Source organism: Pseudomonas sp. NFACC05-1, assembly GCF_900100135.1.
Classification (GTDB): domain Bacteria; phylum Pseudomonadota; class Gammaproteobacteria; order Pseudomonadales; family Pseudomonadaceae; genus Aquipseudomonas; species Aquipseudomonas fluorescens_Q.
Genome location: NZ_FMTR01000001.1, coordinates 262,529 through 493,214, shown reverse-complemented (window position 1 = coordinate 493,214; position 230,686 = coordinate 262,529). Strand labels below are relative to the sequence as shown.

Here is a 230,686-nt window from a genome sequence, read left to right as displayed (position 1 = left end):
CCCACCGATAATCAGGCTTCGGCGGCGTCTTGAACCGCCGCCGAAGTCGGGCGCAGTACCCCGTTCATCAGCAGTGTCGTGAACTCATTGATATCTGCCTCCACCTCCAACTGCTCGGTCAACAGCCGGTACCAGCAAAACCCAAAGATCATGTCCAAGAGCAATTCACGCGATGTATCCTTGGGCAACTCGCCCTGCTGAATAGCTTTTTCCACCAGCTTGCGAGGCAACTCCCTACGCCGCTCCATGAACTCGTCTTTCAGCTTGGGCAGCGTGCTGGGATCGAGCTGGGCCTCAGCAATGACGCATCGAAAAGCCTCCCCGCAAATCGTTTCTCGCCAGACCTTCCAGAGATTGAGCAGCAAGAAATTGAGGTTCTCCTTGAAAGTGCCTTTATCAGGCTCCTTGCGAATCTGCTCGCTTTCACTCTCGTAGACCTCGGCGATCAAGGCCGCCTTGTTACCCCACCACCGGTAGATTGTCGGTTTGCTCGCGCCAGCGCGGCGGGCCACCGCCTCGATGCTCAACCCCGAGTAACCGCACTCTTTAAGTGTTTCTATGGCAGAAATGATGATCGCTTTGTGCGTGTGAGGGCTCCTCAATGAGCCAATGGAGCTCCGAGATGGTTTACGGGCCATAAATCAAAATCTCCAATATGGCGCTTGACAAAAGAGACTCAGGGTATAGGATTCTCTCGAAAAGCAATGAAACGGATCGTTTCGTTTTGTATATTTATATGATCTCAGCTTCGGCTTAGCAGGGGGTCTCTTGAGCGCTTATTACCTCTATATAGGGAGACATGAGAAGGAAAGTCATAAATTTTTAACGCTACCTTAACGATACGGTACGTTTCGTATCATACATAATGATTGCACGAAAACAAACCTATTGTTCATAGGTTGACCGGTAGGTTCTGCTGCTTGGACCCGCCGATTTATGGGGCATGGGACCGCCATTTATCACTTTGCGAGCACCAATAGATAGTTTCTAAATATTTCATGCGCCTGTCACGGCTTTCTGCCAGCAGGTGAAAGAACGGAATCTGGAGGAAGTACACATGAATAAAGTAGGAATTGTGAGCTATGGCGCGGGCATCCCGGTCTGCCGGCTCAAGGTGGACGACGTGATCCAGGTGTGGAAAAACACCGATTTGAGCTTGGTAAAGGGTCAATTGGGCGTCCTTGAAAGGGCTGTGCTGCAACCTGATGAAGACGTCATTACCTTGGGCGTCCTCGCCGCCCAACGCGCACTGGACAAAGCGCCGCCTTGTCCCCTTGAAGCGCTTTATCTTGGCACCTGCACCAATCCATATGACTCCCGGGCCTCGGCCGCGATCATCCTGGAAATGCTTGGCTGCGGCTATGACGCCTTTTGCGCAGACGTGCAGTTTGCCGGCAAATCCGGCACCAGCGCCCTTCAGATTGCATACGCCTTGGTAGCATCGGGCATGGTGGGCAACGCGTTGGCAGTGGGCGCCGATACGATCAACCGCAACACCGCCCCCGGTGATTTGACAGAGTCCTACGCCGGAGCGGGCGCCGCTGCCCTGCTGTTGGGTACCGAAAATGTGATCGCGCATTTTGACGCAAGTTTTTCTTGCGCGGCGGATGTCGCTGACAACATCAGGCCTCAAGGGGACCGCTATATCCGGTCGGGAATGGGATTGGGCTCGGACAAGAACAGCATCGGCCTGGAAGACCAGACTCGCCGTGCTGCCTCGGGATTGATGGCCAAGATCCATGCGCAGGCCGGTGATTTCGATTATGTCGTCTTCCAACAGAACCTGGTTTCAACCCCCTACTCTCTGGGCAAGCACCTGGGATTCACGACGGCGCAAATCGAACCTGGCATCTATGCCCAGAGTGTCGGCGATGCTGGGGCAGCAAGCCCTTTGCTGGGCTTGGTCAACGTCCTCGATCAAGCGCGTCCCGGTGAAAGAATCCTGGTGGTTTCCTATGGGTTTGGTGCGGGCAGCGATGCCATTGCCTTGACCGTCACCGATGCCATCGAAGCCTATCAAAAGACCAACGTTCCGCTGCGCACGCTGCTGGAGGATAAGTACTACGTGGATTACGGGACGTCGATCAAGTACGAGTTCAAATACTTGCGGCCCGACTACGCCCTGACGGCCTATCTCTGATTCCAATTCATCCAGCAAGGAGCACTTTTTATGAGCGCACGACGCGTTGCTATCGTTTCGGCTGCCTATACCCCTAAACCCGGCAGTTCCAGAGTTCGCCAGACGTTCAAGGAGATGATCGTCGAGTCCGCTTACCAAGCGCTCAACGCCATCAAGATGCATCCCCGCGAACTCCAGGCTGTTGCCTATGGCTACCACGGTGAAGGCATTTCTGAATACGGAGGCCTGGGCCCGACCATTTCCGATGCCTTGGGTATCAGCCCTGCCCCCACGTTCATGAGTACTGCCAACTGCACGAGTAGTTCGGTGTCTTTCCAGATGGCTCACCAAATGGTCGCCTCAGGTGAATACGACATCGTCCTGTGTGGCGGTTTCGAAAAAATGACCGACCACATCAACTACGCCGAGTACATTGGCTCCAGCACCGAATGTGAATACGATTATTTTCTAGGCATCTCACACACAGACGCCTTCGCCCTGGCGACCGCCGAGTATTTTGAAAAGTTCGGCTATGCAGGACGTGAAGCGGATGTATTGGCAACCTTTGGGCGGCAGATGCGTATCTATGCCCATAACACCCCCACCGCCACCCGCTACGGCGTGCCGATTCCGTCCCTTGAAGCGCTCAAGAGTAGCGAAGCGTGTGGCTCGATGTTGGCCTGGGGCGAAGCCAGTGGTTGCGCCATCCTGGTTGCCGAACACCTTGCGCACCGTTACACGACCCAACCGGTATTTATCCGCGGCTGTGCCTACACCGGTGTATCGCACTATTTCGGCACGCGTTATCACAACCCGACGTTGCAATTTCCGGGGCTGCCAAAAGATGTAGGCATGGCAGTTTCCGCCAACTCGATGGCCTGCGCAGAAATCGCCTACAAAAAAGCCGGCATCACTGCAAAGGATATCGATGTGGCGCAAGTCTACGACTTGCTGGGTGCCGGGTTGATTCAAATGGAGTCCATGGGCGTATGTGGTCCAGGCCAGGCAGGCGACTTCGTATTGGAAGGCGGCATAGCTCTTGATGGGCAACTTCCCCTGAACACTGACGGCGGCAACATCGGACGCGGCCACGCCTCCGGTTGCGATGGGATTTTGCACATTACTGAATTGTTCCGACAGCTTCGCGGCGAGTCCAACAACCAAGTCAAAGGCGCCCGTATTGGTGTCTCGCAAAACCTGGGCGGTTACGCCGCGCACAACAGTGTCATTGTGCTTTCCAACGATTAAGGAGCCGACCATGTCCCTTTACCCTGAACAGATTCACCGCATGACCACCGCCAGCATGTTGCGCGAATGGCGCGAGCATGGCGGCAAATACCGCCTCGAAGGCAGCCGTTGCCAGGATTGCGAAGAAATTTTCTTCCCTCGGCGCACCGTCTGCGGCGCGTGCAATTCGTTGAATGTGGAACCGTATCGCTGCGCACGCACCGGCACGATCCAAGTCAGCGCCCATGCCGAGAATCCGATACTGGCAGCCATGGGCTATGGCGAAACCGTGCCCCGCTTCATGGCGATGGTGCGTCTGGATGATGGCTTGGTGATTGCCTCGGAAATCGTAGATGTCACCGATCCCCGGCAAGTCGTCAGCGGTGCGCCCGTGCGCATGGTTATTCGCAAACATGTCCGGGAAAGCAACTTGGCCTGGCAATATGCCTATAAGTTTGTATTGGTGAAATAACAAACAAGGCGTCCGCCACACCCGCTCTTTTCGATAACAACAGTCAAGTTTTTTGGCTCCCCAGCCCGCAGCTTTGATTCTGTTTTTCAGAGTCCTGCTTTGCAGTCATTGCCTTAAATGTGCTTCTAACTTTATTGGCTTCTAGCCGAGGACTTGTCATGTCTACTCTTTGCAAACCCAGTCTGTTGTTTCCGCAATACAAGATCACCCAGCAACAAATGATCGAGCATCTAGAGCAGTTGCATGATGATCATCCACGAATGGCACTTGCCAAACGAATGATTCAAAACACACAGGTGAACGAACGGCACTTGGTCCTGCCTATCGATGAACTGGCGGTGCACACTGGCTTCACCCACCGCAGCATCGTTTATGAGCGCGAAGCCCGCCGCATGTCATCCATCGCGGCGCGCCAAGCCATTGAAAATGCCGGACTGACCATCGACGACATTCGCATGGTCGCGGTGACATCATGCACCGGTTTCATGATGCCCTCGCTCACGGCCCACTTGATCAATGACCTGGGCCTGCGGACGTCGACCGTACAACTGCCCATCGCTCAATTGGGCTGCGTGGCAGGCGCTGCGGCGATCAATCGAGCCAATGATTTTGCCAGCCTGGCGCCGGACAACCATGTCCTCATCGTCTCCCTGGAGTTCTCGTCGCTCTGCTATCAACCCCAGGACACCAAGTTGCACGCGTTCATATCGGCGGCGTTATTCGGCGATGCCGTATCGGCCTGCGTCATGCGCGCCGATGACAAGGCGCCTGGTTTCAAGATCGCCAAGACCGGGTCTTACTTCCTGCCTGATAGCGAGCACTACATCAAATATGACGTTAAGGACAGTGGCTTTCACTTTACCCTGGACAAGGCCGTCATGAACTCCATTAAAGATGTCGCACCAATGATGGAGGAATTGAACTACGAGACCTTCAATCAACATTGCGCTCAAAACGACTTTTTCATCTTCCATACCGGCGGACGGAAAATTCTTGATGAACTGGTCCTGCAACTGGACCTGGAACCCGGCCGGGTCGCGCAGTCTCGCGACAGTTTGAGCGAAGCCGGGAACATCGCCAGCGTGGTGGTCTTCGATGTGCTCAAGCGCCAGTTTGACAGCGGGCTTGTCGATGGCGCGACTGGCATGCTGGCGGCCTTCGGCCCCGGTTTCACCGCTGAAATGGCCGTGGGCAAGTGGGTCGCCTGACAGATCCGATAAAACACCGGCACCCAGCCAGGGGCACACCTGCCCCTGGCTGCCGGAGTATGAATCGCAGGCGTTCACCTCGCTCAAGAGGGCTTCGAAAGCGCTAGGGAAAGAAGGAAAAGAACATGGAGATGAAGTATCTGGTCGCTCGACCTTGGGGCGGCTATGAAAGACGCATGATCACGCTTCTGTCGCTGAGCTTCGGGCTGGTAGGACTGGACAGGTTCATTATCATGCCGCTGTTCCCGGTGATCATGCGTGACTTGGCCCTGGACTATCAGGACTTGAGCATGTTGTCGGCCATCCTGGCATTTGCGTGGGGAGGCTCTGCCCTGTTCATGGGCGCCGCCATCAGGGTACTGGGCCCCAAGAAGTTGCTGGTGCTGTCGATCACCCTGCTATCGATTCTGGCCGGTGCGTCTGCATTGATCACCGGCCTGGTGGGCCTGGTGCTCTTGCGCGCCTTGATGGGCGTCTGCGAAGGGGCCTTCACTCCGGTCAGTATCATTGTCACCGATGAAGTCTCGCAGCCTTCCCGGCGCGGACTCAATCTAGGGATTCAACAGGCCTTGTTCCCCATCATCGGCCTGTGCCTCGGACCGCTGCTGGCGGGCGTATTGCTGGAAATGTCCGGATCCTGGCGCGCCGTATTCGCCATCATTTCGTTACCCGGCCTGTTAGTGGCCTGGTACCTCTATAGAACCTACCAACCGACCCAGGCGCCCAGCACGGAGTCGATTGCACATACCTCCAAAAGCCAGTGGAGGGCGGCCCTGTCCTGCGGGAATGTGCGGCTCAATATTGCCTTGATGCTCTGCATACTGACGTGCCAGTTCGTTCTGTGCGCCCTGCTCCCTAGCTACCTGACAGACATTCTGCACCTGAGCAATTTCTCCATGGCCATGATCATTTCTGCAATTGGCCTGGGTGGTTTTTTTGGCCAACTGGTCATTCCCGGCTTGTCCGACCAACTGGGTCGCAAGCCCGTGGTCTCGATCTGCTTCATGATCAGCGCCCTGTTGGTGGGTTTATTGATCGTCAGCCCACCGTTGCCCTGGCTACTGTTCCTTCAATTATTTTTCTTGTCCTTTATCAACTTCAGCCTGATCTGCATGACGGTCGGTCCACTGACCAGCGAATCAGTGCCGCCCAGTTTATTGGCCACCGCGACGGGCCTGGTGGTGGGCTGCGGAGAGATTCTTGGAGGGGGCGTCGCCCCTGTCGTCGCCGGCTACATCGCCATGACGTGGGGACTTACCGCGATTCTGTTCCTGGCACTGGCCGGAAGTATCACGGGGGGCTTGCTGTCCTTACGGCTCAAAGAGGCAAACCCGGCGTTCAACGGACTCAAGGACTACGCCCCCCTATCCGCACGCTTGACCCTGGAGGATAAGTAATGACCCACTATGTAATGTTGCTGGACTCTCCAGTGCCGCGAGGAGGCCTTGGCGTATTTGACTTCAAGTCCGGGCAAAGCCGGGAGGTGCGTCCACCCCAGGGAAATCTTTATGAAGCCCTGGCCCATTGCGCGGATCGGAATATGGACTGGGAGTCCTATCTCAAGGACCTGCCGTCCACGCCCTACCCGCTTACGCCTGCGGCGGTGAAATACCGACCGCCGCTCAAGCCCGATAACAACTTGTTGGTCCAGATCAGCGAAATCACGCTCTGTACCGCCAAGACAGAACAAGCCTGGTATTACAAAGGTAACGGCCGACTGCTCAAGACCGACGGCGACCCTTTGCAGGTGCCCTATCATTCACAAAGCATCAGTAGCGAGCCGTGCATTGTCTGCCTCTATTGGGTCGACCCGTTTGGTGCGCTGCGCTTCATTGGTTTTACCCTGGGTAACGATATCCACGATCATGTATTGCACAGTCGCGACGCCATTTCTTCAACGCATGCGCACTTGCGCACCTGTGCGATTGCCCCGGCATTGATCGTGGGGGAATTGCAGGCTGACTTGGCCATCAATGTCCAGATAGAACGCGACGGCCAACCCTTGACGGCAAGTCACCACCGGATGAGTTTGCATCGCTGGCAGAGTCTGCGCCGATACTCGGAAGAGTTCTTGGAGAAACACGAGCAGTTTCTCGAGCCCGGGCTGGTGCATTACGTGTTTCACAGCTTGAGCCATCGCACCACGAATGTGCCGCTCCAGCACGGTGACTGGCTCAGCATTGACTGCCCCGAGCTGGAATTGGCCATGAGCAATCAAATCGTCGAAGAGGAATTGGTGTCGCTGGTGCCCTTGCCTGCGCGGCGCGCACCTGACCATGACTGTATCGACCGACCGCTGCCCGTGCCGAAAAAGTTCTGATCGAACGTTATAAACGAGGGGGGTGGCCCTTGGTTTGAGCCACCCTTGCCCGCTTCTTAGAAATCGACCGTGGCCGAGAGCTGCAATGTGCGCGGAGAGCCTGGAGAGAACGCCCCATACGAGGCGACACCCGACCAGTATTCGCGGTCAAAGACATTTTGGACCGTGGCTCGGAAAGTCGTCGGTCGACCTTCGATCTTGGTGGCGTAGCGAGCGCCCGCATCGAAACGGGTCCACGCATCCAGCTCCTGGGTGTTGGCCTGGTTCACGTATTGGCTGCTGGTGTAGATCGCGCCACTGGTGAGGGTAAAGCCTTCCACCCACGGGGTGTCCCATTCGGCCCACAGGTTGGCTTGCACGTCTGGCACGCCCACCGGCTTATTGCCACGGTTGGCCGCTGTGGCGGAATCCGTCAGCTCACCATCGAGCAATGTCACGCCACCCATCAAGCGGGTGCCGGGGGCCACTTCGCCGAACACGCTCAGTTCCACGCCACGGTTGCGCTGTTCGGCCTGCACCGAGAAAACATTGTTCGCACCGAGTTCGCCACTGGGCTTCTCGATCTGGAACAGCGCCAAGGTGGTCATGAACGTGCCGTGCTCGTACTTGACGCCCATCTCGTGCTGCTTGGATTCATAAGGTGCGAATGTTTCTAGAGAATTGTTCGCGTTGGCTGGCGCAACGTCACCTTTACTCAGCCCTTCGACATAGTTGTAGTACAGCGACACGTCCTCCCAGGGTTTGACCACCACGCCGACCATCGGGGTCGTGGCACTGTCGTCATAACGGGAACTGACCGAACCCGTCTCGCTGTAATTGCGTGACTCGACCTTCTGCCGGCGCACCCCCAGGGACAGTTGCAGACGGTCATCCAGTACCGACAAGGTGTCGGTCAATGCGAAACCGGACAATTGCGACTCGGAAACCCGTGACACCTTGGGTGCATTGATGGCCGGCTTGGGCACGTCTACCGGGTGATAAATGTTCGAGGGGATATCTGCCCCCCGGTTGATGCCCCGGGACAGCTCATCCTGATAAGTGCTCGCCATCAGCGTGGTCGTGTGGCTGACAGGGCCGGTATCGAATATCCCGCGGATCCCCACGTCGGCTGTCGAACGGTCCACATTGAATTTGTAGTACCCCGGCCTGTTGCTGATATCGCCTGCACTATTGATGATATCTGGCACTTGGTCGGACATTCGCTTGACGTCCGAACGACCGCCACCGGCGTGGGCAAACACCGTGACCGCGTCCGTCAAGTCGTACTCGCCCCCCAGCAACGCCGACTGTTCCTTAGTGTCCGACCAGCCCCATTTCTGTGATGCATTGGTACGACCGTTGGGGGCGGATGGAATTTCAACGCCACGCGCGACGGTGAAGGGCCGCGAGGCACCGTCAAAGTTTTCTTTCTGGCTTATGAAGTCGAGGTTCAAGCGCAAACGCTCGCCCCGATAATCCAGGGCGATAGCTCCGATACCAAGTTCGCGTTCCTGGTCGTCGATGGCCGTGTCGCCACCCTGGAGGCTGCCGTTGAAGCGCACGCCAAACTGGTTTTCCGAGCCGAATCGACGGCTGACATCCAGGTGCCCGCCCACTTGGGAGTCGGACGCGTAGCTGCCGGTAAAGCGCGTCAGGTCTTCGTCCAACGGACGCTTGGGAACGATATTGATCACCCCGCCCACCCCGCTGTTCGGAGACATGCCGTACATCAGCGCCCCCGGTCCCTTGAGCACTTCGACCCGTTCGGCGTAGTCGGTGAACACCCGGTAGTTGGGTGCCACGCCGTATACGCCGTCGTAGGCCAACTCGCCGAGGTTACCCTCGCCGATGGGAAAACCACGGATGAAAAACGAATCGACGATGCCGCCCACCTGGCCCGTCGAGCGCACCGAAGGGTCTCGGAGCAGGGCGTCGGCCACGGTCACGGTTTGCAGGTCGGCCAGGGTCTTGGCGGTGTAGCTGGTCACGCTGAACGGTGTGTCCATCACGTCCTTGTTGCCCATCATCCCCAAGCGTGCGCCGCGCGCCACTTGACCACCGGCCAACACGGGCGGCAGTGCACCTGGGTCGTTGTGGGTGCCGCTGATGGTGGTGGCGTCAAGGGTCAAGCCTTGGCCGTTGTCCTTGGAGGCGTCCAGGGTCTTATCGGCGGCAGGCGCCTGTTCGGGGGTTGCCGCCCAGGCGGTGGCGCTTCCTGCGACCAGAATGAAACTCAGCGTGGCGCTACGAATCGCGACGGATAACGCAGACTCACCACAAGGTCGACGTGCAACAGACATGGCTTAAGGATCCTTTTCAACGAGAGAAAATGGTAATCACTCCTATTGCCAGTCGACCTGCGGAAAAGTATCACCTCCCGGGGATTATTTTTTCAGACTGCGCCAAAGCACTCGCGCATACCGACGCTGCTGCGGTATCGACACCTTGCAACCTCTCGTGCAGCCGGGCATCTTGCCGACCCTGTCATCGCCAGCAGCACACGCTACCCTACCCGCTTGCTGGCGTTTAACCACCGAGGCTGATCATGTCCCACACAGGTGTCGTCCAGGGTTCGAGCGTCAGAGTCCTGATTTATCTTCTGTTCGCGATCCAGCTCATCTCGATGGGCGCGATGGAAATGAGCGGGCCATTTTGGCCGGTTCACCTGCGCGGGCTGACGTCGTCGGCGTCGGTTTTCAGCTTCGCCAGCATTGCCGTGTATGTCGGGCCGATGCTGGGCATCATGCTGACCAGCACCTTTTGGGGCCGTATCGGTGATCGCTACGGCCATAAGTGGATGATGATCCGCGCCCTGGCAGGCTTGTCGCTGACCCAGCTCGGGCTGGCGCTGTGCAGCGATATCTGGATCATTCTGGTCCTGCGCTTCTTGCAGGGCGCCTTTGCCGGATACATCGCCCCGGCGCAGGCCTACGGCGTCAGTATCGAAGCCCCATCGCGGCGAGCGAGGCTGTTCGCGATTCTGCAAATATCCACCAATGTCGGCTCATTGCTCGGCGCAATAGTCGGGGGGCTGATCCTCGACTACGCCACGTTCTTCTGGATCAACCTCACCGCCTCGGTGTTGTGCGCAGTGTGCACGGTGGTGGCCGCCGTGGCCTTGCCGGATGTGCCGCCAGTGAAGAGGTCCTCGGCGAGCCAGGCCCCGGCAGCGAAGAGCCGTACCGACAGTATCTGGCAAGGATCGTCGTTGCTGTCGTTGTTATGCGTCATGGGCATTCTGCTGTTGGCGCGGATGCTGCCGCAAACATCATTCTCCTTGTATGTGAGCGCGGTATTCGTCGTCAGCAACTCGCTCGTCGGCCTGTGCTACGGCTTGCTGGCGCTGGGTTTCATTCTGTCGGCCACGGCCTGGTCGCGCTATTTCGAGCACCATACCCAACAGCAAACCTTGCAGCGCATCCTCTACATCGTGCTCGGTTGTGTCGTCTTGACCGCCCTGGCGGGGATCACGCGCAACGTCATCGTATTTGTCATTGCCTACTTCATCTGGGGCGTGCTGCTGGGTGCCACCACGCCAGTGCTGATGGCCCTCATCTCGAAATCCGCCGACAGCTCACGACAAGGCCACGTGCTGGGCATTGCCCAGGGCACCACGCAATTCGCTTCGATCGCGGGCATTTCGATCGGTGGATTGCTCAGCCAGGTCTACGGGTTGCAATACACCTACCTGTTCGTTTGCCTGGCCTATGTGCTGGCGCTGATCCCCATCATTGCATTGCGTTATAGGCCCGAGGGCCTTGCGCGTGGCTGAAACAGGGTTGCTGAATGCCGCTTGCGTCGCGGGCAAGTTGTCCTTTAGCATTGGGAATACTTCTCAATTGCAAAAAAACGCAGCCATGAGCGAAATCCTGCCCGCGAACAACGACCAGCATCTGCGCGTGATCGAAGATCTGTACGCCGGCCATCACAGCTGGCTGTACGCCACGCTGAAGAAGAAACTGGGCAATGCCATGGATGCGGCGGACCTGGCGCAAGACACCTTCACGCGCATTCTCGCCTCCCAAGTCACGGCCATTGACCAGCCCCGGGCCTACCTGAGCTGCGTGGCCAAGGGCATTCTCATCAACTGGTATCAGCGCAAGGCCCTGGAACGTGCCTACCTGGAGGCGCTCGCGCATCTGCCGGCCCAGGAAGTGCCGTCCCCTGAGTTGCGCTTTCTGGTGCTGGAAACCCTGCACGAAATCGACGCCATGCTCGACACCCTCCCGGCGCCGGTCAAACGGGCATTCCTGCTGTCGCAGATCGGCGGCCTGAAATACGACGACATCGCCCAACAGCTGAACGTCTCGCTGATCACGGTCAAGCGCTACATGAAGCAGGCATTCGTGCAGTGCTTGATGCTGGTGGAATGAATGCTCACCCGTCGCCGTGAGCCGCCGCTCGACCCCAAGGTCCTCGAAGAAGCCGCCGAATGGCTGATGCGCTTGAGCGAAAGCGACCTCAGTGACACCGAGCGCGCCGAATGGGAATGCTGGAGGGCCAGCAGCCCCGAGCGCGGTCGGGCCTGGTCTCGTGCGCAATTGCTGCAAAGCAAGCTCGGCGGCTTGCCACGAGCGTTAGCGATGTCGGCGCTGGATCGTCCAAGCAGCCCCGAACGACGCGCGGCCCTTGGCAAACTGGCGTTGCTGCTGGCAGCGGTGCCTGTCGGTTGGGGCAGCTGGAAACTGGCGCAATCGCAGCAATGGTCCGCCGATTACCGCACCGCCATCGGCGAGCGCCGCGAGTTGACCTTGGCCGACGGCTCTCACCTCACCCTCAATACCGGCACGGCCATCGACGTGCTGTTCGACACCCGCCAACGGCTCCTCCATGTGCGCGAAGGGGAAGTCCTGGTGCAGACCGCGCCGGATGCCTCACCACAGGCCCGACCGTTCCTGGTCAGCACCCGCGAGGGCCGGATGCAGGCCCTGGGTACGCGGTTCATCGTGCGCCAACTGCCATCGCGCACCCATCTGGCGGTACTCGAAGGCGCGGTGCGGATTGAATTGGCCGAGGCTCGCCAGGCCGCGCCGCTCATCGTCAACGCCGGACAGCGCACCGACTTCTCGTCCCAGGCCTTCGGCCCGTTGACCCCGACCGATCGCAACGCCAGCGCCTGGACCCAAGGCATGCTGATGGCCGACAGGATGCGTCTGGCGGATTTCGTCGTCGAATTGGCGCGCTATCGCCGGGGCTTCGTGCGGTGCGACCCGGCCATTGCCGAGCTGCGGGTGTCCGGCGCGTTTCCCATCAGCGATACCCAGCGCACGCTCAACATGCTGGTGCAAACCTACCCGGTCCTGGTCACCGGTCATTTGAGCGGTTACTGGGTGACGCTTTCCCCGGCCTGACCCCACAAAAAATATTTGCTGCTCGGGTGATACTTTTTTTGATCTCAACTGGCAAAGAAAGGAATAACCATTTCATCTCGTCCATAGGGTCATCCATCCATGCTCGTTGCACGGCCCCTGCGTCCGGATCGTCCGTCCAAACCCGTCATGCGCAGTGTGCTGTTGGGCCTTGCGTTGAGCACGGTCACCGGGTCGTTCGCCTTCGCCACCGTGCCCGCGCAACTGGAAGCCGTCGCCCCCCGCGCCTATGAGATCGCCCCGGGGCCGCTCGGCCCTGCCCTGTCGAGCTTTGCGATAACCGCCGGCATTGCCTTGTCGTTCCAGCCTTCGATCACTGAGGGCCTGGTCAGCCCGGGACTTTCCGGCACTTATCCGGCAGCGCAAGCACTCACCCAGCTACTGGCCGACAGCGGCGTGGAGATGGTTGCCCGCGACGATGGCAGCTACACACTGGTGCTGCGCCGGGTGTCCCTGCCGCAGATCAGCGTCGACGCCACGGGCAGAAGCAGCACCGACCTGCCACCTACCGACGCCAACGGCCAGGTCGCCCGCGGCGCACGCCTCGGCCTGCTAGGCAACACCGATGTGATGGAGGCGCCGTTCAGCATCAGCAGCTACACCTCGACGATGATCAGGGATCAACAGGCGACCACGGTGGGCGACTTGCTGGAACGCGATGCTTCGGTGCGCTCCACGGGCCAGGCGGGCGGCATCGTCGACTCGTTCTTTATCCGCGGTTTTCCGCTGGGGGAAGGCAACCTCGGTGAGTTGGCTTTCGACGGTGTGTATGGCGTGGCGTCCAATTACCGGGTGTTCACCGATTACGCCGAGCGCATCGAACTGGTCAAGGGCCCCGCCGCGCTGCTGTATGGCATGTCGCCCAACAGCGCCGTGGGCGGTGTGATCAACGTGGTCCCCAAGCGCGCCCTCGACGAGGACCTGACCCGATTCACCAGCCGCTACGCCACCGACTCGCAACTGGGCAGCCACCTCGACGTCAGTCGGCGCTTTGGTGAAGAACGCCGGTTCGGGATCAGGCTCAACGGTAGCCTGCAGCAGGGTGATACGGCCATCGACAAGCAGTCCCGAGACGTCGGTACCGGCGCCATGTCCCTGGATTACCAAGGGGATCGCCTGCGCATGACCCTGGACCTGATCAGCCAGGATGAAAAATTCGACGCCGCCTCCCGCCCTTTCCTGATCGACCCTGGCGTGCAAATCCCCTCCGCCGCCAACGGCCGCACCAGTGTCAGCCAGGACTGGGGGCGCTCCCGGGCCCGGGACAAATCGGCGTTACTGAGTGGCGCGTACGACCTCAGCGACCATCTGACCCTGTTTGCCCACGCCGGCGGCGGAAAATCCGAGGTCGAGCGCATGTCCGACCAGACCCCGACCATCATCAACGCCGCCGGCGACACGTCATCGGTTCCCGGTTATTACAAATTCAACGTCCAGCGCTACACCGTCGACGCCGGCGCGCGCCTGGGCTTCGACACCGGGCCGGTCAACCACCGCGCGGTGCTGCAAGTCAGCCGTTATCGCGATGAGTTGTCCCGGGGCATTATTTCCGGCCCCACCATCCTCTCGAACATCTATCACCCGGTCGACCGGCCCAGGCCCAACATCGCCGAACCTCACACGCCAAAAATCTCCGAAAGCGAGCTGTCGGGCGTCGCCCTGGCCGACACCTTGTCGGTACTCAATGAGCGCCTGCAGGTCACCCTCGGGTTGCGCCGGCAAAACATCCAGTCGGACAACTACAACACCATCGTTGCCACCCCGTCCTACGACAAAAGCAAGACCACCCCACTGCTCGGTATCGTCGCCAAGCCCTGGGACCATGTCGCGCTGTACTACAACTACATCGAAGGCCTGAGCAAGGGCGACATCGCGCCGGCTGCCGCCACGAACGCCGAAGAAATTTTTTCTCCCTACATCTCCCGCCAGCAGGAGATCGGGGTCAAGCTCGACTACGACCGCTTCATGGCCACCCTGGCGCTGTTCCAGATCAAGAAACCCAGCGGCGAATTGTCGTCCAGGGTGTTTTCGGTCCAGGCCCAGCAACGCAACCGTGGCGTGGAACTGAACCTGTCCGGCGAGATTGCCCGGGGCACGCGCCTGCTCGGTGGCGTGACGCTACTCGACGGGGAACTGACCCGCACCAGCGTGGCCGCCAACCGCGGCAATACACCGGTGGGCGTGCCCAAGGTCCAGGCCAACCTCTGGGCCGAGTGGGACACCCCGGGCATCGCTGGGCTGACCCTGACCAGCGGCGCGATCTACACCGCCAGCCAGTACGTCGACCAGGCCAACACCCAGGAGCTGGATGCCTGGACCCGCTTCGATGTCGGTGCCCGCTATGCCACACGCATTGCCGAGCGGCCCACGACATTTCGCGCCACGGTGCAGAACGTCTTTGACCGTGCCTACTGGTCAGGGGTCGCGTCCTATGGCGCGTTTTCCCAAGGCGCACCGCGCACGCTGTTGTTATCCGCCACCGTTGATTTCTGAAACCTGCGGGTCGGGGCGGCGACTTGCGCCGTTGTCCGGCCCGGCTTTTGTAAAGGCCTGAACCATGGTTACTGTTTTTCGCCGCCCTCACACCCTCGCCGCCCTGCTGTTCGCCGGGCTGCTCGGTGTGTCGTTTCTCTCACTGACGCCCCGCAATGCCTTGGCCGCCGATGCGGATCCAGCCCTGGGCAGCGTGACCGACCTGCTCGGGCGCCAGGTCAAGGTCCACCTCCCCGTCAGGCGGGTGATCCTCGGCGAAGGCCGCCAGTTGTATCTGGTGGCGGCGCTGGACACGCAAAATCCCATCGAACGCATCGTCGGTTGGCGCAAGGACCTGATCCAGTCAGACCCGGACACCTACGGCGCCTACCTGCGCAAATTTCCCGACATTGCCAAGATCCCGACCTTCGGCGGGTTCGAGGACGGCACCTTTGACATCGAACAGGCCATCTCCCAGCGTCCGGATGTGATCATCCTCAATATCGAAGCCCAGCACGCCACCGAGGATGCGCGCTACATCGAGAAGCTCGACGCCTTGGGCATCCCGGTGGTCTACGTGGACTTTCGCAACAACCCGATGCAGAACACCGAGCCGACCATGCGCCTGTTCGGCCAACTGTTCGGCAAGCAAGCCCGTGCCGAAGCCTTCATCGATTTTCGCAACCAACAGATTCGACGGGTCACCGACGTCATTGAAGCGCGCCACCCTGCCCGGCCAAAGGTCTTCATCGAACGCATCGGCGGATACACCGATGATTGTTGCCTGAGCTTCGGCAACGAGAACTTCGGCCTGTTCGTCGAAATGGCCGGTGGCGACAACATCGCCAAAGGCATCATCCCCACCACGTTCGGCCAGTTGAACGCCGAGCAAGTAGTGGTCGCCAACCCGGCGCAGGTGGTAGTCACCAGTGCCAACTGGGAAGCCTTTGCACCCGGTGGCCATTGGGTCGGCGTCGGCCCCGGGGCGGACATGGCCCAAGCCAGGGAGAAATTGGCGTGGTACACCCAGCGGCCGGCCTACGCCGGCATCAAGGCCCAGGACGACCAGGCGTTCCACGCCATTTGGCATCAGTTCTACAACAGCCCCTATCAGTTCGTGGCCATCCAGCAATTGGCCAAGTGGTTTCACCCGACGTTGTTCGCCGACCTGGACCCGGACGCCTCGTTCCGCCAATTGCACGAGCAGTTCCTTCCGGTCCCTTATGAGCCGGGTTACGCCGTCAGCCTGCGCCAGACTGAGGACCAGCCATGACTTCGTTGAACGAAACCCTGGTCATGCAGCGTGACACCTACCGGCGCCTGGTGCTGCGCAAGCGGCTCATTCTCGGGGGGCTCACGCTGTTGCTGATCTGCAGCGTCCTGCTCGACCTGGCTCTCGGGCCGGCACGCTACAGCCTCGACGAAGTACTCGGCGCGCTGTTTTCACCGGAGAGCGCATCGCCCCAGGTCCGCGTGGTGATGTGGGACATCCGCCTGCCCGTGGCGCTGATGGCCGTTGCGGTCGGCGCCGCGTTGTCACTGGCCGGCGCGCAGATGCAGACGATCCTCAACAACCCGCTGGCCAGCCCGTTCACCTTGGGCATTTCCGCCGCCGCCAGTTTCGGTGCGGCCATGGGGCTGGCGTTTGGCGTGGCCTTGTTCCCGTTGGCGGCGCAGTACATGGTGCCGGTGAACGCGTTCATCATGGCCATGCTGTCGGCGTTGCTGATCCACTTCCTGAGCCTGCGCCGCGGCGTCACCGCCGAGACTATCGTGCTGCTCGGCATCGCCCTGGTGTTCACCTTCAACGCGATGCTGGCACTGGTGCAATTCTTCGCCACCGAACAAGCCGTGGCCGCCGTGGTGTTCTGGACGATGGGCAGCCTGACCAAAGCCACCTGGCCCAAGCTGGGGGTGATCTGCCTGGTGATCCTCGTCACTCTGCCGATTTTCGCCCGGCGCGCCTGGGCCTTGACCGCGCTGCGGCTGGGGGACGACAAGGCCGCGAGTTTCGGCATCAACGTGCGCGGCCTGCGCTTTCAGACGCTGATCATGGTCAGCCTGCTCGCCTCGTTCCCGGTGGCGTTTGTCGGCACGATCGGCTTCATCGGCCTGGTCGGCCCGCACATCGCGCGGATGCTGATCGGTGAAGACCAACGGTTCTTCCTGCCGGCGTCCTTGTTGACCGGCGCATTGATTCTGTCCGCCAGTTCGGTGATCAGCAAAACCCTGATCCCTGGGGCCATTTTCCCCATCGGCGTGGTCACGTCGCTGATCGGCGTGCCCTTCTTCATTTCCTTGATTCTCGGCGGGAAGAAAAACTCATGGTAACGATCCGGCTGGAGAACCTCGGAGCTCGCTATGGCCAGCGCACGGTCATTCACGGCGTGACCACGGCAGCTTTTGTCGGCGGCCAGGTGGTGGCGGTGGTCGGCCCCAACGCGGCAGGCAAATCCACCTTGTTCAAGCGCATGGCCGGGTTGATCGACGGCCCCGGACAGGTGGTCCTGGAGGGCTCGAAAAAGGGACCGCAGGGCATCAGCTATATGCCCCAGGGCTTGAACGCCAGCGCCCGGTTGACGGTGTACGAGTCGGTGCTGCTGGCGCGCAAGCAGCTCACGCCGGGCTGGGTCGTCCATGATGATGAACTGAAGCGGGTGGACGACATTCTCGCCGCGCTGGGCATCACTGAGTTGTCGTTCCGTAACCTCGGAGAGCTCAGCGGCGGACAGCAGCAACTGGTGTCGATCGCCCAGACCCTGGTGCGCGAACCGGAAATCCTGTTGATGGATGAACCGACCAGCGCCCTGGACATGCACCGGCAGGTCCAGGTGCTGGGCTTCATGCGTGCCCTGGCGCGCAAGCGCGAAGTCATTGTATTCATCGCCATCCACGACCTGAACCAAGCGCTGCGCTTTGCCGATCAGGTGCTGGTGGTTGCCGACGGCACCGCCCAGGGCAGCGGCCCGAGCGCTGAGGTAATTACCGAGTCGATGCTTCGCAAGGTCTACAAGGTCGAGGCGCGGATCGAACGATGCAGCCGCGGACAGCACCACATCCTGATCGACGATATCGTTTGAGCGCACACCCGGGCCTTGCGCCAAAGGCCCGGGACCTAGGCGACCCCGCCGTCAGGCACTGCAAGGGTGTCGGCCTGGGTCACGCGGCTTGGCCTGAAGGTCTCAGGCATCGCCAGCAACAGGCCGAATGCCAGCGCGGCAATCGCCGCCAGGGTCAGGAATGCCGCGCTGTAGCCAGCCCCTTGCACCACAAAGCCGGCCAGGCTGTTACTCAACGCCGCGCCGATCCCGAACACCGTCGACAACACCCCGAGGCTGACGTTGAAACGCCCGGTGCCCTGGGTAAGGTCCTTGACCACCAAGGGAAACAACGCGCCAAACAGCCCGGCACCGATCCCATCGAGCAACTGCACCGCCACCAACCAATAGGGGTCGTCCGAGAGCACGTACAACACACCTCGTATGGGCAGGATCAGGAAGCCGGCCAGCAACAACGGCTTGCGTCCCCAGGCATCGGCCTTGACGCCGACCAGCCACGCCATGGGCACCATGACCAGTTGCGCCGCGACGATACAGGCCGACGTCAACGGCGTGGCCAGGTGCACATTGGCCTGGGCGAGCTTCTGGCTGACCAGCGGGAGCATCGCCGCGTTCGCCAGGTGGAACAGCCCGCAGCAAATGGCGAACAACAACAGCGTACGGTTATCCAGCAGGACCCGCAGCGTCGAGGGTACAGGGCCGTGGACCAACTGCCCCGCCTCCAGGCCTCGGGCCACGTCATGGTCGATGGCCTCGGCGGACACGCAACTGACCGCGACGATGCTGGCCAATGCCATGGCGGCCATCAGGTAGAACACCGCGATGGGACCGAACAACCAGGCAAACCCACCCGCCAGCAGCGCGGCGCAGGCATTGCCCGCGTGATTGAATGTTTCGTTGCGCCCAGTGCGCCGCGTAAAGGCGCGGGCGCCGGTAATGCCCAGAGAGATGGCCGCAATGGCCGGCGCGAAGACCGATGCCGCCACGGCGCCGAGCGCCTGGGTCAGCGCCACCAAGCCGAAGGAAGACGTGAACGGTAGCACCAGGCATCCCAGCGTCACTGCCAAGGCCGCCACAGCCACCACGGCACGCTTGCTGCGCACCCGGTCGATCAACGCGCCGGCGGGTGCCTGGGCGACGAGCCCGGCCATGGCCGCCACCGTCATCACCACGCCAATGCTCGCCGGGTCCCAGCGATGCACCGCCAGCAGGTAGATCGCCAGGTAAGGACCCAACCCATCACGCACATCCGCGAGGAAGAAATTCAGGCCATCCAGGGAAAGGTTGTTACGTCGGTCTCGGTTGCGATCCATAGCGGCCTCGACGGGCATTGCCCCAAAGAAAATTGACGCAATGATGTCGCAAAGAATCGAACCGGGCCACTGTGATGAGCGCGGGGCCACTGAGAAAACCGTGGCGAGGGAGCTTGCTCCCGCTGGGGCGCGAAGCGCCCCCAAAACCTGCCGAACGCGTAACACAGACACACCGCACCCGCCGGTTCACGACTGTCGCAACCGAGCGGGAGCAAGCTCCCTCGCCACAGGTCCATCGTTGTTTCTTAGGTGAACTGCATGACCTACCAAAGCGCGATGTCGTAGCTGAAGTAGATACGATTGCTGTCACGGCCACGGGAAAAGTCCGAGCGATAGACGTAGTTGCGCAACTTCACCCCCAGCCCCTTGAACGTACCCTGCTGCACCACGTAGGCGATCTCTGCGTCACGTTCCCACTCTTTGACCGTGGTGTTGGACTTGCCGTCGTTACCGCTCAGGTAGCGGGTGGAAAATGTCAGGCCAGGCACACCGAGGCGAGCGAAGTCGTAGCCGTAACCGAGCATCCAGGTCTTCTCGTCTTCCTCGATGAACTTGCCGATCCCGACGTTGCTGAAGGAGTACACCGTGGCGCCGCTGACATAAGGCAGGCCCGCCTCGCCGCTGAGGGTTTGATAGCCGGCGCTCAGGGTGTGGCCGACAACGGCGTAGGACAGCAGCCCGCTGAGCATGTCGTTGTCGATCTTGCCGCCGTAGGCCGAACCCGAATCGACGCTGTTGAAGTAACGCAGGTCGCTGGTCAATACCCCGGCGCCCAGGGGCAGATCATGCTGGATGCCAACAAAGTTCTGTCGATAGAAATTCTCCAGCTCGCCATAGAAATAGCTCAGGCGGATGTTTTTGCCCAACTTGTAGTCGGCACCGGCATAACTGAAATCACCGGACTTATCGCCGCCGTAGCCATCGGGCACGATGGGCATGCTGTCGCTCGAATCGCGCAGCTTGAAACGCTCCAGATACCCGCCAGTGACGGTGAGGTTGTCGATGTCAGTGCTACTGATCTGAGCGCCCTGGTAAGTCTGGGGCAACAGCCGTGCATCGTTGTAGACCAGCACCGGAGTCTTGGGCAGCAAGGTGCCATATTTGAGTGTGGTCTTGGCTATCCTGGCCTTGGCGGTCATGCCCGCGCTGGCGAACTCATCGGCGGCGCGACCGTCGTCATGCACCGGCAGCAGGCCGGTGCCGCTGCGGCCACGCCCGGAATCGAGCTTGACCCCGAGCAGGCCCAGGGCATCGACCCCGAAGCCGAGGGTGCCTGGTGTAAAGCCTGACTGGTAATCCAGCAGGAAGCCCTGGGCCCATTCGGTGCGCTCACTCTTGGCAGTCCTTGCCGCCCGCGTGCTCATCCCGTGCTCATCGCGGAAATTTTCGTTGAAGTAGACGTTGCGCAATTGCAGCTTCAGCTTGCTGTCGTCGATGAAACCTTCGGCGCTGGCCGAGGCCAGGGGCAACAGGCCAAGGATTGGAAACAAAGCCCCGCGGGTCAGCAAAATGGTCATGTCTGGCTACTCGTTGTTGTTATTGGGCATGCACGCCTGCGCACTCCCCCCTCGCGGGGGGCGTGTCAGGCAGGAAAACAAGGTTGTCGGGGGAATCAGGAAAACAGCGTCAGTGCCCCGGTCAGCAGGGCCAGCGCGGTAATCACCAGGGACGTGAGCACCGCCCATTTGACGGTGGCTTTCTGGAAGTCGCCCAAGTCGCGGTCGACCATGCCCACCAGCAACAGCGTCGAGGCCACCAGCGGGCTCATCAGGTGCACCGGCTGGCCGAGAATGGAGGCCCGGGCAATTTCCACCGGATCGATCCCGTAGGCAGCCGCGGCGTTGGCCAGGATCGGCACGACCCCGAAGTAGTAGGCATCGTTGGACAATACGAAGGTCAACGGCATGCTGGTAATCGCCACCACCAGCGGGAACAGATGGCCCCAGGAAGGCGGAATCCAGTCGACCAGGGTTTGCGCCAACGCATCGACCATTTTCGTCCCGGAGAAAATCCCGGCGAAGATGCCCGCGGCAAACACCAACAGGACTACGGTCATGGCGTTGCCCGAATGGGCGAGAATGCGCTCCTTCTGAATATCCAGTTGCGGATAGTTGATCATCAGCGCCAGGACGAAACCGATCAGGAACAGGATCGCCGAGTGCATCAGCCCCATCACCAGCGCAACCATCACCGCAATCACCAGCAGCAGGTTGACGTAGGCCAGCTTCGGACGCTTGTGCGGCGTGTCCTCGATGATCGCGTTGATGTAGCAGTCACCGCCACCGCTTTGCAGCTGGACGTTGCCGATGCGCTTGCGCTCGGCACGGCCCAGCAGGAAGGCCGTGAACACCACCCACATCGCACCGCCGATCATGGTCGGCAGCAACGGCACGAAATACTCACCGGCATCCAGGCCCAACGCTGCGATCGCGCGGGTCGCCGGGCCGCCCCAAGGGGTCATGCCGCTCATGATGCTCAAGGAGAGCATGGAAACAGTCGCCAGGATCATCGGATTCATGCCGATGCGTTTGTACAGCGGCAACATCGCGGCACAGGTGATCATGTAAGTCGTCGTGCCGTCACCGTCCAGCGCCACCAACAGCGACAGCAGCGCAGTGCCCACGGCGATCTTCATCGGGTCGCCATTGACCCGCTTGAGGATCTTGCGGATCAACGGGTCGAACAGACCGGCGTCGATCATCAGGCCGAAAAACAGGATCGCGAACAACAACAGTGCCGCCGACGGCGCGACCATCTTCAGGCCGTCCAACATCATCTTGCCGGTGGTCCCGCCAAAGCCGCCGAGCACGGCAAAAACGATGGGGACCACCGTCAGGGCGACGATCGGTGACAACCGTTTGGTCATTATCAGGAAGGTGAAGACCACCACCATGGCCAAGCCAAGTAAAGCGAGCATATGTCAGTTCTCTTGTTGTTATGAGTAGCTTGGCTGACATTCAGGCGCACGCCCCCCAACCCGCCAGGCAACACGCAAAAGTGCCTGGCGCAGGTAGTGAGTGAGCGGATGTGGTGCCGTCGAGTCAGCCGCGAGCGGCTAGATGTGTTTGGCGACCTTCGTGTCGTCCCAGGTAGAGTCCGTTGCCGAGGTCTGCGTCAGGGCCGGTTTGCCATCCAGGGTCCGCAACAGGACTTCGCGGTCGCAGGCATTGTCCGAAAGGGAGATCACCACGGTCGCAACGGCGTTGCTCGCCAGGCTGGTCAACGCCCGCGCTTCGGACATGAACCGGTCGATCCCGATCAACAGGGCCAGGCCCGCCAGGGGAATATCGTGGATGACCGTCAAGGTCGAGGCCAGGGCGACAAACCCACTGCCGGTCACACCCGCGGCACCCTTTGACGACAGCAGCATGATCGCCAGCATGGTGATGACCTGGGTCAGCGTCAGGTCGATGTTGCAGGCCTGGGCAATGAAGATCGCCGCCAGCGACAGATAGATCGCCGTGCCGTCGAGGTTGAACGAGTAGCCCGTCGGCAGCACCAGCCCCACGACCCCTTTCTTGCAACCCAGGGCCTGGAGTTTTTCCAACATCCGCGGCATTACCGGTTCGGTCGAGGACGTGCCCAGCACCACCAGGAATTCTTCACGCAGATAACGCAGCAGCTTCCACAGGCTGAAACCGTGGGCGCGGCAAAGGCTGCCCAACACCACGAAGACGAAGAAGGCGCAGGCGATATACAAGGTCATGATCAGCTTGGCCAGCGAGCCCAGCGACGTGATGCCGTACTGCCCCACCGTGAAGGCCAAGGCCCCGAAAGCGCCAATCGGAGCGAAACGCATCAGGTAGGAGAAAATCTTGAACACCATGTGCGAAGCTGACTCCAGTACCTCCAGCACAGGCTTGCCGCGCTCGCCCAGGGACGACAGGGCAAAACCGCAGAGCACCGCGATAAACAGCACCGGCAGCACCTCGCCTTTATTGAAAGCGCCGATGAAGGTATCGGGAATGATGTGCATGAAGAAGTCCACCACACTCAGTTTCGCGGCGGATTCGGTGTACTGCGACAATCCTTGGGTGCTCAACTGGGTCGGGTCGATGTTCATGCCCGCGCCGGGCTTGAACAGGTAGACCGACACCAGGCCGATGATCAGGCTGATCACCGTCAGCGCCAGGAACAACAGCATGGTCTTGCTCAACAAACGTCCCAGCGAGCGCTTGTCGCTCATGCCGGCGATACCGGTGACAATGGTGCAGAACACCACCGGCGCGATCATCATCTTGATCAACTTGATGAAGGCATCACCCAGCGGCTTCAAGGCAATCGCCTGTTGCGACCAGAAATGCCCGACGACCACGCCCAGCAGCACAGCGCAGATGATCTGGAAGTAGAGCGATTTAACAACTTTCATGGCATCACCCATTTTTAGAATTGTTCTGATGCAAAAGACCCTGGCTGCCTAGGCTATCCGGCCAACCGTTGGGACGCCGTGGCGTAGACGTAACCTGAGAAAAGCCGGCGCGCGGTACGCACCACCGAGGCCCGGATGGTCTCACCCTTTTCACCGGTGTAGGACAGTACGACATCGATACCGCCGCTTGGGTGCTCAATCCGAACCTGTTGCAAGCGCGGCTCGCTGACGGTGCGAAGCAACTGTGCGACGACGCTGCCTTCGGTCACACACGCGGTGGCCAAGCCTATGGAGCCGGTGATTGCCAGGGCGCGGTGACAGTTATGCGGCATGAAATAACGCACCTGGACCGTCCCGCCAGACTTGGCCGGAGACACCAGCACCGGTTTGGGAATGACCTTGTCACTGACATCACCCAAGCCCATGGCCAGGCCGGCTTTCAGACGCAGGGACTCCAGCCGCTGCAGGAAGGCTTTATCGGCGTCCAGCTCAGCGGGGCTTTCATCGCCGCGCTTGCCGAGCTGACTGGCTTGAACGATCACCATCGGCATCGCCATGTCGATGCAGGTCACCGGGATACCGTCGATCAGGTCCTGGGTCTGCCCGGTCGGGAAGAGTTTCCCCGTCTTGCTGCCCGCCGCATCGAGAAACGTCAACTGTACCGGAGCGGCTGTGCCAGGCACGCCGTCGATGGCGGTGTCGCCTTCATAGCTGACCTTGCCTTCCGGGGTTTGCACGTGGGCATTCACGAAAGTCCCGGTGTTGAGATTACGAATACGCACCCGGGTCAGATCGCCGGAAGGCTTGACCAGCCCCTGCTCGATGGCAAAGGGGCCGACGGCGCAGAGCATGTTGCCGCAGTTGGGGGCGGTATCGACCCGACGCTGGGAAACCATGACCTGGACGAACAAATAATCGACATCCGCGTCAGGGTGCAGCGATGGGCTGACGATCGCCACTTTGCTGGTTTGTGGGCTGCCGCCACCGATACCGTCGATTTCCAGCTCGTGGCCGGAACCCATCAGGTTGAGCAGCAGCTCGTCACGTTCGGCGATGGCGACCGGCAGATCCCAGGCGAGAAACACCGGGCCTTTGGACGTACCGCCGCGCATTAGCACACAAGGAATTCGCTGCATGATCACTAACTCTTGTTGATCAATCTTGATAATTGATGCTCTGGACACAAGAGTGGCAAAATTTGAAAAGTGTTTCCAATGCAAAGATCAGAGAGATTATTGCGTTTCACAAATGAATTACTTTACGATGATTTACACCGCGCATCCCCCTCTCCGGTGAGGTAGAACATGGAATATGAACTCCAGGACATACGATCTTTCGTGAAAATCGCCGAATTGGGCAGTTTCCACGAAGCCGCCGATGCGCTGCACCTGTCACAACCGGCCCTGAGCCGACGGATGAAAAAACTCGAAGAGGGTCTGGGTACCGCTTTGCTCGATCGCACGACCCGCAAGGTCAGCCTGACGAGTGTCGGCCGTGATTTCCTGCCCAAGGCGCGGCGCCTGCTGGATGATTTCGATGACTCGATTCTCAACATCCGCGAGCTGGCGGAGCGGCAGATCGGCCGGGTGACCTTGGCTTGCATCCCCACGGCGGCGTTCTATTTCCTGCCTTCGGTGATTCGCCTCTATAACGAGCGCTACCCGAAAATCCGCATCCGCCTGCTCGACCTCAGCGCCAACGAAGGACTCGAAGCGGTACTGCGTGGTGAAGCCGACTTCGGCATCAACATGATGAGCGGCCAGCACCCGGACATCGAGTTCGTGCCCCTGGTCAACGAACCCTTTGTGCTGGCCTGCCGGCGCGATCATGAACTGGCTGAACGCAGTGCGGTTACCTGGTCGGAACTCAGTGATTATCGGCTGATCGGCGTCGGTCGCCTGAGCGGCAACCGCATGCTGCTGGACCACGCACTGTCGGGCCTGAGCTGGCGCCCGCAGTGGTTTTACGAAGTGCAGCACTTGTCGACGTCGCTGGGACTGGTCGAGGCTGGCCTCGGCGTGTCGGCGATGCCCAGCCTGGCGATGCCGGCCGGGGATCATCCAACGCTGGTCAGCGTGCCGCTGATCGAGCCGGTGGTAAACCGCTCGCTGGGCCTGGTCTACCGCCGGGGCGCATCGCTTTCCCCGGCTGCGGAGAAGTTTGTCTCGATCCTGCTTGAGCAGTGGCCGCAATGAAGCGAGAGCCTCCACACCGCCAGCGCGGCGAAGCTGATCAAGGCGCCTAGCAGGCTGACCGCCATCCAGCCCCACAGCGCATAAACCTGGGTCGCGGCCGCCGCGCCCAGTGCGCTGCCCACCGAGTAGAAGCACATATAAGCACCGACCATGCGACTTTGGGCGTCGGGCCGTGCAGCGAAGATCAAGCTCTGATTAGTGACATGCACGGCTTGTACCGCGAAGTCGAGCAATACCACGCCGCACACCAGTGCGATCAGGGAGGTCTCGGTAAACGTGATGGGCAGCCAGGAGAGCATCAGCAGCCCCAGCGACCAGCCGGTAACGCGCTCTCCGAAGCCTTGATCCGCCCACCGGCCGGCCCTTCTGGCTGCCAGGGCCCCGGCGACGCCGGCCAGGCCAAACAGGCCGATGGCCGTGTGTGAAAGCGCCAGCGGCGCGGCGCTCAGCGGCAGCACCATGGCGGTCCATAACACCGAAAACGCGGCAAAGATCAGCAAGGCCAGCAGCCCCCTGATCCGTAGCACCGGCTCGGTCATGAACAGTTTGAACAGCGACCGGATAAGCGCCAGGTAAGGCTGCCGGTCTGGTGACGACACGGCGGCAGGCACCACCGCCCAAAACACTGCCGCGATGGTCAGCATCAATCCCGCGGAAACGAAATAAACCCCGCGCCAGCCCGCCAGATCGGCGATCACTCCAGAGGTAAACCGCGCCAGCAGAATACCCAGGACAACGCCGCTGGTGACGGTTCCCACGGCCTGCCCCCGCTGGGAGGGCGTGGACAGCACGGCGGCATAGGCCACCAGCACTTGGACAACCACCGCCAGCAAGCCCATCACGATCATCGCCCCCAGCAAAGCCAACCAATGCTGGGCTGCACCGACGGCCGCCAGCACAAGCGCGGACAACACCAATTGCGCGCAAACCAGTCGTTTACGGTTGACTCTGTCCCCCAGCGGGACGATGAACAATAACCCCAGCGCGTAACCCACCTGAGTGGCCGTCACCACCACCCCGATCAATCCTGGCGCGACGCCCAGGCTCTCGGCCATTGAAGCGAGCAAGGGCTGGGCGAAGTAGACATTGGCGACGGCCAGTGCGCAGGTCACGGAAAACAACAACGTGAGCGCCGGCGAAAGCCCCGGGCACTGCTGCTCATTCAAAGAACCTCTGGCGAGGGAGCTTGCTCCCGCTGGGCTGCGAAGCGGCCCCTTCCGTGAGCGCTTCGCACTCAAGCGGGAGCAAGCTCCCTCGCCCCCCTGTTTGTCCGAAGGCTGCTGAGTGAAACAGTCGACATCGGCTGTCATGCGCGTCTCCTTGGCGCTAAACTGGTTTCAATTAAAAACCTGAGTGGATTGTTGCCCGATCAGGTTTCATTTTGCAACCACAGACATCAACCGGACTTGCGATCCTTTTTTCAGAAGGTCAATAAAATGGAAAACGCTTCACCACAAAACAGCGAATGCCCGGTAGCCAGGACACTGAACGTGATTGGCGATCGCTGGTCGCTCATGATCATCCGTGACGCATTCGATGACATTCGCCGCTTCAGCGAATTTCAGAAGAGCCTGGGCGTGGCCAAGAACATTCTGGCTTCGCGACTCAAAGCGTTGGTCGAGGCCGGTGTGTTCGACGTTCGACCCGCATCCGATGGAAGCGCCTACAAGGAGTACGTCCTGACGGACAAAGGCCGGGAAATCTTTCCGGTCGTGGTCAGCCTGCGACAGTGGGGCGAACGCTTCCTGTTCGAGCCAGGAGAAACGCGTTCCGTGCTGCTGGACAATACGTCCGGGCAGGCGCTCATGCCGATGGATGTTCGTTCCTCAAACGGTCAGAAACTCGAACCGGCCGATTGCCACAGGGTGAGGCTCATTGCCGACAACCCGACGTGATATTGATCGTCCCTATCCCTTCAGCACCAGAGACATGTCCGCGTACCTGGCGCACATGAAATCGACAAATGCGCGAACCTTCGGTGCAGCAAGACGTAGGAATGCAACCGGTGACGCTCTGCGTCACATCCAGAAGCGGAACGCGGAGCGTCCCTGGCGACATTCCCACGCAGGAGCGTGGGAACGATCAACCGCTAGTGCGGTACAGTCACTTCGTCCAGCGCCAGGTCGGTCAGCGCAAGACCAACCTGGCGTATAACGACGAAGGCTTGCTCCAGCAACGGCTACTCGCTAAACCAGCTGGCGAACCCCCAGAGACAAGATCAAACCACCACACAGTCGATCAATTGCTTTTTTCCTACCTTGATAGGCACAAGCAATCCTGGGCTGCGAAAGCATAATTGCGACCATTCCATACCAAGCCATTGAAACCACCACGACAACTGCCAGCATCGACAAAAACGTGCCTGGCGAAACGTGGGCGGGAGCCGCGGCTGAAAAAACAGCGGCATAGAAAGCCATGGACTTGGGGTTGCCAATGTTGGTGACCCGGCCAGGCGCATTCAACCGGTCGAGGCACTCCCCCTACTCCTCGGCAGGCCTCATATGAAAAATCGTATAAGGCAGGATCAGCGTATCGGCCACGATGCTAAAAGGAAGGTCGACAACTGCAAACGGTGCCAGCGCGCGTGAATACACGTCGTTGTCATTCGTCGAGGCCTTGATGATCTCGATATCGGTCGCCGCACCGCAGTAAGGATGGCGGCCGCAGAGCTGTCCCATGCCAAAGGTTTCGTTGGCCGTGGCGCATCCGCCCAGCAGCGCCATCGTCAAAGCCATTAATACGATCCGCATGACGCGCCCCTCCCCAGGAAAGGCCGGACTGTAGCATTAAAGCCGCCCCAACGGCTCAGTGCCCAAGGCAAGGCCCCAGCGGGGTCGCGAACCACTCGATGGACACCCCGAGGGCGGCTGCACCGATAGAAACGTTATGGCGGCTGTATTCAGACAACCCCAGGTTCTCCTGTAGGATGCACATCCTCTCAACCAGTCGCGAATGTGAACAATGGAACTGCACTCAATTCTCGCCTTTACCCTGGTCGCGGCCATCGCCATCGCCAGTCCTGGACCTGCCACCTTGATGGCGATCAATAACAGCCTGGCCTACGGCCCGCGTTACGCGGTGTGGTCGTCGGTGGGCAACGCCAGCGGGCTGTTCTGCTTGTCGGCCGCCGCGATGCTGGGTCTCGGCGCGTTGCTCGCCAGCTCCGAATGGCTGTTCAACGCCGTGAAAGTCCTCGGGGCGGGTTATCTGTTCTACCTGGGCGCCAGGCAGCTGTTCAAAAAGAGCCCGATACTCGCGCAGGATGTGCAAGCCGATGGCAAGACCAGCAAGCCATCGCGTTCAAAGCTATACAAGTCGGCCTTTCTGACAGCCATCACCAACCCCAAGGCGACGATGTTCTTCACCGCCCTGTTCCCGCAATTCATCGACCAGAGCGCCCCACTGCTGCCGCAGTTTCTGCTCCTTACCTCGATATTCGCCGGCTTGTCGCTGGTTTCCTTGAGCCTGTATGCCGCCATTGCGGCCCAGGCCAAAGGCGTGCTGAAACGGCCAGCGTTTTCCGTGTGGATCAGCAGGCTCGTCGGCTCGACGTTCATCGGCTTCGGTGCGGCCATTCTGGCGATGCGTCGACCGGCCGTTTGAGACATCTTTCGATCCGGACCTACCAGATACCGAGGTCACGACGCTTGAAAAGCGTCGACCTCACACCCTCCCCATCCGCTCTCCCTCGCTCCTACTTATAGGCAACAGTGAAATCCTGCCTGCGCACTCCAGATATTTAACTTGACGCAAGAGATTACGATCATCATATTCATGAAAATATTATGAGCGTCATGTGTAAATCTCCATCACTGCACCGAGCTCGCGAACCACAGTCTTGGCGTTTGGCATCAATGCCTTTGCCCGCCAACCAAGCCTAGGAGAGGATGTATGGAAGCCAGAACTTCATTGGCGATTACCGCTACGCAACCGCACGCCTCCACACAACCATTGACCGGCAAAGTCGTGGCGCTGCTTGCAGGCCTGGCGGCGATCAGCATGCTGTCCACCAACATCATCCTCCCGGCGTTCGCGGAGATCGGCAAAGACCTGGGCGTGACCGCTCGCGAGCTCGGCCTGACGCTGTCCAGCTTCTTCATCACGTTCGCCTTGGGCCAGCTGGTGGTCGGGCCGCTGGCCGACCGCTACGGGCGCCAGAAACTGGTGCTCGGCGGCCTTTCAGTGTTCGTGGTCGGCACCGTCATCGCCGGCCTTGCCACCACCCTTGATGTGCTGATCGCCGGACGCGTCGTCCAGGCGTTGGGCGTGTGCGCAGCCTCGGTGCTGTCGCGCGCCATCGCACGGGATCTGTTTGAAGGCGAGACCCTGGCCCGCGCCCTGTCGCTGACGATGATCGCCACTGCCGCGGCGCCGGGTTTTTCGCCGCTGGCTGGCAGCGTCCTGTCCGTCACGCTCGGCTGGCGCGCCATCTTCATCCTGGTGGGACTGGCCGCCGTGGTACTGGCTTTTTTCTACGTACGCGACCTCGGAGAAACCCATCCCGCCGATCGCCGGGCGCCGCACTCGGCCAAGAGCGTGGTGCTCGCCTATGGCAGATTGGCACTGGACAAGCGCTTCATCCTCCCTGCCCTTTCAATGAGCCTACTGATGAGCGGCCTGTTCGCCTCCTTCGCGGCGGCACCCGCCATCCTGATGCAAGGTATTGGCCTGACCTCGTTGCAAACCGGCCTGTATTTCGCCGCTACGGTATTCGTCGTGTTCGCAGCCGGCATGGCGGCCCCGCGCCTGGCGCATCGTCATGGCGCCCGAATCGCCACACTCGTGGGCATTGCCTGCGCCATGGCTGGCGGCGGCCTGCTGCTCGTCGGCCCAGCCGCGCCTGGTCTTGGGTGGTATGCCCTCTCGATGATCACCTTCCTGTGGGGCATGGGCCTGGCCAATCCGCTGGGCACGGCAATCACCATGGGGCCTTTCGGCAAGGAAGCCGGGATGGCCTCCGCATTGCTGGGTTTTCTCTCCATGGGGGCGGCTGCTCTGAGCACCTGGCTGGCCTCGGTCTTGAGCTTCGCGCCGGTCACGACGCTGGGTGGGATTCAGACGATGGCCTGCCTGGTGGCGCTGGTGCTGTTTCTGTTGCGGGGGCGTCTTTGAGGACGCTTTCTCGGCCAAGCCAAAAGCTCGCCTCCCTGCGCCAATCAGTACATCGGCCAGGTTTCAACAATCTTGCCACCGCGCACGGCCAGCAAATCACCAAATTGCAGCAGCACGGATTCAGTCTGAGTCGGCCGTAAAAACACCTGGTCCTCCACGTTCAACCCTACGGCCAGGGAGCCGTTGACCATTTCCTGATTGGAGCTGCGACCATAGAGCTCATTGCTTTGCAGCCCCTTGGGAGACTCGAACTCGGCCATCCAGTTACCGCCGTAGAGAAAGAATGTTGCACGCTGGTTAGGGTCCCACCAGGAGAACAATCGGGACTTGTCATCCAGGGCTGGGAAATTGACGGGGCCAGTGCTCTTTAGCACCGGCGTTGCGATAAAGGCCGCCGGCACATGCTCGACCAGCGATGGCAGGTCGTAATGAGTCGGCTTGAGAAACGCCGTTCCCACCGAAACCTCGCTGCTCAAGCGTTCCTGCTCATGTATACCGTAGCTGGGGCTACCGGCCGTATTGAGCGTGAGCCCTTCGTGCCAAAGCGCAGGGAAGTGTTCACGCAGGTAATTCACATGGCCGTTGTAAATGACCATCACCTTGTCGAACAACGCCTGGGACGAACCGAGGACCCTGGGCACGCCCATGCCGACAAACGGGTCATACCCCATGAAGCCTGAAAACTCGAGCTGCTGCGGATGCGCACTGATCAGCGTCAGCATCTCGCCGAGCACCGCGTGGTCAGCGACTCCGCCACGGTGCAGGCCGACATCCAGCTCGATATTGACCCGCATCCGGATGCCCAGGCCTTGCGCCAATGCCAGGTAATCCATCAGCCGCCGGGGGGTATCGAGCAACCATTGCAGTTGCCTGGAAGGGTCGAAGGCGCCCTTGTGGGTTTGGTAAAACACCTCCGCCGAGCGTACCGGTAAAGGCTTGCCGAGCAAGATGTCAGCCTCGGGAAAGGTCACCGCGTCGTGATTGAGAAACGGCTGATGAAACGACATCAGTCGCCGGGTATCGGTACGTTTGGCGATGTACGCCAACAGTCCCGGTGATGGCAGGGATTTCTCCACCAGACGCAAATGTTTACCGGCGCGTGTAACGGATTGCGTGACCACATCGATATTGTGATCGAGCAGGTCCAGGTCAATCAGCATCACGGGGCGCATCGGCCCATGGCGCTTGAGCTCCTGGTTCAACGCGCGGAAGTACTCGTTGTAGGGGCTGCCCCGATCGCTCGGCCGCAACAGCGCCCCCGCCCCGACCATCAATGCACCCACTCCGGCGGTGCCGAGCATAAAGGTTCTACGATTCATCAGGACGCTCCCTCTGCGTGCGCAGTCAGGTGCACGTTACGGCAGCGCTACCCGACTGTTGAGGCTATGGGAGGTCAGAAAGGGGACTTTGGCGGCCAGGCTTTGATCGAATCCTGCTAGACCCTGGACGTTGCAATGAACCCTGTGATGGCTGCCACCACATCGGCGCCCCGTTCAAGATAGGGCACATGGCCGGCGTCCTCAATGAACTCGCCGCGTGCATCGGGCAGTTGCTGGAGCAGGTTGTCCAGGGTCGCCGGCAAGAATACCTGGTCATGCCGGCCCCAGATCACCAGCGTCTTGGCAGCGATCTGTGGCAACCGTTCGAGCAGCACGTCCAGGCCTTCGCGACGGAAATCCTCGACGACCCGCTGCACCGCGGCAAACCTCGACTTGCCGCTGGCCGCCATGGCCTGGGCCAAGCGCCCTCCTACCTCGGGCGGCGCCTGGAACACCAGGCTCCAGAAGCGCTTCATCTCTTCGATCGTACGATAGCCAAACACCGTGCCCGCCCCTTGCAGGCTGGTTTTCAACGTGGGGCCTAGCGCTTGCTCGCCCAGACCGGCAGGCGCCAGCAAGACCAAGTGACTGACACGCTGCGGGTGTTTGGCGGCATACAGGCCGGCCACGCACCCGCCCAAAGAACTGCCGACCAGCACGAAGGGACCCTCGACGAGTGTATCCAGCAGGCCTTCGAGTTCCGCCAGCATTGCCAGGGGACCAAAGCCGGCACCCGCCTCATATACGGATTGGCCATGCCCCGGCAAGTCGACGAAAACGCAGTGGTGATGACGCGCCATGCCCAGCATCGCAGGGCCCCACTGATCCTTGCTGGCGCCCAGGCCATGGAGCATGACCAGCGTCGTCCGCTGTTGCCGTGCAGGGCTTTGCAGATAGGCCAGGCGTCCATGTTTACCGGTGTGCCAGCGCAATTTCAAACCGAACTGCCAGCGGTGGACCAGGCGCAAAGTGCCGAGCAGCAATCGATCAACGCGGTTCATCCGCCACTCCTTGTCCTTTGCTACCGGCCTTGAGGAAGAATCTTGCCGGCAGGCGCAGTTGGCATAGCGCCACGCCTGACAGCGTCAACACGGCGCCGATCACCAGGCGCTGGCTGAAACCTTCGGCGAGCATGACCTGGCTGACAGCGATCGCGAACACCGGCACCAGAAGCAGGTACGGGCTCAGTTGCTGCATCGAGTTGCGGCCGAGTAACCAGAACCACAGACCGAACCCCAGCAGACCACCACTGAGTGCGGTGTAGAGCACCGCCCACCACGCCTGGGCGCTGGCCGTGTAGACGCGCGTCCATTGCTCGCCTTCCTGGACGAACGACCACAGCAACAGTTGCGGTGCGGCGATGACCGCCGTCCAGGCACTCAAGGCCAGCGGGTCCAGTGGCCCGAGACGCTTGGTCAACACTGACCCGGCAGCGAATGCCAAGGCCGCCAGCGCCACCAGCAACATGCCGATGAACGTCCCGCCCGCCGATGGCGTAGCCAGTAGCACCAGGACACCGGCGAACGCCAGCACGATGCCCGCCAGGAGCCGCAGTTTCAGGACTTCCCCCAATAACGCGAATGCCAGGACGAGGGTAAACGGTGCCGCCAATTGATAAATGATCGCCGAGGTAGAGGCGTCTACCCGGGCGATACCGCAATACAGCAAACCGAAATGCAAGGTCCCGGTAATCGTGGCGATCAGGGCCACGGACGCAAACTGCTCACGCTTGACGCGTTTGAGCAGCGGCAGGAGAAACAGCGCCATGATCGCGTAGCGCATGGCGACCATGAGGATAGGCGGCAACTCGGCGCCGCCGATTTTCACTGCAGTGACCTGCGCGCCCCAGAGAAACGCGACCAGTAACGCGAGCAATGAATCTTTCAATGGCATGACAGTTATCCCTTCTGAAATTGAATGGGCCGCAGGATTCTTTCCGGCTTGCCTGTCGCAAGGGCTGGGGGGTTAAGTCGACAGTGATGCTCGCAGAGCCGGTCCAATGTCTCGCGCAGGGCCTGCTCCGCTTCAGGATCGTGGGCCAGTTGGGTCTGGAAGCACGGCGGAAATCCCGAGCCGACCAGAATCATTTTGTTGAGCAGCACGTTCAGCGCGACCTGGGAGAAAACCGCCGTGTGACCATAGCGTCGGCCGACGACCGCAATTGCCGCGAGTTTGTCGCGCAGCGGACGCTCCCGAGGCCGCAGGAAGCCATAGCCGACTCGCTCCAGAAACGCCTGGAAGCGACTGTTGGTGCCATAGGCATGCATGACGGGGAGATAGAGCACCGCATCGGCGCGGTCCAGCCGCGCCACCAACTGCCCGACGTCGTCCTGCACTTGGCAGTCCTGGTCGGAACAGGCGTTGTCGGCGTCGCAGTAGTCGATCCGGTAATCCTTGAGCCAGATGTCATCGACCGCGACCTCCTCGCCCAGGTGGCGGCGCACCAGCGCCACCACCCGTGCACTGACACCACAAGGTCGGCTTGACCCGACAATGATGGTCAGATTCATGATTCAGGACGCCTCCCGCAACCCTTCTTCGCCAGCCAGGTAGGCGCGCAAAGCCTCTTCCATCAACTGCCCGGTCAGCCAGAGCGTGACGCGTGCCACTTCCTTGATCTGACGACGATCTGCTTCGGTCTTCACCGCACGCTGCATCGCCATACGCACTTCCTCGGCGTGCTTCTCGTCGATGGTCGAGTGGGCGACGAAGAAAGTCATCTGCTCATCCTTCAAGCCCAGGTCGGCACGGAACCGTTCCAGGATCGGTTGGATGTGCTCGTAGACGTCCTCGGCCCAGTAGCTGTAGCCCAGGCGAGCGATCGGCCCCTTGCGGATGGCCACATCGTTGAGAAAGGCGATCAGTGCCTGGGTCGGCGCCAGGGGCGCCGGCATGGCTTGCGGCAACAGCCCGACCGACTCCAGGTCACGCAGCACCATGCGCTCGTGGCCCAGCTCTTCCAAGGCGTGCTTGTAGACGAAGCGCAACAGCGTCGTTTCCTCTGGATCGGCACTGAAGGCGCAGGCGGCCTGGTTCACCGAGTTGTAGCGGGTGTAGTGGTAGACCTGCAGCATGAGCTGTTGGTAGAGGGCTGGCGGCGTTGGGTTCTCCAGGCTGAATTTCCAGTAGGCGCCCTGCTTGATCTGGGCCCAGCCCGCGTCGACGATAGCGTCGAGTTCCTTGAAGAATGCTTGCATTTCAATTGGCTCCTTTAACATTGAGGTAAACACTTTCGAGTTCCAGGTAGACGAGGCTGTAGCGCCGCTCGACCTGTTCCCCGGTCCAGGTAACGTCATCCACCAGCACGCGCCCGCCCAGGCCGACATAGAGCGCAGCCAATTGGCCGCGGCACAGTGCCGAGATGAATCGCAGGTGAGTGTTGGCTTTCAGCCAAATGGCCGCTTGCAGGAGAAACATGCGCAGGTGCCGACCGCCGCGGTACCGCTCGTCCAGCACCAGGCGATTGGCATCGAAGGCATCCGTCGATTGTTCGAAATAGGCCTGCACGTCGACCGCTCGCTCGACAAAGCTCAGGCCATGACCCAGCGGCGTGACGCGCAACGTCCCGACCACTTCGTCCTTGTCCAGGTAGACCAGGTGATAGGACAAGGCGTCGCGCACCTGCTCCCTTCGCTCGAAGTCGTCCTCCCGTGCCGGGTTGGTCCCCAGGTAGCGACTCCTGAGTTGCCTGACGGACTCGAACAGTTCATTGGCGTTGTCAATCACGCGAACAGACAGGCTCATCGCTGACCTCACTGGCCTTGACGCTGATCGACGATGCGCGCTTCTTTCCAGCTGAACCAACTGCCAAGGTTCACATGCTCGGCCAGATCGCCCACCACCATGACCGTGGCATCGACCCCCAGCCGTTCGCGCAGGCGCTCCTTGATCAGCAGCACCAGACGTCCACGATCGCCTTCGAAGAAGCGCGACATTTCCAACTTGGCGATGACGGTGTCGCGATCATTGGCGCGACTGAGGATGATCTGGTAACCAAGGCATTGTTCGACGCCTTCAAGCAGCGCCTGCTCGATCTGCGCGGCCGAGAAGGCGCGATCGTTCAGTTGCACGGCATCCTTCACCCGACCGACGACCTTGACGGTCTGGCGCATCGATTGCGGATAGCCGGGGCGCGACTGGATCGAAACCAGATCACCCGTGCGGTAGCGAATCAACGGCTTGCTGCCAGGAATCAGCATGGTCACGCACAACTCACCGTCGCCGGTGCAGCCCAGGCTTTCCCCGGACTTGGGATTGAGCACCTCGATGATGTAGTTGAGGCGATGCGGCACCAACTGGTCGTTGGCGTTGCAGGCCGCGATGATCATCGCTTCCTGGGAGCCATACAGGCTGTTGTAGGCCTGCGCCCCCCACAGGCTGTAGAGGTTGTTCTTCAACGCAGGGGTGCACAGCTCGCCGCTCATCATGAACGCGCGCAGGGCGAAGTCCTCGCGTGGGTTCAAGCCTTGGCGCTCGGCTTCCTTGGCCATGGCCAGCAAGAGCCCCGGCGCCGATGCGAGCACGCCGATCCGCAGGTCCTTGAGCAGTTGCAGCGCCTTGGGCCAACCGATCACCGGTGAGTGCGGCCAGATCTTGGCATTGCACAGGTCGAGCTGGGTGCAGACATCGCCCAGGGTGTCACCGAAGGAATGGACCTCGGTAGGTCCCATGATGCCGACCACGGTCTTTTCGCCCGGGAAATGCTTTTCGATCACGGCCTGGTAGGCCATGGCCAGTTGGCGATTGCTCGCGTAGCTCTCCTTGCGGTCCCGCGGGCATGGCGTGGCGGGCCCGGTGGTCCCCGTGGTCTCGTAATAGAAGATGCTGTCTTCCAGCGGGCCGGACAAGATGTCGAAGCCTGCTTCGCGCAGATCATCCTTGGTTGTGAATGGCAAGGTGGCGAGGTCATCCAAGGTCAGCGAACGCTCGTCGACCTGGGCAAGGTGCCTGGAATAGAACGGCGAGGACCGCTTCACGTGGCCGACCACTTCCCGCAACTGTGCCTGGTGCCAGGCCGCCAGCTCGGTGTCGCTGAGGACGTCGGTCCAATAGGCATGATGAATCGGATCGTACCGTTTCTTGAATGTCTCTAAATGCTCTTTCATTTCAGCCGCTCAGGTTTGATGGGTTACTGGAACTCAACGGCCGCTACGTTAGTAACAGAACTTATAAATACCCAGCTGAGCTATCTCGCAGTTGTGCGCGCACGAGTTTCTTGTTAAAAGCACGCGCGGTTACATACGCGCAGGGATAGCTCTGTCGACATTCAGAAATGAATGAAAGATTAATATGCCCTCAGCAGTTGACAGGCCCCAGGGCACGCTGGTAATTTCGCCGCACTGCCAATTATTCCCGCAGTGCTTAGCCAAGACTGGGATGTCTAAAAATGTACTATCACCTTTCTGCTATCAGTTCCTCCCACAGCTATCCCGACAGCTGTTCCCGGGCCATTCTGGCCATCTTCAAAAGCAATATCTGGCGTCGCTAATCTAGCGAAGACCGGAGCCTGTCTGCTGCCTGCCAGCAACGTCCTGATCTTTCCCCTCTGAAATCGAAGGCGCTCGCGTCTTGTGCCCTGCGCAACAATTGGCTGCAATCCATTGCAAGCTTTTTAGTGCGCGCGACATGAACAGCGTCCGTCCCGTCTATTCAGAATATCCGTCAACACGTATTTAAAGTGCCTGCGCGCTTTATATTCCCGTGGCGCTCTCTTAATCGAGCGCCTGAATCGTTACACCTTGAATATGGTATTAACCGTGAATAAAAATTTAATTGGCGTGAATGTTCTTCGCCGTGAAGAACGTCGACCTACGGATGCACTTGGCATATATGCAAATGCACTGGAACAACTCGGTCGCGAGTCTGTTTTCATTCTTGAATCACTGTCCGGCCCAAGCCGTGATCGCCGGGCGACGATCGTCGGGCTCGAACCGCTTTTCGAAGTGTGTATCGATGAGGGCCAGGCCCAACTGCGAGGCTGCGCCGCCCTGTGTGAACATTTGTCCGCCAGCCTGCGGCAAGCGGGCATGCAGGTCGATCCGGAACACAAGATCCATCTACCCGACAGCGAGGCTGCGTGGAACCTGCTCCGGGCGATCCAGGCAACGTTCCAACCGGCGTCCAATGCCCCTTCCAGCCTGGCCTTCTTCGGCTATTTCTCCTACGACTGCGTTCGCCTGATCGAGCGACTTCCCGATCTGGCCAAACAGACCTACGATTACCCGCTCATTGCCCTGTCGGTCTATCAGACCCTGGTTTATTTCCACAGCAATGGCATCGTCGAAACCCTGATCAATAACCACGATCTCTGGTCGCCCCGCACGTTGGAGGACTACCCCTTCCTGAGCTCAACCCCGGCATCCGAGGCGCTGGCCCCGCTACCGTACCCCGAGGGCTTCGAGGAAGAGCGCACGGTGACCCCGGAGCAATTCGTCGAGCGAGTCGAAGTGGCGATGGAGCACATCCGCGCCGGCGACGTCTACCAGATCCAGCTCGGTCATGAGATTCGCATCCGCTCGCAGGTTTCGCCGTTCGATGTGTACCAGAACCTGCGCCTGCGCAACCCTTCCCCCTACATGTACCTGGCCCACGTAGGCGGCATCGACTTGATCGGCGCCAGCCCCGAGCTGTTCGTCAGGATCAAGGACGACTTGATCGAGATGCGCCCGATCGCCGGCACCGTGGGCAAGAAGCCTGGCGTCGATCCGACTCAGTTGGTCCTGGAGCTGACCCGCTCCGAGAAGGAGCGCGCAGAACACCTGATGCTCATCGACCTGTGTCGCAACGATATCGGTCGCGTGTGCCAGGCCGGCTCGCTGGAGGTCGATGAGTTCATGCTGGTGGAAGAGTACTCGCACCTCTACCACATGGTGTCGAACGTTCGCGGCTTGCTGCGCCCGGGCCTGGATGCCTTCGACGTGATCAAGGCCTCGTTCCCCGCGGGCACCATGTCCGGCGCGCCCAAGGTCAGGGCGATGGAGCTGATCGAAGGGATGGAAAGCAACCGCCGGGGCATTTATGCCGGGGCCCTGGGCCTGGTCGGTTTCGATGGCAGCGTCAACACCGCATTGTGCATTCGCTCGACGGTCTTCGATGAGGGTACGTACCACTTGCGTGCATCCGCCGGAGTGGTGGCCGATTCGGTGCCAGAGCTTGAGTGGAAAGAGACGCTGTACAAGATGGGGTCCGTCTATCGAGCAGTGACCGGGCAGGAGATCGCACTGTGAAAGTATTCTTGATCGATGCCTATGACAGCTTCGTCTTCATCATCAGCCAATACCTGGAACAACTGGGGCTGGAAACCCACGTCGAGCGTCACGACGTACCGGACCTCATCCAGCGCATTGAAGCGTTCTCACCGGATTTCTGCGTGCTGGGCCCTGGGCCTGGGCATCCGGCCGATGTGGGCTACATCGAAGTGATCAGGCACTTTCAGGGACGCCTGCCGCTGCTGGGTGTGTGCCTGGGTCACCAGGCCATCGGCCTGGCCTTCGGTGCCCAGGTTTGCCGGGCCCCACACGTGATGCACGGCAAGGTGAGCACGATCGAAAACGACGGCAAGGGCGTCTATGACCACACCCAGGCACAGGCGATTCGGGCGACCCGCTACCACTCGTTGATGATCAGCGAGCAGCCATTACCCGACTGCCTGGAGATCACATCCAGATCCACGGACGACGGCTATGTCATGGGCGTGCGCCATCGCCACCTGCCGGTGGAAGGCGTGCAGTTCCACCCTGAAAGCATCCTCACCGAAAACGGCCTGGACCTGTTCCGCAGCTTCATCCGGTGTCACGTGCACAAGTGATCCATCCGGAAGGGGCATGCGCCCCTTCCTTCCCCATACTGCGACTGCGTCATTCCTGCTACAACGAGAGCGATCCGTTTATGGACAAACACCACTCCCCCGCCTGCGGCCGGACCCAGGCCGAGCGTGCCGCTACGCTGGCCGCCTTCACGAGCCTCGCCAAGGATGCCAACCGTTGCGATTGGGAGCGCCTGCTGAACAAAGTGCTGCGCCAACTCGGCTTCGGCAGCTACCTCATCAGCCTCGGGCCGGCAACGCCGAGGGATACCGACCCTCTCGCTGGCCTCATCACCACCTTTCCCAAACGCTGGCTGGAACACTACCGCTGTGATGGGTTGATCGAGATCGACCCGATACTCAGGCACTGTCGACGCGAGCTGGTGCCGCTTTTCTGGGACAGCGAACGACGGCGCGCCCGGGGACGCTCCCGGCATTTCTGGGAGCAACGCGAGCTACACGGCCTGCGCAGCGGCGTGAGCATCCCACTGCGCTACGAAATGCTCAGGGGAACCTTGAGCGTGGCCTTCGACGACACACAGATCACCGAACAGAAAGGGTTTTCCAACCCTGCCGTCTACCAACTGTTCATGCTCATCCCCTACCTGCTCGCCGGGATACGACATCAATTGCAACGGCCTGCCCAACCGCGCCAGGACCTGACGCCCAAGGAAATGGACTGCCTGTACTGGGCCAGCGAAGGCAAGACCACCTGGGAAATCAGCCACATCCTGACCTGCTCCGAACGCACCATCGACTTCCACCTGCTCAATGCGCGACGCAAGCTGGGCTCGGTAAGCCGCCAACAGGCCGTCAGTGCTGCGGTGGCTTGTGGGTTGGTCATGCCGACCGTTATCTCGCCGACTTACCGGTGCCAGGAATGAGCACAAAAGAGCGCGCTACGACAGTCCATCCTCAGGGATAACCTGATGGCATCTTCGAGTCAGCGATGGCAATCATCCGACCGGCAGCGCAGGCCCGTGTGCGGCCGGGCAGCCAGTTCATACCCGATGCCTGCAGCATTCGCCTCGGGTATCCATCCCCTCTTATGTCAGGTCGGGCCATGCCCGGATCAATGTGGGAGCTTTCTCGCGATGAGGCCATCCCAGCCGACGCCTCATCGCCTGACCCGCGGCCATTGCGAGCGAGCTCGCTCCCATTGGGATGCACTCAATCGTCGTTAAATGGCGCTTCTGCATCCCTTTCACCCGGCGGACCGGGCCGTTGCAAAGCCGAGCAATTCGCGCCATGGCCCGGCCCCTCGAGCTGGGCCCCGACGAAGGCAAATGCATCGTCCAATGAACCAAGCAGCACCCCGTCATGGCCCAGGCCTTCATAAGTCCGCCAGGTGACTTGATTACCAGCGGCACACAACGCCGCCGCGACCGCATACTGCCGCACGGGCGTGATCGTTTGATCGGCCTGGCCGGTGGCAATGAATAACGGGAAGGCAATCGACGCCTGTGGCATGTCGGTCGTTGGGATGCGCGCAGCATCCAACGCCTCGGGGGCAATGGTCACAAGCTCGGCAAGCGAACCTACCTGCAACGCTTTGGATTTGAGCGCAATGTCACGGGTACAGCCCTGCCGGGCGACACTCAGCAGTTCAAGACCTTTGGCCGTCAGGATCTCCTCTATCCGTGGCCCCTCCTCGCGCAAGCCACCGGACGCCAATGCCAGGAACACCGTATTGGAATGCCGAGGCGGCAGCGCAATGGGGCCATGGGGAAATGTGCTGTTCGGGGCCGTAAGTACTGCGCCCCGGATAGAAAGCTCCGGTGCGTAGCGACCGGCAAGGATCGCCGCGCCCAACGCCGCCCCTCCCCCCTGGGATTGCCCGGCCAGGATCGTGTAAGGGGCAATCAGACCCGGCCTGATCGAACGGGCAGCGCGAATCGAGTCCAGAACAGAGCGTCCCTCGGCCTGCCAGAACGTATAGGGATGCGGCCCTGGCCCTCCCAAACCTTGATAATCGGTGGCGACAACCGCGAAGCCGTGCGCCAGCCAACGATTGATGTACGCCGCATCACGGTCGCGCCATCCAGTCCAGGACGGCGCGCAGGCATCGGCAATCCCCAGCGTACCGTGGGCCCAGGCCAACAGCGGCCAGCCTTGCGCCGGTGGACTTCCCCTTGGCAGGTACAACGCCCCGCTGACCGGAACGAGCCCGGAGTGCCAGCGCTCGTCGGTTGAGCTGTAGAGCAGGCGCAAAGCCTGCGCGGCCGCGGGCAGTTGCGGTTGCACCGCCAGCGTCTCGCTTCGCAGCAAGGCACCGGGCAACGCGGGCATTGCCTCAGGCCAGCGGTAAAACGCCGACAGCGTTCCGTCTCCCGCGTCTGGGCCAACGGGAAGCGTGCCAGTCGCCAGGGCATTGGCCGCCATAACGACGAATGAGCCGATGCAAATTCGTGCAAAGCCCGCGATTCGAAACAGGTTCATGGGCAGTTCACCTGAGCGAAAAGTGCCTTGCGCAAAGCGCTGCCCTGCGCAGCAATGATATTGCCCACGACAGGGGCCACCTCATTGAATCGGATAAATCCGTGGGTCATGTTCGCGAGCACTTGCAGGCTCGTCGCCACACCCGCGCTTTCCAGTCGGCTCGCCAGTTCACGGTTTTCATCCAGTAACGGGTCCAGTTCGCCAACCACCAATCGCACGGGTGGCAGGCCGGCCAAGTCAGCGACGATCGGCTGCACCCGCCAGTCATCCTCGTCATTGAGCAGGTAATTCGCCCAGTAGGCGCCCATGGTCTCGACCGACAGATTCTGCCCCCCGTACCCACCCAGCCTTTGCCACGAATCAGAGCTCATGTCGCGCGAGTAGCTGCCGTAGAACAGCAACAACTGCTGCAGCACATCAAATCCCGCATCGCGTAAGGCAATCGCAGCCCCCAAGGCCAGGTTGGCACCTGCCGAATCCCCGCCCAGGGCATAACCGCGTACAGGGCAATCGGTGATCGCGCCCAGCTTGATGACCCGGCTGACAATCGACACCACCTCGTTGAACGCCACCGGAAAATGATGTTCCGGCGACAGCGCATAGTCGATGGACAGCACCGCCAGGCCACTGTCGCGCACCAGCTGGCGCAGCGGCGCGTCCCAGCCGGCGAGCGAACCGTGGCGAAATCCACCGCCATGGCAATAGAACATCAAGCAAGGCGTCTCATCGCCCTCCGGCCAATAGAGCTTGCAGGGCACCGTTCGGCCATCGACGGCAAACCCCAAGGTGCGCTCATAGGACAGCGGCACGCTGCGGTGTGCCGCCCAGGCATTGATCCGTTCCAGTTGCGCCCGGACACTTTGCACATCCCCATGAACAATCGGCAGCAGCCCCTGTTCGCGCAGCATCGTAGCCACGGCCACCAGATCAGGGTGAACCGGCGGAGGTGAATCCGCCGACAGGCATTCAATGCGACTCATGGCCGATCGTCCTCACCGGTTCCTAGCGCGTCGAGCAGGATGAATGCCCATTGAGCCCCATGCATGTCGCGGTCCTGCAAGGCGCCCTGTACCACAGGACGCGGCAGGCTGATCTTGATCACGCTCAGCGCCTCGATGGGGAAAACGCTGATCGACTGCGCAGGCCTGCGGAACAGCTCGGCAATCGCTGGTGCTTGCAACTTTGGCTCCGCTGCCAGTTGCGCGAAGGTGTCCGAGTCCTTGCAGAACACATCGATGGTCAGGGAAAACGGCCCGGCGTTCTTGGAGCGGATCTCATAACCCAATGTTTGCAGAGTGTTCATCTCACGCGCCCTCGACTGTCTTGATAACAAACCGGAAAGGTGCCAACGGATCCGCCACGACCATCACATGACTGAGCACGAACTCATGCACCACGCCCCGGTCCATCGAGGCCGGCGAGAAAGGAAACGCGTGGGTGGGCAGGTCTTTGTCGCCGGGCAACGGAAAGTGCAGCAGGTAAGGATTGAGCAACGCGACCATGTCCTGGGTGCGCTCGGCGGTCGCCGACGTCGCGATTGCCATGACGCCGATTTCCACGGGGGTACCCACCCGTGATTCAAGCGCTCCCAAGGCTGAATTCTTGCCGATGGCGCGGAACTGCAAGTCATAGTCATCGGCACCGATGCCCAGGTGTTTTTCGATTCGCTGACGCATGACCGAATCCAGATAGGCAAGCCACTCATCGAAGCGCTCCACGTACTCCGGATCACGGACAATACTCATGACCACCGATTGAAAGCCGCACGGCGCCGCCCCCTCCAACTTGACGGTGTAGTCTTCGCTTGGCGTCCAGACCGAACCTTCGACCCGCACGGTCTGTTCGTCCAACGCGGTGTAGACCGCCCCCTCCACGTGCAGTACGCCACCGGGCTCGACGAGTACGTAGGGGTTGCTGTTTTCATACAGCATGTGGGCCATGACCGAACGTGGGGTAAGCCGGGCGTCCTCGCCGATGGCCTTGATGGTGAATCCCGTGTCGTCAATCGCGGCCATTACCACCGCGCTGGCGGGCGTCGTCGTGCAGGACGCGCCGCACTCCAGGATCTTTCCGGCATGCCACGCGGCGCCCTGATGGGCCCCGCGCAAGATCGGCAGCGAAGCCATCACCGCCGTGTCGGTGGAACGACCCGCCAGGATGATATCAGCGCCCTCTTCAAGCGCATGAATGAAAGGCTCCACACCCATCAGCGCGACAATTCGCGAGCAGCGTTCGACCAGGGCCTCGTCGATGTGATCCAGTTGCAAAGGCCTGATGCGCCCCTGCGCCAACGCTTGTTTCACGACGCTTGCCGGTTGTTCGCTGTAAAGGCTTGCGATGCGCACGGCCTGACCGAGTTCGACGGCGATTTCCTCGCACAGGCTGCGCATCAAGTCGACGCCTGCGTCGGAGCCACAGGTGCCGCAACTGCCGATGATCAGCGGGATGCCCAATTGCGCCCGCGCCTGCATGAACACGCGCAACTCGGCCCGCAGTATCGAGGCCGAAGCCTTGGTCGTGCCGGTGCCCAGGTAATGAGGACCGGAGTCGGTAGACCCCGCGTCCATCGCAATCACGTCCGGTCGTTCCAGCAGCGCCTGTTCAAACGCCGCCCGTGGGAAACCGGTGCCAATGGCGCCCGTTGGCGTCAGCACCTTAATCGGGGTATTCATGGATTCTCCTTCAAGCCTGTAGAGCGACGTCCGTCAGCGATGACGCAATGGCCAGGCGGGCTACGCCCCTCCAGAACGGCCACCGCACATAGAGCGGCAATCAGATTGGTACGATTGAGCCCCTCGACCGTGGAGGCGCCGACATGGGGCGTCACGATCACGTTGGGGAGTTGGATGAGTTGTTCGGTCACGACCGAAAGCACTGGATCCGACTCGCTTTCGAATACGTCGAGCCCTGCCCCGGCCAACTGATTTTCCCGCAGGGCCCACAGCAGATCCGCATCACGCACCAGCCCACCCCTCGCGGTATTGATCAGCACCGCGGAGGGTTTCATCCGCTTCAACGCACGGCTATCGATCAGCCCGTGAGTGTGGGGGTTGAGCGGTGCATGAAGGGTGATGAAATCGCTTTCCTCGAGCAGCGTTTCCAGATCGACAAAGCAACTTCGAGGGAGGCCGTCAACCTGTGCGCTGTCTGGATGAGGGGTGTAGATCAGCGGCTTCACTTCGAACCCGGACAAGCGCTGCAGCACGCCCCGGCCAATCCGGCCCAAGCCGACCACGCCAACGGTCTTGCGGTACAGATCGCCTCCCAAGGGAATCGACCAGTCATTGGCCGACAACCCCAACTGGCAGCGTTTGAGCTGGCGGCACACGGCGAGCATCAACGCAACGGTGTGGTCAGCGACGCTTGCATCGTTGCCGCCGATAGCGATGGTCGCCACCTTCCCCGCTGCAGCCACTGCTGCAGTATCGACCCGCTCGTAACCCACGCCACGACGGGCAATGACTTGCAGACGCGGGAGCGCGCTTAACAGGCTCGATGTGACATTCGCGTGCCCAACGATCCAACCGTCGGCGTCTGCCAGGAGATCGATCAACTGGCGTTCGCTCAGGTCTCCATCCGCTTGCCCCTGGGCCAGTTGCGCAATGACAACGTCGCAGCCATGGTTCTCTAGGAAGTGTACGGTTTCTGGATCGAAGAACCGCTGCGTAACCACTATGGTGTGGCGGGATTTAAACATCACTGGCCTCTCGATATATATCCGGCAATCAAAATGCGTAATCCAGGTACACCCGCGCTTCCGAGCCAGTCACGACGTTGTCGGGTTGAGCGGACACCAGGGCGACAAAGTCCTGGTCGATTCGGTAATCGATATAAATCAAACCCACGGAAAGGCCGGAATACTCCTTTTCGTCGAAACGATAATAGAGACGGTATTCGTTTTGCCGTTCGCGCACGTCAGTGCGTCGGCCACTGAAAGGGTCGGTAGCGTCAAACTCGCCTTGTTTGTAAATGGTCATGACTTTAAAACCGTCCAGCGAAGCCCCTAATAACGAATGCCCGCTCAAGTCATACTCGGCCCCTAGTTGCCAGGTTCGCTCGCCGTCGTTATTAAAATCGTTTCCAGAACGGGTCCAGGCATCCATCTTGCCATCGACGTTATCGCCATGATCGAAATAGGCGTATCCCAATTGCCCGTTGGTCAACTCGGCTTTTGTCTCGGAAAATGAAACGCCCAAGCGAAGTTTATCGAACAACAAACCCACATTGATGTTCAGCCACTTCGCGTCATCGTCATAAGCGGCTTGGCCGGCCTGCCAATCGCGCGTCCAGATTCGCCCGGCCTTTTCAAACTCATAATATTGAGCGTCCAATACAATGCCGGCTTTATCGCCGAGAGGTGCTTTCAGCGTCAGTCCATAACGGGTGTTCTCATTGAAGTCCCGCGATACACCATGGTCGTAACCCAGCTCGATGGCCTTCAAATCGTATTTGACGCCATAGGTGTACAGGTCCTTTATTTCCTCGCCAGACTGGCTCTGCAGGTGTTCGAAGTCTTCCCGGTCCCGAGGCGATGTGCGGTTGATGTAAGCGGTTTCAAACCCCAGCGTACCGGGAAGCGGGCCGATGCCCATCTCGGTAAAATTCAGGTGAGCCCGGCCTCCTTGATAGGATCCCGGAACGATCCGAGTGTCGAGGGTGACCAATGTCCCCGCATCGAACCGGCCCCGGCCTATTTGCGAGTCGGCGTTCCAGCCGTCGCCCTCGTAACGCAACTTGAAGTAACTCTGACCGACTTTTGCGAAGCCGCCGTTGCTACCGTCGGTGTCGTCAAACAGGTCCCGACCATTGTCTTTGGAGTCGATCATCGCCACGCCATACAACGAGGCATCGAACCCTGCGACACCGGCCCAATAACTGGAGTTATAGTCCAGGATCGCCCCCACCCCTGTCCCGCCCAACTCGGAGCCGTCCGGAAAACCACCGAAACGATCTTCGATCAAATCGTTGGATATCCGCGTATTGATATACATCGATCGAAGATAAGCATTCAACTTGCCTTCATGCTGAAACCTGTCCGGATTGCTGATGGTTGCCGAAAGACAAAGATCAGATACAAACAATGTCGACAGCAACGTCACCGCGACGGCGTTAATCGATTTCATCGACCACCTCATCTATTATTTTTATTTTGACGTGAGCAGACGCGACTTGGCGCCCGTGTAACTTCGGTGCAGTAAACTAATTGATCAGATAATTGCCCGTGTAATAACAGCCGTTACAATCAGGACAAGGCTGCTACCTATGGCCCAGAGCAGGCAGTATCGTTGCATATCACCCATATCGCGCTTGATGATCCCGCTAATGAGATAAACCGCGGCAACCAATGGGCTGAGTGCATGGACTGGCTGGCCCAGTACCGCCGCGCGGGCGATGTGCATGGGATCAATACCGTACTCGGCACCCGCCGCACCCAGCACCGGCAAGATGCCGAAGAAGAACGCGTCATTGGACAACAGGAAGTTCAGCGGCAAGGCCACCAGTGCGGTAATGATGCTGAAGTATTGTCCGCCACCGTCGGGAATCAGCTGGACAATTTTCCCTGACATGCCATCGATCATTCCGGTGCCTGACAAAATCCCTGTGAACGCACCTGACGCAAATATCAGAGCGATGACCATCAGCACACTTTCAGAGTGAGCCGCGACCCGCGCCTTCTGTTCCGACAAGCGCGGATAGTTGATCAGCAGGGCGAGGGAAAAACCCACCATCATCAGCATCGGCAAAGGTGCCAGCCCTGTCGCCATGGCGTACATAAGCCCAGCGGTGAGCGCCAGGTTGACCCAAAAAAGCTTCGGCCGCTGCGTTTCGGATTGTACGGTCGGCAAGGCGACCTCCTCCGGTGCAACGTCCCGGGTACCGGGCGTCCAGTCCAAGCGGCGCCGTTCCTTGCGGCCGATCCAGAACGCCACGACGAACGCATAGGCAAGCCCCGCGAACATGGCCGGTACCAGGCCCAGGAACATATCCGCCACATCAAGGTGAAGGGCACTGGCAGCGCGAGCGACCGGCCCTCCCCAGGGGATCAGGTTCACCACGGTATTGGTCAGCAGGAGCATCAACGCCAGAATGAGCGGGTTCATCCCGAGGCGCAGATAGAGCGGCAGGAACGCTGTCGTGACGATCAAGACCGTCGTCGCACCATCTCCGTCGAATGAGATAACAGTGGCCAACAGTGCGGTGCCCAGCACGACTCGAAGAGGATCATTGCCGACAAACCGCAGAATCCGCCGTACCGCAGGCTCAAAGAGCCCGGCGTCAAACATGATCGCGAAATACAGGATTGCAAACATCAACATCAGTGCGGTGGGCGCTACTTGCTTGACGCCGTCCATCACCATCCCACCCAGTTCCGGTCCCGCCCCATTGGCCAGCCCGAAAGCAACCGGAATGAGGATGAGTGCCGTCACAGCAGAAAGTCGTTTGCTTATGATCAGTGCCATAAACGTGACGACCATTGCGAAACCTAACCAAGCCATGCGTTTCACCTTTTCGTTTTTATTTTTATCGATGCCATCGAAAATCAATGTGAACAACTTTTGCGCAATCAAAATCTACATAGGGGGTGAAAGCCTGTAAATCTTGATTTTTTTTGTCAATATTCCCCCTCGACTGCGTCGGCCTGAACGAACAACTCAAAGCATAACTGGATGAAAATTTAATCCTTGTAGAGGTTGACGAAATTTCGGTATATCTAATAAACATGTACACATTCAAATCAACTTGACCGGAATTGTCATGCCAGAACAAGAAGACCTCTACCTTTCGGCAGAAGAGGCGGCAGCCCTACTCGGAATCAGCCTGCCGACGCTGTACGCCTACGTCAGCCGCAAAAATATCCGTTCCCTCAAGATCCCGGGTACGCCCAAACGCCGCTATTGGGCCGAAGACATCCAGCGATTGGTCAAGAGACCGACAGGTGAGAAACACGCGCCCAAGCGCTCGTCACCGTCGGACAGCGCGATTACGCTGATCACCGATGATGGCCTGTTTTATCGGGGCCATGACGTCGTCGAGCTTGCTGACCGCGCAACGGTCGAAGAAGTCGCCGAATTGATCTGGCAAGTGCCTGCGGCATTCGGCCCGTCACTGCCTCGTGCTCCGAAGGACAGCGTCAAGCTGCTGAAGATCTACGAGCACATGTCCGCCCAGGAAAAAGCCATCGCGCTTTTCCCCTTGGTGCAAAGAGAAAATCCCAAGGCCTTCGACCTTTCCACGACCAGCTACGCGCGCACCGGCGCCGATGTCGTGAGGTGGTTTGCCGCCTTGGTGGTGGGAGCGACCGAACCGAGTGCGCAACCCTTGCACGAGTTCATCACCCAGGCCTGCGGCGTCCGGCCTGAGCATGCGGACCTGATCCGCCGCCTGTTGATCCTCAGTATCGACCATGAGCTGGATCACACCACCCACAGCGTGCGCGTCGCCGCCACGACTGGCGCTACCCCCTATTACGCGGTCATCGCCGGACTTGCCGCGGCGCGGGGTCACAAAATTGCCTATGGAAGAAATGAAGCCGCCAGCAGGATGATCGAGGAAATCTGTACGGCCGCGGACCCTGCGCGACCTATTCTGCAGCGCTACAGCCAGGACGGACACATTGTCGGGTTCGGTCCCAATGTCCATTCCATCAACGATCCACGAGCCACTAATCTCATGGCGGCGTTGACCGCCGCGTTCGATGGCGATGCCGAATTTGCAAAACTGCAGAAAGCTTTTGCGGTGGCCTCGGAACTCGTTGCGTATCCGCCGGAATTCATCCTGCTGGTGAGTTTCATCGGTCAGAAGTTTGGGCTGCATGGACAGGAAATTTCATTGGCGGGCGTCGGTCGCCTGATTGGCTGGATAGCCCATGCCAGCGAGCAATACAACCAGCACCATGAAGCCCGCCCTCGCGCCCGTTACGTAGGGACCCTGCCTGCGGCAACCACGACCGGCCGCCGCTAAGCCCCGCTCACTCCTTTGGCGAAAACGCATTGGAGCGACAGACCTGCTATGGGATAGCCATCGCCGCAAACAGCGACTGGAACTCGGTTTGCTTCTCAAGGCCAGCAACGAACCCAAGCACTTTGGCCTGTGCCGATGCGTCGATATGCGGCATGGCCATGCGTCGGAATTTACGTTCAAAATCGTCATCGGTCATCGGCGTTTCGACTGACCCGGGCCCGGTGATCATCTCACTCACGACTTGCTCGCCGGACATCAGAGTCACGCTGACACGATTGGCAAGATGCCGTGGGAACAGTGCGGTCAGCGCCGGGTCCTCGACTACGTTGACCTTTTCCATCAAGGCAATCGCCGCAGGATCGGCAATCTTCTCAGGGCAATAGGAGCCCACCGTGATGTCGCCATCGAGCAAGGCCCGAGCCACGTTATAAGGCAGACTGTGGTCTGCCGTCTCCCTGGTTTTCGGCAACCATTTCTCGGGCGTATCCGCCAATACCCGACGGTTGAATTCAGACGTTTCGATCGTAATGGCGGCAATGTCTTCTACACCATCGATGCGTTTGCGAATATCAAGCGCGGCCCAGACAGCGCTATGCAGCTCACCATTGGTGGGGAATGTCTTGGTTAGGGAGCGCTGTATGGCGTAATCACCATTGTCGGGCGTACCAAAACGCTCCGTATCCAGATCGAACGGCCCGGAAACCAGCTTGAAGAACCCCATGTCACCTTCAAATACCGGCGACGGCCCCGTCATGCCATGGCGCGCCAACTGAGCGGCGAAAATGGCGTTGCGCGCGGCGTTGGCCGCAGAGCAGCCCTTCCAGTCGGACAACGTTCCACTGCGCACCTGGCGCATGGCCAAGTGACCACTCACGGCAATGTTGATCGCCTGCTCCGTCTGCGCAATGTCCAGCTTCATCAGGTTGGAAGCCGCTGCAGCCATCGCGACGTTGACGTAATTGACGTGATCCCAGCCACGCTTGTTCAAGCATGCCGCATCCTGCAAGCGCATCTGGATTTCATAGGCCAGGACGATGGCCGAAATCAGTTCAGCCCCAGTTGCATTTTCGGCTTGCGCCACGGCGAGACAGGCTGGAATGTTGTCACTCGGATGGCCCGGCTCCAGGCCCATATATCCGTCGTTATAGTCCAGGAAACGAACCATCAGGCCATTGGTGAAGGCGGCAATTTCAGGCGTCGTTTGCAGGTGTGTACCAAATACGCTGGATGATTTCGCGGTGTTGGCGGCAGCGTAACACACCGCTGCCTTTACCGGATCAGCCCCATAGGCGCCCAGCACGCACGCCAGGCTGTCGATAAAGCGCTGGCGTACAAGGTGGATGATCGCTTCGGGCAGGTGCTGTTTTCTGAATGCGTGGGCATAGCGTGCAAGCCGCACCGCAACGGTCGAGTCCGTCATAACTACCTCGGATTGAATAGGTGGGTCAGTCCTCGTCCATGAGGCGAACAAATCAAGGCGCGACTTGGCGCCCGTCGTCTCAGTCGATGACCACGTCAAGCAAGCGGACGTATTGCTGGCCGGCATGCATGTCACGCTCGACCATGCCGCCTTGTGGCGTTGCACGGGGATAAGAAATCTTGACCGTCTCCAGGTCCGGCACCGCAATGCGCTTGACCCGTTCGGGATCGGTGCCGTAGAGCCTGGCGAATTGCGCCGGAGACAGAGCGGCACAATCGCAATAGCGCTCGAAGCTCTCGCGTCCGTTGAAAAAAATATCAAACGTAATCCAGAACGGCCCCGCTTGTTTCGATCGGACATGCCGACAAACATCACGCAACTTAATCATTGTGCAAGCTCCTTCATCGCCATCGACGTATCCGACAAATCAATCCATTTAAGACGTACCAACTCCATGGGGTTCTCAAGTTGCACCACATGATTCAACTTGAACTCATAAATTTGGCCTCGGGGTATATCCGCAGGTGTAAAGGCGAATCCGTACGAAGGTAATTCCTTGCCCATGACACTGGGATAATGAAAGAAGTAGGGATTACAAGCATGGGCAATTGTATTGGCCATGTCCTGAGTGGCGGCAGTGGCCACAAACAACATGCCTATTTCAGTGGATGGCGATGTTCCGACAGGCGGCTTTACGCCGGTGACACCATTCCACCCATACATCCGCAGGGAAATATGAAACTCGCCCAATTCTTCGGCTGGAATGGACTGGCGTGTTCTGGTGTAAAGCGCTTCCAGCAAACGATCGTGAAACCCATCGACATCATTGAGCACATCCGGGTCCTGAATGCCCACCAACATGATTGTTTGATATAAACCGGCGGCGGCCCCCTCCAACTTCATCGTGTAGGGCATCGTCTCCCAGCGCGAGCCTTCTACCCGAACAGCACGTCCATTTAAATCGGCATAACGCGCCTGGGCAACATTCAAGATGCCGCCAGGCTCCACCAACCGGAACGGGTCGCTGTTTTCATACAGCATATGGGCCGAGACGCTATGGGGCGTGCACTGGTTGTCCTGGCTCAAAGGCTCGACTTCGAAGCCGTTCGCATCAACACTCAGCAAAATGCCCGATCCAAGCGTAGGGTTGACGGCACACTGCACGCCGCATTCGCCCGTCTTGCCGGCATGCCAGGACGGCCCCCACGGCGCGCCTTTCCAGATGGGATAGCAGGCGATGACGGCGGTATCGGTCGCGCGGCCGGCCAATATGATATCGGCACCGCCGTCCAGGGCAGCGATAAAAGGTTCCACCCCCAGTGCCGCGACAATGTGCTCGCAACTCTCCACCGTCGCGTCTTCCAACTCGCCATGAGGCGGGAGCGGCTTGATACGACCTTCTGCATTCAGCTTCTTGATGGTGTCCTTGTCTTGCTCGCAATAGATGAGCGCAATCTTCGGCGACACGCCCAACTCCTTGGCGATTTCCAGGGCAATATCGCGCGTCCACTCCAGATTGAGATCGCCACCCGCCTGCCCTGCTGTGCCAACAATTATCGGCACACCGGATCGCGCCTGCGCTTTCATCAATATCGTCAGGTCACGCTTTACCGCGCCTCGGTTGTTCTTGGACTTGCCAAGTGCAAGATACGCCGCACCACTGTCCGTTGAACCTGCGTCCGTGGCGATTACTTGCGCCCCTGCTGCCAGTCCATAAGCAATTTCTTCTTCTCGAACACCCGCCCCCAAAGAACCACAGGGCACGATCACTTTTACGCAACCGTCAAATAACTGCGCCATAACAACCTCTTCTAGACCACTCAGTACACCAATAATAATGACTGCAACTGCGCTTACAAGTGGACAGAATTTATCCATATATCATTAACAAACAAACGACGAGCCGGGCATTACAGGAATAACCCGATTAATATCGCACCAGGGCTTCTGAGCTATTTTTTATTTTCAGACAGGCGTGTTAAAAGCAGATATCAGGGGCGTGATCGATGGGCGCTTGCATTGCAATGCATGGACTTTTAGCGCATCCATTGCAAACTGACGCCGATAACATCATTGGAATAATCCGAGCCATGAGACGCAAGCCTGCACATCGAGAACAATCCTTGCTGCCGGAGGACCTGCGTGTGTTCCTCACCGTCATCCGGAAAAACGGCTTTGGCAATGCTGCCGAGGCGCTGGGATTTTCGCCGGCGTATGTCAGCAAGCGCATCTCCGTCCTTGAGGCAACGTTGGGCGCCAAGCTATTGCACCGGACAACCCGGCGTGTCGCATTGACCGATGACGGCGAACGTGTCCGCGTTTTCGCCACTCGACTCCTGGGCGATATGGATGACTTCATCAGCGAGTTGACCGACTCCCGCCAGCAATTGCAGGGGAGCCTGCAGATCTGCAGCTCTTTCGGCTTTGGCCGTAACCATGTCGCGCCCGCGGTCGCCGCGCTTTCGCAACTGTACCCTCGATTGGAGATTCGCCTGGACGTGTTTGATCGCATGATCGATATCGTCAATGAAGGCTTCGATCTCGAAATCAGGGTGGGCTACGACCTCCCTCAACAACTTCTGGGAAAAAAACTCGTGAGTAACCGTAGGGTGCTCTGTGCAACCCCTGGGTACCTGGAGAAGCGCGGCTTGCCGACATCCCTGGATGATCTGGCCCGGCATGATTGCCTGGTGCTCAAGGAACGGAACAACGCCTTTGGCATCTGGAACCTGACGAAGAACAGCGTTGAAGAGTCCATTCGCGTCAACGGCCCGTTGTCATCGAACAATGGCGAGATTGTGTTGCGCTGGGCCTTGAGTGGCGCAGGCATCATCCTGCGTTCCTTATGGGACGTGAAGCCCTTGCTTGAAAGCGGACAACTGGTCCACGTGCTTCCTGGCTACGCCCAGAGTGCCGATGTCTGGGCCATCTACCCGACACGTGCCAGCCAGTCTGCCAAGCTGAGGGCTTGTATCGAGTTCTTCGAGGAACATTTCAAGGCGCTCGCCCTCGTTTGAGCGTTTGGCGAGCGCGCCAGGGGGGCTCAGTTCAGCCACGGATTTTCTGCGTAGTGACGCGCTTCGAAATCACGAATCTGCGCCGCCCGCTGCAAGGTAGCGCCGATAGTGTCCAACCCCGACAACAACGATTGCTTGCGCAACGCATCGATTGTGAACTCGATGACCGACCCCTCGCTTAGCCAAATCTTCTGGTTCGGCAGATCGACGCTGATCGTCGCGGTAGCCCCAGTGTTCACGACGCGAACCAATCTCTGTAGCTGCGCTTCGCAAAGCTGTATCGCAAGCACGCCGTTACGCTGACAATTGTCATAGAAGATGCCGGCAAAGCTGGTCCCGATCAGTGCACGAATCCCCAGCTGCTTGAGCCCCCATACCGCATGCTCGCGACTGGAACCACAGCCAAAGTTGGGCCCGGTCACCAGGAAACTGGCCCCGCTCCAGGCCGGTTGATTGAGGATGAAGTCTGGATTTGTCTCACCGGATTCAAGGAAACGCAGGTCGAAGAACACCCCTTTATCCAAACCGCTTCGGTCGATCCCCTTCAAGAACTGCTTGGGCATGATGACGTCGGTATCGATGTTGGACGCGAGCAAAGGTGCGGCTTTCCCGGTCACGATCTCAAAAGGTTGCATGGCTCAAGCCTCCTCGGCCAACAGGCGAACATCCGTCAGGCGACCACGGATGGCCGCGGCGGCAACCATCGCCGGGCTCATGAGGTGGGTCCGTGCGCCCGCCCCCTGGCGACCTTCAAAATTTCGGTTGGTGCTGGACGCACAACGATCGCCCGGAGCAAGCACGTCATCATTCATGGCCAGGCACATCGAACATCCAGACTGGCGCCATTCAAAACCCGCATCGAGGAAGATCCTGGCCAAGCCCTCCTCCTCCGCCTGGGCACGCACCTGCGTCGATCCAGGAACGATCATGGCCCGCACTGTCGGAGAAACTTTCCTACCGTTCACCACACGGGCAACATCACGCAAGTCTTCGATACGCGCATTGGTACACGAGCCGATAAACGCATGGCTGATCTGCACATCGCGCAACAACATGCCCGCCTCCAGGCCCATGTAGGTCAAGGCGCGCTGCATGCCTTGGCGCAAGATCGGATCGGTGACGGTCGCCGGGTCAGGAACACTGCCACCAACAGGCAATGCCTGGTCCGGGCTGGTTCCCCAGGTCACCATCGGCTCCAGAGCTTCCACGTCCAACAGGATTTCCCGGTCGAACACCGCGCCTTCGTCGGTGAACAGTTCGCGCCAGTTTTCTTCGGCGACACGCCAATGTTCGCCTTGAGGGGCTCGGGGCTTGGATTTGACGTAGGCAAACACCTTTTCATCAGGCGCCATGAATGCTCCCCGTGCGCCGGCCTCCACAGCCATGTTGCAAATGGTCATCCGCGCCTCAACGCTCAATGCGTTGATGACAGGACCGGCGAACTCAATGGCGTAACCGGTCGCTCCCGACGCACCGATCTTTTCGATCAAGGCCATGATGATGTCCTTTGAGGTCACGCCCATGCCCAGCTTGCCAGTGACCATGACACGCATGGTTTTCAGGCGCTTGTAGACCAACGTCTGCGTCGCCAGCAGATGCTCGATTTCTGAGGTGCCAATACCAAAACCAAACGCCCCCAGCGCCCCGTAGGTCGTGGTATGGCTGTCGCCAGCTGCCACCACCATACCGGGCAAGATAAACCCCTGCTCCGACGCAACCACGTGCTCTATCCCCTGACGCTTGTCCAGCACATCGAAAAGCTCGATGCCGAAGTCCCGACAGTTCTCTTCGAAATACGCGACCTGCAAGGCGCCACCAGCATCGGGCATGGCCGCGATACGGCTTGGACTGGTCGGGTTGACATGGTCGACGACCGCCAGCGTTGCGCGAGGACGCCATACGCCACGCTTGGCCTCGCGAAGCCCGCTGAAGGCCTGGGGGCTGGTGTATTCGTTGGCCACCTGGCGGTCGATGTAGAGCAACACGTGCCCTTGATCGTCCAGGGTAGCGACAGTGTGGCTGTCGATGTGCTTCTGATAGAGGGTACGAGGGTTGTTCATTGCGATGCGCTCTGTTGTGCCGGGTCACGGATGACCAAGAATATTCGCAATGAAAAACCCATCAATAGCCTTCAGGTGATGGTGTGGAACACAATTCATGAACAATCCAGGCATCAGCGATGGAAGTGAGTCATCAATGCCCAGACACTGGACCGCTCGGGCGTTTTACATCACGTTTGTTTTGCCTGGGCGTACCAGGGCTCGCAATACGGCTCGCGTGAGGCAGGCGGGGCATACGCAACAACAGACCGATCTCCTGCGCGCTGACCGCCTTGCTGAAAAAATACCCCTGGATTTCATCGCAGCCGTTATCACGCAAGAAGGTTTGCTGCTCCTCGGTTTCGACCCCTTCGGCAATGACCTTGAGATTCAGCTTGTGCCCCAACGAAATCACGGCGGTGGCGATGGCTTTGTCGTTCTCGTTGTCGGGCAGATCACGCACGAAAGACTGATCGATCTTGAGCCTCGCGATCGGGAAGCTTTTCAATGCGGCGAGGCTGGAGTAGCCGGTGCCGAAGTCGTCGATCGAAAGGCTGATCCCCATGGCTTGCAGGGCCTTCATTTTGCTGATGGCTTGCTGAAGGTCTTGCATGATCAGGCTTTCGGTCAGCTCCAGCTCAAGGTACATCGGGTCCAGTCCGGATTCCTGCAAGGCATGCATCACCCGGTCGATCAGGTCCCTTTCGATGAACTGGCGAGCCGAGATGTTCACCGACATGGTGATCGGCGGCCAGCCGGCATCCTGCCACGCCTTGTTCTGTCTGCAGGCGCTATGAATCACCCAGTCGCCGATGGGCACGATCAGCCCGGTCTCTTCGGCCTGGGGAATGAATTTGATGGGAGAGACCATGCCGAGCTCGGGATGCTGCCAGCGGATCAATGCCTCCACGCCGATGATCTGGCCTGACTGCAAATCCACTTGTGGCTGGTACAACAGCAGGAACTCATCATTGTTGAGTGCGCTTCGCAGCCCGTCTTGCATGGCGAGCTTGCCCTGGACCTTGTTATTCATCTCGCTCGTATAGAACTGGAAGCTGTTGCGCCCCAGCTCCTTGGCACGGTACATGGCGGCGTCCGCATTGCTGAGCAACGTGTCGGTGTCTGTGCCATCGGTAGGGTACGTGGCCAACCCCATGCTGCAGGTGACGTGGAGCGTATGGCCGCTGAGTTGAATCGGCCGCAGGATGGCTTCCTGGATCTTGTGCAGGACGGGCGTCACGCCGTCCAGGTCCGAGGGCTGGTCGAACAGGATGATCACAAACTCGTCGCCACCCAGTCGCACCACGGTGTCGGTACGCCGTACACATCCCAGCATGCGCTGGGCGACGGTTTTCAGCAGTTCGTCCCCGGCACTGTGCCCAAGGCTGTCATTCACCAGTTTGAATTTGTCCAGGTCGAGAAACACCACTGTCACCAGCCGGTTGTAGCGCTGGGCATATAGCATCGCCTGCTTGAGGCGGTCTTCGAGCAGCGTGCGATTCGGCAGCCCGGTCAGGGCGTCATGGTCGCCCATAAAGCGAATGCGCTTTTCGGTCAGTTGGCGTTCTATCGCAATGCCGGCAAGCGGTGTGGCCATGTCGATCAGTTGCGTCTCGGCCGCGCTGGGGCTGCGCACGGTGTTGGCATACAAGGCAAAGGTACCCAAGACCTTTCGCTCATGGGACAGGATCGGCGTCGACCAGCAGGCGCGAAACCCATAGGGCGCCACCAGTGAACGGTACGCTTCCCACAGTGGATCCTGCTCGATGTCCGTGACAATGACCGGCTCTCGTCGATACGCCGAGGTACCACATGAACCGACGTCCGGACCGATTTCAATTCCGTCGATGAGCTCGCTATAGGCTTTCGGCAAACTGGGTGCAGTCCCGTGCATCAAGTGTTTGCCCTCCTCATCCAGCAGCAGGATGGAGACCTTCATGCCCTCCAGTTGGGACTCGACCAGGTGCGCCAGGCTATCGAGCACTTCTGTAAGCTCGGTGCTCCTGGCGATCAGTTCCAGGACATGACCTTGTCCGGCACGAACGATGGCCTCCTGCTCCAATCGATCGTTTTGCACGGCGAGCCGTTGTGTGGCGATACTCAGTTGGGCCGTTCTTTTCTCCAGTTGAAGTCGATCTTCGAGAAATTGATTCACCGCCCGCGCCATGTTGCCGATCTCGTCCTTCCCATGGTCGGCCATCATCAAATGCGTTTTGTCCGTGTGTTCCTGACGCAATTGCCGACTTATTTCATTCAGGCGCACGAGCACATGTCGGCCCATGAAAACCCGGGTCACGAACCAGGCGAACACCAGGCTGGCGCCCAACATGATCAGCACCCATCGCTGGCTGCGATTCGAGGCCTCAACCAGACGCTGTACCGCTTCGCGATAGTCTTGGGTATAGGCATTCGATTGCGTACGGGCCACTGCGACCAGGACCCCGGCCTCATTCTTGAGTTGCTCGTTGAAACGCTGCAGGACGTTGTGTTGATTGATGAGCGTCTGGCGCAGGGAGAAGAGATCCAGCGTCTGCGCATCAGCGTCGGATAACGCGCCGACGGTGCGTGGCAGGCGCTCATATCGGGCCCGCAGCCGTTGCACGGCCTCACTGTCAACGGCCTGCGGCAGATCGAAAAGCAGCACCGCCAACTCCAGGCTGGCCCGGGTCTGGGCCGCCGTTAATCGAGCAGTGTGATCCGCCAGGGCCTGCTCGAAGGTGACCTCGGTTTGCAGCAGGCTTTCTCGCAGTTGCGCCACGATGTTGGCGGTATTGCGGAACATCTGACTCGACTGATGCATGTCGAGTATCGCCACGCCACTGTTTGCGGCAGTCAGTTGCTGCACCAGTTGATCGAGGGCTTCAAGCTGTTCGACGGTCGCTGCATAGCTTGAACGCAGGATGTCGGAGGAACGGGTTGTCAGAAGCTGGTCGGTCTGGCGTTCGATCAGCAAGGTGCGCTGCACCATGTCTTGGCCATTTTGCATGCGGACCAGTCGTTCATCCGTCAGTTGTCGAGTCGCGCTGTTCGAGGTGCGCAGCGCGTAGACCGCTGTAGCACCACCTGCCAGGATCAGCAGCGCCAGCGTCAGGAACGCCAGGGTGAATTGTGCGCGCAGCGATTGGGGCAATAGCTGGCGTCCAAGCCGGGAAGTCACGTCCAACATCAGGGATTCCATTGGTGGCGATAGATGTCTCGATAGCCATTGTCAGGATCGTACTGGAATTTTTTCCCGCCATCGAAGGCGATATTGTCGTTATTGACCAAGTGAATCGGCGCGACGAAGCCGCTCACTGGCTGACCTGCAAACAGCCGGTTCAACTCATCCATCACTTGCCAGCCATGCTGGTTGAGCGGCTCGGCCACCGTCACGGTCTGGTAGGTTTTTGCCTGTATGCGCAGGAAAGCCGAAGCGCTGCCGTCACCGGCAGACAACAGACTGATGCCGTCACTGGGTATGGCGGCGGCGGTCAGCGAGGCAATCGAATAGTCAAAATAGATGTCGTTGATAGCCAACGCATGGGTCCAGCGTTTGCCATAGTGCTGAAGCAATTCCTTGGTCACCGCCGGCATCCTCTCGCCACTTTCGGAGATCGCCACATCGCGCACCTCCAGCAACGTACATTCACGACAGGCCCGAATGACGTCTTCCATGGCCTTGGCTTTCGCCATGGCAATGCTGTACTTGGAGTCGGTCAGGATGACCACGCCGGCGCGTCCATTTGATTGCGCCACTGCCGCCATGGCCGTGAGACGCGCCACGTCAAGCGGGTCAGTCGTGACATTCATGGCCACCGGCGTGCCGTCAATCGGCCCCGGGCGTGCCCCGGCGTGCCAGCCAACCACCGGTATCTCCTTGTTGGCGAAGAGCAGCAGCGCGGCCTTGTTCTCAAGAGCGTCGGAGCCGCACAGGATAAGGCCGTCAGGCTTCGCGGCCAGGGCATCGGCAAAGGCTTTGGCGCGCCCGGCCGATGAGCCGGCACCATCGAATATCTTCAGCGTCCAGCCCAACGCATTGGCGGCCTCCCGAGCACCCTGCGCGACACCGACAATGCCTCCGTTACGCAAATCTTCTGCGACAAGCACGATGCTCTTGCCCCGCTGGGCTTGCGGGCCGGATACAGGGCCGCTCCAGCGCGCGGCGCCAAGGGTGGCCCTGGCAACGACCTCCTGCGCTTGCATCACCGTGACCGTGGTGTTTTCGAGCCCCGCTACGGTTGACAGGTCCTGGCTGTATGCGGAAGTTGCCGTGAAAAGGCAGGACACCGTCATTAAAGCCATCCGGAGTAACGAGGATCGTGGAAACCTGGGCCCAATCGAACAGGTTCGATCAGCGCATGTGATGCCGTGTGTGGGGCCGGTGGTGCGATCGATGTCTGGCATGACGTCCCTTTTTGCCAAGAAGGCAGTGTTCCGAAAGAATAGTCGGTTCTGCTGCCACCAAGTCCTTTGTGGGTAAAAGTGCGATGCAGGTGATAAAAAACTACAGGAATCCAAGCAAAGACAGGGTCAGCCCAACCACGGATTCGAGCAAGCGGATTGCTGCATAAGGTGCAGCTATGCCATGCATATCCAAGGTATTGTCCATGCACTGATCTGCAATCATCCTCCAGTGACATCTATTTCAAACCCTGAGGAGTCGCTGAGATGGTCACTGTCGTTGGTTTTTCATCCACAGGTGGACCGGACGTTCTAGAGGTCCGACAAAACGATCATGCTGCGCCCGGCCTCGGTGAGGTGTGGGTCGAGCAGCATGCCATTGGTATCAACTACCTCGACGTCAGCCAGCGCAACGGCGCGGTTCCCGTCGCCCTGCCGTCGGGGTTGGGTCTGGAGGGGGCCGGGGTGGTCGCTGCCGTGGGGCCGGATGTCACTCAAGTCAAAGTGGGTGATCGCGTGGCTTATGCCACCGGCCCGTTGGGTGCCTACGCAAGTGGTCGATTGGTTCCGGCCGGGAAACTGGTGCCCCTTCCCGACTCGATCAGTTTCCAGGATGCCGCCGCCGTTCTGTTCAAGGGCATCACGGCCCAGTACCTGCTCAAGAGCACTTATCCGGTGGGGCCGGGAACGGTCATGGTGTTGTATGGCGTCGCCGGCGGTGTGGGCGCCATCATGGCCAAGTGGGCCAAGCACCTGGGCGCTTTCGTGATCGGTGTCGTCTCTCGTGCGCAAAGCGTCGAGAAGGCACGTGCACTGGGCTGCGATGATGTCCTGGTTTTCGATGCACAGACACTGGCGCAGGAGGTGGCTCGAATCACCGACGGCAGGAAGGCCGATGTGGTTTACGACCCGATTGGACGTCTCTCGTTCGCGGCATCGCTCGATTGCCTGCGCCCGCGCGGGCTGATGGTGTCTTTCGGCGCGTCGTCAGGCGCGCCACAAGCGGTCGAAGTGGGCCTGCTGAGTGCCAAGGGTTCGCTGTTCCTCACCCGCCCTTCGATCGCTGCCCACACCAGCAGCGTCGAGGAATATCAGGCGCGCGCCAATGACGTCCTGGCTGCACTCCAGGCCGGGATCATCGAACCCGCCGTCTGGAAAACCTACCCGCTGGAGAACGCCGCACAAGCCCACGCGGACCTGGAAAGCGGCCGCGCTTCAGGTACTCTCCTGCTCACTCCCTGAGATGTCCTTGAGAAGCCTGGAGGCCGTGGACACGTGATCACACTGGATAGCCGCCACACAGACGAATTTGCCGCGTTGCTCGCGCTCGAATCGCAAGGTTCATTTGTGGCGGCCGCTCGGCTTTTGCAGCGCCACCCCACGATCATTTCCAAGCGCCTCGCGGCGCTGGAAGCCCGGCTGGGGGTCAGGCTGCTCGAACGCAGCACCCGCCATATCCGCCTGACAGAGGCAGGAACCCTTCTGGTCAAGCGCCTGCGGTTGGCAACCGAGTTGATGGCTGAAGCAGAACAAGAGGCAGCGTCAGGGGCTGCCGAGGTGCGCGGCAATCTGCGGCTGGCGGTGCCGGCCGCCCTGGGCAGGCTCTGGTTGGCGCCGATACTGCCGGAGTTCCTGGCGGCCCATCCACATTTGACGCTCACCGTGAACTACAGCGAGCGCTTGGTTGATGTGATCGCCGAAGGCTTCGATGTGGCGATACGCCTGGGGGAACTCAACGATAGCCGCCTGATTGCCAAGCGCCTCGGCGATCATCGGCGCATTCTTTGCGCGTCTCCTGGTTATATCGAACGATATGGCTGGCCAGCGTCACCCACGGAGCTGACCCATCATAACTGCCTGGGGTTCACGGGGCTGGCGTCATATCCTGAATGGAAGCTGATCAGCGCCAGTGAACAAGTGACCGTACGCCCCCAAGGCTCCCTGGTGTCCAACGACAGTGAAGCGCTTTTGAGCGCAGCCATCGCAGGTACCGGCATCCTGGGTGCGGGGGAGTGGCTGTTCAGCCGTGCGTTGGCAAACAAAGAACTGGTCAGGGTATTACCGGACTGGGAGTTGGGGGCAAAAGGAGGGATCTACCTTATCCGGCCCTCGGCGAAATTCGCCTCCTGCGCCACACTGGCGCTGAAGGAATGGCTCGAGGCCAAGCTTGTCCAAACGGGCACTGCCAGGTCCTCATGAAACAGGCCGACGGCACAATACCAGCCAACCAAGAGAAAACCTGTGGGAGCTCGCTCCCACAGTTTTTTCGTTTCTCTGCGCCATTTCACCGCCCGGTGACGGCCATCCCAAGCCACCTCGAGCCCGCCCACTTCACCCCGGATGACGCCAACTTATTGGCACAAAAACCAACCAAATAAAAATAAATTAATACAGCGACGGTTTCCCGACGCACGGTACCCCTGTGCCATTGCTGGGGGTTCAGATCGAAGCTCATCATCCGCAGGCAACCCCCGTAAAACGTTTAGGCCACCGACCTGGACTACAGGAAGTAATTAATCGCATCTCTCAATGGAGCGACACCGAGATGATGACTGTTTATTTTGTTGTGATGACGATCTGCAGTGGCTTCGAAGGCTGTGTCGAGGAACGACAACCAGGGCCAACCTTTGCTTCCAAGGCAATGTGCATGGAGACGGCCAAAGTCATGGCGCCGCGCAAAGGGGTGAAGTTCAAGTGTCGCAAAGGACGTATGTTGGTCGTCGAGACGCCGCCAGCAGAAAACTACGGCAAAATTGTCTCCACCAAGACCGCAGGCCAGCCTTAGCCGTTGAAGTAGGCACGCCGCACCTACGAGCCGTTGGTAAGCATCTGCCACAACGACGCCCCCACCCCGGTAATGCTCTCCCCGGCAATCAACCCCGCCGCCGCGGTGATGGCGAAGCGTTCCGTGAGGCTCGGCCAGCGACAGCTCACCAGCCACGTCAGCACCGCACCAAGGGCCATCATCAGCGACACCGAGGCCGGCAAGACAAAGGCCAGGCCCAAGGCCGCCGTGCTTGGCAAGTAGCGAGCCCGATGCGCCGGCAGCAGGCTGTCGAGGATCCCCAACAACAAGCCGATCAGGCCGCCGATGAAAATCGCCCAGCGAATACTCGCTGACAACGAATCCAGACCCAGGGTCAGGGTTTGCGCCACGGCCTTCCAGGTGGCGACCGCCGGGGCCGGCCACTCTTCGGTGAGCAGCATGGTTGGCGGGTCCGGGATCAGGGCCAGGTAGGCCAACACCCCGACGATGCTACCGACGAAAATGCCGAGGGTCTGGGCGATCAGTTGTTTGCGCGGCGTGGCCCCGATCGCCCGGCCGACCTTGAAGTCGTTCATCAGGTCGGTGCACTGCCCGGCCGAACCACCGGCGGTGTTGGCGCTCATCAGATTGATCGGCACCTGCCCCGGGGCGACGATGCCGAAACTCAACTGGGACAATTGGCCGATGGCCCCGATCGGCGGAATGCCTGTGGCGCCCACCACCCGGGCGGCCACCGCCGCCAAGCAGATCGCCAAGGGGATGGTCAACAAGGCCATCCACGGATTGATGCCGAACAACAGCACTTGCAGGCTCACCACCAGGATGATCGACAGTATGAAACCGACGGCAGGCCCAGGCTTGGGTATCGTCCAGATCGCCCCGCCGCCCGCCTTGGTGGACCGGTGCAATGCCCACAAGCGAATCGCCAACGAGGCCAGGGTCGAGCAGACCATCAGGCTCACCCCCGGCCAGAGCAACCACTCCACCAGCGCCGCGAACTGCGGGCCACTGCTGCCATGCGGCAACCGCACCAGGCCCTGCCCCAGCAGCCACGGCGCCAACCCGCCCCACGCCAGCAAGGCACCGAGCAGCAGGGTCAGGCCCACGCGAATACCGATGATCCCGCCGAACCCCACTAACAACAGCGAAGGGTCGGCGGTAAACGTCAGGCGCTCCAGTTGGGCGCTCGGAGACCAGCGCGGGATGGCCCACATGAAGGTGTCGACCGCCTTGACCAACCCGGACAGTAACGCGGCGCTGAGCAGCACCTTCAAGCGCGTCGCGGCTTCGTGGCCGTGGTTATAGATATGCAGCAGGGTTTCCAGGGTCGCCATGCCCTCGGGAAATTTCAGCGCCTTGTCATTGAGCAGTGACGGGCGCAAGTACCAGGCAATCCAGATCCCCAGGAAGCTCACCGAAAAGACCCAGGCCACCATGGGGATGGCGTCCAACTGCTGGCCAGTCAGCAAGGTATAGGCCGGGATAGGAGCGACCAACCCACCGGAAATGATCGACGCAGCGGCAGAGGCCACGGTCTGGTTGATATTGCTTTCGTGCAGCGTCCAGGGCAGTCGCCCCACCGATCGACTCGCCAAGCCTTGCCAGATGCCATAGCCAACCAGCAAGGCGATGATCGACATATTGAACGACCAGCCGATCTTCAACCCGGCATAGACATTGGAAGGCGTCAGCAGGATACCGAGGACGATTCCCGTACTGACCGCACGCGGACTGAGTTCGCGTTCGACGGCGGTGATCAAGGGGAATGTGGATGAGGTTGGGTGCATGCGAAGTCCTTATCGGCACTGGAGGGCGGCCGCCAGATTCAGACTGGCCCCCTGTGGGAGCGAACTTGCTCGCTCCCACAGGACCACTTAAAACGGCACCTCAATAAGTGAACGCAGTATTGGCGCAAGGTTCACCCGAGTCGTCCATCCATGGGCTGCGCTCGACTTATTTTTCCCCCTCGCAATTGACCATCCAGGCAATCCCGAAACGGTCTTCGAACATGGCAAAGCGTTCCGCCCAAAAGGTCTTCTCCAAGGGCATGTACACGCTGCCACCTGCACTCAAGCCTTTAAACAGCCGCTCGGCCTCCTCCACACTGTCGACATTGAGGGAGACCGACACGCCTTGCGGCTTGCGAAACGGCTGGCCTGGCGGGCAATCGGAGGCCATCAGGCTGAAGGCGCCGACGGTCAGGCAAGCGTGCATGATCAGGTTGGGGTCCTTGGGCATCCCGGTTTCCTCGGGGGCCTCGGCAAAAGACATGGAAAACAGATCGCCGCCCAGTACCTCTTTATACAAAGCGAAGGCTTGCTTGCAGTTACCGTTGAAGGTCAGGTAAGGAATGATTCTCATGGTAGGGTCTCCTGTAGTCGGTTTCAGGATTGGCCAGACATCTGCACCCGCAAGCGTTCTTCCTGCTCGCGCAACTCAGGGGTTAAAGACTCGCCGAACTCCTCGAGCTCGAAGATCTGGCGGATCTCGATTTCACTGTCGCTGACCATCGGGTTGGGGCAGCGCTTGACCCAGTCGATGGCCTCCTGCAATGACTGGACCTTGAAGATCCAGAAACCGGCGATCAACTCCTTGGTTTCAGCAAAGGGCCCATCGATCACCGTCCGGTCCTTGCCGGAAAACTGCACGCGCACGCCCTCGGCACTGGGGTGCAGGCCTTCACCAGCGAGCATCACCCCGGCCTTGACCAGTTCTTCGTTGTAGGCACCCATGGCGGCCAGCAGTTCCTCGCTAGGCATTTCTCCGGCTTCCGATTCCGGACTGGCTTTGACGATCACCATAAATCGCATGCTCTGATCTCCTGAGAGTGAATGGATTAGGCCGTCCGTGTGGCGGCTCTATGGGTTAATCGAATGGCATTGGCCGAAATCGACAGATCGACGCCATTATTTTTCGATATGTCGCTGGCACACTCAATGGAGCTGCCGACGTCACGACGAGCAGGCCGAAGCTGCAGCATGACTATGCTTTTTTGAACAGAAACGTAGCGGAGATCAGTCCCCATGACCTCGAATCTTGCAGATATTTATAACGACTACATTGCCTGCCTGAATGCACAGGATTGGGAAAACCTGGGCCTTTTTGTGCACCAGGAGGTGGTTCACAACGCGAGACGATTAGGATTGCATGGCTATCAAAGCATGCTGGAAGCGAACTATCGGGACATTCCCGACTTGCGCTTTGAAGTCGAATTTCTGGTGATCGACCCACCCAAGCTGGCGGCTCGCCTGGCCTTCAATTGCACGCCGGTTGGGGAGTTCCTGGGGCTTGCTGTTAATGGAGCACGGATCGCCTTCACGGAAAACGTCTTCTACGCGTTCGAGGACGGCAGGATCCGTGAGGTCTGGTCGATTATCGACAAGGAAGCGATTGAAGCTCAGCTCCATTCAATGTAGCGGATGCTCCAGGGCTGTGAGTTGAACTGCCTGTGCATCGTACCCGCCGGCAGCAGCGTCCCGGAGTGACGCGAAAACCAAATCCAGGAAGCAATCGCTCGACATCCATAGTTCGACGCACCTCGAATTGAGGAACCTGTCGATCCCATAGTCTGTGAGCCACCCTGGAGGAGATGGCGATGACACACACCCGCTTTTTTGGCAAAACCGTACTGGCCTGCACGTTCATCCTGGCGATGATCGGTTGGGGGATCGGCTTCTATGGCCCGCCGATTTATATGCAAGCGGTCATGGAGCGCACGGGTTGGCCGATCGCCCAGGTCTCGGCTGCCGTGACCTTGCACTTTCTCAGCGGCACGCTTGTTATCGCCAACCTGCCACGCCTTTACGCACGCTTCGGGATACCCGCCATCACCCTGCTGGGCAGTGTCCTCCTGGGCATCGGCGTGAACATCTGGGCTCACGCCAACCAGTTATGGGTGCTGTATAGCGGCGCCCTCTGCTCGGGTATTGGCTGGGTGACATTGGGTGCCGCGGCCGTCAACACCCTGATCGCGCCGTGGTACGTCAAGGAAAGACCCAAGGCCCTGGGCAAGGCCTACAACGGCGCCAGCCTGGGTGGCGTGATCTTTTCGCCGCTGTGGGTGTTGCTGATCGAGCGTTTCGGCTTTGCCATGGCGGCGCTGGTGATCAGCATTATCGCGGTGTTGCTCATAGGCGCCTTCGCTTTCCTGGTCTTCAACAAAAGCCCACAAAGCCTGGGGCAACATCCCGACAATGCAGACCAACCGGAACCCGTGCCGATCAGCGCCAGCGCCACGCCGTGGACCGCCAAGCAGACCCTCAGCTCGGCAAGTTTCCGCACCCTGGCAGCCGGCATGTCCTTGGGGCTGTTCGCCCAGATCGGCTTGATCGCGCACCTGTACTCGATCCTGGTGGGTCGCATGGGGGCGCATGAGGCCTCATTCGCCATGGGCCTGGCCACTGCCAGTGCGATGGGCGGGCGATACGTCGCCGCACGCTTGATGATCCAAGGCATGAACCGCCGACAACTGGCCTGCCTCGGTTATGCCATCCAGATGCTGGGCACGCTGATGCTTCTCGGCCTGGACCTTCACCCGACGGTGGCCTGGATAGCCGTGGTGTTGATCGGTTCGGGCATTGGCAATGCCACCTCCTTGCCGCCACTGATAGCCCAGACCGAGTTCAGCCGTGAACAAACCGCCAGGGTGATCGCCCTGATGGTCGCGATCAGTCAGGCCACCTACGCCTTCGCCCCGGCATTTTTCGGCCTGGTACGCTCCGCCTTCACCGATCCGAATCACGCGATCGTCGCCGTCGTGACAGGCGCGGTCGTCGTGCAGGTGCTGGCCATTTTGTCGTTCTATCGGGGCGTATCCGCTCGCCCCTTCAAGAAAACCGTTTTCTGACTGCGGTTCTGACTCAATAAAGGGGAACGCACAACGTTCGCGTATTGCTCCAACAGCCAAGCCAAGTCTCGGTAACGGATCGCTAAATGATATGCCCCGAGCCTGGCCGGCGCTGATCGCCGGATGATGAGCATATCGAGCAATCCGCCGGACCCCGCGCTATCTGCGCAATACCACGCTACGGCAATGAGCCGACAGTTTGTAACCGCTCATACCCGAACAGCGACTTGATCTCCAGGTACTCGTCAAACCCCAGCTCACCCCATTCACGTCCATTACCCGACTGCTTATAGCCACCAAACGGCGCGGCCTGGTCAGCCCGTGCGCCGTTGAGGTGGACCATGCCCGTGCGCAGTTGGCGGGCAACCGTGCGGCTGCGCTCCAGGCTTGCCGAGGTGACGTAACCCGACAAGCCGTAAGGGCTGTCGTTTGCGATGGCTATCGCCTCGGCCTCACTGTCATAGGGCATGATCACCAGGACCGGGCCGAAGATTTCTTCGCGTGCCACCCACTTATCCGGCGTGATGTCGGCAAATATCGTCGGTTGCACATAGTAACCGCGTTCAATCCCTTGTGGCCGTCCCAGCCCTCCGGCGATCAACCGCGAACCCTCGGCAATGGCCCGCGCGATCATGGCCTGTACCCGCTCGAACTGCTGGGCGTTCGCCACCGGACCGATCGCCGAGGTCGGGTTACTGTCGTCGAAGCACACCTGTGCCAGCACTTCTCTGGCGATATCGATCACCGCCTGTTGTTGCGCACGGGGCACCAGCAGGCGCGTCGGTGCATTACATGATTGGCCACTGTTGCGGATACAACCCAACACGCCGTGCCGCACCGCGTCAGGCAGGTAGGCGTCATCGAGCAGGATATTCGCGGATTTTCCGCCCAGTTCCTGGGACACACGCTTGACCGTATCGGCCGCTGCCTTGGCCACCGCGATACCGGCGCGAGTCGAGCCGGTGAAGGAAACCATATCCACATCAGCGTGACGTGCCAGTGCGGCGCCCACGCCAGGGCCGTCGCCGTTGACCAGGTTGAACACGCCTTTGGGTACTCCGGCCTCATGGAGTACCTGGGCGAGGATATGGGCTGACAACGGCGCGCGCTCGCTCGGCTTGAGTACCACGGTGCAGCCCACCGCCAAGGCGGGCGCCAGCTTGCAGGTGAGTTGATTGAGCGGCCAGTTCCAAGGCGTGATCAGGGCACTCACGCCGATGGGCTCACGCACCACCAGCGAATTGCCCAAGCGACGTTCGAAGCGGTACTCGCGCAGCACTTGCAGCGCCTGTACCAGATGGCCCAGGCCCGCCGGCACATGAGCATTGCGAGCCAGGGAAAGTGGTGCGCCCATCTCCAGGTGGACCGCTTCGATTAAAGCCTCGCTGTGGCGTTCGTAGGCCTCGATAATGCTGTGCAGCAGGTCGATACGCGACTCAAGCGAACTCGCGGCGAACGCGGGGAAAGCCTGGCGTGCCGCGCAGACGGCGCGGTCCACATCATGGGCGTCACCCAGGATGATGCGCGCAACCACCTGCTCGGTAGACGGGTCGACCACCGTTTCGACGGTGTCGCCGTGCGGCTTGACCCAGTCGCCATCAATGTAGAACTCAAACAAATCAGACATGCGATCCACTCCCCTCAGGCAACCTGACTCAACGCACGCGCCAAGGTGTCGAACACCTGGGCGATCTCTTGCGGGCTGATGACCAACGGCGGCGAGATCACGATGGTGTCACCCGAGCCGCGCACCAGTACGCCATGCTCAAAGCACCACTGTGCGACTTCGCTGCCGCGCGCGCCGATGGCACCGGGACGCGGCTCCAGCTCCACGGCACAGAGCAAGCCGATGGCGCGAACGTCCAGCACCGGACCAACGCCCTGCAGCGTCAGCGCGGCAGACTGCCAGAGGCCGCTGACTGCATTGACGTGTTGGTTGATGCCCAATTCACGATGCACCTCGATGGTCGCCAACCCAGCCGCACACGCCAGCGGGTGCGCCGAATAGGTGTAGCCGTGCATCAGCTCGATGGTGTTCGCCGGCCCGGCCATGAACGCGTCATACACCGCGCCACTGACCAACACACCCCCCATGGGCACGGCGCCGTTGGTCAGGCCTTTGGCGGTGGTGATCAGGTCCGGCGTAACGCCGAACGCTTGGGCGGCAAAGCTGGCGCCGACGCGACCAAAGCCGGTAATCACTTCGTCGAATATCAGCAGCACGCCGTGCCGGGTGCAGATCTCGCGCAATCGTTGCAAATACCCCTGAGGCGGTGGATACACGCCGCCGGAGCCGGTTACCGGCTCGACGATGACCGCGGCCACGGTGCCCGGGTCCTGGATGTCCAGCAGTTGCGACAGTGCCTCGGCGTAAGCCACGCCCTGCTGCGGCTGCCCCACGCTGAAACGCATTCCCGCGTCGTACGGCAGCGGCAGGTGTGACACCTCTCCCAGCAACGGGCCAAAGTCACGTTTCTGCCGGCCGATACCCGACACCGAAAGGCCCCCGAACCCCATGCCGTGGTACCCCTTGGCCCGCCCGATAAACTTGGTGCGACGGCTGTCGCCCCGGGCCTGGTGATACGCCCGGGCGATCTTCAGCGCGGTGTCCACCGCCTCGGAACCCGAGTTGGTAAAGAACACCTGCTCCATGCCCGCCGGGCTGATGCCGATCAGGCGCTCGGCCATCTCCAGGGCCTGGGGGTGACTCATCTTGAACGACGAGACGAAATCCAGGCGCCCAGCCGCTTCGCGAATGGCCTCGACGATTCTGGGCTGGCCATGCCCGGCGTTGACGCACCACAACCCTGCCATTGCATCGAGTACACGCCGGCCATCGGTGGTGGTGTAGTACATACCGTCGGCGCTGGTGAACATCATCGGTTGCTGCAAGAACTGGCGCATCGGGGTAAACGGCGCCCAGAACGCGCCACGCGCGGAACCTGTCGGATGGGTAATATCGTTCATAGTGACTCCTGCAGAGCTTTACTCGGATGGCCGGTCAGCGTCGGGCGCTGCAACGGGCCTGCGTTGACATTGACGCTGCGGTCTACAGACAAGGTGCCGTGCTCAAGCCGGCAGATGACGCGATCACAAAACGCCGTTTCGACAAATTGCCAGGCCATGATCAACACCCCATCGATCCAGGCCGCCTGCGCCACGACTGGAGTGATGGGCGCCTGGTACTGGTGATGCAGGTAGTGGCCGGTCATGCTGGTGCGGCTTTCGATGGCGTCGGCGAATCCGGCGCGAATGCAGTGGGTCCCACGCGGATCCGTGAGGTAAAGCTCACAGTAGCCGGCGCCGAACACCAGGCGCACCTGGCTGACCTGGTCTTCATTGGCCTCCATCTCGAACGTGCCGCTGAACTCGGCTTGGCGCGGCGAGGTCGACGCGCCAGCCAGGGGTGGCAGTTGCTGGCGCGCCAACAGTGCGGCAAGCCCTTCATCGGCCCCGCTGTCGGCCGACACGTCCAGGGCAGGAAACAGATGCTCCCACAGCAGGCCGTGCAAACGCCGCTCGCCCAAAGGCAGCCCAGCCGTAAACGCAATCACCGCCTTCTGCTTCGGCAGCACAATGCACTGCTGACCAAACACCCCGGAGGCGTAGTAGCCACCGTGCAGGGTCATCCACCACTGGTAACCGTAGCCCTCGCGGCGCGTGATGCCGGCGTCGCCTGATTCATCGCGCCCGAGGTAGCGCTTGCCGTCGAAGGTCCCCATCCATACATCCTCGACATGCCCGCGCGTGGCTTCGGCCACCCACTCGCTGGACAGCAATTGCTGCCCTTCCCAGCGGCCTTGCTGCAAGTGCAGCACACCGAGCTTGAGCAAATCCTCGGTGCAGCAACTCAAGCCATTACCGCCGGTGTTATAGCCCCCGGGCGCGAGGTCCCACTCGATGCGGCCCATGCCCATGGGTTGAAAGATACGTGCGTTGCACAGTTCAAAGGCTGTCTGGCCACTGACCGCCGTGACAATCGCCGAGAGCATGAAACTCGACGCGCTGCTGTAGATGAAACGTTGTCCTGGCGGGTCTTCGACCGGCTCATCAAGGAACAATTTGACCCAGCTTTCACTGCGGCCGCGCCAGGCTCCCCCGGAGATGCCCTGCCGGTGACCGGTACGCATGGTCAGCAAATCGCGCACGGTCATGGCCGCCAGGTGTTCGCTGATGTGAGCCGGGCAATCGGCGGCAAAAAAACCGACGACCTTGGCATCCAGCGACAGCACGCCATCGTCGACCAACAACCCGATGGCCATGGACACCCAGCTCTTGGTCGCCGAGTGCTGGACGTGGAGCCGGTCGGCACGGTAAGGCGCCCAGAATGCTTCGGCCACCACCGCGCCTTCGCGATACAGCATGAAACTGTGCAGTTCCAGGCCCGCGGCATTCACCGCATCGATGAAATCACTCACGCCACGCGCCGATACGCGTTGTTGACTGGGCGCTGCCCGCCGCAACGGCAAACTCGTCATCTGATCTATCCCCTCATTACACTGCTTGGACGCGCAACAGGCTCACCCTGCTGCGCGTCGTTACCGCTACCAGAGCGCCAGGGTGTAGCCCAGGATCACTCGGTTTTCATTGGTGTCGCGGGCGAAGTTGCTGGTGGCGTTGGCGTTCTGCCAACGCAGCGACACGTTCTTGAAAGTGCCGTTCTGCACCACATAGCCCAGGCTGAAATCACGCTCCCACTCACGCCCTTCCCCGTTGAAGCCGATGACCCTGGCGTTGTCCCCCCGGGCATAACGCGTCGAAAACAACAGCCCCGGCATGCCCAGCGTGGCGAAGTCATAGTCATAGCGGGCATGCCATACCCGTTCGCCGGTCTGGGAGAAGTTGGCCAGTTGGTATTCGGTGAACAGGTAAGTGTTGGTGCCGTCGACATAAGTGAACGGTGTCGAACCGTACTGCGCCTGGTACCCACCACTCAGGCTGTGGCCATAGAGGCCGTAGCCCACACGGGTACTCAATGCACGGTTATCGACTTTGCCGGCCAGCGCCGCGGCGTCTTCGTTGGCGTTGAAGTAACGGATGTCGGTCTTGAACGTACCAGGGCCCCACTTGAAGCTGTTTTTGAGACCCAGGTAGTGCTGCTGGTACAGGCTCTCCAGCTGCGCGAACTGGTAGGTGACCACGGTGCTGGGCGTCAGTTTGTACTCGCCGCCGGCGTAGCGAAACTCATCGCTTTTGGCGCTGCTTTTGTAGGCACCGTACTGGCTGGTAAGTCCCATGTCCTCGTAGTGAGTCGAGTCACGTTGCTTGACTTGATCCAGTTGGCCCACGTTCAGCGTCAGGTTGTCGATGTCTTTGGAGACCAGCGCCGTACCACTGAAGCTCTGTGGAAAAAGACGGCTGAGGTTCGGTTGCAGGGTTGGCAAGTCCGGCACCATGTAGCCCACGCGCAGCTCGCTCTGCGCCAGGCGCGCCTTGCCGGTGATACCGACTTTGGCGTAGTTGTCATGGGCGCGACGGGCATAGCTGGGGGAGCCCGGCTCGGCCACGCTTGAGCGTGCCAGCAACCCGGTGCCTGAGTTGTCCGGGCTGGAATCGAGTTTCACCCCCAACATGCCGACCATGTCGATACCCAAACCGACGGTACCTTCGGTGAAACCCGATTCAACGTTGAGGATAAACCCCTGTGCCCACTCCGCCCGCTTGTTCTGCCCGCTGGATTCGCGGTAGTCGCGGTTGAAGTAATAGTTTTTCAGTTCAAGCGCAGCTTTGCTGTCAGCGACGAAGTCAGCCTGGGCAAACAGGGGCATGAAACCGGCGCCCATGACACCAGCACTGATAACGACTTTGGTGATGCGGTTATTCATGTGTACGTTCCTGGCAGACAGGTTGAGTGGGTTTGTTTTTGTTTTCTTCGGCCATGGCTTCGCCGGCTCCGCAAATCACTGATTTACGAAGGGTCGGGGTTCAAACCGTGGCCTGGGGTACAGCAGTCGCTAAATCACGCTGGCACGGAGGCGATAACTGCCATCCGCACGTTTCTCCAAGGGGCTGGCCGCCGCGAGCAGCCGGCGGGTATAGGGGTGTTGTGGGGTGTCGAAGATCATGTCCCGCGAGCCCATCTCCACCACCTCGCCCTGATTCATCACCGCCACGCGATGGGCGATACGTTCCACCGCCGAGAGATCGTGGGAGATAAACAGGCAGGCAAACCCATATAGGCGTTGCAGACGCTCGAACAGTTCGAGGATCTGCTTCTGGATGGTCATATCCAATGCCGAGATCGGCTCGTCGGCGATCACCAGTTTGGGCCGCCTGACCAGCGCCCGGCCAATCGCCACGCGCTGGCGTTGACCACCGGAGAGTTGATGAGCAAAGCGCTCGCGGAACTGTTCAGGCAGGCCCACGTCGACCAGGGTCTCGGTGACCCGTTGGCGTTTTTGCGCGGGTGTCAGCCCTGGCTCATGGCGCAACGGCTCGGCGATGATCTGGCCGACGGTCATGCGTGGGTCGAGGGACGAATACGGGTCCTGGAAAATCATCTGGCAGTGCAGGCGATGCGTGCGGTTGGCGGCCTTGAGTATGTCCACGCCTTGGAAGAGGATCGACCCGGCACATGGCGTGACCAATCCGACCACCGCACGGCCGAGGGTCGTCTTACCCGAGCCGCTACCACCGACCAGGGCCAGGGTCTCGCCGGGAGCGATGCTCAGGTTCACCGAGTGCACCACGCGCTTTGGCACGCTGCGCCCCCAAAAACTGCGCGGGCCGGGATGCTCGATGCACACATCCTGAACCTGCAACAGCGCGCGGTCGGCCGACGGCAATGGCACCAGCTCGCCACGGCGTGGCAGCGCTTCCAGCAACTGCCGGGTGTACTCGGCCTTTGGTGCGAACAGGATGTCTTCGATCCGGCCTTGCTCCACCGCCCTACCCGAGCGCATCACCACCACCTTGTGGGCATAACGCGCCACCAGGGACAGGTCGTGGCTGATAAACAAGATCGCAGTGCCTTGCTCACGCGTCAGTTCCAGCATCAGCTCGATCACGTCCAGTTGTGCCAGGCAATCCAGCGCGGTGGTCGGCTCATCGGCGATCAGCAGTGCCGGGCGCAGCAACATCACCGACGCGAGCATGATGCGTTGGCGCATGCCGCCGGAGAACTGGTGCGGGTAAGACGCCAGGCACTTCTCGGCGTCCTTGATGCCGATGCGCTGCAGCATGGCGATACAGCGCAGACGGATAGTCGCGGCGTCGAGCGCGGTGTGTAGCTTGAGTGCCTCACTCATCTGCCGGCCGATCGTCAAGGCCGGGTTGAGCGAAACCATCGGTTCCTGGAAGACCATGCCAATCCGTGCACCGCGCACGCTGCGCATTGCCTTGGCATTGCCGCTATCGAGTGGCTCACCCTGAAAGAGGATACGACCACCACACACCTGCATGGGCGCCGGCAGCAAGCCAATGGCAGCACGGGCGGCCATGGTCTTGCCGCTGCCCGACTCGCCCACCAACGCGACGATTTCACCGGGGGCCATGGTGAAACTGAAGTCATCGACGGCCAGCGGACCGTCCGCGCCGACACGAATCTGTAGATTTTCAACAGCCAGTAACGTAACCGGAGCGCTCATGCTCATTTCCTCATGCGCGGGTCGAGACGATCACGCAAGGCATCGCCGAACAGATTGATAGCCAACAACGTCAGGCTGATAAAGATGCCCGGGAAGATACCCAACCACGGCGCAGTCGAAATGTAGGTACGGCTGGCCGAAAGCATACTGCCCCAGGTGGCGGCGGGCGGTGGCACCCCAAGGCCAAGGAAGCTCAGCGCACTCTCCGAGAGCAAGGCCCAGCCGAACATGCTGGTGGCGAGCACGCACAGCGGCGCCAGACAGTTCGGGGTGATGTGCCGGAACATGGTGTACAACTCCGAGTTGCCAATCACTCGCGACGCCTCGATAAACTCCAGCTCCCGCAGCGACAACACGCTGCCCCGCACCACTCGCACCACCGAGGGGGTGTAAGCGATGCCCAGCGCGAGCACGATGCCGTACTGACTGGCGCCGACGATCGCCATGATGCCCAGCGCCATGAGAATGCCGGGGAACGCCAGCAGTGCATCGTTGAGCATCATCAGCACGCGATCGGTCCAACCACGCAGGTAACCGGCGAGCATGCCGATCACCGTGCCGCAGATAACCGCCACGCTTACCGAGAGCAGGCTGATCCACAGACTGGTGCGCGCACCGATGATCAAACGGCTGAATACGTCGCGGCCGAATTCGTCAGTGCCTAGCCAGTGCGTTGCATTCGGCGCATGCAGGCGCGACAACAGGTCCAGCTTGAGTGGGTCGTACGGCGTCCACACCACGCCCAGCAGAGCCAGCGATACCAGGGCGGCGAGCAACGTGCCGCCGATCAATGCATTCAGCGGCGGGTAACGCCAGGACCGCCGAGGCGGAGTAACCAGCCCGGTCGGCAAAGCAGGAGTCTTGGGATTCATAGCTTCACCCTTGGATCGAACAACGGATACAGCAGATCCACCAACAGGTTGACCACCACGTAGATGCACGTCACCAGCAGCAGGCAGCCTTGCAGCACCGGGTAGTCGCGGGAAAAAATCGCATCGACCATCAACCGGCCGATACCCGGCAAGGTGAATACGGTCTCCAGGACTGCGATACCGCCGAGCAAATTGCCGAGGATCAGACCGATCAGCGTCCAGGTCGGCGCAAACGCATTGCGCAAGGCGTGCTTCCACAGCACCGCACGCTCGGACAAGCCCTTGGCCCGTGCATGGGCGATGTACTCCAGGCGGAGCACTTCAATGGTGCTGGCCCGCGCCATCCGCGCAATGGCGCCGAACTCCACGAGGGTCAAGGTGATGATCGGCAGCACCACATACGTCAGCGCCTTCACAGGGTCGCTGGCGAAGCCGACGTAGCCGATCACCGGCAACCAGCCCAACTGAATGCCGAAGACATACAGCAACAGCAACCCCAGCCAGAAACTCGGCACCGACAACAGCAACGTCGCAGTCGCCACCAGGCCCAGGTCCATCGCGCTGTTTTGCTTCCAGGCCGCGAGCAAGCCCACCGGCACCGCGAGCAGGGTCGCCAGTAACACTGCCACCAGCACCACCGTGGCGCTGACGCTGAAACGCTCGACCAGCAACTCCAGCACAGGCTGGCGACTGCTGATGGATATTCCAAGGTCGCCACTGAGCACCGACTTGAGCCAGACCAGGTACTGAGTCACCACTGAATGATCCAGCCCCAGGCTTCTACGCATATCGGCCAGGCTTTTCGGGTCGGCCATGTCGCCGAGCATCAGCAGCGCAGGGTCACCGGGGATCAGGCGGATCAAGGCAAACACAATGACCGAGATCAGCAACAGGGTCGGCACCGCCATGCCGAGCCTGTGCAATATGAATCGAAACATAGCCGTATGCCTCAGTGGGTAGTGTCGGCCAGCTTCACGCCCCACAGGCGTGGCTTGGCAACGGGCCAGGAGCGGTAACCTTCAATGCGCTTGTTCATGGCGCCGATGGCTGTACCGTTGTAGATCACCACCATCGGCACATCCTTGAGCATCAAGGCATGCAGCTTGTCGAATAGGGGCCGGCGCTTGGCGGGGTCCAACTCACGCTGGGCTTCACGCAATATCGCCAGGGCCTCGGGGTTGTCCCAGACTTTGCGTGGTTCCTTTTGTTTGTCGCCAATCACCGACTCGTAGCTTTGCGCCGCGTCGAACCGTCCCGAATAAGAGAACGACATCATCTGGTAGCTGCCGGTCTGGTAGCGCTCCAGTTGCGTGCCCCACTCCAGGGTTTCCATCTCGATATTGAGCCCCGCCGCCTGGGTCATGGCCTGGCTGAGCAAGCCCATATCGAACATCTGCGGGTAACGCTTGTTGACCAGCATGCGGATTTTTTCGCCGCCATAACCCGCCTCTTTCAACAGGCGCCGCGCTTCGTCGAGGTTGTAGGTGTAACCCTGGTGCGCAGCGGCGTCGTAATAGGGGCTGGCGGTAGGAATCACCGAGTTGTTCACCACCGACAAGCCATCGGACAATGCTGCAACCATCTGCGCGTAATCCAGGGACAGCGCCACCGCACGCCGAATACGCACGTCCTTGAGCAACGGGTCGCGGGTCTGGAACAACAAGCCGCTGATGGTCATGATCGGGCTGACCTGAATCTCCAGGTTGTTGACCTGCTTGAGTTGTGCAGCGTCCATCGCCGTCACGTCCGGCAGCAAGTCCACGCCACCAGACAGCAAGGCGGCCTTGGCCGACGCCGAATCGGGGATCACCTCGAAACGCACCTTGTCGATAAATGCCTGCTTGTTGCCGGTGTAACCGTCCGCCTCTGCCTCCGTGCGCGGGGTGTACGCCTTGAAGCGATCCAGCTCGACGTACTGGCCCTTCTGCCATTTGCCCAGGGCGAACGGGCCGGTGCCGATCGGTGTGCGCCAACTGCCATCAGCCGCCACCGAGTCCGGGTGCAGGATGCCGCTGCCGGCACAATCCGGGCGGGCCATCGCGGCCAGGAACAAGCCGTTGGCCTGGTCTAGCTGGAACACCACGGTTTTCGCATCGGGGGTGGAGACATCGACAATCCTGGCTGCGCCACGGCCATCGAACTCCGCCAGACAGCGCCACTGGGTCTTGGGATCAAGGTAACGCTGCCACGTCCATTGCACCTCCCTGGCCGTCATCAACTGGCCATTTTGAAAGTGCACCCCGTCGCGCAAGGTGAAGGTGTAGCGCAGGCCATCCGGCGAAATGTCGACCGTGCGGGCCAGCATTGGCGCGATGCTGGTGTCTTCGCGATACGCCACCAGCCCCTCGACGATATGCATCATCACTGCGTCGGTATTGTCGTCGCGGTTGACGCCCGGGTCGGTGCTACGGATATCACCATTGAGGCCAACACGGATGACCTTGTCTTGCGCCACGGCCATGGACATTGTGCACGCCGATATCGCGACGACCAGCGCCGCCTTCACATAACTGTTCACGGGAGAAAGACTCCTTGAAGAAATATTCCGGTCAATGGCGAGGGCCAAGGCAGGACCGGCGTCAGGATGGTTGAATCCTTGGTTATTGTTATACGGTCTGTTCTGAGTGCATCTACCAGCGTTGTATCAGCCAAGGCTGCGTTTGTGGCGCAATACCCTGGCGAAGAAATCCTGGGCCGCCGGCATGGCCTTGATGCCCTGGTGGGCCACATTGGGTAACAGGTCGAAGTGCACCTGGACACCGGCGGCTTCGAAACTTGCCTTCAAGGTCGCCAGGCGTTCCGGGCGTGTGCGTCCGGCGGCGTTGGCGCCTGCCATGTAGTGTTTACCGTCTTCGCGATGGGTGATTTCCCACGTTTCGAGGTCCGCATCACCCACCACCATGTGCACCGGCAGTTGCTGCAAGGCTTGCAGGTTCAGTGGTTTGCCGAAGCGCGTCGCGAAGTCCCGCACCCCGACCCACCAGTCCTGGTCGGCATCCAGCAAGGTAACCGAACCCGGCGCGCCGATAGACACTGCCCAAAGTTTCTCCGGGTGCAGATAGCAGAATCGATGCGCAAATTGCCCGCCGCCCGAGTAACCGAACAACGCGAAGGTGTCAAAGCAGCGCCCGTAGCGCTTACCCACGGCGGCAATCATGTCGAGCAGAACCTTGTCGTAGCGAATGTCGCCCTCGACCAACTGCTTATAACCATCCCCATTGCCATCACCCAGCACACCGACCGGGAACAGCGGAGACAGAACCACGCAGTCGTTCCAGCGGCCGAACTCCGCGAAGCCATTGCGATAAATCTCCATCGCACGGGTGGAACCGTGCAACGACACCACCAGGTCCACGGGTCGAGTGCTGTCCTCGATGCTCTCGGGCACATAGAGGGTGTAGGCAAAACGGCTGTCTTCCTGGTGCGAGTACACCGTCGTGACGCCGAGGTGATAGACGCTCCTGGCAGCGCGCAAGGCGGCGTCGATAGGATTGTTCTCTGGATTGCTCATGTGTGGAAAATTCGCCAAGTCAGTTCGGGTTTGAGTATTGGCCGGGCGCCACAAAAAGAAAAACTAATTAAACTTTATCGATCTTGAACAAAATATTTACAATAAGACCTGCCCACGGCTACGGGACCACCCCATGAGCAACATCCGTTTTTTCAAGACGTTTATCGCCGTTGCCGAGTACGGCAGCTTTGCCGCCGCGGCTGAACGCGTGGCCCTCACCAACGCCGCCGTCGGGCAGCAAATGCGCGCACTCGAGGAAGAGATGCGCCGGCCGCTGTTCGACCGCAGCCAGCGGCAGATCAAGCTGAATCGCGATGGCGTGTTGCTGCTGCCCAAAGCCAAGCGCTTGCTGGCGGACTACGAGCAAATGATCGCCGAAGCGCCCGATGACATGGCCATGGAGGGTGAAGTGTCCATCGGCGGCATTACCTCCGGTATGGGCTTGCTCGCCAATTGCCTGGTGCAACTGAAAAAGCTGCACCCACGGATATCGGTCAATCTGATGACCGCTCGCTCCGATGAAGTGGTCAACCTCGTACAGGCCGCAAAGCTCGACGCCGCCTTGCTGATCGAGACCACGCGGCAGAACTTCGATGGCTTGAGCTGGACCCTGCTCTACAACGAACCGATCGTCATGCTTGCCAATGCCACACAAACCGCCGGTATCGACGACGCCGTGGAATTGCTCAGGACGCAGCCGTTCATTCGCTACGACAGATCCACGGCAGTGGGCCGAAAAGTGCAGTCGATCATCAAGAGCGAATCGGTCGAGCCGTTGGAGATCCTGGAGCTCAACTCGATCATTGGCATCGCCGATCTGGTTCGCCAACAAGTCGGTGTGGCAATCGTGCCGTTGCTGAAAAACTTCGACTGGCACAAAGACCCCAGCCTGCGGGTGCTACCGCTACCGGGCGACCTGGCCGTACGTCGGGTGGGGATCTTGGAACAGGGCACCAAAAGTGCGATTACCGGAGAGATTCGCAAGCTACTGATGTCGGCCGTGGCGAAGTGATTCTTGTCTGTCACTTTTCCCGCAACGCCAGATAGCCTGGAGTCAAACCGTGGCCCGGCTTCAGGCTCTCGGGTCATGCCCGGTCTCCTCACCCGGGCTTCATGAGCCCGCTTTGGATTGGGTGCAAGCCCGGTGCGCGGCATCGCTTCCCACTGCCGGCCGTCACCCAAGCCGCCTTCGATTTTATCTCTGGCAATCCGTCAGCGGGTTTAGCCGCACGATGGCCAAGCAGGCGCGTGAGGCGAAGGGGACTAACAGTCCCCCCCTCACAGCATCGTCACGCAACCGCCGTTGCAGCCGCTCTGGAACGCCAGGCAAAAGCCAACACCATCAGCAGCCCCAGACCCGCCATCGCCGCTCCGGCCAGGGAAATCGCCGGATAACCCAACCCGGCATTGATCACCGCTCCGCCCAGCGCCGCACCTATCGCGTTGCCGAGATTGAAGGCACCGATATTCACCGCCGAGGCCAGATTGGGCGCGTCCTTGGCGGCTTCCATGACGCGCATCTGTAGCGGCGGCACCAGGGCGAAACTGGCGATACCCCATATCAGGATGGCCACGGCGGCCGGCAGTGGCCAACGCATCAGCGCGGTGAACGCCAGCAAGACGAGAATCAGCACGCTCAGCGAAACGATCAGGGTACGGTCTATCGAGCGGTCGGCGGCCTTGCCACCCCACATGTTGCCCAGCGTCAATCCCACACCGAACAGCACCAGCATGGCGGTGATGTAAGCGGTGGATGCGTGGGTCTCGTTGCTGAGGATCGGTGCGATGTAAGTGAAGACGGTAAACATTGCCCCCGAGCCGACGACGGTCAGGGCCAACGCCCCCAGCACCGGACCACGGCCCAGTACCCGAATTTCAGCCAGCACGCCGACGCCTTGCGGCATTTGCAGGTTGGGCAAGGCGAACCACAACGCGGCCATGGTCACCCCGCCGAGGCCGGTGATACCCCAGAATGCCGTGCGCCAGCCGAACAGTTCGCCAAACCAGGTGGCCAGCGGCACGCCGCCGATGGTCGCCAGGGTCAGGCCCATGAACATGGCCGCCACCGCCCCGGCACGTTTCTCCGGAGCGACCACGCTGGCGGCGACGATGGAGCCAACGCCAAAGAACGCACCGTGGTTCAGTGAGGTCACCACCCTGGCGACCATAAGGCTGTAGTAATCGGTCGCCAGGGCTGACATCAGATTACCCAGGGTAAAAATCGCCATGAGCCCGATCAGCAGATAGCGCCGGGGAATCCTGCCGGTGGTCAGGGTCATCAACGGCGCGCCGAGCAGTACGCCCAGGGCGTAGGCACTGACCAACAGACCGGCGGCGGGAATGGAAACGCCGAGGTCCGCAGCGATGCCCGGCAACATGCCCATGGGGGCGAACTCGGTCACGCCGATGCCAAAGGCACCAATGGCGAGTGCAACAAGTGGTGGATTGATACGCATGGAAGGCTCCTCATCTATGCTGCGAATGCTACGATCCCGTCTTTTCAGGCGGTAGATAGCATTTCTGGCAATCACCTTTGCGCAAGAGGCACAAATGGACTTCAACGGCAGGTCAGGTGAAATGAGCGTGTTCGCCACCGTGGCGCGGGAAGGCAGCCTGTCAGCCGCCGCGCGTGCATTAGGGCTGACACCCTCGGCGGTCAGTCGGATCATCGCGCGTACCGAACAACGCCTGGGTACCCGCCTGCTGTTGCGCACCACCCGAGCGATCACCTTCACCGCCGAGGGCGAGGCGTTCCTGCGCGGCGCCCGGCGCATCCTGGCCGACATGGACGAGGTCGAAGAAGCCATCGCCGACCAGGGCGTACCCAGGGGCCGATTGCGCGTCAGCGCCGCCCTTGGCCATGGGCGGCAGGCCATCGTTCCCTTGGTGGCAGCCTTCAGCGCCTGCTACCCGAACATCGTCGTCGACCTCACCCTGGGCGATGAAGTCGTCGACATTCTCGGTGGCCAGGCCGACGTGGCGGTGCGCTTCGGCCATCTGCCGGACAGCCCGCTGACCGCGCGCAGGATCGGCGACACCGGCCAGGTCGTGGTGGCATCGCCCGACTATCTGCAGCGCCATGGCACCCCGGTGGAACCGGAGGACCTGCTACGGCACAACTGCCTACGCTTCAACTTTCGGCGCGCCGAACCCAACTGGCCATTCATCCGCGACGGACGAGAGTTCTCCCTGAAGGTCAGCGGCAACATCGAATGCAGCAGTGGTGAAGCGTTGGCACAATTCGCGCGAGTCGGTGCCGGCATTGCCCGTATCGGCGAGTTCACCGTGAGCGAGGACCTGCAGCGCGGAGACCTGATACCGCTGCTGGAAGCCTGGAACCCAGGCGACCGAGAACCGATCCATGCGGTGTTCGTGGGGGGCTCGGCAATGCCGGCGCGGGTGCGGCTGTTCGTGGATTTCCTGCTGGAACATCACCGGATGTAAGCGGTGGCGTCACTTAATCCTTCCGGGTGCTTGAGATGTGGCCTGGCATAGCGTCAACCGCGAACAGGGACTATCTTAAAGCCCTGACGGCCGTGGCTCGTCGCACCTATAACAATAACGCCGTGCCCGCCCTCTGAAGCGGCACGCTACACGGAGCCTCCCATGACTCGGCATAGCGCGCAGCCCCATCCGAGCGAACTCGCTGCCTTCGTCAACGAGCATTTCCCTGAGCGGCGAATCAGGCCGGACCGGGTGATTGCCCAGTCCTGGTATCGCAGCGTCATAAAACATCGACTCGATCCCTCCTCGTCCGCGCGCCTGGATGTTCTTTGCGCCGAAGATATCCGCCAGCATCAGCAACGACACCAACAGTACCTCGATATCGCCAGCCAGGGCGTCAGCGGTTTGGCCCGGCGCGTGGTACCAGCCGGCTTCGCGGTGTTGCTCAGCGATGAACACGGCATCACCCTCGATGCTCGCCTGCCCGACCAGCCTGTTCCTTATGTCCGCTCGGGCCTGGTGGTCGGGGCGCGCTGGGACGAGTCCATCGCCGGCACCAACGGCATCGGCACCACGTTGGCTGCGGCCGAGCCGTTGATCATCCACCGCGAGGAGCACTTCCTCACCTCGAATGCTCGCCTGAGCTGTTCCGTTGCGCCGATTTTCAACGCCCAGGGCCTTCTGCAGGGTTGCTTGAACGCTACTTGCCTGAACAGCAATGGACCCAAGGAAAGCCAATACCTGACCCTGCAGTTGGTGATCCTGTATGCCCGCTTGATCGAGAACGCACACTTTCGCCAAAACTACCGGGATCGGCTGACCCTATCGCTCAAGCCCATCGACGAGATTGCCGATCTCGCCAACGAGCAATTGCTGGCGCTGGATGACAGTGGTCGAGTGATCGGTGCCAATCACGCGGCCTTTGTTGCCCATGACCAGGCCGATGGCCCACATCTGCTGGGCGGCCCTATCGACCAACTGCTGCCCATGGGCGTCGACGAGCTACTGCGCCTGACCAACGGCGGCGCCCGCGGCCTGCGCCTGCGTGCACGGCACGACGAAGCGCTACTGGACCTGAGCCTGCGCATCCCCGCGAGCCATCACCGTCTGGCGCCAGCGCCGGCCAAGGCACAGCGGCCCCGCCACCCCGATCTGGAGCAACTGGCCGGTGATGACCCGACGCTACAGCAGGCCGTGCGCCGTTTGCGCAAGGTCATCGACAAAGACATCGCCATCCTGATCACCGGCGAGACGGGCACTGGCAAAGAAGCCTTCGCACGAGCCATTCACCAGGCCAGCGCGCGCCGGGACGAGCCCTTTATCGCACTCAACTGCGCGGCAATCCCCGAGAGCCTGATCGAGAGTGAACTGTTCGGCTACCGTGGCGGTAGCTTCACCGGTGCCGATAAAAAAGGCATGAAGGGCAAGCTGGAACTGGCCAATGGCGGCACGCTGTTTCTCGATGAAATCGGCGATATGCCAGCCCATCTGCAAACCCGTCTGCTACGCGTACTGGCCGAACGGGAGATCAGCCCCATCGGTGCTCCAATGCCGGTATCACTGGACATCCAGGTGATTTGCGCCACGCACCAAGACCTGCAAGGTATGTTGCGCGACAAACACTTTCGCGAGGATCTGTTCTATCGCCTCAACGGCATGAACCTCAGTCTGCCGCCCTTGCGCGAACGCAATGACCGCGCGCAACTGATCCAGCGTCTGCTCGACAGCCAAGCCGAAGCCAAGGGTGTGCAGCTCACCGCCCAGGCCCGCCAATGCCTGCTGGAGGCGTCCTGGCCCGGCAATATCCGCCAACTGATCAATGCCCTGCGCTACGCGGTGGCGATGGCCGAGGACGGCAATGTCGATGTCGACTGCCTCCCCGCCGAACTGCTGCAGGGCGACGCGTATGCCCGGCTGGCCAACCCGTCCGTGGGCAGCGAACCACCCGCGTCGAATCTGCTGGAAATCTTGCGCCGGCATCGGTGGAACATCAGCGCGGCAGCCGCCGAGTTGGGGGTCGCTCGCTCGACGCTCTATCGACAGATGAAAAAGCAACGTTTAGTGCAACCCAACGACCGTCTCTGATCCCCTATGCAAAACGCCCAGACCGTGAATCCGGCCTGGGCGCTTTTTGATGGCAGTGGAACTGTCACGCCTGGATGTACACCACATGGGTATGGGTGTACTCGTACAACCCGTGCTTGCCATCGGCGCCGCCAATGCCTGACTTGCGCGTCCCGGCGTGGAAGCCCTGCATGGCTTCGAAGTTCTCGCGGTTGATATAGGTCTCACCAAAATCCAGCAAGCGGGTTGCCTGCATGGCAGCGCTCAGGCTCGCGGTGTAGATCGACGAGGTCAGGCCATATTCGCTGTCATTGGCCAGTGCAATCGCTTCGTCAAGGTCATCGACAATCTGGATCGGCAGCACCGGACCAAAGATCTCCTTGCGCATGATTTCCATGTTCGCGGAACACCCGGCCAAAACGGTTGGCTGGTAGTGGAAACCCTGGCCTAGATCGGCCACCGCGCCGCCGGTGATAATCTGCGCACCCTGCCCGCTCGCGGTCCGGACCATTTGCGCCACCTTGTCGAGCGCCGCGCGATTGATCAGCGGGCCCATGTCCAACCCATGTTCGGCCAGAGGGTCGCCATACCGGGTGGCCGCCATGGACGCCGCAATACCTTCGATAAACGCATCGGCCACCTTGCGCTCGACGTAGACTCGCTCGGCGCAGTTGCACACTTGCCCGGTATTGATCACCCGCGAGGCCGTAATGGCCCTGATCGCCAGGTCCAGGTCAGCGTCAGCCAGAACAATGGCCGGGGCCTTGCCGCCCAGTTCCAGATTGAGTTTCGTGATATTCGGTGCCGCAGCGGCCATGATCCGCGAGCCGGTGCCGACGCTGCCGGTGAAGCTGATCAAGTCGATGCCTGGGTGGCTGGTCAGCGCATGGCCGACCGTAGCTCCGGTGCCGCACACCACGTTGAAGACGCCAGCGGGCAGATCCGTCTCGGCCACCAGGCGAGCGAACTCGAAGCAGTTGATCGGCGTTTCTTCACTCGGCTTGATGACGATGGTATTGCCGGTCAACAGCGCTGGCGCCATCTTGCGGGCGATCAGGAAGAACGGGAAATTCCACGGCAAAATCCCGGCGACCACGCCGAGGGGTTTGCGCAGCAAAAAGATGCTCTCGCCGGCCCGGTCGCTGCTCAGCACTTCGCCTTCCAGGCGCCGCGCCCACTCGGCCATGTAGTCGAGGTAGTCGGCCGTGAAATTCACTTCGACCCGCGCCAACTCCAGGACCTTGCCCTGTTCGGCAGTAATGGTCCGAGCCAAACGCTCGCCGTGTTCGCGCACCTTGCTGGCAATTTTGCGCAGATAGCCCGCACGTTCAATGGCCGGGCGGCCAGCCCAGGCCTTTTGGGCTTGGCGCGCGGCTGCGATGGCCTGCTCGACTTCGGCGGTGCTGCCTTGGGGCACGCGCCCAAGCAACTGGCCGTTGGCCGGGTTATGGACCTCAAGATGCTCGTCGCTGGCGATAAAGGCATTGGCGATGTAGTTCTGGTAGATGATGTCACTCATATCCGCGTCTCTCCTGTCGAGGATGTGCGACCGACCGGCAAGGCTACCGGCCGGCCGGAGGCTTATTGCTTGGCGCTGAATTTTTTCCAGGCCAGTCCTTCGTCCTGAAGGTCGTGGGCCCGCTTGATCAGGTACTGATGGATCTGGTCGACCTGCTCGGGGGTAAAGGCATCGGCAAAGGACGGCATGCCATCGGGCACACGCCCACCGAACAGGATGCCGAGGAACATCTGGTGTTTCTCCGGCGTCAGCTTGCGAAGATCCGGCAACACGCCGCCGCTGACCGCGTGGATGCCATGGCACTGCGAGCAATATCCGTCATAGAGCTTGCCGCCGGCCTCGATGGCCGCGGTGTCGGTGCTCAGCGCGGGTGGTTTCGGGGTATCGGGACGCGGCGCCGGTTCCTGCAACTTGGCGGTGCCGCCAATCTTGTAGGTCAGCACCTGGGAAAAGGGCTGCACCCCGGCACGCAGCGACAGGGCGCCGGCAAAGGTGGAAAATGCCCCGCCCCAACCGGCCATGAACGTCACGTACTGCTCGCCATCGACGCTGTAGGTAATCGGTGCTGCCATCACCCCACTGGCCGCAGGCTGCTCCCAGAGTTTCTTACCGGTGTCGGCCGCGTAGGCGATCACCCGGCCATCGGCGCTGCCTTCGAATACCAGGTTACCGGCGGTACTCAAGGTGCCGCCATTGAAGATCGTCACGTAGGGCACTTCCCAGGCCGGCTGCTGCTTGACCGGGTCCCAGGCGATCAGCTTGCCCGACCAACCCTTGGCCATTTCCAACAGACCGTCGACATTCTCCGGCATCATTCCGGTCCGCAGGCCCAACTGGTACATGCTCTTGAAAGGGTTGCGCTTGGGCGCCTCGGGAATGTGCTCGTAGTAGGCGGACATGATGTGGGCCGGGATATACACCAACCCGGTCTTCGGGTTGTAGGACATTGGCTGCCAGTCATGCGCGCCCCAGAAGGCCGGCGTCACCAGCTTGCGCTTGCCGTCCTTCCAATAGGCAGCGTTCTCGTCATCGACGATTGGCCGACCGGTCTTCATATCCATGCCCTTGGTCCAGCTTTGCGGCACGATGCCCTTGGCCGAAAGCAACTGGCCGGTAGCGCGATCGATCACATAGAAGAAACCGTTCTTGGGCGCCTGCATCAGCACCTTGCGCGGTTTCCCGTCAATGGGCAGTTCGGCGAGGATCATATGCTGGGTCGCGGTGTAGTCCCACGCGTCACCCGGGGTGGTCTGGTAGTGCCAGACGTACTCACCGGTATCGGCGTTGACCGCGACAATCGACGACAGGAACAGATTGTCGCCCTTGGCCTGGCTGCGCCATTTCGGGTCCCACAGCGAACCGTTGCCGACACCGATGTACAGCAGGTTCAAATCCGGGTCGAAGGCAAACGAATCCCAGGCCGTCCCGCCACCGCCCTGCTCGACAAACGCGTCGCCATGCCAGGTCTTGGCGGCAATGGCCATGCCCTTGTCTTCCGGTGGTAGCTTGGGGTCGCCGGGCACGGTATAGAACCGCCAGGCCTGCTTGCCAGTCTCGGCATCATAGGCGGTGACATAGCCGCGCACGCCAAACTCCGCGCCGCCGTTGCCGATCACCACCTTGCCGTTGACCACCCTGGGCGCGCCAGTGATGGTGTAGCTGCGCTTGTGATCGGCCCGGGTATCGACCGACCAGGCGCGTTGACCGGTCTTGGCATCGATGGCCTCCAGGCGCCCGTCAAGCACGCCCACGTAGACCTTGCCCTTCCACACGGCCACGCCACGGTTGACCGCGTCGCAGCAGGCTTCGCCCGCGCGGTTACGGTCCGATTGCGGGTCGTACTTCCAGATCAATTTACCGTTACGGGCATCCAGCGCGTACACCACCGAAAACGGCCCAGTGGTGTACATCACGCCATCGACCACGATCGGCGTGGCTTCGACACCACGATCCAGATCGAGCTTGTAGCTCCAGGCCAGCCCAAGCTGACCGACGTTCTGGTCGCTGATCCGTTTGAGCGGGCTGTAGCGCTGCTCATCATAGGTCCGCCCGGTGCTCATCCAGTTGCCGGGTTCTTTATCGGCCGCAATCAGTCGCTGACTGTCGACATTGGCTGGCGTCTCAGAAGCCAAGGCGGACGCAGTGGCCAGGCTCAACAGCAAAGCGCCGGCCAGGGATTTCAGAGGGATACCGGCGACGGTAGATCGAACACCGGAAAACGAGGCATGGCCAATCTGTCTCATGGGCGTAGTCCTTTTCTTATTAGTGGCGCGGTCATATCGATGCGCACCCGTGAAGGAGCAATGACCATGCCATTGACTTGAAATAGGGCCGACAGCTTGATTTGATGGGATTCAGGGATGGGGCGAAGCGCTATTCATCCATGAAAGACGCTACAGGTGTAGCGAGTAGCGCTACAGTGGCGGCACAGGTGTAGCGCGTAGGCGCTATTCACGAATTGGCAATAGCCGATTCTGCCAGTTTGAGCGGCTTCTAATCGACGGCATTCGCAATGGACTCCAGCACATGATCAGGACAATATTAACCGGGCGAAAAACCCTTAACCTAAGAAGCAGCGCTCTCAACCTGTTTGACATCGATTCGATCTCTCTGCTCATTGGCAAGAATGGATCCGGCAAGACTCGAACCTTGCAAGAAATCGCTGAAGCTTTCGGCACAAGACGCAATCAATCACTGGACGAACCCTGTAAGATTATCCTCAACACCGAACGCCTGGCCACACCGGAGCAGCTAAACGATTGGGGAATCCTGTACTACACGCCCGCACAAAACAGGCCAAGCCTTCGCAGTACCAAAAACTTCATCAACGCCTCAAAGCGTCCAGTGGAAAATCTCAATAATCTAGACCGCTACTCTAACATTCTGGCTGCCTTCGGCCTCGACGTAGAGTTGACCGCTACATTGCGAGCTGAATACCGAAAAATTGCTCGACTGTTAGCTGAAGCATTGTTGAAAAACCGGCAGTTTCGTACCGCCGCCATCCTCGATGCTTTTAATTTCGCCGAACTCGAAGAGCGCAAGCGAATATTTGATAATGTCTCGGAGTTTGAAGCCAGCCAGTCGGAATACAACCTTGCAGATTCCCGCTATACCGAACAATTTCAGACCCTCGTTGAGTTACTGCTACGCAAGCTACACCAAAGCGCCAGGGCGCATCAGGTTTTTGCTTGCCTTGCTGTAGTTACCCAACTACTGGAGAAGCGCCAAGCCAGTATCGTTTTGGTCATCAGCTTTCTCAAAACATATCTGGATTTTGAGTTCTTACCTTCGCCGCAAGATGATCCACGCCTGCCTGAATTGCACCGACTTGCCAAAATGACCGAATACCTGCTTAGGCATGAGCACTTCGAACCAGCACCAGGCAGTAGCAGCAATGTTCTAATCTACACTCGGCCCCTGATTACCCAAGAGCAACGTGTCAGACTCGAACGATTGGAAGCGTTCAAGCTTTGTCGACTTGGGTATCCTCATATCAGCTCAGGACAATGGGCGATCATGCAACAAATCATCGCTTTGTACGAATCATTGAAGGAATTGCGAACCCGTGGGTTCCGCAAGTTACTGGTAATGATCGATGAAGGCGACGCATTTTTACATTTGGAGTGGCAACGGCAATATGTCTATCAAATCAACGACTTCTTGAGCCAATGCAAGGAGGAACTCCAGATCGATTGTCTACAATTGATTCTGGCATCCCACTCCCCTCTACTGGCTACTGATGTGCCACGAGAGTTCGTTGCGACTTTTGACAGTGATGAACCGCAGCCATCCTTCGGCGCCCCCATGCAACTAGTATTAAACCGCTCGTTTGGTGCCCGTTCGATGGGTGCATTTGCCATCCGAGAAATTAATAAGACTCTGCACAATGCCGCCCAAGGCCAAATGACGGAGCGAGACAGGTATGTCCGGAGCATCATCGAGGACCCTATCATCTCAAGGGAAATTGATTATCTGCTGAACAAGGAGCGCTCGTAATGCTGATCAATATATCGGACGTCTGGAAAACGGCATACGCTTCGCACAATCGTTACTTGGAAAAATGTATCAACGAAGGAATAAAGTCGCTCAAAAAAACATCTATCGAGAAACCCGCCACGCAATTTTTGAATTTCCTCAAAATCCAGTTAACCGCTAAGAGTCCGAGCGGACTGCAGTCCTCCATCCGTTATTATGAGAAACTGAAGCGAAAGATTTCTCGACACGAACGCTCCGTACTGGATTCCTTTCTAAGAAAGACATTCGATTACAAAAAATTCACTTCCAAGCGTGTACATTGCTGGTCAGCATACAAACTGTGCAAAAGCAGCACTTACAAAATATGCCCCTATTGTCATCACGCTTACATGCTCACCACAAAGGAAGCAGAGAAAGGCATCAGGCCAGACCTGGATCATTATTATCCTCAGCATCGCTACCCGTATCTTGCATTGGCTTTGCACAATCTCATTCCCAGCTGCTCGATCTGTAACTCTCGCCTGAAGGGCGCCGAGGATACAGGCGACCATTCCTATTTGCACCCTCTGTTCGACTCGGAATCCCTGCATTTTCGTTGCGAGAAGCCGGGTAGCACTATAGTCGACATTGTAAGCGATTTCGAAAACATCAAAGATCAGTTGAAAGTTCGGATCACCTATGACCCTACCTGCGCCAAGTCAGTCAATACCCTGCGAATGTTCCAGCTACACGAACGTTACGATCTGTTTTCCCAACAAGGTGCTGACTTCGTCGGTTCAAAAACCAGTATCGATGGGCTAGATGAATTGCTACAAGCCCACGCTATAGGTCCATTGCAAGAGGGTGCATTCCTGGCTCTTCCACCGAGCAAGGAAAAAGAAATGCGGCAACTTCGATTCGATCGAGAGCGATACAAACACTATTTGCACGGAAAAATGTTCGCTGATTTATATGATCAATTCGACCGGACCTCTTTACTCAGCAGACCTTATCCTTAGAGCAAAAGACTCTTCATCTTTGCAAGGGCGCATGCTATCGGTGATCCGGCTCCCCACAGCTTAATGACACGCCTGTCGTGACACAAAAATGACCTCAATCGACATCATGGGCGTGCAGACGATCAGGGTCGCGGCCATTGACCAATAGTTTAGAAATCTCTGAACTATCTTTTTGCGCTTCCCTATTCTTTCCGCCAACCGCCCCTCCCTACTATTGCGGCAACAAAGGAGCCTTTCCATAGAGATGCGGCCCGAAGCTTGCCTTTTCTGATTGTCACTGCCGTTCGTTGTGCGTTTCGGTTAGCGCCGCAACGTCGCTGTGTCAATCATGCGAAGGAACCTTTGGAGTCGATCGATGAAGCTGGAAATATTCCGAACGTTGTGGGGCTATACCGCGAGCAAGGCACAAGCGCTCGATGAGTTGCTTGAAGCCGGGTTCGATGGCATGGAAGCCCGCCTGCCCATGACCGCCAGCGAACGCGCCGAGTTCGCAGCCTTTCTACGCATCAACAAAGTCAGCTATATCAGCACCGTCTTCAGCGCCTACGACGTTCTACCGGAACAGTCGGCAACCGTCGACGAACACCTTCTGGACCTCGATAAAAAACTCGGCTGGGCGGCTGAGTTGGCACCGCGCTTCGTCAATCTGCTGGCTGGCAACGACCGCTGGCCACTGGCACAGCAAGTCGACTTCTTTGGCCGCGCGATGGACGTCGCGCGCAAGCATGGCCAGGTGTGCGCCTTTGAAACCCATCGCGCTCGCTCGTTATTCAATCCCTGGGTCACCCTCGAGCTGATTCGTCAACTGCCGGACCTGCGCTTCACCAGCGACATCAGTCATTGGGTCGTCACCTGCGAACGCCTGCTCAACGATCCGGAAGACGACCTCAGCGCCTTCGTCGAACGCGTTCACCATATCCAGGCCCGAGTCGGTTATGACCAGGGACCGCAAGTGCCTCACCCCGCCGCCCCCGAGTACAGCCAAGCGCTTGCCTTCCATCAGCAACATTGGGAGGCCATCTGGCGATCCCAGGAAAAACGCGGGTATCAGGTCAGCACGCTGACACCGGAGTTCGGCGCCGACGGCTATCTGCATCACCTGCCCTTCACCAACGTGCCGGTGGCCGATCTGTGGTCGCTGAACGTGTGGATGGCAAACACCGAGCGCGAGCATTTTCGGCGTTTCGCCTGCACCTCAACCCGATAAGGAGCGCTGCCTCATGCCTGACAAAACACCAACGACCGCCAACTTCAATCGCATTCCGGTGGTGGACATCGCCGGGCTGTACAGCGACGACATCACTCAGCGCCAGGCAGTGGCCGAAGAACTGGGTAACGCCGCCCGCGCAGTCGGTTTCCTGTACATCAAGAACCACGGCATCGAGCCGTCACTGATCGACGGCTTGCGTCAAGCGGCGAAGGACCTGTTTGCCCAATCGCTTGAGTACAAAATGCAGCATTACATCGGTACTTCACGCAGCCACAAGGGTTTTGTGCCTGAAGGTGAAGAGGTCTATGCCAAAGGCAAACCGGATCACAAGGAAGCTTTCGATATCGGTTTCGAAGTGAGCGAAGACGATCCGCTGGTCATTGCCGGCACGCCATTGATCGGGGCCAACGAATGGCCAGACTTGCCGGGCTTCCGTCCCGCCGTCGAAGCTTACTACGCCGCGGTGTTTGCATTAGGTCGTCGCTTGTTCAAGGGTTTCGCCCTCGCCTTGGGCCTGGAGGAAGACTATTTCGAGGCAATGGTGACTCGCCCCCCGTCGAAGCTGCGCCTGATCCATTACCCGTTTGACCTGGCGGCTCAAGACGCGCCCGGCATTGGTGCGCATACCGACTACGAGTGCTTCACCATCTTGCTTGCCGACAAGCCAGGCCTCGAGGTGATGAACGACCAGGGGCAATGGATTGATGCGCCGCCCATGGACGGTACTTTTGTGGTCAACATCGGCGACATGCTGGAGGTCATGACCGCAGGCACATTCGTCGCTACGGCTCACCGAGTGCGAAGCGTCAGCGAAGAGCGCTACTCGTTCCCACTCTTCTATGCGTGCGACTTCCACACGCAAATCAAGCCACTGCCGCAGTTTCTTGAAGGCGGTAAGGATTACGAGGAAATCACCATCGGTGAGCACATGTTTGGTCAAGCGTTGCAAACCTATCAATACCTGCGCCGCAAAGTCGAACGCGGCGAACTCAAGCTGTATGAGCGCGCACGCAAGCCATCGAGCTTCGGTCACTTGAAGAACCAGACGCAGGAAGCGTCCTGATGCCCCCGCCCAGTTCCAAAACAGCCCTGTTTCAAAACCAGTCCAATCCTACTTTTTCGACGTGGAGTCACCGATGATGCGCAATCCAATGAATATCGCTGTCCGCTTGTCCCTGCTGGCCTTCGCGATCCTCGGTGCGGCAGGAGCCCACGCAGCGACGACGGTGACACCCGGCGCCCTCAAGGTCGGTATGGAAATCACCTATCCGCCCTTCGAATCATACGACGAACAAAAAAATGTCGTCGGCTCCGACCCCGAACTGGCGCGGTTACTCGCCAAACATCTGGACCTCAAGGCTGACTTCGTTGACACCAAGTTTTCCAACCTGCTGCTGAGCCTGAACGCCGGTCACTATGATGCGATCATCTCGGGCATGTACATCACACCCGAACGGCAGACTCAAGCGCAAACCATCCCATACGCCAAGACCGGCGCAGCGATCATGGTGCTGAAGGACAGCCCGCTGAAACCGAAAGTACCGGAAGACCTCTGCGGCCTGAAGGTCGGCCTGGAAAAAGGCACCACTTGGGTGACGCAATTCAACAAACTCTCGACCGATTACTGCGTCCCGAATAACAAGGGCGCGATCATGGTCAGCGAATTTCCGTCCGCCCCTGAAGTGACCCAAGCGCTGCTCTCCGGCAACGTGCAGGCTCAGGTGGAGATCGACGGCGCCGCCGGCATGATCGCGGAACGCACCAAAGGCCGGGTAGTGATCAGCACCGAGCACTCGATCTATCAACAGACACTGGGTATTTACGTCAAAAAGGACAACGACGCGCTCTATCAGGCGCTGCTCAAGGCCTTTGACGCGACGAAAGCGTCAGGTGAATACGCCGCCCTGTTGAAGAAATACAACCTGGAAGAACCGACTAACTGACTCAGTGCAGCCCTGTGGGAGCGAGGCCGCTCCCACAGTCGGCGGCGTTCGCTTGACTGCCCGGCATAGGTGAAGCCTCCGTCGACGCCAGCAGTTGGAGGTACACATGCAATTTGAATGGCCCTACTTTTTTTCTCTGTTTTCGGTCTCGGACTTCTGGAAAGCCTGCATTACGGTGGTGGAACTCAGCACGCTGGCCTGGTTCATCGGCATGCTGCTGGGCTTCCTGCTGGCTTCGGCCAAGCTTTCGGCCACGCGTTGGATCAGCGTGCCGGCGTCGGTTTATATCTGGTTCTTTCGCAGCGTGCCGCTGCTGGTACTGGTGGTGTTCGTCTATAACTTGCCGCAGATGTTCCCGATCACCCGTGGCGTACTGTCCAACCCGTTCTATTCCGGCCTGTTCGCGCTGGTGGTGACCGAGGCGGCGTACATGGCGGAAATTCATCGTGGCGGCTTGATATCCGTTGCCAAAGGCCAGAAAGAAGCCGGCCGCGCACTGGGCATCGGCCTGATCGGCCTGCAGCGCCTGATCGTCATCCCACAGGCGTTCCGCATTTCCCTGCCGACACTGATCAACGAATACATCACCGTGGTGAAGCTGACCTCGCTGGTCTCGGTGATTTCCTTGACCGAACTGTTGACCGTGGGCCAGCGCCTTTACGCGCAAAACTTCCTGGTCATGGAAACCCTGTCGGCCGTGGCGGTGTATTACGTGCTGATCGTGACCGTGCTCGGCTGGCTGTTTCATTGGCTGGAGCAACACCTGGAGCTCAACAACCGCAAGCCACAAACGCTGGATGACATCAGCCTGCGGCGTCTGCGCGCGTCACCGGCGGCGCCCTCTCCGGCGGACGCTCGTACAGCGCCGGGGCCTGGCTCGGCACCCGCCCTGCAACTGGTCAACATTCACAAGCGCTACGGCCAGCACGCCGTGCTCAAGGGCATCAACCTAGATGTCAACGTGGGTCAGGTGATTTCCATTATCGGTCCGTCGGGATCGGGAAAAACCTCGCTGATTCGGACCGTCAACGCCTTGGAAAGCATCGACCAGGGCGAGATCATTCTGTTCGGCGAAAGCTATATCCACGCCGGTGACAACACCAACACGCAACAAGTACGCCACGGGGTACAGCGCATCGGCATGGTGTTTCAGAGCTTCAACCTGTTTCCCCATCGCACCATTCTCGACAACGTCACCCTCGCGCCGCGCTATCACGGCCGCGACAAGTCCATCAGCGAGCAGCGCGCCTACGCCCTGCTGGACAAGGTCGGGCTGCTGGCCCACGCGCAAAAGTATCCGCATCAGTTGTCGGGCGGCCAGCAACAACGCGTGGCAATCGCCCGCGCATTGGCGATGGATCCCCACATCATGCTGTTCGATGAGCCTACTTCAGCCCTTGACCCGGAACTGGTCGGCGATGTGCTCAAGGTGATCAGCGACCTGGCAAAAGAAGGCATGACCATGTTGATCGTGACCCATGAAATGGACTTCGCCATGTCAATTTCCGACAGGGTGGTTTTCATGGAGGACGGCCTGGTCAAACTGGATGCGAAGCCTGGGATGATCCGAGCTGATCAGTGCGGCGAGAGAATCAAGAAATTCATGCGGGTCTGAACTGGGTGTGATTGGATCCTCACACCCGAGATGGGGTGTATCGCTCAAGCAAGCCGGCGAGTCATTCTGATGGGGACTCATCAAGATCGTCGTCAAGGCTCGCAATGCATGCGTCGAGCAATTCGTGCAATACAGCCACGCGCTCCACGCCGAGTAGACCATTGAGCGCGCGCTGTGCCTCCTTCCAGGCCCGCTGGCCTTCGGCTTGCTTTACGCGTCCTGCCTCGGTCGCTTCGACAAGGCGACTGCGGGCATCGCCTCCTGCACCAATCTCCAACCACCCCTGAGTGGTCAGGGACTGCATGTTTCGAGTCAAGGTCGAATTATCCATCTGCATTTGCCTGGCCAGGTCACTCGGCCGAATAGGCCCCAGCCTGACGACATGCGACAACAGTGCGTACTGCGTGTTCTTGAGGCCGGACTCGGCGACGTAGCGGTCGTAGTGACGCGTCACCATGCGATTGAGCTGGCGCAGCTTCAGATTGGTGCAGCCCTGTGGCTTGATAGTATTTTTCATGGGGTATATTGTACCTGCAATATTTGCATATGCAATTGTCTGGAGAGAAGGAAATGCCGATGGAAGTCGATCAGGTCGTTGCTCACTGGAACGCGGAGGAAAAATCGGTTCGTGCGCGCTTGCTGGTCGCCGATACCGCGCCGCAGGATCAGATCGCCGGTCGAACAGGCATGGAAGTGTTCGAAGCGATCTTTGCTGGAGAACTGCCTCCCCCACCCATCGGCGACACGCTCGATTTCGTGCCGATTCACATGGAGCCCGGCATTGCCGTCTTTCAAGGTCGCCCACAGCGCAGGCACTACAACCCACTGGGCACCGTCCACGGCGGATGGTTCGCTACGCTGCTCGACTCGGCAGTAGGTTGCGCGGTGCACTCGACCTTGCCCGCAGGCAAGGGCTACACCACGCTGGAGCTGAAGGTCAACATGGTGCGCCCCCTGAACGACCAGGTCCCGTTGGTGCGTGCCGAGGGCAAGGTCATCCATGCGGGGCGTACAGTGGCGACGGCCGAGGGCCGGATCATTGGCCCCGACGGCAAACTGTACGCGCACGCGACGACCACCTGCCTGATCTTCGATCATCCCGCAGCCACACAGGGGATCTCTCATGGCCAAGGTTGAGACCGATCCTGGCGCACCCGTTACCCGCGAAACACGCGACGCCCAGGCCTTTGCGCCGGCACTGTCTGAAAATACCATCCCGACTTGATCAATGGTGAAAACATGAAATATGCATCCTTCGGCAAAACAGGACTGAGTGTGTCCCAGGTCGCGCTCGGGACAGGCAACTTTGGCACAGGCTGGGGCTACGGCGCGGATCCCGATGTCAGCACGGCAATCTTTAATGCCTACGCGGAGGCCGGCGGCAACTTCATCGATGGGGCCGATATCTACCAGTTCGGACAATCCGAGGAGCTGCTCGGGACCCTTCTGAAGGGCCGACGCGAGAATTTCGTCCTGGCGACCAAGTACACCAAAGGCGCGCAGCCAAATGCCGATCGCCTCGTCACCGGCAATAGTCGTAAAGCCATGGTGGCCTCGGTAGAGGCAAGCCTGAAGCGACTCGGAACCGATCGCATCGATCTCTACTGGGCGCATTGGCCGGATGATGTCACGCCCACCGAAGAAATCGTCCGTGGGTTCGAGGATCTCGCCCGCGCGGGTAAGATTCTTTATGCCGGCCTCTCCAACTTCCCTGCTTGGCGGCTATCGCGTGCCGTCACCCTTGCCGAGCTCACCCACTCGGTGCCGATCGCTGCGGCGCAATTCGAGCATAGCCTGGTCCACCGCGAGCCCGAGGCTGATCTGTTCCCGGCTTCGCAGGCGTTGGGATTGGGTATCGTCACTTGGTCGCCACTCGGCGGAGGCATGCTGACCGGTAAGTACCGCAAGGGCGAGAAAGGACGCGCCGAGGGCCTCGGTGGCAAGGTGTTCCAGGCAGAGAATAGCGAGCAGCGTACACAGGTCCTAGATACGGTGATCGCCATCGCCAACGAACTGGGCGTCAGCCCCGGTCAGGTCGCCATCGCCTGGTCCGGCACGCACGGGTCGTTGCCCATCATCGGGCCACGCTCGGTCGAGCAGTTGGCCGACAACCTCGCTGCCCTGTCGGTTGAACTGTCAGCCGAGCAGATTCATCGGCTCGACACCGTTAGCAGCTTGTCTCCTTCGATGCCAGCAAGGACAGCGACCCCTTGGGCTCGCGCAGCAGCGCAGATCGTGGCTTGAACGTGGGCGGGTGATGCAAGCCGACGACAAGAAGGCCAGACTCAACTGTATGCATCACCTGCCCGGCCCCCTTTATTGCCTGACATGTTCCTGTCAGCCTCCCGTCACCCTGACGTCAGATCGTTGCGCCTAAAGTAATGCCAGGATTGCTCCTGCGGCGACAGCGTGAACCTGCGGGAGCGAGCCTGCCCGCTCCCGCAGGAACCTGGCTTAACCAGAGATTCCGCACCCTTGGTTGCTTTTTGCCGGAGCTCTTGTCATCAGGCGGAAGGAGAAACGCAAATGAACCACCCTGACGGGCACGACAGCGCGCTTGATCAATTCATCTGGCCATCGCCAGGCGGTATCCTGAACCGCAAAGACCTGTTGCTTCGCCTGCGCGCCGAACAGCGATTCATGGCCGCACAGGACCCTGCATGCAGGCTCGATCAACAAGACTACCTGCTTTCCCTGATCGATTCGGTATCAACACGGGCCGACGGCGCCGCGCAACGCTCAGGTTTCGATGCCCGGCGAATGCGTAGCGTCATCACTGAAGCGGCCACGAGAAGCCATTGGGGCAAGCCCTCAGGCGGTTGCCGAACCCAGGGCATCGCCGCACACTACGATGCGCAGACTTGCATGGCCGCGGTACTTGATGTCGAGCTGAGCGACGAGGGGCGCTTGATTGTGCATGACACGGTATTTGTCGCTGACCTGGGCGCTGTAGAAAACCCCGGTCGCCTACGCGCCCAGCTTGAAGGCGCGTGCCTGATGGGGGTCGCATTCGTGGCATCTTCTGAATTTGATATGACGGCGGCGGATCTGTGCCCGACGATCGCCCAACGCCCCCGCTGGCCACTCGTCTCATGGCTGCCAGGCCACATCGCGGTACATTTGATCAACCCTACGGGTGCGCTCCAGGCCTGCCAGCCCAGCCAGCTGAGCTACGTACCCATCGTCCGGGCCTTGTGCAATGCGATTCGCAAAGCCTCGGACAAGCGTACCAGCGATTTGCCGCTAAAAAGCCAATCCCTCGAAAGAATGGGCGGACGTTAAGTCACTGCCGGCTTCAAATAACCCCAGCGTCAGGGCTTTCAGCGGCGCCGCACGGGTGGTTCATTACCATTTGGCAATCCGATGGCCACAAAAGCTGGGTAAAGTATTTCTTCCAACTGAGTGAGATTTCGCGCCATGCCTTCGACTCCCGGTGTCCCGTCCAGCATCCGTGGGCAACGCGGCGCGGACCTGCTCGTGGAAGTACTGCACAGCGAAAGCGTCCGCCATGTGTTCGGCAATCCGGGAACAACGGAGTTGCCTTTGCTCGATGCGCTCTCGGGCGTCTCCGATATTCACTACGTGCTCGGCCTTCAGGAGGCCTCCGTCGTGGCGATGGCCGACGGTTATGCCCAGGCCTCCGGCCGCCCCGGTTTCGTCAACCTCCATACAGCAGGAGGCCTTGGCAATGCGATGGGCGCCATCCTGAACGCGAAGATGGCGAACACGCCGCTGGTGATCACTGCGGGCCAACAGGATACCCGCCATGGCGTGACCGACCCGCTGCTTCATGGTGATCTGGTCAGCCTGGCCCGACCGAGCGTCAAATGGGCGGAGGAAATCCAGCACCCCCAACATATCCCGATGCTGTTGCGTCGCGCTCTTCAAGATTGCCGCACAGGGCCGACCGGCCCGGTTTTCCTTTCGCTACCGATCAACGTGATGGAGCAGCACACCGATGCCGATGCTGGCCAGCCGTCGCGAATCGAACGAGGTGCGGTGACTGCGGCGATTGACCCGTTGGCTGACGCCTTATCGACGGTTACCCCCGGCCGTCTGGCGATTATCGTCGGGGAAGAGGTATTCCAGTCGAATGCCCAAGTGGAAGCGGTGAGCCTCGCCGAAGCACTTGGCGCGCCGGTCTTCGGGCCATCCTGGCCCGGGCATATCCCCTTCCCCACCGCTCATCCTCAATGGCGCGGAGCCTTGCCACCCAAAGCTGCCGATATCCGCGAAACGTTCGCTGACTTCGATGCGGTCTTGCTTCTCGGCGGCCATTCGCTGATCAGTTACCAATACTCGCAAGGCCCGGCGATCCCCCCTCATTGCCGTCTCATTCAATTGACCGGCGATGGCCACCAACTGGGCAGAGTGCATGGAACGGCGCTGGGATTGATAGGCGACATCAAGCTGTCCTTGCAATTGTTGCTGCCATTACTGGATCAGGCACTGGCCCCGCACAGCCAGGCAATCGCGACGCTGCGAAATGTCGCTGCACGCGAGCGCGGTACCCGCCGAATCGAAGTGGCCGAGCGCGCGAAGCGCGAATTCAATGGGCCCGTGACAACGCCTTTCGTTGCGGCCCATGAAGCTGTCCGGGCAATCGGCCCTGATGTGTGGATCGTCGACGAAGCACCGGTCACCATCGCTCATGTGCGTGCGTGCCTGGATTCGCATTCGGCCCGCCAGTACCTGTTTACGCGCAGCGCCATCCTCGGCTGGGGCATGCCGGCGGCTGTCGGTACATCCCTTGGCCTGGACCGCACCCCGGTGGTCTGCCTGGTCGGCGATGGCTCGGCGATGTATTCACCCCAAGCGCTTTGGACAGCGGCACACGAGCGTTTGCCCGTCACCTTTGTGGTCATGAACAATGGCGAATACAACATCCTGAAAAACTACGCGCGTAACCAGACGCACTACCGAAGTGCCGGTACGAACCAGTTCATCGGCATGGACATCCGGGACCCGGCCATCGACTTCCAGGCCCTCGCCTCTTCCCTGGGGGTTGCTTCGCGCAGGGTCGAGCGCGCCAGGGATATTGCTGAAGCGGTCGAGGATGGCATTCGCTCAGGTCGCCCCAACCTTATCGAATTACCGATTATGGCTTGAAGCTAACGGGCGTTCACCTTATTGCGGCCCTGCGTCAGGCGACCGTGATCGGCATCATGGGTGATGAGTTTGATTATCCGACGCCTTCATGCCGCCATGGAAATGCACGTGCACTTGCTTGCCTAGCCCTTGGCGGGCTCAGGTATGAGGCGGCTGTATTTGTTCAGTGAGCCACTGCAGGGCTAGACTGGCGCCAGCCCAGTCTCTACGCCGGTCAACCAATGCCTCTCCCTCCGCCAGATACCGCCGAACAGACAACGTTGACCCGCGAAGTGGTGCTGCGTTACCACATGGCGTGGAAACGCCGCGATTTGGAGGCGATTCTGGCGATGTATCACCCGCAAGTGCAGTACAACGATTTCTTCCAGAACCGCAGCATGGGCCTGGCCGAGTTGCGCGCTTACATCACCAGCACGTTGCCGCGTCATCCCGATGAGTATCTTGAACACAACGACCGCATCCGTGCAGATGGCTGTACCGCATTCATCCAGTACCAGACAGCGCTGAAAGGCAGTGGCGAGCGGGTGGTTTTTCGCACCAGTGAAGCCATCACGGTATGTGATGGCCTGATCCTTCGTATAAACGAATATGCCTCACTGGTGCGCGACAGCGAGCCCCAGACTGGGCGCCACGCGCCCGCCATCAGTAAACTGGGTCTCTCGGCGCGTCAGCTGACGTTCATGGCGCGAGACTTGGCCGACTATTTTACGCGCCAGCAGCCCTTCCTCGACCCGGATCTGGACCTCGCACGGATTGCCAGCGCCACCGGGTACAGTCGCAATCAGCTGTCTTACCTGCTGAATCAAGTGCTGGGACAAAGCTTCTATCGCTACGTGACCCAAGCCCGGTTGGCCTACCTGCTTGAGCGCCTCGTCAATCACGGTGAAAACGCGCCCATCGATGCCCTTGCGGCGAGTGCCGGATTCAATTCCACCTCGGCGTTCTACAAAGCCTTCCGCAGTCATACCGGCTGCACACCCAAGGCATGGTTGAAAGCCAATTGCGCGCGTGCCCGCAGATAACACAGCCCCCGTCGCAGCGCATTAATCTCTGTCGGCAATCAACCGATGGAGCATGGGATGTCTGGCTGGGGTGGTGTGAGTTTGTGGATGGAGCAACTCGGCGAAGCGCTGACGCCGCGCCCGGCGTTGTATCAGGATCTGCAAGCAGACGTTGTGATTATCGGCGCCGGTTACAGTGGCCTCTGGGCGGCCTATTACCTTAAACAGCAAGCACCGCACCTGAACATCGTCATCGTTGAAGCACAGATTGCCGGCTTCGGCGCCTCCGGTCGCAATGGCGGCTGGTTGATGGGCAACCTGCTGGGCGAAGACCGGCTCCTGGGCCCACTACCTGCCGCGCAACGTCACGCAGGCTACCAACTGCTGCATGCAATCCCCGACGAGGTGGCGCGCGTGTGCCACCTCGAAGGCATCGATTGCGAACTGCGCAAAGGCGGCGTGCTGTACTGCGCGGCGCGTTATCCCGAGCAAGAACGGCGCCTGCGCGAACAGCTCGATGCAGTCCGCGGGCAAGGCCTGGGTGAAGACGACTACCGCTGGTTGAGCCCCCGGGCCTTGCGTGAACAGTTAAATGTGGCCCAGGCGTACGGCGCCCTGTACTCACCTCACTGCGCGACCATCCAGCCTGCACGGTTGGTACGGGGCCTGGCCGAAGCCGTCGAACGGATGGGTGTACGCATTTACGAGCAAAGCCCGGTGCTCGACTGGAAGCCAGGCCAGGTCCGAACCGAGCACGGTCGGGTGAGCGCCGATTGGGTGGTGCCGGCGGTAGAAGGTTATGCCAGTACCCTGCCCCCGTTGAACAAGCATCAACTGGCCGCGCAAAGCCTGATCGTTGCGACTGAGCCGCTCCCGGCCGATGTATGGGCCGAAATCGGCCTGACCCGTGGCCAGGCGTTCAGCGAAAACAGCCGACAAGTCACCTACGGTCAGCGCAGCCGAGACGATCGCCTGGTGTTTGGCGCCCGCGGTGGTTATCGCTTTGGCGGTCGCCTGCGCAGTGACTTCAACCTCACTCAGGCCGAACGAGCATTGCGGCAACACCTGTTTAGTGAACTCTTTCCGATCTTGCGCAATGTGCGCCTGACCCATGCCTGGGGCGGCAATCTGGGGGTTGCCCGGTCCTTTCACCCGCACATGCTCGCCGACCGTCGCCAGCGGATCGCCCTGGCGGGTGGCTACGGAGGTGAAGGTGTAGGCGCCAGCAATCTGGGCGGCCGAACCGTGGCGGCGTTGATTCTTGGCCAGGACAACGAACTGACTCGCCAGCCCTGGGTGCTGGATGACCGTCCCCTGGCCTCGTTGCCACGATGGGAGCCCGAGCCTCTGCGCTGGCTGGGTTACAACGCCATTATCCAGAGCTTCGTTCACGAGGATCAGGTATTGGCCAACCTCCATGCGCCACGCTGGCGTCGCCGGATGGCTGAAGGGCTGGCCGGTTGCATGGAACGTCTGATGAAGTCCAAGGAGCCGTTTGCATGAAGATCGATCATTTTCGCGACACCGCCCGTTTGCCGCTCGGTGAGCCTGGCGCTGTTGGTGTACCGCTGGGCGAGCCGCTTTCACAGGTTGCCACGGCATGCGTCGAGCGCGACGACGGCGTCGAGGCCGGCGTGTGGGAATGCACCCCCGGCCGCTGGCGGCGCCAGATCGTGCAGCAGGAGTTCTGCCATTTCATTCAGGGGCGTTGCACCTTCACCCCGGACGGTGGTGAGGCCCTACATATCCAGGCCGGCGACGCGTTGATGTTCCCTGCGAACACGACGGGAATCTGGGATGTACAAGAAACCGTTCGCAAGAGCTACGTACTGATTTTCTGAACTGCCTTCATCCATAACGCCTAGAACAAAGGTTGAGGTCTCGCATGTTGAAGTCGATCTTTCCGTTACTGTTGATCGCGTCTACCGCTCAGGCAGCAGACACCGTCAGGATCTACAACTGGAGCAGCTACATCGCTCCAGATACCCTGCAAAACTTTACCACCCAGACCGGGCACCAGACCCAATATGACCTGTACGACAGCAACGAGGTGCTCGACGCCAAACTGATGGCCGGCCATTCAGGCTATGACGTGGTGTTTCCGTCCAACCACTTCATGGCCCGGCAAATCACGGCCGGCGCACTCAAACCGCTGGACCGCAGCAAGCTCCCGAACTGGCACAACCTCAACCCGACGCTGATGAAGGTTCTGGAGGCCAATGACCCTGGTAACCGCTACGGTTTTCCCTACCTGTGGGGCAGCACCGGCATCGGCTACAACGTGGCCAAGGTCAAGGCGGTCCTGGGCGATGTACCGATAGACTCGTGGGACATTGTGTTCAAGCCGGAAAACATGAAGAAACTCGCCCGATGCGGCGTGGCGATGCTCGACAATGGTCCCGAGATCCTTCCCATCGCCTTGAACTACCTTGGCCTGCCGCATCACAGCAAGGACAAGGCCGACTACGAGAAGGCGCAGGCCTTGCTACTCAAGGTGCGCCCCTATGTGAGTTACTTCCACAACTCCAAGTACACCAGTGACCTTGCGACGGGTGACGTGTGTCTGGTCGTAGGATTTTCCGGCGATGTGATGCAGGCCGCAGCGCGAGCCAATGAGGCCGGGAATGGCCAGCAGATCGCCTACGCCATCCCCAAGGAAGGCTCACCGATGTGGTTCGACATGGTCGCCATGCCCGCCGATGCGCCGAATGAAGGCGCCGGCTACGAATTTCTCAACTACCTGCTGGACCCCAGGGTCATGGCTGGCATCAGCAATCATGTGCACTATGCCAACGGCAACACTGCCGCCGAGGGGCTGGTCGACAAGGCCATCCGCAACGACCCGATGGTGTACCCGCCTGACAGCGTGATGAAAAAACTCTTTGTACTGGAGGCAATGCCATTAGAGAACGACCGGCTGCGCACACGGGTCTGGAGCCGGATTAAAAGCGGGCAATGAAACCTGTCGCCGATGAAGCAGACACCCGGATCATCGGCGACATCTCCCGGGTCTCATCAGCCCTCTCGCGCATCGGGCAGGCGCAAGCGATCTATTTCGTCAAAGAGATTACAAAAGACGTCCACCAGGAAAGGATCGAACTGGGTACCGGCTTGATCAGTGATGAAACGCCTTGAGCACTCGACATCCCAAGCCTGCTTATAGGCTCGAGGCATCCTTATGGCGTCATACACATCGCATATCGACACAATCCTTGCCGATAACGGGATTTCCTTGCCCCGCAATCCCTTTGGATAGCCGGTGCCATCCCAACGCTCATGATGCGACAGGGCAATTTCCGCTGCCAGGTCCGTCAACGGCGAACCCTCTGGGTCATGCAGGATTTCATAACCAATGCGGGCATGCTCCTGCATGATCACCCGCTCCTGCGGCGTCAATGCTCCAGGCTTTTGCAGAATGGCATCTACAATGCCAATTTTTCCAACGTCGTGCATCGGTGCAGCCATCCTCATGAGGTCACACCATTGAGCGGGCATGCCGATAGCCTTGGCCAACAAAGCCGCGGACTCGCCAATACGGATAATATGCTGCCCCGTGTCGTCATCACGATAGCTGGCTGCTCGACTCAAGCTGCTGCTGATCGCCTTGTAGCTGGAAGCCAGCTGGGCCGTGCGCAGCTCCACTTTGCGCTCGAGTTCAGCATTGACGTCGCGCAGCAGCTTGGCCGCCTGCGCCAGCTCCAGGCAATTACGCACCCTGAGCAACACTTCAGGAAGATCAATGGGTTTGGAGATGAAGTCGTTGGCGCCCCTTTCCAATCCTTTGCGCCTGTTCTGCTGATCACTCAAGGCCGTCACGATGATGACCGGTGACTCCGTGCGGTCACGTGTATTGAGGCGATCAAGGATCTCGAAGCCGTCGGGTGCGGGCATGTCCAGGTCCAACAACAGCAGGTCCCAGGCGTTCGCAAGCAACCAGTCCAGTCCTTTGGCAGAGTCGCTGAATGTGGTGATGTTCTGCAGGCCCACGGCTCGCAAGCATGAATCCAGAAGCCGGAGATTGGTGGCCACATCGTCGATAATGACGATCCTGCTTTGCGAATTTACTTTGGCAAACATACATCCGCCCTCCCCGTGGCGAGCGTCAAGACCAGACTACGAATACTCTGCCTCTCCAATGGAGAAGCGACGATGGCCTGGCATTCAAGGTGGCCAACCGAAGCGTGATCGACGGCCGCACGGACCACGATGATCGACATTGCAGTCGTTGGGATACTCGTGCGCAAGCCGCTGAAAAAAGTGTTCAGCACGGGTACAGGGTCGGTAGTGGCGACGATCAATACGCTGACCGCCGTGGCATCAAGCACGAGACTGGCATCGGCCAAGGTATTGACCCGATCCAACTCAAAATCGCCGATCAACGCCTCTCGAACCACGTCACCATCCTGAGGGTCGTTACTCACCAACAGGACGCGTGGCAAGGCTATCGTCGACACTTTGGACGCGTTCCCCGGCACAGGAAGCGCCGCCGAGCACATGTCGATCCAGAAAGTCGTCCCCCCTTCGACGTCGCTTTCGAAGCCCATGGTGCCGTGCATCAGGAGCGCCAGGTCTCGGCACAACACCAAGCCAATGCCAGTTCCCGGGATGGACGAGTTCTCTTTTCCCAAACGCTGGAAGGGCCTGAACAGCTCGCCCTGCAAAGCCGGGGAAATGCCCATCCCGGTATCTGTCACATAAAGACGAAGCCTGGCTCCGTCCTCGACAACCGAAGCCCCCAGAGTGACGTCTCCACCTGGCCGGTTGTACTTGATTGCATTGGATAACAGATTGATCAGGACCTGCTTGAGGCGGCGCTTATCCGCCCAGACATGCCATGTATCCAGAGGAACATTGATGTGCAAGGTCTGGCCATGCGCCGCGACTTGCTGCTGGACCAGGTCAGCGCAGCTGGATAACAGGCTTGCCACGTGTACGGGCTTGAGATCGAGCAGGGGTTTCTCGGCCTGCAAGCTGGAGAGATCAAGCAGATCGTCCACCAACTGCATGAGGTGCTCACTGGCTTTGATGATCTCCTGCAGGTTGGCCGTCTCTTCCAATGCCGGGGCAGGCGACTGCATGAGCCCCAACTGGGCAAACCCGTAGATCGCATTCAATGGCGTCCGCAGCTCATGGCTCATGCTGGAGATGAATTTGGACTTGGCGGTACTGGCGGCCTCTGCCTCCAGGGTTTTCTCCCGCAGATCCAACTGGGTCTGCTTGAGTGTCGTGATGTCGACACACGCCACGACCACGACACTGGAATCCTCCAGCCGGGAGGATTCCAGCGTACGGCCCCGGCAAAGGATCCAGATCAGCTTTCCATGCACGTCCCTGATCCGGAACTCCACTTCCGGCGCCACGCTTGCACTGCCCCTGGCCTCTTCCAGGAACTGGGTGAAGGTTTGCCGATCCTCAATGGGAATGCTCTGCAGCAATGTCGCCATGGGCACTTCATTGGCGGCAAAACCGAAGCGCTGGCACAGGGCACCCTTGAGAATAAAACGCTGCCGTTTCGGGTAGTACTCCCAGAGCCCTTCGGCAAAACTCTCCATGACCAACTCCAGACGTTGCTGTGTGGAGCTGCGAATGAACTCGGCCTGGGCCAGCTGCCTGCCCATCCCCAGTGCCTGGTTGGACATTGACCACAGTTCGGTGATATCGGAAGGACTTGCCGCTGGTTGCCAGTTACCCCGGCCGATCTCTCGCATCATGCGTGAGACCCCTTGCACCGGTGTGCTCAACTGGCGACTGAGGTCACGCGTACGCCACCACATGAAGGCAAAGAACAAGGCATAGAACACCACCAGCCCCGCGATCAACAGGTACCCCACATCGCGGTAATGACTGGCCAGCAGATTGGTTTCCTGCATGGCCGCGGCTTCGTCCACTACCGCCAACAAGAGCCAGCCGGTGGTGGGGATCCCACTCCAGGCGACCAGATGAGGCCGTCCATTCAACGTCAGCGCAACGATGCCCTCTGGATGGCCCGGCAAGTTCTTATTGAGACTGGCGAGGTCCGGATAACGAGTGAGGTTCAAATCCGGCGATTGCAAGCGCTCGTGATCGACAGGCTCTCCAGCGGGCTGGTTCTCGGCGGCTCGCAGGGAAAAATCACGTTGCCCCGCCTTGGGCACGGCCATGATATCGAGCTTATTGTTGACCAGCATCAGGTAGCCACCCCAAGGCATCTTCAACTGCTCGATTTGCTTCAAGATCCCGTCGACCGTTACATCGACCCCGGCTACGCCCTCCAGGAAGTCGCCGCTGTAGACCGGCGCAATGGCAGACATCATCCACCCCTGGCCGGCGGGATCCAGGTAGACATCCGTCCAGACTACTTTTTTATCAGGATTATGTTTTGCATCGGCCAAGTAGTAGAAGTTGTATTGGGTGATGTCCATATCATGTGGGTACTGCTCAAGCGTATTAAACCAGGGATAAATCCGGTTATAGCTGTCCCACGTATTGAAATAGATGCTGGCAATCAGAGGATCCCCGTCCTTCAACTGCTTCATCATGAAGTCCTGGTTCGCCAGCAGCGATATCTTGTAGAGGTCCTGCTTTTGCAGCGGGGTGACATTCGAATAATACGAGGCGGACGCCCCGTCGTTCGCTGCGCTGTAGCGGACACCATCGGCACTTACTGCAAGCGATGCCGCCACGGGAGGCTGGTTTTCGGTGAGTTCATGCTCAGTGGACTTGGCATAAAGACTGATCGCTTTGTGAACCTGCTCCAATTGTCCTTGCACCAACAGCGCATTCTGCTGAACCGATACCTGTATGTCGCGAGTTGCACTTTGATGCAGGTGCTCGATCTGGGAATTTCGAATGGACTGGTTCGTGATGAAGTAAGTGGTGATCAGCACGCCTTCTACCAAGACGAGCGGCAACAGGCTGGTACTGGCAAATGCCCGCCAGATCCATCTGCGCAAACTGACCCTCTTCTTTGAAGCTGCTTGCATAGGCACGCTCGTTGCGCTGGCCACACGCTCGATATCACAATGACATCATTGTGGTCTCATCCTTGATATCTGTCCAAGGGAACCCTGCTCCTTTCGTCCGCGGACAAAAAACCGTGAGCAGCCTTATGACCATAGTCGAACACTGGATTTTGCTCTCAAGACTTTAAGCTATGCTCAAGAGCGGGTTACCAGAGGATGGACGAATGGATTCAGCCATTGCGGTAGCAACACCGGACACGCAGGGTGCGGATGACGTGGGTGTCTTGTTGCTGGATGCCCAGGGGGCCCTGCTCATTATGGACGACTGCGCCAGCGGATTGCTGGGGCTAAGCGAGACCGCCGCATTCCTGGTTCCCTTGCCTTCCCTGTTTTCCCTCAAGCCGCTGATGTTTGAACAGCACATCACCCATGCCCGACTCAAGGGTAGCTGGCATTTCCAGGGCATGTCGGCCGGTGGCGACACGCTGAGTGTGAAGCTCGACTACAAAGCGCAACAATCCACCTACCTGGTAAAGATCCACCGCGCCGAACACATCCATCTTGCCGAACAGGATTATCGCTTGGCGTTCGACTCCGCCGGCACGGGCCTGGCCTTGTTGCGGATGAGCGGTGAATGGATCGCGGCCAATCGAATGCTGTGCCAGATGCTTGGCTACACCGAAGAAGAACTTCGCGCCACCTCTTTCCAGCGTTTGACGCATCCGGACGACGCCGACCTCAATAAGGAAGAATTGCACAGGCTCATCCAGGGACACCGCGCAAGCCTGACACTGGAAAAACGCTACATCCGTAAGGACGGCAGCACGCTGTGGGCACGCCTGACCGTGGGCATCGCCCGTAACGCTGATGCTGAAGCACTTTACTTCGTATCGCAGCTGGAAGACATCAGTGAACATCTCGCCTTGCGCCAGGCATTGTTCAATAACGAACAGAAGTACCTCTCACTGGCCAAAAGCTCACAAAACATCATCCTTCGCTACAACCGGCTAGGACAACAGATCTATGCCAATCCAGAGCTTGAACGCGCCCGAGGTTTTCCCAACACTCATATCACCGAACGCGCCTCGACGCCCAATCAGCTCGACGAGTACTTTCGCACGCAGGTGGAACTCACGTTATCAACCGGCGTAGCGAACACGTTTCTGCTGGAAAACAAGGACTCGCATTCACGTCGTTCCATGGATTTCCTGTGCAACCTGACCCCGGAGCATGACGAAACAGGCAAGCTGTGCGGGGTGCTGGTCACCGCCCAGGATATCAGTGCGTTGCGCCGGCAGGAGCGCGCCGAGAATGCGCGCTCGGCCATTTTCCAGAAGATGGTCACCCACGACTCTCTCCTGGAGGTGCTGCCCCTGCTCGGCGCCTACCTGGATATTCTGACACCCGAGTTTCACAACGCCATGGCGTTCAAGGCTATCCCTGGCGACGACTCCCCTGGCGCGCCGCCTACGGATACGCCCTCGATTGCAACCTGCCTGGCCGAAGATCTCGATCGACATCCCGAGCTGTTCGAACACCATCGTTTCATCGCCGATTTGAGAAGCGATGCCTCGGGCTTCGCTTTCAGCCAGCCCGCCTTGCAGGCAGGCTACCGGGGTTGCTGGGTAGAACCGGTGATCAATAAGACCGGCGTCACGCTGGGCGCCATCCTGTTGTTCGTCGGTGACGACACCCCACTGAGCGAGCAGGACCGCAAGCATGCGCAAATGGCCAGTCATATCGCTGCCATCGCCTGGGAACGCTGCTCAGCCCACAGCCACCTGGCCCAAAGCGAACGTCGTTACCGCGAAGTCTTCGACCATTCACAAGACATGCTTTGCCTGCTCGCGGTGGATGCCGACCAGCAACTCAGTTGCCTGGAGGCCAATCCGAAGCTGTGCGAGATGCTCGCCAAGAGCCATTCGGACATGATCGGCCAACCGTTGGGCCAATGCTTGGAGCAAGAAGCCGCAAGTATTGTCGAGGCTATCTGTCTGCACTGCATTGCCGTGGGCGCGCCCATCGAACTGGATGCGCATCTGCCTTGCGGTCAGCGCTCACTCGTTGTGCATTTCAATCTGGTGCCCGTCGCCGATTCAAATGGGCACTTGCATCGCCTGGTATGCATTGCTCGCAACATCACCGATATCCGGGAAGCGCAGCGCAACGAACTGGCCCGGCAGCAGGAAATCGGCACACTGGTTGAGAACTCTCCAGATGGTATTGCACGCCTGAGTCGAACGGGTGAACTGTTGTTCATCAATCCGGCGCTGGAAACCTGGTTGGATCGCCCGCAAATCGACTTGCTGCACAAGGACCTGCTCGAAATTCTGCCGAAAAACCTGCAGAGCCAATTGTTCCATGCAGCCGTCATCGAAGCCGTGGAAAAGGGCCAGCCCCTGGAGCATGAGTATGTGCTCACCGAGCAGCATCGACTGCAACGCGTCTATCACATCAGCCTCGTTCCCGAGCAGGACATCCAGGGGAAAATTGCCACCGTGCTGGCGGTCGTTCGCGATATATCACAGCTGCGCCTGGCCGAACTGCGCCTGGCATCGCTCAACAAGCAACTGCGCCAATTGATGTCCAGCCGCGAAAGTGCGCGGGAAGAGGAACGCAAGCTGATCGCCCAGGAGATCCACGATGAGCTCGGGCAACATCTGACCGCAATCCGCATGGGCACTTCGCTGCTGCGCTTCCAGTACGGCGAACAACTGCCCCAGCTCAGTGAACAAGTCGCACGCCTGCTGCAACTGATCGACCAGACGGTGCAGGTGGTGAGAAATATTTCCACCAGCCTGCGCCCTTCCATCCTCAACATGGGTATCGCCGCGTCCCTGGAATGGCTGACCGACACCTTCAAGCAGCAATGGGGCATCGACTGCAACCTGCAGATTCATCCGCCGACAATTCGCCTGGACGATGCCAGCGCAACCGCCGCATTTAGAATCGCCCAGGAGTCGCTGACCAACATTGCCCGGCACGCCGAAGCCACCCGGGTCAATATCACGTTTGAGCAAGGCGACAATGGCTGGTCGCTGGAAATCGCCGACAACGGCAAAGGCTTCGAGCAACGTGAACAATCGTCCAGGACCCTCGGCTTGCTGGGCATGCGCGAACGGGGCCTGACTTTGGGAGGGACCACCATCATCTCCAGCAGCATCGGCAGCGGTACTACCGTTCAATTGCGCGTACCTGTCTCAAGGAGTCACGACTCATGATCCGTTTAATGGTGGCCGACGATCACACGATCATGCGCGAAGGCCTCAAGCAACTGTTCGCGCTGGTCAAGGATTTTTCCGTGGTGGCGGAAGCGGAAAATGGTGCCCAGGTCCTGGAGTTGCTGCGCCACACAGACATCGACGTGCTACTGCTCGACATGACCATGCCCGGTTCAAGTGGCGAGGATCTGATCGGCCGTATCCACGCCCATTACCCCAAGCTGCCGATGCTCATCTTGAGCATGCACAATGAAGCCCACATTGCCCAACGTGCGCTGCGCGCCGGCGCCTCGGGCTACATGACCAAGGACCGCGACCCGGAAGCGCTGCTGGCAGCGATCCGCAAGGTGAGCACCGGCGCGCGCTATCTCGATCCACAACTGGCCGAGCAGATCGCCCTTCAGAGCAGCGGCGTAACGCCCGAAAGCGCTTCGCAGAGCCTGACCTCGCGTGAATTCCAGATCCTGCGCATGCTGGCTCAAGGGCTGAGCGTCAACCAAATCGCCGAACAACTGGTGATCAGCAATAAAACCGTCAGCACCCACAAGACTCGGCTGATGGAGAAGATGTGCTTTGCCACCAGCACAGACCTGGTGCGCTACGCCTTGAACGAAGGACTGGTCTGAAACGACGGCACGATCTCAGGGCTGATGTCCGCGAACGCCAAGGATGGCCGAAGCAATCTGCTCCAGTGGCAACTCGCGCTCGACCGCGCCCAGCTTGAAGGCCTCGCGTGGCATGCCATACACCACACAAGAGTCTTCATCCTGCCCCAGGGTCCTGGCGCCGGCATCGCGCATTTCCTTGAGGCCACGAGCACCATCATCGCCCATGCCCGTCATGATGATTCCAAGGGCATTGCTGCCGGCGCTGCGTGCGACCGAACGGAACAGGACATCCACCGAGGGTCGATGTCGGCTGACGGGAGGTCCCTGGACAATATCCACCTGGTACTGGGCACCGCTGCGCTTGACCAGCATATGGGTGCCACCCGGTGCGATCAGCGCCCGCCCGGGAATGATGCGATCACCCTGTACCGCCTCGCGAACCTCGATTTCGCAAACGTGATTGAGGCGCTCGGCGAATGCGGCGGTAAATTTCTCTGGCATGTGCTGCACCACGACAATGCCCGGACACACCCGCGGCAATCCTTGGAGTACCTGTTCCAGGGCCTGGGTGCCGCCGGTGGAAGTACCGATGGCAACGATACTTTCAGTCGTGCGCACCATGGCCACGGACGCAGGGGGCAGAATCGAGTCGGCACTGAGCCGGGGCGGTACGTCGACAGGCGCCCGGGCGCCCGCTACCCGCCGCAGGTTGGCCTTTGCCGCGGCCCTGACGGCCTGGATCAGATCGTCCGCACTTTCGGTCAGGAACTGTCGAAGGTTGGATTGCGGCTTGGTGACGATACTGACGGCACCAGCCGCCAGTGCCTGCAAGGTGGTCTTGGCGCCCTTCTCGGTCAGCGTCGAACAGATCACCACCGGCGTAGGCTTCTGCGCCATCAGTTTTTTCAGGAAGGTAATGCCGTCCATTCGTGGCATCTCGACGTCCAACACGATGACGTCAGGCCATTGCCTGCTCATCTTCTCCATGGCGTACACCGGATCGGCGGCGACGTCGATAACCTGGATTCCACTGGCCTGGTTCAGGGCTGCACTCAGCACCTGGCGCACCACGGCGGAATCATCCACGATCAAGACCTTGATATCCGTCATATGGCTTTACTCTTGGGCGACTCGAATACTTTGCGTACCGAGTCGGCATGATTGAGTTGAAGGCATCCAGTGCCTACATCGAACACCAGGTGGCGATACCCCTGGCCACCGACGTGATAGGCCCGGCACTGCAACCCATGGTCCTGGATCAGGCTCCTGGCGGCATTGACGTTCTGTTGGCCGATCCCGGTAGCGTCACCGCGATACACCCCGGGAAACATGTCAGCCCCGCCAAAAAGACTCACTTCAAACTGCTCGGGCCGAGCGCCCGCCTGATGAATGCACTCGAACAACAGCAACAACGCATCCGTCGCGTAACGACCGTTCAGGTGTCCCGCGCCGCGCCCGCCCCGACGAGGCAACATGAAATGACACATGCCGCCCAACAAGCGTTGCGGATGCCAAAACACCAGGGCGACACAAGACCCCAGCACGGTACATAAGCGCATTTGGCGTCCTCCGAACGCCACATCACCGGGCTGCAAGAAATATTCGGTCACCTGAACCATCTCAAGCGTCCGGTTTGCGGTAGATAGAGGGTTTGACCAACTGCAATTCATCGCTGATGCCATTCAGGCTTTCCGAATGACTCACGATGAAGTAGCCACCTGGCCGCAGGTGTTTGCTCAAGCGCCTCACCACTTCAGACTTGGTCTGGTTATCGAAATAGATCATCACATTGCGCAGGAAGATCACGTCGAACTGCCCTACCGAAGGCAGCGCATTGTTCAAGTTGATCGAAGTGAAGGTAATCCGTGACGCCAACGCGCGGTCGACCATGAAAATGCCGTTGTTGCTGCCCACACCCCTCAGGCAGTACCTGTTCAACAACGCCTCGGGAATGCCGCGGATACCGTCCAGTGGGTAGCGTCCGCTTTGGGCTTTTTCCAACACCCGGCTACTGATATCGGAAGCGAGGATCTCCCATGGCCGGGTGCCCAGGCTGTCGGCCAGCACCATGGCCAGGGTGTAGGGTTCTTCCCCCGTGGAACAGGCACCACTCCAGATACGTACCGGGGCATTGCCACGAAGTTCGGGAAGTACCACGTCGCGCAGAAACTCAAAATGCTTGGGTTCGCGGAAAAAGTAGGTTTCGTTGGTGGTCAGCAAGTCCACTGCCATTTGCAACTCGGTCCGGTCCTTCATCAACAAGCGGTAATAGCTGCCGTAGGTGGTCAAGTTGAAAAACTGCAAGCGCTTGGCCAGGCGGCCGCTGACCAGCTGTTTCTTGGCAACGGATAGGCTGATCCCGGCGATTTCATGAATCATTGCTCGAAACTGCTGGAACTCGTTGTCGGAGAGCACGACGTTCATGGTCTTAGCCCGTCGGCGTTGATGTTCGAAGGGAGCAGCGCCGACCAGTCCTCGCTACTGAGCATGTGCTCGATGTCCAGTAACAAGACGAAACGGTCACTGAGCTTGCCGATTCCCACCACAAATGCAGGACTAAGGCGGCCCTGGAGTGCCGGTGCCGGCTCGATCTGCTCGGCCGGTATCTCCAGCACTTCGCTGACTGCATCCACGATGATGCCCACCAGGCCTGCGCCGCCGCTGCCGTGGACCTCCAGCATGACGATGCAGGTACGTGGGTTTTCCAGGGTCTGGACGCCCCCAAAACACAGCCCGAGGTCCAGCACAGGAATGGCCGCTCCGCGCAGATTGGTGATGCCGCGAACCTTCGCTGGCGCCATCGGCAACGGCGTAATCGGTCCGTATTCGACAATTTCCCGTACGCACAGGGTGCCTACCGCGAACATCTCCTGGCCCACGCTGAAGGTCAGGTACTGTGGCGCTGCCGTCCCCGGGGCAGGCAGGCGCGAGGCAGATATGGACATGGTTCACTCCTAGGGATCCACCGTAGACGGCAGCATCCATCTCAAGACAACGTAGGCATGCCTGAGCGCTACAACTCAGTGCAACTGGCGAGCGATCTCACTGACACACAACACCTGGTCGATCTGAAGCACAGTCAGGAACGCACCTCGCACCTTGACCATCCCTCGAATGAAGTCTTCACGGATCCGGTTTCCGATCGCCGGAGCGGCCTTGATGTCGGCCAACTCGATTTCGATCACCTCGCTCACCGAGTCGACCACGATACCCAGCACTTGCGGCTCGTCTTCCTGAACCAGTTCCAGGATAACGATGCAGGTTCTGTTGCCTTGCTGCGTGGCGCCCTTGCTAAAGCGCGCCTGCAGATCGATCACCGGCACCACCGAACCGCGCAGATTGATCACTCCGCGGATAAAATCCGGCATCATCGGTACGCTCGTAACCTGGCCGTACTCGATGATTTCTCGCACGCACAAGGTATCGATCGCATAGACCTCCCTGGCGGATACAAACGTCAGGAATTGCAGGAATTCGCTGTCACACGGATTCTGCTGCGCATGCTCGAAATGGCTCAAGACTGCAGGTTCCATGTCTCAACTCCCGAAGCGAATGAAACCGCCTTCCTGGGCATGCTCACTGCTTTGCATGCCGCCCAGACTGGAGGAAGCGGCCCGTGGAACGGCGGAAACCGCAACCCGACCCTGCAAGGTGAAAAAGCCCATCAACTCTTGCAACTGCTCGGCCTGGCTACTCATTTCCTCGGCGGTAGCAGCCAGCTCTTCGGACGCCGAGGCGTTTTGTTGAGTGATCTGGCTCATCTGCGACATGGCGGTATTGATCTGCTCCGAGCCGATGGACTGCTCTTCGGATGCAGCGGCAATCTCCTGAACCAAATCAGAGGTCTTGGTAATCGAGGGCACGATTTCATCAAGCAGGTTGCCGGCCCGCTCAGCCAGGGCAACACTGTTCTTGGCCACCTGGCCGATTTCCTGTGCCGCGACCTGGCTGCGTTCGGCGAGCTTGCGCACCTCAGCGGCGACAACCGCGAAGCCCTTGCCATGCTCGCCGGCACGGGCCGCTTCGATGGCCGCGTTGAGCGCCAGCAGGTTCGTCTGGTAGGCAATCGAATCAACGATTCCTATCTTCTCGGCGATGGTTTTCATGGCCGAGACGGTGTCCTTGACGGCCTGTCCACCTTCGCTTGCCTCCTTGCTCGCCTTGCCGGCCATGCCATCGGTCACTTTGGCATTCTCGGTGTTCTGGGAAATCGACGCCGACATCTGTTCCATCGACGCCGACGTCTCTTCAACCGACGCCGCCTGTACCGAAGCCGACTGGCTGATGCTTTGGGCCGTGGCGGAAATCTCTTCCGAGGCACTGGACAGCGAATCGGCGGAACTGCGCACCTCGCCAATGATCTGCGAAAGCTTGCTCACCGTTTCATTGACCGCGTGCTTCAGGTCTTGCAGGCTGCCCTGGTAATCACCTTTGACGCTGCGGGTCAGGTCACCACCGGACAGGGCCACCATGACCTCCATCGCCTCGTTGAGAGGGGCAACGATGGAGTCCAGCGTGCTATTGATCCCCGCCACGATGCGGCGGAAATCCCCTTGATGGCGAGTACTGTCCGCACGGGTATCGAGCCGACCGACTACCGCATTCTCGCTGAGCATCTGGGTGTCTTCGATCAGCGCCTGGACGTTGCGGCGCAGTTGCTCGATGTTGTCGTTGATAAAGGCTTTTTTGCCCGGGAACTGGGCCAGGGGTGCCGACAGGTCACCTTCGCCGAAGGAACGTATGCAAGCCATGGCCTGTTTCTTCACGCTGATGTGACCATTGACCATGTCGTTGATGCCCTGGGCAATCTGACGGTACGAGCCTTGGAATCGCTGTACGTCGATCTGCACATCAATGTCGCCTTTCTCGTGCTCGTCCGACATGTGATGCATCTCTTCGATCAACGCCGTGATGGTGCTGCGAAGATGCTCGATGGTGACGTTAATAAAGGCTTTCTTGCCGGGGAACGCTTGCAGGGACGCCTGCAGGTCGCCCTCACTGATCGACTTGATGCAGGCCATGGCTTGCTTCTTGACGCTGATATGCCCACTGACCATATCGTTGATGCCTTGGGCCATCAGTCCATAGCTGCCAGCAAAGCGCGCCGCATCGATCTGCACGTCGATGTCGCCTTTATCGTGCTCTGCGGACATGTGATTCATTTCGCTGATCAGTTGGTTCAAGGTCCCGCTCAGCCGGTCCAGGGAGCCCATCAGCCCGGTACGTTCAGGGCCATTGTTGCCGCCCTGCACATCCAGTTGCCCGGCCACCAACCGCTCGGCCACCCGCCGGAGATCATCGGGCTCGCCACCCAATGTGTGGAGCAGCCGGCGTACCAGGAAGAAACCGAGCAAGCAGATGACCAGCAAGGTGGCGCCGCCGACCAACGCGATGCTGTAGATCGCCGTCTGTTCGGTCGATGCCGCGACCGCCGCATTCTTGCGCCCCAGGTCCAGGTTGTACTGACGGATATCGTTCAAGGCGGAAGTGACCTTTTCGCGCGTCACCTCCAGGTCGAGCAGCAGACTACGGGCTTCAGGGACGGCATTCTTGAGGGCATTATCGAAACGTTCCGTGCCTCGGTTGTATTCATTGACCGTGCTGCGCAAGGCGCTGAGCAGCGTCGCATCATGATCATCGGAGACGAACTCTTTCTGGTAGCGATCCAGCGCCTGGAGCACCGTTTCCTTGTCGCTTTGCTGGGGACTTCCGGCGGTTCCGGACAGACTCTGCCATTGCCGGCTGTGGCTGTCCGCCAGGGCCAGGGCCACGTGATCCAGCAACTGCAGGCTGGGCACTGTGTTGACTTGCGCATAGCTGGCCGTGCTCCTGACCCCGCCCATCAGGTAAAGACTGAGGCTGACCAGAATCAGGATGCCCAACAGGGCTGAGGCGACCAGCAGCGAGATATTTTTTTTGACGGTCATGATGCTGTACTCCAGGGAGAACTATTGAGTCAATTCAGGGCTGAGGGTCATACCGTGTTTCTGCCGGCTGGCGACTTGCCCGAGTAGTTTGGGAATATCCAGGATCAACGCTACTGCTCCGTTCCCCAGGATGGTGAAGCCGCCCAATCCATGGGCCGTACCGAAAATCTTGCCCAGCGGCTTGATCACCGTCTGGAACTCTCCCAGCAATTGATCGACGACCAGGCCCACCCGCATCCCCGCGTAATGCACGACCACGATGTTTTCACGGCCATGGTTAGGCTCGTCGATGGCAAACATCTCGCGCAGGCGCAGGACTGGAAGAACCGAGCCTCGCAAGTCCAGGAAGTCCTGACTGCTGCCGTCGTCGGTCGACAGCTCGATGCACTCCTCGACCAGGTCCAGCGGCACGACATAAGAGGCATTGCCTACCCCGATCAGAAAGCCATCGATGATGGCCAGGGTCAGCGGCAGGCGGATACGCACCGTGGTGCCTACGCCCTCTTCGCTTTCCAGATTGACCGAGCCGCGCAGGGCAACGATGTTCCGTTTGACGACATCCATCCCCACGCCGCGCCCGGACAGGTTGCTGACCTGGTCGGCAGTGGAGAAGCCTGGCTCGAAAATCAGATTGAGAATGTCGCCATCGGTCAGCGATTGCCCTTCGGCGACGAGACCGCGTTCCATCGCCTTGGCCAGGATGCGTTGCTTGTTCAGGCCACCACCGTCGTCGCTGACTTCAATGACGATGCTGTTGGCCTCGTGATAAGCGTTGAGGCGAACCGTGCCCTGCTCCGGCTTGCCACGGTCTCGGCGCAATTGGGAAGATTCGATGCCGTGGTCCATGGCGTTGCGCACCAGGTGGGTCAGGGGATCGCCAATGCGTTCGACTACCGTCTTGTCCAACTCGGTCTCGGCGCCGAGTACTTGCAAGGCGATGTCCTTGCCCAGTTCCTTGGAGACGTCGCGCACCACCCGCTGGAAGCGGTTGAATGTGCCGCCGATCTGCACCATCCGCAGGGTCAGGGCGCAGTCACGCACCTCCTCGACAAGACGCGAGAGCGAGCTGGTCGCTTCAATCAACTCGCCAATGCCGCTTTGGATGGCCCCCAGATTGGCGCCAGCGCCGGCGATGATCAGCTCGCCCACCAGGTTGATCAATTGATCCAGTTTTCCGGCGTCGACCCGAATCAGATTACCTTCGGCCGGACGGGCCTCTTTTGCCCCCCGACTCTTGGTGACGTCCTCGCGGGCTGCCTGGTCTGGTGCCACGGGGGCAACCGCATTGGCTGTCGACTCGCCAGAAGAAGGACTGGCCAGCCAGGCTTCACGGGTGACGGAACCACAGGCGATGAAGGCCTCGACCATGGCATCGGGCTCGGCATCGAGACGACCGATCAAAGCCCGCAAGCCGGTCAGGTCACCGTTGCACGGCAACACGCAGATCTGACTGCCCTCACGAACGAAGTCGAAGGCCCCTTCAATGGTGGCCTGGTCGGCGTCACTGACAAACCCCAGCTCAAATCCCAGGTAACACGTTTCCGGATCCATCGCCGAGATATCCGGCATGCCCTCGGTGATGCACACGACCGCGCTGATCTGGCCGAAACTGCTGAGGTAACGCAACAACGACAGCGGGTCCATACCGTTGCGCAAAACGTCGGGACACAGGCGAAGGGAGATATGCCAATGCACGGCGCAAGTCGATTGCAGCGGTTCGAACGTTGCCAGGGACTGCACCGGTTCTGGACTGGGTTCCAGGTAGCGGTTGAGACGCTCGACCAACGCCGCTCCCAGCCGCTCGTGCTCTGCGGTCATGCCTTGCAGGTCGCCGTGGCTGGCCAGCAATTCAATCAGCGTGCACAAGTGGTCCCGCACGTCCAGGAACAAGGCACTCAGCGATTCGTCCACCCGCAGTTCATGTCCACGGACCCGATCCAGCACGCTTTCTGCCACATGGGTAAAGGCAACGATCGGCGTGAAGCCAAACAGGCCGGCAGAACCTTTGATGGTATGGGCGACGCGAAACAAGGCGTTGATGGTGTCGACATCATCCGGCGCCTGTTCGATCTGCAGCAACGCCTCCTCCATCAGCAGCAAAAGCTCCTGGCTTTCGGCGATGAACGTTCGTAGCACGTCGTCCAGATTCATGGGCGAACTCATGGCTTCAACCTCTCTGCTGAAGGGCCGGAGCCGACTGGTCGAAAAAGCTGTGCAACCCACTCATGTCCAGTGCATCAAGCACCGCCGTACTGTGGTTGCTCAGCAGCAGGTTGGAACCCTGGCGCAGCGACTCCTGTTTGATCAGCACCAACAACTGGAGCCCGGCGGTATCCATTTCGTCCACGCCGCCCAGATCCATTTCGACTTCCTGAGCCAACGGAAACAGCTCCAGCAACAGGTCTTTGCGTTCGGCTGCGGTGTAAATGGTCAGCGGCCCTTCGAGAACCAGAATCCGACGCAGACAAGCCGTGGTGTTTGTCATGACAACCTCCTTTCCAGGGACTCTGGGCGGTGCTACGGCATGATCAGTTTGGAGACGGCACCGAGCATCTGCGCCGGTTGGAAGGGCTTGACCATCCAAGCCTTGGCACCGACGGCCTGGCCCTGTTGCTTCATGGCCTCTCCGGTTTCGGTGGTCAGCATGATCACGGGCGTGAACTTGTAGGCCGGCAGTTGTTTAGCGGCCTTGATGAAGCTGAGGCCGTCCATGTTCGGCATGTTCACGTCACTTACAATCAGGTGGATCTTGCGTCCGTCGAGCTTGGTCAGGGCGTCACGACCGTCAACACCTTCGATGACCTCGTATCCGGCGCCCTTCAAGGTGATGCTCACCACTTGGCGAATGGAAGCAGAGTCATCGACAATCAGGATGGTTTTGCTCATGGGGAAACTCCCTAGAAAAAAGTGATCTCGGATGAAGTACTGCTCACCACAGGCTTACCGTGATGGATCGCATGCTGTTCAGGCATGGTGTAGGTGCTTGCCAATTGCTCAAGCCAGGCATCCGCGATGATCGGGGCCGGTGAGCCGCCGGCGAGCGCGAATTGCTGGCGTTCGACGATATGCCCGTGCAGCTTGCCAAGGTCGTTGTTGACCAGGGAAAGCATCTGGCCGACTCGATCCTGGAACTGCAGGGCGACCAGCACCCCCGATATCTCGCTGGCAACGTTTTCGCTCTGCTGCTGAAGACTGCTGCTGGTATCGACGATGGCCTGGGCGTTGTGCCGGAAGTGCTCGATCACCTGGGACACCAGTTGCTCTGAATGAGCCAGGGTTTGCGAATCCTGCTGCGCCTGGTGCTGGGATAGCTCGACGGTGCGAGAGATGGCAGCGTTGACGGCATTGACCGTTTCGCTGATTTTCTGCCCCGTCCCCCCGGATAAACTGGACAGTTTGCGTACCTCATCCGCCACTACCGCGAAGCCGCGTCCGGCATCCCCTGCCCGCGCCGCTTCAATAGCGGCGTTGAGTGCCAACAGATTGGTCTGCTGGGCAATATCACCGACGAACTTGGCCATCTCCTGCAATTGAGAGGTGAAATCGGAAAGGAGCATTACCTCCTTGAGTTGCGACTCCTTGCGCAAAAGCGCATCGCGAAGGGCAACCATGATCGAGTCCAGGTCCCGCTGGCCGACTTCAAGAATTTCCAGCAACCGCGCGCCCGAACTCTGGTCCGCGCCGTGGGAGGCAGAAGCACTGATGTCCCCCGACAGCGTCGCGAAGCGGCTACTCAGCTTGAGGATCGACTCCTCGCTGAGGATGCGCGCTGCATCGATCTGGTGGCTCCAGATCGGCAGTACCTGCGCGCATACCTCGCCCAATCCTTCATCCGGCGAAGCGGTCAGCGCAACGTGAAGTGGCTGATCGTCGCCTTGCTCTGCGTGCGGCCGATTGCTCAATAAACGCAGGCTCCACACCCCCATCAGCAACGCGCCGAGCAAGACCAGTGCACAACTGGCTGCATTGCGCAGACTGAAGTCCGTGCTGACCAGAATCGCGACACACCCGAGCACTCCCGTCAGTCCCGCGGGGAGCATCAAGATCAGGGGGGAAGAAATTGCCTGTCCTTTCACCTTCATCTCTCCAGTTCAGTGCGGATCCGACGGGACCCCGCGCAAGACATCCACCCTTGGGATGCCTGGTTTTGTTGACTTGGAGAGATAATGGCCAAGTGATGGCGGCGAAACTATCGGAGCATCCTGATTTACACCTAAGGATTGCGGTTGGTGCGGTAGGAGAATTCCTACCCGAAGGTGACAGCCCCCCAAAACGACAGCAAAAAAAACCAGCGACAGGCGCTGGTAAACAAACTGGGACTCGCACGCGTCAGCCAAATCGCGACTCGCTGCCCTGCCCCGTGGCCACCCAGAGCGCTTCAAGACTCTTGAAGCCCCAGGTCTTCTCCGACTCAATGCTGACGATGCTGTCCTGCCCACAGGCCAGATCAATACATTCGGGAGGCAGCGGCACACGACTCGACGCCGAGTAGAAAACCTTCACCCTGGGCGTGAGCAAATAATCGGCGTGTTGCTCCATTACCACCGCCAACCTGCCACTTTGAAGGCGAACCAAAGCACCAACCGGATAGATACCAATGCATTTGACGAAGGCGTGAAACACTTTCTGATCGAAATGCCCGCTCCATCCCGCCATTTTTCGAATCGATTCGGCGGGGCCCCAGCGATCCCGATAAGGACGGTCAGACGTCACGGCGTCATACACATCACAGACAGCGGCCATGCGCGCGAATAGACTGATCTGGGTGCCACATAACTTATGGGGATAGCCACTGCCGTCGACCTTCTCATGGTGATGCAAGCAAACGTCCTGCACACGGGAGGTGAAATGCCTGCTATCCGCCAGCATCCTGGCACCCTCCTCGGGGTGCCTGCGCATCGTCATGTGTTCGGTGTCATTCAAGGGCAATGGTTTCGCCAGGATGGCCGCGGGTATCACCATCTTGCCCACGTCGTGCAGCAAGCCCGCCAGCCCGGCTTCTTGTACCAGCAGCGGCGGTAAATCCAACTGACGTGCCAAACCAATCATCAACCCACAGACGGCTACCGAATGCATGTAGGTATATTCATCGACGGTCTTGAGGCGCACCAGGCTGAGCAGTGCATCAGGATGACGTAACAGCGAGTCGGAGATTTCACCCACCATGTCCGTGACTCGATCCAGTTGAACGATCCGGCCCATGCGCAAGTCGCCGAACATCTCCATGACAGCCGCCTTGGAACTGGAGCAAAGGTTGACCGCCCTCAACAACTCTTCGCTCATTGCCACCCTCGGACGCGGTCCGGGTACTTCGGTGCACGATCGGGTCGGCAAGCGCGGGGACTGCTGAGCCTGCACAGTGGGTTCAGCAGGCGCAGAGGCTTGTACGTCCACTCCCTTGGACAGGTCGATCCATGCACCATCAATGTCCGAGGCAATGACTTTCTCCAGCACCTCCTCATTCTGAATCAGGAAGCCTTTGCTCCAGAACGGACGCTCTATGCAGGAACCGGACAGCTCCTGGACATACATTCCTACGCAAAGATCGGTCACACCGATATATTTCAACACGATGCAGATCCTCCTCTGTCCGCAACCGCTCACCCTGAACTGCCCGAGGCGCGGTTGTCTTGGATTCGCACCAGGATGCCACCCCAGCCCTTGAATAATAGCTAGGTGCCACCCCATGAATAATCGGAGCAATCTTATTTAGGACTAGGGAATACAGAGGGTCGTGTAGGGATATTCCTACTATGCGTCACCCACTAAGAACGGAACGCATCAACCTTGAGCCCAAACCGACTCATCTTGTTGTACAACCCGCCACGCGACACATTCAGCCGTTGAGCAGCCAGGCGGATGTTTCCGCGCGTGTCTTTAAGGGCGGCGATAATGGCATTCATCTCATGGGTGCCCAGGTCCGGCGCCATCCGCGGCCCGGGGGCACTTCCCCATGTCGATGGGCGCCCTCGCTGCCTGATTTCCAGGGCAAGATCGCTCGGCTCGATCAGTTCAGTCATCGCCAGGTTGGTCGCCCGCTCAATGACATTTTCCAGCTCACGGACATTGCCTGGCCAGTGATAGGCGCCAAGCATGTCCAGCGCCGCGGGCGAAAGGTCCTGCATCGACTTGCGTAGCGACCGCGCGCACCGCGCGAGAAAATGCCGCGCGAGCAACGGTACATCTTCGCGGCGCATCCGCAGTGGCGGCACCGTCAGGTTCAGCACGTTGAGCCGGTAGTAAAGGTCCTCACGAAAGGCGCCTTCGGCCACGGCCTGGCTCAGGTTGCGATGGGTGGCGGCGATGATGCGCACGTTGACCCGCAGCGATTTTTTCGCCCCCACCCGTGTCACCTCGCCTTCCTGCAGGACACGCAATAGGCTGACCTGCGCATCAAAGGACATGTCACCGATTTCATCCAGGAAGATCGTCCCACCATCGGCCAATTCGAACTTGCCTGCCGACCCACCACGCGCCGCGCCGGTGAAAGCGCCTTCGACATGTCCAAACAGTTCGCTCTGCACCAGGTCACGGGGAATGGCGCCGCAATTAACCGCCACAAAAGGCCCGCCACAACGGTCACTGCCATTATGGATGGCCTGGGCGAACAGCTCCTTGCCAGTGCCGCTCTCACCGAGGATCAGCGTGGTCGAATCACTGCGACTGGCAACCCGCGCCAGGTGCAGTGCATCCTCAATCGCCTGTGAACGGCCGAGGATGGTTTCGAAGGTGTAGCTGGCCTGGGTGCCAATGATCCGCCGGGTGATTTCCCGGATGCGTCGGTTCTCGCGCAACGACACAATCCGCCCGCCTTGCTCCAGCGGGCAGACCGACACCAGGCAGGCCAGATGGCTGCGGTCAGGCAATTCAAAGGTGCAGTCCAGGTCGCGCACGCCGTCCCCGCCCGCGAGCAGGACTGCATCGGTCAATTCGCTCTGGCCCAGGCTCTTGAACGGACTGCCGAGCAGGTCATGGCCGACGCGGAACAGTTGTCGAGCGTAATGGTTGAGGGCCTTGATGCGGCCCTGCTCATCCAAAACCACCAAGCCCTCGTTGAGCACCTCAAGGACTGTCTGTTGTTCTTCCAGCAAGGCTTGCAGCGCCATCTGCCTGGAGACCGCCTCGGCCGCAGCCTGGACGGTGCCCAACGTATGGAAATGAAACCAGCCGGGCTCTGCCGTCAAGGTCAACATACCCAGCGTCCGGCCTTGGGCATCGCGGATTGGCGCGGCGGCGCAATGCATCCGGCGCTGGCGCAGGCCAAGCCCGAAGTTCTCCTCGGCCAGCACATACACCAAACGGTCTTCGACAATCGCCAGCCCGGTGCAGTTGGTGCCCTGTACCGACTCCAGCAATCGACTGCCGATGGGTGTGAGGTCCAGGCCACAGAAATACAACGTCGTGCCTTCGGCATCGGTCAGGTTGATATGGCCCCTGGGGTTATAGGCGAGCAAACCGCGCATGACTTGCGCCGCAGCGGCGATCAGCACCCGGTTGGCGGCCAGTGTCGCGGTCAGGTCGGCAGGCGCGACAAAACGGTACTCGCCGTCTTCTGGGTCGAGGCCGGCATGGACGCTGCGCAACCAGGATTCCCAAATCACCCGGCGGATCCCCGCAGGCCGTTCGATAGCTCCCTGCAAACACGCGCGCCAAGCCTCATCCAGCGCAGTGCCTGGCCCTTGGTTCAACGCCGCGGGGCCCAGCGTGGTGAGGTAGTCACGGTCTTCGGCGCTCAATGCTGCAGGTTGCTGGTTCATTATTCGGCCCCATGTCCATATTTTCGACATGTCAGTATAGACATGTCATTTAAATGAACATGATTTTGAATAAAACCAAATAAATCCCCTTTAATATCAATAAGTTAATTATTGGCACAGCGCTTGCTCCCTGCTTGCACAGACGAGGACATTCTTACCGCCGAGTCGCTAAAACAATAAAGGGAGTCATGTTCATGAGCACATCCAAGACCCTTCGCCTTGGCCTCATCGGCGCCGGCCGCATGGGCAGTTTTCACGGCCTGACCGCCGCCCGGCACATCCCCGGCGCCTGCCTCGCCGCCATCGCCGACCCTACGCCCGGCCAAGCCGCACGCTTGGCGGCAGAACTGGACGTGCGGAAGGTCTATACCGACCCACAGCAATTACTCGATGACCCGGACATCGACGCCGTGCTGATCGCCGCTCCGGCACGCAGCCATGCCGAGTTGGTGATCAGTGCGGCCCGGGCCGGCAAAGGCGTGTTCTGCGAAAAACCGATGGCCATCACCCTCGACGAAGCCGACCGCGCCATCGCCGCCGCTGCCGACGCACGGGTGACGCTACAAGTCGGCTTCAACCGCCGCTTTGCCAAAAGTTTCCGCACCGCTCACCTGGACGTGGTTGCCGGCCGGATCGGTACACCCCAACTGCTGCGCTCGCTGACCCGTGACCCAGCGCTGAACAACCCGGCCGCGTCGCCGCAATGGGTGATCTTCCTGGAAACCCTGATCCATGACTTCGATACCTTGCGCTACCTGAATCCGGGCGCCGAGGCGGTTGAGGTTTTTGTGATGGCCGATGCCCTGATCGCTCCGGCCTACAAGGACAAAGGGTTTCTCGACACCGCGGTGGTCACCATCCGTTTCGACAATGGCGCCATCGCCACGGCCGAGGCCAATTTCCAGGCCGTGTATGGCTACGATGTCCGCGGCGAAGTGTTCGGCAGCGCTGGCATGCTGACCATGGGCAACGTCAACGATTCCGACTTGCTGCGGTACCTGGCCAATGGGGTCCAGGCCGACACCCAGCGCATGGACACCGACTTGCTGCGGGATGCCTATGTGGCCGAGCTCAACCACTTCGCCAACTGCGTGCGCAGCGGTGAAAAACCTCTTGCCAGCGGTGAAGACGCGCGGGCGGCACTGGCCATTGCCCGTGCCTGTATCGATTCCTTCCAACAGGGCAAGGCGGTGCGCGTGCAAGGAGCCCGGTCATGAGTTTCAGCCCGTTCAAACTGGCGATCAGCGCCGAAATGGTCTTCCTCGACCTGCCCTTCATCGAGCGTGTCAAACGCATTCATGCCCTGGGCTTCAGCGTCGAGATATGGAACTGGACGACCAAGGACATCCAAGCCCTCGTAGCGAGCGGCGCGGACTTCACCTCCATGACCGGCTACATCTCAGGCAACCTGACCGATCCCGAGGGCATCCAGCAACTGCTCGACAGCGCCCAGGAATCCTTGGCGGTCGCCGCTCAATTGGGCTGCCCCAGCCTGAACCTGCATGGCACCGGCCTGGGTGACCAGGGCCTGCCGGTCAAACCCGTGGCCCAGACCACCGGGCGCATGTGGTTGAGCGCCTGCAAGACGCTGGAAAAAATTGCCCGCCTGGGCGAAGACGCGGGTCGGGTGTTCCTGCTGGAAAATCTCAACACCGCAGTCGACCACCCGGGTACGCCGTTCGCCCGCGCTGACGATACCCTGGCGCTGATCGAAGCCGTGGGCAGCCCGCACCTGAAGATGAACCTGGACCTCTATCACGCACAGATCGGCGAAGGAAACCTGATCGAACTGATCCAGCGCGCCGGCAGCGCCATCGGCGAAATCCAGGTCGCCGATGTGCCGGGACGCATGGAGCCCGGCACCGGTGAAATCCACTATCCCGCCATTGCCAGGGCCTTGTTCGGAATGGGATACAGCGGTGTCGTCGGCCTCGAAGGCTGGGCCAGCGGTGACAGCGAGGTCGCGCTGGAGCGTTTCCGGCAGGCTTTCACGCTTGATGGATAAAGCCGCGCCGTGTTCAAGACGTGCGGCAGATTTTCATCTCTTGGTGACGTACAACTCATAACAACAAAAGGACAATCATCATGCGTCGTTGCACACTGCTTTTCGCCACCCTGCTATTGCTGTTCAGCCAATGGGCCGCCGCCGACTACCGCATCGGCGTCAGCATCGCCAGGGTCGACGACAACTTCATGACCTACGTGCGTAACGGCCTGGACGAGGCCGCGAAAAAGGAAAACGTGCAGATCCAGTTCGAGGACGCCCAAGGCGATGTGGTGCGCCAACTCAACCAGGTCCAGGGCTTTATCAACCAGAAAGTGGACGCGGTCATTGTCCTGCCGGTGGACACCTCCGCCACGGCCAATATCACCCGCGCCGCGGTCGAAGCGAAGACGCCGCTGGTCTACGTCAACCGTCACCCGGACGAGCGCACCTTGCCCAAGGGCGTCGTCACGGTCGCGTCCAATGACATCGAGGCCGGACAGCTGCAGATGCGCTACCTGGCCGAAAAGCTCGGCGGCAAGGGCAACCTCGCGATCATCATGGGCGACCTGGCGCAAAATGCCACCCACGACCGCACCGAAGGCGTCAAACAGGTGCTCAAGGACTATCCCGGCATCAAGATCGTCGAACAGCAAAGTGCCGAGTGGCAGCGCAACAAAGGGATGGACCTGACCAGCAACTGGCTGCTGGCGGGCAGTCGGTTCGACGCCATCGTCGCCAACAACGACGAGATGGCCATCGGTGCAGCCATGGCCTTGCAGCAGGCCGGCAAAGCCAAGGGCGAAGTCGCCATCGTCGGGATCGACGGCTTGCCCGACGGCCTCGCGGCGATCAAACGCGGGATGCTGGTCGCCTCGGTCTTCCAGGACCCCAAGGCCCAGGCGAGCAGCGCGGTACAAGCAGCGCTCAAGATGATCAAAGGAGAGCCGGTGGAAACGGACGTCTGGGTGCCCTTTCAGTTGATCAAGCCTGAGCAATTGGCGGTGTTTGAGCAACATTACAAGTAGCGACAGGCCCCTCATTTCGCCGCGATCCCGACAAGGGATTAGCGGCGACTTGCAAGCCCAAATCCTATTCTCTGCAGGACGACCTCGCTAGCCGGTCTACTTCCCTCCGGTCACATCCAGAAAGGTGCCCGTCACAAACGAAGCCTCCGGCCCCGCCAACCAGAGAATGGCCCGCGCCACCTCCTCCGGCCGGCCGCCACGCCCCATCGGGATCGTCTCCTTCACCCGGTCGACTCTGCCCGGCTCTCCGCCACTGGCATGCATCTGGGTATAGATATGCCCGGGGCGAACGCAGTTGACACGAATACCCTCCCGGGCCACTTCCTTGGCATAACCGGTCGTGAAGGTTTCAACCGCCCCCTTGGACGCTGCGTAGTCCACGTATTCATTCGGGCTACCGAGGCGGGCTGACGCCGAAGAGATATTGATGACGGCACCGCCACGCCCGCCATAACGGTAGGCCATGCGCCGGGTCGCGTGTTGCGCGCAGAGCATCGGGCCCAAGGTGTTGACCGCAAAGATTCGCTGCATGCGCTCGAAGCCAAGATCTTCCAAGCGAGATTGGCGTGCCAATATCGAAGCGTTGTTGACCAGCACATCGATTCGTCCGAAGCGCAGGTCAAGGGTGGCGAAGAGTTCGGCGACCTGGGCTGGGTCGGCGTTATCGGCACGTACCGCCAAGGCACGGCTCCCCTTGGCCTCGACTTGCGCTGCCACCGCCAACGCCGACGCCTCATCGGCGATGTAGGTCAGCACGACGTTGTAACCTTGCTCAGCGGCCAGCAGGGCCGTCGCCGCCCCGATCCCGCGCCCGCCTCCGGTGATCAGGATCACGGGTTTTTGCGAACGGTCATTCATGGTCAATCCTCACAGCCCAATGAAAAAAGTGGCGTCAACCGATAACCAGCGTACCGAGCGCGATGACGGCGCAAGCCAACAGCTTGCGCAAGGTCAATGCTTCGCCAAGAAAGGCGTACCCGATCAAAGCGGCGAACATGACGCTGGTTTCCCGCAGGGCGGACACCGCCCCCATCGGGGCATGGGCCATGGCATAGATCACGACGCCGTAGGCCAGCAATGAAACCAACCCGCCAGCGAAGGCTGCGGCGATACCTGGCCGCCAGGCAAAGAGGCTGCTGGCATCTCGCAGTCCGATATAAACCAGGGGCATCATCACGCCCCACAACAGGCACATCCAGGCGGTGTAGGCCATTGGCGCCCCGGAGAGGCGAACACCCATGCCATCGACGACGCTGTAAGCGGCAATGAAAAAACCGGTTCCCAGTGCGTAGCGCAAGTCAGGTAACGCCCGTCGGCGCCCGGTATAAGCCAGCGAGAGGATTCCGGTCGACACCAACGCAATACCTAGCAGACCACTCGGCGCCACCCGCTCGCCCGCGAACAGCGAAGCGGCCAGGACGATCAGGATCGGGGATACACCGCGGGCGATTGGATAGGTCTGGCCCAGGTCGCCGGACTTGTAACTGCGCACCAGGAACAGGTTGTAACCCACGTGCAATACAGCGGAGAGTCCGACGCAGAACCAGCTGGCACGGGCGGGCGGCGCCAGCAGCGCCGCCACGATGACGCTCGCCAAGGCTATCGCCACGCACATGATGGTCATGGACCACAAACGGTCGGTGCCCCCACGCAGCATGGCATTCCAGCTGGCGTGCAGCAGCGCGGCGAACAAGACGAGGCAGATGATGTGTAAAGGCATGCATCATCCTAGACCGATCGAGTAGCGCCAAAAAAGCAAAGTCTCCTCATCCCGACATGAAGAAAACCTCATGCATAAGCGTGCTGCGCGTCCAGGGCCTGGGTAACCAGCCAACGACGAAAGTGGGTGATATGAGGCTGGGTCTCGATCCCCTTGGGGCATACGAAGTAATACGCCAGGGGCGATGCACACGGCAGTTCGAAAAGCCTTTCAAGACGGCCGTCATTGAGTTCGGCTTCGACATGCCCGCTGCGTGCCAGCGCGATCCCTTGTCCCAGGAGTGCCGCCTCGATGGTCATATTGGTATCTGCGTAGCGAATGCTTTCCTTCAAGCTCGTGACCTCGACGCCCACCTGGGCAAACCACTGCTCCCATTTCGGCACCAACGCTGCACCATCGCGCGTAAGCAGCGGATAGCGCAGCAATTCGGCGGCCGTTTGAGGCGTACCAAAGCGTGCAAGCAACGTCGGGCTGGCAACCGGGAAAATCTGCTCGCGGAACAGAAACTCTGAAAACAGCGAAGGAAAATGCCCGTTGCCCAGGCGGATAGCCACGTCCGGGTCTGTCGTCGAGAAATTAATGGGGCTATCGGTACTGTCCAAGGTAAGCAGAATTTCCGGATGCGCTTGCGCCAGATCAGGCAGCCTGGGCAGCAACCACTTCAAGGCGAAAGAATAGGTCGTGCTCACGCTCAGCCGCTGCCGCCCGTTCTGCTCGCGCAGATCGGCCAAGGTGGCCTCGAGCTTCATGAAGAACTCCCGCACGATGGGCGCAAGCGCTGCGCCTGCCGAGGTCAGGTGCTGCGAGTTACCGCGATGAAACAGTTGCAATCCCCAGAGCTGTTCCAAATGCTTGAGCTGGTGGCTCACTGCGCTCTGTGTGACATGCAACTCCTCTGCTGCCGCGGTGAACGTGGCGTGCCGCGTAGCGGCTTCAAAGGCGCGCAGGCTCGAAGAAGGAGGGAGGTTTCGCATGATGGTCCCTTCTATGAGTAAACGCTCATGCTAGCGCCTTTGCGTCTGTCGTTGTAGGCAAGCTGAGCAGCGACGGGCTTGCTCGCGCTGGCGGCCAGCGTGCGAACTACCGCATTCATTTGGGCAACGCGGCCATCCACATCGAACCTGGCAACTATCTGTGCATCGTGCCCGCAGGCAGCAGCGTCACGGAGTTCTACCTGCCGTTCGCCGACACCGACAGGAAAATGGCCGAGGTGCTGAGCAAGATGTTTCTGTTGCTGGATGACATGAACATCACCGATAGCCTGATCCTGGAGCAAATACAGCGCGGCGGCTGATGGTCAAGAAAATCGAATGACGTCATTCAAGCATTGAAAACACACTCACCCGGCTCAGAGCTTGGCTTTCGCCAGATCCGCAATCAGAAAATCCCTGAATGCACAAACCGCTGCCGGTAAATTGCGTCCAGCCATGCTTTGCAGTTCGATGCGCCGCGCATGCATGCCTTCATCGAGGATCGGCAAACATTGCAGTGCCTTGTCCGCCACCTGCTTGTGCAAGGTCATTTCGCTGGCCAGGCTGATCCCCCCCTCTTCGCGGACGAAGCTATAGAGCGAGGCAACGTAATTAGTGGTCAACACCGGGTCGAACAACAGCCCCTGTACACCGCAACAGATGTCGAACAGTTGCCGTATCGTGGTGTCGGCCTTGGGTAACGCAATGGGCCAGGGTTGCAGCTCAGCGAGGCTGACCGCTTCACGCCCGGCCAAAGGATGAGCGTTGGAGACCACGGCAAAAATCGCCCCGCTCAGGACATGTTCGACCTTGATTTCCTTTTGCGGCGTCAGGCTGAAGGTCATCGCCAGATCGGCTTCACCGGAACGCACCTTCTCGGTCGCTTCGGCAGGCGCACAGACCTCCAAGGTGAAATGAATACCCTGATACTCACGCCGGAACGCGCTGATGGTCCTGGGCATGTATTCCAGTGCAAAGCCTTCCGAGCAGGCCACATGCACATGACCTCGTTGCAAGCCATGCAGCTCGGTAATTTCCAGCACCACCTGCTCGGCCTCAAGCTGCGACTTGCGCGCATAAGCCGCCAGTCGTGCCCCCGCCTCGCTCAGCACCATGCCCCGGGCACGACGCTCGAACAGGCTGGCATCCAGGGCCAATTCAAGCTTGGCAATCTGCCGGCTCACCGCTGACGCCGCGACATTCAGCCGTACCGAGGCTTCGCTGATCGATCCGCATCGCGCCACTTCAAGAAAATAGCGCAGTGCCGTGGACTGCACACCATACAGCTGCATCGGCGCCCCCAAGGTTTGCCTTTTCGGCAAAGGAAGTATCGAAATATTATTCTTGTGGCATTGATAGCCTTTCCCTACATTCGTGTCCAGATCAAAAAAAATACAGCCTGATCTTTTTACCCCCTTTCCGCTTTTGCGATTCGCTGCCCTTTGATTCAACCACTCTCGCCAACGGAGACGACGGCATGGGCATCAAAGGTTTCGCCTGCACTATTGCGCTGATGGGCTTCATCAGCAGTTTTCCGGCTCACGCCGGTAAAGCCAACGACACCCTGGTTTACGCTTCCGACAGTGAGCCTGAAAACATCAGCCCCTATCACAACGATCTACGCGAAGGCGTGATTCTCGGGCGGCTGATCTGGGACAACCTGATCTACCGCGACCCCAAAAGCGGCCAATACCAACCCATGTTGGCCACTGGCTGGAAACAGGTCGACGACACCACCATCGATTTTGAGCTGCGTAAAGGCGTCAAATTTCACAACGGCGACGCCTTCACCGCCGACGACGTGGTGTTCACCCTCAACTACGTGGTGTCGCCTGAAGCGAAAGTCGTTACCGTGCAAAACGTCGACTGGATCAAGAGCGCCGAAAAAACCGGTGACTACAGCGTCCGCCTGTATTTGAAGAAGCCTTTCCCTCCGGCCCTGGAATACCTGTCCAACGCCGTTCCGATGTTCCCCAAGCAGTATTTCGAGAAGGTCGGCCTGGCCGAATTCAGTCGCAAGCCAATCGGTACCGGGCCGTACAAAGCCGTGTCGGTGGTGGCTGGCGAAGGCGTGACGATGGAGATCAACAAGGACTACTTTCCGGACAGCCCACAAGGCAAGCCCCATATCGGCCACCTCAAGTTCCGGGTGATCCCGGATGCGGAAACCCGCCTGGCCGAGTTGATGACCGACGGTGTCGACTGGACTTGGCGCGTGACCCCGGATCAGGCAGTCGACCTTAAAGGTATGCAGAGCCTGACCGTGACCAGCGGCGAAACCATGCGCATCGGTTTCCTGATTCTGGATGCCCGGGGCACCTCCACTGAAAACTCGCCCATGAAAAACCTCAAGGTGCGTCAGGCCATCAACCATGCGATCAACCGCAATGCGCTGGCCACGCAATTGGTCGGTGGCGAAGCCAAGCCCTTGCAGGTGGCCTGTTATCCAGGCCAGTTCGGCTGCGATACCACCGCGGCCACGGTCTACGACTATGACCCGGCCAAGGCCAAGGCGCTGCTTGCCGAAGCCGGTTACCCCAATGGCTTCGAGACCGAAATCTTCGCTTATCGCGACCGTGATTACGTCGAAGCCATCATCGGCAACCTGCGCGCCGTGGGCATCAACGCCAAGCTGCGCTTCTTGAAGTACGCCGCCCTGCGCGATCAGCAGCGTGGCGGCAAGGTGCCCATGTCGTTTCAGGCCTGGGGCTCGTTCTCGATCCTCGACACCTCGGCGTCGGCCGGCACCTGGTTCAAGGGCAATCCGGACGACAACATCAAGGATCCGCAAGTCCAGGGCTGGCTGCAGACCGCCGATAACGCCCTCGACCCGCAAGTGCGCAAGGAGAACTACCGCAAGGCGCTGCAGCGCATCAGCGAACAGGCGTACTGGGCGCCGATGTTCAACTACTCGATGAACTACGCCTACACCGCCGACCTCGCGTTCACGCCGTACCCGGACGAGCTGCCGCGTTTCGTTCAGTCCAGTTGGAAATAATCCGCACCCAGCGGATTGATCGAGAGGTGCCGTGGCTTGCGGACCAACCCGCACCACGGACACCACCTGACATGTCATCCATTGGATACGAGGAAACTTGCCATGCTTGGATTCCTTCTGCGCCGGCTGGGCATTGCTATTTGCGTGGCCATTACCGTGTCGGTGATCAGCTTTTCTCTGTTGCACCTGTCCGGCGACCTGGCCACGGCCATTGGCGGACCGGAAGCCACCAGCGAACAGATCGAACAGATCCGCGTGCAATACGGCCTGGACAAACCGCTACCGACCCAGTACTTCAACTGGCTGGGCGATTTGCTGCGGCTGGACCTGGGCGACTCTTTTTTCTTTCAGGAATCGGTCTACAACCTCGTCGCCAGCCGCTTGCCGATCACCCTCGGGTTAGGGGCCATGGCGCTGGGCATCGCCTTGCTGGTGGCGATTCCACTGGGCGTGCTGGCGGCGGTCAAACGCGACACCTGGATTGACCGGTTGGCCTTGAGCATCGCGGTGCTGGGCCAGGCGATGCCCAGTTTCTGGTTCGCGCTGATGTTGATCGTGGTGTTCGCGGTGACGCTCAAGTGGCTACCGGTGTCCGGCAATTCGACCCTGCTGCACTTCGTCATGCCGGCCATTGCCTTGGGCTACTACGCGACGCCGGCCATCATGCGCCTGACCCGTGCAGGCATGCTTGACGTGCTCAGTTCCGATTACATCCGCACGGCCCGCGCCAAGGGCTTGCGCCCTGCCCGCGTGTTGTTCAAGCACGCACTGCGCAACGCCTTGATTCCGGTCGTCGCGCTGGCGGCGGTGGAGTTCGGTTTCATGCTCGGCGGTTCGGTGGTGATCGAAACCGTGTTTTCCCTGCAAGGCATCGGACAACTCGCCTGGGACGCCATCGCCCGTGACGACTTTCCGGTGGTACAGGCCGTGGTGCTGCTGATTGCGGTGATCTACATCATCCTCACCCTGCTGGCCGATGTGCTCAACGCACTGCTCGACCCGCGCATCCGCGTGCGCTAGGAGGCTTACATGAGCACCCCCACGACCCTCGCGATCAATGACTACCTGCCACCCCCGAGCAGCCTGAGCCGAGTCCTTGGCAAGAGCTTTCGTCATCGTGGTTTCGCCATCGGCGCGGTGTTGTTGCTGATCATCTTCGCCGGTGCACTCTTCGCCCCGTGGCTGGCACCTTACGACCCTTATGCGCAAGACGTGATGCTGCGCATGAAACCGCCGGTGTGGATGGCCAACGGCACCTGGGAATACATCCTCGGCACCGACAAGCTGGGCCGTGACTACCTGTCGCGCTTGCTCTACGGCGCACGGATTTCGCTGTTCATCGGCATCGCGGCGGCACTGATTTCCGGCTTTATCGGCACCGTCATGGGGCTGTTGGCCGGTTACTACGGCGGCAAGGTCGATGCGTTTATCAGCTACCTGATCACCACCCGGCTGGCGATGCCGGTCGTGATGGTCGCGCTGGCCTCGGCCTCGCTGATGGGCGGTTCGCTGAAAGTGGTGATCGTGCTGCTCGGTTGCCTGTTGTGGGATCGCTTCGCGGTGGTGGTCAGGGCTTCGGTGCAACAGATTCGCGATGCTGAATATGTGGCCTCGGCCCAGGCGCTTGGCTGCTCGACCCTGCGCATTCTGGTCAGTGAAATCCTGCCCAATCTGGTCGGCGCGCTGATCGTCGTTGCGACGCTGGAAATGGCCCACGCGATCCTGCTGGAGTCGGCCCTGTCGTTCCTCGGGGTTGGCGTGCAACCGCCGACGCCGTCCTGGGGCTTGATGATCGCTGAAGGCAAACCCTACATGTTCTTTTCCCCGTGGGTCATCGCCATTCCCGGCGTCGCCCTGATGATTCTGGTGCTGGGCATCAACCTGGTCGGCGACGGCCTGCGCGATCTGATCCTGCCCGACGGTCGCAACTGATAGACGGCCTTACTAATAGAGGGTACCGGACATGGCACTACTCCATGTTGAAAACCTGCGCGTGGACATCCCCATGGGCAACAGCCCGACGCCGGATGACATGCTGCATGCCGTGCGCGGTCTGGATTTTGAAGTCGAGCGCGGTGAAATGCTGTGTATCGTCGGCGAATCCGGCTGCGGTAAATCCCTGACCTCGCTGGCGCTGATGGACCTGTTGCCACGCAAGGCCAGACGCACCGCGTCCCGGCTGACGCTGGACGGCATCGACATGCTCGGCCAGAGCGAGCGGCGCATGTGCGACCTGCGCGGCAACCGTCTGGCGATGATCTTCCAGGAACCGATGACCTCGCTGAACCCGGCCTACAGCATTGGCGATCAGCTCAGCGAAGTACTGACCCAGCATCGCAAGGTGTCACGCAAGGATGCCCTGGCGCGCGCCGCGCAGATGCTGGAGAAAGTCGGCATCAGCAATGCCACCGAACGCTTGCGCCAGTACCCGCATCAACTGTCTGGCGGTTTGCGCCAGCGGGTGATCATCGCCATGGCGTTGATGTGCGAGCCGGACCTGATCATCGCTGATGAACCCACCACGGCCCTGGACGTGACCATCCAGGCGCAGATCCTGCGCTTGATCCGCGACATTCAGAAAGAGTTCGGCCTGGCGGTGATTTTCATCACCCACGACCTTGGGCTGGTGGCACGGATCGCCGATCGGGTCGCAGTGATGTATGCCGGGGAAATCGTCGAAACCGCCCCGGCCCTGCAACTGTTCGAGAATCCGCAGCATCCGTACACCCGTGGTCTGCTGGCCAGTATCCCAATCCCTGGCCGGACCAAACCGGGTGAGGCACTGGGTTCGATTCCAGGGCTGGTACCGAGCCTGGTGGGCGAACAGCAAGGTTGTGCGTTCCGCAATCGTTGCGCCCAGGCGATAGCGGCCTGCGCGCAAGACATCCCCGAAATCGAACAGGACGGCCACATGGCCCGCTGCCTGTTCGCCGCACCGGCCCCGGCGCCGATTTGCCTTCAAGAGAGGGCACGGTCATGAAAAAAGACATTGCCTTGGAGCTGTGCGACATCCGTCGCGAGTTTCGGATCAACAAGGGCTTTTTCAAACCCGCCGCCACCCTGAAAGCCGTGGATGGTGTTTCCCTGCGCCTGATGCGTGGCGAGACCCTCGGTCTGGTAGGTGAGTCCGGTTGCGGAAAAAGCACCCTGGCAAAACTATTGCTCGGTCTGTTGGCGCCAACCAGCGGCGATGTGCTGATCAATGGCAAACATCTGGCAGCGACGGATCGCAAGGCAATGGCCCGGCACATTCAGCCGATATTCCAGGACCCGTATTCCTCGCTGAACCCACGCAAGACACTGCGCGAAATCATTACCCTGCCGCTGATCGTGCATGACATCGGCAGCCCGGCCGAGCGGCGCAAGAAGACCGAAGCGATGCTCGATGTGGTCGGCCTGCCCAAGCGCGTCATCGACAGCTATCCAAGCCAACTGTCCGGCGGCCAACGGCAACGGGTGGCCATTGCCCGGGCGTTGATCATGCGTCCTGACGTGTTGATCTGCGACGAACCCACCTCGGCACTGGACGTTTCGGTGCAGGCGCAGATTCTCAACCTGCTGCAAGACCTCAAGCGCGAATTCGGCCTGACTTATCTACTGATCAGCCATAACCTGGCGGTCATCGAACACCTCGCCGACCGGGTCGCGGTGATGTACCTGGGGCGCATCGTCGAAGAACGTAGGCGCGAAGCGTTGTTCGCCAAACCCGGCCACCCCTACACCCGCGCCTTGCTGGATTCGGTGCTCACGCCCGATCCGCGCCTGGGTATTCCCGAAATCGGCCTGCACGGCACCTTTCCCAATCCGATGTCACCGCCCTCCGGTTGCGCCTTCCATCCACGCTGCCCGAGCTGCTTCGCTCCCTGCAAAACGGCCTACCCGGCCAATGATCCGATTATCGGCGGCAACGTGCGTTGCCACCTCCACGACAGTCCCGCCCAAACACTGGAGCTTGTCCACTCATGAGTCGTTCACTGGCCATCAGCAACACCACCGAGCAATTCGATAACGGCGCATTTTTCAACCTGCTCGAACGCAGCGTCGCCTTGCACACCGAAAGCCAGGCAACGGACAGCCGGCCCGAGTTGTATCGCTACCTCCATGACTTCATTACCCCGCATGTCGAGGCGATGGGCTTCAGCGTCAAGATCTATGACAACCCAGTGGCAGAGCGCGGCCCCTTCATGATCGCCACGCGCATTGAACATCCGGAACTGCCGACCGTGCTCAGCTATGGTCACGGTGATGTGGTACGCGGCTATGACGCGCAATGGCGTGAAGGCCTGTCGCCGTGGCAAGTCATTGCCGAAGGCGATCGCTGGTACGGCCGCGGCACGGCGGATAACAAAGGCCAGCACCTGATCAACCTGACCGCGCTGGAGCAAACCCTCAAGGCTCGCGACGGCAAGCTGGGTTTCAACGTCAAACTGCTGCTGGAAATGGGCGAAGAAGAAGGCTCGCCGGGCTTGAATGCATTCTGTGCCGCGCACAGTAAAGAGCTCGCCGCGGATGTTTTCATCGCCTCGGACGGCCCGCGCCTGGCGGCCTCACGACCGACGATTTTTCTCGGTTCACGCGGAGTGTTCAACTTCGAGCTGGTGGTCAATCTGCGCGAAGGCGCTCATCACTCCGGCAACTGGGGCGGATTGCTGGCCAACCCAGGCATCATCCTGGCCAATGCCATCGCGAGCATGGTCGATGAACACGGTCGGGTGAAAGTGGCGGGCCTGATGCCTGAATCACTGCCTGAGCCGGTTCGCCAGGCACTGGCCGACATTGATGTCGGTGGCGGACCGGGCGATCCGGACATCGACGCCAACTGGGGTAACCCGGAGCTATCCCTGAGCGAAAAAGTGTTCGGCTGGAACACCCTCGATGTCATCGCCTTCAAGACCGGCAACCCGGATGCTCCTGTGCATGCGATCCCCGGCAAGGCCAACGCCCACTGCCATATCCGCTTCGTGGTGAACAGCGACTACACGACCTTTATCCCGGCGGTGCGCGCCCACCTGGATGCCCATGGTTTCAGCAATGTCGAGGTCAAGCAAAGCCGCATCGACGTGATGCATGCCACGCGGCTGGACCCGCAAAGCCCATGGGTCAACTGGGCGCTCGGCTCCTTGACACAGACCACCGGCAAAAAACCCGCGCTGCTGCCAAACCTCGGTGGCTCGCTGCCCAACGATGTGTTCGCCGACGTGCTCGGCCTGCCAACCTTGTGGGTGCCGCACTCGTACCCGGCCTGCTCACAACATGCACCGAACGAGCACTTGCTGGCACCGGTGGTCAAGGAAAGCCTGCAAATCATGGCCGGGCTGTTCTGGGACCTGGGCAACGACGCGGCACGCCTGACCCAGGAGCATCAGTTGCGGGAGCAGGCGCAATGAATGCCACTGCACAACCGGCGCTGGACTGGCTGGCTGACCAGCGCCCAGCCATGGAAGCGCTGCTGCAGCGTATCGTCGACACCGACTCCAACAGCTATGACAAGGCGGGCGTCGACGCCGTGGGGGCGCTGCTCGCGGCTGAACTGGAAGCCGACGGCATCCTGCTCGAGCGCATGCCGGTGGAGGGTTTTGGCGACGTGATGCTCGCCGAAGTGCCGGGCGAACCTGGCAAGCCAGTGCTGTTGCTGGGCCATCGCGACACGGTGTTTCCCAAAGGCACCACCGCGACGCGCGGCTACAGCCGCGATGGCAACCTCGCCTTTGGCCCCGGTGTCGCCGACATGAAAGGCGGCCTGGTGCTCAATTGCTTCGCGCTCAAGGCACTCAAGCGCGCCGGAGCGTTGCCCTATCCGGTGCAGGTCCTGTACACCGGTGACGAAGAAATCGGCTCCGGCAGCGCCAGAACCCATATCGAACACGCCGCCCGTGCCGCCCGCGCCGTGCTCAATACCGAACCCGGCCGGGCCAGTGGTAACGTGGTCAGCGCACGCAAAGGCGGCGCCACGCTGATCATCGAAGTCAGCGGGCGCGCGGCGCATGCCGGGGTCAATCATGCCGACGGCGCCAGCGCCATCGAGGCCCTGGCACGCAAGATCGTCAAGCTCCATGCCTTGACCGATTACTCGGCAGGCATCACCACTAATGTGGGCCTGATATCCGGAGGCACGTCCAGCAACACCGTCGCGCCTAGCGCCTGCGCGCGACTGGACGTACGCTTCATCGAACTCAAGCACTGGGATCAAATCCTTAGCGCAATCCTGGCCATCGTCGCCGAAGAAGAATTGATCGGCACCCACGCCATCCTCAAGGAAGCGACTACTTTCCTGCCGATGGAGGCCCGTCACAGCGAACGGCTGCTGCAGATCTACCAACAAAAAGCCCTGGCGCTGGGTTTCAGCGTCGAAGGCGAGTTCACCGGCGGTTGCGCCGACTCCGGGTTCACCGCCAGCCTGGGCATTCCAACCCTGTGTGGCCTCGGGCCGGTGGGGGGCAAGGTCCACACCGATCGTGAATACCTGGAGCTGGACACGCTGGTGCCTCGCGCCCAAGCATTGGTGGCGACCATCCTGGCTGTCGGTGAAAGCGGTTGATGGCCCGGTTTCAAGCGTCCCATGGGGCCACTGCGTCAACGTCAATGGCGTAGCGTTCAATAGCCTCGGCACAGACACTGGCGTCCAGACGCCCCTCATGCACCAGCGAGGTCAGCGCACTCAGGACGATCTGGTGGCGGTCCACTTCGAAGAACCTGCGCAGTTGGTGGCGGGTATCGCTGCGGCCAAACCCGTCGGTGCCGAGCACGGTGTAACGGGCATCGAGATAACTGGCGATCAGCTGGGGCAAGGCGCGCACGTAGTCGGTACAGGCAATGATGGGCGTCGAGTCGTGGAGGCATTCCTGAACATGACTGCATCTGGCGGGTTGCCCGGGATGCAGGCGATTCCAGCGCTCCACTTCACGCGCATCCCGGGCCAACTCGGTGAAGCTGGTCACGCTCCAGACCTGGCTGGCGATACCCCAATCGCTCGCCAGCAACTCGGCGGCGGCCATCACTTCGCCCAGGATGGCGCCGGAACCCAACAACCGGACACGTCCACGCGCATCCTCGACTTCATGCCGGGCAAACAGGTACATGCCCTGGATAATGGCCTGTTCGACACCTTCAGGAAGGTTGGGCTGCGGGTAGTTCTCGTTCATCAGGGTGACGTAGTAAAACTCGTCCACCTGGCGTTCCAGCATCTGGCGCATGCCGTGATCCAGGATCACCGCGAATTCACCCGCGAACGCGGGATCATAGGCGCGACAGTTGGGCACCATCGACGCCATCACGTGACTGTTACCGTCCTGGTGCTGCAAGCCTTCGCCCCCCAGGGTTGTCCGCCCCGCGGTGGCGCCCAGCAAAAAACCACGAGCCCGTTGATCCGCCGCCGCCCAGATCAGGTCGCCGATGCGCTGGAAGCCGAACATCGAGTAGTAGATGTAGAACGGCAGCATCGGCAAGCCATGCACCGAATAGCTGGTCGCCGCTGCCACCCAGGAACTGATCGCCCCCGCCTCGCTGATGCCCTCTTCGAGAATCTGCCCGTCCAAGGCTTCCCGATAACTGAGGATCGAACCGATGTCTTCCGGCTCATAACGCTGCCCCACGCTGGAGTAGATGCCGATCTGCTTGAACAGGCTGGCCATGCCGAACGTACGCGCTTCATCCGCCACGATCGGTACGATGCGCGGCCCCAGTTGCTTGTCCCGGAGCAAGCCGCTGAGCATCCGCACGAAGGCCATGGTGGTGGACATTTCCTTGCCTTGGGCGGCGATGGCAAACCCGGCGTAGCTGTTTACGTCAGGCACGGCCAATGACGCGCAGGTCGAAGATCGCGCAGGCAGGTAACCGCCCAATGCCCGGCGCCGTGCATGCAAGTAGCGCATTTCCGCGCTGTCGTCGCTCGGCTTGAAGAAGCTCAGCGAGGTGGCCTGCTCATCGGTCAATGGCAGGTTGAAACGGTTGCGGAACGCGATCAACGCCTCACTGTCGAGTTTCTTCTGCTGGTGCACGGTCATCTTGCCCTGCCCGGCGTCGCCCATGCCGAAGCCCTTCTTGGTCTGGGCCAGGATAACCGTCGGTTTCTTGCCCTCGAGCATTGCGCTTTGATACGCGGCAAAAATCTTCACCAGGTCATGACCACCGCGTTTGAGGCGGTCGATCTGCTCGTCGGTCAGGCCTTCGGCCAAATGCGCCAGGGCTTCGTCCTGGCCGAAGAAATGCTCACGGTTGAAGCGCCCATCCTTGGCCGCGAACGTCTGGAACTGGCCATCGACCGTGGCCGACAAGGCCCGGACCAACACGCCGTCCTTATCTCGGGCAAACAATCTGTCCCAGTCGGAACCCCAGACCAGCTTGATCACGTTCCAGCCCGCACCGCCGAACAACGCCTCGAGCTCGTCGATGATGCGACCGTTGCCACGCACCGGGCCGTCCAGCCGCTGCAGGTTGCAATTGACCACCCAGACCAGGTTATCCAGCCCTTCGCGCGCCGCCAGGGTCAGTGCCGACATGCTTTCCGGCTCATCCATTTCACCGTCCCCAAACACGCCCCAGACGGTGCGCCCCGAGGTCTTTTGCAGGCCGCGGTGCTCCAGGTACCGCATGAAACGCGCCTGGTAGATCGAGCTGATCGGACCGATCCCCATGGAGCCCGTCGGGAACTGCCAGAAGTCCGGCATCAACCAGGGATGCGGATAACTCGACAACCCCCGGGCGCCATTGGCGCGTGCGCCGATCTCTTGTCGATAGTGCTGCAGATCCTTTTCTTCCAGGCGTCCCTCGAGGAAAGCCCGGGCATAGACGCCTGGCGCCGAGTGAGGTTGGTAGAACACCAGATCACCGCCGCCGGTTGGGGTGCGCGCCTTGAAGAAGTGATTGAAGCCCACTTCAAACAAATCCGCCGCACTGGCATAACTGGCGATGTGTCCGCCCAATTCGCCATAGGCGTGATTGGCCCGGGCAACCATCGCCAGGGCATTCCAGCGCATGATCGATGCCAGACGCTCCTCCATGGCCAGATCCCCGGGAAACGCCGGTTGCTGCTCAACGCTGATGGTATTGATGTAAGGGGTACCATGGCTGGGTCGCCAGCCGATGTCCGAAGTGCTTGCCACGGCCAGCAGCATGTCGAGGATCTGTTTGGCCCGGCCCGTGCCGCCGTGGGCGGCGACCGACAGCAAGGCCTCGCGCCACTCGGCCATTTCTTCATCCTCGACAGCCCGGGCCGGCCATTGGGCATGGGGATTGGACAGGTTCATAGGCAACTCCTGCTGGTGTCGGGTATCGCTTCAAGGTGGCGCGAGTGGCTCACTCGGGCGAGGCGTTTTACCTGTTCTACCGCCGCAATGACGGAGCGTTCGCCCGCCTCGTCCGGTGCGACCGGATAGAGGCATGGCTGATCAATGGAAAGGTCGTGCAAGAAGCGCTCATCCAGTTCACCGAGCACCACAAAACAGTAGTCACTCTTGGCCACTTGCACGCCAACCAGCTTGCCATTCACGGTATTCACCGTATCGACATGGATCAGCGCAACATTGTCAAAACAGCTGAACCCCTGATGGATCAAAGCGATATGGTCGCTATCGAGTCCGCTCACGATGACCACGATACGCGTACAACTGGAAGGCTCGCGCATCCACTTCATTGTATGGATACGACCCTCGGCGGTTCGGCTCATAAGCGTTGCCTTTCTGGTTTCAACTGGCGAATTGACGAGGACTGGGTTAAATGACGCCACGCGCCTGCAGCACGCTTTTGGCCAGGCTCCGGGTCGCCGATAACACTTCTTCCACCTGTCGATCCATCGCCGCAGTGGATGAGGCTATCGTTCCCAGTTCGAGGACGCGCAGCGGATGGCCGCAGACGGATCCCAGCCAGGTCAGGCCAGGCACCGTGCCGACTTCCAGTAAAAAGCTGCCGTGGGGGACGCAGCGCAACAGTTTGCTGGCATAACACGCGTCGCCCCCGGCGGACGGCTCCGGGCTGGAGCCGACCCGTAGCCAGTCGACCAGCAACACCTCGGATTGCTTGACGGCCAGATAAGCCACCTGGTCCCAGTCATCTATCGTCACGTGCAGCTTGTCGATCATGTATTTGGGCAATGCGGCACTGGTCACGATGACCACCCCGGCATCCGCCGAAGGTTCCTTGATCCAGACTGCGGATTGCGATATCCCATGCATGGCGGTACTCCCGGCGGTTGGGTTGCAGCGGCTTGCTCCGAGCGGCGATCCTGACATTCAACATTGATGCCGACTAAGCCACCGCCTCGTGAGCAAGCGCTCGCCTACAGGTCAATGGCGTGAATCAGCCGTTGCGGAACAGGAAGCTGTAGGCATTCAGCGCCGGCGCCCCGCCCAAGTGCGCGTAAAGCACTTTCGAGCCTTCGGGGAACTCGCCACGGCGGACCATTTCAATCATCCCGTGCATGGACTTTCCTTCGTACACCGGATCGGTCAGCACACCTTCCAGGCTGCCGCACAGGCGAATTGCTTCCAGCGTGCCGTCGTTAGGCAAACCGTATTCCGGATAGGCAAACCGCGTATCGAGCACCACGTCCTCTTCGGTAATTTCGCGGCCCAACTCCACCAGTTCTGCGGTATGCCGGGCGATACGCAGAATCTGGGCCTTGGTTTTCTCTGGCTTGGCCGAAGCGTCGATGCCGATCACCTTCTTCGAACGGCCGTCCGCGGCGAAACCGACGACCATGCCGGCCTGGGTACTGCCGGTCACGGAACAGACCACGATGTAGTCGAACTTGAACCCCAGTTGTTTTTCCTGCTCGCGCACTTCCTCGGCAAAGCCGACGAACCCGAGGCCGCCATAGGGATGCTCGGAACAACCCGCCGGGATCGGGAACGGCTTGCCACCCTGCTCCACGACATCGCTCATGGCCTTTTCCCAACTTGGCCGGATACCAATATCGAAACCTGCCGCGTCCAGTCGAACGTCAGCCCCCATGATGCGCGACATCTCGATGTTGCCCACCCGGTCATACACCGCGTCGGAATAGTTCACCCAGTTTTCCTGCACCAGCACGCACTTCATGCCCAAGTGGGCAGCGACGGCAGCGACCTGGCGGGTCTGGTTCGACTGGATGCCGCCGATGGAGACCAGCGTATCGCAGCCTTGCTCGATCGCTTCGGGAATCAGGTACTCGAGCTTGCGTGTCTTGTTCCCTCCGAAAGCCAGGCCACTGTTGCAATCTTCACGCTTGGCATACAGCTCGACCTTGCCACCCAGGTGTTCACTGAGACGCTTCAAGGGCGTGATGGGAGAAGGACCGAAGGTCAACGGATAACGTTTAAAACGATTCAGGTTCATGACTCTGCTCCTCGATTATTGAATATCCAAGCGCCAGGCCGAGAAGCAAAGGGCTGCATTCCAGGCTCTTCCACGGGGGCTTCGATGAGTTCAATACTAAGAAGAAATCGAAAAATATGTATTGCAAATTATTAGCGATTAAAGAAACATAATTTTCAGCAAAAACCATCAAACATACTTTTACTGCGTAGAAATACATATGAGCGCAATAAATACTCGCAAGAAGCCGACCGAAACAGCCTCGACGCCGCAGCCGCTGGATCGAACCGACCGCGCCATTCTCAAGGCCCTGCAGCGAGATGCCTCCATCTCCAATGTGGCGCTGGCAGAGAAGGTCAAACTGAGCGCGCCAGCCTGCCTGCGACGCGTCGAACGGCTCAAGCAGGCCGGCCTGATCAAGCACATCGTCGCATTGCTGGACAATGAAGCGCTGGATGCGGGGATGGTGGTCTTGATCGGCGTGGTGCTGGACCGTTCCACACCGGAGTCCTTCGCCGCATTCGAAGCGGCCGCGCAAAAAGTGTCCGGCTGCATGGAATGCCATGTGGTGACCGGGGAGTTCGACTACTTCATGTTGATACGAACCAAGGACAGCAACAGCTTCAACCGGCTCCACGCGGAGCAACTACTTTACCTGCCCGGGGTTCGCCAGATTCGCTCGTTCATGGGGTTGCGCCAGGTCTTGTCGACCACCCACATTCCCCTTTGAGGCGCCAGTCAGGCTGGGCAGCTCTTCATTGCTTACTCAGCGAAGCATCAAGAGGAATATCGAGGGTAAAGGTTGCGCCCTGTCCAACCCCGTCGCTGTGCACGGTCAAGCTGCCACCCATTTCCTGCGCGGCCAGCGCGCAGCTGTGCAGGCCAAAACCGTGACCGTCTTTGCGCGTCGTGAAGCCATGGGTAAAAATACGCTTCAGGTGCTCAGGCGCAATCCCATTGCCGTTGTCGGCCACCGTGATACGCAATACTGCCCCGTCAACGAGGGACACGCTGAACGTGACGCATGGGCTGCGATCGATCACGCCGTCCAACGCCTGCTTGGCATTGCCGATCAGGTTCACCAGAATCAGCAGCACCCGGTGCCGATCCAGCGCCAGCAGGGGCAAGTCGGCAATGTTCTTGACCATCGTCACCTCCTGGCGCGCCAGTAATCCAGCACTCATGCGCAAGGCATCGTCGATTAACTCTGCGACCGGCACTGTCTCGACAATACTGACGGCGACGGCATAGGACTGCTGGGCAGCGACAATGGTTTTGATGTGGTCAATGCCCTTGGTGAGTTGCCCAAGTTCTTCGATGATGCCCTGTTGCTCCTCCGTCACCACTTTCGCCAACCTGAGCAGGTAGTCGGGCAGCATCTTCCCTTTGTGGTCCCTGGTGAGAAAATCGCTCAGGTCATGGACGTGTTCGCTCAGCAGTTGAGCCACCTTGCCCAGCCCCTGGGCTTTGGAGGTGCGCATCTGGCTGCTGACCAGTTCTGCCGATACGTTCACGCTGTTGAGGACGTTGCCGACGTTGTGCAGCACAGTCGTGGCGATTTCGGCCATGCCCGCCTGACGAGATTTAGCATTCAGTTCGGTTTGCACCTGGCCCATTCGTAGCGCCGCGCGTACGCGAGCCTTGAGCTCCAGCGGCGAGAAGGGTTTGGCGATATAGTCATCGGCGCCACTCTCCAGCCCGGAGACGCAAGCCTCGCTACCGCCGCGAGCGGTCACCAGGATCACGGGCAAATGGGCGAAACCGGCGCTGGCCTTGATTCTGGCCGTCAAGCCAAAGCCGTCGAGCTTCGGCATCATCACATCCGAGACGACGACATCGATGGGCCGACGCTGCAGGAGTGCCCAGGCCTGCTCTCCATCAGTTGCGGTGGCGACGCTGTAGTCATCGCGCAACAGCTCGCGCAGATAGCTAAGCATTTCCGGGCTGTCGTCTACCACGAGCACTTTGGATCGCAAGGCGTGTTCCGAGTGCTGCTCGCCCGCGTCTTCCATCGGCGCCCGGTCATTGCGACTGCCATGGCGGCCGTCGTCGAAATGCAGGTGGCGCTGCTCGGTTGTGCTTGCTGTACCCGGCGACGATCGCTCGTGCATATGGCTGGTTTCGGCCGGTACAGTGTCTTGCTCGGCCCCCAGGGGAAGTCGAACAAAGAAGCACGAACCCCATCCGGGCTCGCTATTGACGCCGACTTCGCCCCCCATCAATTTGACCAGATCCTTGACCAGGGCGAGACCGATGCCGGTGCCGCTGTAATGGCGCGTGGCGGAATTGTCGATCTGGGAAAAACGCTGGAACAGCAACGGCAGTTTGTCAGGCGCAATGCCAATCCCCGAATCTTGCACCGCAAGTTCGAATCGCTCGCCATCAATCGCGGTCACTGCCACGTGCACGGTGCCGCCAGCGGGCGTGAACTTGATGGCATTGCTCACCAGATTGAGGAGAATCTTCTCGAAGTGCCGGGGGTCCAGGAACACCGTGCCGAGCGCGGGATCAATGCTGCAGGTCAAGGTGCAGCCTTTGCCCTCAGCCACCATGGCGGCATCCTCGGCCAGCACACCCACTGTCTTGTTCAAGTCCACGGGCATCGGACACAACTCGAACTTGCCCGCTTCGGCCTTGGAGAAATCGAGGATGTCGTTCACTCGGTTCATCAAGCGCAGCGCGTTGCGTTGGGCGCGGTCGACTTGCACATGCCAGTCCGCCGGCGGGGTGGTCGCCGCCCTGAGTTGCTCCAACGGAGCGAGAATGAGGGTCAGGGGGGTGCGCAGTTCGTGGCTGACCGTGGCCACGAAATCGCTCTTTGCCTGGTTAGCCGTCTCGGCCTGGTTGCGCGCCTGAATGAGTTCGATGGCCTGCGCCTCCAGCACCTCGGTCTGGTGGTGCAGCGCGTCGGTCCGTTCAGCGACCATTCTCTCCAAAGAGGCCTGGACTTGCTGTCGTTCGGCTTCGGCCTCGGCCTCCAACACCCGGATGCGCAGGGCATTCTCCTGGAACACCCGTACGGCGCGGGTCATGATGCCAATCTCGTCGCCGCGTTCGGCGCTGGCGATCTCGGCGTTCAGGTCGCCAGCCGCCAGCCGGCGCATGACCGAGGCCAGGGCCACGATGGGCTGCGCGACAAATCGCGATGTGCTCCAGGCGATGGCGCCGGCCAGCAGGATGGCGACGGTACCCGCAACGATCGTCGCAAGCATGCCGCGATCATTGTGGACCAAGGCGTCGGAGCGCGCTTGACCAGCGAAGCGCGCTACTAACAGTCCGGCGCTGCGTGCCTCGTTGCGAACCTGGTCGCGCGCGTCGCCCAAGGCATTGCTCGCCTGATGGAACCTGGCGAACGCCGCCCGGTAGCCGGCGATCTGTTCGCTGACTGTCAAGGGCGCCGTCTTGGCTTGCAACCCCACAGACGCAGGGAGAACCCGAGCGAGCCGGGAGAGCTCGTCCAGGATGTGGCCGACAGAGCCAGCGACCTCGGCCGACGGTGACAGGCGAAACGACAAGGTCTGCGCCTCCAGGGTGGCCACACGCTCGGCGAAACGCTTGGACAACGCGGCGGCATTTCGCAGTAAACCGGTTGCTGCCTGAATGTCGCTGGCGTCATGGTCAACATGCCCTTGCACTTCCTCCAACATTGTCTCGAGGCGCTCGGCCGCATCCCCGGCGGCGGCGAGATGCCGCAAAGCCTCGCCTCCCCGGAGCTTGGGCGCCTCGCCAAGATGCTCGACAGCCACGCTGGCAGCGTCGAGCGCCGTGGCCAACTGGTCCAGGGCCTCTCTCTCCTGCGGTGCCCCCATCAACTCGCGCAATTGTTCGACCACGGGGCGGAGTGCCGCGCTGGCGTTCCGTGCCGCGGTGGCAGCCGTCCCGTCACCAGTCACCAGCATCCTGGCCACGTTGGCGGTGATGATCCGTTCGCCGTTGCGCAGGATATCCAGGATGCGATGGGCGCTTTCGATGTTGCTCACCCGCGCCTCGTGCGCAGCGGTGCGGGACTCAAGCCCCTTCATCCCATCAGCGATGCCCTGTTCGACGAGGATCGTCGCCTCTCGCATCCGCCCGTAGTGGGCTGTCATGTTCTCCGTTTCGCCATCCATGGTCAGGGTCGCCGCGCGCAAGGCGGCGATTGCCGCGGCGAGTCTTTCCAGACTGCCTTTGAGCGATTGCGCCTCGGCCACCGGAATGGCGGTGAGGCCGGCGATCGCCGTCGCCACCATACCTTCGGCCTGGGACAGGCTTTCCTGGTCGCGGGTGGCGATGAAGTTTTCCACCCGCCCGGTGGCCCCGTTGACCGAGGCCAGAATTTCCGCGGAATGGCTGGCGGAATCCACCGCACGCACCATGCCTCGCAGGCCATAGAGGTTCACGAGCGATACCACCAGCATCAGGAACACCAGCGCGGCGACCGCCAGGCCAATCCTGACGGCGATGGGCCTGTCTGTGGAGGACTTGAATGTCAACATGGCGCCTCGCCTCCCCGCTCCACGCCTGCCACTACTGCTTCGTCACCTCCGGCAAAGGCGTCGGCGGCGCCGTATTGCTGATGGCCGCGTCAATCATCGCCGCAACGGAAGCCTGGTCATAGGAAGGATTGGCGGCGCCGCCCACCGGCATCGTGGCGAGCCAGGCGTCCAGGTCTTTCCCATCGATACGCACCAGCGGCACTTCGACGAACTTCGGCACCTGCTTGCCTGCCAGAATCTGCTGGGCCACCCAGAAACCCACCTGGGAGACGCTCGGGGAAGCGGAGACAGAGACGGTCTCGTAGCCATTGGCATCGCGCTCCTGTTTCCACAGGGCGAGTTCGTCCTGACGGTTCCCCATCACGATGATTGGCAAAGGGCGTCCCGCCGCCTTGAACGCCATGGCCGCGCCATAACCGTCGCCCCCCTGAGTCGCGACGGCATCAATACTGGGCAGCGACGGCAGCGCCAACGCCACCTCCTTGCGTGCGACAGAAGCCGTCCAGTTCCCGTATACCGTCTTGGCGAACTTCAGGCCCGGATAGTCGCTAGCGGCCTTGCGGATGCCGTCGCTGATGTTTTTATCGGTGGCATCGCCGGCAATGCCGCGAATCTCCAGCAGCGTTCCGTTCCCCTTGAGGCGCCCGGCGATATAGTCCATTTCCACGCGCCCCATGGCGGACCAGTTGTAGTCCACGGTATAGACGCAGGGTTCGGTGACCAGGCTGGCCATGACGACCACCACGATGCCAGCGTTGCAAGCATCGCGGATCACGCCGTTGAGGGCCGTGTCGGACGCGGCCAGGATGACGATGGCGTTGGCACCCTTGACGATCATGTCCTGGATATGGGCCGCTTGTTCCGAGGCCGAGTTATTGGCACTGACCACCGGAGCCTCGCGGATCAAGCCATCCTTTTGCGCCTGGACCGCAATCTCCTGCCAGTTGCGCACCATCACCTTGCGGAAATCGCTGCCCGCGTAGGAGTTGCTGAAGGCAATGCTATAGCTCGCGGTAGGGCCGCCGGCGATACCACCGTCGGCGGCGTGGGCTGGATTGACAGCAACCAGCGCCAGCCCAGTCACGCAGCCGGCCAAGCGCCAGAAGATTTGGTGAGTGTTCGAAATGCGCCGATGGACACGCGTTACCAGACTGCGCATTCGACCATTCAGATAATAGAACCAGGCACGAATAATCAGACACATACAGACTCCTTTCCTTAGTGGGTGACCAGTGAAAACAGTACATTGCCTGCAGTGGCAATGAGCATAGTCTCAACGTGCCCGCTTCGCGCGCGGCCATGGAGGGATTTCAGCCAACTGAGTGCCTCACAGCGCAGTTCACGTTTAGCAGGATTGAATGACCTATGGCAGAAGGGTGATGCCAACCTGCCTGTACATTTTTTGAGCGCCCGTTAAAACGCCCTGCCTATCGGGCATCTGCTCGGTTATCCACAGACATACTCACGGATTTCTTGGATAAGTGGATGGCATCGTGAAGCACGCCTGCCGCAGCGAACCTATGGATTCGATGCCCTGTATTTCGCGAGCTGCAAACCCACCTTTAATGCCCCGACACTTTCAACGGATCAAATTCGGTGTATGACAACATCCAGCCCTTCCGCCTGGTCGGGTGCACGAAAGTAGCTCGTGATCAGGTCGAATTCAGCATCAGTGGCTGCGAAGTCATGCTCGCCACGGGCATTCCTGCGGTGCAGCCTGCGACGGCAGGTGTCATCGTCCACCTCGACGTAGTGAACACGGTGAGGGACTTTCGCAGCGTCAGCCAGGCTGCGTAGCCAATGACGATCTGCCGGAGTGTTGGCAGGAAAATCGAGAATCACGGGAGCCCCCGTCGAGAGCATGTCGATGACCAGCGGCCCCAGGACATCCCGGATCCGCTGCGCATGCAGGATGTAGTCCGCTACCGATTTGATCTGATCAGGGTAGAGCCTTGAAAGCCAGTGATCTTCGCTCAACAAAATGGCTGAATGCTCAGCCTTTAACGATCGGGCCAGCGTGGATTTTCCCGAAGCGATTTTACCGCACAAGAGGTGGAGTACAGGTGTGGGCATGGGACGTGTCCTTATGTCGAGGTCCGATAATGGCCCATCGAATATCATGGGCACAATGCGGTGAATGGCGAATAAGCAACGGACTCGCAGTGTTCACACCCATCAGGAAACATGATGAAGGGCCTGGACACATCAACCCAAGTCAAAGCATCCAGCCGGGAGATGACCGACCTCGGGCCTTGCATACAAATATCCCTGCATCAGCTCGATCCCCATGCCTAGAAGCGTCGAGCTTTCTTCACACGTCTCGACACCTTCGGCAATGACCAGGATATCCAAGCGCCTGGCGACCAGGACGATGCCTTCGACGATCGCTTGTTTGACCGAATCTTGATCGATGCCTCGGGTCAGTGCCATGTCAATCTTCAGCACCTGCGGTTGGAACATGGCCAGCAGGTTAAGGCCCGAATAGCCCGCGCCAAAATCGTCGACGGCGGTCATGAAACCTTGGCGCTCGTACTCCACGAAAATCGATTTGAGGTGCTCGGGGTCTACCACCTTCTCGCCTTCGGTCACTTCGAACATGAGCCTCTCTGGCGGAAAATGGGTCAGGCGCGCCGCTTCCAGGGTGGCCCGGATACATGTCTCCGGCCGGTATACGGCGTTGGGCAGGAAATTGATGCTCAACAAGCAATCGGGAATCTCCAACAGGCCCAGCCTTGCGGCTTCCTCGATGGCTTTCACCCGGCAGGCCTGGTCGAATCGGTAGCGGTTGCTGTCGTTCACCAGCCCCAGGATGTAGCCAGCCGATTCGCCATCGACGCCTCTGACCAATGCCTCATAAGCAAACGCAGCGTGTGTCCGGACGTTGAAAATAGGCTGGAAGGCCATAGTGAAATCAAACCCCAACGCCTCGCGGTTGCGGCATTCGGCGCAGCCAAGCGATTGGAACGGAGGGCGTTTCGTCATGATCAATATTCCGTGGCGGTCGTGATACATTCCTGTGGTTACAAGGAACTGTAGCCGACACCACCAGAGTCGGCGCAGGCCGAAGTTTCTGAAACACTATCGGCCGGCCCCACCGCTCACCTTGATCGGTGCGACCTGTATCAGGCACTGCTGATCTCGAATGCTCAATGCAGCTTAACGGTAAGATCAATCAAGCTGCCTTGAGGCCTGCGAAGGAATCGACACTGGATGCAGAGCTGACGGGATGATCTCAACACTCGCTGTCATGCCTGCGGCCAATTCAACGCCTGCTGGCACCCTATCGATATGGATGCGAACCGGGATCCGCTGCGCAAGACGCACCCAGCTAAATGTCGCCGCCACATTTGGCAGGCCGAGATGACCAGGCAAATCGTTACTGTTCTCGATACCCCGTCCGATGCTTTCGACATGCCCCGACACAGGCAGATCAAAGCCCATCAGCATGATCCGCGCCGGCTTGCCGACGCGGATCTGCCGGATCTTCGTCTCCTCGAAATAGCCAGTAACCCAGAAACTCGCCGCGTCGAGGACAGCAACCGTTGCCGAACCAGCCGTCGCATAGTCACCCGGGCGCAACCTCAGATTAGTGACATAGCCATCGACCGGCGAGCGGATCGTAGAGCGGGCGAGATTGAGTTTGGCGAGGTCCAGAGCCGCTAGCGCTGCTTGATAGGTGGCGCCCGCCACTGCGGCCGCGCCTCCTGTTTGCTGAACATCTTCTTGGGACACGATATCGCGGAGTTGGCCGCGCCGCCGCGCCGCCGCTTGGCGAACGAGCCTATCCTGACGCTTGGCTTCGACGTCGGCTTCGGCCGCCGCCAAGGCGAGCCGGTACCGCTGCGGGTCGATCACATACAGAACGTCACCCCGATGAACATACTGGTTATCAACAATCGGGACGGCACTGACAGTGCCGGAGACTTCCGGTGCGATTTGCACGACATCCGCGCTCACTCGCCCGTCGCGAGTCCAGGGCGTTCGCTCGTGATGGTTCCACGCCCCCAGCGCAATGAGCGTGGCGCCAGCAACGAGGCAAAGAGTCAGGGCATAGCGGCTGAGCAAGGATAGAACTGGCTTCAAGATTAGCGTCCGATTGATGGCAGGTGCTGCACGAGCAGACCGTAGATGAGCGCGAAAATGGCGAGTTCGACGAGCGGCCGGCGAGCGAATAGGCGGTAGATGCCCACCACGCAGAGAACGCGGATCATCGCGACGGTGGCAAAAATAGCGACGAATACCAGCGCCAGTAAACCGGGGATGAGGACGCCACCGACGTCGAGATCAACGATCATGAGGCGCGCTCGCCGTATGACGGGGACCTAGTGCAAATCCAAGGTCCATGAGCAGCTCGGCGATCCGCGAGCGGTCGTTGATCGAGCTGTCAGCGATCATCACCTGCAAGGTCTCGATACGCTGGTCAAAACCGATCGAGTCAACATGATCCGTAAGGTCCCTGGCGCTGAAGTGTGCCGCGATCGCGAAAAGCATTTCACCCAGTTTTTCGGCAATGTCGCCGTCGACCTGCGGGATCATCTTGCGCAGCGATCCAACAGCGTGGCCGACACGCAGATGGTGCAGGGTATCGTCGAGAACATCCGGATAGCCTTTGTTGGACACCCGTAGCCTTGGTAGCAGCAGCGCCGTGCGATCGATCATAAGGTTCGTCCAATACCGGTCATCGGGCACATCACCCAGCGCTCGACGGCTGACGCCCCTGCGACTCAATCGAAGCAGCCGACTGATCGCCGCGTCGACCGGGACGCTCTGGAACAAGGTCATGCTAACCGCCCCGAATCCGACCGCCGCAAAGAGCGCAACAACGGTATTGAGGGATGCCGCGAAGTCGCCGGCGTAGGTGGCGCGCAGCCCCGAAAGGATCGGAATGGTCAGGGTGATACCGAGCGCCATGAGCGTCGTCGGCGGACGCGCTTGCAGGGACCCCGCGAACAGGAACGCCGGTGCTAGCACCATAACAAGGAGAACAAAGTCCGTGACCTGAGGAAGAATGACGAAGCTGTAGGCAAAGCTGATGACCGCCCCATAGATCGAGCCGAGCATATATTTGATGACGTTAGGGACTGGCTCATCGACATTCCCGAACAGCGTGCAACATACGCCGAAAATGGATACGGCCGTCCCGCCCTCGGGCCAGGCCGACCAGATCCAGAAAGCGCAACTGATCAGGATGCCGACGATGGCACCCAACGCGGCCCGGCCCGCCATCCAGCGATCGCGGTGATAGATGTAGCCCTTCGCGGGCTTGGGCCAATGAAGCACTGTCGCCTCGTGTGATTGCTCGGCAGTCACGATGTGGCGCCCCAGGTTGTCGCAGTCTTGGAGCAGGCCGATCATTTCGCCAAGATAACCGGCGAGATTAGCGGCGAGCCTGGCGCCAGACGTTGCGGCGCCTACACCGCAACGTTTGTTGATCGCCTGCGCGCGGGCGATTAAACACATTGCAACGTCCTCCCGGTCGGCCGCCTCGACAGCTGGAATCCACGTCGCGATATCATCGAGCAAAGCGACCAGTTCATCGGGCGAGTTGTAGCCGCCCATACCCAGGGAATGGATCCGGTCCTCAATCTCCGCAGCGAGCGCAAGCAATCGCGCCAGCCGGTCATGGATCAGTTGTACCGACTCGTGCCGCGGCGCAGGGGCCGGTTCATAGGGCAGGTGCGATGCAAGCCCCTGAAGGGCAAGAAGATCCGCCGCGAGCTGGGTCCAGTCGCAACGATTCTCGCTCGGCGTTCCCTTCAAGGCGTCAGCTGCCAGCCGACGGGCGTCCCGCAGCGCTGCCAACAGCTTGCCAATGAACTGACCCGTCATACGTTTGGGCAGGATGTAGCGATGCACTAGAACGGCACACAGTATCCCGATGGAGATTTCCTGGACCCGCACGGAGGCTGTATCAAACATCGCGCCTGGATCGAGGACGCTGGGAAATCCGATCAGGCTCGCGGTATAACCAGCAAGGACAAAAGCATAGGCCCTTGGCGTGCGATCGAGCAGCGAGAAATAAAGACACAGGCCGATCCAGCAGGCGAGCACCACGCTGCATACGATAGGGTCATTCACGAAATTCGGAATGATTGCCACCGTTGCCGCCGCCCCGACGAGGGTTCCCACGAAGCGATAGACACCGCGACTGAGCGACGCCCCAGCAGAGGTTTGCGAGACAATGTAGACGGTCACTATTGCCCAGTAAGGATTGGCAAGTCCTATACGCAGCGAAACATAGTAGGCCAACATCGCTGCGGCAAAGCTCTTCGCCGAAAACAGCAACGCATCCACGTCGGCCCTCATTGCAGGGGTTTGCAGGAGGGACACCATCACGTGCGCTATGCCGACGCCGGCGCTCCCTGGTGGTTTGTTCACAGCGGATAGGATGTTCATGCGAACTATTATTGCGGCGTTGCAAACGCAAATAAATTCAGTATTCTTCCAAAATATCCCTAAAAACTGCCAATTGTATGCCGCTCACGCGATCAGCCGTTTCCGTCTTCGACCCTGACCTCACGGACCGGCCGGCGGTGGCCCGGCAGCTCGACTTTGCAGATCACCAAGCGGAAGTGCCGACACATGTACATCGCAAGGGCCAACTGATCCTCGCGCTGCACGGGGCGGTCACTTGTACTGCGGACAACGAGATCTGGATCGTACCGCCCTACTGCGGCGTCTGGATTCCGGGCGGCGTGCCGCATAGCGCACGGGCGACAGCGAATGCTCGGCTCAATTATCTTTTCGTGAACCCCGGAGCGGCGAAGCTACCCGAGGGTTGCTGCACGCTGTCCATCTCCCCAATGATCCGGGAAATGATTGACCGGCTAGCACAGGAGCCTGCCGATTATCCTTCAGTTGGCCATACCGCCAGGCTTGCGAGAGTGATCCTCGACGAATTGGTCGAAATGCCGCGTGAGCGCTTCAACCTACCCATCTCCAGCCATCCAAAGATTCGTGCGATAGCAGATGCACTGACGCTCGCCCCTTCCGACCGCAGTACGTCAGCCGAATGGGCCAAACGCGTGGCGATGAGCGACAGGTCGCTGTCTCGATTGATGATTCGTGAGACGGGCCTTACGTTTGGACGCTGGCGGCAACAGTTGCACCTTGTTGTTGCACTGCGAGAATTGGCCAGTGGTGCGAAGGTGCAGAACGTTGCAACCGAGCTGGGCTACAACTCGGTCAACGCCTTTATCACAATGTTCAAAAAGGCCCTGGGGAGCACGCCCGCACAGTATTTTGCTCAACGTGGGGCGCAATTGCCGTCGGCTCCAAAACGAATACCGAATAACTGAAATTCATGACTTCGAAATCGCCTGGAGACCACAGTTGGGGGGCAGTTGCGAGGCATGGAGGTGAAACACGAGGTAATTTACGCCAATTACCTACTCAGCCCGCGAACGCTGTGCTTGCCATCAATGGCTCGCCTCTAACGGGTTCATTGGGCCCTAGCTGACTGCAACTAAGATTGCGAACCCTGGCATTAATTAAGTCAACTAAACCATTCAACAAATCACGTTCAGGTCTTCAAGGAAGGCTCACCGTGCGAAAGCCAATATGGTTAGTTCCCATGGTTCGATCCTGAGCATGTCGCGCACTCGGACGGTAGCGTTTGCAGTACGAGGGTGAACAAAGAAAGGATCCCCCTTTGATTGTACCCAGCAGAAGCGTTCGCGCTTGGACGCTGAGTGAATCCTCAAGATCAATTTCTGGATGAGGCTCTTCCTCGATGGAGTGATAAGGCGTCCAGTCATCCATTACCCACTCCCAAACATTACCCACCATATCAAAAAGATGGTAGGCATTCTGAGAAAAACAGCCAACAGGCGCTGTCGCGATGAAACCATCAGTGGCGGTATTCTGAAATGGAAACACGCCGGTCCAGGTATTGGCCATCTCCTTCCCGTCCAAATGAAGACTCTTGCCCCAGGGGTAGGTTGTACTGCTTGCACCTTTAGCCGCGTACTCAAATTGAGCTTCGGTCGGTAATGCACGGTTCATCCACTTCGCGTAAGCCTGAGCATCTTCAAAGGCTATTTGTACAACGGGATGATTATCCATGTTGTCGATGGAGCTGCCTGGACCGCTAGGGTGTTGCCAATCAGCTCCTTCTATAAAGTGCCACCACTGAAGGTTGATGACCTGCAGATCGCGAGGGGGTTCGAACACTGTTGATCCTGGACGGTACATCTGATCGGGCAAACCGGGGAATACTTTAGGGTCTAACCCGCGCTCAGCCAATGTTTTGTATCCCGTCGCCTCAACGAACGCTCGGAATTGCGCATTCGTCACTTCATGCCGATCAATCCAAAACCCACCCACCGTAACTTTCCGCTCTTGCGCTTCTTCCGGATAGTGCGTATTGGAACCCATAGTAAAGGTGCCCCCCGGCACCCATACCTGCTCTATAGGTACATCCTTGGGCGGTAAGCCTGAATATTGCTTGCAAGATGATACGTCCCCCAAAGATGAATAAACAGGTTCAGCACTGACATTATCAATGGTAACCATCACGCTCAATAATGCCCCGGCTATCAGAGCACGCCTGTAGTCATTCATTTTCATAACTCATCAATGGGGCCTCTCCACGTGGGAGGCCCTCTGTATCAATAGTCACGACGTGGGTAGGTTGTATCACGCCCCGTACTGATGACATTGTTCTGCCGCACATACTGCGCCCACTCAGTCAGCAGCTCATTCAACTTGTCTGGGTGCTTACTGGAAAGATCGTGTAACTCACCGCGGTCGGTCGCCAGGTCGTACAGCGCCCAAGTACCCTTGCCATCATCAAAGGAGTAAACGATTTTCCAGTTGCCCTTGCGGATAGCATTACGCCCCATCAATTCAATGCCGACGGTATAGGTGGAATCATGCACTGCGTGGCTTTTACCTTGGAGCATGGATAAAGCACTCGCCCCCTTCATCGGCTCAACGGTTTTGCCTTGGTATTGCGTACCGGGATGTTTGATACCTGCCACATCAAGTATCGTTGGCATGACGTCCATGGCAGTCACCACGGCGTCGGTGCGTTGAGGGTTGTCATTGAATGGAAGACGCATGAACGATGCAGAACGAACACCCCCTTCATTGGTATAGGCCTTGAACATTCTGAATGGTTGGGCGCTGACTTGCCCCCAGGCGGGTCCCTCATAAGCGAAAGAGTTTGGACGTCCAATATTGTTTAACGAGACGTCAAAGTGTTTGGGGATCCATTGATCATTTTCAACATCTTTGCTCCAATCATTACCTTCTGGTCCATTATCGGACAAGAACACGATCAAGGTGTTGTCATAAAGCCCTTTGTCCTTGAGGTGATTGATAAGTCTGCCGATCTCATGGTCAAAAGCATCAACCATTGCCGCGTAGGCTTCCATTGTCCGTGCCGAGTATTCTTTCTCTTCGACACTGAGTGCAGACCATGGCTTTACCCCCTTGGGCATCGGAACTGGTGTAGCTTTTGCGTCGACCAGGCCAAGAGATTTGAGTTTTTCGATTCTGCGTGCCGCGGTCACTTCGTAACCTTGGTCATAACGTCCCCGATATTTCTGCAGATAGGCGTCGGGAGCCTGGGAAGGTAAATGCGCGGCGGTGTAGGCGGCATAGGCAAAGAAGGGCTTTTTTTCTCCCAGGCCAGCATCGACGTATTCAATCAACTTGTTCGTAAAGTTGGTCGATGAGTAAAAATCCACTGGCAACTCTACCTTGATGTCATTCTCCCTGTAGACGGGTTCCGGGGCGTCTGACGCTATTTGCATAGGTGCCGTTTGCTTAAAATGAGCGGCCCCACCACCCATAAGGACATATGACTTATCGAACCCACGCTGCTGTGGACGCAGTCCATCAGCGCCACCCAAGTGCCATTTTCCGACCATGAAGGTCTGGTAACCAGCATCCTTCATCAACTCTGGCAGGGCCGCTACGCGCTGGTTTAGATAACCCTCGTAGCCAGGCTTGCCCATCTGCTCAGGTGTGAGGTGAGGCGTCATCATTTCCGCCATATTACCGACACCTGCGAGATGATTGTCGGTCCCCGACATCAACATGGAGCGGGTCGGCGAACAGGTGGGGGCAACGTAAAGCGATTGAAGCAAGGTACCGTGCTTACTCAGTTCATCCAGATTCGGGGTGTCAATTTCCCCGCCAAATGCTCCTAGATCTGAATACCCCAAGTCATCGGCAACAATTAACAAAATATTGGGTTTCGCTGAGGCTGCGAAGGCCTGGGGGACAAGACACGCCACAACGAGCAAGGCACTAGAGGCGAGCCAGTTCAAGTTTTTTTTCATTTCTTCAGAACCTTTTCTGTCATTTTTTAGAAGTGAAAAGCCACGACTAACTGGCTGTAGACGTTAAGATTATCGTTCCCCAGTTGGGAGCCGCCTTGTTCTGCACTTTTCTTAGGTTTATAGAGCCCCACCAAGGGACTGATAACCCAGTTCTCTCCCACCGACCAATCCAGGTATGCATCCACTTCACTGGCGTCCAGGTCGCCTTGTCTTTTGTCCAGACTTCTAAACGAGTAAGCCAATGCGCCCAAGGTCAGATTGGCGGTCGGATGCAATTGGAGCTCCGCCATATGAATGCCAGCATTTCGCTGAAATGGCCCTGAGTAGTTAGAGGCGACTTCGCCTTGAAACCAAGTGCCGTAACCACGACTGTAACCACTGAAGAGGGGGTCGTAGTCTTCGGAGTAACGACTGTAGCGATAGCCCAAGCGAGGCGTCCATGGTAACTGGGAGAAGGTCCACGCGCCTTCCGCGTACCAGGCATGTTCCTGCCCCTGTGACTTGTCCTCATGGGCATATTCGAACGATAAAAACAGGTCCTTGATACCGAAGTCACCTTGCCCACGAAGGCTGACAACTTCAAGACCATCCCTCTGGGCGCTGAAACTGTTCGCCAAGCTTTCGTCAACCCCCAAACCCTTTATATAAGTGAGGCCGAACGTAGCATGCTCATCTCCCCTTTCCAGTACCGCAATCCCGAGTTCTGGTTTGGCTTTGATCTCATTATCCGATTTCAGCCAAATCAAATCGCCACGCCATAGATCCTGCGCCCCAAGGTGCAGCTTCACCGTATTATGAAAAGCATTGCGCGGGGTGAGGTAATAGGCGCCACCTCTATCCAATTGACCATCGGCAATATTGTTGCCGACACTTAAGCCATCCCCGTTGATGATGAATCCATCACCTATCTGAATTTTCTGGCTGCCCACAGATAGATCGACAAAGTCTTTTCCCCAGTCATGCATCAGATTACCCGAGCGCCAGCCGATATAAGCCCGATCGATTGATGCCCGTCGCTCGGAGCCGTCCGTGTATCCCGCAGCATCGCCACCATCCCAGGTACCGCTAGCCACCCAAGTGGTTTCTCCGTAGAGCGAACTGTCATATAACCCAGGCAATAGCGTCTGGCCTTTAAACCCAGCCCTGAGTACCCCTTCTTGCCAACCGGCGGCACCAGACTTGATAGGACCGCCCTGATTATAGGATTCACTGCTGTGAAACGCCCCGTAGATCGCCTGTACCGTGAAGTCAAGCTTCGTGTTGTCGTCTTTATAAATCGTTGCAGCCGAAGCACTGTGATCCACTACAGCCAGCGCTAATCCGAGGAAAATATTAACAGCGCCGAACTGAACCTTGAAGGAGTGAACCTTCTGTTCATCCGGCTTCTTGTAAGTCAAGGTGATCCGGCTTTTCGAAGACATACTTCACCATTTTAATTATTGGAGGCAGGAAGGTAAGTTCACGACGCCGAGCGTTTTTTTAAGTGTGCTCGCTTGGAGGTGATCGTATGCCCGGATCGGGAGGCATGGCTTGTCTCTGCGTGACAGCAGAATTAGCTGTCGCTGCCATAAATCACTCGGAAAACAGCCTGAAACCAGCACTACTGTCTGTGCTGGATTTGTGCCGATTGGAGGTGGGTCAGTGTTGCGTTAGCACATGAATCAATCGGTGCCGGCATCAACAATCCCATCAAAAGCCCGGGGGTCACCTCAAGCCATTGCTTGATCAGCCGCCATACCTACGGCCATTCGGCGCATCGTCTGCATGAGACGCGTGCGAAATAAGACAGGCGATGACTGGGGGGCTCTCTTACGACTGCACGACCTGACAACCTTGAGCAAGATGGCCGTTTGGATCTCCTGTAGCTATCCTCGCCCGACGTTGACGCGGGCACATCCCTACCGATGTGCGATACGCACCAATCCCTGGTCATGCAACGCGCCGAATTCGCTACTGCTCAACCCCAGCACGTCCATCAACACCGCCTCGGTATCAGCCCCCAATTGCGGTGCCGGCTGTGGCGTGCGGTAGTGGCCGTTGAAACGCAGGGGCATGCCGGGGGTGAGTATTTGGCCGATGCCGGGCTGCTCCAGCAATTTGAACAAGGGGTTTTGCTCGGAGCAGGAAGGGTCTTCTTCAAGCAGGGTGCTGATGCTCTGATAGTGGCTCCAGCACACGCCGCGGTCTTCAAAGAGGGCGGTTATCTCTTCCAGGGTGCGCTCCGCCACCCAGGGGCTGACCAATGAGGCCAAGGCCTCGCGGGCGTGAAAACGCTCACCTTCGCGATTTAGATCGACCTGTAGGTGTCGACCCAAGGCCTCCACCTGTTCGGTGATAGCTGTGACCTCGCAGAGGCTGCGCCACTGTTTGAGGGTCAGACCAACCACCATAATGCGCTGCCCGTCACGGGTCACGAAGTCGCGGCCAAAGGCGCCGAACAAGTCATTGCCGTGGCGTTGCCGTTGTACGCCGCGCTGGGCTTCGGCAAGAAAGCCCAAATGGCCCATCACTGCCAGCGCCACATCTTCCAGAGCCAGCTTCACCTGCTGACCAATGCCCTGCCGGCTGCGCTGACGCTCAGCAGCAAGTAGCCCAACGGCCGCCATTTGCCCAGTGATCAAATCCCAGGCTGGCAGCACATGGTTGACCGCGCCATCGACGTCTTGGGGGCCGGTGAGATAGGGCAAACCAATGCGCGGATTAATCGTGTAATCAACCGCCGAGCCGCCATGTCGATCGCCCTGAATGGTCAACTGAATCAGGTCCGCGCGCTGGGCACGCAGGGTGTCGTAGTCCAGCCAGCCTCGGGGCGGAAAGTTGGTCAGCAGCATGCCGGCATCCGTGCCCGGCGCAGTGATCAGAGCCTGGGCCAGCTCACGGCCCTCGGGGCGATTGATATCAATAGCCACCGAGCGTTTGCCTTTATTGAGACCGGCCCAGAACAAGCTGGTGTCGTCGTCGGTGACCGGCCAGCGGCGATAGTCCAGGCCGCCGTCGAGACCGTCGACGCGGATCACATCGGCCCCCATCTGCGCCAGGGTCATGCCACCTAGCGGAGCGGCGACAAAGGCCGATACCTCAATTACGCGCATGCCCTTGAGAATTGCCTCGCTCATCAGGCGACCTCGGCTTTCAGTGCGGCTTCCAGCAGGCTGCGGCCAATGACTTTCAACGCCAGGGTTTCTTCGGCGCCCTCAAAAATTGACAGTACCCGCGCGTCGACAAAGTAGCGGCTCACCGCCACTTCCTCGGCATAGCCCATGCCGCCGTGAATCTGCAGGGATTCGCGTGTCACCATTTCCGCGCTGCGGCAGGCAAACAACTTCACCAGGCTTGCTTCCATTCGGCCCTCGCCCTGAGCCAGCATGCGTCCCACCGAATAGGTGAGATAACGGCTGGCGACATAACGTGCAGCCATTTTTGTCAGCTTGGCGCCGGTCAGCGGATAATCCGCCAGTGGGGCTCCGAACACCTTGCGCTCCGTCGCATATTGCAGCCCCGCCAATAGAGCCGCCCGCATCACGCCGCTGGCCCGTCCGGCCGTTTGCATACGCCCGCCTGTCATCCCCGCCATGGTGTAGTAGAAACCTCTGCCCAGGCCCTGAGTCTCGCCAATCACATTACCGTCGGGCACAAAGAAGTCCTCGAACGACAGATCGAACGAATGCATGCCACGGTAGCCGATGGTAGGAATTGCCCGCCCAGTAAGGCGCCCTCCCCCCGGTTGACGAAAATCAAAGTCATGGCCGTCGTAACTAGGCTTCTCCGCCAGCAACAAACTGAGGCCGCGGTGCCCCAGTTTTTTGTCGGGATGAGTACGGGCGACCACCATCAGCACCCCTGCCTTTCCGGCAAAGGTACACCAGGTTTTCGCTCCATTCAGGCGCCAGCCGCCCTCGCAGGGAGTTCCTCGCAGGGTCAGGTTGGCCACATCGGAACCATAATCAGGTTCGGTAATTGCAATCGCGCACAACGGCTCTCCCACAGCCAGTCGCGCAAGCCAGTGCTGCTTCTGGGACTCAGTGCCGCCGCTGAGTAGCGCTCTCGAGAGAATTTCCGGACGAGTGATCAGGCTGCCTGCTGCAGCCAGTGAAGCCTGAGACAGGGCCTCGGTGACCACAATCATGGTTAACGGATCTTCCTGATCGTCTGGAGCGCTGCCGCCGTACTGCTCGGGAATGGACAGCCCGAAGACGCCCATATCGCGCAAGGCTGCCAGCAAGCTGTCGGGGATGGTGAGGTCTTCGCGATGAATGTGCTCGGCAAGTGGTGCCACGGTGTCAGTAGCGAAGCGGCGGAACTGATCCTCAATCATCGACAGTTCGTCCCCCATCGCCACCTGACCGATCTGCTCTGGACGTTCTGCCATTAAACGCGCACTGTCATGCAGGGCAGCACTCGATAAAACACTACGACGCAATGCACGCAGTCTAGGGTCTGCCGCGATGGCATGCAGGGCGCTATCAGCCAGATCCAGCTCTGCACAAATTGCCTCCAAGCGATTGCGCACCAAGGTGATGGCCTCCACAGCAAACACCAAAATCAGGCGTCGATCCACCGCGCTAGTACCGGCATCAATGGCCTGCAATGAACGCTCGGCGGCCAACAATTCGGCACTGGCCCAAGCGAGTTCGAAAGTCGGTACTTGCATCAGGTCCAGCAGGTCAGCATCCAGTTGCTGGCCCTTGGTGCAACGTGAAGCCAAGGCACTGGTGGCCTGCTCCAGTACGCCGCGCAACTGTAACAGCAGGCCCAGCAAATCATTGGTAGCGGTAATTGGCAGCATAGGTCGAACTCCAAACATTATTTAGCTGGCAGTCGTTGGCAGTGAATGGCAGACATGTGGCGGGTCAGCAGCTCTCGGGCACGGGCGACGATCGGCGCATCGATCATCTTGCCGCGGAAGGCAAAGGCGCCTCGCCCCTCGGCTTCGGCACAGGCATACTCAGCCAGCAGAGCGACGGAGTATTCAACCTCGGCATCGCCAGGAGAAAACACTTCGTTAAGCACCGCCACTTGCTCAGGATGAATGCAGAAGGCGCCGATCATTCCCAGTTGTCGCCCCAGTACGAGGGCCTGACGAAAACGTGGGATGTCACTGAAGTCGGCAATCGAGCCTGGAAAACCAAAGGGCAGAATTCCTGCGCGGCGGCAGGCAAAGGCCACTTGCTGGTTGGGCCACAGTAACGTTTCCGGCACAGGTTCCATTCCCGCGGACACGGAAAAATCTTCCGGGCCCAGGCTCATGCCCATCAGCCGTGGCGAGGCCGTTGCAATTTCATCCAGTAAAGGCAACGCCGCTACATCTTCGATCTGCGCGAGGATCAGCGTTTGCCCCGAGGTCATACCGCGCTCGGCTTCCAAACGGTCCAGTTGCAAGGCCACGTGGCGCACCACCTCGGCAGAGGCCACTTTGGGCAGCACCACGGCACAAACGGCTGGGCTGACAATTGCCTGCAAATCCAACACCCCGCCGCTATCGAGCGTATTGATACGCACCAATACATCCAGGCCATGGTTGGAGATGTTCTGTGCGGCGCTGCTGGCAGCGTCGCGAGCTTGTGTCTTTTGCCCGGGAGCAACACTGTCTTCGAGGTCTAGGATGCAGGCATCAGCGTTTCGCTCATGGGCTTTTTCAGTGAACTTGCCAATATGTGCGGGGACAAACAGCAGCGAGCGCCACATTGGGAATGCACGACTCATTGCGACACCTCCACGTTGGCGGTGGCGATCATGGTGACAAAGCCATCCTGGTTCTGCGTCCACAGATCAACACGATCGCCACTGCGTTTGCTGCACAGCAATAAGTGGTCAGTGTCGAACACCGGGCGCACAGCACGAAAACCAAAACTGCTTACCCGTACCTCGGGCATTTGTATCGTCACCTGCTCGGCCAGTAAGGTCGCCAACAATGGGCCATGTACCACCAGCGCCGGATAATGCTCCTGCCGCGTGGCGTAGTCGCGATCGTAGTGAATGCGGTGACCGTTGAAGGTCAGCGCGCTGTAGCGAAAGAGCAGTACCGGGTCAGGTTGAAATGGCTGCTTGACATCCGCTTCATCTGGCGCGGGCTCGCCGGGCAGCGACGGGCTGGGGCCGTTGGCCATTTCCCGGTAGACCAAGTGTTGTTTCTCCACGAGACAGCGTCGTCCCCGCTGGCTGATCTGATGTTCCAGGCTGACAAACACCAGGGCCCCGGTTTTTCCCTCCTTCAGCTCAACAGAAGTGACCACCGAGCGCTGTTCGGCCAGTTCGCCGATGCGCAATGGTCGCTCACACATGAACTCACCCGACGCCCACATACGTCGAGGCAAGGGTACCGGTGGCAGGAAGCCTCCGGTTCTGCCATGGCCGTCAGCACCCAGGTTGGTACGCTGGGCGCAGTCATTGAAGTACAGCCATTGCCAGGTAGGTGGCAGCGTCTCGCCTTGCATAGGCACCTGTTCGCGATCCAGCGTAGCGCTCAGCGCCTGGACGGCGAACGGCGCCAACAGTTCTTCACGCACACGCTCGCGGCCTACCCAGCCACGCAAGTAGTCGATATCAATTTCAGTCATCGCGCGCTGTCTCTGCGGTGAGTAACGAGAGCCCCAATGCCGCGCGCCGGGCCAACCAGGGGCTGGGGCGGTAACGCGGGTCACCGCTGAGCTCATGCATGCGAGTAAGAATGTTCATCACCCGCTTGCCACCAATGGCATCGCCAAGGCTTAGCGGTCCTTGCGGGTAACCCAGACCAAGGCGCACCGCATCTTCGATGTCAGCGACGCTGGCGATACCCCGTTGAACAATATCGGCAGCGATATTGACGATAGTCGCCAACACTCGCTGGACAACGAACCCGCAGCTGTCGTTGATCACCGTCACTGGTGTGTCTTGTGCGGCCAGCATCGCCCAGGCGGCATCGCGCACCTCTGGACGGGTGACGCTGCTGAGCATCAGGGTACGGTGGTTTTCCAGGCCAGGCAGCGGGTCCACGGCCACCGTTCGGGTGGGGTCGAGACCGTGCACTGCGCAGTAACGCGAGACGTCATCGCCCCAGAACTGCACCAGCGATATATCCGCCTCATCAGGTAGATGGTGCAGCATCATGCCGACCTCCAACACCAGACCTTGCAGGCGTTCGTAGTCGTCGGCAGCCGGGTCCACCCAGACCAACAACTCGTGGTTGAGCGCAGGAACAGGCCGAGCAGGTGCCACCTGTTTTTTGAGGTTGTCGCTGTAGCGATACCAGCCTTCACCCGTCTTGCGTCCATAGAGGCCAGCACCCAGGCGCGGCGCGACCAGAGGCGATGGACGAAAACGCGGCTCTTGGTAAAACTGCTGGTAGATGGACTCCATCACCTTGCCGGACACATCCAGCCCCGTAAGGTCGAGCAGCTCAAATGGGCCCATGCGAAAGCCACCGGCTTCGCGCATCAAAGTGTCGATGTCCTGTACCGAGGCCACCTGCTCCTCGAGGATGCGCAAGCCTTCGGTGTATAGCCCACGGCCGGCATGGTTAACCAGAAATCCCGGCTGGTCTTCGGCCACCACCGCGCGGTGACCCGCCCCCACTACCACTGACTGCAAGGCAGCGACAGTGGCGGGCGCAGTACGCACAGCGGCGATGACTTCGGCGACCTTCATCAAGGGTACCGGGTTGAAAAAGTGCAGTCCGGCCACGCGTTCGGGACGGCGGCAACCGGCAGCGATATCAGCGATCATTAGCGAAGACGTATTGCTGGCCAGAATCGCCGTATCACCCAGCACCGCTTCCAGGGCACGGAACAACTCACGCTTGATACCGAGGTCCTCCACCACCGCTTCAATAGCCAAGTCGCAACCGGCCAAGTCTTCGATGTGTGTGCAGGCGGACATGCGCGCGATAATCGCGTCGCCTTGCTCGCGGCTGTAACGTTCTTTGCTAACAGCCCTGTCGATCAGGTCACGGACAAACTCGATGGCGCTCTGCGCGGCGCCCTCGACAGCGTCATAACATCGCACCGAATGGCCGGCTTGGGCGAATAACTGAACGATTCCGCGGCCCATGGTGCCGGCGCCGATCACGGCGATACTGTGGATACTCATAGTTAGTTTCCCGTGTAACGCGGCGGGCGTTTATCAAGGAATGCACGCATGCCTTCGGTTTTGTCCTGCGTGTCGAACAGCAGTAGGAATTCGCGGTTTTCCAGGGCCAGTGCAAGGTCCAGCGATTGATCGGCGCCCAGTGCCAACACCCGTTTGATTGCTCGCAAGGCCTTGGGCGGCATGGTTGCCGTGGCTTGGGCAAGGACGATGGCGCGCGCCAAGGCGCTGCCCTCCGTCACCAACTCGCTGACCAAACCCAACTGGCTAGCGCGCTCGGCGCTGAGCAGTTCACCGGCCAACAGCATCAGGCTGGCCACTGGTTTACCCACGGCACGCAGCAAACGCTGAGTACCGCCAGCGCCGGGCATAATGCCCACCCTCGCTTCGGGCTGACCGAAGCGCGCCGAGTTGTCGGCGACCAGGATGTCGCACATCATCGCCAACTCGCAGCCCGCCCCCAGGGCAAAGCCGCTGACCGCCGCAATCAGCGGCTTCTGGCTTTTCGCCACAGGCGCCCAGTACTGGCCCAGGTCCAACTCCGCCACTTGTTGGGCGCCCTTGTCCACCAGTAGATTGAGATCGGCACCAGCGGCAAACACGCTATCACCGCCGGTAATCACGATCACCGCCACACCGTTGTCATGCTCCAGTTCCTGCATGGCGCTGGCGATGGCGACACGCATGCTGAGGTCCAGTGCATTGCGCTTTTCAACACGGTTCAGCCGCAAGATAGCCACCGCGCCATTGCGCTCTACCACCACCGGTGTGCTCATACGAGGTAGTCCACGGTGCTGGTGAACTGCGGCTCGCGCTTCTCTGCAAAAGCGGCAAAACCTTCGCGAAAATCGGCACCGAGCAACAGCACCGCCTGGTCGTCTTCCTCGCGCTGCAGCTCTTCGGCCAAGCTCGCCGACGGGTGATCCAGGCGATTTTTCATTCGTGAAAACGCGTCGCGCGGTAAACGACTCATCCTGCACGCCAGGCTGACTGCTGAGTCCACCACATTTAGACCAACACATTCATCCGCCAAACCTGCGACGACGGCCTCCTCGGCGGATATGTATTGGCCGTGGGTCAGCATGCGCTTTGCTTCGGCGACACCCACTCGGGCAGGTAGTGTTCGCAGCAATCCCCAATCGGGAGAGAGACCCAGCTTCAGAAAAGGGAACAGAAACCGAGTCTTGGTGCCGGCGAGCACAACGTCTCCCAGCAACGCCAGTCCAACCCCCGCTCCTGCACAGATGCCTTCTACTGCCGATATGACAGGCATCGGGAATTGCCCCAACAAACGGCAGAGCTGATGGATGTGCTGCATTCGCTCACGCGCACCGGACTCGTCCAGATCGGCCATGGTCGCGATGTCGCCACCAGCGGAAAACATCCCTCCAACGCCTCCCAAGATAATGGCTCGACAAGCCGCCTGCTCACGCGCCTCAGTCAATGCATCGATGAGTGACTGGCGTACGTCATGGTTTATCGCATTGCGCTTCTCGGGACGGTTAATCAGCAACCGCCGGACGCCGGGTGCGGGATCATCAATCAGGATGGCCATCAGTCTTCTTCTCTACCAATGATGGAAATCGAGCAAACGTTCTGTGATGGCTGCCCGCCAAGGTTGTGAATCAACCCAGTACGCGGGTCTGGCAACTGCCGCGGACCGGCGCGCCCCTGTAGCTGCAAGTAGATTTCGTAGAGCATGCGGATCCCGCTGGCGCCGACCGGGTGACCGAAGCACTTGAGACCGCCGTCAATCTGGCAAGGCACTCGGCCTTCAGCGTCGAAGTCGCCATCCAGTACGTCGCGCACCGCCATACCTGGCTCAGAGAGGAACAGATCCTCCATGGTCACCAACTCGGTGATGGAGAAGCAGTCGTGCACCTCGGTCAGACTGATCTGTTCACGTGGCCGGGTGATGCCGGCTTCGGCGTAGGCTTTCCTGGCAGCAATGCGGGTGGTGTGCACATAGCTGCCATCCCAGCCATTGCCCTGCATTTCCCAGCCATTGGAGACTGCCACTTGCAGGGCCTTGAAGGTCACCAGATCGGTCTTGCCCATGGCCCTGGCAATGTCCGGGCGGGTGACGATCACTGCCGCTGCCCCATCGGAAACCCCACAGCAATCAAACAAGCCCAGGGGCTCAGCGATGATCGGCGCCTTCAGGCACTGCTCTTCAGTGATGATTTTGCGCAGGTGCGCCTTGGGGTTTTTGGCACCGTTGGCGTGGCTTTTGACCGACACATGGGCGATGGCCCGTTTGAGTAGCTGCGGGTCAACGTTAAAACGCGCCTGGTAAGCCGAGGCCAGTTGAGCGAAATTGGCCGGGGCCACGGCGCTGGGGTACCACTGCGGAATATAGGTACCGACTGTTGCGACCGGCAGGCCACCGTAGCCGGTGTCTTTCAGCTTTTCCACGCCCAGGGCCAAGGCGATATCGCAGGCGCCAGAGGCCACCGCATACACCGCCGCGCGAATGGCTTCCGAACCGCCGGCACAGAAGTTCTCTACTCGGGTTACGCCAATGCTCGGCAACCGCAGGGCAATGCTCATCGGTGTACCGCCACGGCCGGTGCCCACATCTTCCATGTGGGTGGAGAACCAGGCGGCGTCGATTTGCTCCGGGGAGATGCCTGCATCAGCCATGGCCTCACTGTAAGCCTCGACCATCAAATCTTCCGGGCTGGCGTCCCAGCGTTCGCCGAAGCGGCAGCAGCCCATGCCGAGAATCGCAACTTTGTCTTTGATACCAATGGGCATGACGAATTACTCCAACGGCGCTTGCGGCGCGGGGGTGTGAACGGGGGTGGCTTTCCAGAAGTAGCGCTTGAAACCGCGCAGGTCGTCGATGTCTTTGATGCGAAAGACCATCTCCACCTCGAGCGCGGTCTGCACTTCGCCCTTGGCGACGTCGGTGAATTCCATCAGGATGCGACCGCCCCCCTCGAAGTCGATTTGCCCGTAGTGATGGGGCGGCGCCATATAGGACGACAGTGACTCGGCGGACCAGCTCAGCACCCGGCCAAGGCGGTCAGCCAGGGGATGGGCGTCCTGCGTATCCAGGGCGGCGGCATCGGGGGTGTAGGTCAGCCGTGAGGGTGGGAAATGCACGTCACCACTCACACGGCAACGCCCGGCCACCAGGCCGAGAATGGCGCGACGATGGCGGTAGGCTGTGCTCAGCGCGGTCTTCTTGTCTTGCTCACCGCGCACACCGCGCTCCAGTTGCAACTGGCCCTTGTAGGTGAGAAAGCGCGTATAACTGAGCTCTTCACGGCCACGGGCCAGCCAGCCGGACACGCCACGGCGAGCGGTGAAGTGTTTGATTTCATCGGTCACCCGCAGTACCACGGCGCGAGCACCGCTGCCAAATTGGGCGAGCACGATCACCTGCCCCGGCTCGGCACTTTCCAGGACATTGGCCAGCAGCAACAGGCCATGGCCGACGCCAGTGTTACCCACTTCTGCCGCCAGGCCATCGACCACCGCTTCGGTAGGGATGCCACAGGCCTGGGCCAGTTGCGCATCCATCTTCGCCAGCGAGGTGGGGAAGATGAAATGTGCCACCGCTTCGGCGTCCACGCCGCTGTCGCTCAGGGCGCGTTTGATCACCTGGGGCATGCAGCGACTAACGCCTTCATCACGCACCCAACGCTCTTCGCCGAAATAATCGATCTCGCGGCCAGTGAGGCGGAAGTGGTCGATAAAGTCGACGCTCGACGCCGCCTGGCCGAGCACTTCTGCGATCACCTGTTCACGACCGAACAACAGCGCGGCAGCGCCATCACCGTAATCCAGCTCCTGCGCGCTGGCGGCGCGGGTGCGGCGGTTGTCGGCGGCTGTCAGCAACACAGTGCCTGGGGCGCTAGCGGCACTGGCCAAGGCTTGGGAAAAACCGGCCAGGGCCGCGCACTGCGAGCCGGTGACGTCACTGGCGCCAGTGTACTCACCCAGGTTTAGCGCTTCGGCAACCACTGCCGCGTTGAGGCGCTCGGCAAACGGCAGGGTGCACGAAGCGAGAATCACCTCGCGCACTCGGCCCTGCAGGTCCTGTCCGCCCAAGGCATCGCGTGCAGCCGCGACCGCCATGGTAATGCTGTCCTCATCCCAGTTGGCCATGGCGCGATGGCCACGGGCTTTGCCTTTCAGCTCGGGGGCGTACCAGGCATTGGCCGCTACCACGGCTTGCCGGCTCAAACGCAGGCGCGGGATATAGGCGCCGAATCCGGTGATACCGATACTCACAGTGCAGTCCTCATTTTAGGTTCCAGTGCTTGCGTAAAAACGCACCGATGCAAGCGATGGCCTCGCGTGCTTCCGCCAGCTCGGCGGCGAATTGTTGGAAAACGTGGAACATTTGCGGCCATACCTGCAACTCAACCGCAACCCCAGCTGCGCGGGCCTTGGCGGCAAACAGCGTGCTGTCGTCCAGACCGGTTTCGCAGTCGCCGACTTGGAGCAGCAACGGCGGCAAACCGGTCAGATCGCCATGCAGCGGCGAAGCTAAGGGGTTGAACGGATCGCCATCCTTCCCCAGATACTGCGCGGCCAGGGCAACAATCATTGGGCGTTGGTGAATGGGGTCAGACTCGGCCCGGGTCAGGTAGCTTTCGCCACTGGCGCTGAGGTCGGTCCAGGCCGACAGCAACACAGCGGCGGCCGGCAGCGGGCGGCCTTTGTCGCGTAGGGCCAGCAAGGCCGCGGCGGCCAACCCACCACCCGCGGAATCCCCTGCGATGGCCAGTTGATCGGGTTCAAAACCCTGGGCCACCAACCAGTCGTAGACCGCAAGTACATCAAGCAGGGGTTCGGGAAAACCATGCTCAGGCAGCAAGCGATAATCGACACCCAGGATCCTGCAACCCGCGGCCACAGAAAGGCGCACCATCAGGTCATGGTGAGAGGTGAGCGAGCCCATTTTGAATCCGCCGCCATGCAGATAAATCAACACCTGCTGCTCGGCGGCACCGGGCGTTTTGATCCAGCGCACCGGCACACCGTTGGCGCTGGCGTCTTGGGTTTCACACGTCAGCTTATCGGCCCAAAACAAGTCATCCCAATCGCGGCGCAGGGTTTCAATCGGCGTGTGCCGACGCCAGCGGCCGTACACGGTCTGGATGCGGGCAATTACCCGTTCCACCGCCTCGCTTTGAGCGCGCATCAGCAACCCATCCCGCCCGAGACACCGAGGGTTTCGCCGGTAATAAAACTGGCGTCACGACTGGCGAGAAACACCACGGCAGCCGCCACTTCATTCGGCTCGCCCAAGCGACCCACCAGGGTGGAGGCCTCCATGGCCGCCAACAATTTTTCACCGCCACGGTCGAGGGCTTTGCGCAGCAAAGGCGTATCCACTGGTCCTGGCGCGACCACATTGACAGTGATGCCATAACGGGCATTTTCCCGGGCAATGGATTTACTGAAGGCGATCACGCCGCCCTTGGCAGCGGCATACACGGCGCCACCTTTGGAGCCCTGACGGCCAGCCTCTGACCCGACATTAATGATTCGCCCGTAACCGGCCGCCTGCATCGCCGGTAGCGCGGCGTGGGTTGAGGCAAATACGCCTTCGAGGTTGACCGCCAACAAGTAGCGCCACTGCTCCACCGTGGTTTTGGTGAAGAAGTCATGCTGGTCATAGCCAGCGTTGTTAACCAAAATTTCGAATGGACCTAGCATGGTCACCACACGCTCTACTTCGAGCAGGTCGGTGACATCCAGGCGAACGGCCAGGCCGCCCACTTCATCGGCCAGCCGCTCGGCGCTGATCATATCCTGCGCGGCAATCACTACCTTGGCGCCCTCGGCTGCCAGACGCCGAACGATGGCTTCGCCAATACCTTTGGAACCGCCGGTGACAAAAGCCCGTTGACCGGTCAATGCACGCATGGTCATTGGCCCTCGAACTGCGCGGTGCGCTTTTCGATCACCGCCGCCAGCCCTTCACGCACATCACGGGTGCGGCACAGCTCGGCAACGGTACGGCTTTCTTCCGGCATCGCGGCATCGACGCCAAGACCAATGCCCGCCCACAGCAAACGTTTAGTCGCGGCCAAAGCCAGGGGAGCGGCCTCGGTCATCTGCTGGGCGTAGGCCATGGCGGTAGTCTGCAACTCAGCATCTGCGACGACTTGGTTGATCAAGCCCATTGCGAGCGCTTCCGGGGCTTTCACCACCGGGTTCATGAGCAACATTTCAGTGGCTTTGCGTGGTCCTACCAAGCGCGGCAAGGTCACCGACAAACCAGCGTCCGGCGCCATGGCCACGCGAGTGGCTCCGGCAAGAAACTTGGCTGACTCACCCGCGATCACCACATCTGCCGCACACACCAGTCCCATGCCACCGCCGCCCGCGGCAAAGCCCTGCACAGCGGCAATTACCGGTGCATCCAAATGGATCATGGCGCTGATGGCAGCCTGCAAATACACCGTGGCTTGGCGGATGTACTCCGGTAAATCGTCACCCTTGCCGACAAAGGTATGCACATCGCCGCCGGCGCAGAAGTTAGCGCCGGCCCCGGTGAGCAACACCACGCGCACACGCCGTTCGCCATGACAGCACATTAGCGCCGCGATAAGGTCTTGCAGCGTGGGAATATCCAGACCATTGGCGGCATCCGGGCGATTCAGGTGCAAGTGGGCAACGCTGCCATGCAAGCTCAGCAGCACGAAGCCGGAGGTGATCAACAGTTCAGGCTGGCTCATCAAAGGGCACTCAAATCAGGAATGAAAGGGTGTAGAGGGCTTTGTCGGTGTTGACCAACACCACCTTTTTTTGCGGGCCATGCGCAGGCCAACTGATTCGCGGCGCGCCAGACTGTTTCGGCCCGCAGGTTGGGCTCGAAGACCCTGGCGTTGGCCGTCACGCGAATTTCGTCGCCACCGGTTTCAACGCTTCGTACTTTAGGGATGGAGGGCGCGCGTCCAATCGTCGTTTTGGACGAATTTCGTTCGAACCATTGGTCAATCGACCTTTGCGGGTCGAGGCGGAATCGGAATACCGCCCATCCCTCCCACGACAAAGCGCATTCCCTGTACGGAGACTTCAGCCTCGATGCTTTTGATCCTGGGAGATGGAGGCCTTAAGCGCGGTGGCAACTCGGCCCGTGACATACAGTTCGCCATGCAGGCGCGATTGAGGTGGCGCAGGGATGCCGGCAAGCCGCGAAATGCTGGATAGACACACCTCCAGGGCACGCGCTTCGGGCAATGCCTCGCCAGCGCAAACACCCTGCAACACGCAGAACATTGCCAAGCACGTGTTACGCAGGTCCTCAAACTGAAAAAAACCTCGCTGTTCACCTGTCTGCAGGATCGTTTCCAGCTCAGCGTCATACTGCGATCTCAGTTCGCTGACCTGCGCCCTACCCGCTTCATCAAGACTACGAAAATCCAGCTGAACGATGCGGCTTTCAGCCCGCCTTGCGTAATGAAAGCTGACGTAGACGCTCACAAAGCGTTGCAACATCCGCACACTGTCCAAGCGCTTTGGGCGTTGTTCCAACCAGGTAGAAAGTAGGTCTTCCAAGAACTCACAGTGCACATCCAAGAGCAGTTGACCTTTACTTTCGTAGTGGGTGTACACCGAACCGGAGCGCACCCCGAGCGCCGCCGCGAGCTGGCGCAACGACATGGCCTCGAAACCCTTATCCGCCATCAGGCGCACAGCCTGTCTTTTGACTTCTTCCACCCTGCTCATATTTTTCACGCCCTCTGCTGATTTCTGAGGGCGCTCAGAGTCTGCGCGAGGTGTCTGGGTCAACTCGTCGGTTCCGACGGTTTTGCAGCGGGTGAAGAAAATTGTCCGACCGGGGGCATAATCGCTCAAGGACGGCGCTTACAAGCAATCCCCCATGGATTTCCAAAAGTGGATTGGCACGATGAAAAATTACTAACTGATTCATTGAGTTAGCTCGTCGCTGCGCCAGCTCGCCGGCGGCGATGCAGGCCGGTGCCAGCGGGCGTCCGGAAGCCTCGAAAGTGATGACGATAAAAAGCGATGGGCTGGCCGAGGCCCTATCTCGTCGGAAACGACGACAGGTAACCCGCCGTGAAGATTGAAAATAACCCAAACAAAACCCGGCGGCGGATAACCGGGAACAACAAACTGGAGTGCTCCATGAATCAGAATGTTCTGTTCATTACCGGTGCCGGTAGTGGCCTCGGGCAACTCAGCGCCAAGCGCGCGCTGTCCGATGGCTGGGCTGTCGCAGCCATGGACATCAACGAAGCCGGCCTCAACCAATTGGGCTCCTCACCCAGGCTGCTGAAGCTGGTAGTTGACATCACCGACCCCAGCGCTGTGGAAGCAGCGGTCGAGCGCTGCGAAACCGAGCTGGGCCCCATCACCCGACTGACCAACGCCGCCGCAATCATGCCGCTGGGGCTGCTGATGGAACAGCCGCGCGAGGTCATTCAGAACATCATGGCGATCAACTTCGGCGGCATGGTCAATCTGTCCAAGGCCGCACTGCCGAAGATGATCGCCCGTGGCCGCGGGGAGTTCGTCAGCTACGCCTCCATGGCGGGTCATTGGCCGATCATCTACATGGGTGCCTACAACGCCGCCAAACATGCAGTCACCGCCTACACCGAAGTGCTGTTCCACGAGACCCGCAACAGCGGAGTGCGCATCGTCTGCGTGTGCCCACCCATCGTTGCCACGCCGCTACTGGATCAAGCCAAATCGACGGTATGGCCAAGGATCTTCGACGTGTTCCCGCCTATTACCGCCGAAGTGGTACTGAACAAGATTGAGCGTGTACTCAAGGGCAACAAATTGTGGGTGTTTCCCGGACCGATGACTGCCATGTCCTGGAGACTGCGGCGCTGGATACCCAACATCCTGTGGTGGACTGTGCATCAGGTCGAAAAAATCTAAAGCTGTTGGGTGCGCTTCGCGCATCCGTCGGTCTGCGCTTGATAGCCTTGGTGCATACAGCCCCATGCATGGAGCGCGACCACCCTCACAGATTCGTCGGATGCGACGATACCGCCGCTCCCCGCTGTTTCCACAATAGCTGCCAGGCCGCTACGCATGGGCGTTGCGGACCTTTATTGAAACAGCGAAGGAGCACCATCGATGTCCGAAACCAATGCAGCAGAGTTTCCCACCCATAAGTTTGTCACCCATCGGCGCACCATCACCGAGACCGACATCGTCAATTTCGTCAACCTCACGGGCTTTCATGAGCCCTATTTCATCGACATGGAATACCTGAAGGCCAACATGTCCGGCGCCCACCAGAACCGCTTTGCCCCGGGGCCAATGATCATCTCCTACTCGATGGGTTTAGTCTCACCGATTCTGATGAAGGTTGTCGCCGACGTCCTCGAAGGCCATGCCGTGGGCAACTTTGCAGGCATGACTGGGCTGCAGGCACGCATTCATTCCGCCGCATTCCCTGGTGACACCTTGCACGTAGAAGGCGAAGCCAAGATCAAAGCCATCAGCAGTAGCGGCTTTACCATTCTCGACCTGCTGCACGTTACCAAAAACCAGCGTGGCGAAAAGGTCGTGGAATTCACCGAAACCGTACTGTTTCACAAACCCGGTACGACTGAGTAAACCGCACTACCCCGCTCGCCCCCCTACCTCGTCAGCGCATCAAGTTTTCGCGACATGGGCGGGTTGCCCGCGAGCGGCGGCAGAACCTTATATTGCGGCCTGCTGTATCAACCTTGCCCTTCTGCCCTGACGGGCGATCTCGCTACGCGCATGCACCAGACTAGCTCGTGTCGATGCGCGTAAACGGACTTGCGCACCCATGCTGCATCGCCACAGCATAGGTGCGGAAAACGTCAGACAGATGCCCTCACACTCTCAGCACGGGTCGAATGGCCAGTCGCCTGAAGCCTTCCCATAGAATTGCCTTGCTCGGCAAAAGCCTTCGCCTGGAATACATGAAAATGCCGGCCATTAAGCAAAAAGTGCGACAGCGCGGGAATCAGCACCAGCGCAGCCAGCATGTTCCAGAGGAACATAAACGCCAGCAGGATCCCCATATCGGCCTGGAATTTGATCGGTGACCATACCCAGGTGACTACACCCACCGCCAAGGTGACGCCGACCAGGGCTACCATCTTGCCAGTAAATTGAATGGCCCGACGGTATGCCTGCTGCAGGGAAAGTCCCATACGCTGGCCTTCCAATTGGACGCTGAGCAGGTACAGGGCGTAGTCCACCCCGACGCCAACGCCGAGTGCAACCACTGGCAAGGTGGCCACCTTAAGGCCGATGTTCAACTGCACCATGAGCGCTTCGGCCAGCAGGGAAGTGAGCACCAACGGTAGGAGGGCCACCACTACAGCACGCCAGCTGCGGAAGGTCATCAGGCACAGCAAGGCAACGGCGAAATAGACGGCCAGCAACATTTCCAACTGCACACTTTTCACAACGATGTTGGTCGCCGCCTCGATGCCCGCACTGCCGGCAGCCAGCAAGAACTGGCGGTCCTTCACAGTGTGTTGTTCCGCGAACTCGCTTGCCACCTTCAGCACAGCCTCCAGCGTGGCGGCTTTATGGTCTGAAAGGTAGGCCAAAACAGGCATCAGTGAGCACTCGCTGTTGAGGAACTGGGAGTTCCACACCAAGGCATTATTGACCTGCGGCCAGAGAACCCCCTTATTGTCGCTGATCGTGAACCACTTAGGACTGCCTTCGAAACCACCAGAGGTGTAGGCTCGTACCGTATCGGCCAGCGAGGCGGTGGCCTGGACGCCAGGTACTTGGGACAGCTGCCGGGCAAGTCGGTCAGCCTCGATGAGAGCCTCGTACGAGCCACACTGGTCTGCGGGCGTCTTTATCATGACTGCAAACACATCGCTGGAGACGCCGAACCTCGAAGTAATGAAGGCGTTGTCGCGGTTGTAACGCGAGTCGGGACGTAGCTCAGGACTGCCGGCGTGCAGATCGCCCACCTGCAGTTTGCTGCGCTCTACCAACGCCAACACCGTAAGGCCCAGCGCCACGGCAATCGCCAGGACAGCCCAGCGGCGCTCGGTGAAACGGTCGAGGCTGTTCCAAACCCGATCGATGCCCAGCTTATGGATAGTCGTATCGTGCTCGATGATGTGTCGACGCGCCGCTTCCTGGCTGATACCGGTAAACGACAGCAGCACCGGCAGCAGGATCAAGTTGGTGACCACCAGCATGGCAAAACCGAGGCTAGCCGACAGTGCCAACTCGCGGATGATCGGAATATCCACCAATACCAGCACGGCAAAACCGACGCCATCGGCAATCAGCGCGATCAGCCCCGGCAGGAACAAGCGACGGAAGGTATAACGGGCAGCGACCCAGGGGTGGGTACCACGGGCGATATCCTGAGCAATGCCGTTCATTTTCTGAAGGCCGTGGGATACGCCAATGGCAAATATCAGGAAGGGAATCAGGATGGTGAAAGCGTCCAGGACACCACCGAAGGCGATCACCAGCCCCTGCTGCCAAAGCACCGCAATAACCGAACAGAGCAGCACCAGGGCGGTGCTGCGAACACAGCGGGTGTGGAAGTAGATGATCAGCGCCGCCACCAACGCGGCGACAATGAAGAACAGCATAACCTTGTAGATGCCATCGATCATGTCACCGGAGATTTTGGCGAATCCGGTGATGTAGATGCCGAGATCAGCCCCCTCGTACTTGACGCGAATGCGTTCGAGGGCCTCGGACAAGTCCTGGTAACTCAGCGGCTGGCCGTCCACGGTCGCCAGCAATGGAATCTCGATCATGCTGGAGTGATAGTCGTTGGAGATAAGACTGCCCACCACCCCCGCACGGGCGATGTTCAAACGCAGTTGTTCGATAGTCTCGGGAGAACCATCGAAGTTGCCCGGCATCACAGGACCGCCGACAAACCCCTCCTCGGTGACCTCGGTCCAGCGCACCACAGGCGTCCAGATCGACTTGACCCAGGTCCTGTCTACGCCCGGGATACGGAAGAGTTCATCGTTCATCTGGCCGAGCGTCTTCAAGTATTCGGCATCGAACACGTCGCCCTTGCGGTTCTCGACCACAAAGCGCACGGAGTCGCCGAGCCCGCGCAGCTGCTCGCGGTTGTCCAGAAAATTGCGAATGAAGGGATGACTGTGCGGCAGCATCTTGTCGAAGCTGGTGGTCACTGTCAGGTTACGTGCCTGCCAGGCTGAGAGCAGCGTGGCGATGACGCAAAAGGCAATGATGAGCAGCCGATGGTTGAAGATCATGCGCTCGAAAAAGTTGCCGGAAAGCCGGTTGAATAGCGCGGGATCACGGATGACGCTCATCAGTCCCGCGCCTTCATGCTTGCTGTCGATCATCAGGTTCTTCTCATTGTTGTAGAGGCAGCGATCAGAGGTCTTCGACCCTGATCCCCAAGGCACCGACAAGCGCCAGGCGGCTGTCGCCCAGCAGAACGGCACCGTAGTAAGGCATCGGCTGGCTCAGACGCAGCGGCTTGAAAATCTGGGCTCCGTCGTCACTCAACAGCGCCTCTCCACTCTGCGCGACTACAAGTAGACGCTGCGCGCCGAGCGGCAGTACCCGCATCAGATTGCTGCCCAGTGGCAACGTGGTGCGACTCCAGCTTTGCCCCTGATCCGCGCTGCGGAAGAAGCTACCGCGCATCCCATAGGCATAGACCTCGCCCTCGGTCGCAGTAACGCCGAACAAGGTGCCGTTGTAGGGCGTATCTATCGAGACGAAACGCTCGCTCTGTGCATCGCGACGCCAGACATGGCCCTGCTCTCCAGACAGGTACAGCTGGCCATTGCGTCCCGTGACAGCGTAGAAGTGCCACTCCTGTGGGTTATTGGTCAGATGCATCTGCGGAAGCCAGCTACGCCCACCATCCTCGGTAGCGAAGATGCGATTGAAGGTGCCGACCACATAGCCGTGAAGCTCGTCGGCAAAGTAAACGTCGAGAAATGGTTGGGTCTCATGATCGACCGCCAGCCGCTTCTCCTTCTCCAGGTAACCCGCTGCGTCCGCTACTCGAGCGGCGCTCGCGGTATAGAAATCGATGGCCAACTGGCTGGCCTGCAGGCCATCGAGCTGTTTCTGCCAGGTGGCTCCAGCATCATCGCTGTGCAGAATCACCCCACCGTGCCCTACGGCCCATCCTTGGGTCGCATTGGCAAAAGCAACAGCGACCAGATCCACACTTACCGGAACCTGTGCCTGACTCCAGCTGCGCCCTTGATCGTCGGAAAACAGGATGGCTCCACGCAAGCCAACGGCGACCAGACGCTCACCGGCGCGGGTGATCGCCAGCATCGGACCGGCAGCCATGCGCTCGCTATGCACGGCAGCGACCTGTAGCGGAGGCTCGAACGCGTGCACAAAGGGCGTCGCCAGGGACAAGCAGACAAATAGCAGACGCCCGAGAATCGAGCGAGGCAGAGGGGCAGAATAAAACAGTATTCCAGCAAGCATGACAAACCTCACTTCAGGGCTTTCGAAACGCACACCCATCAGGAACGACCGTCCGCGCACACAGGCGATCGCTCCTGGTAGTCGACTCGACCTGTCAGAACGTGGTCTTGAAGGTCAGAGATACCCAGTCACGATCCCAGTACTTACCCAGGGAGGAGTTATTCAGGCTGCCAGCACCGAGCTCATCGTCCGAATGCTTGGAGATGAAACCGTTGTACTTCAGATCAACGCTGTACTGGGCATAGATGTCCGCAGACACGCCCATGCTCCAGGTGCCCTGCCCTTCGTTGCTACCGAACATGACCGGCGAGTTACCGTGCAAACCGATATCGACAAACAACGGCATGGACAAATCGATTCCCGGCATTACCTGGTACCAGGTCGGCCGGAACATCAGAGACGCGCCTAGAGCATCGCGAGTCTGGCAGGCAATCTTGGTGGCGTTATGGTCGTCGGCGCAATTGTAGCCTTTACCATTGTACGTCTGCGCGTTCTCGGTGACTTCGTCCAGATAGGAGTAGTTCAGCTCGGCGGTCAAGGAAGCAGCATCATAGAACGGCGACTTACTGAAGTAGGCCACACCGTTGAACACGCCGGACCACAGTTTGCCGCGTGGCACCCAAGTATCCGGGGCGGTACCTTCCGGCACAAAGTTAGAAAGCGGCGTAGTAGCCAGCACCGCATCCTCGCGGTAAGTAATGTCGGTACCCCAGGAAATACCCCAGACCTGCTTGGACAGGCTCACGCCGTATAACTTCTCCCGCTTGTTCGAGGAGTAGTCGATACCCGCTCCCGCCGGAAAGGCACCCACACCGGGAATGACCACCATCTTGGTCAGCACCAGCTGTGGGAAGCGGTTGGTGTACTCGCGGTAATAGAAACCCAGGGTGCCATCGAGCCACTGCGGCGACCAGCGGGCCGAAACGCCCCAGTCGCCGTGTTTCTTGTCCGGCTCATCGGTAATCTCAAAGGGCAAGCCGAAGACGCTGCCCCCACTGCCCAAGCTCAGGCCATCGATCGCGCCAAAATAGGTACCGCCGTTGGGGACCAGCATCGGCTTCCAGTCCAGGAGGTACTGCGCGGCAACGGTCAGATCCGGCTGCAACTGGGCGATCATGGATATCTGGTTGAGCGGTTTGAACAGTTCCTTGGCCTCGGTGCCCGGCGTGGCGAGCGCCTTGCGGATATCCACCGGGCCCTGCTGGTAAGACACACCGTTGACGAAGGAGAACAGCGATTCGCCCCAATACACGTTATGTTGGCCGGCCTTGAGGTTGACCGGCACGCTGCCCAGGTCGAAGCCGGTAAACACGAAGGCATCCAGGATCTCGCCAGAGGGGCCGTTGTTCCAGCGATCGGTGTAGCGGCTGTAGTTGTCACCGTCACGTCCCGCACCGTTGCCAGCACCACTGGCATCGAGTGCACGGTCGCCCTCGACATCACCGTCATAGGCCTGATCGTACCAGCCGCTGGCACTCAGACGCGCACCGTGACGGTCTTTGTAAATGAAGTCCATCTCAGTGAGGATATCAACTCGATTGGTGACCACGTCGCCGGCATCAGAGAACTTGCGGTCGGACTGGTAGGCCGTCACATCGCCCGCGCCCGCGTCGTTTCCACAAATATCCTTATCGCAGTCATTCACCCGAAAACCCACGTTGTAGCGCACGGTGTTATCCCAGCGCAGCGACATATCAGGATTGCCGAGATCGACCGTAACCGCATTTGCCGGCCCAGCCACACAAAAAACCATCATTGGCGCGACCAGCAGGTTGCCGCCCACTGCCCGGTATCGACTTGCCATATTCATAGACTTGGCTCCTTCTTGTTATTTATTAGCCCACTCGCACATCCCGAACATCGCGGCGGAACACTCCTGGCAGAGGAGCATGAATGCCCCGTACGATGACTACTGGCAGACGACGTTACGCTCCACGGCCCCCACCCCTGTCGTCGGAACCGACGAATCCAGTTAGCGGGACGTGAGTCGATAGAAGTGGCCATAGGAAGCCCGGAAACAACAAGGCCCGCCGAAGCGGGCCTGTCTGCTGCCATCCATCGTCCAATACATCGGATAGGCCGGCATCTGCACCTAGGGAGCGACACCTCCGGCCTCCAGCGATCCTTTTTGCAGATAGCACCAGGCCGCCCCCGAAACGAATTGCGGCCTGTACCGTTACTCATTCAACGGATACCCGTCTGCCCCATGTTTTCGGGGGACCAGGTGGACTCCGGGGGTTTGCCAATCGCTGCGTAGCCGCCCCCCTTGAAACCCGTAAAGGACGGCAGAATGTAAGCACCTCGCTCCAGATCGAACGTCAGCGTATTGTCCGGAATCAGTCCATAGCCGTACACATAGTTCGGGATGGTCAGCATGCTGTCGATGCGAATCAGCTTGCCGGTGACATCGTAGCTGTCGGCAGTACCGGCCCCGCTCGCATCTTCATCGATGTAGAAGCGCCGCTTGGGTAGCAGATGACGGAAGCCCGGTTTCAGCGTGGCCTCGACCACCCGCACACGGTGCAGCTCCCAGCGGATGCACTCCGGATTCGGGAAACTCTTTGTGAACAGCTTGTCTTCCGAGCACGCCTTGTAGTCGTAGACGGCGAAGTTGTTGTAGTTGATCAGCTTCTCCTCCACTCCCAGATACTTGAAGTCGTAGCGATCCTGTTTCCCCAGGATCAAACGCTGCTGATCCATGGTGGTGATGCCGCCCGCCACTGGCGACGGTGTGTCATAAGCCAGATCCGGGGCCAATTTGACCCGACGCTGGCCAGGAAGGTACTGCCAAGCGCGCTGTTCGCCGCTGACCTGGTAGCGTGCCAGCGTCTGCTCGCCGTTACGCCGGGCCGGGTCGTACACGAAGAAGCGTACGCGCCAAAACTCGGCACCGCTGCCTTTCGGACCGTTGTCGGTGGTATCCAGAAACTCGCTGGATTCCAATACCTTCAATGCATTCAGCAAAATCCGCCGAGCACTACCATCGACCAGATAGGATCGGGCGTTAGCTTGCAAGGGCGGGGAGTACTGCAACTGGTGGTTCCAGATCACTTCGTTGCCGGTCTTCGGCAGCGGGAACGGCAGACCCGCATAGCAGCCCTCGATACTGACCCCGGCGTTGGCGGTCTTACAGGCGTCCACGTTCTTGCGCGTATTGTCCTGATAGGTTTGCGGGAAACGCACAGTACGCCGAGTCTGGTACACATTCATCTTGTACTCGGGGTAGCGCGCGAACAGCGCCTTTTGCCCCTCGGTCAGGCGCTCGGCGTACTGGGAAAGGTTCTGCGGCGTGATGGTAAATATCGGCTTATCGTTCCACGGATCACAGAAGTTGGTCGGCTCGTCCTTGTCGTAGCAGGCTGGCAGGCTGAGCGGCTCATCCGAGTACGCCGGGATGCTGCCGTCGGCATTACCGCTACGCTGCGCACCGAACGCCGTCAGCTCAGCCCCACCCAATTGCCCGGCCTCGCTGGCGAAAGCTGATTGAACGGCGCCGGCCAGGACGGCAAGCGCCAATACGCTGGCTAGGTTGCTTCGCTTCATGTTTCCCTCTCTTGTTATATTCATCGGGTGGCGCCACCGTGGCAGCACCAGACTAGGGGTCAACGGGCTTGAGGACTTTCGCCCAGTACCCGCAAGCATTTCAGGCATTGGTGCAATCCGTCCGCCCCCAAGCTACGCGCCCGGGTCGCGGGGGGTCGTTGAATTTAACTTACGCTCAGCCCCTCCCGTTTCGGTCGTCGAAAGCGACGAATTGCGCCGTCACCAGGGTTAACGCAGTTCTTCACCTTTGGCGGCCTTCTCCAGCAGCAACACCGGTGGCGTAAAGCGCTCACCATAGGTCTGCGCAAGCTCACGGGCACGCCGAACAAAACGCTCGACGCCATAGCCGTTGACAAACTGCAAGAAGCCACCGGTCCAGGTCGGCGCACCAATGCCGAGGATCGAGCCGACGTTACCGTCCGCCACCGAGCGCAATACACCCTCCTGCAGGCACTTCACCGCCTCGATAACCTGACGGAACAACAAACGCTCCTTGATATCCTCGACCGGCAGCACCACCTCCGGCCTGACGAACAGCTCGTAGAGCCCCGGCCAGATGGTCTTTTCGCCGCCTTCCGGGTAGTCGTAGAAGCCACCGCCATAGTGACGCCCCGGGCGGTTGTACTCCTTGATCAGGATGTTGCCGACCGCGTCGCTGTGGCTGTTGTCGAAGACGGTGGCAAACACGCCCATCTCCTTCTGCGTCTCGTTGACCTTACGCATCAGCTCCAGGCTGACTTCGTCGAGTACGGTCAATGGCCCTACGGGCATGCCGATCTGCTTGCCTAGGTTGTCGATCAGCAGTGGATCAACACCTTCCTGGAGCAGCTTGCAGCCTTCGTCGAAGTAGCTGCCGAAGGTGCGCGAGGTAAAGAAGCCCAGCGAATCGTTGACCACGATGGCGGTCTTGCCGATCTGCCGGGCAAAGTCGAAGGCCTTGGCCAAGGCCGCATCACTGGTCTGCTCACCACAGATGATTTCCACCAGCGGCATTCTCTCCACCGGCGAGAAGAAATGGATACCGATGAAATTGGCCGGGCGCTTGGAGGCATTGGCCAACAGGGAAATCGGCAGGGTCGAGGTGTTGGTGCCAAACACGGCAGACTCAGGCAACTGCGCTTCAGCCTGCTGGGTGACCTTGCCTTTCAGATCGACGCTTTCGAACACGGCCTCGACGACGAAGTCGACGCCCTGCAGGTCGGCATAGTCCACGGTGGGCTTGATCAGGGCGAGAATCTCGTCCTTCTTCGCTTCGCTCAGGCGCCCCTGGCTGACCATCTTGCTCAGCAGTTTCTCGACATTGGCCTTGCCGCGCTCGGCGGCCTCCAGACTGACATCCAGCAGCATCACCTCGATGCCGACCTTGGCCGACACATGAGCGATGCCGTTGCCCATCATGCCGGCGCCAATGATGCCGAGCTTGCTCACCTTGCTCTTGTCGAAACCTGTCGGCCGACTGGAGCCACCGTTCACTTCGTTCATCTGGAAGAACATGGTGTTGATGATGTTCTTCGCCTGCACGCTGGCGGCCAGGTGGGTAAGGCCACGGGTTTCCACCAGCAGCGCGGCATCGAAGTCCAGCAGGGTAGCCTCCACCGCCACAGCGAGAATACGCTCCGGCGCCGGCAGCAGGCCGCGGGTGTTCTTCGCTGTCATCGCCTGAGCCCCGGCGATCATCTGCGCCACATGGGGTTGCTGCGCAGTACCGCCGGGAATCTTGTGCCCCTTGTGATCCCAAGGCTGCAGGCTGACGCCATCATCGCCGACCTGCGCCTTTATCCAGGCCTTGGCCGCCGGCACCAACGCATCAGTCTGCTCAATCAGCTCATTGACCAGCCCCAGGGCCAGCGCTTCCGCCGGCTTCATGCGCTTGCCTTCAAGCAGCAACGGCAAAGCTCTTTCCAGGCCCAGATGGTGCACCAGACGAACGATGCCTCCGCCCCCCGGGAGCAGACCGAGGGAGACTTCGGGCAGGCCGACCACCGCGGCAGGGCTGTTGAGCAGCACCCGGTAGTTACAGGCCAGGGCGATCTCGAAGCCGCCACCCAGGGCCGCGCCATTGATCGCGGCGACCACCGGCACCGGCAAACGCTCAAGACGACGCAAGTCATTCTTCGTCAGCTCGATCTTGGCCTGAAAATCGGCTTCATCACCGGGCTTGAAATCAGTCAGCTCGTTAAGGTCGCCACCGGCAAAAAAAGTGCTTTTCGCCGAGGCGATGACGACACCGGTCAGGCCGTTTTCCTGCTCTAGGCGATTCACGGTCGCGGCCATGGTTTCGCGGTACAACTGGTTCATCGCGTTGACCGGCCCCGGCATATCCATGGTCACAGTGACAATGCCGTCGGCGTCCTTCTCGTAATTGAATGCGCTCATAGGTTGTTTCTCGTAGAAAGAGTGATCCGCCACGGCACAGACTCGCAGCGGCTTTGAAGTAGCTCAGAGGCGTTCGATGATGGTGGCGATACCCATGCCGCCACCGACGCATAGGGCGATCAGGCCGCGCTTGAGGTTGCGCCGTTCCAGCTCATCCAGCACGGTGCCGACCAGCATCGCGCCGGTGGCGCCGATCGGGTGGCCGAGGGCAATGGCACCGCCATTGACGTTGGTGACTTCCGGCGAGATATCGAGGTCGCGCATGAAGCGCAACACCACCGAGGCAAAGGCCTCGTTGATCTCGAACAGATCGATGTCCTGCACGCTCAGGCCCGCCTTGGCCAGGGCCTTCATGGCAGCCGGACCGGGGCCGGCCAGCATCAGCGTCGGCTCGGTGGAGAGCACCGCAGTGGCGACGATCCGTCCGCGCGGAGTAAGCCCCAGTTGCTGACCAATACGTTCGCTGCCCAGCAGCGTGGCGCTGGCGCCGTCGACGATGCCCGACGAATTGCCGGCCGTATGGATAGGTTCGATGCGCGCCACCTGAGGGTACTTGCGCAGGGCTACGTCGCTGTAGCCGAGCTTACCCATGGCCGCGAATGAAGGCTTGAGCTGGCTCAGGGCCTCCAGGGTGGTGGCTGGTTTAATGAACTCGTCGCGCTCGAGAACGACCAGACCATTAAGGTCGCGCACCGGCACCACCGAGCGATCGAAGTAGCCACTGTCGCGTGCATGGGCGGCACGCTGCTGGGAAACCAAGGCGAAGCGGTCAACATCCTCGCGCGAATAGCCGTCGAGCGCGGCCAGCAGGTCTGCCCCGATGCCCTGGGGTACCGACTGCAGCTTGAAGGCGATTTCCGGATCCTGAATCCAGGCCTGGCCGGCGGCGCCCATTGGCAGGCGCGACATCGACTCAACGCCACCTGCCACGATCAAGTCCTCCCAACCGCTGGCAATGCGACTGGCCGCCTGATTCACCGCCTCCAGGCCAGAGGCGCAGAAACGGTCGATCTGTACACCGGGCACGCTCTCGTCCCAGCCGGCGTACTGAACCACGCATTTGGCAACGTCGCCACCCTGCTCGCCCACGGGCTGGCCACAGCCGAGCACCACGTCATCGACACGCGAGGTATCCAGATCGTACCGCTGCTGCAGCTCGGTCAGCAGCCCGGCGGCCATGTGCACGGGTTTGACGCTGTAAAGCGCGCCATCTTTCTTGCCCTTACCACGCGGCGTGCGTACGGCGTCGTAAATGAATACTGCCTGTGACATTGGGAGGCTCCTCTTGGCGATTTCGGTTGCATGACCGAAGCCTATGAGCCTCCCTGACCGACCACATCGTCGGAAGCGACGATCACCGCAGTACTGCCGCACCAGACTATGCCAACCCGTATCTGCCGCCAGTGCCATGCGACCGCGGGCGGTAGCCCGATAACCAGCCCAGAACTCGTTCACGAGTTCCTGGATGTCGGCCATACGGTGTTTAAAACAGCCTCGAAATGCTCATTTACACCTCGTGGACTCCGCTTCCTCGGCTGTTTTAACCTTGCCTGGTTTTAGTCACAAGCGTTGAAAGGGCTTGCGCCAGGTACCGCTTGCCCCATAGTTTAAGAAACCAATAAGAACAGGCGGAGGCATCGCACCTCCATGAAGGACTCATGATGTCGTCGAATCACCGCTCCTTGCCCTACATCTCGCGAGCCAAGGTGACGCCTCCCGCCACCTCGCACTTCGAAGTCCCGCGTCAGGCCATGCTCGACCGCGCGGGCCAAGCCGAGACCAGCCGTGCCGTGCTGGTGCATGCACCAGCCGGCTTCGGCAAGACCACCTTCATGACCCAGCTGCTGGCCCGCTATCGCCAACAGCGCATGACCACCGTCTGGCTTACCCTCGACGCTGGCGACAACGATGTTTCGCGCTTCCTCAGCGGTTTCGCCACCGCCATCGCCGGCCTACAGCCAGACGCGCCGCAACAGGACCTGGGCCAGTTGCGCAACACCGATCTGGTTGCCTGGATCCTCGACCAGATCGGTACACACCAGACCCCGCTGGCCATTTTCTTCGACGACTTCGAGGCCATTCGCAACCCTGTCGTACTCGGCCTGGTGGCTCGCGGCATCGAGGCGATTCCGCACAAGACCTGCCTAGTCATAGGCAGCCGCACCTTGCCGGATATAGGCCTGGCCCGTCTGCGCGCACGTGGCAGCCTGACCGAGATCGATGCCGCCAGCCTGCGCTTCAGTGTCGAGGAAACCCAGGATTTCCTCACTCAGCGCCGCGGTGTCGGCCTGAGCAGCACCCAGGTCGAGCGCCTGCAGTGCAGCACCGAAGGCTGGGTCACTGCCCTCTGGCTGGCCTCGCTGGCCCTGGAGAACCACGGCGACACCGACAAGTTCCTCGATTCCTTCTCCGGTTCCAATGCGGCCATCGCCGCCTACCTAGCCGAGGATGTGCTGGCCGCCCTGCCCGAGCCACTGCGCCTGTTCCTGCTGCGCAGCAGCCTACTCGACGAGTTGAGCCCGGCTTTGTGCAACGCGATCTGCGGCTGCAGCGACAGCCTCGACATGCTGCGCGAACTGGAGCGTCACCAACTGTTCCTCGTCCCGATCGACGAGCAGCGCGACCTTTACCGTTATCACAGCCTGTTTCTCGACTTCCTCCGCCACCAGATGCAACGCCGTTACAACGAAGAGCTGCCAGCCCTGCACCTGGCCGCCTGCAATGCCTATCTTGCGCAAGGACGGGTCATTCCGGCCATCCGCCATGCTTTGCAGTGCGGCAATACACAGATTGCCATCGACCTGCTCCACCAGCATGTCGACATGCTGCTCAGCCAGGGCCGTCTACGCCTGCTGGCCGAGTGCATCGGTCAACTACCGAAGGCAGAGCTTCAGCGTCACCCCCGACTGCAATTGATCCGCGCCTGGTGCACGGCCTTCACCTGGGGCCCCAAGGAGGCCCTGACCCTGGTGGCAGATATCGACAGCAGCACCCTCTCGGGCGAGTCCGCAGCCTATCTGCTGGCCTTGCGCCCGATGCTGCTGGTGATGATGGACCAATCCGAACAGGCCTACGAGATGGGCACGCAGTCCCTGGCCCAGGTGACCACCGCATACCCCTTCGCCTGGGCCATGCTCAACCAGGCGCTGACGCAGACCAGCATCCTCCTTGGCCGACATCAGGAAGCGCACCAATACGTCGATGAGGCTCGTCGGGCGCAGAGCGATTCCGCTGGCGCGTTCGGTTTCGTCCTCGCCGAATCGGCCGAAGCGCTGCTCGACATGATGGCCGGCCGCCTCAAACAAGCGACCGCGCGCCTGCGCCTGGCCACGACCATGCTCGAAGGCTCGCGCCGACGTGATCGCAATGGCAACGCCCTGGCCGCCGTCCAGCTGGCCGAGACGCTCTATGAAAGCGACGAGTGCGAGGAAGCCCTGCGCCTGTTACTGATCTATACCCCCCTGGTGCAAGATCTCGGTCTCTCCGACGGCCTAATCACCGCCCATACCCTGCTGGCCCGCATCGCCGACGACAAGGGCGACCGTGATCGCGCCCTGCAAATGCTCAGCGAACTGGAAAACGTCGGCCACCGCCTGGGTCTGCCTCGCGTCTCGGCCAGTGCGCGCCTGGAACGGGCCATGCAAACGCTGGCCCATGGCGACCAGAACGGCGCCCTCGAACAATTGGCCCTGGCCGAACAGACCTTTCCCTGGACCGAGACCGCGACCCACTGGGGCATCGCCAACGACACCCTGACCCCGACCATCGGCCGCCTGCGCTGGATGATCCGCAGTGGAGCGTCCGGCAAGGCCATCGCGCCGCTGCGCAGCGAGTTGGCCGAAGCCGAACGCCTGCAACGCGGGCGCCGGGCGCTGAAACTGCGCATTCTGCTGGCCGAGGCGCTGTACCGCGACAACCAGGCGAAAATGGCCCTGCGCACCTTGGAGCGGGCCCTGAAGTTCGCCCAGACCGAAGGCTTCGTGCGTACCTTCCTGGAGGAAGGCGCGACCGTGCAGGTCATGCTGCGCGAGCTGCACAACGAACGCGAGGACAAGGACGCAACGGATGACAGCAGCCTCGAACGCTGGCTGCGCAGCAGCGCCACCGCTCAGCCCGCAGCCGGCAGCAACGGCACACTGGTCGACCCGCTGACGCAGAAAGAGCTGAAAGTGCTCAACCTGCTGGGCCAAGGATTGTCCAATGCAGCGATGGCGGAAAAGCTGTTCGTCTCCGACTCGACCGTGCGCACCCACCTGCGCAACATAAACCTCAAGCTGCACGCCAGCAGCCGCACCCAGGCCATCGCCATCGCGCGACGCATGGGCCTGTGCACCTGAACGCAAAACCACTCACCAACGAAAAGACCGCCCTTGGGTGTAATGCCGATCAATGGTGTCGCCAGCCTTGGGGCTGCTGCGCAGTCCAGCGGGAGCAAGCTCCCTCGCCACAAAAGCGGCCCTGGCGCCTGATGCCGATCAGTTAAGCCTCAAACCTGAGGGAGCAAGCTTGCTCCCACAGGTTTTGTGTCATGTGATCCTTGACTGACTGGCATTAGCCCGTGCGCCTCATTTATCTGAATGAATCAACCCGGATACAAACACTTGGTAGCGGCTGGTAAAAAATCAGTTGCAGCGCCACAGCCCCCTGTGGCGAGGGAGCTTGCTCCCGCTGGGGCGCGAAGCGGCCCTAAAACCTGAATCCCGGTTATGCCAGATACAATGGTGTCGCCAGCCTTGGGTCTGCTGCGCAGTCCAGCGGGAGCAAGCTCCCTCGCCACAAAAGCGGCCCTGGCGCCTAATCCCGATCAGTTAAGCCTCAAACCTGAGGGAGCACGCTTTGCTCCCACAGGTTTTGTGTCATGTGATCCTTAACTGACTGGCATTAGCCCTTGGGCGGCCTTTTTCGTTATGGCACGGTGCTCAGGCTAACCGGGCACGGTATTCGTCACGCAGCAGGCGCTTGAGCAGCTTGCCGTTGGGCTCACGCGGCAAGCTCTCGGCGAAGTCAATCACCCGCGGACACTTGATCGGTGACAAGTGCTCGCGGCAGTAGGCAATCAGCTCATCGACCAGCGTAGGGGAAGGTTCCACGCCCGATTCCAGTTGCACCACCGCGCGCACCTCCTCACCAAAGTCACGGTGAGGCGTACCGATCACCGCCACGTCGAACACCTTGGGGTGAGTGATCAGTACGTTCTCGGTCTCTTGCGGGTACACGTTGACCCCACCGGAAATGATCATGTTGTTTTTGCGGTCGGTGAGGTACAGGAAGCCATCGGCATCCACATGTCCGATATCGCCCACCGTGGCCCAGCCGGCCGCATTGTAGGCCTCGGCGGTTTTCTCCGGGTCCTTGTGGTAGCTGAAGCGCGGGCCGTTGGCAAAATACACCAAGCCATCCTGACCCACCGGTAACTCCTGACCGTCCTCACCGACGATATGCAGCTCGCCGAGAATGGCGCGACCGACAGTGCCGGGACGCGCCAGCGCGGTCTTGCTATCGACCATGGTGGAACCGATGCTTTCAGTGCAGGAATAGAACTCAGCGAGGATCGGGCCCCACCATTCGATCATCGCCTGCTTGGTCGGTACCGGACATGGAGCCCCTGCATGCACCGCAACCTTCTGACTCGACAGGTCATAGCGCTCACGCACTTCCTGCGGCAGCGCCAGCAGGCGGTGGAACATAGTCGGCACCCACTGACTGTGGGTGACGAGGTAGCGCTCAATGGCTTTGAGGGCGTTTTCGGAGTCGAACTTCTCCGCCAGCACCAAGATGCCGCCCAGGATGGTCATGCCTTGCCCCCACTTCATTGGCGCGGCGTGATAGTAAGGCGATGAAGAGAAATACACCGACTCTTCGTTAACACCAAAACCGCGCTGCATAAGACCTGCGATTACCGCCGTACTACCCAAAGGCAAACCGGTAAGGTTCGGCTTCACCCCCTTTGGCCGCCCAGTAGTACCCGAGGAATAGAGCATTTCGCTACCTTCCACGGCACCACGAATGGGGCTGCCATCGAACGCTGACAACGCGTCATCGAATAGCTTGACGCCAGGCACCGGGTCGAGGCTGTAGATCTGCGGTGGCCTTGGCAAGGCGCGCACGGCATCAAGGATCGCCGGTGCTGTCTTGGCACTGACCAGCAGTACCTGGGCTTCGCAGTCAGCCACGATATAGGCCGCCTCGAGAGCAGTCAGACGCGTACTGATAAAGGTGTAATACAGGCCAGCATAATGCGCTCCCCACTGTACTGCTGGACACTCCAGGCGATTTTCCAGGCAATAGGCCACGTGATCACCTGGCTTCAGACCCAACCACTGGTAAAGGCGGCCGAGCCGGTTGGCATAGGTATCCAGTGCGGCGTAGGTCAGCGTGGCGCCTGTTTCAGCCATGATCACAGCGGGTTTTTCCGGCGTACGCATAGCATGCACGCCTGGGTACAGTTGGGGTTGCTTGTCGCTCATTGCAGCGGCCTCTTGACAGTTGGCATTGCTTACGCTCGTGTGGCTGCACACGATTATGGTTGTTATGCAGTGGTTCACAGATGCTTGAGTATCCAGCCGAGTATCTTGCGCACTCGTGGCTTGTAAGGCGGAAAGAACATAGTCGCCAAAAGCACCTGCGTCTTGACGATGGCGCGCTCATGGGAAAATGCGCGAATGCCCCATTCGCCATGGTAACTGCCGATGCCGGAGTTATTGACTCCACCAAACGGCAGGTTGTGGTGCAGAAAGTGTGCGGCAATGTGGTTGACACAAGTACCGCCAGCACTGGTACGGACAATCAGCGCATCGGCACTGGCCGGGTCGCGACTCCAGATATACAACGCCAGCGGTTTGGGCGCTGCGTTGATGCGTTCGATCACCTCATCCAGATGATTGAAAGCGATAATTGGCAACACTGGCCCGAAGATTTCTTCTTGCATGATCCGCGCGTCATCAGGTACGTCCCCCAACAACGTCGGCGAAACAAAATGCGCGCCGACATCCACTGCTCCGCCATAAATCAGTCGCGCACCGCGGGTCTTGGCGTCGTCGATCAGGTCGGCCACACGCTGGGTGTGACGCACGTTGATAACCCGTGACAGTTCAGCATCCATGGCGGCCAGTCCCTCGCCGTACCAGGTGTCAAGGTGAGCGCAAACGCGCTGCACAAACTGCGCACGGATGCTGCTGTGAACATAAATGTGGTCTGGCGCGATGCAGGTCTGCCCAGCATTGATGAACTTGCCCCAGGCGATGGTCTTGGCCGCAAGCTCGATGTCAGCGCTCTGGTCGACCACCACCGGCGACTTGCCGCCCAATTCCAGGGTGACACTGGTGAGATGCTTGGCTGCAGCGGTCATCACCACCTTGCCAATCGACGGCGAGCCGGTGAAAAAAACATGGTCGAAGGGTAGCTCGAGTAGCGCCTGTGCCACACTGGCATCGCCCTCAAACACAGCCACTTCGGACTCATCGAACACTTCACGAATGATCTTTACCAATACCGCCGACAGGTTTGGTGCAATCTCCGAGGTTTTGATCATCGCCGTATTGCCACTGGCAATGGCCGGGATCAGCGGCCCCAGGGTCAGCGTTACCGGGTAATTCCATGGCGCCAGAATCAGACAGCGCCCCCGCGGCTCATAGCGAACCCAGGCGCGAGTTCCCAGCATCATCATCGACTGCCGCACACGACGTGGCTTTAGCCATTTCTTCAGGCGCCTGCAATAGTCCGAGATATCCATGATCACCGGCATCAGCTCGGTGAAATCGACCTCCACCGGCGGCCGTTTGAAATCTTTCCCGGCGGCCTCGACTATGGCTTCGCGATGCATCATCAGGACCTCACGCAAGCGTCTCAGCTTGGCGATGCGTTGCTCGACAGTGGAGCTGCGCAGGCTTAGTGCCGTCTGGCGCTGAATCGCAAATATCCGCTGGATATCCGCCGCCAACTGCGGCGTCAGTGTCTCGGTAGGGAAGATCGGTGCCGGGGCAGCGGACATGGCGCAACTCTCTGGTATAGGACTGACTGACCCTCATCATCGCCAACGCTTCGAAGATGGAAATCGTCGTAAACGACGACACTGAACAATCCCCCCTTGCCTAGCATGCAGGCATCAGCCCAAAGCAAAGCAGGGACATTCCTATGATCGACAGTTACCAACCGCGCTGGATGAACGAAGAGCTTCTGGCGCTGCAAGATCTTGCCAGACGTTTCACCGCCGAAGAAGTTACCCCCAATCAGGAGCGCTGGTACGAACAGGGCGCCACCGACCGCGAAGTCTGGCTCAAGGCCGGTGCCGCCGGCATCCTGCTACCGGACATCTCCAGCGAGTACGGCGGTTCCGACGGCACCTTTGCTCACGAAGCGGTACTGGCCCAAGAACTGTGCTTGGCCGGTGATACCAGTTGGCGCTGTGGCCAGCAGATCCATGTGATCGCCGCCCACTACATCGAACGCTACGGCAGCGAAGAGCAGAAACAGCGTTATCTGCCAGGCCTGGCCAGCGGCGAACTGATTGCCGGCATGGGCATGACCGAACCCAGCGGAGGCACCGACCTGCAGAACATGCGCACCCGCGCCATCAAGCAGGGCGACAAGTACATCATCAACGGTGCCAAGACCTTTATCACCAACGGCTCCATTGCCGACATCCTGGTGCTGGCAGCAAAAACAGACCCCAAGCAAAAAGCCAAGGGCGTCTCGCTGTTCATCTTTGAAACCAACAACCCGGGCTTTCGCGTCGGCCAACGCCTGAAGAAGATCGGCTTGCACGGCTCTGACACCTGCGAGCTGTTCTTCGAAGACTGCGAGGTGCCCGAAAGCGCGCTGCTCGGCGGCATCGAAGGTCGCGGTTTCTACCAGATGATGCAGGACCTCACCTACGAACGCACCTTGACCGGCATCAACTGCGCCGCCGTCATGGAACGCGCTTTCCGCGTGACCCGCGACTATGCCCACGACCGCACCATGTTCGACAAGCGCCTGATCGATCTACAACACCCGCGCTTCGAACTGGCCGAGATCAAGACCGTGGCCACTATTGCCCGGGTGTTCTCCGACTTCGCCGTCGAACGCTATCTAGATGGCACCATCACCGCCGACATTGCCTCGATGAGCAAGTGGTGGATCAGCGAGCAGCAATGCGAAATCATCAGCCGCTGCCTGCAGTTGTTCGGCGGCCACGGCTATATGCTCGAGTATCCGATTGCCCGCATGTACATCGATGCACGCATCGAACCCATCTACGCTGGCTCCAACGAGATCCTCAGGGAAATCATCGGCCGCGGCCTGTAACGCCCCCTTGGCGCAAGGAGACAATGATGTCGGATAACTTAGAATTTGACGCCTTAGTCATTGGCGCGGGTGCCGGTGGTCTGTTTACCGCAGCACTGCTGGCAAAGCGCGGCTACCGCACATTGCTCGTGGAGCGTCTCGGCGAAGTCGGAGGCCGCGCATCGACTCGTTACAAAGATGGCTTCGCCGTGAATACCGGGGCGCTCGGGATTGAAATAGGTACAGAAACTGAAGAGGTGTTCAACGAAGTTGGCGCACGGTTGATAGTGCGTCAACCCTCGCCGGGTATAGTTTGCCGGGTCTCAGGCAAGGATATAAACATCTCGGCGGGCCTTCCTGGCATGGCAAACCGTGTCGCTATAAAGCTACTGCGGCTTGCTCTCCACGTTATCCCACCACTCCAGCCCCGCACAGGTGAGTCCAGTCATGCCTGGGTTACACGCTTCACCAACAATCCGACGGTCCTGGGTCTACTTCACAACTTCATTGGATCAATCTTTGCCACCACGCCACACCTGTTACCCGCCGATCTTTTTTTGCACTACCTGACGACCAAAGGAGCATTCAAGCAATTCGGATTCCCTCCTGGTGGAACCGTAACGGTATGGCAGGAACTCCTCACTGCCTACAAACGTCACGGCGGCGAGATTTGGTTGAACGCGCAAGTACAGCAACTGAGTTTTGCAGCCGACGGCACGGTGAACGGTGCTACGGTCTATCGCGATGGAATCCCACGGCAACTGACAACCAAGCTGACGGTGAGTGACATAGGGCCACAGGCAACCCTTGGCCTGTGCGGGGACGCAAACCTTCCCGCCGACTACAGCGCTACGGTAAAACGCCAGTGCCAGCCAAGCGCTATCATCACGATTTACTTTGCCAGTACTACGCCCCTGGCAAGTTTCCCAGGATTTGCCTGCTTCAGCTCCACCCGGCGGCTCTGCTACGCAACGAGTTTCACGCAAACCTGTCCGGAAAACTCGCCGCCAAACTGGCATCTTTACTCCGGAGCCAGCGTACCGCAACCCTGCACCGGCGACTTCAATGAAGCCAATGAAATAGAACTCCTGAAAGCCGACCTGCTAGACGAGTTCCCTGGCTTCGCGCAGGCACGCATTTTGGACGTGGTAGTGACCCGCGACGAGTGGCCCGCGCAACGAGCCATGGCTGGCGCGGACTTGCCGAATGAAACCCCCATTGCGAACCTCTGGAACGTCGGCGATGGCGTCAAAGAATGGGGTAGCGCGGCAACGACCGCCTGTGCCGAAACTGCCATTCTGGTAGCGGCCAAGATTGGACGAGCATACCCCAGGCAAGCAGCACAAGCGGCGCTCGAGCCCCAACAACAAGAACATGCAAAGGCCGTATCACAGCCCATCCCACAATCCCACGTTGTTGACCACACCAGCAATAGCCCTAAGGAAGCACGATGAACCAGCGCGTTTTCAGCATCAGCGCCTGGAGCGGTACTGCCGCATTAGTTGTCACCTGTGTCGGCTGGCTGATCGCAGGAATACTGCCACTCCCCCTAGGCCCCTCAACCAGCGCTATAGAAGTCGCCGCGTTCTTCATCGACGATGCGACGGTGACGAAGATGGGCTTTGTCATTGCTTCCGTAGGGGTTGGACTGATGCTTCCCATGTTGGCTGCCATCTCAATGCACATGTTGCGCATGGAAGGTCGTTACCCATTGCTCAGTTTTACCCAGATGATTGCCGGCGCAGTTACCGTGATACTTAACACCCTCCCCCAGTTACTGTGGGCGACCATCGCCTTTCGTACCGATCGAACACCCGAGGAGTATCAAACACTGAACGATATCGCTTGGTTGTTGCTGTTCACGGGGATCATACCTTTCATGATCCAAAACATTGCCATCGGCACGGCAGTGCTCAGCGCCCCCCACAGAGTTTTTCCACGCTGGGCAGGGTTCCTCAATCTGTGGGTTGCACTGGCCTTTGTACCTGACGTACTCGCTTACTTCTTCATGAGCGGACCATTCGCCTGGAACGGGATCTTCGTCTTCTGGTTGGCATTGGGGGCTTACGCGGTATTTCTGGTAGGCATGGGCGTTGCAATCAAACACGCCAATGCACAAATCATTGCCCTCGCCAAAATGGAAAGCGCCTCTGCATGACCTCTCAGGTCCCGGACTTTCTCTGCAACGACGTCGCAATGCCCATAGAGGGTAAACCGTCGCATGCCACCGATAACAACCACCCTGGCGAAGCGGGAATCTGGGTATTCATCTTCGGTGACATGATGATTTTTGGTGCCCTCTTTTTGACGTTCCTTTGGAACAACCGCCAAGATCGTAGTGCCTTTTCAAACGATGCAGGCAGTCTGTTTCAGAGCATCGGTGGCATCAACACACTCATCCTACTCCTCAGCTCATACTGGGTTGCGCTCGCTGTGGGCGCACAGCGTCGCGGTCATACCGTCCGCGCCGGCCGCCTGATACTAGGCGCTTTGGTCTGCGCGTTAGGATTCGCCAGCCTCAAGGCAATCGAATACAGCATTGAAGTAGCCAATGGGCATACACCTACAAGCGCCTTGTTCTTCACCTTTTACTTCGTTCTGACTGGCATCCACTTATTGCACGTTCTGATTGGCGTATGCCTGCTCAGCCTCTGGTGGAGCAGATGTCACAGCCAAGCGCCTTGGAGCGATGAGCGCGTCTTTGTCGAAATCTCGGCGGTCTACTGGCATATGGTCGATCTGCTGTGGATCCTCATCTACACGCTGCTCTATTTGGTATGCATCGCATGAGTGCTTCTTCGCAGCAACATGTGACCATCGTCTGGCTCTCTCTGGTATTAGCCACCTGCGCTACCTGGTGGCTGAGTACCAGCCATCCTTTTTCCGCCACCAGCGAACACCTGACGTCCTCCATTGCGATAGCCATCGCCTTCATCAAGGTCTATTACATCGGCATGGACTTCATGGAGCTTCGCGGGGCTCCTCGGGTACTGCGCCACATATTCATGGCCTGGATCGGACTGACTGGCGGTGCAGCAATCGCACTCTATGCCATCTAGGTGCAACCATGGTTACCGCCAGGCCGTCAGTCTTCGTGATCGTAAAGTGTGTTAGATCAATCCATTCAACTTCGTAGCCTCGCTTGCTGAGGCAGACTTACAGGAAGTCTGCACATCAACCCTGGCTCACTGGAATCCTGACCACCAGCCCATCCCACTCCTCGCACATTTTCAATTGGCAGCCCAGGCGACTGCTCTCATTGACCTCGAAGGCGCCTTCCAGCATGAAGGTTTCGTCGCTGCTGCGCGCCGGCAACAGTGACTGCCAGGCGGGATCGACATACACATGGCAGGTTGCACAGCTGCAGGCCCCACCGCATTCGCCGTCGATGCCCGGCACCAGATTGTCGACGGCGATCTGCATCAGCGAGCGGCCTGTCTCGGCCTCAACGCTGTGCACCACATCAGAATTTTCGATAAAAATGACTTTCGGCATAGTTCTACTTCCTACTGTTCTGGCAACGACGTCAGAGCGCTGCGGCAAGTAACGACTTGAGGTCAACACTTTCGTCCGCCAGCACTTGTGGATCGACTTGAACCCGCTCGGCAACCAGACGCTTGCCGACCATGAAGTCCTGCGGCCGGTTGACCGCGTCGACGGACAACACCACCCCCTTGCGCAGGTAAAAGGCGCAGAAGGATTCAGCAGCCATATCGCCCCGCAGCACCAGTTGGTCGTAGCCCTGGGACAGGCCGACTATCTGCAGCTTGAGATCAAATTGGTCGGACCAGAACCAGGGTACGGCGATGTGTGGCAGGTTCTTGCCACAGATCGTATGAGCGGCCGTGCGCGCCTGCTCCTGGGCACTCGGCACCGATTCGATGCGGATGAGACAGCCGAGGAAACCGTTGACGTGTCGGGCGCAGTCGCCAACCGCCAGGATGTCTGGATCAAGGGTCTGCGCGTAAGAGTCGACGACGATGCCGTTGTCGATCTCCAGACCGGCGTCACGGGCCAGTTGGTCATTGGGCAAGATTCCGATGCCGACGATGATCAAGTCGACCGGCAACTCACTGCCGTCGCTTAGCTGCACCGACTCCACTCGCTCGGCACCCTGGAATACCTGCACGCTGGTTTCCGTACGCACATCCACGCCCCGGCGGCGATGAACGCCCTCGTAGAACGCGGAAATCTCCGGAGCCGCGACCCGTGCCAGCACCCGTGGCGCCGCCTCCAGGACGGTGACCTGCAGGCCGTTCTTGATCCCGACCGAAGCGGCCTCCAGACCGATGTAACCGCCGCCGATCACCAGCAGACGCTTGCCCGCGACGAAGTCCGGCTGTAACCGTTCGATATCCGCCAGGTTACGAATGTAATGGACATTGGGCTTCTGCGCAGCCGGCTCCTCCAGGCGACGCGGCCGCCCGCCGGTGGCCAGCACCAGCTTGTCATAGGCCTGAGTCCGGCCATCACTGAGCGTGACGGTCCGCCGCTCGCGGTCGATGGCGCAGACCTGCACGCCGGTCCAGCACGCCACCTGCAACTTGTCGTACGCGGCCGCACTGCGAATCAGCAACGACTCGCGGCTCGCCTCACCGGAAAGGTAGGTCTTGGACAACGGCGGGCGCCGATAAGGAAGCTCGGGCTCATCGCCGATCAGGATAATCCGGCCGGGATAGCCGTTCTGACGCAGCGTAGCCACCAGTTCGGCACCTGCATGACCGGCGCCGACAATGACGGCAGTTTCGTTCTGTGGATACATGGGGCGGCTCTCTTCGAGATGACTATGGCTTGCATTTTTCAGTCATGCTCGCCCGCCGCCGGAAGCCGCACATCGTCGTTTGCGACGAACTCGTGGCGGCTCCCTTACCTGCCATCCAGGGGTCAGCAACGGGCTCACGCCTGGTTGATCGAGCCGCCTGAACAACGGGGCTGCCCGGCGCAGGAAGCGGCTTCAGGCAGCAACTGCATGACGCACTGGTAGCAGCCCCAGCACGCCTCCCAGGCCTCGTAACCGACATTGATGACCCGCCCTCAACCCGCCGCCGTGCAGCCCCAGCACCTGCGCCATTCCATACTGCTCATGGAAGACGAACTCAGATTAGGAAAGACAGGGTGAAAAGGGCCTTGTCGTTGTTAACCAAGACCACTTTCTTGCGCGCCATGCGCAGGCCGCCTTCTTCTCGACGCAGCAGGTATTCGTTGCGGGTGCACCACACGGTGTCGGCGCGCAGGTTGGACTCGAAGACCATGGCATTAGCCGCCACCCGAATCTCGTCACCACTGGCCTCGATGATCTCGACGTTGGACAGCACCCGCCCCAGGCGCGAGCGCGGAGACTGAGTGTGGCGCTTGCCAGTATGGAACTGCTTGATCCGCAGGGCGATGCGCGAGCGGTTGTCATAGATAATCGACATCTGCGTTTCCGGGTCGATGTCATCGCCGTTGGCCGGCACCCAGTACACACCGTCGGTGGTCCATAGAGCCTCCCAGTCGTCGTACTCGTGAGTATCCTGCAGGCGGGCTTCGCGGTAGAGGAACTGGCTAACTTCGACGATCAGGTTTTTTTCCGGGATAACTGCACTGCCCATTTATTGCGCCTCCATCAGGGAGCGGTAGTGGCTCCAGATGCCACGTGTGGTCACTTCGTCGGTAGCGTCACCGATCAGGAAGCCGTCAGCATCGCGGCGCTCACGCGCCAGGCCGCGGCCGAGGTAGTTCCACTCCGGATTGCGGCTGCGAACCCCACGTTGGGTGCGCTCGTACATTTCCGAGTCGTCGGCGAGCAGGAAACCAGCCGGCCCGACCGAGCCCATTGTCTGCTGGCGCAGGCGCCGATTGAGATCGGGCGCGCCCTTGAACTGCAGCGCGGTGACGTGTTGCACGGTCTCGTCGACCGCCAGCGGTTGGATCACGAAAATCTGGATTTCGGCGATGAACAGGTTGGGGAAGATCATGATGTGTGGCGTGCCATCGATCATGATTTCGTTGGCGCGCTCGGTGCCATATGCTTCACGCATCTTGCTCACGTACTCGGGCAGGCGTGCTTCGGTGGTGCCAAACCAGCCCATGGGCTGGCCGATGCGGCGGAACTCTGGTCGCAGGTCGATCTCGGTGTGGCCACCGCCCATATCCCGGGCCACGGCAGTGGAGTCAGCACTGTACAGATCGCCGATACCGCTGGAGGCGACATCGAAGATCGAGGCATGAACGAACTGAGGATGGTAACCATCGGTCTCGTTCTCGACGATGAACTTCCAGTTAGACTTGGCCTTGTGCTGCAGGAAGCCGGCAGTGATTTCCACCTCACCCTCGGGCGACGTCACCACCAGCGCATCGAGCGCGCCACGGGCCGCACCCAGGTGCTCCTCCAGCGTCGGCCCCTCCACGGCCATGCTGCCGAACACAAAGCCCTGGTAAATGCCGATGCGCGCCACCTTGCCCAAGCCCAGAGTGCTTCGGTCGGTGCCTTCGTAGCCGGCCGCGAACGGATAACCGCGCAAGCTACCGGTATTGGAGAAGGTCCAACCGTGATAGGGACAGGTGAATGACTTGCGATTACCCGCATGCTCCAGGCACACCTGGTTGCCTCGATGCGGGCAACGGTTGAGTAGCAGATGGATCTGCCCCTCCCCGTCGCGGGTCATGATCACCGGTTGCGGGCCGATCGACTTGACCACGAAATCGTTGAGCTTGGGAACCTCGCTGACATGGCCAACGTAAACCCAGGTGCGGTACCAGATCCGTTCCAACTCGAGCTGGAAAAGCTCTTCGTCGGTGTAGACCGAGCCATGCACGCGGTCATGCTGGACCAGGTCATCCCAGTTACGGGTGGGAATTAATGTCGTCATCGCGAACCTCTGAAGGGGAGTGAAGACTCGATAGCCGGCACTGTATCGATGTCCCCGAAACCCCAGATCGTCGTTTTCGACGAATTCCCCAACACCCGCACCAGACAGTCCAGTCGCTGCCGACTAACTGCTTAATTGAACGACCCGTTTCTTAACCTCTTCAATACGACTCACGCTCCTGCATTCGCCCAGAAAACCAAGGGCGCCAGGGTCGAGCACACCCTACATTCCCGCTCGTCGGATTCGACGATTTTCAAACACCTGCCGAAACCGGCAAGCAGGCGAAATCACTTTTTTATTCAGATAGATAGCAGCAGATCAGCGGCTCTCAAAGATTAACAACGTTATTTTTACACAGTTAACAATACTGAAAAATGCTGTTAATTTGGCCCCACACCCCACTGAACACGATGATCCATGGCCCGCCCAGTCTACTCAGCCGATGAAACCGAGAACCTCCGCCAGACCCTGGTGCGAGGAGCCCTGGAGCTGTACCTGGAAGAGGGTATGGACAACGTCACCCTGCGTCGGATCGCCAAGCGGGTGGGACTAAGCCACACCGTCGGCTACCGCTACTTCGCCAATAAGGAAGCCCTGGTCGCCGAGATGCGTCGCGCATGCCTTTTGGAGCTGAAGGCCGCCGCAATGCCGGCCAGCGATGACGAAAGAGATCCGATCGAACGCATCCGCTCGACGCTTCGGGAGTTACTGGCGTTTGGCAGCAGCCAACCAGCCAAATACCGGCTCATTTTTTCTGACACTCAGCCGGATCTCACCGAATACCCACCGCTGCTGACAGAACGCTGGGAGTTTTTCGCCTCGTGCGTCGATCTGGTACAGACCGCCATTGACCAGAAACGCCTGCATGGCAATGCCCTGTTACTTACCCACGGTCTATGGAGCCTGCTGCACGGGATGCTCTCTCTGCACACGGCTAACCAGCTGGTGCATGGCCTGTCTCTGCGCGAAATGGCATGGCCGCTGATCGACAGTTTTCTGCACGCAGGCGATATCGCCCCCCCAACAAAAAACCCGCAGCCACCGACTAGCCAGTCGTCGCATAGCTGATGTAGAGGAGAAGACCTGTGACTATCAATGCCCTGGCTCGCTTTACCGTCCCCCTGGAAAAGCGCGCGGCCCTCGAAAAATTGTGCCGTGTCCCCGGCGCTTCCCCCATGGTGCTTGGACTGCTGATCGCCTCCACCGGCGGCGTGATTGTTGCCGACATCCTGGCCGTGCTCGGCTACTTCAACCTAGGCTGGACCTGCCTGCTCAATACCTTCCTGATGTACTGGCAGTTCACTGTGGCCCATGACTCGATTCACCGTTCAGCGGCGAAGAATCAGAAGCTCAACGACCTGTTTGGCCATATCGGCATGGCCACCTTCGCACCGCAGATCAGCTTGGGAATTTTCCGTTGGGCGCACATCCAGCATCACCGTTTCACCAATGGCCCGAAAGATCCCGACAACTGGATGCACGGCCCCTGGTGGAGCCTGCCGGCACGCTGGTCCATGCTGGAAATTGGTTACCTGCTATTCATCATGAAAAACCGGGATCCGATCGCCATGCGCCACCTGCGCGGCACACTGCTCAATGCGGCGATCACCCTGGCCATAGTCGCGGCGTTGACCTACCTGGGTTATGGCATGCATGTGCTGCTGTTGTGGTTCATCCCCTCGCGCCTGGTCTTCATCTTGGTGGGCTGCGTGTTCTTCTGGCTGCCCCATGTCAAGGACGACGTGGAATCCGAGCAGGACTTGACCCTGGCTACTTCCATGCGCCTGGGCCACGAGTGGTTGCTGACGCCGCTGTGTCAGTACCACAACTACCACCTGATTCATCACCTGTTCCCGACCATGCCCGCGTATCAGCATGTGAAGGCCTGGCAGCTGCTGGAGCCGGAGCTACGACAGCGCAACCTGCAGATTCAGCATGGCTTCGCCATTCAACCCGTCATCCATCTGGCCACCTGAAGAGGAGCCGACCATGAAACGTTGGCAATGCAGTTTCTGCTCACACATTTACGATGAGCGTCTTGGTGATCCGGACAACGGCATCCCTCCCGGCACCCCGCTGGAAGACCTCCCTGACGACTGGATGTGCCCGGACTGCGGAGCCGGCAAGGCGGACTACTTCGAGATTGTATGACTCATCATCGCCCGGGCCACTTTGGCCCGGTGTACCTGCACAAATGCGTTGAATGAGACTCCCCTACGCCCTCCAAGCTGCCCAGAAGCATCCGCCAGAAGCCAAGGAGCGTCATATGCGCAATCTGTCCGTGCGTGCAAAGCTGTACTTTCTGATGTTCTGCTTCATCACAAGCCTCGCCGTCGTAGGGACCGCCAGCCGGCTCGGTATCCACAATGCCGGCCACAGCATGGAAGAGGTCAGCGGCGCGCTAAGTGCCGTTGATGCCTTGGCATCTCTGCGTCACGCGCGACTGATCTCCATCGCCGCCATGCAGGAGGGCGCCAGTTGGCGCCCCGAGGCGTTCGACTCGATGAGCGACAAGAGCGACGCCCTGGCCGAGGCCCACGACCTGTTCAACGACATCCTCACGCGCCACCGCCAAGCCTTGACACAGGCCGAGCTGGCGTTCAAAGCCTACGATACCCAGACCAAAAGCATTGAAGAGCAGGCCCTGTGGCAGGAATTCAGCGCGCTGTGGAACGAATTCCAAAGCGCCGACCAAGTGCAGACCGAAATCTGCGAGACCCTCGCTCAAGCGAAGAGCTGGGACGACGTACATATTCGCTCGTTGGAGCTGGTAACTAACACCCTACCCTGGGCAGCGGCGATCCACGCCTCCAGTGAGCCGCTGGAGAAACTGCTCAAGCTCGGAGTCACCGATGCCACGCAGGCGCAGGCTGGCGGCGAGTCGGTAATCGCCACCGCCAACAGCCTGATCGCCAGCGTACTAGGGGCCACCATGCTGATCCTCGGTATTCTCGCCGCCCTGATCGTACGCAGCGTGGTCAATCCGCTGCATCAGTTGCGCTCGACCTTCGAACAGGTGCGCAGCAGCAACGATTTTTCCCTCCGTGCACTTAACCATGGCCGCGACGAGGTGGCGCAAGCCGCCAGCGCATTCAACGCCTTGCTCGAACGGGTGCAGACTGCCTTGCTCGAAGTGATGGTCGGCGCTAATCGCATCGACCAAACGGCCCAACAGACCAGCACCATGGCTAAACAGGTGGCCAAGAGTTCGGTGCAGCAGAACGAAGCAGCCACAGACATCGCCAGCGCGATCGAACAGATGAGCGCCTCCATCGGCCAGATCAATGCCAGTACCCGCGATGCTCACGCCCGAGCCCAGGATGCTGCGGACGCCGCCGGTTGTGGCGCGCAGGCAATCAGCCGCACAGCAGAGGAAACCGACCAGGTGACGCGCCAGGTCGGCCGAGCGAGCGAGACTATCAGCGCACTGGGCAACGAAACGGATCGCATCACCACCATCGTCGAGGTGATCAAGGCGGTTGCCGAACAGACCAACCTGCTCGCCCTTAACGCCGCCATCGAAGCAGCAAGGGCCGGCGAGCAGGGCCGTGGCTTCGCCGTGGTGGCCGATGAGGTACGCCAGTTGGCCGAGCGCACGCGCACTTCGGCCGAGGAGATCCGCGATATGGTCAGTTCCATGCAGGCCTCCGCCCGCCAGGCCGTCGTGGAAATGGCCATAGTGACCAGCCGCACTCGCGAAAGCCAGGCGCTATCGGAAAACGCGGCGGCCAGCATGAACGAGATCCTGCAGAGTGCCAGCCTGGTATCGGAGGGAATCAGCGCGGTTTCCCTGGCACTGATCGAGCAGGACCGCACCACCCAGATAATCGCCCAACGGATCGAGGCGGTGGCGCAGATGAGCCAGGAAAATTGCAGCACCGGCGAACACGCCGCAGCGGTCTCCCGCAGTTTGGACGGTGCCGCTGCTGACCTGCGCCAGGCCATTAATCAGTTCAAGGTCTGACCCCCGTTAATTCGTCGATTTCGACGACGCCGGGTGGACGTCAGGGGGAGAAGATAATACCTAAATAACAGTGTTCGCGATTCATCGCTCAGGGAATGCCTGAAGAAGACTTACCGAATCTAGTGAAATGCGCCGACCTCGTTGCCTGGACTTTTTGACGATGCAGACCGTCTTCCGACCGACGCAAACTCCGCGAAACTATATTCACCCTGACAGACCGCATACTGAATTTCATGAAACAAATACAACAAGCGCATAGCCATCGGAGAAAAACCATGAAATCCATATACAACATCCCCCAACGCCCCCACTTCACAAGTTGGCGCTGGTGCGGCTGGGCAGGTTACCTATACTGCATTATCGTCCTTATAGCCTGGGCTGGAGTTGCGGGCTTTTTACCGCCTCCCGCACAGAGCCTTAGCGTAGATGAAACCCATCAATACTATATTGACAACAGCCTCCGCATCCGAATCGGCATGTTAATGATACTCCTATCCACCCCCCTCTATTACATATGGGGCAGTGCAGTTTCTAGAACCATGCAATATGTCGAAGGCCCGAATGGCACGCTTTCCCTCATACAATTAATGGGGGCTTTCGGCACTGTAGTGGCGACCTGGGCCTCATGCGTAGGCTGGGAGGCATCCGCCTATGACCCCGAACTGAAGACAGCACAAGACATAAAATTGCTGGCCGATTACTCTTGGTTGTGGTTTGACACCACAGTCATGGTATCCGTCACCCAGTTTGTTTCATTTGGCTGCCTGTGCCTAATTGATAAAAACCCAAGACCGCTATTCCCCAAATGGCTGGGATGGTTCTCGATTGCCATGGGCCTATCGTTCCTTATGGCAGTATTAATTCCATTCTTCCGGACAGGCCCATTCGCGTGGAACGGTCTACTTTGCTACTACGTTGGCCTGTTTGATTTCTTTATATGGATCATCATCGCCACTCACTATGTACTGAAAGCCATTAAGCGCATCGAGCAGGATTCTATTGGCATCGCTTGACTGCAATTGTTTACCGAGCGCCATTGATTCCCTGCAAAAAATGATAGAGCGACCGTCCTATTGCACACTCGCGGGCGTGCAATTGGGCTTCAAACTTCCATAACAGAGCGATTTGAAATGGTTGCCAGCATTGAGAAAGTAAAAAACAGACAGTCCAACTACCCGCTCGGAGCACTACACAGCTCTCGCCCAGAGCAACATGAAACTATTCCTACTCGAACAGAAAACAAGCACGCCCCTGGCGAGGAAGGAGTGTTCATCCTTGTCCTGATGGACATGATGTTATTTATGATTATTTTCTGCTCTTACTTTTATGAAAGAGCCAAAAATCCTGACAGCTTCATTCAATCTCAATCATCGTTATCCGTAAATGCGGGAATTTTCAACACGCTCATTCTCTTAACCAGCTCATGGTTTATCGTATTGGCCATACGTAGCCTGTCCAAGCTGAACCGGCGCACCTGCATGGTGTTTATTCTCCTGACCCTAGCGTGCAGCTTGGCTTTCTCGATTTCAAAGATCCTAGAGTACAAAGAAAAACTGTCTGCCGGCATAAGCATGCTCACCAACGACTTTTTCATGTTTTACTACATGATTACCGGCCTGCATTTTATGCATGTACTCATTGGATCAATTGTTCTAATCGTCATGTTTTTTCGCATAAAAAATGGCTCATCGGGCGTTCACGGACTTGAAAGCTCCGCCACCTTCTGGCACATGGTGGATTTACTGTGGATTATAATCTTCCCCCTGCTCTACATCATGAGATAGCAAGATGATTTACTCATTCCCATCTCGCGAAACTTTTGTCTGGCTGCTTCTGATAATGGCCACGCTAGCGACTTTTTATTTCTCGGGCAGCACGCTTGGCAGTGCGTTCACTAGTAGTAAGAGCCGCTTGATCATGATCGCCATTGCAGCATTTAAATGCAGGCTAGTCATGCGGGAATTCATGCAGATCAAGAACATGGCACTGCCATGGAAATTAGCGTTTGATGGCTGGCTGCTGCTTGTTTCCACAATCATATTTATTGGACTCGGCCTAGGCCAAGATTAAACACTTCACCTCCAACACCCCAGTAAAAAAAAGCAATCCAAAGCGTTTATTTATACGCCTCACCGACCCAACCGATCACGCACAAATTGAAGGGGCAACATGAAACCTATCATTCGCAACCCTGCAGAGTTTACCCCAGCTTGGTTAACGGACACCCTTACCAAGGCCGGTGCGCTTACAAAAGGACATGTGTCCAATCTTACGGTGGAGACCGTTGGCACAGGGCAATTGGGCTCTGTCGTACGCCTGACGCCTACTTATGAGGGAGCCGATGAATTTGCCCCCAATACCATTATTGCCAAACTGGCTTCCGTAAGTGAGACCAGTCGTCAAACGGGCGTTGCCATGGGAGTGTATGAAGCCGAAGTACGCTTTTATCAGCAAATCAGTCGCACCGTTGAAATCAGAACGCCACGTTGCTGGTTCGCAGAGTTCGACCCGACCGAAGGCTGGTTCACTTTGCTGTTCGAGGATCTTGGTGCCTACAGTGTGGGCAATGTCATTGAGGGAGGAACCGTCGAGCAAGCACGTCTCGCGCTACAACAACTTGTCAGGTTACAGGAACCTCGCTGGAACGACCCATCGCTCCTGGATCTGCCATGGCTCGCGGACCAGCGACGCACCGTGGGCTTGTTCTCTCTCTTCCCTGGTACTCTGGATGGGTTTTCCAAAACCTTCGCGCCCCTTATCGACCCCGAGCTGATTCGCCTGGCGGAGCGCGTAGTGCCTCGCTCAGTCGAATACATTAGTAGGTTGGACGGCCCCCGAGTCATACAGCATGGTGATTACAGGCTCGACAATATGCTCTTCGGTCACGATAGCGACCATTCGCCATTGATAGTTGTTGACTGGCAGACGGTGCGCTTAGGGTCACCGATGGTCGACGCAGCGTTTTATCTCGGAGCCGGCCTCTCCACGAAACTCCGCCAGCGCCATGAGCAAGAGTTAATCCGTGACTACCACGAACAGCTGCTTGCCATGGGAGTAAGGGACTTTTCTTGGCAAGCCTGTTGGGATGGCTACCGCCTGCATGCCCTGTACGGCTTTTTCATGGCGGTGGGTACTTCCATGCTAGTTCAACAGAATGAGCGCGGCTTAGCTATGTACAAAGCTTCGCTGGAGCGTCACGGCGCGCATGTTCTCGAGCTGAATGCAGAAGCACTCTTCAACTAAAACTGAAGTGAGCATCCGTCGAGAGCTGCGTCATACGTCCGGACAGGCAGCATTCTGTAGCAAGGCGCTGCCCTGTAAATACGATAATAATCAGGAGTGGACATGAACAAGGTAGGTAATAAGTCTTCAACAGCAGCATTTTCCCTAGGACCGGAACACGACCTCCGTCATAAATTAGGTAACGAATCCCATGCGCGCGAGTCGCTGGTTTTCATGTTGCAGCTTGCCGAGGAAAACATCGCCGCTTTCATTTACACCTGGGTGAGCGGGGACAATAAAGCAGGCGCCGCCCTGAGCGTTTACGGTTCCGGCGTGGGCAAAGAGCCCATATTTGAGATTTGCGACGGTATTCTTGTACCCAGTGATATGGATTTTGACGATTGGCACGTGGGTGATGTCCAAGTCCGCCATCGCTTACCGCTTGAGTCTGCGGAAGTTCACTACTCCGGCCAGAAAGCCAGTATCGAATACCAGTTCGAAGCGATGCACCCAGCCTACAACTACGGCTCCAGCCCGGAAGGATGTCCGACCTGGATGGCGACAGACCGTTTTGAGCAAAGTGGGCGCGTAAAGGGCGTGCTTCGCCTTGGCGAGCGCACGATTCCCTTCGAGACGTTTGGTCATCGTGACCACTCGTGGGGGACGCGTGATTGGGGGCAAGTGCAGCAGTCGAAGTGGCTCGAAGCTCAGGCGGGCCCCGATGTGGCCTTGAATGTCTTTCAGTACATGGCTGTTGGCCGCACTGGCTTCATGGGATACATCCAGAAAGAGGGACGCATTGAGCAGGTGACGGACGTGCGGGTCGACTTCACGCTAGACCCGATGTTTTATCACACCGAGATGGCCTTTGTTATCGAAGATGCAGCCGGACGCGTCACCACCGTGCGTACCAAGCTATTTGCCTTGTTTGAGTTCGAAGTCAGCCCCCTGTACACCCTTAACGAGGGTTCGATGATTGTGGAGATTGATGGTGAACCAGGTGTAGGTCACGTCGAAATGGGCTGGTCGAAGGCTTATCTTGATTATCTGCGTCAAAGCGAAAGCTAAGAACCAGGGCTGTAAATAGAGTTTTTGCACATAACAGCAGGATCACCCAACAAGGGGATGCTTACCAGCGCTGGATAGTGGGTTTTTCATGGGTAGTTAGCAGATACCGTGTCAACCACCTGTGTTGGCGCCGCATATTTTCGAACTATCAGCAAACAATCCAGCGCTGTTACACCAAATCGTCGTAACCGACGATTGGCCACGCAGCGGAGATGGCTAGCTTTCGTGGTATCGACTAGATGCAGTCTCACTCGCGTAACCAGACCCCATGCTCGACGCCTACCGCCCCCACCGGATGAACGACGAACTCGATCCCTGCGCAACCTTACTCGCCGCTTCGGGACGAAGCAGGTTGTGCCGTACCAGGAGCGCTGGTGCGAGCTGGGCGCAACCGACCGAGCGGGTGACTGTTCGACAATTGCTGCCTTACCCGCCGCAGCTGTTCGGGACGTGGAAAAGCGAGCGCCAATAATCGGGCCGACCTACACCTAAACCAACGAACTCCTCGAGAAATTGATCGGACAAACTCTATGATGCTTTCGCCAACACAAGAAAAACTGACTATTCGCCATAAAAAAGGACCTCTCGCGATGACGACCGAACGCTCGGCAAGTTACCGAATCCTGCATCTGTGCAACTACTCTGTTCTGATCGTCGCGCTTGGTGGACTACTTGGGTTTGCTGTATTCGCGGGCTTCTGGCCCCCGCCTCCGGCCTACCTCAGCGCAAGCGAAATCAGCAGCTATTTCCGAGATAATAGTTTCGGTATTCGAGTGGGCATGATGGTCATGTTCGTCTGTATGCCCTTCTACCTGACCTGGACTGCGGTCATGGCCAAAATCATGGAACGCATCCTGACGGACTCCATGAGCGTTCTCTCGCAGGTGGTGCGTACTAGCGGCGTAGCTGCCATGTTGACCTTGATGCTGCCTGCACTCTACTGGATGACCGCCGCCTTTCGGCCCGACAGCCGCTCCGATGGGGAGATCCAGATGCTCTACGACCTAGGCTGGTTCATGTTCGATCCACCCTTTGTGATCTTTGCGATCGAGTGGTGCGCCATTGGCATCTGCATGCTGATGGACAAGCGGGAGCAGCCCCTATTCCCATCCTGGATCGCGTGGTTGGGTTTCTTCACCTGCGCAACTTTCATCTCGGTCCTACTGATTCCTTTCCTGACCACCGGCATCTTTGCATGGCACGGCCTGATCACCTTCTGGCTCGTGTTCGTGACGTTCTTCGTCTACCTCTTTTGCCTTGTGCCGTTGACCCGGAAGGCTTTGCTGCGACTCGAAGCGGAAGATCGGGGGAAGAATTGAAGTTAATTCCGTCACGCCAGCGTGTTACCGCCAGGCTCATCTCGCCCCCCATGTGCACGCCACAAGTCCGTCGCCTGCCGGGTTTGGAAGGTATCTGGGTATTCGTCGGCCTGGACATGATGATCTTCGCGCTGCTGTTCGGCTCATTCATGGTCGAGCGCTTAAAGAATCCTGGCACCTTCGAGGCTTCACGTCAGGCTCTAAACCTCCACTTTGGAGGAGGCAACACGCTGATCTTACTGACCAGTTCCTGGTGCATGGTCCGCGCCGTCCAGGCGGCGCGCCGGCGCACCGCGGTCGGTCCGTGGCTGGCGGCCGCCCTCGCCAGCGGCATCGCGTTTGGCATTTCGAAAATCTTTGAATACATGGGGAAGATTCAGGCCGGCTACACCATGCTGACCAACGACTTCTTCATGTTCTATTTCGCGCTGACCGGCATCCACCTCCTGCATGTCGTCGCCGGCTGCGTAGCGCTTGCCGTATTTTGGGCACACGCTCGGGCGGGGACATACGCCAGAGACAGCAGCCTGGTTGGTATCGAGAGCATGGGAATCTACTGGCACATGGTCGATTTGCTTTGGATCATCCTTTTCCCGCTACTTTATCTCATGAGGTAATACATGGACCGCGCACAACGATGGGTGACCAGCGTGTGGTTGTTGCTGAGCATCGCGACAATCGTCACGACCTGGGGCTTGTCGAAAGACAGCGTCACCGCAGCAACCGCCACGATCGCGACGATATTGATTGCCGCCTGGAAGGTGCGTATGGTCCTGCTCCACTTCATGGAACTGGATCACGCCCCCTGGCGGGTGCGGCTCTTGTTCGAAAGCTGGACGGTGCTGGTGGCCGTCGTCATCCTCGCGCCCTATTTCCTTGCTCCGCTGTTGGCGTGACGCGCGCCAATGACCGCTCTGCTCGAAAAGTCTGACCCATTCTTCAGATCATGACCTGCGAACACAGAATCGCGATATGCGCCTTGGTTCAGCCCTGTTTAGCCAGAATCTGGTCGTCCTTCTCGCCAGCGCGAACGGGACCATGGGCCACGCGTGGAGGAGTAAGGCTGGACAGCCTGCGCGGTCGACTCGAACGAAATGGCCACCACCTGCCAGGAAGCCAAACAGCCAGTCAACCTGCTGTCCCGGGCGGACTGCCCTCCCCCGAAGAATTGAAGCGCCTGGGCGTTAGACGACTCAGTGCGAGTTCAAGAATCGCCGACCTCTCACACCACCGTCCAAACGAACTTGCTCAAGCTTAATGACGCGATAGAGGCGACGCATGCCGGAGAGGAAGCGATCCTCAGGCTTGCGTGGGGCGATTTCGCCTATAAGCCATAGTTGTGCTCATCCTCAACACTACCTGTTTCGCGTCGCGCAAACGCCAGTCGCCGTCGCCGCAGTGAGCTCCACCCAGATACCACTTCCATCCGTCGAAACTTAATGTGTGAGTGGTACTACCCCCCTCCGCGCCTTTGGTAGTAGGCGCCTTTGTACAATTGACGCTTCTGGTCAGCCCTCCCAATACTTCACGCCGCAAAACCAGCCAGTCACAACAATAATAATTACTGCCGGGCGCCTAGATGCGCCGATGAGACAAGGAGTTCTTAAATGCTTGGTTACTATGCGCAATACAGCAAGGAATACATCACAACCCTGATGGTGGTGACCACCCTCTTCTTTGCCTTACCCATCTTTTTCGCCCCGCTCCAATGGGCCCGGCTCATGCGCTGGACCGTCCCCGAACACGAACACCTGGCTATCTATTTCGGTCGTTGCCTCGGTGCGTTCATCCTTGTCGTTGAAGTAGCGATGTTGCGCTCGGCCACCACAGGCACCAGTTTCAGCTATGCCTTCGATATTCTTTTCGTCGTCTTCACGCTGATGTTCGTTGTGCATGTCTACGGCGCAATCAAGAAGATCCAGCCTATTACCGAAACACTGGAAATCGGTTTCTGGATGATCCTCTTCGTACTCAATATTTTGTTCTACCCCACCCCCAACATCACGCTGTAAACCTTCGCCGGACCGCGGTCGGAAGTTTGCCGGTCGCCGTTCAACCCCATTGAAAGTCCGCATTGCCTGGCGCCTTCGCGTCGGCGGCCCCGTATCCGCCGAACGCTGCGCCATGGTCAGTTCAAGGGGTGAACATGATCCAATCCAGGGAAGACGCCGTGCTCAAGCCGGCGCTCAAGGAATTAGTGCGCGACCTGCTCCTGCAGGCCACCGGACTGGCCCCGGCATCGCTGCACGATGAAGCGCCGTTTCATGAGATCGGCCTGACCTCCCTGGCGATCCTCGACTTCAACGAGCGAATCCAGCCGGTGTTCCTCGGCCTCAACAAGACCTTGCTCTTCGACTGGCGGTGTGGTCGAGCACCTGCTGCGCGAGCATCCCGAGGCCTGCAACCGCTACTTGCAACTGCAGCTATAGAACATACGCCTTCCCCTGTGCCTCCACATTTTCCAGCCCGAGGGCTTGATCGATCGCGCTCAGTGCGCGCAGCATGCACGGTCGGCACGCTTGAGATCGTCTTGTGAGGTGGCGGATGTCACCGGACCGGTGATCGTGAGATTGCCTTTGCGCAACAGCTGGCCACTGACGTAGACCACCCCGCGGTGCACCACGTCGGGTACGTAGTCGCGGCGCGGGCGGGTCGGGGAGCACGACACCGAGTTGGGCAAGCTTTGCGCACGAGATCATGCGGGCTCCATGTGATGGGCAGACCGTCGGGAGCCGACAGCCTACCATCCGGAAACCTGCGGTTTACTTGCCCAGGATGTTCTTCAACGCAGCGGTATGGCCGGCCGGGTCGTTTACGCTGGACATCACTTCGATGATGGTGATCTCCTGATCGTTCATCGTCATCAACGAGGCCATCAGTAGTTTCAGGCCGTTGAAATCGTCGGTGCCGTCCAAGCGGTACATCTTCAAGCCGTTCACCTGAATGGTCTTCTCGCTAGTCATGCGAAAGTTGGGTGACGCGGCCTGCTGCTTTTCGTTCAAGGTATCCACGGCAAGGCGAAACGCAGCGTCCGGGGTAGTGCCCGCAGTCGGCGCCGGACCTTCAGTAACGATGATGGCCCGCTCGCTTTTCGGATCGAAGTACATCGTGCCGCCGTTCTCGCTGTTCAAGGTACGGGCCTCGACACCTTTCAGCACGAACGTCAGCTTGCCGCCTGCCAGGGACACCGATTGCGTGTCCGATGCCGCCGTAGCGGTTTTTTCAGGCTCGGCGGCAACTGCCATGGTGACCGCGCCGCTCAAGGCAGCAAGTACGCACAAGGAACGGGTCCAGCCCAACAGCAAATGTTTCGACATTGATAGCGCCTTTGTTTTCAGGCCGTCGAATACCAACGGCCAGTCGTGCGAACAGCCTAGCTTACTTGCCTGCTCACTTGCCCAGGATGTTGTTCACAGCCGCGGGTGACCGCGTCTGACTACCCGACAACCAGATACAGCCTCGGGCGCTGGGGCGCAAGAACTGGCTCTTTGCTGGGTCGCTACGCAGCGGGCGAGTGAGATTGCAGCGCTGCTACCGCATAGGTGGCGTCCGGCTTAGTCGTGCAAGACGGTTTGCCCGTGCGCTTACAAATAGTCCCCCTATTGCTGGTTCCAATGCATGGCGGTTGCTCAGAGACACGGGCGAGGGTCGTGGGACCTATGGCGCTCCTTTCGCTCTCCAGAAAAGCGCGCGCCCACCGATTGAACGATTACTCCTGCTGACCCAATGCGGTTGCTACCCGAGGAGAAGACACAATGGAGAGTAAATCTGCTGTTGCGCCTACAGAAAATCACCTCAAGGAAATGCTGAGGTATTGGAAAGCAGCTGCGAGTCGTAGATCGCTCCCCGCCGGACCTTGCGCTTTTAACTCCAACCCTCCCCGAAGTGGCATGCTTACGTCACAGATGCCCCATACTTAAGCAACGTGCATTGCACAACCGGCCTCTAACACACCGCCCCTCGCCATTAAAGGCACAACTTTCAAAGGAATTGGATTGTCATGACTGCACTGGATACCGCTTTTCACAATCTGCATCAGAACGGACTGCTGGTCTTGGCCAATGTGGCCGATGCGGGCGGTGCACGCATCGTCGAAAGCTTGGGCGGCAAAGCGGTAGCGACCAGCAGCGCGGCCATGGCCTGGTCTCATGGTTATCAGGATGGCAACAAGTTGCCTCTCGACCTCCTGAGCACCACCGTCAAGTCGATGGCACGGGGGCTCAGCGTACCGCTCACGGTGGATATCGAAGGCGGCTACTCCGATGACCTGGAGCAGGTCGGCCGAGTAATCAACACAGTCATCGCCGCCGGGGCGGTTGGGATCAACATCGAAGACGGCCTGGGCTCTCCAGAACTGCTTGTTCGCAAGATTGATGTCGCGAGAAAGGTGGCAAACCAGGCGGGCGTCAAGCTGTTCATCAACGTACGGACCGACGTCTACCTGAAGAACCTTTTCCCCGCCGAACAACGCCTGGAGGAACTCCTGAAGCGCACCGCACTGTATGCCAGTGCCGGGGCGGACGGTCTGTTTGCCGCTGGCGTGGTCGCTCCGAACGAAATTGCCACCCTCTGTCAGGAGACCAAACTACCCGTCAACCTGCTGTCCCGGGACGGACTGCCCTACCCTGACGAATTGAAGCGCCTGGGCGTCAGACGACTCAGCGCGGGCTCCAGCATCGCCGAGTTTCTGCACGGCGCCATGGGAGCATTGGTCCGCAGCTTCCTGGACAATGGCCAACTCGACACCCAAACCTTGAAAGCCCACACATACGGCGAATTGAATGCTTTGATGGCGGTGAAAACCGAGTGATGCTGTCCTGCGGACGAGGGGCGCAATTCGTTTACTCGCCCGATGGGCCAACGATTTTCTGGCCATACCCCACCTAACCCGTGTGTTGCACTGATCGATTCCAGGGGCTGACGGGAAGGATTCAGGAGACCCACAGCGTATGGTTATTGGTTTCCGTCCCGACGGCCTACTTGCCCAGCCTGTACTGACCGAAATTATTGATGTGATCATCCAAATTATCCTCAAGCATCATCCGATACTGATCACAGAAATACTTCAGCAACGCCTCCCTCGCGTCGGCCATTTCGGCACCGGAATTGAAGTTCTGCGCACTGGCCCATGCGTTGAAACGTGATGTGCCAAACATCATCGAGGCGCTGATCTCACCGAGGTTTCCATAGGTTTTAAGCTGTTCGTTTGACAACTCAATATGGGCGTCTGCGCGGTCATAGAAGGCGTGGTCCGTAGCGTCGGCCATGGTAAAGCTCCGGTAAGCAAATGAGGGGCGTCATTGGAACATAACCGCCGGCAGGATTGCAGATGCCTCAAGAGGTATTGATCGCTCATCAGTGCGAGCGTTGATCGTTTAAGCCCGATACCGGCCAGACATTGGCACCCCTTTCGCGGCCAACCCAAGCGGCCGAGTGGGCATTACTAATTTGGTGTTCACTGGTGTGGTCACCCGTTGCTGTGTCGAGCCAAACCTTACCTTCGCGGCTGAGCATTCCCCGGAAACGTTGATGTTTAAAGTCGATCTATCCCCATTCGCACAATTTTTGCGCACTGTGTGAAAGCTTAAAAGGGGACGTGCATGGCGGACAGTTGCATTGCGAAGTCTATGTTTAGGTATTAACAGATCAATACCAAGCACCACCCCGGCGCACTACGCACGAATCGATGCACAATCTGCATAAGCAGCGGAAATTGGTTCAATGATCCACGAACCAATCCTCTTTAATCCCCTGAACCAACCCGACGAACCCTTGCTTATCGGCCCCCGCCGCCGCTGCTCCTGAGTAATAGCTAAGCACATAGCGCTAATCCCGAGGCGAACCAATTTCAATTGGCATCACGCTTGCACTTACCCTTTTGCCTCGATCTCCTGCCCACAGTCAGCTCGGAGCCGTTTTTTATACTCTGGCGCGAGTACCACGATGCAAAGGTTCGACCCTGACACACCCATCGACAACACTTCGAAACTAGCGCTGGATGCCTTGCGGCAGATGGTTGCGCAACATGCTGCCTTCCCGCACCGGGCATTGCCGACCGAGCGGGACCTGGCCGCCGATTTTGGCCTCAGTCGCCGGGCCATCCGGCGGGCGCTAGCGGTGCTGGAAGCCGAAGGGCAGATCTGGCGGCGCCAGGGCAAAGGAACCTTCGTCGGCCCTACTCCACCCAGTGCGGCCATGAGCTTTGCCCGGTTATCCGGGCGGACTAACTTCAGCGAGGTTATGGAAGCGCGCCTGCATCTGGAGCCTGCACTGGCGTCCCTGGCGGCGGTTCGAGCCAACGGCGACCAGATAGCAATTTTGCGCCGCCTTGCCGAACGCACCAGACACCAACAGGCCGCCGAGCCTGCCGATGCCGAGGGCATTGAGCTGTGGGACAGCGCCCTGCATCGCGGGATCGCCGAGGCCGCAGGTAACCGCCTGATGCTGGATATCTTTGAAATGCTCGATGCGATCCGGCTCGACCCGGCCTGGCGTGACCTGCGTCAGCGGGCTCGCAACGCCGACCGCCTCGACGCCTACAGCCACGACCACAACGACATTGTCGACGCTATCGAAAACCGTGATCCGATCAAGGCCGCCACGGCCATGCGTGGCCATTTGCGCGCGCTGCAACAGGCGCTGGACAACGTCATCAATCAAGATCTGGAGGCAAGTTTATGAGCACCACAACTCAGGCCACCGACACGGTATTGAGTGTCAGCAACTTGACCGTGTGCTTTGCAGGCGCACCCGCCAATGTCGTGGACGGCGTCTCGTTCGCGGTCCAGCGCGGCAAGACCCTGGCCATCGTCGGAGAGTCCGGGTGTGGTAAAAGCGTTACGTCCATGGCGCTGATGGGCTTGCTGCCCGACACCGCCAAGATCGCCGCCCGTACGTCCGCCCTGCTCGATGAAGCCTTGCTGGGCATGCCCGACGAGCGCTTGCTGGATGTGCGCGGCAACCGCATGGCGATGATTTTCCAGGAGCCCATGACCTCCTTGAACCCGGTCTTCACCATTGGCGAGCAGATCGCCGAAAGCGTGATCCGCCATCAGGGGCTGTCGGCCAAGGACGCCCGTCAGCGCGCCCTGCAAATGCTCGAAAAGGTCCGCGTGCCTGACGCCGTTCAACGCCTGGACGCCTACCCCCATGAACTGTCCGGCGGCATGCGGCAGCGGGCAATGATTGCCATGGCCCTGGCCAACGATCCGGCGCTGATCATTGCCGACGAACCCACCACCGCCCTGGACGTGACCATTCAGGCGCAGATCCTGTCGCTGATCGCCAATCTGCAGGCTGAAACCGGCACGGCCATGATCCTGATCACCCATGATCTGGGCGTGGTCGCCGAGGTCGCTGACGACGTGATGGTGATGTACGCCGGGCGAGTGGTGGAAAGCGGTCCGGTAAAAACCCTGTTCGATGACCCGCAGCACCCGTACACCATCGGCCTGATGGGTTCGATGCCATCGATTGGCCCGCGTGAAGGTCGTCTGGCAACCATCAATGGTCGCGTCCCGACGCCTGCGCAAATGCCCACCGGTTGCCGATTCGCCGGGCGCTGCCCTTTTGTGATTCAGGCATGTCGCGAGGCGCGCCCGCCGCTGCTTGAGCTTTCCCCCGGACATTTCGCCGCGTGCATTCGTGCGCCACTGGAGCAGCATATGGGAGTCAGCGCGTGAGCCTTTCTGAACGCCAAATAGTTGAGCGTGCAAGCCCCGAGATCATTCTCGACGGCATCGACCTGAGCAAACACTTCGAGGTGGAAAGCGGCTTGTTCCAGCGCAAGAAGCCGCCGGTGCAAGCGGTCAACCAGGTCAATCTGTCGGTGCGCAAAGGGGAGACCCTGGCGCTGGTGGGCGAGTCCGGCTCGGGTAAATCAACCCTCGGCCGTCTGCTGCTCAACCTGCTCAAACCTACGGCGGGCGACGTCATTTATGAAGGCCGTAACCTGGCCAATCTGACCCCGGAGAAGCTGCGCCAGGTGCGGCGTAATTTGCAGATCATCTTTCAGGATCCGTTTGCCTCGCTCAATCCGCGCATGACTGTGGAATCCATCGTCGGTGAGCCTATCTGGCTGCACAGCGATGCCAGCCGCAGCGACCGCCAGGCCAAAGTCGCCGAGTTGCTGCGCACCGTGGGCTTGGCCCCCGAGCACGGCGGCCGCCACCCTCACGAGTTCTCCGGTGGCCAGCGTCAGCGCATCGGCATTGCGAGGGCCCTGGCGTCTGACCCGCGTTTGATTCTGGGTGACGAACCCGTGTCCGCGCTGGACGTTTCGGTGCAGGCGCAAGTCGTCAACCTGCTGGAAGACCTCAAGCATCAATTCGGTCTGACCCTGGTGATTGTCGCCCACGGCCTGGCCGTGATCCGCCACATGAGCGACCGGGTAGCCGTGATGTACTTGGGGGAAATCGTCGAACTGGCGCCGGTCAACGGCCTGTTTGAAAACCCTCTGCACCCTTACACCCAGGCGCTTATGGCCGCCGTGCCGGTCAGCCACCCGGACCTGCGCCGGCCGCGCCCATTGCTGGGCGGCGACATGCCGAGCCCGAGTCGCCCGCCATCGGGTTGCCGCTTCCACACCCGCTGCCCGCACGCCCGGGCGCTGTGCAAAGAAGTGGTGCCGGTGATGGAAACCGTCGAGGCCGAGCGTCAGGTGGCGTGCCACTTCTGGCGTGAAATCGCCCATGCCGGTGCAGGCACCCTGATTTTGCCGACACCCAGCGCTGCCTACACCCAGCGCCTGAATCTGTTCAAGAACCATCAATCCCTTGCAGTGGAGAGCCAGCCATGAAAATTGCACGCGTCATGACAGGAACCTTGTTATTGCTGGCCGCCAACGCCGCCTTTGCCGAATCCACCCTGCGCATCGGCATTCAGGACGATCCTGATGGGCTCGACCCGCATCGTTCGCGTACCTATTCGGGCCGTCTGGTCTATACCGCACTGTGCGACAAGTTGGTGGATGTGAACCCGGACCTGACTTACGTCCCACAACTGGCCACTGCCTGGAACTGGAGCGAAGACGGCAAGACCCTGACCATGACTCTGCGCGAAGGCGTGACTTACCACGACGGCGAAGCGTTCGATGCTGCCTCGGTGAAGTTCAACCTGGACCGCGCTCGCACCCTGCCCGACTCCCTGCGCAAGAGCGAGCTGGCCTCGGTGGACAGCGTTGAAGTGATCGACGCCAAAACCGTTGCCATCAAACTCAAGCAAGCGGACGCCACCCTGGTCTCCCAACTCTCGGACCGCGCCGGAATGATGCTTGCGCCGAAGGCCGCCCAGGGTGAGTTCGCCTCCAAACCGGTGTGCTCCGGCCCTTACAAATTCGTCCAGCGCGTGCAGCAGGATCGCATTGTGCTGGAGCGCTTCGACAACTACTGGAACAAGCAGGCTTATCACTTCGACAAGGTGATTTTCCTGCCGATTCCGGACACCTCGGTGCGTCTGGCCAACCTGCGTTCCGGCGACCTGGACATCATCGAACGGGTTGCCCCCACCGACGTGAAAACCGCCAAGGCGGACAGCAAGCTGGCGGTCTATAACACGCCAGGACTTGGCTACATGCAGTTGATGTTCAACATTAACAACGGCGAAAAGGCCAACTCGCCGATGGGCAAAGACAAGCGCGTGCGCAAGGCATTCGAGCTGTCCATCGACCGTGATGCGATCAACCAGGTGGTGTTCGAAGGCCTGTATGCGCCGAGCGCCCAGCCGTTTCCGAAAAACAGCCCGTACTACGACAAGGACCTGCCGATCCCGACCCGCGATGTGGAAAAGAGCAAGGCCTTGCTGGCCGAAGCAGGCGTGAAGCTGCCACTGGCAGTGGACCTGAAAGTCGCCAACAACCCTATCGCACAACAGGTCGGGCAGATCATTCAGGCCATGGCTGAAGAAGCGGGTTTCAAGGTCAATCTGATTGCCACTGAATACGCCACCATGCTGAGCGAACAGCAAAGCGGCAACTTCCAGATCGGCATGAGCGCCTGGTCGGGCCGTCCTGATCCGGATGGAGACATTCACCAGTTCGTGACCTGCAAGGGCGGCCAGAACGACGGCAAATACTGCAACGCCAAACTCGACGAGTTGTTGAACAAGGCCCGCACTGTCAACGATGTTGCCCAGCGCCAGGCCCTGTACAACGAAGCCCTGCGTTTGCTGGCTGACGAAGTGCCGACCGCGTACCTGTATTTCGATCCGCGCATCATGGCCATGCGTAACAACGTGACTGGTTTCGTGCCAAACCCGGATGGCCTGATTCGTCTGAACAACGTCGCGTTCAAGCCATGATTGTGAATGATCGCCGCAAAAACGAGGGGCCGGTATGCTGATGTTTATCCTGCGACGCCTGCTTAGTGCGATCCCGACACTGATCCTGGTTTCGCTCTTCGTCTTCACCCTGCAGAAACTGTTGCCGGGTGACCCGGTGCTGGCCATGGCGGGTGAAGAGCGCGATCCGGCGGTGATGGAATACCTGCGCGACAAATATCGACTCAACGACCCGATCCCCGTGCAGTACCTGAGCTGGGTCGGCAATGTGCTGACCGGCGACTTCGGCACTTCGCTGCGCACCGAACAACCGGTGACCACGCTGTTGGCGTCCAAGTTGCCGGTGACCGTGGAGCTGGCGGTGCTGGCCTTGTTGATCGCACTGCTGATCGGCATTCCCACTGGAATTATCTCGGCCGTACGCAAAGGCACCGTCGTGGATTACGGAGCCAATGTCATCGCGCTGTCGGGGATCTCGATTCCGCACTTCTGGCTGGGGATCCTGCTGATCATGGTCTTCGCCGTGAAACTGCAATGGCTGCCGGCCTCGGGTTTCGTGCCCATGGGCGAGGACTTCGGGCAAAACCTGAAGACCTTGATCCTGCCGGCCTTCGTGCTCGGTGCAGGGTTGTCGGGGATTCTCATGCGCCATACCCGCAGCGCCATGCTTGAAGTGTTGCGCACCGACTACGTGCGCACCGCCCGGGCCAAGGGCCTGCGCCCGCGCACGGTGATCCTCAAGCATGCCCTGCGCAATGCATTGATGCCTATTGTGACCCTGACAACCCTGCTGTTTGGTGAACTGCTCGGCGGCGCGGTGCTGACCGAGCAAGTCTTCAGCATACCTGGCTTCGGCAAGATGATTGTCGACGCCGTGTTCAATCGTGATTACGCCGTGGTGCAAGGCGTGGTGCTGTGCATCGCAATTGGCTTCCTGCTGCTGAACCTGCTCGCCGACGTGCTGTACCGGATGATTAATCCGCGTCTGAGGACTGCTTCATGACCGCTATTTCCAGCCTCCCTCTTAGCGTGATCGCACCCCGCAGCCGCTCGCCGTTCGTGAAGAAATTCCTCGCCAACAAAGGCGCGGTACTCGGCGCGGCGGTGTTGCTGCTGTTTATCCTGGCGGCCTTGCTGGCGCCCTGGATTGCGCCCCATGACCCGCTGAAAGCCAACTTTCTCGCGGTCCGCAAGGCACCATCGCTGATCTACTGGATGGGCACTGACGAACTGGGTCGCGATCTGTTTTCCCGTCTGCTCTGGGGCGCACGCAGTTCGTTGCTGGCCGGTGGTGTTTCGGTGTTCATCGCCATGGCCATCGGCGTGCCTTTGGGCCTGTTGGGCGGTTATTTCGGCGGCAAACTCGACGCGGTGATATCCCGTGTCATGGAAGCGCTGTTGTCCTGCCCGTTTCTGGTATTGGCGATTGCGCTGGGCGCCTTCCTCGGCCCGAGCCTGACCAACGCAATGATCGCTATCGGCCTGTCAGCCATGCCGATCTTTGCCCGACTGACCCGTGGTCAGGTGCTGACCATCAAACACGAAGATTACCTGGAAGGTGCTCGTGCCATTGGCTTGCAGGATCGCTGGATCATCCTGCGCTACGTGCTGCCCAACGTGATGTCGCCATTGGTTGTGCAAGCCACCTTGACCATCGCCTCGGCGATTCTGGCTGAAGCCAGTCTGTCGTTCCTCGGCCTGGGCCAGCAACCGCCCTCACCTTCCTGGGGATCCATGCTCAACACCGCGAAAAATTTTATGGAGCAGGCACCCTGGATGTCGATTGCGCCTGGCGTGGCGATCTACATCACGGTCCTGTGTTTCAACCTGCTGGGGGATGGTTTGCGTGATGCGCTGGACCCCAAGGGCTAACTTTTCTGCCAAAGAGAAACGCTAATGTTTGATGATCTGGATTACAGCCAACCCTACGCTTCGGCACGCTCGCCAGTGATGGGCAGTAACATGGTCGCCTGCTCCCAGCCATTGGCCGCCCAGGCCGGGCTGGACATGCTGCGCAAGGGTGGCAACGCCGTCGACGCGGCCATCGCAGCCGCCATGGTCCTGACCGTGGTCGAGCCCACCGGTTGCGGGATCGGCAGCGACGCTTTCGCTATCGTCTGGGACGGCAGCAAGTTGCAGGGCCTGAATGCTTCCGGTCGCGCACCGCAAGCCTGGACCCCTGAGTTTTTCGCCGGGCAGAGCAAAATGCCCCAGCGCGGCTGGCCAGCGGTGACGGTGCCAGGCGCGGTTTCGGCCTGGGTCGAGCTGTCCGAGCGTTACGGAAAACTGCCTTTCGCCACCCTGGCTGAACCGGCCATCGGCTATGCTCGGGATGGCTACCAAGTCACCCCGGTCATAGCCCGGCTGTGGAAGCTCGGCGCTGAACTGCTCAAGGATCAGCCGGGTTTTGCCGAGTGCTTCCTGCCCGACGGCCAAGCACCACAGGCCGGAGAGAAAATCCGGCTCAAGGATCACGCCCGCACCCTGGAGCTGATCGCCCAAACCAAAGGCGAAGCGTTCTATCGCGGCGAACTGGCCCAAGCCATCATCGCCCATGCCAACGCCAATGGCAGCGTCATGAGCCTCGACGATCTGGCGACCCACACTGTGGACTGGATCGACACCCTGTCGGTGCCCTACGCCGGCGCCGTGGTTCATGAATTGCCACCTAATGGCCAGGGCATCGCTACCCTGTCCGGCCTGACTATGCTCGAAGCATTGGGCATCGGCGAGCACCCAGTGGACAGCCTGGAAACCGTGCACCCAGTGTTGGAAGCCATGAAGCTGGCCCTTGCCGACCTGAACGAACACGTGGCGGATAACGACCACATGCGCGTGCCTTCCGAGCATCTGCTGGACAAAACCTACCTGATGGAGCGCGCCGGTCTCGTCACCGACAAGGCCGCCAATCCGGGGCATGGCTCGCCTAAACCGGGCGGCACCGTTTACCTGTCGGCGGCCGATGAAAGCGGCATGATGATCTCGTTCATCCAGTCCAATTACATGGGCTTCGGCTCAGGTGTCGTGGTGCCTGGCACCGGTATCAGCCTGCAAAACCGTGGCGCGGCCTTCTCCTTGGATCCGCAGCACGTCAACTACGTTACACCGCGCAAACGTCCGTTCCACACCATCATCCCCGGCTTTGTGATGAACGCCGACGGCACGCCGTTGATGTCCTTCGGCCTGATGGGCGGCCCGATGCAGGCACAGGGTCACTTGCAGATGATGATGCGCATCCTGCGCTACAAACAGAACCCGCAAGCCGCCGCAGACGCACCGCGCTGGAGGCTCGAATCTGGCCTGAAAGTCGTAGTGGAACGTGCATTCGACCCACAGGTGGTCGAAGCCTTACGTGCCAAAGGCCACGACATAGATGTCGAAGAACCTAACGGCGTATTCGCCTTTGGCGGCGCGCAGATTATCCAGCGCACTACTCATGGTTATGTGGGTGGCACTGATCCCCGGAAGGATGGTCTGGTGGCCGCGTACTGAAATACGAAGATCCTACGCGTAACTTAGTTGCGCGTAGGATTACTCTCTTAAACCGCTAACTCTCATCCCACCGCAAGCTATTGCCAACATGCTTTCTCGCCTGGGACTCCGAACTGTGGCGAACTTGCATTGGATATTGCAGCTAACCACCTTAAGGCGCTGTCGCAGCACTTGCCCGCCGTATTCGGTAGAGTTCGTACCCATAGAAAGCAGGAGCGCGCGATGCTTAAGCGGTACGAAATCTCCGATACAGCCTGAGAGTTGGTTGCTGATTTTTTTGAACAGCCTCGGCGCAGAGGCCGAGGACCGATGATGCTTAATGGGGTGCTCTAGATGCTTTGCTCAGGTGCTGTGACGCGACATGCCCGAACGTGCCAGTACGCGCCGTTCATGGCAACTTAGCGGATTTCATGATCCAGAACGGACCGTTGAAAAACCTGTCATTCCGCCTGCGCCAGGTGACCTATCGCAACTCGTTCAGTGGCGACGTCGACGACGTCAGGTTCATCACTCAGTACCCGATTAACCTGTAAGACGAAAGGCCCGGGGGCAGTCACCTCCGGGTTCCTTTCATTTTTC

The 230,686-nt window shown here is 59.6% G+C and carries 193 protein-coding genes and 8 pseudogenes (1 of these 201 only partly in view); 91 read left to right on the top strand and 110 right to left on the bottom strand.

Annotation, left to right across the window (positions count from 1 at the left end):
* Positions 1-11 precede the first annotated feature (11 nt).
* Positions 12-638: a TetR/AcrR family transcriptional regulator gene (locus tag BLO97_RS02220; RefSeq protein ID WP_063321691.1), complete on the bottom strand. Its 627-nt coding sequence runs from the start codon at positions 636-638 to the stop codon at positions 12-14.
* A gap of 419 nt (positions 639-1,057) precedes the next feature.
* Between BLO97_RS02220 and BLO97_RS02215 the strand changes: the two genes are divergently transcribed.
* The 6 genes from BLO97_RS02215 to BLO97_RS02190 all read left to right on the top strand — a co-directional run bounded on the left by BLO97_RS02215 (position 1,058) and on the right by BLO97_RS02190 (position 7,346).
* Entirely contained in the window at positions 1,058-2,140 is a 1,083-nt protein-coding gene (locus BLO97_RS02215; protein WP_058542730.1) for a hydroxymethylglutaryl-CoA synthase, read from the top strand.
* 30 nt (positions 2,141-2,170) lie between these two features.
* Positions 2,171-3,367, top strand: coding sequence for a thiolase family protein (locus tag BLO97_RS02210; RefSeq protein WP_057447984.1), 1,197 nt, complete (start codon positions 2,171-2,173; stop codon positions 3,365-3,367).
* A 10-nt stretch (positions 3,368-3,377) separates the two neighbouring features.
* Entirely contained in the window at positions 3,378-3,818 is a 441-nt protein-coding gene (locus BLO97_RS02205; RefSeq protein ID WP_013693033.1) for a Zn-ribbon domain-containing OB-fold protein, read from the top strand.
* Positions 3,819-3,976: 158 nt separating this feature from the next.
* Positions 3,977-5,026 carry a type III polyketide synthase gene (locus BLO97_RS02200; RefSeq protein WP_063321692.1) on the top strand — a complete coding sequence of 350 codons (1,050 nt, stop codon included), beginning with the start codon at positions 3,977-3,979 and terminating at the stop codon, positions 5,024-5,026.
* Positions 5,027-5,157: 131 nt separating this feature from the next.
* Complete coding sequence (locus BLO97_RS02195) at positions 5,158-6,423, top strand: MFS transporter (protein ID WP_092142728.1); 1,266 nt, start codon at positions 5,158-5,160, stop codon at positions 6,421-6,423.
* A complete protein-coding gene (locus tag BLO97_RS02190; RefSeq protein WP_092142118.1) occupies positions 6,423-7,346 on the top strand; it encodes a fumarylacetoacetate hydrolase in 924 nt (307 codons plus the stop codon). Before BLO97_RS02195 ends, BLO97_RS02190 begins: the two co-directional genes overlap by 1 nt.
* A 56-nt stretch (positions 7,347-7,402) precedes the next feature.
* Here the strand turns inward: BLO97_RS02190 and BLO97_RS02185 are convergent, their stop codons facing one another.
* Positions 7,403-9,625, bottom strand: coding sequence for a TonB-dependent receptor (locus BLO97_RS02185; protein ID WP_092344679.1), 2,223 nt, complete (start codon positions 9,623-9,625; stop codon positions 7,403-7,405).
* A gap of 245 nt (positions 9,626-9,870) precedes the next feature.
* Here BLO97_RS02185 and BLO97_RS02180 point away from each other — a divergent pair, with 245 nt between their 5' ends.
* The 7 genes from BLO97_RS02180 to BLO97_RS02150 all read left to right on the top strand — a co-directional run bounded on the left by BLO97_RS02180 (position 9,871) and on the right by BLO97_RS02150 (position 18,246).
* The gene (locus BLO97_RS02180; protein WP_092142124.1) at positions 9,871-11,097 is read left to right on the top strand and encodes an MFS transporter; all 1,227 of its coding nucleotides are present in this window, start codon (positions 9,871-9,873) and stop codon (positions 11,095-11,097) included.
* An 85-nt stretch (positions 11,098-11,182) separates the two neighbouring features.
* Positions 11,183-11,698, top strand: a complete 516-nt coding sequence (locus BLO97_RS02175) for a sigma-70 family RNA polymerase sigma factor (RefSeq protein ID WP_092221772.1) — start codon at positions 11,183-11,185, stop codon at positions 11,696-11,698.
* Positions 11,699-12,676 (top strand): FecR domain-containing protein, encoded by a 978-nt coding sequence (locus BLO97_RS02170; RefSeq protein ID WP_092344677.1) that lies wholly within the window; start codon positions 11,699-11,701, stop codon positions 12,674-12,676.
* A gap of 99 nt (positions 12,677-12,775) precedes the next feature.
* On the top strand, positions 12,776-15,187 hold the full coding sequence (locus BLO97_RS02165; protein WP_092344675.1) for a TonB-dependent receptor: 2,412 nt from the start codon (positions 12,776-12,778) through the stop codon (positions 15,185-15,187).
* Between the two features lie 64 nt (positions 15,188-15,251).
* Complete coding sequence (locus BLO97_RS02160) at positions 15,252-16,439, top strand: ABC transporter substrate-binding protein (protein WP_092142137.1); 1,188 nt, start codon at positions 15,252-15,254, stop codon at positions 16,437-16,439.
* Complete coding sequence (locus tag BLO97_RS02155; protein WP_092344673.1) at positions 16,436-17,497, top strand: FecCD family ABC transporter permease; 1,062 nt, start codon at positions 16,436-16,438, stop codon at positions 17,495-17,497. The genes BLO97_RS02160 and BLO97_RS02155 overlap by 4 nt, the downstream gene beginning before the upstream one ends.
* Positions 17,491-18,246 carry an ABC transporter ATP-binding protein gene (locus BLO97_RS02150; protein ID WP_092142143.1) on the top strand — a complete coding sequence of 252 codons (756 nt, stop codon included), beginning with the start codon at positions 17,491-17,493 and terminating at the stop codon, positions 18,244-18,246. The genes BLO97_RS02155 and BLO97_RS02150 overlap by 7 nt, the downstream gene beginning before the upstream one ends.
* A gap of 35 nt (positions 18,247-18,281) precedes the next feature.
* Here the strand turns inward: BLO97_RS02150 and BLO97_RS02145 are convergent, their stop codons facing one another.
* The 5 genes from BLO97_RS02145 to BLO97_RS02125 form a co-directional block, all read right to left on the bottom strand.
* Positions 18,282-19,538 carry an MFS transporter gene (locus BLO97_RS02145; protein WP_092344671.1) on the bottom strand — a complete coding sequence of 419 codons (1,257 nt, stop codon included), beginning with the start codon at positions 19,536-19,538 and terminating at the stop codon, positions 18,282-18,284.
* 263 nt (positions 19,539-19,801) lie between these two features.
* The gene (locus BLO97_RS02140; protein WP_092142149.1) at positions 19,802-21,055 is read right to left on the bottom strand and encodes an OprD family porin; all 1,254 of its coding nucleotides are present in this window, start codon (positions 21,053-21,055) and stop codon (positions 19,802-19,804) included.
* Positions 21,056-21,150: 95 nt separating this feature from the next.
* Positions 21,151-22,455 carry a CitMHS family transporter gene (locus BLO97_RS02135; RefSeq protein WP_092142151.1) on the bottom strand — a complete coding sequence of 435 codons (1,305 nt, stop codon included), beginning with the start codon at positions 22,453-22,455 and terminating at the stop codon, positions 21,151-21,153.
* Between the two features lie 138 nt (positions 22,456-22,593).
* Positions 22,594-23,919, bottom strand: a complete 1,326-nt coding sequence (locus tag BLO97_RS02130; RefSeq protein WP_092344669.1) for a dicarboxylate/amino acid:cation symporter — start codon at positions 23,917-23,919, stop codon at positions 22,594-22,596.
* Positions 23,920-23,960: 41 nt separating this feature from the next.
* Positions 23,961-25,043, bottom strand: a complete 1,083-nt coding sequence (locus tag BLO97_RS02125; protein ID WP_092344667.1) for a 4-oxalomesaconate tautomerase — start codon at positions 25,041-25,043, stop codon at positions 23,961-23,963.
* 168 nt (positions 25,044-25,211) lie between these two features.
* On the opposite strand from BLO97_RS02125, the gene BLO97_RS02120 reads away from it, so the two are divergent.
* Positions 25,212-26,102: a LysR family transcriptional regulator gene (locus BLO97_RS02120; RefSeq protein WP_003200706.1), complete on the top strand. Its 891-nt coding sequence runs from the start codon at positions 25,212-25,214 to the stop codon at positions 26,100-26,102.
* Here the strand turns inward: BLO97_RS02120 and BLO97_RS02115 are convergent.
* Positions 26,027-27,412: an MFS transporter gene (locus BLO97_RS02115; protein WP_371914888.1), complete on the bottom strand. Its 1,386-nt coding sequence runs from the start codon at positions 27,410-27,412 to the stop codon at positions 26,027-26,029. The genes BLO97_RS02120 and BLO97_RS02115 overlap by 76 nt on opposite strands.
* Positions 27,413-27,538: 126 nt before the next feature.
* On the opposite strand from BLO97_RS02115, the gene BLO97_RS02110 reads away from it, so the two are divergent.
* Complete coding sequence (locus BLO97_RS02110; RefSeq protein ID WP_092221757.1) at positions 27,539-27,997, top strand: winged helix-turn-helix transcriptional regulator; 459 nt, start codon at positions 27,539-27,541, stop codon at positions 27,995-27,997.
* Positions 27,998-28,288: 291 nt separating this feature from the next.
* Here BLO97_RS02110 and BLO97_RS02105 read toward each other — a convergent pair.
* Positions 28,289-28,552, bottom strand: a pseudogene (locus BLO97_RS02105) (LysE family transporter); the annotation flags it as partial.
* 30 nt (positions 28,553-28,582) lie between these two features.
* Positions 28,583-28,852, bottom strand: a complete 270-nt coding sequence (locus tag BLO97_RS02100; RefSeq protein WP_028236548.1) for a YceK/YidQ family lipoprotein — start codon at positions 28,850-28,852, stop codon at positions 28,583-28,585.
* A 211-nt stretch (positions 28,853-29,063) separates the two neighbouring features.
* Between BLO97_RS02100 and BLO97_RS02095 the strand changes: the two genes are divergently transcribed.
* Both BLO97_RS02095 and BLO97_RS02090 read left to right on the top strand, forming a co-directional pair.
* Positions 29,064-29,705 carry a LysE family translocator gene (locus BLO97_RS02095; protein WP_092142167.1) on the top strand — a complete coding sequence of 214 codons (642 nt, stop codon included), beginning with the start codon at positions 29,064-29,066 and terminating at the stop codon, positions 29,703-29,705.
* 288 nt (positions 29,706-29,993) lie between these two features.
* A complete protein-coding gene (locus BLO97_RS02090) occupies positions 29,994-31,214 on the top strand; it encodes a multidrug effflux MFS transporter (RefSeq protein ID WP_063321718.1) in 1,221 nt (406 codons plus the stop codon).
* Positions 31,215-31,258: 44 nt separating this feature from the next.
* Here BLO97_RS02090 and BLO97_RS02085 read toward each other — a convergent pair whose 3' ends face one another.
* The 7 genes from BLO97_RS02085 to BLO97_RS02055 all read right to left on the bottom strand — a co-directional run bounded on the left by BLO97_RS02085 (position 31,259) and on the right by BLO97_RS02055 (position 37,638).
* On the bottom strand, positions 31,259-32,464 hold the full coding sequence (locus BLO97_RS02085) for a DSD1 family PLP-dependent enzyme (protein WP_175489829.1): 1,206 nt from the start codon (positions 32,462-32,464) through the stop codon (positions 31,259-31,261).
* A gap of 185 nt (positions 32,465-32,649) precedes the next feature.
* Entirely contained in the window at positions 32,650-33,534 is an 885-nt protein-coding gene (locus BLO97_RS02080) for an alpha/beta fold hydrolase (protein WP_092344663.1), read from the bottom strand.
* Positions 33,521-34,426, bottom strand: a complete 906-nt coding sequence (locus tag BLO97_RS02075) for a DMT family transporter (protein ID WP_092142176.1) — start codon at positions 34,424-34,426, stop codon at positions 33,521-33,523. Before BLO97_RS02075 ends, BLO97_RS02080 begins: the two co-directional genes overlap by 14 nt.
* Before the next feature lie 5 nt (positions 34,427-34,431).
* Positions 34,432-35,043, bottom strand: a complete 612-nt coding sequence (locus BLO97_RS02070) for a flavodoxin family protein (protein ID WP_003200650.1) — start codon at positions 35,041-35,043, stop codon at positions 34,432-34,434.
* 3 nt (positions 35,044-35,046) lie between these two features.
* Positions 35,047-35,730 (bottom strand): iron-containing redox enzyme family protein, encoded by a 684-nt coding sequence (locus tag BLO97_RS02065; protein ID WP_092344661.1) that lies wholly within the window; start codon positions 35,728-35,730, stop codon positions 35,047-35,049.
* A gap of 1 nt (position 35,731) precedes the next feature.
* A complete protein-coding gene (locus tag BLO97_RS02060; RefSeq protein WP_003200646.1) occupies positions 35,732-36,277 on the bottom strand; it encodes a GNAT family N-acetyltransferase in 546 nt (181 codons plus the stop codon).
* A gap of 8 nt (positions 36,278-36,285) precedes the next feature.
* Complete coding sequence (locus tag BLO97_RS02055; RefSeq protein ID WP_092344659.1) at positions 36,286-37,638, bottom strand: phenylacetate--CoA ligase family protein; 1,353 nt, start codon at positions 37,636-37,638, stop codon at positions 36,286-36,288.
* A 651-nt stretch (positions 37,639-38,289) separates the two neighbouring features.
* Between BLO97_RS02055 and BLO97_RS02050 the strand changes: the two genes are divergently transcribed.
* From BLO97_RS02050 to BLO97_RS02040, 3 genes are all read left to right on the top strand, one after another.
* Positions 38,290-39,759 carry an anthranilate synthase component I family protein gene (locus tag BLO97_RS02050; protein WP_092344657.1) on the top strand — a complete coding sequence of 490 codons (1,470 nt, stop codon included), beginning with the start codon at positions 38,290-38,292 and terminating at the stop codon, positions 39,757-39,759.
* The gene (locus BLO97_RS02045) at positions 39,756-40,340 is read left to right on the top strand and encodes an anthranilate synthase component II (protein WP_063321726.1); all 585 of its coding nucleotides are present in this window, start codon (positions 39,756-39,758) and stop codon (positions 40,338-40,340) included. Before BLO97_RS02050 ends, BLO97_RS02045 begins: the two co-directional genes overlap by 4 nt.
* 80 nt (positions 40,341-40,420) lie before the next feature.
* The gene (locus tag BLO97_RS02040; protein ID WP_092344655.1) at positions 40,421-41,221 is read left to right on the top strand and encodes an autoinducer binding domain-containing protein; all 801 of its coding nucleotides are present in this window, start codon (positions 40,421-40,423) and stop codon (positions 41,219-41,221) included.
* Positions 41,222-41,507: 286 nt separating this feature from the next.
* On the opposite strand, the gene BLO97_RS02035 is transcribed toward BLO97_RS02040, so the two are convergent.
* The 7 genes from BLO97_RS02035 to BLO97_RS02005 form a co-directional block, all read right to left on the bottom strand.
* Positions 41,508-42,776, bottom strand: a complete 1,269-nt coding sequence (locus BLO97_RS02035) for a lipase family protein (RefSeq protein WP_092344653.1) — start codon at positions 42,774-42,776, stop codon at positions 41,508-41,510.
* A complete protein-coding gene (locus BLO97_RS02030) occupies positions 42,773-43,756 on the bottom strand; it encodes an alpha/beta hydrolase fold domain-containing protein (protein ID WP_092344651.1) in 984 nt (327 codons plus the stop codon). Before BLO97_RS02030 ends, BLO97_RS02035 begins: the two co-directional genes overlap by 4 nt.
* Positions 43,753-44,079 carry a DUF4387 family protein gene (locus BLO97_RS02025; protein ID WP_092344649.1) on the bottom strand — a complete coding sequence of 109 codons (327 nt, stop codon included), beginning with the start codon at positions 44,077-44,079 and terminating at the stop codon, positions 43,753-43,755. Before BLO97_RS02025 ends, BLO97_RS02030 begins: the two co-directional genes overlap by 4 nt.
* Position 44,080: 1 nt before the next feature.
* The gene (locus BLO97_RS02020) at positions 44,081-45,448 is read right to left on the bottom strand and encodes an acyclic terpene utilization AtuA family protein (RefSeq protein ID WP_092344647.1); all 1,368 of its coding nucleotides are present in this window, start codon (positions 45,446-45,448) and stop codon (positions 44,081-44,083) included.
* A complete protein-coding gene (locus tag BLO97_RS02015) occupies positions 45,445-46,473 on the bottom strand; it encodes a phosphoglycerate dehydrogenase (protein ID WP_092344646.1) in 1,029 nt (342 codons plus the stop codon). The genes BLO97_RS02020 and BLO97_RS02015 overlap by 4 nt, the downstream gene beginning before the upstream one ends.
* Before the next feature lie 28 nt (positions 46,474-46,501).
* Positions 46,502-47,899 (bottom strand): OprD family outer membrane porin, encoded by a 1,398-nt coding sequence (locus tag BLO97_RS02010; protein WP_092344645.1) that lies wholly within the window; start codon positions 47,897-47,899, stop codon positions 46,502-46,504.
* Positions 47,900-47,983: 84 nt separating this feature from the next.
* Positions 47,984-49,273 (bottom strand): CitMHS family transporter, encoded by a 1,290-nt coding sequence (locus BLO97_RS02005; protein WP_170862010.1) that lies wholly within the window; start codon positions 49,271-49,273, stop codon positions 47,984-47,986.
* 259 nt (positions 49,274-49,532) lie between these two features.
* On the opposite strand from BLO97_RS02005, the gene BLO97_RS02000 reads away from it, so the two are divergent.
* Entirely contained in the window at positions 49,533-50,738 is a 1,206-nt protein-coding gene (locus BLO97_RS02000) for a citrate synthase (RefSeq protein WP_092344644.1), read from the top strand.
* Positions 50,739-50,784: 46 nt separating this feature from the next.
* Here the strand turns inward: BLO97_RS02000 and BLO97_RS01995 are convergent, their stop codons facing one another.
* The 3 genes from BLO97_RS01995 to BLO97_RS01985 form a co-directional block, all read right to left on the bottom strand.
* Positions 50,785-52,158, bottom strand: coding sequence for an MmgE/PrpD family protein (locus tag BLO97_RS01995; RefSeq protein ID WP_175489822.1), 1,374 nt, complete (start codon positions 52,156-52,158; stop codon positions 50,785-50,787).
* 79 nt (positions 52,159-52,237) lie between these two features.
* A complete protein-coding gene (locus BLO97_RS01990; protein ID WP_092344642.1) occupies positions 52,238-52,546 on the bottom strand; it encodes a DUF4387 domain-containing protein in 309 nt (102 codons plus the stop codon).
* Positions 52,543-53,958 (bottom strand): acyclic terpene utilization AtuA family protein, encoded by a 1,416-nt coding sequence (locus BLO97_RS01985; protein WP_092344640.1) that lies wholly within the window; start codon positions 53,956-53,958, stop codon positions 52,543-52,545. Before BLO97_RS01985 ends, BLO97_RS01990 begins: the two co-directional genes overlap by 4 nt.
* A gap of 290 nt (positions 53,959-54,248) precedes the next feature.
* Here BLO97_RS01985 and BLO97_RS01980 point away from each other — a divergent pair, with 290 nt between their 5' ends.
* The gene (locus tag BLO97_RS01980) at positions 54,249-55,175 is read left to right on the top strand and encodes a LysR substrate-binding domain-containing protein (RefSeq protein WP_092344638.1); all 927 of its coding nucleotides are present in this window, start codon (positions 54,249-54,251) and stop codon (positions 55,173-55,175) included.
* A 26-nt stretch (positions 55,176-55,201) separates the two neighbouring features.
* Here the strand turns inward: BLO97_RS01980 and leuD are convergent, their stop codons facing one another.
* The 4 genes from leuD to BLO97_RS01960 form a co-directional block, all read right to left on the bottom strand.
* On the bottom strand, positions 55,202-55,810 hold the full coding sequence (gene leuD / locus BLO97_RS01975) for a 3-isopropylmalate dehydratase small subunit (protein WP_092344636.1): 609 nt from the start codon (positions 55,808-55,810) through the stop codon (positions 55,202-55,204).
* Between the two features lie 3 nt (positions 55,811-55,813).
* Positions 55,814-57,235, bottom strand: a complete 1,422-nt coding sequence (leuC, locus tag BLO97_RS01970; protein ID WP_092344634.1) for a 3-isopropylmalate dehydratase large subunit — start codon at positions 57,233-57,235, stop codon at positions 55,814-55,816.
* A gap of 133 nt (positions 57,236-57,368) precedes the next feature.
* Positions 57,369-60,392 carry an EAL domain-containing protein gene (locus BLO97_RS01965; RefSeq protein ID WP_092344632.1) on the bottom strand — a complete coding sequence of 1,008 codons (3,024 nt, stop codon included), beginning with the start codon at positions 60,390-60,392 and terminating at the stop codon, positions 57,369-57,371.
* The gene (locus BLO97_RS01960) at positions 60,380-61,399 is read right to left on the bottom strand and encodes a substrate-binding domain-containing protein (protein ID WP_092142734.1); all 1,020 of its coding nucleotides are present in this window, start codon (positions 61,397-61,399) and stop codon (positions 60,380-60,382) included. Before BLO97_RS01960 ends, BLO97_RS01965 begins: the two co-directional genes overlap by 13 nt.
* Positions 61,400-61,861: 462 nt before the next feature.
* Between BLO97_RS01960 and BLO97_RS01955 the strand changes: the two genes are divergently transcribed.
* The 3 genes from BLO97_RS01955 (at position 61,862) to BLO97_RS01945 (ending at position 64,379) form a co-directional block, all read left to right on the top strand.
* Complete coding sequence (locus BLO97_RS01955; RefSeq protein WP_092344630.1) at positions 61,862-62,836, top strand: quinone oxidoreductase family protein; 975 nt, start codon at positions 61,862-61,864, stop codon at positions 62,834-62,836.
* A 33-nt stretch (positions 62,837-62,869) separates the two neighbouring features.
* Complete coding sequence (locus BLO97_RS01950) at positions 62,870-63,793, top strand: LysR family transcriptional regulator (protein ID WP_092344628.1); 924 nt, start codon at positions 62,870-62,872, stop codon at positions 63,791-63,793.
* A gap of 346 nt (positions 63,794-64,139) precedes the next feature.
* Entirely contained in the window at positions 64,140-64,379 is a 240-nt protein-coding gene (locus tag BLO97_RS01945) for a hypothetical protein (RefSeq protein WP_063321738.1), read from the top strand.
* Positions 64,380-64,402: 23 nt separating this feature from the next.
* On the opposite strand, the gene BLO97_RS01940 is transcribed toward BLO97_RS01945, so the two are convergent.
* The 3 genes from BLO97_RS01940 to BLO97_RS01930 all read right to left on the bottom strand — a co-directional run bounded on the left by BLO97_RS01940 (position 64,403) and on the right by BLO97_RS01930 (position 67,171).
* Positions 64,403-66,148, bottom strand: a complete 1,746-nt coding sequence (locus BLO97_RS01940) for an OPT family oligopeptide transporter (protein WP_092344626.1) — start codon at positions 66,146-66,148, stop codon at positions 64,403-64,405.
* 166 nt (positions 66,149-66,314) lie between these two features.
* A complete protein-coding gene (locus tag BLO97_RS01935; protein ID WP_063321740.1) occupies positions 66,315-66,722 on the bottom strand; it encodes a VOC family protein in 408 nt (135 codons plus the stop codon).
* 23 nt (positions 66,723-66,745) lie between these two features.
* Positions 66,746-67,171: a YciI family protein gene (locus tag BLO97_RS01930; protein ID WP_063321741.1), complete on the bottom strand. Its 426-nt coding sequence runs from the start codon at positions 67,169-67,171 to the stop codon at positions 66,746-66,748.
* A 213-nt stretch (positions 67,172-67,384) separates the two neighbouring features.
* On the opposite strand from BLO97_RS01930, the gene BLO97_RS01925 reads away from it, so the two are divergent.
* Entirely contained in the window at positions 67,385-67,777 is a 393-nt protein-coding gene (locus BLO97_RS01925; RefSeq protein WP_092142208.1) for an ester cyclase, read from the top strand.
* A gap of 179 nt (positions 67,778-67,956) precedes the next feature.
* Positions 67,957-69,207, top strand: coding sequence for an MFS transporter (locus BLO97_RS01920; protein WP_092344624.1), 1,251 nt, complete (start codon positions 67,957-67,959; stop codon positions 69,205-69,207).
* A gap of 178 nt (positions 69,208-69,385) precedes the next feature.
* Here the strand turns inward: BLO97_RS01920 and BLO97_RS01915 are convergent, their stop codons facing one another.
* The 9 genes from BLO97_RS01915 to BLO97_RS01875 form a co-directional block, all read right to left on the bottom strand.
* Positions 69,386-70,834 carry an aldehyde dehydrogenase family protein gene (locus BLO97_RS01915; RefSeq protein ID WP_092344622.1) on the bottom strand — a complete coding sequence of 483 codons (1,449 nt, stop codon included), beginning with the start codon at positions 70,832-70,834 and terminating at the stop codon, positions 69,386-69,388.
* 14 nt (positions 70,835-70,848) lie between these two features.
* Positions 70,849-72,174 carry an omega-aminotransferase AptA gene (locus BLO97_RS01910; RefSeq protein WP_092221728.1) on the bottom strand — a complete coding sequence of 442 codons (1,326 nt, stop codon included), beginning with the start codon at positions 72,172-72,174 and terminating at the stop codon, positions 70,849-70,851.
* A complete protein-coding gene (locus BLO97_RS01905; RefSeq protein WP_092344620.1) occupies positions 72,171-73,685 on the bottom strand; it encodes a serine hydrolase domain-containing protein in 1,515 nt (504 codons plus the stop codon). The genes BLO97_RS01910 and BLO97_RS01905 overlap by 4 nt, the downstream gene beginning before the upstream one ends.
* A 66-nt stretch (positions 73,686-73,751) precedes the next feature.
* Entirely contained in the window at positions 73,752-75,032 is a 1,281-nt protein-coding gene (locus tag BLO97_RS01900; protein WP_092142223.1) for an OprD family porin, read from the bottom strand.
* A 129-nt stretch (positions 75,033-75,161) separates the two neighbouring features.
* Positions 75,162-76,793 (bottom strand): ABC transporter ATP-binding protein, encoded by a 1,632-nt coding sequence (locus BLO97_RS01895; RefSeq protein ID WP_092142226.1) that lies wholly within the window; start codon positions 76,791-76,793, stop codon positions 75,162-75,164.
* A gap of 2 nt (positions 76,794-76,795) precedes the next feature.
* Complete coding sequence (locus BLO97_RS01890) at positions 76,796-77,665, bottom strand: ABC transporter permease (RefSeq protein WP_092221720.1); 870 nt, start codon at positions 77,663-77,665, stop codon at positions 76,796-76,798.
* On the bottom strand, positions 77,662-78,603 hold the full coding sequence (locus tag BLO97_RS01885; protein ID WP_092142232.1) for an ABC transporter permease: 942 nt from the start codon (positions 78,601-78,603) through the stop codon (positions 77,662-77,664). The genes BLO97_RS01890 and BLO97_RS01885 overlap by 4 nt, the downstream gene beginning before the upstream one ends.
* Before the next feature lie 11 nt (positions 78,604-78,614).
* Complete coding sequence (locus tag BLO97_RS01880; RefSeq protein WP_092142235.1) at positions 78,615-80,183, bottom strand: ABC transporter substrate-binding protein; 1,569 nt, start codon at positions 80,181-80,183, stop codon at positions 78,615-78,617.
* A gap of 126 nt (positions 80,184-80,309) precedes the next feature.
* Positions 80,310-81,176, bottom strand: coding sequence for an alpha/beta hydrolase family protein (locus BLO97_RS01875; protein WP_092344618.1), 867 nt, complete (start codon positions 81,174-81,176; stop codon positions 80,310-80,312).
* A 133-nt stretch (positions 81,177-81,309) separates the two neighbouring features.
* On the opposite strand from BLO97_RS01875, the gene BLO97_RS01870 reads away from it, so the two are divergent.
* Entirely contained in the window at positions 81,310-82,188 is an 879-nt protein-coding gene (locus BLO97_RS01870; protein ID WP_092142241.1) for a LysR family transcriptional regulator, read from the top strand.
* Positions 82,189-82,465: 277 nt separating this feature from the next.
* On the opposite strand, the gene BLO97_RS01865 is transcribed toward BLO97_RS01870, so the two are convergent.
* Positions 82,466-83,632 carry an MFS transporter gene (locus BLO97_RS01865; protein WP_092142245.1) on the bottom strand — a complete coding sequence of 389 codons (1,167 nt, stop codon included), beginning with the start codon at positions 83,630-83,632 and terminating at the stop codon, positions 82,466-82,468.
* 94 nt (positions 83,633-83,726) lie between these two features.
* Between BLO97_RS01865 and BLO97_RS01860 the strand changes: the two genes are divergently transcribed.
* Both BLO97_RS01860 and BLO97_RS01855 read left to right on the top strand, forming a co-directional pair.
* Entirely contained in the window at positions 83,727-84,620 is an 894-nt protein-coding gene (locus tag BLO97_RS01860) for a LysR family transcriptional regulator (protein ID WP_092344616.1), read from the top strand.
* Positions 84,621-84,782: 162 nt separating this feature from the next.
* A complete protein-coding gene (locus BLO97_RS01855) occupies positions 84,783-86,705 on the top strand; it encodes a sigma-54-dependent Fis family transcriptional regulator (protein WP_092344614.1) in 1,923 nt (640 codons plus the stop codon).
* A 64-nt stretch (positions 86,706-86,769) separates the two neighbouring features.
* Here the strand turns inward: BLO97_RS01855 and aldA are convergent, their stop codons facing one another.
* Together aldA and BLO97_RS01845 are read right to left on the bottom strand one after the other, a co-directional pair.
* Positions 86,770-88,203 carry an aldehyde dehydrogenase gene (gene aldA, locus BLO97_RS01850; protein WP_092142255.1) on the bottom strand — a complete coding sequence of 478 codons (1,434 nt, stop codon included), beginning with the start codon at positions 88,201-88,203 and terminating at the stop codon, positions 86,770-86,772.
* A 62-nt stretch (positions 88,204-88,265) separates the two neighbouring features.
* A complete protein-coding gene (locus tag BLO97_RS01845) occupies positions 88,266-90,446 on the bottom strand; it encodes a PQQ-dependent dehydrogenase, methanol/ethanol family (protein ID WP_092344612.1) in 2,181 nt (726 codons plus the stop codon).
* A gap of 283 nt (positions 90,447-90,729) precedes the next feature.
* Between BLO97_RS01845 and BLO97_RS01840 the strand changes: the two genes are divergently transcribed.
* The 6 genes from BLO97_RS01840 (at position 90,730) to BLO97_RS01815 (ending at position 97,944) form a co-directional block, all read left to right on the top strand.
* On the top strand, positions 90,730-92,199 hold the full coding sequence (locus BLO97_RS01840; protein WP_092221709.1) for an AAA family ATPase: 1,470 nt from the start codon (positions 90,730-90,732) through the stop codon (positions 92,197-92,199).
* Positions 92,199-93,176 (top strand): hypothetical protein, encoded by a 978-nt coding sequence (locus BLO97_RS01835; protein WP_092142264.1) that lies wholly within the window; start codon positions 92,199-92,201, stop codon positions 93,174-93,176. Before BLO97_RS01840 ends, BLO97_RS01835 begins: the two co-directional genes overlap by 1 nt.
* Positions 93,177-93,531: 355 nt before the next feature.
* Positions 93,532-94,383 carry a sugar phosphate isomerase/epimerase family protein gene (locus BLO97_RS01830; RefSeq protein ID WP_092142267.1) on the top strand — a complete coding sequence of 284 codons (852 nt, stop codon included), beginning with the start codon at positions 93,532-93,534 and terminating at the stop codon, positions 94,381-94,383.
* A gap of 13 nt (positions 94,384-94,396) precedes the next feature.
* A complete protein-coding gene (locus tag BLO97_RS01825) occupies positions 94,397-95,449 on the top strand; it encodes an isopenicillin N synthase family dioxygenase (protein ID WP_092221707.1) in 1,053 nt (350 codons plus the stop codon).
* Between the two features lie 73 nt (positions 95,450-95,522).
* Positions 95,523-96,329: an ABC transporter substrate-binding protein gene (locus BLO97_RS01820; RefSeq protein ID WP_371914645.1), complete on the top strand. Its 807-nt coding sequence runs from the start codon at positions 95,523-95,525 to the stop codon at positions 96,327-96,329.
* 106 nt (positions 96,330-96,435) lie between these two features.
* On the top strand, positions 96,436-97,944 hold the full coding sequence (locus BLO97_RS01815; RefSeq protein ID WP_092344610.1) for an amino acid ABC transporter permease/ATP-binding protein: 1,509 nt from the start codon (positions 96,436-96,438) through the stop codon (positions 97,942-97,944).
* A gap of 61 nt (positions 97,945-98,005) precedes the next feature.
* Here BLO97_RS01815 and BLO97_RS01810 read toward each other — a convergent pair whose 3' ends face one another.
* The gene (locus tag BLO97_RS01810) at positions 98,006-98,461 is read right to left on the bottom strand and encodes a MarR family winged helix-turn-helix transcriptional regulator (protein WP_060742910.1); all 456 of its coding nucleotides are present in this window, start codon (positions 98,459-98,461) and stop codon (positions 98,006-98,008) included.
* A 59-nt stretch (positions 98,462-98,520) separates the two neighbouring features.
* Here BLO97_RS01810 and BLO97_RS01805 point away from each other — a divergent pair, with 59 nt between their 5' ends.
* The 8 genes from BLO97_RS01805 to BLO97_RS01770 all read left to right on the top strand — a co-directional run bounded on the left by BLO97_RS01805 (position 98,521) and on the right by BLO97_RS01770 (position 107,013).
* Entirely contained in the window at positions 98,521-99,081 is a 561-nt protein-coding gene (locus BLO97_RS01805) for a PaaI family thioesterase (protein ID WP_092142276.1), read from the top strand.
* Between the two features lie 102 nt (positions 99,082-99,183).
* Positions 99,184-100,188: an aldo/keto reductase gene (locus BLO97_RS01800; RefSeq protein WP_092142279.1), complete on the top strand. Its 1,005-nt coding sequence runs from the start codon at positions 99,184-99,186 to the stop codon at positions 100,186-100,188.
* Between the two features lie 282 nt (positions 100,189-100,470).
* Positions 100,471-101,226: a molybdopterin-dependent oxidoreductase gene (locus tag BLO97_RS01795; RefSeq protein ID WP_092142282.1), complete on the top strand. Its 756-nt coding sequence runs from the start codon at positions 100,471-100,473 to the stop codon at positions 101,224-101,226.
* 135 nt (positions 101,227-101,361) lie between these two features.
* The gene (locus BLO97_RS01790) at positions 101,362-103,053 is read left to right on the top strand and encodes a thiamine pyrophosphate-binding protein (RefSeq protein WP_092221703.1); all 1,692 of its coding nucleotides are present in this window, start codon (positions 101,362-101,364) and stop codon (positions 103,051-103,053) included.
* Positions 103,054-103,274: 221 nt separating this feature from the next.
* Positions 103,275-104,075, top strand: coding sequence for a helix-turn-helix domain-containing protein (locus BLO97_RS01785; RefSeq protein WP_092142288.1), 801 nt, complete (start codon positions 103,275-103,277; stop codon positions 104,073-104,075).
* A 57-nt stretch (positions 104,076-104,132) separates the two neighbouring features.
* Positions 104,133-105,557: an NAD(P)/FAD-dependent oxidoreductase gene (locus BLO97_RS01780; RefSeq protein ID WP_092344608.1), complete on the top strand. Its 1,425-nt coding sequence runs from the start codon at positions 104,133-104,135 to the stop codon at positions 105,555-105,557.
* Positions 105,554-105,895, top strand: a complete 342-nt coding sequence (locus BLO97_RS01775) for a cupin domain-containing protein (protein ID WP_092168971.1) — start codon at positions 105,554-105,556, stop codon at positions 105,893-105,895. The genes BLO97_RS01780 and BLO97_RS01775 overlap by 4 nt, the downstream gene beginning before the upstream one ends.
* A 44-nt stretch (positions 105,896-105,939) precedes the next feature.
* Positions 105,940-107,013 carry a polyamine ABC transporter substrate-binding protein gene (locus BLO97_RS01770; protein ID WP_092221699.1) on the top strand — a complete coding sequence of 358 codons (1,074 nt, stop codon included), beginning with the start codon at positions 105,940-105,942 and terminating at the stop codon, positions 107,011-107,013.
* Between the two features lie 56 nt (positions 107,014-107,069).
* Here the strand turns inward: BLO97_RS01770 and BLO97_RS01765 are convergent, their stop codons facing one another.
* The gene (locus BLO97_RS01765; protein WP_092142299.1) at positions 107,070-108,131 is read right to left on the bottom strand and encodes an HD-GYP domain-containing protein; all 1,062 of its coding nucleotides are present in this window, start codon (positions 108,129-108,131) and stop codon (positions 107,070-107,072) included.
* Entirely contained in the window at positions 108,116-111,016 is a 2,901-nt protein-coding gene (locus BLO97_RS01760; RefSeq protein ID WP_092344606.1) for a sensor histidine kinase, read from the bottom strand. Before BLO97_RS01760 ends, BLO97_RS01765 begins: the two co-directional genes overlap by 16 nt.
* 203 nt (positions 111,017-111,219) lie before the next feature.
* Between BLO97_RS01760 and BLO97_RS01755 the strand changes: the two genes are divergently transcribed.
* Together BLO97_RS01755 and BLO97_RS01750 are read left to right on the top strand one after the other, a co-directional pair.
* Positions 111,220-114,216 (top strand): sensor histidine kinase, encoded by a 2,997-nt coding sequence (locus BLO97_RS01755; protein ID WP_256571567.1) that lies wholly within the window; start codon positions 111,220-111,222, stop codon positions 114,214-114,216.
* Positions 114,213-114,842: a response regulator gene (locus tag BLO97_RS01750; RefSeq protein ID WP_092221693.1), complete on the top strand. Its 630-nt coding sequence runs from the start codon at positions 114,213-114,215 to the stop codon at positions 114,840-114,842. The genes BLO97_RS01755 and BLO97_RS01750 overlap by 4 nt, the downstream gene beginning before the upstream one ends.
* 15 nt (positions 114,843-114,857) lie before the next feature.
* On the opposite strand, the gene BLO97_RS01745 is transcribed toward BLO97_RS01750, so the two are convergent.
* The 13 genes and pseudogenes from BLO97_RS01745 to BLO97_RS01690 all read right to left on the bottom strand — a co-directional run bounded on the left by BLO97_RS01745 (position 114,858) and on the right by BLO97_RS01690 (position 128,508).
* Positions 114,858-115,934 carry a protein-glutamate methylesterase/protein-glutamine glutaminase gene (locus BLO97_RS01745; RefSeq protein WP_092142314.1) on the bottom strand — a complete coding sequence of 359 codons (1,077 nt, stop codon included), beginning with the start codon at positions 115,932-115,934 and terminating at the stop codon, positions 114,858-114,860.
* A complete protein-coding gene (locus tag BLO97_RS01740; RefSeq protein ID WP_086936772.1) occupies positions 115,931-116,383 on the bottom strand; it encodes a chemotaxis protein CheD in 453 nt (150 codons plus the stop codon). The genes BLO97_RS01745 and BLO97_RS01740 overlap by 4 nt, the downstream gene beginning before the upstream one ends.
* A 61-nt stretch (positions 116,384-116,444) precedes the next feature.
* Positions 116,445-117,248, bottom strand: a complete 804-nt coding sequence (locus BLO97_RS01735; RefSeq protein ID WP_092142317.1) for a CheR family methyltransferase — start codon at positions 117,246-117,248, stop codon at positions 116,445-116,447.
* Positions 117,245-117,769: a chemotaxis protein CheW gene (locus BLO97_RS01730; RefSeq protein ID WP_063321781.1), complete on the bottom strand. Its 525-nt coding sequence runs from the start codon at positions 117,767-117,769 to the stop codon at positions 117,245-117,247. The genes BLO97_RS01735 and BLO97_RS01730 overlap by 4 nt, the downstream gene beginning before the upstream one ends.
* A gap of 75 nt (positions 117,770-117,844) precedes the next feature.
* Entirely contained in the window at positions 117,845-118,357 is a 513-nt protein-coding gene (locus BLO97_RS01725) for a chemotaxis protein CheW (RefSeq protein WP_063321782.1), read from the bottom strand.
* A 3-nt stretch (positions 118,358-118,360) separates the two neighbouring features.
* Positions 118,361-119,197 (bottom strand): annotated as a pseudogene (locus BLO97_RS32145) (methyl-accepting chemotaxis protein); the annotation flags it as partial.
* A gap of 12 nt (positions 119,198-119,209) precedes the next feature.
* Positions 119,210-119,881, bottom strand: a pseudogene (locus tag BLO97_RS32140) (HAMP domain-containing protein); the annotation flags it as partial.
* Positions 119,882-120,772: 891 nt separating this feature from the next.
* Positions 120,773-122,902: a chemotaxis protein CheA gene (locus tag BLO97_RS01715; protein WP_092344602.1), complete on the bottom strand. Its 2,130-nt coding sequence runs from the start codon at positions 122,900-122,902 to the stop codon at positions 120,773-120,775.
* A 16-nt stretch (positions 122,903-122,918) separates the two neighbouring features.
* The gene (locus tag BLO97_RS01710; protein WP_092344600.1) at positions 122,919-123,236 is read right to left on the bottom strand and encodes an STAS domain-containing protein; all 318 of its coding nucleotides are present in this window, start codon (positions 123,234-123,236) and stop codon (positions 122,919-122,921) included.
* A 32-nt stretch (positions 123,237-123,268) separates the two neighbouring features.
* Positions 123,269-123,637: a response regulator gene (locus tag BLO97_RS01705; protein ID WP_013692986.1), complete on the bottom strand. Its 369-nt coding sequence runs from the start codon at positions 123,635-123,637 to the stop codon at positions 123,269-123,271.
* An 11-nt stretch (positions 123,638-123,648) separates the two neighbouring features.
* Positions 123,649-124,257: pseudogene (locus BLO97_RS32135) on the bottom strand (methyl-accepting chemotaxis protein); the annotation flags it as partial.
* Between the two features lie 823 nt (positions 124,258-125,080).
* Positions 125,081-126,322 (bottom strand): cyclic di-GMP phosphodiesterase, encoded by a 1,242-nt coding sequence (locus BLO97_RS01695; RefSeq protein ID WP_092344598.1) that lies wholly within the window; start codon positions 126,320-126,322, stop codon positions 125,081-125,083.
* Positions 126,323-126,516: 194 nt separating this feature from the next.
* Entirely contained in the window at positions 126,517-128,508 is a 1,992-nt protein-coding gene (locus BLO97_RS01690) for a sigma-54 interaction domain-containing protein (RefSeq protein ID WP_092344596.1), read from the bottom strand.
* Positions 128,509-128,702: 194 nt separating this feature from the next.
* Here BLO97_RS01690 and BLO97_RS01685 point away from each other — a divergent pair, with 194 nt between their 5' ends.
* The 3 genes from BLO97_RS01685 to BLO97_RS01675 all read left to right on the top strand — a co-directional run bounded on the left by BLO97_RS01685 (position 128,703) and on the right by BLO97_RS01675 (position 131,520).
* A complete protein-coding gene (locus BLO97_RS01685) occupies positions 128,703-129,725 on the top strand; it encodes a Gfo/Idh/MocA family oxidoreductase (protein WP_092344594.1) in 1,023 nt (340 codons plus the stop codon).
* Entirely contained in the window at positions 129,722-130,513 is a 792-nt protein-coding gene (locus BLO97_RS01680; protein WP_092344592.1) for a TIM barrel protein, read from the top strand. Before BLO97_RS01685 ends, BLO97_RS01680 begins: the two co-directional genes overlap by 4 nt.
* An 80-nt stretch (positions 130,514-130,593) precedes the next feature.
* The gene (locus BLO97_RS01675) at positions 130,594-131,520 is read left to right on the top strand and encodes a sugar ABC transporter substrate-binding protein (RefSeq protein ID WP_092344590.1); all 927 of its coding nucleotides are present in this window, start codon (positions 130,594-130,596) and stop codon (positions 131,518-131,520) included.
* A gap of 96 nt (positions 131,521-131,616) precedes the next feature.
* On the opposite strand, the gene BLO97_RS01670 is transcribed toward BLO97_RS01675, so the two are convergent.
* The 3 genes from BLO97_RS01670 to gcvA all read right to left on the bottom strand — a co-directional run bounded on the left by BLO97_RS01670 (position 131,617) and on the right by gcvA (position 134,214).
* The gene (locus tag BLO97_RS01670; RefSeq protein ID WP_092344588.1) at positions 131,617-132,378 is read right to left on the bottom strand and encodes a glucose 1-dehydrogenase; all 762 of its coding nucleotides are present in this window, start codon (positions 132,376-132,378) and stop codon (positions 131,617-131,619) included.
* Positions 132,379-132,412: 34 nt separating this feature from the next.
* A complete protein-coding gene (locus tag BLO97_RS01665; RefSeq protein ID WP_092142376.1) occupies positions 132,413-133,240 on the bottom strand; it encodes a DMT family transporter in 828 nt (275 codons plus the stop codon).
* A gap of 68 nt (positions 133,241-133,308) precedes the next feature.
* A complete protein-coding gene (gene gcvA, locus BLO97_RS01660; RefSeq protein ID WP_092344586.1) occupies positions 133,309-134,214 on the bottom strand; it encodes a transcriptional regulator GcvA in 906 nt (301 codons plus the stop codon).
* A gap of 119 nt (positions 134,215-134,333) precedes the next feature.
* Here gcvA and BLO97_RS01655 point away from each other — a divergent pair, with 119 nt between their 5' ends.
* Positions 134,334-134,534 carry a DUF7737 domain-containing protein gene (locus tag BLO97_RS01655; RefSeq protein ID WP_256571560.1) on the top strand — a complete coding sequence of 67 codons (201 nt, stop codon included), beginning with the start codon at positions 134,334-134,336 and terminating at the stop codon, positions 134,532-134,534.
* Between the two features lie 54 nt (positions 134,535-134,588).
* On the opposite strand, the gene BLO97_RS01650 is transcribed toward BLO97_RS01655, so the two are convergent.
* Positions 134,589-135,503, bottom strand: coding sequence for a LysR substrate-binding domain-containing protein (locus BLO97_RS01650; RefSeq protein ID WP_092142397.1), 915 nt, complete (start codon positions 135,501-135,503; stop codon positions 134,589-134,591).
* Between the two features lie 185 nt (positions 135,504-135,688).
* Between BLO97_RS01650 and BLO97_RS01645 the strand changes: the two genes are divergently transcribed.
* The 7 genes from BLO97_RS01645 to BLO97_RS01615 all read left to right on the top strand — a co-directional run bounded on the left by BLO97_RS01645 (position 135,689) and on the right by BLO97_RS01615 (position 143,747).
* Entirely contained in the window at positions 135,689-137,209 is a 1,521-nt protein-coding gene (locus tag BLO97_RS01645; RefSeq protein ID WP_092142400.1) for an ABC transporter substrate-binding protein, read from the top strand.
* A 102-nt stretch (positions 137,210-137,311) separates the two neighbouring features.
* Positions 137,312-138,229 (top strand): ABC transporter permease, encoded by a 918-nt coding sequence (locus tag BLO97_RS01640; protein WP_092142403.1) that lies wholly within the window; start codon positions 137,312-137,314, stop codon positions 138,227-138,229.
* 9 nt (positions 138,230-138,238) lie between these two features.
* Complete coding sequence (locus tag BLO97_RS01635; protein ID WP_092344584.1) at positions 138,239-139,141, top strand: ABC transporter permease; 903 nt, start codon at positions 138,239-138,241, stop codon at positions 139,139-139,141.
* Positions 139,142-139,172: 31 nt separating this feature from the next.
* On the top strand, positions 139,173-140,189 hold the full coding sequence (locus BLO97_RS01630; RefSeq protein ID WP_092344582.1) for an ABC transporter ATP-binding protein: 1,017 nt from the start codon (positions 139,173-139,175) through the stop codon (positions 140,187-140,189).
* Positions 140,186-141,175 carry an ABC transporter ATP-binding protein gene (locus BLO97_RS01625; protein ID WP_092344580.1) on the top strand — a complete coding sequence of 330 codons (990 nt, stop codon included), beginning with the start codon at positions 140,186-140,188 and terminating at the stop codon, positions 141,173-141,175. Before BLO97_RS01630 ends, BLO97_RS01625 begins: the two co-directional genes overlap by 4 nt.
* The gene (locus BLO97_RS01620) at positions 141,172-142,596 is read left to right on the top strand and encodes a M20 family metallopeptidase (protein WP_092344578.1); all 1,425 of its coding nucleotides are present in this window, start codon (positions 141,172-141,174) and stop codon (positions 142,594-142,596) included. Before BLO97_RS01625 ends, BLO97_RS01620 begins: the two co-directional genes overlap by 4 nt.
* Positions 142,593-143,747 (top strand): M20 family metallopeptidase, encoded by a 1,155-nt coding sequence (locus BLO97_RS01615; RefSeq protein ID WP_092344576.1) that lies wholly within the window; start codon positions 142,593-142,595, stop codon positions 143,745-143,747. Before BLO97_RS01620 ends, BLO97_RS01615 begins: the two co-directional genes overlap by 4 nt.
* A 10-nt stretch (positions 143,748-143,757) precedes the next feature.
* On the opposite strand, the gene mdeB is transcribed toward BLO97_RS01615, so the two are convergent.
* The 4 genes from mdeB to BLO97_RS01595 all read right to left on the bottom strand — a co-directional run bounded on the left by mdeB (position 143,758) and on the right by BLO97_RS01595 (position 148,519).
* Entirely contained in the window at positions 143,758-146,454 is a 2,697-nt protein-coding gene (mdeB, locus tag BLO97_RS01610; protein WP_092344573.1) for an alpha-ketoglutarate dehydrogenase, read from the bottom strand.
* Complete coding sequence (locus tag BLO97_RS01605; protein ID WP_092344571.1) at positions 146,451-146,873, bottom strand: hypothetical protein; 423 nt, start codon at positions 146,871-146,873, stop codon at positions 146,451-146,453. The genes mdeB and BLO97_RS01605 overlap by 4 nt, the downstream gene beginning before the upstream one ends.
* A 46-nt stretch (positions 146,874-146,919) precedes the next feature.
* Positions 146,920-147,378 (bottom strand): transketolase, encoded by a 459-nt coding sequence (locus tag BLO97_RS01600; RefSeq protein ID WP_092344569.1) that lies wholly within the window; start codon positions 147,376-147,378, stop codon positions 146,920-146,922.
* A gap of 124 nt (positions 147,379-147,502) precedes the next feature.
* The gene (locus BLO97_RS01595; protein ID WP_072405082.1) at positions 147,503-148,519 is read right to left on the bottom strand and encodes a 1-aminocyclopropane-1-carboxylate deaminase; all 1,017 of its coding nucleotides are present in this window, start codon (positions 148,517-148,519) and stop codon (positions 147,503-147,505) included.
* Positions 148,520-148,718: 199 nt separating this feature from the next.
* Between BLO97_RS01595 and BLO97_RS01590 the strand changes: the two genes are divergently transcribed.
* Positions 148,719-149,228, top strand: a complete 510-nt coding sequence (locus BLO97_RS01590; RefSeq protein WP_063321819.1) for an Lrp/AsnC family transcriptional regulator — start codon at positions 148,719-148,721, stop codon at positions 149,226-149,228.
* 25 nt (positions 149,229-149,253) lie between these two features.
* Here the strand turns inward: BLO97_RS01590 and BLO97_RS32130 are convergent.
* From BLO97_RS32130 to BLO97_RS01555, 9 genes and pseudogenes are all read right to left on the bottom strand, one after another.
* A pseudogene (locus BLO97_RS32130) lies at positions 149,254-149,595 on the bottom strand (ATP-binding protein); the annotation flags it as partial.
* 519 nt (positions 149,596-150,114) lie between these two features.
* Positions 150,115-150,450 (bottom strand): annotated as a pseudogene (locus BLO97_RS32125) (response regulator transcription factor); the annotation flags it as partial.
* A 210-nt stretch (positions 150,451-150,660) separates the two neighbouring features.
* Positions 150,661-151,710, bottom strand: a pseudogene (locus BLO97_RS32120) (sensor histidine kinase); the annotation flags it as partial.
* Between the two features lie 1,294 nt (positions 151,711-153,004).
* A complete protein-coding gene (locus BLO97_RS01580) occupies positions 153,005-154,132 on the bottom strand; it encodes an ABC transporter substrate-binding protein (protein ID WP_256571549.1) in 1,128 nt (375 codons plus the stop codon).
* 428 nt (positions 154,133-154,560) lie between these two features.
* Complete coding sequence (locus BLO97_RS01575) at positions 154,561-155,046, bottom strand: P-loop nucleotide/nucleoside kinase family protein (protein WP_092344565.1); 486 nt, start codon at positions 155,044-155,046, stop codon at positions 154,561-154,563.
* Between the two features lie 132 nt (positions 155,047-155,178).
* On the bottom strand, positions 155,179-155,955 hold the full coding sequence (locus BLO97_RS01570; RefSeq protein ID WP_092344563.1) for an EAL domain-containing protein: 777 nt from the start codon (positions 155,953-155,955) through the stop codon (positions 155,179-155,181).
* A gap of 186 nt (positions 155,956-156,141) precedes the next feature.
* Positions 156,142-157,056, bottom strand: a complete 915-nt coding sequence (locus tag BLO97_RS01565; protein WP_092344561.1) for an efflux RND transporter periplasmic adaptor subunit — start codon at positions 157,054-157,056, stop codon at positions 156,142-156,144.
* 2 nt (positions 157,057-157,058) lie between these two features.
* Positions 157,059-157,268: a DUF1656 domain-containing protein gene (locus tag BLO97_RS01560; RefSeq protein ID WP_092142443.1), complete on the bottom strand. Its 210-nt coding sequence runs from the start codon at positions 157,266-157,268 to the stop codon at positions 157,059-157,061.
* Positions 157,258-159,369, bottom strand: coding sequence for an FUSC family protein (locus tag BLO97_RS01555; RefSeq protein ID WP_092344559.1), 2,112 nt, complete (start codon positions 159,367-159,369; stop codon positions 157,258-157,260). The genes BLO97_RS01560 and BLO97_RS01555 overlap by 11 nt, the downstream gene beginning before the upstream one ends.
* A gap of 77 nt (positions 159,370-159,446) precedes the next feature.
* Between BLO97_RS01555 and BLO97_RS01550 the strand changes: the two genes are divergently transcribed.
* On the top strand, positions 159,447-160,271 hold the full coding sequence (locus BLO97_RS01550) for an AraC family transcriptional regulator (protein ID WP_092344557.1): 825 nt from the start codon (positions 159,447-159,449) through the stop codon (positions 160,269-160,271).
* A 232-nt stretch (positions 160,272-160,503) separates the two neighbouring features.
* Here the strand turns inward: BLO97_RS01550 and BLO97_RS01545 are convergent, their stop codons facing one another.
* From BLO97_RS01545 to BLO97_RS01470, 16 genes are all read right to left on the bottom strand, one after another.
* Positions 160,504-161,535, bottom strand: a complete 1,032-nt coding sequence (locus BLO97_RS01545) for a formylglycine-generating enzyme family protein (RefSeq protein WP_092345088.1) — start codon at positions 161,533-161,535, stop codon at positions 160,504-160,506.
* 47 nt (positions 161,536-161,582) lie between these two features.
* Positions 161,583-163,262, bottom strand: coding sequence for an arylsulfatase (locus BLO97_RS01540; RefSeq protein WP_092344555.1), 1,680 nt, complete (start codon positions 163,260-163,262; stop codon positions 161,583-161,585).
* A 26-nt stretch (positions 163,263-163,288) separates the two neighbouring features.
* Positions 163,289-164,659: an alginate export family protein gene (locus BLO97_RS01535; RefSeq protein ID WP_256571548.1), complete on the bottom strand. Its 1,371-nt coding sequence runs from the start codon at positions 164,657-164,659 to the stop codon at positions 163,289-163,291.
* Positions 164,660-165,160: 501 nt separating this feature from the next.
* Complete coding sequence (locus BLO97_RS01530) at positions 165,161-166,378, bottom strand: CoA transferase (RefSeq protein ID WP_092344553.1); 1,218 nt, start codon at positions 166,376-166,378, stop codon at positions 165,161-165,163.
* Positions 166,378-168,048: an acyl-CoA dehydrogenase family protein gene (locus tag BLO97_RS01525; RefSeq protein WP_092142460.1), complete on the bottom strand. Its 1,671-nt coding sequence runs from the start codon at positions 168,046-168,048 to the stop codon at positions 166,378-166,380. Before BLO97_RS01525 ends, BLO97_RS01530 begins: the two co-directional genes overlap by 1 nt.
* A gap of 17 nt (positions 168,049-168,065) precedes the next feature.
* Entirely contained in the window at positions 168,066-168,965 is a 900-nt protein-coding gene (locus BLO97_RS01520) for an HpcH/HpaI aldolase/citrate lyase family protein (protein ID WP_218189605.1), read from the bottom strand.
* Positions 168,962-169,819 (bottom strand): HTD2 family dehydratase, encoded by an 858-nt coding sequence (locus BLO97_RS01515; RefSeq protein ID WP_092225458.1) that lies wholly within the window; start codon positions 169,817-169,819, stop codon positions 168,962-168,964. Before BLO97_RS01515 ends, BLO97_RS01520 begins: the two co-directional genes overlap by 4 nt.
* Entirely contained in the window at positions 169,812-171,329 is a 1,518-nt protein-coding gene (locus tag BLO97_RS01510) for a 3-hydroxyacyl-CoA dehydrogenase (protein ID WP_092344551.1), read from the bottom strand. The genes BLO97_RS01515 and BLO97_RS01510 overlap by 8 nt, the downstream gene beginning before the upstream one ends.
* Positions 171,330-171,331: 2 nt before the next feature.
* Entirely contained in the window at positions 171,332-172,102 is a 771-nt protein-coding gene (locus BLO97_RS01505) for an enoyl-CoA hydratase-related protein (protein WP_092344549.1), read from the bottom strand.
* Positions 172,099-172,881, bottom strand: coding sequence for an enoyl-CoA hydratase/isomerase family protein (locus BLO97_RS01500; protein WP_092344547.1), 783 nt, complete (start codon positions 172,879-172,881; stop codon positions 172,099-172,101). The genes BLO97_RS01505 and BLO97_RS01500 overlap by 4 nt, the downstream gene beginning before the upstream one ends.
* Positions 172,881-174,083, bottom strand: coding sequence for an acetyl-CoA acetyltransferase (locus BLO97_RS01495; protein WP_092344545.1), 1,203 nt, complete (start codon positions 174,081-174,083; stop codon positions 172,881-172,883). The genes BLO97_RS01500 and BLO97_RS01495 overlap by 1 nt, the downstream gene beginning before the upstream one ends.
* A 6-nt stretch (positions 174,084-174,089) precedes the next feature.
* Positions 174,090-175,568, bottom strand: coding sequence for a hydroxymethylglutaryl-CoA synthase family protein (locus BLO97_RS01490; RefSeq protein ID WP_218189604.1), 1,479 nt, complete (start codon positions 175,566-175,568; stop codon positions 174,090-174,092).
* A 10-nt stretch (positions 175,569-175,578) separates the two neighbouring features.
* Positions 175,579-176,484, bottom strand: coding sequence for an alpha/beta hydrolase fold domain-containing protein (locus BLO97_RS01485; protein WP_092344543.1), 906 nt, complete (start codon positions 176,482-176,484; stop codon positions 175,579-175,581).
* The gene (locus BLO97_RS01480; protein ID WP_086936774.1) at positions 176,484-177,212 is read right to left on the bottom strand and encodes an SDR family NAD(P)-dependent oxidoreductase; all 729 of its coding nucleotides are present in this window, start codon (positions 177,210-177,212) and stop codon (positions 176,484-176,486) included. Before BLO97_RS01480 ends, BLO97_RS01485 begins: the two co-directional genes overlap by 1 nt.
* Positions 177,213-177,214: 2 nt before the next feature.
* Positions 177,215-178,027, bottom strand: a complete 813-nt coding sequence (locus BLO97_RS01475) for an enoyl-CoA hydratase/isomerase family protein (protein ID WP_170867334.1) — start codon at positions 178,025-178,027, stop codon at positions 177,215-177,217.
* A gap of 340 nt (positions 178,028-178,367) precedes the next feature.
* Positions 178,368-179,150 (bottom strand): TetR/AcrR family transcriptional regulator, encoded by a 783-nt coding sequence (locus BLO97_RS01470; protein WP_139197637.1) that lies wholly within the window; start codon positions 179,148-179,150, stop codon positions 178,368-178,370.
* 291 nt (positions 179,151-179,441) lie between these two features.
* On the opposite strand from BLO97_RS01470, the gene BLO97_RS01465 reads away from it, so the two are divergent.
* Positions 179,442-180,203, top strand: a complete 762-nt coding sequence (locus tag BLO97_RS01465; RefSeq protein ID WP_092344541.1) for an SDR family NAD(P)-dependent oxidoreductase — start codon at positions 179,442-179,444, stop codon at positions 180,201-180,203.
* A gap of 201 nt (positions 180,204-180,404) precedes the next feature.
* A complete protein-coding gene (locus BLO97_RS01460; RefSeq protein WP_063321836.1) occupies positions 180,405-180,890 on the top strand; it encodes a MaoC family dehydratase in 486 nt (161 codons plus the stop codon).
* Between the two features lie 233 nt (positions 180,891-181,123).
* Here BLO97_RS01460 and BLO97_RS01455 read toward each other — a convergent pair whose 3' ends face one another.
* From BLO97_RS01455 to BLO97_RS01430, 6 genes are all read right to left on the bottom strand, one after another.
* Positions 181,124-183,619, bottom strand: a complete 2,496-nt coding sequence (locus tag BLO97_RS01455) for an efflux RND transporter permease subunit (RefSeq protein WP_218189603.1) — start codon at positions 183,617-183,619, stop codon at positions 181,124-181,126.
* Positions 183,620-183,650: 31 nt separating this feature from the next.
* The gene (locus BLO97_RS01450) at positions 183,651-184,733 is read right to left on the bottom strand and encodes a WD40/YVTN/BNR-like repeat-containing protein (RefSeq protein ID WP_175489821.1); all 1,083 of its coding nucleotides are present in this window, start codon (positions 184,731-184,733) and stop codon (positions 183,651-183,653) included.
* Between the two features lie 94 nt (positions 184,734-184,827).
* The gene (locus tag BLO97_RS01445; protein WP_175489820.1) at positions 184,828-186,537 is read right to left on the bottom strand and encodes a DUF1302 domain-containing protein; all 1,710 of its coding nucleotides are present in this window, start codon (positions 186,535-186,537) and stop codon (positions 184,828-184,830) included.
* Positions 186,538-186,917: 380 nt separating this feature from the next.
* Positions 186,918-188,276: a DUF1329 domain-containing protein gene (locus tag BLO97_RS01440; RefSeq protein ID WP_072339390.1), complete on the bottom strand. Its 1,359-nt coding sequence runs from the start codon at positions 188,274-188,276 to the stop codon at positions 186,918-186,920.
* A 228-nt stretch (positions 188,277-188,504) separates the two neighbouring features.
* Positions 188,505-190,652, bottom strand: coding sequence for a 3-hydroxyacyl-CoA dehydrogenase NAD-binding domain-containing protein (locus tag BLO97_RS01435; protein ID WP_092344535.1), 2,148 nt, complete (start codon positions 190,650-190,652; stop codon positions 188,505-188,507).
* A gap of 63 nt (positions 190,653-190,715) precedes the next feature.
* On the bottom strand, positions 190,716-191,924 hold the full coding sequence (locus BLO97_RS01430) for an acetyl-CoA C-acetyltransferase (RefSeq protein ID WP_092344533.1): 1,209 nt from the start codon (positions 191,922-191,924) through the stop codon (positions 190,716-190,718).
* A gap of 389 nt (positions 191,925-192,313) precedes the next feature.
* Here BLO97_RS01430 and BLO97_RS01425 point away from each other — a divergent pair, with 389 nt between their 5' ends.
* Entirely contained in the window at positions 192,314-194,989 is a 2,676-nt protein-coding gene (locus BLO97_RS01425; RefSeq protein WP_170867332.1) for a winged helix-turn-helix domain-containing protein, read from the top strand.
* A gap of 582 nt (positions 194,990-195,571) precedes the next feature.
* On the opposite strand, the gene BLO97_RS01420 is transcribed toward BLO97_RS01425, so the two are convergent.
* Together BLO97_RS01420 and BLO97_RS01415 are read right to left on the bottom strand one after the other, a co-directional pair.
* Complete coding sequence (locus BLO97_RS01420; protein WP_092344531.1) at positions 195,572-197,119, bottom strand: acyl-CoA synthetase; 1,548 nt, start codon at positions 197,117-197,119, stop codon at positions 195,572-195,574.
* Between the two features lie 74 nt (positions 197,120-197,193).
* Entirely contained in the window at positions 197,194-198,642 is a 1,449-nt protein-coding gene (locus BLO97_RS01415; RefSeq protein ID WP_092142505.1) for an aldehyde dehydrogenase family protein, read from the bottom strand.
* Positions 198,643-198,785: 143 nt separating this feature from the next.
* Between BLO97_RS01415 and BLO97_RS01410 the strand changes: the two genes are divergently transcribed.
* From BLO97_RS01410 to BLO97_RS01390, 5 genes are read left to right on the top strand one after another with little or no spacing between them, the layout of a single operon-like run.
* A complete protein-coding gene (locus BLO97_RS01410; RefSeq protein WP_218189602.1) occupies positions 198,786-199,937 on the top strand; it encodes an acyl-CoA dehydrogenase family protein in 1,152 nt (383 codons plus the stop codon).
* Between the two features lie 26 nt (positions 199,938-199,963).
* Positions 199,964-201,370, top strand: a complete 1,407-nt coding sequence (locus tag BLO97_RS01405) for a phytoene desaturase family protein (protein WP_092344529.1) — start codon at positions 199,964-199,966, stop codon at positions 201,368-201,370.
* Positions 201,367-202,074, top strand: coding sequence for a hypothetical protein (locus BLO97_RS01400; protein ID WP_092344527.1), 708 nt, complete (start codon positions 201,367-201,369; stop codon positions 202,072-202,074). Before BLO97_RS01405 ends, BLO97_RS01400 begins: the two co-directional genes overlap by 4 nt.
* Complete coding sequence (locus BLO97_RS01395) at positions 202,071-202,706, top strand: cytochrome c oxidase subunit 3 (protein ID WP_092225428.1); 636 nt, start codon at positions 202,071-202,073, stop codon at positions 202,704-202,706. The genes BLO97_RS01400 and BLO97_RS01395 overlap by 4 nt, the downstream gene beginning before the upstream one ends.
* A complete protein-coding gene (locus BLO97_RS01390) occupies positions 202,703-202,975 on the top strand; it encodes a cytochrome C oxidase subunit IV family protein (RefSeq protein ID WP_170867331.1) in 273 nt (90 codons plus the stop codon). The genes BLO97_RS01395 and BLO97_RS01390 overlap by 4 nt, the downstream gene beginning before the upstream one ends.
* Positions 202,976-203,090: 115 nt before the next feature.
* Here BLO97_RS01390 and BLO97_RS01385 read toward each other — a convergent pair whose 3' ends face one another.
* The 4 genes from BLO97_RS01385 to BLO97_RS01370 form a co-directional block, all read right to left on the bottom strand.
* Positions 203,091-203,411, bottom strand: a complete 321-nt coding sequence (locus BLO97_RS01385; RefSeq protein ID WP_092344525.1) for a 2Fe-2S iron-sulfur cluster-binding protein — start codon at positions 203,409-203,411, stop codon at positions 203,091-203,093.
* 31 nt (positions 203,412-203,442) lie between these two features.
* Positions 203,443-204,678, bottom strand: coding sequence for an NAD(P)/FAD-dependent oxidoreductase (locus BLO97_RS01380; protein ID WP_092344523.1), 1,236 nt, complete (start codon positions 204,676-204,678; stop codon positions 203,443-203,445).
* Between the two features lie 334 nt (positions 204,679-205,012).
* The gene (locus BLO97_RS01375; protein ID WP_092225420.1) at positions 205,013-205,507 is read right to left on the bottom strand and encodes an aromatic-ring-hydroxylating dioxygenase subunit beta; all 495 of its coding nucleotides are present in this window, start codon (positions 205,505-205,507) and stop codon (positions 205,013-205,015) included.
* A complete protein-coding gene (locus tag BLO97_RS01370; protein WP_092225418.1) occupies positions 205,508-206,767 on the bottom strand; it encodes an aromatic ring-hydroxylating oxygenase subunit alpha in 1,260 nt (419 codons plus the stop codon).
* Positions 206,768-207,184: 417 nt separating this feature from the next.
* Between BLO97_RS01370 and BLO97_RS01365 the strand changes: the two genes are divergently transcribed.
* From BLO97_RS01365 to BLO97_RS01305, 15 genes and pseudogenes are all read left to right on the top strand, one after another.
* Positions 207,185-207,835: a TetR/AcrR family transcriptional regulator gene (locus BLO97_RS01365; RefSeq protein WP_092225416.1), complete on the top strand. Its 651-nt coding sequence runs from the start codon at positions 207,185-207,187 to the stop codon at positions 207,833-207,835.
* 17 nt (positions 207,836-207,852) lie between these two features.
* Entirely contained in the window at positions 207,853-208,743 is an 891-nt protein-coding gene (locus BLO97_RS01360; RefSeq protein ID WP_092344521.1) for a fatty acid desaturase, read from the top strand.
* A gap of 13 nt (positions 208,744-208,756) precedes the next feature.
* The gene (locus BLO97_RS01355; protein WP_063321856.1) at positions 208,757-208,918 is read left to right on the top strand and encodes a rubredoxin; all 162 of its coding nucleotides are present in this window, start codon (positions 208,757-208,759) and stop codon (positions 208,916-208,918) included.
* Positions 208,919-208,970: 52 nt separating this feature from the next.
* Positions 208,971-209,873, top strand: a pseudogene (locus tag BLO97_RS32115) (Tar ligand binding domain-containing protein); the annotation flags it as partial.
* Positions 209,874-209,903: 30 nt separating this feature from the next.
* Positions 209,904-210,731, top strand: a complete 828-nt coding sequence (locus BLO97_RS32110) for a methyl-accepting chemotaxis protein (protein ID WP_371914889.1) — start codon at positions 209,904-209,906, stop codon at positions 210,729-210,731.
* Between the two features lie 275 nt (positions 210,732-211,006).
* The gene (locus tag BLO97_RS01345) at positions 211,007-211,744 is read left to right on the top strand and encodes a hypothetical protein (protein WP_092142536.1); all 738 of its coding nucleotides are present in this window, start codon (positions 211,007-211,009) and stop codon (positions 211,742-211,744) included.
* Between the two features lie 117 nt (positions 211,745-211,861).
* A complete protein-coding gene (locus BLO97_RS01340; RefSeq protein ID WP_092344517.1) occupies positions 211,862-212,515 on the top strand; it encodes a cytochrome c oxidase subunit 3 family protein in 654 nt (217 codons plus the stop codon).
* 4 nt (positions 212,516-212,519) lie between these two features.
* Positions 212,520-212,801 (top strand): cytochrome C oxidase subunit IV family protein, encoded by a 282-nt coding sequence (locus BLO97_RS01335; protein ID WP_092344515.1) that lies wholly within the window; start codon positions 212,520-212,522, stop codon positions 212,799-212,801.
* 99 nt (positions 212,802-212,900) lie between these two features.
* The gene (locus tag BLO97_RS01330; protein WP_092344513.1) at positions 212,901-213,974 is read left to right on the top strand and encodes a phosphotransferase; all 1,074 of its coding nucleotides are present in this window, start codon (positions 212,901-212,903) and stop codon (positions 213,972-213,974) included.
* Positions 213,975-214,076: 102 nt separating this feature from the next.
* A complete protein-coding gene (locus tag BLO97_RS01325) occupies positions 214,077-215,021 on the top strand; it encodes a DUF7064 domain-containing protein (protein WP_092142549.1) in 945 nt (314 codons plus the stop codon).
* A 590-nt stretch (positions 215,022-215,611) separates the two neighbouring features.
* Positions 215,612-216,340 carry a hypothetical protein gene (locus BLO97_RS31535; RefSeq protein ID WP_158265798.1) on the top strand — a complete coding sequence of 243 codons (729 nt, stop codon included), beginning with the start codon at positions 215,612-215,614 and terminating at the stop codon, positions 216,338-216,340.
* Entirely contained in the window at positions 216,337-216,957 is a 621-nt protein-coding gene (locus BLO97_RS01320) for a cytochrome c oxidase subunit 3 family protein (protein WP_170862001.1), read from the top strand. The genes BLO97_RS31535 and BLO97_RS01320 overlap by 4 nt, the downstream gene beginning before the upstream one ends.
* Positions 216,958-216,960: 3 nt before the next feature.
* Entirely contained in the window at positions 216,961-217,236 is a 276-nt protein-coding gene (locus BLO97_RS01315; RefSeq protein WP_092225404.1) for a cytochrome C oxidase subunit IV family protein, read from the top strand.
* A gap of 711 nt (positions 217,237-217,947) precedes the next feature.
* Positions 217,948-218,352, top strand: coding sequence for a hypothetical protein (locus BLO97_RS01310; protein WP_092225402.1), 405 nt, complete (start codon positions 217,948-217,950; stop codon positions 218,350-218,352).
* A gap of 134 nt (positions 218,353-218,486) precedes the next feature.
* A complete protein-coding gene (locus BLO97_RS01305) occupies positions 218,487-218,876 on the top strand; it encodes an acyl carrier protein (RefSeq protein WP_092225400.1) in 390 nt (129 codons plus the stop codon).
* Between the two features lie 226 nt (positions 218,877-219,102).
* Here BLO97_RS01305 and BLO97_RS01300 read toward each other — a convergent pair whose 3' ends face one another.
* Positions 219,103-219,657 carry a DcrB/PsbP domain-containing protein gene (locus tag BLO97_RS01300; protein ID WP_092344511.1) on the bottom strand — a complete coding sequence of 185 codons (555 nt, stop codon included), beginning with the start codon at positions 219,655-219,657 and terminating at the stop codon, positions 219,103-219,105.
* Between the two features lie 683 nt (positions 219,658-220,340).
* Between BLO97_RS01300 and BLO97_RS01295 the strand changes: the two genes are divergently transcribed.
* Positions 220,341-221,150: an isocitrate lyase/PEP mutase family protein gene (locus BLO97_RS01295; RefSeq protein WP_092344509.1), complete on the top strand. Its 810-nt coding sequence runs from the start codon at positions 220,341-220,343 to the stop codon at positions 221,148-221,150.
* A gap of 166 nt (positions 221,151-221,316) precedes the next feature.
* On the opposite strand, the gene BLO97_RS01290 is transcribed toward BLO97_RS01295, so the two are convergent.
* Entirely contained in the window at positions 221,317-221,607 is a 291-nt protein-coding gene (locus BLO97_RS01290; RefSeq protein WP_092142569.1) for a DUF3144 domain-containing protein, read from the bottom strand.
* A gap of 676 nt (positions 221,608-222,283) precedes the next feature.
* Here BLO97_RS01290 and BLO97_RS01285 point away from each other — a divergent pair.
* From BLO97_RS01285 to BLO97_RS30490, 8 genes are all read left to right on the top strand, one after another.
* The gene (locus tag BLO97_RS01285) at positions 222,284-223,021 is read left to right on the top strand and encodes a FadR/GntR family transcriptional regulator (RefSeq protein ID WP_092142572.1); all 738 of its coding nucleotides are present in this window, start codon (positions 222,284-222,286) and stop codon (positions 223,019-223,021) included.
* Positions 223,018-224,022, top strand: a complete 1,005-nt coding sequence (locus BLO97_RS01280; RefSeq protein ID WP_092142575.1) for an ABC transporter ATP-binding protein — start codon at positions 223,018-223,020, stop codon at positions 224,020-224,022. The genes BLO97_RS01285 and BLO97_RS01280 overlap by 4 nt, the downstream gene beginning before the upstream one ends.
* The gene (locus tag BLO97_RS01275) at positions 224,019-225,137 is read left to right on the top strand and encodes an ABC transporter ATP-binding protein (protein WP_092344507.1); all 1,119 of its coding nucleotides are present in this window, start codon (positions 224,019-224,021) and stop codon (positions 225,135-225,137) included. Before BLO97_RS01280 ends, BLO97_RS01275 begins: the two co-directional genes overlap by 4 nt.
* Complete coding sequence (locus BLO97_RS01270) at positions 225,134-226,636, top strand: ABC transporter substrate-binding protein (protein ID WP_092142581.1); 1,503 nt, start codon at positions 225,134-225,136, stop codon at positions 226,634-226,636. Before BLO97_RS01275 ends, BLO97_RS01270 begins: the two co-directional genes overlap by 4 nt.
* Before the next feature lie 34 nt (positions 226,637-226,670).
* Positions 226,671-227,618, top strand: coding sequence for an ABC transporter permease (locus BLO97_RS01265; protein WP_092142584.1), 948 nt, complete (start codon positions 226,671-226,673; stop codon positions 227,616-227,618).
* The gene (locus BLO97_RS01260; RefSeq protein WP_092221637.1) at positions 227,615-228,487 is read left to right on the top strand and encodes an ABC transporter permease; all 873 of its coding nucleotides are present in this window, start codon (positions 227,615-227,617) and stop codon (positions 228,485-228,487) included. Before BLO97_RS01265 ends, BLO97_RS01260 begins: the two co-directional genes overlap by 4 nt.
* Positions 228,488-228,511: 24 nt before the next feature.
* The gene (locus BLO97_RS01255; RefSeq protein ID WP_092344505.1) at positions 228,512-230,107 is read left to right on the top strand and encodes a gamma-glutamyltransferase family protein; all 1,596 of its coding nucleotides are present in this window, start codon (positions 228,512-228,514) and stop codon (positions 230,105-230,107) included.
* Positions 230,108-230,517: 410 nt separating this feature from the next.
* Positions 230,518-230,640, top strand: a complete 123-nt coding sequence (locus BLO97_RS30490; protein WP_139197636.1) for an OprD family outer membrane porin — start codon at positions 230,518-230,520, stop codon at positions 230,638-230,640.
* A 37-nt stretch (positions 230,641-230,677) separates the two neighbouring features.
* Here the strand turns inward: BLO97_RS30490 and BLO97_RS01250 are convergent, their stop codons facing one another.
* Positions 230,678-230,686: the 3' end of an AraC family transcriptional regulator gene (locus BLO97_RS01250; RefSeq protein WP_170867274.1), read on the bottom strand. Its footprint extends 957 nt past the window's final position; 9 of the gene's 966 nt are visible here — the last part of the coding sequence; the start codon falls outside the window, past its right edge; it ends in the stop codon at positions 230,678-230,680.

Excerpts from the sequence above, each read along its gene's own strand:
- BLO97_RS02020 (WP_092344647.1), bottom strand. The coding sequence starts at position 45,448 with ATGAATACCCCGATTAAGGTGCTGACGCCAACGGGCGCCATTGGCACC.
- BLO97_RS02030 (WP_092344651.1), bottom strand. The coding sequence starts at position 43,756 with ATGAGTCGCATTGAATGCCTGTCGGCGGATTCACCTCCGCCGGTTCAC.
- BLO97_RS02035 (WP_092344653.1), bottom strand. The coding sequence starts at position 42,776 with ATGAACCTGTTTCGAATCGCGGGCTTTGCACGAATTTGCATCGGCTCA.
- BLO97_RS01765 (WP_092142299.1), bottom strand. The coding sequence starts at position 108,131 with ATGTTTGCCAAAGTAAATTCGCAAAGCAGGATCGTCATTATCGACGAT.
- BLO97_RS01605 (WP_092344571.1), bottom strand. The coding sequence starts at position 146,873 with ATGAGCCGAACCGCCGAGGGTCGTATCCATACAATGAAGTGGATGCGC.
- BLO97_RS01795 (WP_092142282.1), top strand. The coding sequence starts at position 100,471 with ATGAACCACCCTGACGGGCACGACAGCGCGCTTGATCAATTCATCTGG.
- BLO97_RS01810 (WP_060742910.1), bottom strand. The coding sequence starts at position 98,461 with ATGAAAAATACTATCAAGCCACAGGGCTGCACCAATCTGAAGCTGCGC.
- BLO97_RS01575 (WP_092344565.1), bottom strand. The coding sequence starts at position 155,046 with ATGCCCACACCTGTACTCCACCTCTTGTGCGGTAAAATCGCTTCGGGA.
- BLO97_RS02175 (WP_092221772.1), top strand. The coding sequence starts at position 11,183 with ATGAGCGAAATCCTGCCCGCGAACAACGACCAGCATCTGCGCGTGATC.
- BLO97_RS01990 (WP_092344642.1), bottom strand. The coding sequence starts at position 52,546 with ATGATTAAGTTGCGTGATGTTTGTCGGCATGTCCGATCGAAACAAGCG.
- BLO97_RS02070 (WP_003200650.1), bottom strand. The coding sequence starts at position 35,043 with ATGAATCTGACCATCATTGTCGGGTCAAGCCGACCTTGTGGTGTCAGT.
- BLO97_RS02195 (WP_092142728.1), top strand. The coding sequence starts at position 5,158 with ATGAAGTATCTGGTCGCTCGACCTTGGGGCGGCTATGAAAGACGCATG.
- mdeB (WP_092344573.1), bottom strand. The coding sequence starts at position 146,454 with ATGAACCTGTCCAATCCCCATGCCCAATGGCCGGCCCGGGCTGTCGAG.
- BLO97_RS01855 (WP_092344614.1), top strand. The coding sequence starts at position 84,783 with ATGACTCGGCATAGCGCGCAGCCCCATCCGAGCGAACTCGCTGCCTTC.
- BLO97_RS01940 (WP_092344626.1), bottom strand. The coding sequence starts at position 66,148 with ATGCACCCAACCTCATCCACATTCCCCTTGATCACCGCCGTCGAACGC.
- BLO97_RS01905 (WP_092344620.1), bottom strand. The coding sequence starts at position 73,685 with ATGACGAGTTTGCCGTTGCGGCGGGCAGCGCCCAGTCAACAACGCGTA.
- BLO97_RS01485 (WP_092344543.1), bottom strand. The coding sequence starts at position 176,484 with ATGCGCGCTCAAAGCGAGGCGGTGGAACGGGTAATTGCCCGCATCCAG.
- BLO97_RS02055 (WP_092344659.1), bottom strand. The coding sequence starts at position 37,638 with ATGAAAGAGCATTTAGAGACATTCAAGAAACGGTACGATCCGATTCAT.
- BLO97_RS01670 (WP_092344588.1), bottom strand. The coding sequence starts at position 132,378 with ATGAATGACCGTTCGCAAAAACCCGTGATCCTGATCACCGGAGGCGGG.
- aldA (WP_092142255.1), bottom strand. The coding sequence starts at position 88,203 with ATGAGTGACATCATCTACCAGAACTACATCGCCAATGCCTTTATCGCC.
- BLO97_RS01335 (WP_092344515.1), top strand. The coding sequence starts at position 212,520 with ATGATTTACTCATTCCCATCTCGCGAAACTTTTGTCTGGCTGCTTCTG.
- BLO97_RS01340 (WP_092344517.1), top strand. The coding sequence starts at position 211,862 with ATGGTTGCCAGCATTGAGAAAGTAAAAAACAGACAGTCCAACTACCCG.
- BLO97_RS01380 (WP_092344523.1), bottom strand. The coding sequence starts at position 204,678 with ATGTATCCACAGAACGAAACTGCCGTCATTGTCGGCGCCGGTCATGCA.
- BLO97_RS01725 (WP_063321782.1), bottom strand. The coding sequence starts at position 118,357 with ATGGAACCTGCAGTCTTGAGCCATTTCGAGCATGCGCAGCAGAATCCG.
- BLO97_RS02090 (WP_063321718.1), top strand. The coding sequence starts at position 29,994 with ATGGAAGCCAGAACTTCATTGGCGATTACCGCTACGCAACCGCACGCC.
- BLO97_RS01550 (WP_092344557.1), top strand. The coding sequence starts at position 159,447 with ATGCCGCTCACGCGATCAGCCGTTTCCGTCTTCGACCCTGACCTCACG.
- BLO97_RS01665 (WP_092142376.1), bottom strand. The coding sequence starts at position 133,240 with ATGCCTTTACACATCATCTGCCTCGTCTTGTTCGCCGCGCTGCTGCAC.
- BLO97_RS01280 (WP_092142575.1), top strand. The coding sequence starts at position 223,018 with ATGAGCACCACAACTCAGGCCACCGACACGGTATTGAGTGTCAGCAAC.
- BLO97_RS02040 (WP_092344655.1), top strand. The coding sequence starts at position 40,421 with ATGGACAAACACCACTCCCCCGCCTGCGGCCGGACCCAGGCCGAGCGT.
- BLO97_RS02145 (WP_092344671.1), bottom strand. The coding sequence starts at position 19,538 with ATGGATCGCAACCGAGACCGACGTAACAACCTTTCCCTGGATGGCCTG.
- BLO97_RS01920 (WP_092344624.1), top strand. The coding sequence starts at position 67,957 with ATGACACACACCCGCTTTTTTGGCAAAACCGTACTGGCCTGCACGTTC.
- BLO97_RS01390 (WP_170867331.1), top strand. The coding sequence starts at position 202,703 with ATGAGTGCTTCTTCGCAGCAACATGTGACCATCGTCTGGCTCTCTCTG.
- BLO97_RS01800 (WP_092142279.1), top strand. The coding sequence starts at position 99,184 with ATGAAATATGCATCCTTCGGCAAAACAGGACTGAGTGTGTCCCAGGTC.
- BLO97_RS01815 (WP_092344610.1), top strand. The coding sequence starts at position 96,436 with ATGCAATTTGAATGGCCCTACTTTTTTTCTCTGTTTTCGGTCTCGGAC.
- BLO97_RS01475 (WP_170867334.1), bottom strand. The coding sequence starts at position 178,027 with ATGAGCCAGCCTGAACTGTTGATCACCTCCGGCTTCGTGCTGCTGAGC.
- BLO97_RS01820 (WP_371914645.1), top strand. The coding sequence starts at position 95,523 with ATGATGCGCAATCCAATGAATATCGCTGTCCGCTTGTCCCTGCTGGCC.
- BLO97_RS01860 (WP_092344616.1), top strand. The coding sequence starts at position 83,727 with ATGGACTTCAACGGCAGGTCAGGTGAAATGAGCGTGTTCGCCACCGTG.
- BLO97_RS02205 (WP_013693033.1), top strand. The coding sequence starts at position 3,378 with ATGTCCCTTTACCCTGAACAGATTCACCGCATGACCACCGCCAGCATG.
- BLO97_RS01740 (WP_086936772.1), bottom strand. The coding sequence starts at position 116,383 with ATGCGCTTATGTACCGTGCTGGGGTCTTGTGTCGCCCTGGTGTTTTGG.
- BLO97_RS01590 (WP_063321819.1), top strand. The coding sequence starts at position 148,719 with ATGAGCGCAATAAATACTCGCAAGAAGCCGACCGAAACAGCCTCGACG.
- BLO97_RS01530 (WP_092344553.1), bottom strand. The coding sequence starts at position 166,378 with ATGAGCGAGGCAATTCTCAAGGGCATGCGCGTAATTGAGGTATCGGCC.
- BLO97_RS02015 (WP_092344646.1), bottom strand. The coding sequence starts at position 46,473 with ATGTTTAAATCCCGCCACACCATAGTGGTTACGCAGCGGTTCTTCGAT.
- BLO97_RS32110 (WP_371914889.1), top strand. The coding sequence starts at position 209,904 with ATGGTCGGCGCTAATCGCATCGACCAAACGGCCCAACAGACCAGCACC.
- BLO97_RS01480 (WP_086936774.1), bottom strand. The coding sequence starts at position 177,212 with ATGCGTGCATTGACCGGTCAACGGGCTTTTGTCACCGGCGGTTCCAAA.
- BLO97_RS01995 (WP_175489822.1), bottom strand. The coding sequence starts at position 52,158 with ATGACGGACTCGACCGTTGCGGTGCGGCTTGCACGCTATGCCCACGCA.
- BLO97_RS02075 (WP_092142176.1), bottom strand. The coding sequence starts at position 34,426 with ATGCCATTGAAAGATTCATTGCTCGCGTTACTGGTCGCGTTTCTCTGG.
- BLO97_RS01460 (WP_063321836.1), top strand. The coding sequence starts at position 180,405 with ATGTCCGAAACCAATGCAGCAGAGTTTCCCACCCATAAGTTTGTCACC.
- BLO97_RS01300 (WP_092344511.1), bottom strand. The coding sequence starts at position 219,657 with ATGTCGAAACATTTGCTGTTGGGCTGGACCCGTTCCTTGTGCGTACTT.
- BLO97_RS01780 (WP_092344608.1), top strand. The coding sequence starts at position 104,133 with ATGTCTGGCTGGGGTGGTGTGAGTTTGTGGATGGAGCAACTCGGCGAA.
- BLO97_RS01630 (WP_092344582.1), top strand. The coding sequence starts at position 139,173 with ATGGCACTACTCCATGTTGAAAACCTGCGCGTGGACATCCCCATGGGC.
- BLO97_RS01580 (WP_256571549.1), bottom strand. The coding sequence starts at position 154,132 with ATGCGCAGTCTGGTAACGCGTGTCCATCGGCGCATTTCGAACACTCAC.
- BLO97_RS01400 (WP_092344527.1), top strand. The coding sequence starts at position 201,367 with ATGAACCAGCGCGTTTTCAGCATCAGCGCCTGGAGCGGTACTGCCGCA.
- BLO97_RS02140 (WP_092142149.1), bottom strand. The coding sequence starts at position 21,055 with ATGACCATTTTGCTGACCCGCGGGGCTTTGTTTCCAATCCTTGGCCTG.
- BLO97_RS02185 (WP_092344679.1), bottom strand. The coding sequence starts at position 9,625 with ATGTCTGTTGCACGTCGACCTTGTGGTGAGTCTGCGTTATCCGTCGCG.
- BLO97_RS01600 (WP_092344569.1), bottom strand. The coding sequence starts at position 147,378 with ATGCATGGGATATCGCAATCCGCAGTCTGGATCAAGGAACCTTCGGCG.
- BLO97_RS01290 (WP_092142569.1), bottom strand. The coding sequence starts at position 221,607 with ATGGCCGACGCTACGGACCACGCCTTCTATGACCGCGCAGACGCCCAT.
- BLO97_RS02065 (WP_092344661.1), bottom strand. The coding sequence starts at position 35,730 with ATGCAAGCATTCTTCAAGGAACTCGACGCTATCGTCGACGCGGGCTGG.
- BLO97_RS01620 (WP_092344578.1), top strand. The coding sequence starts at position 141,172 with ATGAGTCGTTCACTGGCCATCAGCAACACCACCGAGCAATTCGATAAC.
- BLO97_RS02125 (WP_092344667.1), bottom strand. The coding sequence starts at position 25,043 with ATGCAGCGAATTCCTTGTGTGCTAATGCGCGGCGGTACGTCCAAAGGC.
- BLO97_RS01770 (WP_092221699.1), top strand. The coding sequence starts at position 105,940 with ATGTTGAAGTCGATCTTTCCGTTACTGTTGATCGCGTCTACCGCTCAG.
- BLO97_RS01865 (WP_092142245.1), bottom strand. The coding sequence starts at position 83,632 with ATGCGTATCAATCCACCACTTGTTGCACTCGCCATTGGTGCCTTTGGC.
- BLO97_RS01515 (WP_092225458.1), bottom strand. The coding sequence starts at position 169,819 with ATGACTGAAATTGATATCGACTACTTGCGTGGCTGGGTAGGCCGCGAG.
- BLO97_RS01640 (WP_092142403.1), top strand. The coding sequence starts at position 137,312 with ATGCTTGGATTCCTTCTGCGCCGGCTGGGCATTGCTATTTGCGTGGCC.
- BLO97_RS01375 (WP_092225420.1), bottom strand. The coding sequence starts at position 205,507 with ATGGGCAGTGCAGTTATCCCGGAAAAAAACCTGATCGTCGAAGTTAGC.
- BLO97_RS01760 (WP_092344606.1), bottom strand. The coding sequence starts at position 111,016 with ATGCAAGCAGCTTCAAAGAAGAGGGTCAGTTTGCGCAGATGGATCTGG.
- BLO97_RS01355 (WP_063321856.1), top strand. The coding sequence starts at position 208,757 with ATGAAACGTTGGCAATGCAGTTTCTGCTCACACATTTACGATGAGCGT.
- BLO97_RS01520 (WP_218189605.1), bottom strand. The coding sequence starts at position 168,965 with ATGAGTCGTGCATTCCCAATGTGGCGCTCGCTGCTGTTTGTCCCCGCA.
- BLO97_RS01890 (WP_092221720.1), bottom strand. The coding sequence starts at position 77,665 with ATGAATCCCAAGACTCCTGCTTTGCCGACCGGGCTGGTTACTCCGCCT.
- BLO97_RS01930 (WP_063321741.1), bottom strand. The coding sequence starts at position 67,171 with ATGCGATTTATGGTGATCGTCAAAGCCAGTCCGGAATCGGAAGCCGGA.
- BLO97_RS01645 (WP_092142400.1), top strand. The coding sequence starts at position 135,689 with ATGGGCATCAAAGGTTTCGCCTGCACTATTGCGCTGATGGGCTTCATC.
- BLO97_RS01260 (WP_092221637.1), top strand. The coding sequence starts at position 227,615 with ATGACCGCTATTTCCAGCCTCCCTCTTAGCGTGATCGCACCCCGCAGC.
- BLO97_RS01595 (WP_072405082.1), bottom strand. The coding sequence starts at position 148,519 with ATGAACCTGAATCGTTTTAAACGTTATCCGTTGACCTTCGGTCCTTCT.
- BLO97_RS01785 (WP_092142288.1), top strand. The coding sequence starts at position 103,275 with ATGCCTCTCCCTCCGCCAGATACCGCCGAACAGACAACGTTGACCCGC.
- BLO97_RS02200 (WP_063321692.1), top strand. The coding sequence starts at position 3,977 with ATGTCTACTCTTTGCAAACCCAGTCTGTTGTTTCCGCAATACAAGATC.
- BLO97_RS01900 (WP_092142223.1), bottom strand. The coding sequence starts at position 75,032 with ATGAATAACCGCATCACCAAAGTCGTTATCAGTGCTGGTGTCATGGGC.
- BLO97_RS01650 (WP_092142397.1), bottom strand. The coding sequence starts at position 135,503 with ATGCAGCTGTATGGTGTGCAGTCCACGGCACTGCGCTATTTTCTTGAA.
- BLO97_RS01805 (WP_092142276.1), top strand. The coding sequence starts at position 98,521 with ATGGAAGTCGATCAGGTCGTTGCTCACTGGAACGCGGAGGAAAAATCG.
- BLO97_RS02210 (WP_057447984.1), top strand. The coding sequence starts at position 2,171 with ATGAGCGCACGACGCGTTGCTATCGTTTCGGCTGCCTATACCCCTAAA.
- BLO97_RS01825 (WP_092221707.1), top strand. The coding sequence starts at position 94,397 with ATGCCTGACAAAACACCAACGACCGCCAACTTCAATCGCATTCCGGTG.
- BLO97_RS01385 (WP_092344525.1), bottom strand. The coding sequence starts at position 203,411 with ATGCCGAAAGTCATTTTTATCGAAAATTCTGATGTGGTGCACAGCGTT.
- BLO97_RS02110 (WP_092221757.1), top strand. The coding sequence starts at position 27,539 with ATGGAAAACGCTTCACCACAAAACAGCGAATGCCCGGTAGCCAGGACA.
- BLO97_RS01330 (WP_092344513.1), top strand. The coding sequence starts at position 212,901 with ATGAAACCTATCATTCGCAACCCTGCAGAGTTTACCCCAGCTTGGTTA.
- BLO97_RS01315 (WP_092225404.1), top strand. The coding sequence starts at position 216,961 with ATGGACCGCGCACAACGATGGGTGACCAGCGTGTGGTTGTTGCTGAGC.
- BLO97_RS01505 (WP_092344549.1), bottom strand. The coding sequence starts at position 172,102 with ATGAGCACACCGGTGGTGGTAGAGCGCAATGGCGCGGTGGCTATCTTG.
- BLO97_RS01265 (WP_092142584.1), top strand. The coding sequence starts at position 226,671 with ATGCTGATGTTTATCCTGCGACGCCTGCTTAGTGCGATCCCGACACTG.
- BLO97_RS01635 (WP_092344584.1), top strand. The coding sequence starts at position 138,239 with ATGAGCACCCCCACGACCCTCGCGATCAATGACTACCTGCCACCCCCG.
- BLO97_RS01910 (WP_092221728.1), bottom strand. The coding sequence starts at position 72,174 with ATGAACGATATTACCCATCCGACAGGTTCCGCGCGTGGCGCGTTCTGG.
- BLO97_RS02060 (WP_003200646.1), bottom strand. The coding sequence starts at position 36,277 with ATGAGCCTGTCTGTTCGCGTGATTGACAACGCCAATGAACTGTTCGAG.
- BLO97_RS01690 (WP_092344596.1), bottom strand. The coding sequence starts at position 128,508 with ATGAACCAGCAACCTGCAGCATTGAGCGCCGAAGACCGTGACTACCTC.
- BLO97_RS01615 (WP_092344576.1), top strand. The coding sequence starts at position 142,593 with ATGAATGCCACTGCACAACCGGCGCTGGACTGGCTGGCTGACCAGCGC.
- BLO97_RS01370 (WP_092225418.1), bottom strand. The coding sequence starts at position 206,767 with ATGACGACATTAATTCCCACCCGTAACTGGGATGACCTGGTCCAGCAT.
- BLO97_RS01625 (WP_092344580.1), top strand. The coding sequence starts at position 140,186 with ATGAAAAAAGACATTGCCTTGGAGCTGTGCGACATCCGTCGCGAGTTT.
- BLO97_RS01540 (WP_092344555.1), bottom strand. The coding sequence starts at position 163,262 with ATGAAAAAAAACTTGAACTGGCTCGCCTCTAGTGCCTTGCTCGTTGTG.
- BLO97_RS01895 (WP_092142226.1), bottom strand. The coding sequence starts at position 76,793 with ATGAGCGCTCCGGTTACGTTACTGGCTGTTGAAAATCTACAGATTCGT.
- BLO97_RS01925 (WP_092142208.1), top strand. The coding sequence starts at position 67,385 with ATGACCTCGAATCTTGCAGATATTTATAACGACTACATTGCCTGCCTG.
- BLO97_RS01830 (WP_092142267.1), top strand. The coding sequence starts at position 93,532 with ATGAAGCTGGAAATATTCCGAACGTTGTGGGGCTATACCGCGAGCAAG.
- BLO97_RS01430 (WP_092344533.1), bottom strand. The coding sequence starts at position 191,924 with ATGTCACAGGCAGTATTCATTTACGACGCCGTACGCACGCCGCGTGGT.
- BLO97_RS01555 (WP_092344559.1), bottom strand. The coding sequence starts at position 159,369 with ATGAACATCCTATCCGCTGTGAACAAACCACCAGGGAGCGCCGGCGTC.
- BLO97_RS01915 (WP_092344622.1), bottom strand. The coding sequence starts at position 70,834 with ATGTCTGATTTGTTTGAGTTCTACATTGATGGCGACTGGGTCAAGCCG.
- BLO97_RS01685 (WP_092344594.1), top strand. The coding sequence starts at position 128,703 with ATGAGCACATCCAAGACCCTTCGCCTTGGCCTCATCGGCGCCGGCCGC.
- BLO97_RS01440 (WP_072339390.1), bottom strand. The coding sequence starts at position 188,276 with ATGAAGCGAAGCAACCTAGCCAGCGTATTGGCGCTTGCCGTCCTGGCC.
- BLO97_RS01710 (WP_092344600.1), bottom strand. The coding sequence starts at position 123,236 with ATGACAAACACCACGGCTTGTCTGCGTCGGATTCTGGTTCTCGAAGGG.
- BLO97_RS01775 (WP_092168971.1), top strand. The coding sequence starts at position 105,554 with ATGAAGATCGATCATTTTCGCGACACCGCCCGTTTGCCGCTCGGTGAG.
- BLO97_RS01755 (WP_256571567.1), top strand. The coding sequence starts at position 111,220 with ATGGATTCAGCCATTGCGGTAGCAACACCGGACACGCAGGGTGCGGAT.
- BLO97_RS30490 (WP_139197636.1), top strand. The coding sequence starts at position 230,518 with ATGATCCAGAACGGACCGTTGAAAAACCTGTCATTCCGCCTGCGCCAG.
- BLO97_RS01345 (WP_092142536.1), top strand. The coding sequence starts at position 211,007 with ATGAAATCCATATACAACATCCCCCAACGCCCCCACTTCACAAGTTGG.
- BLO97_RS02025 (WP_092344649.1), bottom strand. The coding sequence starts at position 44,079 with ATGAACACTCTGCAAACATTGGGTTATGAGATCCGCTCCAAGAACGCC.
- BLO97_RS01570 (WP_092344563.1), bottom strand. The coding sequence starts at position 155,955 with ATGACGAAACGCCCTCCGTTCCAATCGCTTGGCTGCGCCGAATGCCGC.
- BLO97_RS02155 (WP_092344673.1), top strand. The coding sequence starts at position 16,436 with ATGACTTCGTTGAACGAAACCCTGGTCATGCAGCGTGACACCTACCGG.
- BLO97_RS01285 (WP_092142572.1), top strand. The coding sequence starts at position 222,284 with ATGCAAAGGTTCGACCCTGACACACCCATCGACAACACTTCGAAACTA.
- BLO97_RS01750 (WP_092221693.1), top strand. The coding sequence starts at position 114,213 with ATGATCCGTTTAATGGTGGCCGACGATCACACGATCATGCGCGAAGGC.
- BLO97_RS02170 (WP_092344677.1), top strand. The coding sequence starts at position 11,699 with ATGCTCACCCGTCGCCGTGAGCCGCCGCTCGACCCCAAGGTCCTCGAA.
- BLO97_RS02010 (WP_092344645.1), bottom strand. The coding sequence starts at position 47,899 with ATGAAATCGATTAACGCCGTCGCGGTGACGTTGCTGTCGACATTGTTT.
- BLO97_RS01425 (WP_170867332.1), top strand. The coding sequence starts at position 192,314 with ATGTCGTCGAATCACCGCTCCTTGCCCTACATCTCGCGAGCCAAGGTG.
- BLO97_RS01885 (WP_092142232.1), bottom strand. The coding sequence starts at position 78,603 with ATGTTTCGATTCATATTGCACAGGCTCGGCATGGCGGTGCCGACCCTG.
- BLO97_RS01365 (WP_092225416.1), top strand. The coding sequence starts at position 207,185 with ATGGCCCGCCCAGTCTACTCAGCCGATGAAACCGAGAACCTCCGCCAG.
- BLO97_RS02220 (WP_063321691.1), bottom strand. The coding sequence starts at position 638 with ATGGCCCGTAAACCATCTCGGAGCTCCATTGGCTCATTGAGGAGCCCT.
- BLO97_RS01935 (WP_063321740.1), bottom strand. The coding sequence starts at position 66,722 with ATGAGAATCATTCCTTACCTGACCTTCAACGGTAACTGCAAGCAAGCC.
- BLO97_RS01705 (WP_013692986.1), bottom strand. The coding sequence starts at position 123,637 with ATGAGCAAAACCATCCTGATTGTCGATGACTCTGCTTCCATTCGCCAA.
- BLO97_RS01405 (WP_092344529.1), top strand. The coding sequence starts at position 199,964 with ATGTCGGATAACTTAGAATTTGACGCCTTAGTCATTGGCGCGGGTGCC.
- BLO97_RS02215 (WP_058542730.1), top strand. The coding sequence starts at position 1,058 with ATGAATAAAGTAGGAATTGTGAGCTATGGCGCGGGCATCCCGGTCTGC.
- BLO97_RS01410 (WP_218189602.1), top strand. The coding sequence starts at position 198,786 with ATGATCGACAGTTACCAACCGCGCTGGATGAACGAAGAGCTTCTGGCG.
- BLO97_RS02165 (WP_092344675.1), top strand. The coding sequence starts at position 12,776 with ATGCTCGTTGCACGGCCCCTGCGTCCGGATCGTCCGTCCAAACCCGTC.
- BLO97_RS01675 (WP_092344590.1), top strand. The coding sequence starts at position 130,594 with ATGCGTCGTTGCACACTGCTTTTCGCCACCCTGCTATTGCTGTTCAGC.
- BLO97_RS02080 (WP_092344663.1), bottom strand. The coding sequence starts at position 33,534 with ATGAACCGCGTTGATCGATTGCTGCTCGGCACTTTGCGCCTGGTCCAC.
- BLO97_RS01965 (WP_092344632.1), bottom strand. The coding sequence starts at position 60,392 with ATGGAATCCCTGATGTTGGACGTGACTTCCCGGCTTGGACGCCAGCTA.
- BLO97_RS01945 (WP_063321738.1), top strand. The coding sequence starts at position 64,140 with ATGATGACTGTTTATTTTGTTGTGATGACGATCTGCAGTGGCTTCGAA.
- BLO97_RS01745 (WP_092142314.1), bottom strand. The coding sequence starts at position 115,934 with ATGACGGATATCAAGGTCTTGATCGTGGATGATTCCGCCGTGGTGCGC.
- BLO97_RS01980 (WP_092344638.1), top strand. The coding sequence starts at position 54,249 with ATGAGACGCAAGCCTGCACATCGAGAACAATCCTTGCTGCCGGAGGAC.
- BLO97_RS02160 (WP_092142137.1), top strand. The coding sequence starts at position 15,252 with ATGGTTACTGTTTTTCGCCGCCCTCACACCCTCGCCGCCCTGCTGTTC.
- BLO97_RS01500 (WP_092344547.1), bottom strand. The coding sequence starts at position 172,881 with ATGGCCATCCTGATTGATGATCCCGCACCCGGCGTCCGGCGGTTGCTG.
- BLO97_RS02130 (WP_092344669.1), bottom strand. The coding sequence starts at position 23,919 with ATGGGTGATGCCATGAAAGTTGTTAAATCGCTCTACTTCCAGATCATC.
- BLO97_RS01840 (WP_092221709.1), top strand. The coding sequence starts at position 90,730 with ATGATCAGGACAATATTAACCGGGCGAAAAACCCTTAACCTAAGAAGC.
- BLO97_RS01875 (WP_092344618.1), bottom strand. The coding sequence starts at position 81,176 with ATGAGCAATCCAGAGAACAATCCTATCGACGCCGCCTTGCGCGCTGCC.
- BLO97_RS02190 (WP_092142118.1), top strand. The coding sequence starts at position 6,423 with ATGACCCACTATGTAATGTTGCTGGACTCTCCAGTGCCGCGAGGAGGC.
- BLO97_RS01790 (WP_092221703.1), top strand. The coding sequence starts at position 101,362 with ATGCCTTCGACTCCCGGTGTCCCGTCCAGCATCCGTGGGCAACGCGGC.
- BLO97_RS02005 (WP_170862010.1), bottom strand. The coding sequence starts at position 49,273 with ATGGCTTGGTTAGGTTTCGCAATGGTCGTCACGTTTATGGCACTGATC.
- leuD (WP_092344636.1), bottom strand. The coding sequence starts at position 55,810 with ATGCAACCTTTTGAGATCGTGACCGGGAAAGCCGCACCTTTGCTCGCG.
- BLO97_RS01985 (WP_092344640.1), bottom strand. The coding sequence starts at position 53,958 with ATGGCGCAGTTATTTGACGGTTGCGTAAAAGTGATCGTGCCCTGTGGT.
- BLO97_RS02095 (WP_092142167.1), top strand. The coding sequence starts at position 29,064 with ATGGAACTGCACTCAATTCTCGCCTTTACCCTGGTCGCGGCCATCGCC.
- BLO97_RS01835 (WP_092142264.1), top strand. The coding sequence starts at position 92,199 with ATGCTGATCAATATATCGGACGTCTGGAAAACGGCATACGCTTCGCAC.
- BLO97_RS01870 (WP_092142241.1), top strand. The coding sequence starts at position 81,310 with ATGAGCAACATCCGTTTTTTCAAGACGTTTATCGCCGTTGCCGAGTAC.
- BLO97_RS01730 (WP_063321781.1), bottom strand. The coding sequence starts at position 117,769 with ATGTCCATATCTGCCTCGCGCCTGCCTGCCCCGGGGACGGCAGCGCCA.
- BLO97_RS01395 (WP_092225428.1), top strand. The coding sequence starts at position 202,071 with ATGACCTCTCAGGTCCCGGACTTTCTCTGCAACGACGTCGCAATGCCC.
- BLO97_RS01510 (WP_092344551.1), bottom strand. The coding sequence starts at position 171,329 with ATGAGTATCCACAGTATCGCCGTGATCGGCGCCGGCACCATGGGCCGC.
- leuC (WP_092344634.1), bottom strand. The coding sequence starts at position 57,235 with ATGAACAACCCTCGTACCCTCTATCAGAAGCACATCGACAGCCACACT.
- BLO97_RS01305 (WP_092225400.1), top strand. The coding sequence starts at position 218,487 with ATGATCCAATCCAGGGAAGACGCCGTGCTCAAGCCGGCGCTCAAGGAA.
- BLO97_RS01735 (WP_092142317.1), bottom strand. The coding sequence starts at position 117,248 with ATGAACGTCGTGCTCTCCGACAACGAGTTCCAGCAGTTTCGAGCAATG.
- BLO97_RS02135 (WP_092142151.1), bottom strand. The coding sequence starts at position 22,455 with ATGCTCGCTTTACTTGGCTTGGCCATGGTGGTGGTCTTCACCTTCCTG.
- BLO97_RS01255 (WP_092344505.1), top strand. The coding sequence starts at position 228,512 with ATGTTTGATGATCTGGATTACAGCCAACCCTACGCTTCGGCACGCTCG.
- BLO97_RS01415 (WP_092142505.1), bottom strand. The coding sequence starts at position 198,642 with ATGTCCGCTGCCCCGGCACCGATCTTCCCTACCGAGACACTGACGCCG.
- BLO97_RS01270 (WP_092142581.1), top strand. The coding sequence starts at position 225,134 with ATGAAAATTGCACGCGTCATGACAGGAACCTTGTTATTGCTGGCCGCC.
- BLO97_RS01715 (WP_092344602.1), bottom strand. The coding sequence starts at position 122,902 with ATGAATCTGGACGACGTGCTACGAACGTTCATCGCCGAAAGCCAGGAG.
- BLO97_RS01560 (WP_092142443.1), bottom strand. The coding sequence starts at position 157,268 with ATGATCGTTGATCTCGACGTCGGTGGCGTCCTCATCCCCGGTTTACTG.
- BLO97_RS01295 (WP_092344509.1), top strand. The coding sequence starts at position 220,341 with ATGACTGCACTGGATACCGCTTTTCACAATCTGCATCAGAACGGACTG.
- BLO97_RS01680 (WP_092344592.1), top strand. The coding sequence starts at position 129,722 with ATGAGTTTCAGCCCGTTCAAACTGGCGATCAGCGCCGAAATGGTCTTC.
- BLO97_RS01465 (WP_092344541.1), top strand. The coding sequence starts at position 179,442 with ATGAATCAGAATGTTCTGTTCATTACCGGTGCCGGTAGTGGCCTCGGG.
- BLO97_RS01545 (WP_092345088.1), bottom strand. The coding sequence starts at position 161,535 with ATGAATGACTACAGGCGTGCTCTGATAGCCGGGGCATTATTGAGCGTG.
- BLO97_RS01310 (WP_092225402.1), top strand. The coding sequence starts at position 217,948 with ATGCTTGGTTACTATGCGCAATACAGCAAGGAATACATCACAACCCTG.
- gcvA (WP_092344586.1), bottom strand. The coding sequence starts at position 134,214 with ATGCGAAACCTCCCTCCTTCTTCGAGCCTGCGCGCCTTTGAAGCCGCT.
- BLO97_RS01325 (WP_092142549.1), top strand. The coding sequence starts at position 214,077 with ATGAACAAGGTAGGTAATAAGTCTTCAACAGCAGCATTTTCCCTAGGA.
- BLO97_RS01450 (WP_175489821.1), bottom strand. The coding sequence starts at position 184,733 with ATGCTTGCTGGAATACTGTTTTATTCTGCCCCTCTGCCTCGCTCGATT.
- BLO97_RS01845 (WP_092344612.1), bottom strand. The coding sequence starts at position 90,446 with ATGAGACAGATTGGCCATGCCTCGTTTTCCGGTGTTCGATCTACCGTC.
- BLO97_RS01420 (WP_092344531.1), bottom strand. The coding sequence starts at position 197,119 with ATGAGCGACAAGCAACCCCAACTGTACCCAGGCGTGCATGCTATGCGT.
- BLO97_RS01455 (WP_218189603.1), bottom strand. The coding sequence starts at position 183,619 with ATGATCGACAGCAAGCATGAAGGCGCGGGACTGATGAGCGTCATCCGT.
- BLO97_RS02100 (WP_028236548.1), bottom strand. The coding sequence starts at position 28,852 with ATGCGGATCGTATTAATGGCTTTGACGATGGCGCTGCTGGGCGGATGC.
- BLO97_RS02180 (WP_092142124.1), top strand. The coding sequence starts at position 9,871 with ATGTCCCACACAGGTGTCGTCCAGGGTTCGAGCGTCAGAGTCCTGATT.
- BLO97_RS02150 (WP_092142143.1), top strand. The coding sequence starts at position 17,491 with ATGGTAACGATCCGGCTGGAGAACCTCGGAGCTCGCTATGGCCAGCGC.
- BLO97_RS01445 (WP_175489820.1), bottom strand. The coding sequence starts at position 186,537 with ATGGCAAGTCGATACCGGGCAGTGGGCGGCAACCTGCTGGTCGCGCCA.
- BLO97_RS01955 (WP_092344630.1), top strand. The coding sequence starts at position 61,862 with ATGGTCACTGTCGTTGGTTTTTCATCCACAGGTGGACCGGACGTTCTA.
- BLO97_RS31535 (WP_158265798.1), top strand. The coding sequence starts at position 215,612 with ATGACGACCGAACGCTCGGCAAGTTACCGAATCCTGCATCTGTGCAAC.
- BLO97_RS01435 (WP_092344535.1), bottom strand. The coding sequence starts at position 190,652 with ATGAGCGCATTCAATTACGAGAAGGACGCCGACGGCATTGTCACTGTG.
- BLO97_RS01525 (WP_092142460.1), bottom strand. The coding sequence starts at position 168,048 with ATGCTGCCAATTACCGCTACCAATGATTTGCTGGGCCTGCTGTTACAG.
- BLO97_RS02000 (WP_092344644.1), top strand. The coding sequence starts at position 49,533 with ATGCCAGAACAAGAAGACCTCTACCTTTCGGCAGAAGAGGCGGCAGCC.
- BLO97_RS01495 (WP_092344545.1), bottom strand. The coding sequence starts at position 174,083 with ATGCCCATTGGTATCAAAGACAAAGTTGCGATTCTCGGCATGGGCTGC.
- BLO97_RS02115 (WP_371914888.1), bottom strand. The coding sequence starts at position 27,412 with ATGACAGCCGATGTCGACTGTTTCACTCAGCAGCCTTCGGACAAACAG.
- BLO97_RS02120 (WP_003200706.1), top strand. The coding sequence starts at position 25,212 with ATGGAATATGAACTCCAGGACATACGATCTTTCGTGAAAATCGCCGAA.